Annotated in this window: 234 protein-coding genes, 1 tRNA gene, 2 other RNA genes and 2 riboswitches (2 of these 239 only partly in view); of the genes, 195 read left to right on the top strand and 42 right to left on the bottom strand. The window is 46.8% G+C overall.

The window, feature by feature from the left end:
- The 4 genes from hisS to ABU165_RS01675 form a co-directional block, all read left to right on the top strand.
- On the top strand, positions 1–754 hold the 3' portion of the coding sequence (hisS, locus tag ABU165_RS01660) for a histidine--tRNA ligase (RefSeq protein WP_318059565.1). 521 nt of this gene lie to the left of the window's left edge; 754 of the gene's 1,275 nt are visible here — the last part of the coding sequence; the start codon falls outside the window, past its left edge; its stop codon occupies positions 752–754.
- 3 nt (positions 755–757) lie between these two features.
- Entirely contained in the window at positions 758–2,533 is a 1,776-nt protein-coding gene (gene aspS / locus ABU165_RS01665; protein ID WP_094766988.1) for an aspartate--tRNA ligase, read from the top strand.
- Positions 2,534–2,596: 63 nt separating this feature from the next.
- Positions 2,597–2,783: non-coding RNA, 6S RNA (gene ssrS, locus ABU165_RS01670), on the top strand.
- Positions 2,784–2,991: 208 nt separating this feature from the next.
- Positions 2,992–3,756, top strand: a complete 765-nt coding sequence (locus ABU165_RS01675) for a tRNA threonylcarbamoyladenosine dehydratase (protein WP_318059564.1) — start codon at positions 2,992–2,994, stop codon at positions 3,754–3,756.
- 587 nt (positions 3,757–4,343) lie between these two features.
- On the opposite strand, the gene ABU165_RS01680 is transcribed toward ABU165_RS01675, so the two are convergent.
- Both ABU165_RS01680 and ABU165_RS01685 read right to left on the bottom strand, forming a co-directional pair.
- The gene (locus ABU165_RS01680; protein ID WP_318059563.1) at positions 4,344–4,826 is read right to left on the bottom strand and encodes a Myb-like DNA-binding domain-containing protein; all 483 of its coding nucleotides are present in this window, start codon (positions 4,824–4,826) and stop codon (positions 4,344–4,346) included.
- A 109-nt stretch (positions 4,827–4,935) separates the two neighbouring features.
- Positions 4,936–6,207, bottom strand: a complete 1,272-nt coding sequence (locus ABU165_RS01685) for a replication-associated recombination protein A (protein ID WP_318059562.1) — start codon at positions 6,205–6,207, stop codon at positions 4,936–4,938.
- Between the two features lie 246 nt (positions 6,208–6,453).
- Here ABU165_RS01685 and ABU165_RS01690 point away from each other — a divergent pair, with 246 nt between their 5' ends.
- The 23 genes from ABU165_RS01690 (at position 6,454) to ABU165_RS01800 (ending at position 28,787) form a co-directional block, all read left to right on the top strand.
- Positions 6,454–7,146, top strand: coding sequence for a YczE/YyaS/YitT family protein (locus ABU165_RS01690; RefSeq protein WP_318059561.1), 693 nt, complete (start codon positions 6,454–6,456; stop codon positions 7,144–7,146).
- Complete coding sequence (gene cymR, locus ABU165_RS01695; protein ID WP_009796213.1) at positions 7,143–7,562, top strand: cysteine metabolism transcriptional regulator CymR; 420 nt, start codon at positions 7,143–7,145, stop codon at positions 7,560–7,562. Before ABU165_RS01690 ends, cymR begins: the two co-directional genes overlap by 4 nt.
- 94 nt (positions 7,563–7,656) lie before the next feature.
- Positions 7,657–8,799, top strand: a complete 1,143-nt coding sequence (locus ABU165_RS01700; RefSeq protein ID WP_306009017.1) for a cysteine desulfurase family protein — start codon at positions 7,657–7,659, stop codon at positions 8,797–8,799.
- 90 nt (positions 8,800–8,889) lie between these two features.
- Complete coding sequence (mnmA, locus tag ABU165_RS01705; protein WP_094766992.1) at positions 8,890–10,002, top strand: tRNA 2-thiouridine(34) synthase MnmA; 1,113 nt, start codon at positions 8,890–8,892, stop codon at positions 10,000–10,002.
- 195 nt (positions 10,003–10,197) lie between these two features.
- Positions 10,198–10,848, top strand: coding sequence for a tetratricopeptide repeat protein (locus tag ABU165_RS01710; RefSeq protein ID WP_094766993.1), 651 nt, complete (start codon positions 10,198–10,200; stop codon positions 10,846–10,848).
- A gap of 43 nt (positions 10,849–10,891) precedes the next feature.
- Positions 10,892–13,312, top strand: coding sequence for an SF1B family DNA helicase RecD2 (gene recD2, locus ABU165_RS01715; RefSeq protein ID WP_318059635.1), 2,421 nt, complete (start codon positions 10,892–10,894; stop codon positions 13,310–13,312).
- Positions 13,313–13,372: 60 nt separating this feature from the next.
- Positions 13,373–13,534: a hypothetical protein gene (locus ABU165_RS01720; RefSeq protein WP_009796218.1), complete on the top strand. Its 162-nt coding sequence runs from the start codon at positions 13,373–13,375 to the stop codon at positions 13,532–13,534.
- Positions 13,535–13,884: 350 nt separating this feature from the next.
- Positions 13,885–14,358, top strand: a complete 474-nt coding sequence (locus tag ABU165_RS01725) for a PRC-barrel domain-containing protein (RefSeq protein ID WP_022544220.1) — start codon at positions 13,885–13,887, stop codon at positions 14,356–14,358.
- Positions 14,359–14,413: 55 nt separating this feature from the next.
- The gene (locus ABU165_RS01730; protein WP_009796221.1) at positions 14,414–14,605 is read left to right on the top strand and encodes a hypothetical protein; all 192 of its coding nucleotides are present in this window, start codon (positions 14,414–14,416) and stop codon (positions 14,603–14,605) included.
- Between the two features lie 17 nt (positions 14,606–14,622).
- Positions 14,623–14,757 carry a YrzQ family protein gene (locus tag ABU165_RS01735; protein WP_022544219.1) on the top strand — a complete coding sequence of 45 codons (135 nt, stop codon included), beginning with the start codon at positions 14,623–14,625 and terminating at the stop codon, positions 14,755–14,757.
- Between the two features lie 73 nt (positions 14,758–14,830).
- On the top strand, positions 14,831–15,901 hold the full coding sequence (locus tag ABU165_RS01740; RefSeq protein ID WP_094766995.1) for an AI-2E family transporter: 1,071 nt from the start codon (positions 14,831–14,833) through the stop codon (positions 15,899–15,901).
- Positions 15,902–16,319: 418 nt separating this feature from the next.
- Positions 16,320–18,953 carry an alanine--tRNA ligase gene (gene alaS / locus ABU165_RS01745; protein WP_253618050.1) on the top strand — a complete coding sequence of 878 codons (2,634 nt, stop codon included), beginning with the start codon at positions 16,320–16,322 and terminating at the stop codon, positions 18,951–18,953.
- Between the two features lie 127 nt (positions 18,954–19,080).
- Positions 19,081–19,347: an IreB family regulatory phosphoprotein gene (locus ABU165_RS01750; RefSeq protein WP_009796225.1), complete on the top strand. Its 267-nt coding sequence runs from the start codon at positions 19,081–19,083 to the stop codon at positions 19,345–19,347.
- A 6-nt stretch (positions 19,348–19,353) separates the two neighbouring features.
- On the top strand, positions 19,354–19,770 hold the full coding sequence (gene ruvX / locus ABU165_RS01755; protein ID WP_094766997.1) for a Holliday junction resolvase RuvX: 417 nt from the start codon (positions 19,354–19,356) through the stop codon (positions 19,768–19,770).
- A gap of 12 nt (positions 19,771–19,782) precedes the next feature.
- Complete coding sequence (locus ABU165_RS01760) at positions 19,783–20,070, top strand: DUF1292 domain-containing protein (RefSeq protein WP_009791701.1); 288 nt, start codon at positions 19,783–19,785, stop codon at positions 20,068–20,070.
- A gap of 369 nt (positions 20,071–20,439) precedes the next feature.
- Complete coding sequence (mltG, locus tag ABU165_RS01765) at positions 20,440–21,573, top strand: endolytic transglycosylase MltG (protein WP_094766998.1); 1,134 nt, start codon at positions 20,440–20,442, stop codon at positions 21,571–21,573.
- 409 nt (positions 21,574–21,982) lie between these two features.
- Positions 21,983–22,621 (top strand): O-methyltransferase, encoded by a 639-nt coding sequence (locus ABU165_RS01770; protein WP_009791703.1) that lies wholly within the window; start codon positions 21,983–21,985, stop codon positions 22,619–22,621.
- A 5-nt stretch (positions 22,622–22,626) separates the two neighbouring features.
- Positions 22,627–23,556, top strand: coding sequence for a peptidase U32 family protein (locus ABU165_RS01775; protein ID WP_148949000.1), 930 nt, complete (start codon positions 22,627–22,629; stop codon positions 23,554–23,556).
- Between the two features lie 47 nt (positions 23,557–23,603).
- Positions 23,604–24,872, top strand: coding sequence for a peptidase U32 family protein (locus tag ABU165_RS01780; RefSeq protein ID WP_318059560.1), 1,269 nt, complete (start codon positions 23,604–23,606; stop codon positions 24,870–24,872).
- 4 nt (positions 24,873–24,876) lie between these two features.
- Complete coding sequence (udk, locus tag ABU165_RS01785; RefSeq protein WP_009791706.1) at positions 24,877–25,512, top strand: uridine kinase; 636 nt, start codon at positions 24,877–24,879, stop codon at positions 25,510–25,512.
- Positions 25,513–25,678: 166 nt separating this feature from the next.
- The gene (gene greA / locus ABU165_RS01790; RefSeq protein ID WP_009791707.1) at positions 25,679–26,155 is read left to right on the top strand and encodes a transcription elongation factor GreA; all 477 of its coding nucleotides are present in this window, start codon (positions 25,679–25,681) and stop codon (positions 26,153–26,155) included.
- A 72-nt stretch (positions 26,156–26,227) separates the two neighbouring features.
- Positions 26,228–27,988 (top strand): peptidoglycan D,D-transpeptidase FtsI family protein, encoded by a 1,761-nt coding sequence (locus tag ABU165_RS01795; protein WP_318059559.1) that lies wholly within the window; start codon positions 26,228–26,230, stop codon positions 27,986–27,988.
- A 106-nt stretch (positions 27,989–28,094) separates the two neighbouring features.
- Positions 28,095–28,787 carry a DUF1510 family protein gene (locus tag ABU165_RS01800; RefSeq protein ID WP_311225513.1) on the top strand — a complete coding sequence of 231 codons (693 nt, stop codon included), beginning with the start codon at positions 28,095–28,097 and terminating at the stop codon, positions 28,785–28,787.
- 190 nt (positions 28,788–28,977) lie between these two features.
- Here ABU165_RS01800 and ABU165_RS01805 read toward each other — a convergent pair whose 3' ends face one another.
- Positions 28,978–29,187, bottom strand: coding sequence for a YrzA family protein (locus tag ABU165_RS01805; protein WP_009796258.1), 210 nt, complete (start codon positions 29,185–29,187; stop codon positions 28,978–28,980).
- A 216-nt stretch (positions 29,188–29,403) separates the two neighbouring features.
- Between ABU165_RS01805 and ABU165_RS01810 the strand changes: the two genes are divergently transcribed.
- From ABU165_RS01810 to ABU165_RS01835, 6 genes are all read left to right on the top strand, one after another.
- Positions 29,404–30,042 (top strand): class I SAM-dependent methyltransferase, encoded by a 639-nt coding sequence (locus ABU165_RS01810; protein ID WP_318059558.1) that lies wholly within the window; start codon positions 29,404–29,406, stop codon positions 30,040–30,042.
- Positions 30,043–30,057: 15 nt separating this feature from the next.
- Positions 30,058–30,762 (top strand): 5'-methylthioadenosine/S-adenosylhomocysteine nucleosidase, encoded by a 705-nt coding sequence (gene mtnN / locus ABU165_RS01815; RefSeq protein WP_009796256.1) that lies wholly within the window; start codon positions 30,058–30,060, stop codon positions 30,760–30,762.
- Between the two features lie 28 nt (positions 30,763–30,790).
- Positions 30,791–31,714 carry a PLP-dependent cysteine synthase family protein gene (locus ABU165_RS01820; protein ID WP_101550375.1) on the top strand — a complete coding sequence of 308 codons (924 nt, stop codon included), beginning with the start codon at positions 30,791–30,793 and terminating at the stop codon, positions 31,712–31,714.
- Position 31,715: 1 nt separating this feature from the next.
- Entirely contained in the window at positions 31,716–32,852 is a 1,137-nt protein-coding gene (locus ABU165_RS01825; protein WP_009796254.1) for a bifunctional cystathionine gamma-lyase/homocysteine desulfhydrase, read from the top strand.
- Between the two features lie 116 nt (positions 32,853–32,968).
- A complete protein-coding gene (locus tag ABU165_RS01830) occupies positions 32,969–33,238 on the top strand; it encodes a YrhC family protein (protein ID WP_262382929.1) in 270 nt (89 codons plus the stop codon).
- Between the two features lie 446 nt (positions 33,239–33,684).
- Entirely contained in the window at positions 33,685–33,825 is a 141-nt protein-coding gene (locus tag ABU165_RS01835) for a YrzI family small protein (protein WP_101550371.1), read from the top strand.
- Positions 33,826–34,362: 537 nt separating this feature from the next.
- On the opposite strand, the gene ABU165_RS01840 is transcribed toward ABU165_RS01835, so the two are convergent.
- Positions 34,363–34,527 (bottom strand): hypothetical protein, encoded by a 165-nt coding sequence (locus tag ABU165_RS01840; RefSeq protein WP_318059557.1) that lies wholly within the window; start codon positions 34,525–34,527, stop codon positions 34,363–34,365.
- A gap of 193 nt (positions 34,528–34,720) precedes the next feature.
- Here ABU165_RS01840 and sigK point away from each other — a divergent pair, with 193 nt between their 5' ends.
- Complete coding sequence (gene sigK, locus ABU165_RS01845; protein WP_009796248.1) at positions 34,721–35,443, top strand: RNA polymerase sporulation sigma factor SigK; 723 nt, start codon at positions 34,721–34,723, stop codon at positions 35,441–35,443.
- A gap of 41 nt (positions 35,444–35,484) precedes the next feature.
- On the opposite strand, the gene ABU165_RS01850 is transcribed toward sigK, so the two are convergent.
- Positions 35,485–36,459, bottom strand: coding sequence for a F510_1955 family glycosylhydrolase (locus tag ABU165_RS01850; RefSeq protein ID WP_318059556.1), 975 nt, complete (start codon positions 36,457–36,459; stop codon positions 35,485–35,487).
- A 489-nt stretch (positions 36,460–36,948) separates the two neighbouring features.
- On the opposite strand from ABU165_RS01850, the gene ABU165_RS01855 reads away from it, so the two are divergent.
- Both ABU165_RS01855 and ABU165_RS01860 read left to right on the top strand, forming a co-directional pair.
- Entirely contained in the window at positions 36,949–37,089 is a 141-nt protein-coding gene (locus ABU165_RS01855; protein WP_009796244.1) for a hypothetical protein, read from the top strand.
- Between the two features lie 107 nt (positions 37,090–37,196).
- Positions 37,197–38,993 (top strand): M3 family oligoendopeptidase, encoded by a 1,797-nt coding sequence (locus ABU165_RS01860; protein ID WP_318059555.1) that lies wholly within the window; start codon positions 37,197–37,199, stop codon positions 38,991–38,993.
- Positions 38,994–39,046: 53 nt separating this feature from the next.
- Here ABU165_RS01860 and pssA read toward each other — a convergent pair whose 3' ends face one another.
- Positions 39,047–39,586 carry a CDP-diacylglycerol--serine O-phosphatidyltransferase gene (gene pssA, locus ABU165_RS01865; protein ID WP_318059554.1) on the bottom strand — a complete coding sequence of 180 codons (540 nt, stop codon included), beginning with the start codon at positions 39,584–39,586 and terminating at the stop codon, positions 39,047–39,049.
- A 125-nt stretch (positions 39,587–39,711) separates the two neighbouring features.
- On the opposite strand from pssA, the gene ABU165_RS01870 reads away from it, so the two are divergent.
- Positions 39,712–40,497 (top strand): phosphatidylserine decarboxylase, encoded by a 786-nt coding sequence (locus tag ABU165_RS01870; protein WP_035403641.1) that lies wholly within the window; start codon positions 39,712–39,714, stop codon positions 40,495–40,497.
- A gap of 91 nt (positions 40,498–40,588) precedes the next feature.
- Here ABU165_RS01870 and ABU165_RS01875 read toward each other — a convergent pair whose 3' ends face one another.
- Positions 40,589–40,729, bottom strand: coding sequence for a sporulation histidine kinase inhibitor Sda (locus tag ABU165_RS01875; RefSeq protein ID WP_009796240.1), 141 nt, complete (start codon positions 40,727–40,729; stop codon positions 40,589–40,591).
- A gap of 551 nt (positions 40,730–41,280) precedes the next feature.
- Between ABU165_RS01875 and ABU165_RS01880 the strand changes: the two genes are divergently transcribed.
- From ABU165_RS01880 to ABU165_RS01915, 8 genes are read left to right on the top strand one after another with little or no spacing between them, the layout of a single operon-like run.
- Complete coding sequence (locus ABU165_RS01880; protein ID WP_248137431.1) at positions 41,281–41,796, top strand: YqeG family HAD IIIA-type phosphatase; 516 nt, start codon at positions 41,281–41,283, stop codon at positions 41,794–41,796.
- Positions 41,797–41,799: 3 nt separating this feature from the next.
- Positions 41,800–42,903, top strand: coding sequence for a ribosome biogenesis GTPase YqeH (gene yqeH / locus ABU165_RS01885; protein ID WP_009796237.1), 1,104 nt, complete (start codon positions 41,800–41,802; stop codon positions 42,901–42,903).
- An 18-nt stretch (positions 42,904–42,921) separates the two neighbouring features.
- Positions 42,922–43,761, top strand: coding sequence for a shikimate dehydrogenase (gene aroE, locus ABU165_RS01890; protein WP_318059553.1), 840 nt, complete (start codon positions 42,922–42,924; stop codon positions 43,759–43,761).
- The gene (gene yhbY, locus ABU165_RS01895) at positions 43,755–44,045 is read left to right on the top strand and encodes a ribosome assembly RNA-binding protein YhbY (RefSeq protein WP_009796235.1); all 291 of its coding nucleotides are present in this window, start codon (positions 43,755–43,757) and stop codon (positions 44,043–44,045) included. The genes aroE and yhbY overlap by 7 nt, the downstream gene beginning before the upstream one ends.
- A 45-nt stretch (positions 44,046–44,090) precedes the next feature.
- A complete protein-coding gene (locus ABU165_RS01900) occupies positions 44,091–44,660 on the top strand; it encodes a nicotinate-nucleotide adenylyltransferase (RefSeq protein WP_101550360.1) in 570 nt (189 codons plus the stop codon).
- A complete protein-coding gene (gene yqeK, locus ABU165_RS01905; RefSeq protein ID WP_248137429.1) occupies positions 44,650–45,219 on the top strand; it encodes a bis(5'-nucleosyl)-tetraphosphatase (symmetrical) YqeK in 570 nt (189 codons plus the stop codon). Before ABU165_RS01900 ends, yqeK begins: the two co-directional genes overlap by 11 nt.
- On the top strand, positions 45,220–45,576 hold the full coding sequence (rsfS, locus tag ABU165_RS01910; protein ID WP_009796232.1) for a ribosome silencing factor: 357 nt from the start codon (positions 45,220–45,222) through the stop codon (positions 45,574–45,576).
- The gene (locus ABU165_RS01915) at positions 45,573–46,319 is read left to right on the top strand and encodes a class I SAM-dependent DNA methyltransferase (protein WP_101550356.1); all 747 of its coding nucleotides are present in this window, start codon (positions 45,573–45,575) and stop codon (positions 46,317–46,319) included. The genes rsfS and ABU165_RS01915 overlap by 4 nt, the downstream gene beginning before the upstream one ends.
- A gap of 109 nt (positions 46,320–46,428) precedes the next feature.
- On the opposite strand, the gene comER is transcribed toward ABU165_RS01915, so the two are convergent.
- The gene (comER, locus tag ABU165_RS01920) at positions 46,429–47,253 is read right to left on the bottom strand and encodes a late competence protein ComER (protein ID WP_022544213.1); all 825 of its coding nucleotides are present in this window, start codon (positions 47,251–47,253) and stop codon (positions 46,429–46,431) included.
- Positions 47,254–47,337: 84 nt separating this feature from the next.
- Between comER and ABU165_RS01925 the strand changes: the two genes are divergently transcribed.
- The 3 genes from ABU165_RS01925 to ABU165_RS01935 all read left to right on the top strand — a co-directional run bounded on the left by ABU165_RS01925 (position 47,338) and on the right by ABU165_RS01935 (position 50,992).
- Entirely contained in the window at positions 47,338–47,976 is a 639-nt protein-coding gene (locus ABU165_RS01925) for a helix-hairpin-helix domain-containing protein (RefSeq protein WP_318059552.1), read from the top strand.
- Positions 47,977–48,059: 83 nt separating this feature from the next.
- Positions 48,060–48,647: a ComE operon protein 2 gene (locus tag ABU165_RS01930; RefSeq protein ID WP_009796227.1), complete on the top strand. Its 588-nt coding sequence runs from the start codon at positions 48,060–48,062 to the stop codon at positions 48,645–48,647.
- Positions 48,648–48,664: 17 nt separating this feature from the next.
- Complete coding sequence (locus ABU165_RS01935) at positions 48,665–50,992, top strand: DNA internalization-related competence protein ComEC/Rec2 (RefSeq protein ID WP_318059551.1); 2,328 nt, start codon at positions 48,665–48,667, stop codon at positions 50,990–50,992.
- Between the two features lie 107 nt (positions 50,993–51,099).
- Here the strand turns inward: ABU165_RS01935 and ABU165_RS01940 are convergent, their stop codons facing one another.
- Positions 51,100–51,234, bottom strand: coding sequence for a YqzM family protein (locus ABU165_RS01940; protein ID WP_009796271.1), 135 nt, complete (start codon positions 51,232–51,234; stop codon positions 51,100–51,102).
- 301 nt (positions 51,235–51,535) lie between these two features.
- On the opposite strand from ABU165_RS01940, the gene holA reads away from it, so the two are divergent.
- Positions 51,536–52,576, top strand: a complete 1,041-nt coding sequence (gene holA / locus ABU165_RS01945) for a DNA polymerase III subunit delta (RefSeq protein WP_318059634.1) — start codon at positions 51,536–51,538, stop codon at positions 52,574–52,576.
- Between the two features lie 84 nt (positions 52,577–52,660).
- Here the strand turns inward: holA and rpsT are convergent, their stop codons facing one another.
- A complete protein-coding gene (gene rpsT / locus ABU165_RS01950) occupies positions 52,661–52,927 on the bottom strand; it encodes a 30S ribosomal protein S20 (RefSeq protein WP_009796269.1) in 267 nt (88 codons plus the stop codon).
- A gap of 294 nt (positions 52,928–53,221) precedes the next feature.
- On the opposite strand from rpsT, the gene gpr reads away from it, so the two are divergent.
- The 13 genes from gpr to deoC all read left to right on the top strand — a co-directional run bounded on the left by gpr (position 53,222) and on the right by deoC (position 68,496).
- On the top strand, positions 53,222–54,346 hold the full coding sequence (gene gpr / locus ABU165_RS01955) for a GPR endopeptidase (protein ID WP_009796267.1): 1,125 nt from the start codon (positions 53,222–53,224) through the stop codon (positions 54,344–54,346).
- A gap of 70 nt (positions 54,347–54,416) precedes the next feature.
- Positions 54,417–55,607: a stage II sporulation protein P gene (spoIIP, locus tag ABU165_RS01960; RefSeq protein ID WP_318059550.1), complete on the top strand. Its 1,191-nt coding sequence runs from the start codon at positions 54,417–54,419 to the stop codon at positions 55,605–55,607.
- 14 nt (positions 55,608–55,621) lie between these two features.
- Positions 55,622–55,960, top strand: a complete 339-nt coding sequence (locus ABU165_RS01965) for a YqxA family protein (RefSeq protein WP_035403644.1) — start codon at positions 55,622–55,624, stop codon at positions 55,958–55,960.
- A gap of 141 nt (positions 55,961–56,101) precedes the next feature.
- Complete coding sequence (lepA, locus tag ABU165_RS01970; RefSeq protein ID WP_094767029.1) at positions 56,102–57,937, top strand: translation elongation factor 4; 1,836 nt, start codon at positions 56,102–56,104, stop codon at positions 57,935–57,937.
- Between the two features lie 123 nt (positions 57,938–58,060).
- The gene (hemW, locus tag ABU165_RS01975) at positions 58,061–59,200 is read left to right on the top strand and encodes a radical SAM family heme chaperone HemW (protein WP_022544210.1); all 1,140 of its coding nucleotides are present in this window, start codon (positions 58,061–58,063) and stop codon (positions 59,198–59,200) included.
- An 84-nt stretch (positions 59,201–59,284) separates the two neighbouring features.
- Complete coding sequence (gene hrcA, locus ABU165_RS01980) at positions 59,285–60,316, top strand: heat-inducible transcriptional repressor HrcA (RefSeq protein ID WP_009796262.1); 1,032 nt, start codon at positions 59,285–59,287, stop codon at positions 60,314–60,316.
- 133 nt (positions 60,317–60,449) lie between these two features.
- Positions 60,450–61,073, top strand: a complete 624-nt coding sequence (gene grpE / locus ABU165_RS01985; RefSeq protein WP_101550346.1) for a nucleotide exchange factor GrpE — start codon at positions 60,450–60,452, stop codon at positions 61,071–61,073.
- A gap of 30 nt (positions 61,074–61,103) precedes the next feature.
- Positions 61,104–62,933, top strand: coding sequence for a molecular chaperone DnaK (dnaK, locus tag ABU165_RS01990; RefSeq protein WP_009796260.1), 1,830 nt, complete (start codon positions 61,104–61,106; stop codon positions 62,931–62,933).
- A gap of 331 nt (positions 62,934–63,264) precedes the next feature.
- A complete protein-coding gene (gene dnaJ / locus ABU165_RS01995; protein WP_094767031.1) occupies positions 63,265–64,386 on the top strand; it encodes a molecular chaperone DnaJ in 1,122 nt (373 codons plus the stop codon).
- A 21-nt stretch (positions 64,387–64,407) separates the two neighbouring features.
- On the top strand, positions 64,408–65,346 hold the full coding sequence (prmA, locus tag ABU165_RS02000) for a 50S ribosomal protein L11 methyltransferase (RefSeq protein ID WP_009791384.1): 939 nt from the start codon (positions 64,408–64,410) through the stop codon (positions 65,344–65,346).
- 143 nt (positions 65,347–65,489) lie between these two features.
- Positions 65,490–66,236: a 16S rRNA (uracil(1498)-N(3))-methyltransferase gene (locus ABU165_RS02005; protein ID WP_318059549.1), complete on the top strand. Its 747-nt coding sequence runs from the start codon at positions 65,490–65,492 to the stop codon at positions 66,234–66,236.
- 5 nt (positions 66,237–66,241) lie between these two features.
- The gene (gene mtaB, locus ABU165_RS02010) at positions 66,242–67,594 is read left to right on the top strand and encodes a tRNA (N(6)-L-threonylcarbamoyladenosine(37)-C(2))-methylthiotransferase MtaB (protein ID WP_009791386.1); all 1,353 of its coding nucleotides are present in this window, start codon (positions 66,242–66,244) and stop codon (positions 67,592–67,594) included.
- A 230-nt stretch (positions 67,595–67,824) separates the two neighbouring features.
- Entirely contained in the window at positions 67,825–68,496 is a 672-nt protein-coding gene (gene deoC / locus ABU165_RS02015) for a deoxyribose-phosphate aldolase (protein ID WP_022544208.1), read from the top strand.
- A gap of 49 nt (positions 68,497–68,545) precedes the next feature.
- Here deoC and ABU165_RS02020 read toward each other — a convergent pair whose 3' ends face one another.
- Positions 68,546–69,466 carry a Na/Pi symporter gene (locus ABU165_RS02020; protein ID WP_094767034.1) on the bottom strand — a complete coding sequence of 307 codons (921 nt, stop codon included), beginning with the start codon at positions 69,464–69,466 and terminating at the stop codon, positions 68,546–68,548.
- 242 nt (positions 69,467–69,708) lie between these two features.
- Here ABU165_RS02020 and rpsU point away from each other — a divergent pair, with 242 nt between their 5' ends.
- The 27 genes from rpsU to ABU165_RS02155 all read left to right on the top strand — a co-directional run bounded on the left by rpsU (position 69,709) and on the right by ABU165_RS02155 (position 95,821).
- Entirely contained in the window at positions 69,709–69,882 is a 174-nt protein-coding gene (gene rpsU / locus ABU165_RS02025) for a 30S ribosomal protein S21 (RefSeq protein ID WP_009791389.1), read from the top strand.
- A 17-nt stretch (positions 69,883–69,899) separates the two neighbouring features.
- A complete protein-coding gene (locus ABU165_RS02030) occupies positions 69,900–70,343 on the top strand; it encodes a GatB/YqeY domain-containing protein (protein WP_009791390.1) in 444 nt (147 codons plus the stop codon).
- A 226-nt stretch (positions 70,344–70,569) separates the two neighbouring features.
- Positions 70,570–71,910: an NfeD family protein gene (locus ABU165_RS02035; protein ID WP_094767035.1), complete on the top strand. Its 1,341-nt coding sequence runs from the start codon at positions 70,570–70,572 to the stop codon at positions 71,908–71,910.
- A gap of 51 nt (positions 71,911–71,961) precedes the next feature.
- Positions 71,962–72,960, top strand: a complete 999-nt coding sequence (floA, locus tag ABU165_RS02040) for a flotillin-like protein FloA (protein ID WP_009791392.1) — start codon at positions 71,962–71,964, stop codon at positions 72,958–72,960.
- Positions 72,961–72,995: 35 nt separating this feature from the next.
- On the top strand, positions 72,996–73,463 hold the full coding sequence (locus ABU165_RS02045) for a hypothetical protein (RefSeq protein WP_009791393.1): 468 nt from the start codon (positions 72,996–72,998) through the stop codon (positions 73,461–73,463).
- Between the two features lie 81 nt (positions 73,464–73,544).
- Positions 73,545–73,829 carry a sporulation protein YqfC gene (gene yqfC, locus ABU165_RS02050; protein WP_022544206.1) on the top strand — a complete coding sequence of 95 codons (285 nt, stop codon included), beginning with the start codon at positions 73,545–73,547 and terminating at the stop codon, positions 73,827–73,829.
- Between the two features lie 70 nt (positions 73,830–73,899).
- Complete coding sequence (yqfD, locus tag ABU165_RS02055) at positions 73,900–75,093, top strand: sporulation protein YqfD (RefSeq protein WP_129612072.1); 1,194 nt, start codon at positions 73,900–73,902, stop codon at positions 75,091–75,093.
- On the top strand, positions 75,090–76,052 hold the full coding sequence (locus tag ABU165_RS02060) for a PhoH family protein (RefSeq protein WP_129612071.1): 963 nt from the start codon (positions 75,090–75,092) through the stop codon (positions 76,050–76,052). The genes yqfD and ABU165_RS02060 overlap by 4 nt, the downstream gene beginning before the upstream one ends.
- A gap of 194 nt (positions 76,053–76,246) precedes the next feature.
- Complete coding sequence (locus ABU165_RS02065) at positions 76,247–78,427, top strand: HD family phosphohydrolase (protein ID WP_101550337.1); 2,181 nt, start codon at positions 76,247–76,249, stop codon at positions 78,425–78,427.
- Positions 78,424–78,894 (top strand): rRNA maturation RNase YbeY, encoded by a 471-nt coding sequence (ybeY, locus tag ABU165_RS02070; protein ID WP_318059548.1) that lies wholly within the window; start codon positions 78,424–78,426, stop codon positions 78,892–78,894. The genes ABU165_RS02065 and ybeY overlap by 4 nt, the downstream gene beginning before the upstream one ends.
- A complete protein-coding gene (locus ABU165_RS02075; RefSeq protein ID WP_224951532.1) occupies positions 78,872–79,267 on the top strand; it encodes a diacylglycerol kinase family protein in 396 nt (131 codons plus the stop codon). Before ybeY ends, ABU165_RS02075 begins: the two co-directional genes overlap by 23 nt.
- A 312-nt stretch (positions 79,268–79,579) precedes the next feature.
- Complete coding sequence (locus ABU165_RS02080) at positions 79,580–79,978, top strand: cytidine deaminase (RefSeq protein ID WP_101550334.1); 399 nt, start codon at positions 79,580–79,582, stop codon at positions 79,976–79,978.
- Positions 79,971–80,900, top strand: coding sequence for a GTPase Era (gene era, locus ABU165_RS02085; RefSeq protein WP_009791401.1), 930 nt, complete (start codon positions 79,971–79,973; stop codon positions 80,898–80,900). The genes ABU165_RS02080 and era overlap by 8 nt, the downstream gene beginning before the upstream one ends.
- Before the next feature lie 156 nt (positions 80,901–81,056).
- Positions 81,057–81,200 (top strand): YqzL family protein, encoded by a 144-nt coding sequence (locus ABU165_RS02090; RefSeq protein WP_009791402.1) that lies wholly within the window; start codon positions 81,057–81,059, stop codon positions 81,198–81,200.
- Between the two features lie 29 nt (positions 81,201–81,229).
- Positions 81,230–81,991 (top strand): DNA repair protein RecO, encoded by a 762-nt coding sequence (gene recO, locus ABU165_RS02095; protein WP_009791403.1) that lies wholly within the window; start codon positions 81,230–81,232, stop codon positions 81,989–81,991.
- A 798-nt stretch (positions 81,992–82,789) separates the two neighbouring features.
- The gene (gene glyQ / locus ABU165_RS02100; protein ID WP_022544204.1) at positions 82,790–83,686 is read left to right on the top strand and encodes a glycine--tRNA ligase subunit alpha; all 897 of its coding nucleotides are present in this window, start codon (positions 82,790–82,792) and stop codon (positions 83,684–83,686) included.
- Positions 83,673–85,745, top strand: a complete 2,073-nt coding sequence (gene glyS / locus ABU165_RS02105) for a glycine--tRNA ligase subunit beta (RefSeq protein ID WP_253618026.1) — start codon at positions 83,673–83,675, stop codon at positions 85,743–85,745. The genes glyQ and glyS overlap by 14 nt, the downstream gene beginning before the upstream one ends.
- A 185-nt stretch (positions 85,746–85,930) precedes the next feature.
- Positions 85,931–86,566 carry a transcriptional regulator CcpN gene (gene ccpN / locus ABU165_RS02110; RefSeq protein ID WP_022544203.1) on the top strand — a complete coding sequence of 212 codons (636 nt, stop codon included), beginning with the start codon at positions 85,931–85,933 and terminating at the stop codon, positions 86,564–86,566.
- A gap of 24 nt (positions 86,567–86,590) precedes the next feature.
- Entirely contained in the window at positions 86,591–87,409 is an 819-nt protein-coding gene (locus tag ABU165_RS02115) for a pyruvate, water dikinase regulatory protein (RefSeq protein ID WP_009791407.1), read from the top strand.
- Positions 87,410–87,687: 278 nt separating this feature from the next.
- Complete coding sequence (locus ABU165_RS02120) at positions 87,688–88,155, top strand: YaiI/YqxD family protein (RefSeq protein WP_224951682.1); 468 nt, start codon at positions 87,688–87,690, stop codon at positions 88,153–88,155.
- Between the two features lie 45 nt (positions 88,156–88,200).
- The gene (gene dnaG / locus ABU165_RS02125) at positions 88,201–90,012 is read left to right on the top strand and encodes a DNA primase (protein WP_318059547.1); all 1,812 of its coding nucleotides are present in this window, start codon (positions 88,201–88,203) and stop codon (positions 90,010–90,012) included.
- 48 nt (positions 90,013–90,060) lie between these two features.
- Entirely contained in the window at positions 90,061–91,185 is a 1,125-nt protein-coding gene (rpoD, locus tag ABU165_RS02130; protein WP_009791410.1) for an RNA polymerase sigma factor RpoD, read from the top strand.
- A 97-nt stretch (positions 91,186–91,282) separates the two neighbouring features.
- On the top strand, positions 91,283–91,804 hold the full coding sequence (locus ABU165_RS02135) for a hypothetical protein (RefSeq protein ID WP_318059546.1): 522 nt from the start codon (positions 91,283–91,285) through the stop codon (positions 91,802–91,804).
- A 96-nt stretch (positions 91,805–91,900) separates the two neighbouring features.
- Positions 91,901–93,040, top strand: a complete 1,140-nt coding sequence (locus ABU165_RS02140) for an acyl-CoA dehydrogenase family protein (protein WP_253618020.1) — start codon at positions 91,901–91,903, stop codon at positions 93,038–93,040.
- A 419-nt stretch (positions 93,041–93,459) separates the two neighbouring features.
- Complete coding sequence (cccA, locus tag ABU165_RS02145) at positions 93,460–93,825, top strand: cytochrome c550 (protein WP_009791414.1); 366 nt, start codon at positions 93,460–93,462, stop codon at positions 93,823–93,825.
- A gap of 171 nt (positions 93,826–93,996) precedes the next feature.
- A complete protein-coding gene (locus tag ABU165_RS02150) occupies positions 93,997–94,719 on the top strand; it encodes a tRNA (adenine(22)-N(1))-methyltransferase (RefSeq protein ID WP_253618018.1) in 723 nt (240 codons plus the stop codon).
- Entirely contained in the window at positions 94,706–95,821 is a 1,116-nt protein-coding gene (locus ABU165_RS02155) for a Nif3-like dinuclear metal center hexameric protein (protein WP_318059545.1), read from the top strand. Before ABU165_RS02150 ends, ABU165_RS02155 begins: the two co-directional genes overlap by 14 nt.
- A 36-nt stretch (positions 95,822–95,857) precedes the next feature.
- Here the strand turns inward: ABU165_RS02155 and ABU165_RS02160 are convergent, their stop codons facing one another.
- On the bottom strand, positions 95,858–96,799 hold the full coding sequence (locus ABU165_RS02160) for a 4-hydroxy-3-methylbut-2-enyl diphosphate reductase (RefSeq protein ID WP_009791417.1): 942 nt from the start codon (positions 96,797–96,799) through the stop codon (positions 95,858–95,860).
- A 195-nt stretch (positions 96,800–96,994) separates the two neighbouring features.
- Positions 96,995–97,567, bottom strand: coding sequence for a YqfQ family protein (locus tag ABU165_RS02165; protein ID WP_022544201.1), 573 nt, complete (start codon positions 97,565–97,567; stop codon positions 96,995–96,997).
- A 383-nt stretch (positions 97,568–97,950) separates the two neighbouring features.
- Between ABU165_RS02165 and ABU165_RS02170 the strand changes: the two genes are divergently transcribed.
- Positions 97,951–99,261 (top strand): DEAD/DEAH box helicase, encoded by a 1,311-nt coding sequence (locus ABU165_RS02170; RefSeq protein WP_009791420.1) that lies wholly within the window; start codon positions 97,951–97,953, stop codon positions 99,259–99,261.
- A 28-nt stretch (positions 99,262–99,289) separates the two neighbouring features.
- Complete coding sequence (locus ABU165_RS02175; protein WP_009791421.1) at positions 99,290–100,186, top strand: deoxyribonuclease IV; 897 nt, start codon at positions 99,290–99,292, stop codon at positions 100,184–100,186.
- Between the two features lie 931 nt (positions 100,187–101,117).
- On the opposite strand, the gene ABU165_RS02180 is transcribed toward ABU165_RS02175, so the two are convergent.
- Positions 101,118–101,372 carry a DUF2624 domain-containing protein gene (locus ABU165_RS02180; RefSeq protein ID WP_022544200.1) on the bottom strand — a complete coding sequence of 85 codons (255 nt, stop codon included), beginning with the start codon at positions 101,370–101,372 and terminating at the stop codon, positions 101,118–101,120.
- A 170-nt stretch (positions 101,373–101,542) separates the two neighbouring features.
- Here ABU165_RS02180 and ABU165_RS02185 point away from each other — a divergent pair, with 170 nt between their 5' ends.
- Genes ABU165_RS02185 through zur form a run of 3 tightly spaced genes read left to right on the top strand, consistent with a single transcriptional unit; the run spans position 101,543 to position 103,670 of the window.
- Entirely contained in the window at positions 101,543–102,340 is a 798-nt protein-coding gene (locus ABU165_RS02185) for a metal ABC transporter ATP-binding protein (RefSeq protein ID WP_101550320.1), read from the top strand.
- Entirely contained in the window at positions 102,337–103,200 is an 864-nt protein-coding gene (locus ABU165_RS02190; protein ID WP_101550318.1) for a metal ABC transporter permease, read from the top strand. The genes ABU165_RS02185 and ABU165_RS02190 overlap by 4 nt, the downstream gene beginning before the upstream one ends.
- A gap of 56 nt (positions 103,201–103,256) precedes the next feature.
- The gene (zur, locus tag ABU165_RS02195) at positions 103,257–103,670 is read left to right on the top strand and encodes a zinc uptake transcriptional repressor Zur (RefSeq protein WP_022544199.1); all 414 of its coding nucleotides are present in this window, start codon (positions 103,257–103,259) and stop codon (positions 103,668–103,670) included.
- A 39-nt stretch (positions 103,671–103,709) separates the two neighbouring features.
- Here zur and ABU165_RS02200 read toward each other — a convergent pair whose 3' ends face one another.
- Entirely contained in the window at positions 103,710–104,279 is a 570-nt protein-coding gene (locus tag ABU165_RS02200; RefSeq protein WP_318059544.1) for a hypothetical protein, read from the bottom strand.
- Positions 104,280–104,445: 166 nt separating this feature from the next.
- Here ABU165_RS02200 and ABU165_RS02205 point away from each other — a divergent pair, with 166 nt between their 5' ends.
- Positions 104,446–104,877, top strand: a complete 432-nt coding sequence (locus ABU165_RS02205; RefSeq protein WP_094767047.1) for a DUF308 domain-containing protein — start codon at positions 104,446–104,448, stop codon at positions 104,875–104,877.
- 76 nt (positions 104,878–104,953) lie between these two features.
- Here ABU165_RS02205 and ispG read toward each other — a convergent pair whose 3' ends face one another.
- The gene (gene ispG / locus ABU165_RS02210; protein ID WP_353762551.1) at positions 104,954–106,060 is read right to left on the bottom strand and encodes a flavodoxin-dependent (E)-4-hydroxy-3-methylbut-2-enyl-diphosphate synthase; all 1,107 of its coding nucleotides are present in this window, start codon (positions 106,058–106,060) and stop codon (positions 104,954–104,956) included.
- 159 nt (positions 106,061–106,219) lie between these two features.
- On the bottom strand, positions 106,220–106,558 hold the full coding sequence (locus ABU165_RS02215; protein WP_009794867.1) for a hypothetical protein: 339 nt from the start codon (positions 106,556–106,558) through the stop codon (positions 106,220–106,222).
- A gap of 171 nt (positions 106,559–106,729) precedes the next feature.
- Between ABU165_RS02215 and ABU165_RS02220 the strand changes: the two genes are divergently transcribed.
- Complete coding sequence (locus ABU165_RS02220) at positions 106,730–108,490, top strand: methyl-accepting chemotaxis protein (protein WP_129612065.1); 1,761 nt, start codon at positions 106,730–106,732, stop codon at positions 108,488–108,490.
- 91 nt (positions 108,491–108,581) lie between these two features.
- Here ABU165_RS02220 and ABU165_RS02225 read toward each other — a convergent pair whose 3' ends face one another.
- Positions 108,582–109,355, bottom strand: coding sequence for a DUF1189 domain-containing protein (locus tag ABU165_RS02225; protein WP_318059543.1), 774 nt, complete (start codon positions 109,353–109,355; stop codon positions 108,582–108,584).
- 225 nt (positions 109,356–109,580) lie between these two features.
- Between ABU165_RS02225 and ABU165_RS02230 the strand changes: the two genes are divergently transcribed.
- From ABU165_RS02230 to phoU, 10 genes are all read left to right on the top strand, one after another.
- Positions 109,581–111,215, top strand: coding sequence for a Na/Pi cotransporter family protein (locus ABU165_RS02230; RefSeq protein ID WP_009794871.1), 1,635 nt, complete (start codon positions 109,581–109,583; stop codon positions 111,213–111,215).
- Between the two features lie 83 nt (positions 111,216–111,298).
- A complete protein-coding gene (locus ABU165_RS02235) occupies positions 111,299–111,781 on the top strand; it encodes a DUF456 domain-containing protein (protein ID WP_009794872.1) in 483 nt (160 codons plus the stop codon).
- A 184-nt stretch (positions 111,782–111,965) separates the two neighbouring features.
- On the top strand, positions 111,966–112,574 hold the full coding sequence (locus ABU165_RS02240; RefSeq protein WP_009794873.1) for a superoxide dismutase: 609 nt from the start codon (positions 111,966–111,968) through the stop codon (positions 112,572–112,574).
- 129 nt (positions 112,575–112,703) lie between these two features.
- The gene (locus ABU165_RS02245) at positions 112,704–113,921 is read left to right on the top strand and encodes an MFS transporter (protein ID WP_101550310.1); all 1,218 of its coding nucleotides are present in this window, start codon (positions 112,704–112,706) and stop codon (positions 113,919–113,921) included.
- A gap of 146 nt (positions 113,922–114,067) precedes the next feature.
- On the top strand, positions 114,068–116,236 hold the full coding sequence (locus ABU165_RS02250; RefSeq protein ID WP_129612064.1) for a peptidoglycan D,D-transpeptidase FtsI family protein: 2,169 nt from the start codon (positions 114,068–114,070) through the stop codon (positions 116,234–116,236).
- 365 nt (positions 116,237–116,601) lie between these two features.
- The gene (locus tag ABU165_RS02255) at positions 116,602–117,591 is read left to right on the top strand and encodes a PstS family phosphate ABC transporter substrate-binding protein (RefSeq protein ID WP_009794878.1); all 990 of its coding nucleotides are present in this window, start codon (positions 116,602–116,604) and stop codon (positions 117,589–117,591) included.
- 52 nt (positions 117,592–117,643) lie between these two features.
- The gene (pstC, locus tag ABU165_RS02260) at positions 117,644–118,618 is read left to right on the top strand and encodes a phosphate ABC transporter permease subunit PstC (RefSeq protein ID WP_009794879.1); all 975 of its coding nucleotides are present in this window, start codon (positions 117,644–117,646) and stop codon (positions 118,616–118,618) included.
- Positions 118,618–119,496 carry a phosphate ABC transporter permease PstA gene (gene pstA / locus ABU165_RS02265; protein ID WP_009794880.1) on the top strand — a complete coding sequence of 293 codons (879 nt, stop codon included), beginning with the start codon at positions 118,618–118,620 and terminating at the stop codon, positions 119,494–119,496. Before pstC ends, pstA begins: the two co-directional genes overlap by 1 nt.
- 96 nt (positions 119,497–119,592) lie before the next feature.
- Positions 119,593–120,420, top strand: coding sequence for a phosphate ABC transporter ATP-binding protein PstB (gene pstB, locus ABU165_RS02270; protein ID WP_318059541.1), 828 nt, complete (start codon positions 119,593–119,595; stop codon positions 120,418–120,420).
- A gap of 53 nt (positions 120,421–120,473) precedes the next feature.
- Positions 120,474–121,133, top strand: a complete 660-nt coding sequence (gene phoU, locus ABU165_RS02275) for a phosphate signaling complex protein PhoU (RefSeq protein ID WP_009794882.1) — start codon at positions 120,474–120,476, stop codon at positions 121,131–121,133.
- A gap of 94 nt (positions 121,134–121,227) precedes the next feature.
- Here the strand turns inward: phoU and ABU165_RS02280 are convergent, their stop codons facing one another.
- Both ABU165_RS02280 and ABU165_RS02285 read right to left on the bottom strand, forming a co-directional pair.
- Positions 121,228–121,761, bottom strand: a complete 534-nt coding sequence (locus ABU165_RS02280) for an endolytic transglycosylase MltG (RefSeq protein ID WP_009794883.1) — start codon at positions 121,759–121,761, stop codon at positions 121,228–121,230.
- Positions 121,758–122,129, bottom strand: a complete 372-nt coding sequence (locus tag ABU165_RS02285; protein WP_009794884.1) for a hypothetical protein — start codon at positions 122,127–122,129, stop codon at positions 121,758–121,760. Before ABU165_RS02285 ends, ABU165_RS02280 begins: the two co-directional genes overlap by 4 nt.
- Before the next feature lie 322 nt (positions 122,130–122,451).
- Here ABU165_RS02285 and ABU165_RS02290 point away from each other — a divergent pair, with 322 nt between their 5' ends.
- The 15 genes from ABU165_RS02290 (at position 122,452) to ABU165_RS02360 (ending at position 138,162) form a co-directional block, all read left to right on the top strand.
- Entirely contained in the window at positions 122,452–123,102 is a 651-nt protein-coding gene (locus ABU165_RS02290; RefSeq protein WP_187445330.1) for a DUF4912 domain-containing protein, read from the top strand.
- The gene (locus tag ABU165_RS02295) at positions 123,056–125,398 is read left to right on the top strand and encodes a glycosyltransferase (RefSeq protein WP_318059540.1); all 2,343 of its coding nucleotides are present in this window, start codon (positions 123,056–123,058) and stop codon (positions 125,396–125,398) included. Before ABU165_RS02290 ends, ABU165_RS02295 begins: the two co-directional genes overlap by 47 nt.
- Positions 125,399–125,439: 41 nt before the next feature.
- The gene (locus ABU165_RS02300) at positions 125,440–126,015 is read left to right on the top strand and encodes a hypothetical protein (RefSeq protein WP_318059539.1); all 576 of its coding nucleotides are present in this window, start codon (positions 125,440–125,442) and stop codon (positions 126,013–126,015) included.
- A 111-nt stretch (positions 126,016–126,126) separates the two neighbouring features.
- Entirely contained in the window at positions 126,127–126,276 is a 150-nt protein-coding gene (rpmG, locus tag ABU165_RS02305; RefSeq protein WP_022544192.1) for a 50S ribosomal protein L33, read from the top strand.
- A 144-nt stretch (positions 126,277–126,420) separates the two neighbouring features.
- Entirely contained in the window at positions 126,421–126,978 is a 558-nt protein-coding gene (locus ABU165_RS02310) for a 5-formyltetrahydrofolate cyclo-ligase (protein ID WP_318059538.1), read from the top strand.
- Positions 126,971–127,759: a DUF92 domain-containing protein gene (locus tag ABU165_RS02315; RefSeq protein WP_353762519.1), complete on the top strand. Its 789-nt coding sequence runs from the start codon at positions 126,971–126,973 to the stop codon at positions 127,757–127,759. Before ABU165_RS02310 ends, ABU165_RS02315 begins: the two co-directional genes overlap by 8 nt.
- A gap of 85 nt (positions 127,760–127,844) precedes the next feature.
- The gene (locus ABU165_RS02320; protein ID WP_009794893.1) at positions 127,845–128,036 is read left to right on the top strand and encodes a hypothetical protein; all 192 of its coding nucleotides are present in this window, start codon (positions 127,845–127,847) and stop codon (positions 128,034–128,036) included.
- Positions 128,037–128,262: 226 nt separating this feature from the next.
- Positions 128,263–129,798, top strand: coding sequence for a rhomboid family intramembrane serine protease (locus tag ABU165_RS02325; protein ID WP_253617993.1), 1,536 nt, complete (start codon positions 128,263–128,265; stop codon positions 129,796–129,798).
- 165 nt (positions 129,799–129,963) lie between these two features.
- Positions 129,964–131,421: a spore germination protein gene (locus ABU165_RS02330; protein ID WP_022544188.1), complete on the top strand. Its 1,458-nt coding sequence runs from the start codon at positions 129,964–129,966 to the stop codon at positions 131,419–131,421.
- A gap of 329 nt (positions 131,422–131,750) precedes the next feature.
- Positions 131,751–131,954, top strand: coding sequence for a YqgQ family protein (locus tag ABU165_RS02335; protein ID WP_009794897.1), 204 nt, complete (start codon positions 131,751–131,753; stop codon positions 131,952–131,954).
- An 18-nt stretch (positions 131,955–131,972) separates the two neighbouring features.
- Positions 131,973–132,938 (top strand): ROK family glucokinase, encoded by a 966-nt coding sequence (locus tag ABU165_RS02340; RefSeq protein WP_094767060.1) that lies wholly within the window; start codon positions 131,973–131,975, stop codon positions 132,936–132,938.
- A gap of 350 nt (positions 132,939–133,288) precedes the next feature.
- On the top strand, positions 133,289–135,166 hold the full coding sequence (locus ABU165_RS02345) for an LTA synthase family protein (RefSeq protein WP_318059535.1): 1,878 nt from the start codon (positions 133,289–133,291) through the stop codon (positions 135,164–135,166).
- A gap of 109 nt (positions 135,167–135,275) precedes the next feature.
- Entirely contained in the window at positions 135,276–136,463 is a 1,188-nt protein-coding gene (locus ABU165_RS02350) for a M14 family metallopeptidase (protein WP_318059534.1), read from the top strand.
- 122 nt (positions 136,464–136,585) lie between these two features.
- Complete coding sequence (locus ABU165_RS02355) at positions 136,586–137,746, top strand: YqgU-like beta propeller domain-containing protein (protein ID WP_318059533.1); 1,161 nt, start codon at positions 136,586–136,588, stop codon at positions 137,744–137,746.
- Between the two features lie 95 nt (positions 137,747–137,841).
- Positions 137,842–138,162 carry an MTH1187 family thiamine-binding protein gene (locus ABU165_RS02360; RefSeq protein WP_318059532.1) on the top strand — a complete coding sequence of 107 codons (321 nt, stop codon included), beginning with the start codon at positions 137,842–137,844 and terminating at the stop codon, positions 138,160–138,162.
- 87 nt (positions 138,163–138,249) lie between these two features.
- Here ABU165_RS02360 and ABU165_RS02365 read toward each other — a convergent pair whose 3' ends face one another.
- Both ABU165_RS02365 and ABU165_RS02370 read right to left on the bottom strand, forming a co-directional pair.
- Positions 138,250–138,423: a DUF2759 domain-containing protein gene (locus ABU165_RS02365; protein ID WP_009794905.1), complete on the bottom strand. Its 174-nt coding sequence runs from the start codon at positions 138,421–138,423 to the stop codon at positions 138,250–138,252.
- 83 nt (positions 138,424–138,506) lie between these two features.
- Complete coding sequence (locus tag ABU165_RS02370) at positions 138,507–138,995, bottom strand: hypothetical protein (RefSeq protein ID WP_009794906.1); 489 nt, start codon at positions 138,993–138,995, stop codon at positions 138,507–138,509.
- A 110-nt stretch (positions 138,996–139,105) separates the two neighbouring features.
- On the opposite strand from ABU165_RS02370, the gene ABU165_RS02375 reads away from it, so the two are divergent.
- Together ABU165_RS02375 and ABU165_RS02380 are read left to right on the top strand one after the other, a co-directional pair.
- Complete coding sequence (locus ABU165_RS02375) at positions 139,106–139,738, top strand: MBL fold metallo-hydrolase (protein WP_009794907.1); 633 nt, start codon at positions 139,106–139,108, stop codon at positions 139,736–139,738.
- A 28-nt stretch (positions 139,739–139,766) separates the two neighbouring features.
- Entirely contained in the window at positions 139,767–140,831 is a 1,065-nt protein-coding gene (locus ABU165_RS02380) for a class I SAM-dependent methyltransferase (protein ID WP_318059531.1), read from the top strand.
- A 120-nt stretch (positions 140,832–140,951) separates the two neighbouring features.
- Here the strand turns inward: ABU165_RS02380 and ABU165_RS02385 are convergent, their stop codons facing one another.
- Both ABU165_RS02385 and ABU165_RS02390 read right to left on the bottom strand, forming a co-directional pair.
- A complete protein-coding gene (locus tag ABU165_RS02385; protein ID WP_009794909.1) occupies positions 140,952–141,197 on the bottom strand; it encodes a DUF2626 domain-containing protein in 246 nt (81 codons plus the stop codon).
- A gap of 84 nt (positions 141,198–141,281) precedes the next feature.
- Positions 141,282–141,983 carry a helix-turn-helix transcriptional regulator gene (locus tag ABU165_RS02390; protein ID WP_094767065.1) on the bottom strand — a complete coding sequence of 234 codons (702 nt, stop codon included), beginning with the start codon at positions 141,981–141,983 and terminating at the stop codon, positions 141,282–141,284.
- Between the two features lie 200 nt (positions 141,984–142,183).
- Here ABU165_RS02390 and ABU165_RS02395 point away from each other — a divergent pair, with 200 nt between their 5' ends.
- Positions 142,184–142,564 (top strand): Spx/MgsR family RNA polymerase-binding regulatory protein, encoded by a 381-nt coding sequence (locus tag ABU165_RS02395; RefSeq protein WP_009794911.1) that lies wholly within the window; start codon positions 142,184–142,186, stop codon positions 142,562–142,564.
- A gap of 52 nt (positions 142,565–142,616) precedes the next feature.
- On the opposite strand, the gene ABU165_RS02400 is transcribed toward ABU165_RS02395, so the two are convergent.
- A tRNA-Gln gene (locus ABU165_RS02400) sits at positions 142,617–142,688 on the bottom strand.
- Between the two features lie 127 nt (positions 142,689–142,815).
- On the opposite strand from ABU165_RS02400, the gene comGA reads away from it, so the two are divergent.
- Genes comGA through ABU165_RS02445 form a run of 9 tightly spaced genes read left to right on the top strand, consistent with a single transcriptional unit; the run spans position 142,816 to position 147,515 of the window.
- Positions 142,816–143,883 (top strand): competence type IV pilus ATPase ComGA, encoded by a 1,068-nt coding sequence (gene comGA / locus ABU165_RS02405; RefSeq protein ID WP_253617984.1) that lies wholly within the window; start codon positions 142,816–142,818, stop codon positions 143,881–143,883.
- Positions 143,870–144,901 (top strand): competence type IV pilus assembly protein ComGB, encoded by a 1,032-nt coding sequence (gene comGB, locus ABU165_RS02410; RefSeq protein WP_318059530.1) that lies wholly within the window; start codon positions 143,870–143,872, stop codon positions 144,899–144,901. The genes comGA and comGB overlap by 14 nt, the downstream gene beginning before the upstream one ends.
- Entirely contained in the window at positions 144,891–145,226 is a 336-nt protein-coding gene (gene comGC, locus ABU165_RS02415; protein WP_009794914.1) for a competence type IV pilus major pilin ComGC, read from the top strand. Before comGB ends, comGC begins: the two co-directional genes overlap by 11 nt.
- Complete coding sequence (comGD, locus tag ABU165_RS02420; RefSeq protein WP_253617980.1) at positions 145,219–145,656, top strand: competence type IV pilus minor pilin ComGD; 438 nt, start codon at positions 145,219–145,221, stop codon at positions 145,654–145,656. The genes comGC and comGD overlap by 8 nt, the downstream gene beginning before the upstream one ends.
- Positions 145,643–145,963 carry a hypothetical protein gene (locus tag ABU165_RS02425; RefSeq protein WP_253617977.1) on the top strand — a complete coding sequence of 107 codons (321 nt, stop codon included), beginning with the start codon at positions 145,643–145,645 and terminating at the stop codon, positions 145,961–145,963. The genes comGD and ABU165_RS02425 overlap by 14 nt, the downstream gene beginning before the upstream one ends.
- Positions 145,908–146,390 carry a competence type IV pilus minor pilin ComGF gene (gene comGF / locus ABU165_RS02430; RefSeq protein WP_022544181.1) on the top strand — a complete coding sequence of 161 codons (483 nt, stop codon included), beginning with the start codon at positions 145,908–145,910 and terminating at the stop codon, positions 146,388–146,390. Before ABU165_RS02425 ends, comGF begins: the two co-directional genes overlap by 56 nt.
- On the top strand, positions 146,377–146,766 hold the full coding sequence (comGG, locus tag ABU165_RS02435) for a competence type IV pilus minor pilin ComGG (protein WP_318059529.1): 390 nt from the start codon (positions 146,377–146,379) through the stop codon (positions 146,764–146,766). Before comGF ends, comGG begins: the two co-directional genes overlap by 14 nt.
- A 15-nt stretch (positions 146,767–146,781) precedes the next feature.
- A complete protein-coding gene (locus ABU165_RS02440; protein ID WP_129612053.1) occupies positions 146,782–147,282 on the top strand; it encodes a shikimate kinase in 501 nt (166 codons plus the stop codon).
- A 38-nt stretch (positions 147,283–147,320) separates the two neighbouring features.
- On the top strand, positions 147,321–147,515 hold the full coding sequence (locus tag ABU165_RS02445) for a YqzE family protein (protein ID WP_009794920.1): 195 nt from the start codon (positions 147,321–147,323) through the stop codon (positions 147,513–147,515).
- Positions 147,516–147,809: 294 nt separating this feature from the next.
- On the opposite strand, the gene ABU165_RS02450 is transcribed toward ABU165_RS02445, so the two are convergent.
- Positions 147,810–148,604, bottom strand: coding sequence for a YqhG family protein (locus tag ABU165_RS02450; RefSeq protein WP_094767071.1), 795 nt, complete (start codon positions 148,602–148,604; stop codon positions 147,810–147,812).
- Positions 148,582–150,270, bottom strand: a complete 1,689-nt coding sequence (locus ABU165_RS02455) for a DEAD/DEAH box helicase (RefSeq protein WP_129612052.1) — start codon at positions 150,268–150,270, stop codon at positions 148,582–148,584. Before ABU165_RS02455 ends, ABU165_RS02450 begins: the two co-directional genes overlap by 23 nt.
- A gap of 244 nt (positions 150,271–150,514) precedes the next feature.
- A riboswitch (glycine riboswitch) is annotated at positions 150,515–150,602 on the top strand.
- Positions 150,603–150,605: 3 nt separating this feature from the next.
- Positions 150,606–150,682, top strand: a riboswitch (glycine riboswitch).
- Between the two features lie 117 nt (positions 150,683–150,799).
- Here ABU165_RS02455 and gcvT point away from each other — a divergent pair.
- The 3 genes from gcvT to gcvPB are packed head-to-tail and all read left to right on the top strand — an operon-like array spanning position 150,800 to position 154,723.
- Positions 150,800–151,906, top strand: coding sequence for a glycine cleavage system aminomethyltransferase GcvT (gcvT, locus tag ABU165_RS02460; RefSeq protein WP_094767072.1), 1,107 nt, complete (start codon positions 150,800–150,802; stop codon positions 151,904–151,906).
- 14 nt (positions 151,907–151,920) lie between these two features.
- Positions 151,921–153,267, top strand: coding sequence for an aminomethyl-transferring glycine dehydrogenase subunit GcvPA (gcvPA, locus tag ABU165_RS02465; protein ID WP_009794926.1), 1,347 nt, complete (start codon positions 151,921–151,923; stop codon positions 153,265–153,267).
- Positions 153,260–154,723: an aminomethyl-transferring glycine dehydrogenase subunit GcvPB gene (gcvPB, locus tag ABU165_RS02470; RefSeq protein ID WP_009794927.1), complete on the top strand. Its 1,464-nt coding sequence runs from the start codon at positions 153,260–153,262 to the stop codon at positions 154,721–154,723. The genes gcvPA and gcvPB overlap by 8 nt, the downstream gene beginning before the upstream one ends.
- A 226-nt stretch (positions 154,724–154,949) precedes the next feature.
- Here gcvPB and ABU165_RS02475 read toward each other — a convergent pair whose 3' ends face one another.
- Positions 154,950–155,333 (bottom strand): rhodanese-like domain-containing protein, encoded by a 384-nt coding sequence (locus ABU165_RS02475; protein WP_094767073.1) that lies wholly within the window; start codon positions 155,331–155,333, stop codon positions 154,950–154,952.
- Positions 155,334–155,573: 240 nt separating this feature from the next.
- On the opposite strand from ABU165_RS02475, the gene ABU165_RS02480 reads away from it, so the two are divergent.
- The 4 genes from ABU165_RS02480 (at position 155,574) to ABU165_RS02495 (ending at position 161,471) form a co-directional block, all read left to right on the top strand.
- Complete coding sequence (locus tag ABU165_RS02480; RefSeq protein WP_094767074.1) at positions 155,574–156,410, top strand: lipoate--protein ligase family protein; 837 nt, start codon at positions 155,574–155,576, stop codon at positions 156,408–156,410.
- Between the two features lie 356 nt (positions 156,411–156,766).
- The gene (locus tag ABU165_RS02485; RefSeq protein ID WP_094767075.1) at positions 156,767–159,316 is read left to right on the top strand and encodes a vitamin B12-dependent ribonucleotide reductase; all 2,550 of its coding nucleotides are present in this window, start codon (positions 156,767–156,769) and stop codon (positions 159,314–159,316) included.
- 139 nt (positions 159,317–159,455) lie between these two features.
- Positions 159,456–160,481, top strand: coding sequence for a spore photoproduct lyase (gene splB / locus ABU165_RS02490; protein WP_009794932.1), 1,026 nt, complete (start codon positions 159,456–159,458; stop codon positions 160,479–160,481).
- A 102-nt stretch (positions 160,482–160,583) separates the two neighbouring features.
- Positions 160,584–161,471 carry a patatin-like phospholipase family protein gene (locus ABU165_RS02495; RefSeq protein WP_224951492.1) on the top strand — a complete coding sequence of 296 codons (888 nt, stop codon included), beginning with the start codon at positions 160,584–160,586 and terminating at the stop codon, positions 161,469–161,471.
- 89 nt (positions 161,472–161,560) lie between these two features.
- On the opposite strand, the gene ABU165_RS02500 is transcribed toward ABU165_RS02495, so the two are convergent.
- Positions 161,561–161,941 carry an SA1362 family protein gene (locus ABU165_RS02500; RefSeq protein ID WP_009794934.1) on the bottom strand — a complete coding sequence of 127 codons (381 nt, stop codon included), beginning with the start codon at positions 161,939–161,941 and terminating at the stop codon, positions 161,561–161,563.
- 47 nt (positions 161,942–161,988) lie between these two features.
- Positions 161,989–162,933, bottom strand: coding sequence for a DUF1385 domain-containing protein (locus ABU165_RS02505; protein WP_094767077.1), 945 nt, complete (start codon positions 162,931–162,933; stop codon positions 161,989–161,991).
- 247 nt (positions 162,934–163,180) lie between these two features.
- On the opposite strand from ABU165_RS02505, the gene ABU165_RS02510 reads away from it, so the two are divergent.
- From ABU165_RS02510 to efp, 4 genes are all read left to right on the top strand, one after another.
- Complete coding sequence (locus ABU165_RS02510; protein ID WP_009794936.1) at positions 163,181–163,696, top strand: YqhR family membrane protein; 516 nt, start codon at positions 163,181–163,183, stop codon at positions 163,694–163,696.
- Between the two features lie 78 nt (positions 163,697–163,774).
- Positions 163,775–164,215 carry a type II 3-dehydroquinate dehydratase gene (gene aroQ / locus ABU165_RS02515; protein ID WP_009794937.1) on the top strand — a complete coding sequence of 147 codons (441 nt, stop codon included), beginning with the start codon at positions 163,775–163,777 and terminating at the stop codon, positions 164,213–164,215.
- Position 164,216: 1 nt separating this feature from the next.
- The gene (locus ABU165_RS02520; protein ID WP_101550273.1) at positions 164,217–165,278 is read left to right on the top strand and encodes a M24 family metallopeptidase; all 1,062 of its coding nucleotides are present in this window, start codon (positions 164,217–164,219) and stop codon (positions 165,276–165,278) included.
- A 24-nt stretch (positions 165,279–165,302) separates the two neighbouring features.
- Positions 165,303–165,860 (top strand): elongation factor P, encoded by a 558-nt coding sequence (gene efp, locus ABU165_RS02525; RefSeq protein WP_009794939.1) that lies wholly within the window; start codon positions 165,303–165,305, stop codon positions 165,858–165,860.
- A 63-nt stretch (positions 165,861–165,923) separates the two neighbouring features.
- On the opposite strand, the gene ABU165_RS02530 is transcribed toward efp, so the two are convergent.
- Positions 165,924–166,085, bottom strand: a complete 162-nt coding sequence (locus ABU165_RS02530) for a hypothetical protein (protein ID WP_165352522.1) — start codon at positions 166,083–166,085, stop codon at positions 165,924–165,926.
- Between the two features lie 125 nt (positions 166,086–166,210).
- Here ABU165_RS02530 and ssrS (ABU165_RS02535) point away from each other — a divergent pair.
- Positions 166,211–166,393: non-coding RNA, 6S RNA (gene ssrS, locus ABU165_RS02535), on the top strand.
- Positions 166,394–166,434: 41 nt separating this feature from the next.
- Here ssrS (ABU165_RS02535) and ABU165_RS02540 read toward each other — a convergent pair.
- Together ABU165_RS02540 and ABU165_RS02545 are read right to left on the bottom strand one after the other, a co-directional pair.
- Positions 166,435–167,100: an SIMPL domain-containing protein gene (locus ABU165_RS02540; RefSeq protein ID WP_069358519.1), complete on the bottom strand. Its 666-nt coding sequence runs from the start codon at positions 167,098–167,100 to the stop codon at positions 166,435–166,437.
- A 68-nt stretch (positions 167,101–167,168) separates the two neighbouring features.
- A complete protein-coding gene (locus ABU165_RS02545) occupies positions 167,169–167,894 on the bottom strand; it encodes a uracil-DNA glycosylase family protein (protein WP_318059528.1) in 726 nt (241 codons plus the stop codon).
- Between the two features lie 187 nt (positions 167,895–168,081).
- Here ABU165_RS02545 and spoIIIAA point away from each other — a divergent pair, with 187 nt between their 5' ends.
- The 8 genes from spoIIIAA to ABU165_RS02585 are packed head-to-tail and all read left to right on the top strand — an operon-like array spanning position 168,082 to position 173,289.
- The gene (spoIIIAA, locus tag ABU165_RS02550) at positions 168,082–169,011 is read left to right on the top strand and encodes a stage III sporulation protein AA (protein WP_318059527.1); all 930 of its coding nucleotides are present in this window, start codon (positions 168,082–168,084) and stop codon (positions 169,009–169,011) included.
- Positions 169,008–169,523, top strand: a complete 516-nt coding sequence (gene spoIIIAB / locus ABU165_RS02555; RefSeq protein ID WP_009794944.1) for a stage III sporulation protein SpoIIIAB — start codon at positions 169,008–169,010, stop codon at positions 169,521–169,523. The genes spoIIIAA and spoIIIAB overlap by 4 nt, the downstream gene beginning before the upstream one ends.
- 56 nt (positions 169,524–169,579) lie before the next feature.
- Positions 169,580–169,786 carry a stage III sporulation protein AC gene (gene spoIIIAC / locus ABU165_RS02560; RefSeq protein ID WP_009794945.1) on the top strand — a complete coding sequence of 69 codons (207 nt, stop codon included), beginning with the start codon at positions 169,580–169,582 and terminating at the stop codon, positions 169,784–169,786.
- A 14-nt stretch (positions 169,787–169,800) separates the two neighbouring features.
- Positions 169,801–170,190: a stage III sporulation protein AD gene (spoIIIAD, locus tag ABU165_RS02565; protein WP_087944257.1), complete on the top strand. Its 390-nt coding sequence runs from the start codon at positions 169,801–169,803 to the stop codon at positions 170,188–170,190.
- 37 nt (positions 170,191–170,227) lie between these two features.
- On the top strand, positions 170,228–171,427 hold the full coding sequence (gene spoIIIAE / locus ABU165_RS02570; RefSeq protein ID WP_101550267.1) for a stage III sporulation protein AE: 1,200 nt from the start codon (positions 170,228–170,230) through the stop codon (positions 171,425–171,427).
- A gap of 11 nt (positions 171,428–171,438) precedes the next feature.
- The gene (gene spoIIIAF, locus ABU165_RS02575; RefSeq protein WP_094767082.1) at positions 171,439–172,059 is read left to right on the top strand and encodes a stage III sporulation protein AF; all 621 of its coding nucleotides are present in this window, start codon (positions 171,439–171,441) and stop codon (positions 172,057–172,059) included.
- A complete protein-coding gene (gene spoIIIAG / locus ABU165_RS02580; protein ID WP_094767083.1) occupies positions 172,059–172,724 on the top strand; it encodes a stage III sporulation protein AG in 666 nt (221 codons plus the stop codon). The genes spoIIIAF and spoIIIAG overlap by 1 nt, the downstream gene beginning before the upstream one ends.
- Position 172,725: 1 nt before the next feature.
- Positions 172,726–173,289, top strand: coding sequence for a SpoIIIAH-like family protein (locus ABU165_RS02585; protein WP_009794951.1), 564 nt, complete (start codon positions 172,726–172,728; stop codon positions 173,287–173,289).
- A 436-nt stretch (positions 173,290–173,725) separates the two neighbouring features.
- On the opposite strand, the gene ABU165_RS02590 is transcribed toward ABU165_RS02585, so the two are convergent.
- Entirely contained in the window at positions 173,726–175,207 is a 1,482-nt protein-coding gene (locus tag ABU165_RS02590) for a methyl-accepting chemotaxis protein (RefSeq protein ID WP_318059526.1), read from the bottom strand.
- Between the two features lie 226 nt (positions 175,208–175,433).
- Between ABU165_RS02590 and accB the strand changes: the two genes are divergently transcribed.
- From accB to ABU165_RS02660, 14 genes are all read left to right on the top strand, one after another.
- The gene (gene accB / locus ABU165_RS02595; RefSeq protein ID WP_129612048.1) at positions 175,434–175,934 is read left to right on the top strand and encodes an acetyl-CoA carboxylase biotin carboxyl carrier protein; all 501 of its coding nucleotides are present in this window, start codon (positions 175,434–175,436) and stop codon (positions 175,932–175,934) included.
- A 12-nt stretch (positions 175,935–175,946) separates the two neighbouring features.
- Entirely contained in the window at positions 175,947–177,305 is a 1,359-nt protein-coding gene (accC, locus tag ABU165_RS02600; protein WP_129612047.1) for an acetyl-CoA carboxylase biotin carboxylase subunit, read from the top strand.
- Between the two features lie 14 nt (positions 177,306–177,319).
- The gene (locus tag ABU165_RS02605; protein ID WP_009794956.1) at positions 177,320–177,724 is read left to right on the top strand and encodes an Asp23/Gls24 family envelope stress response protein; all 405 of its coding nucleotides are present in this window, start codon (positions 177,320–177,322) and stop codon (positions 177,722–177,724) included.
- Positions 177,725–177,940: 216 nt separating this feature from the next.
- Positions 177,941–178,333, top strand: a complete 393-nt coding sequence (gene nusB, locus ABU165_RS02610) for a transcription antitermination factor NusB (protein ID WP_311224647.1) — start codon at positions 177,941–177,943, stop codon at positions 178,331–178,333.
- A gap of 211 nt (positions 178,334–178,544) precedes the next feature.
- A complete protein-coding gene (gene xseA, locus ABU165_RS02615; RefSeq protein ID WP_129612045.1) occupies positions 178,545–179,885 on the top strand; it encodes an exodeoxyribonuclease VII large subunit in 1,341 nt (446 codons plus the stop codon).
- A 5-nt stretch (positions 179,886–179,890) separates the two neighbouring features.
- Positions 179,891–180,124, top strand: a complete 234-nt coding sequence (locus ABU165_RS02620) for an exodeoxyribonuclease VII small subunit (protein ID WP_009794959.1) — start codon at positions 179,891–179,893, stop codon at positions 180,122–180,124.
- Positions 180,124–181,020, top strand: a complete 897-nt coding sequence (locus ABU165_RS02625; protein WP_009794960.1) for a polyprenyl synthetase family protein — start codon at positions 180,124–180,126, stop codon at positions 181,018–181,020. Before ABU165_RS02620 ends, ABU165_RS02625 begins: the two co-directional genes overlap by 1 nt.
- A 363-nt stretch (positions 181,021–181,383) precedes the next feature.
- Positions 181,384–183,276, top strand: a complete 1,893-nt coding sequence (gene dxs / locus ABU165_RS02630) for a 1-deoxy-D-xylulose-5-phosphate synthase (protein ID WP_253617967.1) — start codon at positions 181,384–181,386, stop codon at positions 183,274–183,276.
- 3 nt (positions 183,277–183,279) lie between these two features.
- On the top strand, positions 183,280–184,125 hold the full coding sequence (locus ABU165_RS02635) for a TlyA family RNA methyltransferase (protein ID WP_009794963.1): 846 nt from the start codon (positions 183,280–183,282) through the stop codon (positions 184,123–184,125).
- Between the two features lie 157 nt (positions 184,126–184,282).
- Entirely contained in the window at positions 184,283–184,732 is a 450-nt protein-coding gene (gene ahrC / locus ABU165_RS02640) for a transcriptional regulator AhrC/ArgR (RefSeq protein WP_009794964.1), read from the top strand.
- A gap of 15 nt (positions 184,733–184,747) precedes the next feature.
- Positions 184,748–186,439 (top strand): DNA repair protein RecN, encoded by a 1,692-nt coding sequence (recN, locus tag ABU165_RS02645; protein ID WP_318059525.1) that lies wholly within the window; start codon positions 184,748–184,750, stop codon positions 186,437–186,439.
- Positions 186,440–186,551: 112 nt separating this feature from the next.
- On the top strand, positions 186,552–187,847 hold the full coding sequence (gene spoIVB / locus ABU165_RS02650; RefSeq protein ID WP_009794966.1) for a SpoIVB peptidase: 1,296 nt from the start codon (positions 186,552–186,554) through the stop codon (positions 187,845–187,847).
- 267 nt (positions 187,848–188,114) lie between these two features.
- Entirely contained in the window at positions 188,115–188,903 is a 789-nt protein-coding gene (spo0A, locus tag ABU165_RS02655) for a sporulation transcription factor Spo0A (RefSeq protein WP_009794968.1), read from the top strand.
- Positions 188,904–189,137: 234 nt separating this feature from the next.
- Positions 189,138–190,712, top strand: coding sequence for a flagellar assembly protein A (locus ABU165_RS02660; RefSeq protein ID WP_318059524.1), 1,575 nt, complete (start codon positions 189,138–189,140; stop codon positions 190,710–190,712).
- 7 nt (positions 190,713–190,719) lie between these two features.
- On the opposite strand, the gene ABU165_RS02665 is transcribed toward ABU165_RS02660, so the two are convergent.
- Entirely contained in the window at positions 190,720–190,854 is a 135-nt protein-coding gene (locus ABU165_RS02665) for a YycC family protein (RefSeq protein ID WP_009794970.1), read from the bottom strand.
- 154 nt (positions 190,855–191,008) lie between these two features.
- Positions 191,009–191,269, bottom strand: coding sequence for a DUF2627 domain-containing protein (locus ABU165_RS02670; RefSeq protein ID WP_009794971.1), 261 nt, complete (start codon positions 191,267–191,269; stop codon positions 191,009–191,011).
- Positions 191,270–191,416: 147 nt separating this feature from the next.
- Here ABU165_RS02670 and ABU165_RS02675 point away from each other — a divergent pair, with 147 nt between their 5' ends.
- From ABU165_RS02675 to ABU165_RS02755, 17 genes are all read left to right on the top strand, one after another.
- Positions 191,417–193,495: a sigma 54-interacting transcriptional regulator gene (locus ABU165_RS02675; RefSeq protein WP_318059523.1), complete on the top strand. Its 2,079-nt coding sequence runs from the start codon at positions 191,417–191,419 to the stop codon at positions 193,493–193,495.
- 134 nt (positions 193,496–193,629) lie between these two features.
- Positions 193,630–194,532 (top strand): phosphate butyryltransferase, encoded by a 903-nt coding sequence (yqiS, locus tag ABU165_RS02680; RefSeq protein ID WP_318059633.1) that lies wholly within the window; start codon positions 193,630–193,632, stop codon positions 194,530–194,532.
- A gap of 31 nt (positions 194,533–194,563) precedes the next feature.
- Positions 194,564–195,658, top strand: coding sequence for a branched-chain amino acid dehydrogenase (bcd, locus tag ABU165_RS02685; protein ID WP_022544175.1), 1,095 nt, complete (start codon positions 194,564–194,566; stop codon positions 195,656–195,658).
- A gap of 130 nt (positions 195,659–195,788) precedes the next feature.
- Positions 195,789–196,895 carry a butyrate kinase gene (gene buk / locus ABU165_RS02690; RefSeq protein ID WP_009794975.1) on the top strand — a complete coding sequence of 369 codons (1,107 nt, stop codon included), beginning with the start codon at positions 195,789–195,791 and terminating at the stop codon, positions 196,893–196,895.
- Positions 196,896–196,906: 11 nt separating this feature from the next.
- Complete coding sequence (lpdA, locus tag ABU165_RS02695) at positions 196,907–198,328, top strand: dihydrolipoyl dehydrogenase (protein ID WP_009794976.1); 1,422 nt, start codon at positions 196,907–196,909, stop codon at positions 198,326–198,328.
- Between the two features lie 231 nt (positions 198,329–198,559).
- Entirely contained in the window at positions 198,560–199,555 is a 996-nt protein-coding gene (locus tag ABU165_RS02700; RefSeq protein WP_094767094.1) for a thiamine pyrophosphate-dependent dehydrogenase E1 component subunit alpha, read from the top strand.
- A gap of 12 nt (positions 199,556–199,567) precedes the next feature.
- Positions 199,568–200,551, top strand: a complete 984-nt coding sequence (locus ABU165_RS02705; RefSeq protein WP_009794978.1) for an alpha-ketoacid dehydrogenase subunit beta — start codon at positions 199,568–199,570, stop codon at positions 200,549–200,551.
- A 254-nt stretch (positions 200,552–200,805) separates the two neighbouring features.
- Positions 200,806–202,110: a dihydrolipoamide acetyltransferase family protein gene (locus ABU165_RS02710; protein WP_148949109.1), complete on the top strand. Its 1,305-nt coding sequence runs from the start codon at positions 200,806–200,808 to the stop codon at positions 202,108–202,110.
- A gap of 192 nt (positions 202,111–202,302) precedes the next feature.
- Positions 202,303–204,162 carry a methylmalonyl-CoA mutase family protein gene (locus ABU165_RS02715; RefSeq protein WP_318059522.1) on the top strand — a complete coding sequence of 620 codons (1,860 nt, stop codon included), beginning with the start codon at positions 202,303–202,305 and terminating at the stop codon, positions 204,160–204,162.
- A complete protein-coding gene (gene scpA / locus ABU165_RS02720) occupies positions 204,155–206,350 on the top strand; it encodes a methylmalonyl-CoA mutase (RefSeq protein ID WP_009794982.1) in 2,196 nt (731 codons plus the stop codon). The genes ABU165_RS02715 and scpA overlap by 8 nt, the downstream gene beginning before the upstream one ends.
- Entirely contained in the window at positions 206,350–207,471 is a 1,122-nt protein-coding gene (meaB, locus tag ABU165_RS02725) for a methylmalonyl Co-A mutase-associated GTPase MeaB (RefSeq protein ID WP_318059521.1), read from the top strand. The genes scpA and meaB overlap by 1 nt, the downstream gene beginning before the upstream one ends.
- Before the next feature lie 257 nt (positions 207,472–207,728).
- The gene (locus ABU165_RS02730; protein ID WP_009794984.1) at positions 207,729–208,166 is read left to right on the top strand and encodes a BrxA/BrxB family bacilliredoxin; all 438 of its coding nucleotides are present in this window, start codon (positions 207,729–207,731) and stop codon (positions 208,164–208,166) included.
- A gap of 298 nt (positions 208,167–208,464) precedes the next feature.
- Positions 208,465–209,268 carry a transporter substrate-binding domain-containing protein gene (locus ABU165_RS02735; RefSeq protein ID WP_022544173.1) on the top strand — a complete coding sequence of 268 codons (804 nt, stop codon included), beginning with the start codon at positions 208,465–208,467 and terminating at the stop codon, positions 209,266–209,268.
- A gap of 158 nt (positions 209,269–209,426) precedes the next feature.
- The gene (locus ABU165_RS02740) at positions 209,427–210,086 is read left to right on the top strand and encodes an amino acid ABC transporter permease (RefSeq protein WP_101550589.1); all 660 of its coding nucleotides are present in this window, start codon (positions 209,427–209,429) and stop codon (positions 210,084–210,086) included.
- Positions 210,079–210,801, top strand: coding sequence for an amino acid ABC transporter ATP-binding protein (locus ABU165_RS02745; RefSeq protein WP_009794988.1), 723 nt, complete (start codon positions 210,079–210,081; stop codon positions 210,799–210,801). Before ABU165_RS02740 ends, ABU165_RS02745 begins: the two co-directional genes overlap by 8 nt.
- A gap of 156 nt (positions 210,802–210,957) precedes the next feature.
- Positions 210,958–211,926 (top strand): aromatic acid exporter family protein, encoded by a 969-nt coding sequence (locus ABU165_RS02750; protein WP_318059520.1) that lies wholly within the window; start codon positions 210,958–210,960, stop codon positions 211,924–211,926.
- A 53-nt stretch (positions 211,927–211,979) separates the two neighbouring features.
- Positions 211,980–212,522: a L,D-transpeptidase gene (locus ABU165_RS02755; protein WP_009794991.1), complete on the top strand. Its 543-nt coding sequence runs from the start codon at positions 211,980–211,982 to the stop codon at positions 212,520–212,522.
- A 359-nt stretch (positions 212,523–212,881) separates the two neighbouring features.
- On the opposite strand, the gene prli42 is transcribed toward ABU165_RS02755, so the two are convergent.
- Positions 212,882–212,977: a stressosome-associated protein Prli42 gene (gene prli42, locus ABU165_RS02760; RefSeq protein ID WP_022544171.1), complete on the bottom strand. Its 96-nt coding sequence runs from the start codon at positions 212,975–212,977 to the stop codon at positions 212,882–212,884.
- A gap of 144 nt (positions 212,978–213,121) precedes the next feature.
- Here prli42 and mce point away from each other — a divergent pair, with 144 nt between their 5' ends.
- The 6 genes from mce (at position 213,122) to gndA (ending at position 220,066) form a co-directional block, all read left to right on the top strand.
- A complete protein-coding gene (gene mce / locus ABU165_RS02765; protein WP_022544170.1) occupies positions 213,122–213,538 on the top strand; it encodes a methylmalonyl-CoA epimerase in 417 nt (138 codons plus the stop codon).
- The gene (locus tag ABU165_RS02770) at positions 213,535–215,085 is read left to right on the top strand and encodes an acyl-CoA carboxylase subunit beta (RefSeq protein ID WP_009794711.1); all 1,551 of its coding nucleotides are present in this window, start codon (positions 213,535–213,537) and stop codon (positions 215,083–215,085) included. Before mce ends, ABU165_RS02770 begins: the two co-directional genes overlap by 4 nt.
- 148 nt (positions 215,086–215,233) lie before the next feature.
- Complete coding sequence (locus ABU165_RS02775) at positions 215,234–216,358, top strand: M20/M25/M40 family metallo-hydrolase (RefSeq protein ID WP_009794712.1); 1,125 nt, start codon at positions 215,234–215,236, stop codon at positions 216,356–216,358.
- Positions 216,359–216,513: 155 nt separating this feature from the next.
- Positions 216,514–216,993 carry a chemotaxis protein CheW gene (locus tag ABU165_RS02780; protein ID WP_035403057.1) on the top strand — a complete coding sequence of 160 codons (480 nt, stop codon included), beginning with the start codon at positions 216,514–216,516 and terminating at the stop codon, positions 216,991–216,993.
- A gap of 205 nt (positions 216,994–217,198) precedes the next feature.
- Positions 217,199–218,497, top strand: a complete 1,299-nt coding sequence (locus ABU165_RS02785; RefSeq protein ID WP_148949115.1) for a DNA polymerase IV — start codon at positions 217,199–217,201, stop codon at positions 218,495–218,497.
- Between the two features lie 162 nt (positions 218,498–218,659).
- A complete protein-coding gene (gene gndA, locus ABU165_RS02790; protein ID WP_224951473.1) occupies positions 218,660–220,066 on the top strand; it encodes an NADP-dependent phosphogluconate dehydrogenase in 1,407 nt (468 codons plus the stop codon).
- Positions 220,067–220,148: 82 nt separating this feature from the next.
- Here gndA and zwf read toward each other — a convergent pair whose 3' ends face one another.
- Complete coding sequence (gene zwf / locus ABU165_RS02795) at positions 220,149–221,651, bottom strand: glucose-6-phosphate dehydrogenase (protein WP_224951471.1); 1,503 nt, start codon at positions 221,649–221,651, stop codon at positions 220,149–220,151.
- Positions 221,652–222,079: 428 nt separating this feature from the next.
- On the opposite strand from zwf, the gene rnz reads away from it, so the two are divergent.
- Both rnz and ABU165_RS02805 read left to right on the top strand, forming a co-directional pair.
- The gene (gene rnz / locus ABU165_RS02800) at positions 222,080–223,006 is read left to right on the top strand and encodes a ribonuclease Z (RefSeq protein ID WP_318059519.1); all 927 of its coding nucleotides are present in this window, start codon (positions 222,080–222,082) and stop codon (positions 223,004–223,006) included.
- Between the two features lie 12 nt (positions 223,007–223,018).
- Positions 223,019–223,564, top strand: a complete 546-nt coding sequence (locus ABU165_RS02805) for a histidine phosphatase family protein (RefSeq protein WP_101550240.1) — start codon at positions 223,019–223,021, stop codon at positions 223,562–223,564.
- 821 nt (positions 223,565–224,385) lie between these two features.
- On the opposite strand, the gene namA is transcribed toward ABU165_RS02805, so the two are convergent.
- The 3 genes from namA to proC form a co-directional block, all read right to left on the bottom strand.
- Positions 224,386–225,402, bottom strand: coding sequence for an NADPH dehydrogenase NamA (gene namA / locus ABU165_RS02810; protein WP_009794721.1), 1,017 nt, complete (start codon positions 225,400–225,402; stop codon positions 224,386–224,388).
- Between the two features lie 83 nt (positions 225,403–225,485).
- Positions 225,486–226,628 carry a glycosyltransferase family 2 protein gene (locus tag ABU165_RS02815; RefSeq protein ID WP_318059632.1) on the bottom strand — a complete coding sequence of 381 codons (1,143 nt, stop codon included), beginning with the start codon at positions 226,626–226,628 and terminating at the stop codon, positions 225,486–225,488.
- Between the two features lie 55 nt (positions 226,629–226,683).
- Positions 226,684–227,529: a pyrroline-5-carboxylate reductase gene (gene proC / locus ABU165_RS02820; RefSeq protein WP_094767108.1), complete on the bottom strand. Its 846-nt coding sequence runs from the start codon at positions 227,527–227,529 to the stop codon at positions 226,684–226,686.
- Between the two features lie 581 nt (positions 227,530–228,110).
- Between proC and ABU165_RS02825 the strand changes: the two genes are divergently transcribed.
- Both ABU165_RS02825 and ABU165_RS02830 read left to right on the top strand, forming a co-directional pair.
- Entirely contained in the window at positions 228,111–229,076 is a 966-nt protein-coding gene (locus ABU165_RS02825; protein WP_009794726.1) for an MBL fold metallo-hydrolase, read from the top strand.
- Between the two features lie 12 nt (positions 229,077–229,088).
- Positions 229,089–229,883 (top strand): SDR family NAD(P)-dependent oxidoreductase, encoded by a 795-nt coding sequence (locus tag ABU165_RS02830; RefSeq protein ID WP_396349954.1) that lies wholly within the window; start codon positions 229,089–229,091, stop codon positions 229,881–229,883.
- Positions 229,884–230,078: 195 nt separating this feature from the next.
- Here the strand turns inward: ABU165_RS02830 and ABU165_RS02835 are convergent, their stop codons facing one another.
- Complete coding sequence (locus ABU165_RS02835; protein WP_248137402.1) at positions 230,079–230,285, bottom strand: YqzH family protein; 207 nt, start codon at positions 230,283–230,285, stop codon at positions 230,079–230,081.
- A 271-nt stretch (positions 230,286–230,556) separates the two neighbouring features.
- Between ABU165_RS02835 and ABU165_RS02840 the strand changes: the two genes are divergently transcribed.
- On the top strand, positions 230,557–230,686 hold the start of the coding sequence (locus tag ABU165_RS02840) for a Y-family DNA polymerase (protein WP_318059517.1). The gene runs 1,130 nt beyond the window's last position; only the first 130 of its 1,260 coding nucleotides appear in the window; its start codon is at positions 230,557–230,559; its stop codon lies beyond the right edge, outside the window.

Genomic DNA, 230,686 nt, shown 5'->3' on the forward strand with positions numbered 1-230,686 from the left:
CAGCCACCGCGAGGCGCTGATTGCCCATTTCAAGCCGAGGATCGGAGAGTTCTGTTCTGACTGCCAAAACAGGCTGGAAAAAAATCCGATGAGGATTCTGGACTGCAAAAAGGACAGAGAGCACGAATTGATGCAGACTGCCCCTTCCATTCTCGATTTTCTCAATGAAGATTCAAAGAAGTACTTTGAGAAAGTGCAGCAGTACCTGGCGGATGTATCCATCGACTTTACGGTCGATCCAAATCTCGTGCGCGGCCTGGATTATTATAACCATACTGCCTTCGAAATTATGAGTGATGCTGAAGGCTTCGGGGCAATCACGACTCTTTGCGGCGGGGGGCGCTATAATGGCCTGACTGAGGAAATCGGCGGACCGGAAGCACCGGGCATCGGCTTTGCATTCAGCATTGAACGTTTTCTGTCAGCTTTGGAGGCAGAAGGTATCAAGCTTCCTGTTAATGGAGGAATCGACTGCTATCTCGTGGCTCTTGGGGAAGAGGCGAAGGATTATTCTGTCGGCCTCCTGCATAAGCTGCGCATGGCAGGTATTTCCGCAGAAAGAGATTATCTGGACAGAAAGATCAAAACACAATTCAAGGCAGCTGACCGCATGAACGCAAAATATGTAGCCGTCCTTGGGGAAGATGAATTGAAAGCAGGCAAGATCAATGTGAAGTCCATGGAAACCGGTGATCAGACCGAAGTCAGCCTGGATTCATTCATAGACCAATTAAAAGAGCTTATAGGGGGTTAATGTATGTTTGGGAGAACATATTTCTGCGGAGAAGTAACAGAAAAAAGCATAGGTGAAAAAGTTACACTTAAAGGCTGGGTTCAGAAACGCCGTGATTTGGGCGGATTGATTTTCATTGATTTAAGGGACCGCACAGGACTGGTACAGGTAGTGTTCAATCCTGAAACTTCCCCTGAGGCTCTCGCTGCAGCTGAAAAAATCAGGAATGAATATGTACTGAGTGTGGAAGGAAAGATTGTTGCAAGGGAACCTGGCACAATTAACGAAAACCTGCCTACAGGCAAGATTGAAGTCAGTGCAGAAGCAGTAACAATCATCAATGAAGCGAAGACACCGCCGTTCGTGATCGCTGACCAGACAGATGTATCGGAAGATGTGCGACTGAAATACCGCTATCTTGACTTCAGGCGCCCCGTTATGTTCGAAACCTTCAAGATGCGCCACCAGGTGACAAAGTCAATCCGGGATTACCTGGACAGCGAGGGCTTCCTTGATATTGAAACGCCTATCCTGACGAAGAGTACACCTGAAGGCGCCCGCGATTATCTCGTTCCAAGCCGGGTCCATCCTGGCGAGTTTTATGCTTTGCCGCAGTCGCCTCAAATCTTTAAGCAGCTTTTAATGGTGGGCGGAATTGAAAGATACTATCAGATTGCCCGCTGTTTCCGTGATGAGGATCTTCGTGCAGACCGACAGCCGGAATTCACGCAAATCGATATTGAAACAAGCTTTATGAGCCAGGAAGACATCATTTCTATGACAGAGCAGATGATGACGAAGGTGATGAAAGAGGTTAAGGGCATTGATATCACACTGCCCATCCAGCGCATGACCTATCAGGAAGCGATGGACCGCTACGGCTCTGATAAGCCGGACACCCGTTTTGCAATGGAGCTTGTCAACCTCTCTGAAACACTGAGCAATTCAGGCTTCAAAGTATTTGCAGGTGCGATTTCTTCCGGCGGGGAAGTCAAAGCAATCAATGTGAAAGACGCTGCCTCCAAATACAGCCGCAAGGACATTGATGCGCTGACAGAATTTGCTTCAAGATATGGTGCTAAGGGTCTGGCTTGGCTGAAAGCAGAAGAAGAAGGCTTAAAAGGGCCGATTGCAAAATTTGTTGCAGAGGAAGAGCAGGCAGCTATTAAAGAACTGCTGGGAGTCGAGACAGGAGACCTGCTCCTGTTTGTGGCCGATAAGAAAAGCGTCGTCGCTGACGCCCTTGGGGCCCTGCGCCTGAAGCTTGGCAAAGAGCTTGGACTTATCGACCAGTCCCTCTTCAATTTCCTTTGGGTGACAGAATGGCCGCTGCTTGAATTTGATGAAGAAGAAGGCCGCTACTATGCTGCCCACCATCCATTTACAATGCCAAACCGTGAAGACCTGGAATACCTTGATACTGATCCTTCAAAGGTAAAGGCCCAGGCTTATGACCTTGTGCTGAATGGATATGAGCTCGGCGGAGGCTCACTGCGTATCTTTGAACGCGAGATCCAGGAAAAAATGTTCTCTGTTCTTGGCTTCAGCAAGGAGGAGGCAAGGGAGCAATTCGGATTCCTGCTCGAAGCGTTTGAATACGGTACTCCTCCGCACGGCGGCATTGCGCTTGGCCTTGACCGCCTTGTGATGCTGCTGGCCGGAAGCTCGAACCTGAGGGATACGATCGCTTTCCCGAAAACGGCAAGTGCAAGCTGTCTCCTGACCAATGCACCCGGCGAAGTAAGCGAGGCACAGCTGAACGACCTTCACCTGCAGCTTAACCTGAAAAAAAGTGAGTAATTACCTATCCCTTATTCCTTGATACTGGCAGGCGGGATATGATACTATACTATCAATAACAGAAGAGTCCTAATGTGTTCGTTGTTTCACCTGACATTTTGACCTAACATTATTCCTTCGGGAGCCCGGATTTCCTTGCGGCGTAAACGCCTCTGGCTAGGGGACTTACAAAAGCGGGAATAGGGCACCCACCTGCTGAGTGCGGGTTCAAAACGAAGGCATCCAAGGCGACGGCACAATTGGGACTCTTCTTACATACGAATGCTAAACCATGCTTACAGGCGTGGTTTTTTTATTGTTCACTGCCCTTAATTCCCATAGAAATACTTGTTTTTATAATGAAGTATGATATATTCATTATCGGGTAATAGATACATAAGAGATAAAGGGGCCGTATGAGCAAAAATGCCCCTGATACAGGCATATTTATTCAAAAAATGATAATGGAGTTGAGATATATGCTTCACCAATTTTCACGAAACGAACTTGCGATTGGCCAGGAAGGCCTTGAAACAATGAAAAACAGTACAGTGGCAGTCCTTGGAATTGGAGGAGTGGGCTCATTTGCTGCAGAAGCATTGGCGCGTTCAGGAGTCGGGAAGCTCATTTTAATTGATAAGGATGATGTTGATATTACCAATGTCAACCGCCAGATCATTGCTTTGGTTTCGACTGTCGGGAAACCGAAGGCAGATTTAATGAAGGAACGCATCAACGACATCAATCCTGACTGTGAAGTGATTGCTTTAAAAATGTTTTATACAGAAGAAACTTATGAGGAGATTTTTGCTTACGGGCTGGATTATGTAGTAGATGCCAGTGATACGATTTCTTATAAAATTCACCTGATCAAGGAGTGCCTGAAGAGGGACATCCCGATGATTTCGAGCATGGGCGCAGCCAATAAAATGGATCCGACCAGGTTCCAGATTGCTGATATTTTTAAGACGCATACCGATCCGATTGCCAAGGTGATCCGCACCCGTCTGCGCAAAGAAGGAATCCGCAAGGGGATTCCGGTTGTGTTTTCAGATGAAAGCCCGATTGTGATCCGTGAGGAGGTAAGGAAGGAAGTAGGCAAGGACGATGCCAAAATCCGCAAAGCGAAAATGCCTCCTTCTTCGAACGCATTTGTTCCTTCTGTAGCCGGACTGGTCATGGCAAGCTATGTGGTGAGGGATCTGCTGAAGGATATTAAGATTGTTAGGGTTAATGATAAATAAGGAAGCATTTTTGAAGAGCACTGCAGTTAATGTGGTGCTCTTTTATATGGGTTCAAGACGAAATTTTCCACTTTGAAGGGGGCTGTTGATTTGCGTTCCAGGCACTTCGCTTTCCGCGGGGCGGAGTTGAGCCTCCTCGGAGCAAGCTCCTGTGGGGTCTCAACTCTTCCGCTATTTCCCGCAGGAGTCTACGTGCCTTGCACTCCAATCAACAGGGTTTTTAACTTTATTCGGCAGTGCTAAGATCCTGAATTAAAATCTTTTAGTGCTTACAAATAAGGCATGATCTCAGTCTTTTGGTTCTTCGGTTGGAGGCATTAGCAAATGAAGTATAATGTTGAGAGAGCATATGAGAATAAATTCTCCTTTTTAGAGGGGGGCTGTTGATTTGCGTTCCAGGCATTTCGCTTTCCGTGGGGCGGAGTTGAGCCTCCTCGGAGCAAGCTCCTGCGGGGTCTCAACTCTTCCGCTATTTCCCGCAGTAGTCTTCGTGCCTTGCACTCCAATCAACAGGGTTTGATAACTTTATTCGGTAATGAAAAGATCTGCAATCTATTCCAATTGGTTACTATAAATTAGACAATATTTTAATGAACCACTTTAACCCCAATTCCAGCTTCCTCGGCCATGATCCCCGCTTCTTTCAGTATCCCGAACATTTCCTCATATTTCTGAAGGTATTCCTGAAGTTTTGAATGTTTGTCTTCTAATTCCTTTTCCAGGAGCTTGTTTCTTTCTGCGAGTTTGGCCGACTCCTCCTGCAGTGCTTTTTGTTCATTTACGAGCGGAATTAAGGACTGCAGCTTTTGAAGGAATGCTAATCCATTGCTGAGGTCCAGGATATCTCCAGGAGCAGGATCTTCACGATCATCCTGCTTCACAGAAAGAGCGTCCTGATATTTCAGCAGACTGTTATACCTTGCCCTGCAGGCAGTAGCCGTTCTTGCAAGCTTTTGGGCGGCATCTTCATAGCAGGCCTGTTTCGTACGTCCCTGGTTTGTTCCTTCTTCGATTGCTTCCATGAGGAGCCGGTCCTCTTCGGCAGTCCATTTTTTATTTTTGGCTGTCATGCTCCGCCCTCCTTTTCCTTTATTTCTTATCGTCACCTGCACAAATGATCTTATTCAACAAAAGGGGCTGTCCCTGTGTGTGGACAGCCCCTTTGTAAGTTGAGATTCTTCATCTGCTTTTGTTAAGTTTTTCATATATAGCTGCGAGGGCCTGTTCGAATTTACCGGTTGTTTTAGGCTCATAATAGATTTTGTTCTTTATTTTATCAGGCAGGTACTGCTGCTTCACCCAGCCTCCGGGAAAATCATGGGGATATTTATAATCAATCCCTCTGCCAAGCTCCTTGGCGCCTTTGTAATGGGCGTCCTTCAGGTGCTGGGGCACTTCGCCGCTTTTGCCGGCCCGGATATCGGCGATTGCTGCATCAAGGGCAGAATAAGCTGAGTTTGATTTGGGAGATAAGCATAATTCAATCACTGCATTTGCCAGCGGGATGCGCGCCTCCGGAAACCCGATTCTTTCAGCGGTTTCAATGGCTGCGAGGGTGCGGGCACCAGCCTGCGGGCTTGCAAGCCCGATATCTTCGTACACAATGACAAGCAGTCTCCTGCTGATGCTCACAAGATCTCCGGCTTCTATCAGTCTTCCCAGATAATGAAGGGCGGCGTTTACATCGCTGCCGCGGATGCTTTTCTGGAATCCAGACAGTACATCATAGTGTGCATCACCGTCCTTATCATGGACAAAGCTTTTTCGCTGCAGGCATTCTTCGGCAGTACCGAGAGAAATGCTGATCACTCCATTTTCATCTTTTTCTGTTGAGAGGACTGCCAGCTCAAGGGCATTAAGGGAGCTGCGCACATCCCCGTTGGAGGAAGAAGCCAAATGGGACAGTGCATCCTCATCTATTTCAACTTTTTCATTCCCAAAGCCGTTTTCTTTGTCCTGCAGGGCTCTGAGCAGGCTTTTCTTTATATCCTCTTCAGAAAGCGGCTTAAGCTCAAAGATTTGGCAGCGGCTCCGTATTGCGGGATTGATTGCATGGTAGGGATTGCTTGTTGTGGCGCCGATCAGCACGATCATCCCATTCTCCAGGTAAGGAAGGAGAAAATCCTGCTTGGCCTTATCCAGGCGGTGAACCTCATCAAGGAGGAGTATGACTTTTCCGGACATCTTGGCTTCAGCAGCCACAACTTCCATATCCTTCTTATTATTTGTAACAGCATTCAATGTCCGGAAGGCAAATTGTGTGCTGCCGGCAATGGCGCTGGCTATCGAAGTCTTTCCGATCCCCGGCGGCCCGTAAAGGATCATGGAAGAAAGCTGCCTTGCCTTCACCATTCTGTATATGATTTTCCCTTCGCCGACCAGATGTTCCTGGCCGATGATATCTTCAATTGATTTAGGCCTCATGCGGAAGGCAAGCGGCTTGGTATTCATTATGCATCTCTCCAGCCAATGTAGTTGATAGCGGATGAGCGGTTTCCCGATCCGATTCTTATCATTAGTGTACCGCAAATGGGTTTCTAAAGGAAAAAGGAAGGCTCCTGCCGGCAGCAGAAGGGCGGGCGCCTTCTGCATAAAGACACGAAAATATGCTATAATGTCAAAAGTCTATATAATTACTAAGCATTTTGGTAAAATTTAATATAAAAGCCATTCTGGCACAGGGAGCAGAAGAAACCAATGATAAGAAAAAGAAAGGGGCAGACAGGGCCCCGTTTTGCAGTGTTTTTTTCAGGCCTTCTCATTATGGCCCTTGGCATCGTGCTCCTTATAAAGGCCGAGCTTGGGGCAACACCCTGGGATGTCCTCCATGTCGGCCTTTTTTATCAGGCAGGCCTGACGATCGGAAGCTGGTCAATCATTGTAGGGCTCGTCATTCTGACGGCCGCTGCCTTGCTTTCAGGGGAGATCCCCCAAGTCGGGGCATTTCTGAATATGCTTTTAATCGGAGTGTTCATTGATTTTTACATGATGCTGCCTTTCATGCAGACTCCAGGCAGTCTGGGTGGAAAAATAATTATGCTTGTCGCTGGCATCATTATTAATGCTTATGGAATGGGGCTTTATATCTCCGCCCAATTCGGGGCAGGGCCCCGTGACAGTTTGATGATTGCCCTGGCAGCCAAGACAGGCCGGAAGATCCGCGATGTCCGCGGTGCTATGGAGCTGCTGGTCCTGGCTGCAGGCTGGCTGCTCGGCGGACCGATTTTCTGGGCGACAATTCTTTATACGCTTGTCATCGGGCCGCTGGTGGGGCTTGCCCTGCCGCAATGCCAGACATTGACAGATAAATGGCTTGAAAAGCTGCGCAGCAAAAAGGGAGGCATAAGTGCTCCTTCATTTAAAGAACAAGATCGAGGTGCAAGTTCATGAAGATTTCCACTAAAGGCCGCTATGGCTTGACTATTATGATTGAATTGGCTAAAAAACATGGAGAAGGGCCGATCTCCTTGAAATCTATCGCCCAGACAAATGATCTTTCCGAGCACTATCTCGAGCAGCTGATTGCTCCGCTCCGCAACGCCGGACTTGTCAGAAGCATTCGCGGTGCCTATGGCGGATATGTGCTTGGCCATGAGCCTGCCGATATCACTTCAGGCGATATCATCAGGGTGCTTGAAGGGCCGATCAGCCCAGTCGAAGGCATTGAAGACGAAGAGCCTGCGAAAAGAGAGCTTTGGATGAGGATCCGGGATGCTGTCAAGGAAGTGCTGGACAGCACGACGCTGGAGGATCTGGCAAACCATACAGACAGCGGCGAATCTGATGCTTATATGTTTTATATTTAGTCCCGGCACCGGCTTTTTGCGAGCGGGCTGGATTTTAAAAAACACACAGCTGGGCATAGCTGTATAAAAGGAATTCAATTAGAAGGTGAATGGATTGGATAGAATTTATATTGATCATGCTGCAACCTCTCCCATGCATCCGCGCGTCATTGAGCGGATGCTTGAAGTAATGCAGTCAGATTTCGGGAACCCGTCGAGTATCCACTTTTATGGAAGAAGTGCACGGAATATTGTCGATGAAGCAAGGGAATCCCTTGCCAGGAGCATCGGTGCGCATGCAACTGATATCATCTTTACGAGCGGGGGCACAGAGGCTGATAACCTGGCGATCCTTGGAACTGCTGCAGGCCGCCCGGACGGAGGGCATATCATAACAACTGAGATTGAACACCATGCGGTTCTCCATACCTGCAGGCAGCTTGAACAGCAGGGCTTTGAAGTCACTTTTCTCCCTGTAGATGAAACCGGGATTATAAAAGTGGAAGATGTCCGGAAAGCGCTGAGGGATGACACGATTCTCGTGACAATCATGTACGGCAATAACGAGGTCGGGACCATCCAGCCGATCAGGGAAATTGGTGCACTCCTGAAGGATCATCCTGCCTATTTCCATACTGATGCTGTCCAGGCATACGGGCTGGAAAAACTGGATGTGAATGAACTGAATGTGGATTTCCTTTCAGTATCGGCCCACAAAATCAATGGGCCAAAAGGGATCGGCTTCCTGTATAAAAACAAGGCTGCAAAGCTGTTTTCCCCGAGGATGTATGGCGGGGAACAGGAAAGGAAGCGCCGTGCAGGCACGGAAAATGTTGCTTCTATAGCCGGTTTTCAGGAAGCTGTCAGCATTGCCTCCGAAAACAGGGATGAAAGCGTCCGGAAATACCGTGAATTCAAGCGGGTCTTCATGTCAAAGCTTGAGGAAGCCGGTGTGGAATTCTTCCCGAACGGATTACTTGATAACACGCTCCCCCATGTTTTAAACTTAAGCTTTCCCGGAACTAACGTCGAAAGCATGCTCGTCAATCTCGATCTGGCAGGGATAGCCGCATCAAGCGGCTCTGCCTGCACAGCAGGATCGATCGATCCGTCGCATGTCCTTGTAGCCATGTTTGGAAAGAATTCCGGACGGCTGGCCAATTCGATCCGCTTCAGCTTCGGATTTACAAATTCCGTGGAGCAGATTGCAAAAGCCGGGGAAGAAACGGCAAAAATCATCCAGAGGCTTAGGAAATAAGCTCTCTGTCATATTGGCAGCAGCCAAAGGGGAGAAGGAAACATTTCTGCCCTTTACGATAAAAGCCGAAACACAAGAGAGGTGAGGAAGATGGCAAAATCCCCTAAAGATACCCGGGTGGTCGTCGGAATGTCAGGAGGTGTCGATTCATCTGTGGCCGCACTGCTTCTTAAAGAGCAGGGCTATGATGTTATCGGCATTTTTATGAAAAACTGGGACGATACAGACGAGAACGGCGTCTGTACCGCAACAGAAGACTATGAAGATGTCATCAGGGTCTGCAACCAGATTGGCATCCCTTATTATGCTGTTAATTTTGAAAAACAGTATTGGGATAAAGTATTTACGTATTTTCTTGATGAATATAAAGCAGGCCGCACGCCAAATCCTGATGTGATGTGCAATAAGGAAATTAAATTCAAAGCGTTTCTTGAGCACGCGATGAGCCTTGGCGCAGATTACCTCGCGACAGGGCATTATGCGAGAGTGGAGCATGGGGAAAATGGCGTGAAGATGCTGCGCGGACTTGATGAAAATAAAGACCAGACTTACTTCTTGAACCAGCTCACTGAAGAGCAGCTTTCCAAGGTCATGTTCCCGATCGGCAGCATAGAGAAATCCGAGGTAAGGGAAATTGCCAAGAAGGCCGGTCTTGCCACAGCTGCGAAAAAGGACAGTACAGGAATCTGCTTTATTGGCGAACGCAATTTCAAAGAGTTCCTTGGCAACTATCTGCCTGCACAGCCCGGCAGCATGGAAACAATGGAAGGCGAAACGGTAGGGAGACATGACGGCTTGATGTACTATACAATCGGCCAGCGCCATGGACTTGGCATCGGCGGTGCAGGCGATCCCTGGTTTGTCATCGGGAAGGACCTGAAGCGCAATGTTTTATACGTTGGCCAGGGCTTCGACAATGAAAAGCTCTATTCTGATTCCATCATTGCTGACAAGGTCAGCTGGGTTTCAAAAGCGCCAGGCGAAACTTTCGAGTGCACAGCAAAATTCAGATACCGCCAGCCGGATAATTCAGTAACAGTCACACTGCTTGAGAATGGACAGGCAAAGGTAACCTTCCATTCGCCTATCAGAGCTGTTACACCTGGCCAGGCTGTCGTGTTTTATGATGGCGAAGTCTGCCTTGGAGGCGGAACAATCGACCGCGTATTCAACAATGAACAAATGCTGACATATGTCGGCTGAGCAATGCCCCGGTCCAGCAGGAATCGGGGCTTTTTTCTGGAATGAAGTATCGGCTTACGCCAAGCAGAAATCGGCCGCGTCTTTATGATATAATTTCTGCAGACGCCCTTATGGTGCAATATTGCTTTTTAAGGAAACAGGGTGGGACGCATCTGCGCGTGCTTCCTTGCATTACATAGATGGAGAGTGGTTTATATGGATAAAAACCAGCATGGAATTGAGCTTATGAGAGAAGGGAAATGGGAGGAAGCTGCCAAGGTCTTCATGGAGGCCATCAGTGAAAATGGCACTGACCCTGTTTCATATATAAATTTGGGCAATGTTCTTGCCGCGGCTGGGGAAAACGAACAAGCCCTTAAATTTTATCAAAAGGCCATTGAAATTGATGAAAATGCCGCTGCTGCCTATTACAGTGCAGGCAATCTTTATTTCGAAGCAGACCAGCTGGATTTGGCCAAAAATATGTTTGAACAGGCAATGAGAAAGGGGCTCGAATCAGCCGATAATTATTTCATGCTCGGACTCACACTGATGCAGCTGGATCAGGCCAGGCTGGCTCTGCCTTACCTGCAGCGAAGCACTGAACTGAATGGGGAGGATGCTGAAGCCCATTTCCAGTACGGACTCTGCCTTGCCCAGCAGGAATTGATTGACGAAGCAATCGTCCAGTTCAGCCGCTGTGTGGAAATTGACCCTGATCATGCCGATGGCTACTACAATCTTGGTGTAGCATATGGATTCAAGGAAGAAGCTGAAAAGGCGCTTGCAATGTTCGATAAAGCACTGGAAATCCAGCCGGATCACATGCTTGCTGGATATGGCAAGAAATTGATTGAAAAAAGCTGACAAAACGAAAAAATCAGCCTGCTTTTAGGAAGGGGGAATAATGATGGAGAAGCAGGATTCTCTGGATCTTTTTGCCGAACAGGGCAAATTCATCAAAGGGAAGCATCTTGTGACTATTTTTCATAATGAATCAAATCTATATACAGTGCTCCGGATCCGGGTGGAAGAGACGAATCATGAATATGACGACAAGGAAGCTGTCATCACAGGCTATTTCCCGAAGGTGCATGACCATGAATCGTATATTTTCTATGGGGAATTCAAGGAGCACCCGAAATTCGGCCTTCAATTCCTGGCGAATCATTTCCGAAAGGATATCCCCCAGACCAAGCAGGGCGTAGTAGGCTATCTTTCCGGCGAGCTTTTTAAAGGCATCGGGAAAAAGACGGCAGAATCTATCGTAGATAAACTTGGGGAGAATGCGATTTCCAGAATCCTCAACCAGCCCTCCCTCCTGGACGAGATCCCGAAACTTCCTTCTGAAAAAGCAAAGCTCCTTTACGACACACTTATGGAGCATCAGGGTCTGGAACAGGCAATGATTGCACTGAATCAGTATGGCTTCGGCCCCCAGCTGAGCATGAAGATTTATCAGATGTACAAGGATGAGACGGTCCAGCTTCTGCAGACCAATCCATACAAGCTGGTTGAGGATATTGAAGGCATCGGCTTCGGCAGGGCGGATGAGCTTGGCTACCAGCTTGGCATTTCAGGAAGCCATCCTGACCGCATCAAGGCGGCATGCCTGTATATCCTGGAAACAGAAAGCATGCAGAACGGAAATGTTTATGTGCATGCCCGCACCCTCCTGGAAAAAGCCAGGTCGCTTCTTGAAGAAAATAAAAGAGATCAGATAGAATACAGCTCCATCTCCCAGGAAGTTATCAAGCTCGAAGAAGAAGGCAAGATCATGGCAGAAGATAAGCAGATTTATCTGCCCTCACTTTATTTTGCTGAAAAGGGGCTTGTAACGAGCATCAAGCGGCTGCTGCAGCAGACCGAGTATGATGAACAATTCCCTGAGTCGGAGTTCCTGCTTGCCCTTGGCAGCCTTGAGGAAAGGATAGGTGTGCAGTACGCCCCTTCGCAAAAAGAAGCAATCCAGACCGCTCTGATGAGTCCCATGCTTATCCTGACGGGGGGACCGGGAACGGGAAAGACAACAGTCATCAAAGGTATAGTCGAACTGTACGCTGAGCTGCATGGCTGCTCACTGGATCCGAAGGATTATAAAAAGGAAGAGCCTTTCCCGTTCCTCCTGGCCGCCCCGACAGGAAGGGCCGCCAAGCGGATGTCCGAATCGACCGGCCTTCCTGCTGTAACGATCCACAGGCTGCTCGGCTGGAATGGAACGGAAGGCTTTGACCACCATGAAGACAATCCGCTGGAAGGGAAAATCCTGATAGTCGATGAAACCTCCATGGTAGACATCTGGCTGGCGAACAAGCTGTTCAAGGCTTTGCCGGAAAACATCCAGGTCATCCTGGTAGGAGATGAAGACCAGCTGCCTTCAGTCGGACCCGGCCAGGTGCTGAAGGATCTGCTTCTTTCAGAAAAAGTGCCCACTGTCAGGCTGACAGATATTTACCGGCAGGCAGAAGGCTCATCCATCATTGAGCTGGCGCACGAAATCAAAAAAGGCGGTCTTCCTGATGATATCGCGGTCCAGCAGGCCGACAGATCATTCCTTAAGTGCAGCCCTGCCCAGATTGCCGATGTGGTTGAAAAGGTAGTCCTGAATGCCAGGAAAAAAGGCTACAGGTCCAGGGATATTCAGGTTCTCGCTCCCATGTACAGGGGGCCGGCAGGAATTGATAATCTGAATAAGATCCTTCAGGAAATTTTAAACCCCAATCCTGATGGCACCAGGAAGGAGCTATCTTTCGGTGATGTGAAATACAGGGTGGGCGATAAGGTCCTTCAGCTGGTCAACCAGCCGGAAAATAACGTATTTAACGGCGATATGGGCGAAATTGTATCTGTCTTCTATGCAAAGGAAAATACCGAAAAGCAGGATATGATCGTTGTTTCTTTTGATGGTAACGAAGCAACCTATACAAGGCAGGACCTCAGCCAGATCACGCTTGCCTACTGCTGCTCTGTCCATAAATCACAGGGAAGCGAGTTTCCGATTGTCATTATGCCGATCGTCCGGAGCTATTACCGCATGCTCAGAAGGAACCTGATTTATACAGCCATTACGAGAAGCAGACAGTTTCTCATCCTTTGCGGTGAAGAATCAGCGCTGAGATCCGGGGTGCAGAGGGCGGATGAGCAGGCAAGGCTGACTTCCCTGACAAAACGGCTTCAGGATGCTCTTGGGGAAGCTCCAGAGCAGACAGGCCAGGAAGAAGCAGGCGAAGAAGCCGAAGAGGTTCCATACGAAGTAAAGCTCATGAATGCAGATCCCATGATAGGCATGGGATCCATCACTCCTTATGACTTTTTGGAAGAGAAAGCATAATCAGGCAGATTCCTGAACAGACTGAAGAATATCATATTTCAGTCGCAGAGGTGCTGGCAAATGAGAAAATGGAATCAGGAAAGCGCTCCGAACAATAATCTCCCCGCAGCAGAAATTAAATCATCAGAGCTGATCGGAAACGGAGAAGAACTCCAATTTTCTGAAGAGCTTTCAGATGGCGGAGAAAGAAATGAAATCATTGAAAGAGCTGAAAAAGAATGAGAATGAACCTGTCCGGCGCAGTCGCCTGGCAGGTTTTTTCTGTTAAAGATTTTACAATTTGAAAGACTTGTGGAAAATTTCCAACTCTTGATCCACGTCAAGCAGCTGCGCCGAGGTCACAAGGCAAACCTCCCAAAAAGGCAAAGAACGCCTTTCCGGGAGGTTTGCCTTGAGGCCCCCAGGATGGGGGTCATGCAGACGTTGCCACAGGACGTGGGGTTCTTAGTCTGCGTTCCTTAAGGTGATCAAGGCGCTTACGCTTTTGTTCCTGTTAGTTAAGGTAAATTTTTAGCCTCATAATTCAAGGGCGGGGGCAGACAATAATAATGTTCGGGAAGGTGGGACGATCTTTGCGGACTTTTTCCTTGCTGAAAGGGATGCCTGTCTTTGACATGGAGAACGGGACTTCAGTCGGTGAAGTGCATGATATATGCATTTCAGAGGAAGGAAGCATCACCGGTCTTCTCCTCCGCAAAGGCGCATTTCTGAAGAAAAATTTTCTGATTCCCTTTGCATCCATTGCAAGCTTTGGCAGCGGCGGAGTGATGATTAAAACAGCTTCCGGGCTTTCTCCGGTAAAACGTCTTTCCGGCTATACCTTTGAAAATCAGCATCGGATCTGCGGTAAGATGCTGATTTCCCGTGAGGGGGAGCAGCTCGGCCTTCTGGAGGATGTATATTTTCTGGAAGAATTGGGCACGATTGTAGGGTATGAGTTATCAGATGGCTTCTTTTCGGATATAACCGAAGGAAAAAAGGTAGTCAATTCAGATGAACCGCCTGCATTTGGAAAAGATGCCATCATTGTTAACGCTAAGAATTAGCCGTTTGCTCTTTCTGAACAGGCTGGCTTGCCAAACAATGCGAGGTGTCCACCATATGTTAAAATGCCCTAACTGCCAAAGCAAAGATATTGGAAAAATCGGGATAAACCAATATTATTGCTGGAGCTGCTTCATTGAGCTGTCCTTGTCAAAAGGAGTCATCAGCACCCATCAGGTAGAGGAAGACGGGACCCTGAGCTCCCTGGATGACCTGTTTGATGAAGATGACCGCCGCTATATACTATGAATAGAAGAGGTGACAGCATGAACAGACTAATGACAACAGCTCTTCTCATCGGCGCCGGCATGGCAGCCCAAAATTATATACAAAAAAATGACATCATGTCTTCAAGGCAGATGAAGAAACTTCAAAACAGGATTGTTCGTTCATTTTCATGATTCTATCCCCCATTCCGGGGGATTTTTGCATATTTTAAGCTTCCTGCTTCACACTACAAATGAGGTGGGAAAAATGGATATCCGGTTGAAATGGTTTTACAGGCTTGGTTTCCTTCTGCTGCTTTTCATTGTCTTATTTACATTTTTAAAGCTTCAGCCGTTGTGGCTCCCGGTCATCAGGACGCTTTTTATTATTATCTTTCCATTTGCAGCTGCAGCGTTTATTACATATCTTCTTCATCCGGTAGTTGAGCGTCTCCATGAAGCAGGCCTCCATCGCGGCCTGGCCGTCATCATCATCTATACCCTTTTCTTTGGGGGAGCAGGCTATGCGCTTTACAAGGGGCTTCCGGCCATTATAGTCCAGATCAGGGACCTGGCTGAGCACGCTCCGCAGCTGGCCGACCAGTACCGGGAGTGGCTTCTTCTTCTCCAGTCGAAGACGTCCCAATGGCCTGAGCCTGTCCAGCTCAGGATCGATGAAGGAATCCAGTCGCTAGAAGCCTCTCTTGACAGGCTTCTCTCAAGGGCGATGGCATTTGCAGGGGCTATTCTGAACTTTGCTTTGATTCTGATCATTATTCCGTTTATATCCTTTTATATGCTGAAGGACTTCCTGCTGATGAAAAAAGCAGTCTGGTATCTCACGCCAAAAAAATGGAGGGAAAGCGGAAGCCTGTTCCTTCGGGATGCTGATAAATCATTGGGAAGCTATATACGGGGGCAGCTGCTTGTATGTGCAGTCATCGGTGCGTTGAGTTCCCTGTTCTTCTGGATTGCTGGCATAAAGTATCCGCTTCTTTTAGGGGCAATCATCGGGGCAACGAATGTTATACCTTATTTTGGCCCGATCATCGGGGCGGTGCCGGCTGTACTGATTGCTTCTACCATGTCAGTGAAAATGATCATTTTTGCGGCAGTCATCGTCATGGTTCTTCAATTCCTGGAAGGAAACATCCTGTCTCCGCTGATTGTAGGCAAGAGCCTGCATATGCATCCGCTCCTTATTATGTTTTCCCTGCTGGCAGGCGGGGAAATCGCCGGTGTTGCCGGCCTTATATTGGCAGTTCCAGTGCTGGCCGTCCTTAAAGTAGGCGCCATCCATGCGAGAAGGCACTTTACAGCAAAACCGGCAGCCGAATAGCGGATGTCAGGAGTAAAAATGAAACCGCCTGAAAAGAACAGATTGACAAATCAATTTTCATATCAGTATAATGCGACTATACGATAATTGAAGATAAGAACAACATGAAGAAGGATCGAGTATGTTATAGACCATCCTGGCATCTCTTTTATAAGTGGTGCACCAGAGAGGAATTCCGCGGCTGAAAGGATTCCGGATGAAGAATAACAGAACGCTAATCCTGAGTGCAGCTAATCCCTGCCGTTCTCCGCGTTAAGGAGCTTGAGAGACGAAAGTTTACTTTCGTAATCAGGGTGGTACCGCGAGCAAGCTCTCGTCCCTGTCCAGGGATGAGGGCTTTTTGTGTTGTTTTTAAAGAATTCTTCGCTGCCCTGCACTTGAAGCAATGGCGGCAAAATAAGATCAGGAGGAAATTCTAATGAGAAATCTTACAGGTTCAGAAATACGCCGGCTGTTTTTAGAATTTTTCAAGGAAAAAGGCCATTCTGTAGAACCGAGTGCGCCACTTGTGCCCAACGATGATCCTTCATTGCTATGGATCAACAGCGGTGTGGCAACATTGAAGAAGTATTTTGATGGCAGGGTGATACCGGAAAACCCAAGGATTACCAACGCCCAAAAATCAATCCGCACAAATGATATCGAGAATGTCGGCAAAACGGCGCGCCACCACACTTTCTTTGAAATGCTGGGGAACTTCTCGATCGGCGACTATTTTAAGGAAGAAGCAATCGACTGGGCATGGGAGTTTCTGACGGATGAGCGCTGGATTGGATTTGACAAAGAAAAGCTGTCAGTCACCATCCACCCGGAAGATGAAGAAGCCTTCAGCATCTGGACGAATAAAATCGGAGTGCCTGAAGAAAGGATTATCCGCCTTGAGGGCAACTTCTGGGATATCGGGGAAGGCCCGAGCGGACCGAACACCGAGATTTTCTATGACAGGGGACCAGAGTATGGGGATGACCAAAATGATCCTGAGCTTTATCCAGGCGGCGAAAATGAGCGTTACCTCGAGGTTTGGAACCTGGTATTCTCCGAGTTCAACCATAACCCGGATGGCACTTATACACCGCTCCCAAAGAAGAACATTGATACAGGCATGGGTCTTGAACGCATGGCATCTGTTGTACAGAACGTGGCAACAAACTTTGATACAGACCTGTTCATGCCGATCATCCATGCAGTGGAGAAGATTTCAGGAAGCAAATATGGGGAAAGCAATGAACAGGACACAGCGTTCAAGGTTATAGCTGACCATATAAGGACAGTTGCATTCGCAATCGGGGACGGTGCCCTTCCTTCCAATGAAGGCAGAGGGTATGTACTGCGCAGACTCCTTCGCAGGGCAGTCCGCTATGCAAAGCAGATCAATATTAACCGCCCATTCATGTTTGAGCTGGTAGATGTTGTCGGGGAAATCATGGCAGATTTCTACCCGCAGGTAACGGAAAAGGCCGAATTCATCAAAAAGGTCATCAAGAATGAAGAGGAGCGTTTCCACGAGACTTTGAATGACGGCCTTTCCATCCTTTCATCTGTCATTAAGAAGGAAAAAGAAAAGGGCAGCAATATTATTCCGGGCTCGGACGTATTCCGCCTGTATGACACTTACGGTTTCCCTGTTGAATTGACAGAGGAATATGCCGAAGAAGAAGGCATGAAGATCGACCAGGACGGCTTTGAAGCTGAAATGGAAGGCCAGCGTGAACGCGCGCGTACAGCACGCCAGGACGTCGGCTCTATGAAGGTCCAGGAAGGTGTGCTTGGCGACATCAAGACTGAAAGCCGGTTCGTCGGCTATGAGGGACTTGAAGCGAAATCTGTCGTCGCTGTCATCATCAAGGACGGGCAAGTGGCCGAAGCAGCCGGGGCAGGCGAAGAAGTGCAGCTGATTCTTGACCAGACTCCATTCTATGCAGAAAGCGGCGGGCAGATTGCCGATAAAGGCGTTCTTGAGGGCGAAGGGGTTAAGGTCATCATTAAAGATGTCCAAAAAGCGCCGAACGGCCAGAACCTGCATAGTGCAGTAGTGGAAAGCGGCATTCTGGAAACCGAAGCCGGCGTCACGGCGAAAGTCGATCCGGATTCCCGGAACAAAGTGATTAAGAACCATACAGCTACCCATCTATTGCACCAGGCTCTCAAGGATGTGCTTGGCACGCATGTAAACCAGGCAGGCTCACTTGTTGGTCCGGACCGCCTTCGCTTTGACTTCTCCCATTTCGGGCAAGTGAAGGAAGATGAACTGGAAAAAATCGAAGAAATCGTCAATGAAAAGATCTGGAGCAGCCTGAATGTCGTCATAGAAAACAAAGGAATCGATGAAGCGAAGGCAATGGGGGCAATGGCATTATTCGGAGAGAAATACGGAGATGTTGTCAGAGTGGTCCAAGTGGGCGATTACAGCCTTGAGCTCTGCGGCGGTTGCCATGTCCGCAATACGTCGGCCATTGGTTTGTTCAAGATTATCTCTGAAAGCGGAATAGGCGCAGGAACAAGAAGGATTGAAGCAGCGACTGGCGAAGCAGCTTACAAGCTTCTTAAGGAACAGGTCAATATCCTGACCGAAGCCGCAGCTTCACTGAAGTCGAGCCCGCGGGATGTGGCTTCCAGGGTGGATGCACTTCTCGGCGAAATGAGGCAGCTTCAGCGCGAAAATGAATCCCTTTCAGCCAAATTGGGCAATATTGAAGCTGGAAGCCTTGTTTCAAAAGCCAAGGAAGAGAATGGGATCACTTATCTGGCTGCAAAGGTTCAGGCAGCAGATATGAACAACCTCCGCAATATGGCGGATGATCTGAAGCAGAAGCTCGGTTCGGCAGTTGTCGTGCTTGGCAGTGTGAATGAAGGGAAAGTGAATCTCATCGCAGCTGTGACAAAGGACTATATCGAAAAAGGCTATCATGCCGGAAAAGTCATCAAAGAGGTGGCAGCACGCTGCGGCGGAGGAGGCGGCGGCCGTCCGGATATGGCACAGGCAGGCGGAAAAGATCCTGAAAAACTGGAAAGTGCGCTTCAATTTGTGGAAGAATGGGTAAAATCCGTTTGATATCGTTTGAAAGTAGTGTAGAATGTAGGTAACTATTAACATTTGCTGTGCGGGGCCGAAAAGCCGGTACAAGCTTCATGAGCTGTGCCGGTTCCGGCCGCAATGCAGAAAAGCGAGGTGTAATGTGATGAGCTCATTTGATAAGACAATGAGATTCAATTTTCCTGAGGAGCCATTTGAACATGATGTAAATGATGTTCTTCTGCAAGTCTATGAAGCACTTCAAGAAAAAGGGTACAACCCCATTAACCAGATTGTCGGGTACCTTCTTTCAGGAGATCCTGCATACATCCCGCGCCATAAAGATGCACGAAATATCATCCGGAAACTTGAACGGGACGAGATAATTGAAGAATTGGTCAAATCGTATTTAAAGCAGCAGCGAGAGGGATAGACTATTATGAGAAGCATGGGGCTGGATGTGGGTTCCAAGACTGTAGGCGTAGCGCTGAGCGATGAGCTTGGCTGGACTGCGCAGGGATTGGAGACCATCCGCATTAATGAAGAAGAAAAAGAGTTTGGTTTTGATCAATTAGGTAAAATAATTAAAGAGTACGATGTCAGCACCATTGTGGTAGGCCTCCCTAAGAACATGAACGGGACGATTGGTCCCCGGGGAGAAGCAAGCCAGTTTTTTGCCGGCGAGCTAGAAAGGCTCTTCGGGCTTCCTGTCGTCCTTTGGGATGAACGCCTGACTACAATGGCAGCAGAACGCGTTCTGCTTGAAGCTGATGTAAGCAGGAAAAAAAGGAAAAAAGTAATCGATAAAATGGCTGCCAGCATGATCCTTCAAGGATATCTGGACAGCCGGAAATGATGAGGTGGCATAATGGAACACGGAGAAAAGAACATTACAATCGTAGATGAAGACGGCAACGAACAATTATGTGAGGTGCTATTCACATTCGACTCTGAGGAATTTGGCAAGTCTTACGTATTATACTATCCTGTAGGAGCAGATGAAGATGATCAGGATGACATCGAGATCCATGCTTCTGCATATGTGCCTGGGGAAAGTGAAGAAGGCGACCTGCTGCCGGTTGAAACAGATGAAGAGTGGGATATGATTGAGGAAATGCTCAATACCTTCCTTGATGAAGAAGAAGGCGAAGAATAAGAGCTGAACCGGTCCTTTAGAGGGACCGGTTTTTCTTTTCTGTTCTAATTTAATCACTGTCTAGCAGCTGGGCCTGCCCCCTCGAGGTCACAAGACAATCCTCCCAAAAAGAACGCCTTTCCGGGGGGGGTGTCATAAGGCCCCCGGGGATGGGTGTCATGCAGGCGTTGCCACAGGACGTGGCGTTATTAGCCTGGGTTCCTTAAGGGTGAGCAAGGCGCTTACGCTTTTCTCAAGGAAAAGAGTGGAAAATTTTTGGTTTTTCGCTAAATTTCGCACGCTGATTTTGAAAGTATAGTATAATAATGCGAGATTATATAAAGGAACAGGCCAAACAGCCTTAGAATCCTGTACACTGAGGGGGATTAGATGTCTGCTGAAGAAAAGAATTCTAAAAAAGACCTGATTCGGCAAAAGATGCTGGAGCGTCAGAGTGAGGCAAAGGTAGTCCGCAAGATTGTGCTGATCATTGCGGCAGTCCTTGTGCTTACAGTCGGCCTGGTTGCCGGAGGAGGCTACTTTTACATAAAGTCGGCTCTTGAGCCAACTGATCCGGGCAATAAGAAGAAAATTCCCGTTGAAGTGCCGATCGGGTCTTCCGTTGGCGAGATCTCACGCCTGCTGGAGGATAAAGGGCTCATCAAGGATGCCCGCGTCTTCAAGTATTATGTTAAGCTTAAAAACGAATCCGGATTCATGGCAGGGGATTATCCTCTGAATCCGTCAATGACAATCCCTGAAATTATTGAAAGCTTGAAGACTGGAAAGGTCGTGCAGGAAGCCGTGTTTAAGCTGGCTATTCCTGAAGGCAATCAGCTTGACCAGATATCCGGTATTATTGCCGATAAAACCGGGCAGAAGCAAGAGGATGTTTTTGCCAAGCTTAATGATAAGGAATTCATCAGCACATTGATGGAACAATATCCAGAGGTGCTGACAGAAGAAATTCTGAATGAAAATATCAAATATCCGCTGGAAGGATATCTCTTCCCTGCAACATACTCATTTTATAAAGAAGATCCAACTATGGAAGAGATTGTGAAAGTTATGCTCGATAAGACACGAGAGGTGCTTGCAGAGTACAGCCCTCAGGCAGAAGAGCAGAATATGACTCCGCACCAGCTTTTGACCATGGCTTCCCTCATCGAGGAAGAGGCTACCCAGCAGGTGGACCGGAATAAAATCGCCAGCGTATTCTACAACAGGATTGAAACGGGCATGCCGCTTCAGACTGACCCGACAGTCCTTTATGCAAAGGGAGAACACAAGTCGAGAGTCCTTTATAAGGACCTTGAAGTGGACTCACCGTACAATACGTACAAAAACACGGGATTGACCCCTGGTCCGATCGCCAACGCAGGCACCATGTCAATTGAAGCGGCCCTTAACCCGGAGGACACGGATTTCCTGTACTTCCTTGCCACCCCGGAGGGAGAAGTCCTATTCTCCAACACACTTGATGAGCATAATGAGAAGAAAGCAGAACACATAACAAATAATTAGAAATGATTCAGGGCTCCCGGCACGTGCTGCAATTGCTTCAGAAGCGTTTCGGGAGGCCAGAAAAAGGGAATGCTGAAACACTCGCATTCCCTTTTTGTTTATGGTAAAATAGTTCAAGTGTTTTATACAGACTGTTTAATTGGCGGATTCTTTCTGCCCGGCACGCTGCAGCGGAACTGCCGGCAGATGCCTATATAGCGATTATTATCTTTCTGCACAGTAAGCCTGTGCATCCTTCATACGCATGTGTGATAGCGTGAACCACAGACAAGCATGGATTGGCTTCACTTAAGCCCTTTTCTGTACGGCCTTCCTTAAGGCTTTGCGAAACATCCGCTCTGTTGTGCGCTATTTTTTCATGCCTGAAACGGAGGGCTGCAGGCGGTAAAAGGATGGAGGGGAAGACTGCTTGCTGACAGATAAAGTACATGGATATATAGAGGGACTGATTCCTGAACGGCCGGGACTTTTCCTTGAGATGGAGGAGTATGCAAAAGATAATGGTGTACCCATCATGGAGCTGCCGGGGATAGAAGCGCTTCTCCAGCTGCTCAGGATTCAAAAGCCGAAGCAAATACTTGAAGTTGGTGCAGCAATAGGATACTCTGCTCTCCGGATGTCGTTCGCGATCCCTGATGCACATATTGTGACAATTGAAAGGGATGAAGAGCGGATTGAATCGGCCCGCGGATATATCAGGGCTGCAGACCGGGAAGACCAGATCACCCTGCTTGAGGGTGACGCCCTTGAGCTCGAGGGAGAAACATTAAAATATGGTCCTTACGATGCGGTATTCATCGATGCGGCAAAAGGCCAGTATAAAAAATTCTTTGAGATCTATGCGCGTCAGCTATCAGATGGCGGCTTGATCATAACGGACAATGTCCTGTTTAAAGGGCTAGTCTGTGAAAGTGAGATCGAGAATAAGCGCATTCGCAGTCTTGTGAAGAAAATCAGCGAGTTCAACGCATGGCTGATGAACCATCCGGATTATGATACTGTCATTCTTCCGGTCGGCGACGGCGTTGCAATCAGTAAAAAGAGGTGACCATAATGAAAAAACCTGAATTGCTTGTTACTCCAACAGGTACAGAAGATATCATCCCGCTTGCGGAAGCTGGGGCAGACGCTTTTGTAGTTGGCGAGCAGAGATACGGCCTGAGGCTGGCCGGCGAATTCAGCAGGGAACAAGTAGCAGAAGCAATCACATTGGCCCATTCAAAAGGCAAAAAAGTGTATGTGGCTATGAACGCCATTTTCCATAATGAAACAGTGGACGAGCTTGGCGATTATATCCGTTTTGTGCAGGAATCAGGGGCAGACGCGGTTATTTTCGGCGATCCGGCTGTATTGATGGCAGCACGTGAGGCAGCACCTGACATGAAGCTGCACTGGAATACAGAAACAACAGCCACAAACTGGTATACATGCAACTACTGGGGAAGAAAAGGTGCCAAGCGCTCTGTGCTTGCCCGTGAAATCAATATGGATTCGATTATTGAAATCAAGGAAAACGCAGAAGTTGAAATCGAGGTCCAGGTTCACGGCATGACTGCCATGTTCCAATCTAAGCGCTCCCTTCTCGGGAACTATTATGAATACCAGGGAAAAGCGATGAAGGTCGAAAACCGGGCGAAAGAGCAGAATATGTTCCTTCATGATAAAGAACGGGAAAATAAATATCCGATTTTTGAAGACGCAAACGGGACCCATATCATGAGCCCTAATGATATCTGCATTATTGATGAGCTCCAGGAAATGGTCGAGGCCGGTGTGGATTCATTCAAGATTGACGGTATCTTAAAATCTGCAGATTATATCCTGGAAATCACAAAGCTCTACCGCAAAGCAATCGATTTGTGCACAGAAAGTCCGGAAGAATACGAAGAAGTGAAAGATGACCTGCTGAACGCGGCGGAAGAAATCCAGCCTGACAGCAGGCCGCTGGATACAGGCTTCTTCTTTAAAGAAACCGTATATTAATTCAAAACTATTAAGCCTATTTTGACTTATAATCAGGAGGTTTTATCGTGAACGCAATTAAAGATAATATCTCGCAAATAGTGGACGGCAAAAGGGTAATCGTCAAAAAGCCTGAGCTTCTTGCTCCGGCCGGAAACCTGGAAAAGCTGAAAATTGCCGTACACTATGGCGCAGATGCCGTTTTCATCGGCGGCCAGGAGTATGGGCTCCGGTCAAATGCCGGCAATTTTACATTTGAGGAAATGAAGGAAGGCGTAGAGTTCGCGAAGAGCTATGGTGCAAAAATTTACGTAACGACCAATATCTTTGCCCATAACGAAAATATTGACGGGCTTGAGGACTATCTTCTCGGCCTCAAGGAAGCGGGAGTGGCTGGAATTATCGTAGCTGATCCCCTTATCATTGAAACCTGCCGCAGGGTTGCCCCTGAAATCGAGGTTCACCTGAGCACCCAGCAGTCACTTTCAAATTGGAAGGCCGTTCAGTTCTGGAAGGAAGAAGGGCTTGAGCGGGTTGTGCTTGCAAGGGAAACTAGTGCCGAAGAAATCCGTGAAATGAAGGAAAAAGTGGATATTGAAATTGAAACATTCATCCATGGCGCAATGTGCATCGCCTATTCAGGCCGCTGTACGCTGAGCAACCACATGACAGCAAGGGACTCCAACCGTGGAGGCTGCTGCCAGTCATGCCGCTGGGATTATGATTTGTACAAGCTGGAAGACTCTGAGGAAGTGCCGTTATTCCAGGAACAGGATGCACCTTTTGCCATGAGCCCTAAGGATCTGAAGCTGATAGAATCGATACCGCGCATGATTGAATTGGGCATCGACAGCCTCAAGATTGAAGGCCGCATGAAGTCGATCCATTATGTGGCTACAGTTGTCAGTGTTTATCGCAAGGTTATTGATGCTTATTGTGCGGATCCCGATAATTTTGTGATCAGGCAGGAATGGCTGGAGGAATTGGAAAAGTGTGCGAACAGGGAAACGGCGCCTGCCTTCTTTGAAGGGGTTCCAGGGTATAAAGAGCAGATGTTTGGAAATCATAGCAAAAAGACGACCAATGATTTTGCCGGCCTGGTCCTTGGATATGATGAAGAAACGCAAATCGTCACACTTCAGCAGCGCAATAAATTTGCACCGGGGCAGGAAGTGGAATTTTTCGGCCCGGAAATCGAGAACTTTACACAGGTGGTCGATAAAATCTGGGATGAAAAAGGCAACGAGCTTGACGCTGCCCGCCATCCGCTGCAAATCGTCCAGTTTAAACTGGACAAGCCGGTATACCCTAACAACATGATGCGGAAGGAGTTTTAACATAATGAATCGCAAACCTGTTGTTATTGGTGTTGCCGGCGGATCCGGCTCTGGAAAGACAAGTGTCACAAAAGCGATTTATGAAAGCTTTAAGGGTCATTCGATCTTAATGCTTGAGCAGGATTATTATTATAAAGATCAGACCCATCTTCCCTTTGAAGAAAGGCTGAAAACAAATTATGATCATCCGCTTGCATTTGATAACGACCTTCTGATTGAGCATATCGAAAAGCTGCAGAGCTATGAACCCATTGAGAAGCCTGTCTATGATTATGCCATGCATACAAGGTCCACTGACGTCATCCATGTGGAGCCAAAGGATGTCATCATCCTAGAAGGCATACTTGTACTGGAGGATGAAAGGCTCCGCAGCCTTATGGATATGAAGCTTTTTGTGGATACCGATGCAGATTTGCGCATCATCAGGCGCCTTTTCAGGGATATTAAGGAACGGGGCAGATCAATGGATTCAGTCATTGAGCAATACGTCAATGTTGTACGCCCGATGCACAACCAATTCATCGAGCCGACGAAGAGATACGCAGATATCATCATCCCGGAGGGCGGCCATAACCACGTGGCCATTGACCTGATGGTAACAAAAATTCATACAATTCTTGAACAAAAGTCATTTTTATGAAACAATAGCATAGAAAAAATGTTAAGATAAGTCTAATGAACAGAAAGCATGCGCGCCCTTTGTCAAAAGGACGCGCTCCTGTGCATTTGCGAATAAAGCAGATGCTTACATACTTACCAATGCACAATCTAAATGGGGGTTGTGATTCTAGAAGGAGTGAAGGATATTGGCTACAGAAAAAGTATTCCCAATGACACAGGCTGGAAAAGAAAAGCTTGAGCAGGAACTGGAGCATTTAAAAACAGTAAAGCGTAAAGATGTTGTAGAGCGTATCAAAATCGCCCGCAGCTTCGGCGATCTCTCCGAGAACTCTGAATATGATTCAGCGAAAGAAGAGCAGGCATTTGTAGAAGGGCGCATCACTACCCTTGAAAATATGATCCGCAATGCAAAGATCATCGAAGAGGATGAGGCAAGCGGCGATACAGTGACACTAGGACGCTCTGTTACATTTGTTGAACTTCCGGATGGAGAAGAAGAATCTTACACAATCGTCGGAAGTGCAGAGGCAGATCCGTTTGAAGGAAAGATTTCCAATGATTCTCCAATCGCAAAAAGCCTGATGGGCAAAAGGGTCGGGGATGAAGTGACAGTTCAGACACCGGGCGGGGATATGAGCGTCCGCATTACAAGCATTAAATAAGGAACCAGTCTTTTTCATAAATATGGTTTGAAATGGGCACACCTCGTCAACACTTTTGACGAGGTGTTTTTTATGTGGAAAAAAAGGGCCATCATTGTCATAAGTATATTCATGCTGGGGATTGTTCTGCTGATCGGGCGGCTCATCCAGATCCAGCTTGTTTCAGCAGAACACTTTTCTGCTCATAATATCAATCTTCTGGATGCAAGCGTCAGGCAGCGTTCCCAGGAGATGGTAATCAACAGCGGGAGAGGCTCTTTCCTGGACAGGAATGGCGAGCCCCTGACTCATCAAGAAATACCTGTACTGGTTTTATTTCCATTTTTGAAAAATATGGATTGGGATTCGCAAAAGGTCGCCTCCATCACAGGCATATCGGAAACTGCCCTTTTATATAGCATCAAAGGAGCAAAAGAGCCGTTTGCCTATGGCAAGCCGAAGCCTCTTGAATTGACCGATGTACAAGCTGAACAAATCAATTCACTTAAGATACCTGGTGTATTTGCTGTTGAAAAAAAATACAGCCTAGCCAATAATCTGGCAGAACAGCTGATCGGCATCACCGGACAGAATAAAGAAGCGGTGCAAAAGCGCTATCCCGGCAAAAACCTTCCTGAAGATACCGTGATCGGCGTTTCCGGTCTTGAAGAAAGCTTTGATGAGTTTCTGATGCCCGATGGCGAATCCAAACTTGTCTACCATGTGGATGCGGCAGGAGGCCCGCTGTTTGGGATAAACGTCAAATATGTCGAGCCTGCAAATCCTTTTTATCCTGTCAACATCAAAACCACTCTGGATGCGGCCCTTCAGGAGGAAGCAGAACGGCTGGCAGATGTGCATGGAATCCAGAATGGGGGGATGGTTTTGTTGGATATAGAGAATAATACCGTCCTTGCCATGGTGTCCAGGCCGCAGATCAATAAAACGGCCCCTTATAAAGACGGGGGCCTGGTGAATGCAATGATCAAACAGCAGATTATCGGATCCGTTTTTAAAACGGTGGTGGCAGCTGCAGCCATTGATTATAACCTGGACAGCCCGGAAAGGCAGTTTGACTGCAGCCGGAAAATCAATGGCCAGCCGGACACGATTTACCAGCATGGAATGCTAAATTTTACAGACAGCTTTGCCAGGAGCTGCAATAATACATTTGCAACCATTGCCAAGGAACTGAAAGAGATAGATCCTGCCATACTGGAGGACTATGCCGGAAAGCTGTCTCTTACAGGAAAGTCAGGCTGGGAAGGGGATATCTATCACTTCACTGATTTCCATCAGCTCGCGCGGGAGGATGAAGGCCGGGTATTTTACTCAGAGGATGCCAAGAAGGACAGCAATTTTGTCGCCTTGACCGGCATCGGACAGCATGAAGTGAGGGCCACTCCGCTTGGGGTGGCGAATATGATGGCCACCATTGCCAAAGGCGGAAAAAAAGAAAGCATCCGTGTTGCCTCTGAAATTGAATATAAAAATGAAACCTCGCTGCTGAAATTTCCGTCCAAAGATTTAGGGGGCGGCAAAATATCCCCTTATACGGCTATGAAACTGCAGAAGCTTTTGAGAGAAGTTGTTGTCAATGAAGAAGGAACCGGAAGATGGTTCAAAGAGCTTCCATATTCAGTGGCCGGCAAATCAGGAACTGCGGAGACAGGACAGTTCGATGATGGAGAGCAGCTGCATAATAAATGGTTTGCGGGATACTTCCCTTACGAAAAACCCAAATACGCCCTTGTCGCAGTCAATCTTGGAGTCAAAGAGAACGAAGGGGGAGTCAATCCGCTTTTTGCGGATATGGTTAAAGCTGTCCATGGGTTTGATGAAGAAATGGAATAGAAGAAGCCCGCAGCCGGCAAGTTTTTCTAACATCAAATTCCTTCATGTTTTGCCGGCACTCATGGTAGAATGTTGACAACCATATATATGGGGAGGAGAAAAACACGTGAATGGCAATTTCGAAGAATCAAACGGGTCATCCCGCTCAGGGAAAAGGGCTAAAAGAAGAAAAACCAATATTATTCTAAATACGCTGATCGGGGTTGTGCTCTTATTGATCATTATTGTATCTGCCGCGATATTCCTGGGCGGCAATGATGATGAAGCAGCCGAGCAGGCACCGGCGTCTGAAAAAGCCGATCCAGAAAATAATGATAAGAATAATGATAATAATACATCTGATGAAACAGCAGGCCAGGAAGAAGAAGCAGACCAGGCTGAAGATTCCGCCCAGGATGGCGGAGATGCTGAAAATGCAGATGAGGATAATGGAGAAGAAGCGGAAGAAGACCAGGATATTGAGGAAGATGCAGAGGTCACCGACGGCGGCAGTGCTCCTGATGTCGAAAAGACCATTGTTAATCCTTCATGGCAGCCGGTCGGCACTTCCCAGACAGGCGAGCACACAGCCGTCTATGAAGGCGTGGACTGGAATGAGATGGTCCAGGCCATCACCTATGCCACTGGAATACCTGAGAGCAATATGACCATCTGGTTCTTAGGAAATAACGGCCCCAATCAATCGGTCGGTACCGTCTCCACCAAAGACCAGCAGGAAAAATACCGTGTCTATATTGAATGGGTGGACGGACAAGGATGGAAGCCTGTTAAAATGGAGGAGCTGAACAGCATCCAATAAAGTAAGGCTCTTTTCTTAAACTTTGTTGTTTTCCATTAATGCTTACCATGAAATATCATGATAAGAAAAGAGCTGCTCTCTTTACAAAGAGAAAGTCTTTTTCCGAAAGCAGCAATCTAACGAAAAAAGCCTAAAGGAAAAACCGGCCCGCCGGGTGATCTGTATAAACAGATTGCCGGGGGGCCGGTTTTTATTTATGTTTAGATTTAAAGAGAACGACGGCAGAAAAGTAAGTCCTTCCGTTCTCATCCACATGCATTTGATGGGAGACATGGTGGACAGTCAGCAGGATCGCTTTGTTTACTTCAATCTGATCGTTTATTTTCTTCTCCAGGTCCTTTAATTTCTCCGCCTCAAAAAATTCAACCTTATCTTCAATCATATCAAATTGAAAGTTCATGAGAATCTTCCCTTCTTGCTTTGTCACCCTTATTTTACAGGAAGTTCCGCAGATTTTGTACAGGCCGGCCCAGATTTGGGACAGGATTGTGCAGAAAGTTCCTGGATGATTTCTGTTGAATAAAAAAATAGTCTGTGATAAATTGAGAACAAGTCACTTTTTAATTCATAGTATACTTATAGGATTTATGAGTATACAAAAACAGGAGTGAAAAAAATGGGGAAAGAATTTATTGAGCTGTTTGAGCAATGGGCGGATTCATACGATGACAGTGTGACCGGACATGATCTTGAATATAAAGAGGTTTTCAGAAATTATGAAGGGATCCTGGATGCAGTAGCCGGCCGCGCATCGGGTCATGTACTGGAGTTCGGCCCGGGGACTGGCAACCTGACGGCAAAGCTCCTGGAAAAAGGGCTCCGGGTAACTGGTGCTGAGCCTTCTCCTGCCATGAGGAAGATTGCGAGGGAAAAGCTTGGGGAGCAGGCGTCTATCGTAGAGGGAGATTTTCTATCCTATCCTGATCAGGGTCCGGTCAATACGATTGTGTCTACTTATGCTTTCCATCATTTGACCGATGCAGAAAAGAACGAAGCGGTTGCATCATATAGCCACCTGCTTGCGATAGGTGGTAAAATAGTTTTTGCGGATACAATGTATGAGTCTGAAGAAGCCTATAAGAAAGCGATATCAGATGCAGAAGACCAAGGCTTCCACAATCTTGCAGAGGATCTGCAGCGTGAATACTACACAACCATCCCGGTCCTTAGAGGGATATTGGAACAGAATGGTTTTAAGGCAAGTTTTTCCCGCTGCAATGACTTTGTCTGGCTGATGGAAGGTGAAAAAATTTAAGAAAGAGGTTCTATCATGAAAATAGCAATCATTGGAGCAATGGAAGAAGAAGTGACTCTATTAAGGGAAAATATTTCAGAGGCAGCAGCAGAAACGATTGCCGGCTGTGAATTCACTTCAGGAAAAATGGATGGAGCCGAGGTTATCCTCCTTCGCTCCGGGATCGGCAAAGTAAATGCGGCAATGTCCAGTGCCATTCTTCTCGAACGCTTCAAGCCCGACTATATTATCAATACAGGATCAGCCGGGGGCTTCAATCCTGAGCTTAATGTCGGAGATGTGGTCATTTCCACGGAAGTCCGCCACCATGATGTCGATGTTACGGCGTTCGGCTACGAATACGGACAGGTGCCCCAGCTGCCTGCAGCATTCGAGGCAGATCAGGATCTTATCAGGATTGCCGAGGACTGTGCCAGGGAAATCAGCGATATACAAACTGTAAGGGGCCTGATTGCAACTGGCGATTCCTTCATGAGTGATCATGAGCGTGTCGAGGCAATAAGGACAAAATTTACGGATCTGCAGGCTGTAGAAATGGAGGCAGCAGCAATCGCACAGGTTTCATACCAATTTGGAACTCCATTTGTGGTCATCCGGTCTTTATCAGATATAGCGGGGAAAGAATCTGATGTTTCATTCGATCAGTTCCTGGAGAAAGCGGCCCTGCATTCAGCAAATCTCGTTATGAAAATCGTTTCTTCGCTTAAAGAGAAAGCATAAGGAAGGCGAAAAAAGGGAGAGAGCCTCTTTGAAAGTTTTTAAAAGTGTCCATGAGCTTATTGGAAATACACCGATCATAGAGCTTCAGCATTTCGAAGTGCCTGAAGGAGTCAGGCTGTTTGCCAAGCTGGAGTTCATGAATCCCGGAGGCAGTGTGAAGGACCGTCTCGGGATGGAGCTTCTGAATGAAGCGTTTGAAAGCGGCAAGCTGAAAAAAGGCGGTACGGTAGTTGAGCCTACAGCAGGAAATACCGGGATTGGCCTTGCTCTGGCAGCCCTGAATAAAGGCATTAGCGTGAAAGTAATCGTACCTGAGAAATTCAGCCTGGAAAAGCAGGACTTGATGCGGGCTTTGGGAGCGGAGGTTATCAATACTCCGACTGAGCTTGGAATGAAAGGCGCAATCGCAAAGGCTGATGAACTATTGAAGGAAATTCCGGGCTCCTACTGTCCAAGGCAGTTCGGCAATCCGGCCAACCCTGAAACCTACTATAAGACGCTTGGCCCCGAAATTTGGGAGCAGATGGCCGGAAACGTTGATGTGTTTGTGGCAGGAGCAGGCACTGGCGGAACTTTCATGGGAACGGCAAGATACTTAAGGGAACAAAATCCTGATATCAAAACCGTCATTGTGGAGCCCGAGGGATCTATTTTGAATGGCGGAGAATCAGGGCCGCATAAAACGGAGGGCATCGGCATGGAATTTTTGCCGGATTATATGGATGAAGCCTATTTCAGCAGCATCCATACTGTCCTTGATGCAGATGCGTTCAGGCTTGTGAAGGAGGCTGCAGAAAAAGAAGGTCTCCTGGTCGGGAGCTCTTCAGGCGCCGCCCTCCATGCAGCGCTGGCTGAAGCGAAGGAAGCAGCACCGGGGACGAATATCATCATGATATTCCCTGACAGCAGTGAACGCTATTTGAGCAAGAAGATTTACGAAGGAGGCATTTAATATGAAAAGAAAAACAAAACTCATACACGGCGGGATTGCAGGAGACCCGCATACTGGGGCCGTCAATATCCCAATATATCAGGTCAGCACATATAAGCAGGAAGGTGTCGGGGGACATAAGGGCTTTGAATATTCCAGGACAGGAAACCCGACAAGGCATGCGCTTGAAGAGCTGATCAAGGACCTTGAAGGAGGCGAGGCAGGATTTGCCTTCGGTTCCGGCATGGCAGCCATTACAGCCGTTATGATGCTGTTCGACAGCGGTGACCATGTCATCATGACAGATGACGTATACGGAGGCACCTACCGCGTTATGTCCAAAGTACTTAACCGTTTTGGGATAGAGTCATCATTTGTAGATACAAGCAATCTTGACAACATTGAAGCTGAAATTAAGCCCAATACAAAGGCTGTCTATCTTGAGACGCCGACAAACCCTCTTCTTAAAATCACAGACATTGAAGGGGCTGCAGCAGCTGCAAAGAAGCATGGCCTGCTGACTATCGTCGATAATACATTCTCAACTCCATACTGGCAGACACCGATCAGTCTTGGGGCGGATATTGTCCTTCACAGCGCCACCAAATATATCGGAGGCCACAGTGACGTAGTAGCCGGCCTCGTAGTCGTGAACAGCAGCAAGCTGGCAGAGGATCTTCATTTTGTCCAGAACTCCACAGGAGGGGTGCTTGGCCCGCAGGACAGCTGGCTGCTGATGCGCGGAATCAAGACACTTGGGGTGCGCATGGAAGAAACAGAAGAAAACACAAAAGCAATTGTTGAATTCCTGCAGAACCACCCTGCTGTAAGCAAGGTTTACTATCCTGGCATTGAATCGCATCCAAACCATGAAGTGGCCAAAAAACAGGCACAGGGCTTTGGCGGAATGGTCTCATTTGATGTCGGCAGCGAAGAGAATGCTGACAGGCTCCTCAGCAAGGTAAAGTACTTCACCCTGGCAGAGAGCCTTGGAGCAGTTGAAAGCCTGATCTCAGTGCCGGCCAGGATGACGCATGCATCCATCCCAGCGGAGCGCCGTGCTGAACTCGGCATAACAGACGGGCTTGTACGTATTTCTGTCGGACTTGAAGATAGTGAAGACCTGATTGAAGACTTGAAAAACGCACTGGAAAAGTAAAACAGCGGAGAGCCTGAATAGGGCTCTCCTTTTATATCAGAAAGTAATTTAACAGATATTTACATCGAATAGCTGCCATAATTATGTTAAGGTAGATGCATAGCTTAGAAAAGTAGGTGAACGCATTGAAGACACATGCAAAACAGCTTTATCAGAAAATGGTAGATTATAAGAGGTTTGCAATTGCTTTACTGGCAGTCGGCGCGTTTTTCTATTTGGGTGTGATCATTCCGCAGGAAGCGAAGGAAGCTTCCAGCCTTAATATCATGGCTGCTGCTTCAATGGTGTTTCTGCTTGGTTCTATATATTTCTTCTCAGTTTCCAGAAAGCTGCGGAGCAAGCTCAGCGAGATGGATGAAGGCGAAGAATTTCTGATGAAAAAATAAAGATTTATAGATAGCAGGGTTCGGGGTGATATACTCCGAGCCCTTTTACTTTTTATAAAGCTTATCCTGATACTTCCCAATGCTATTCCGCTTTTTTACAGCTGCCTGATAAGAAAAAAATAAAAATTAAAAAAAAGGCAGATTTTAGGTTTACAAAAGGATTAAAAGTGGATATACTTACCAATGTAAGCGAATATTTCTGGAAAAAGGAGGCTGAACGAAATGATCAATGTAATTGTAATGAAGTCAAAAACAACTAAATTTAACACGTATTCAGCCTTAAAGGAATGGAACGCTTAATTTCAATGCATAGCATAAATTAGCATATCCGTGCCGCATGGTGAATCGTGCCCTGCGGCTTTTTATGTCTATTTGAAGGCCGCAGGGGATAATCCTCTGCGGCCTTTTTGCGTGCCCGCAGGATATGACAAGGGAGGTGAGACATTATGACACTTAATATTCTATTTTTATCCATTACGATCAGAAAGCGAACGATGACTGCAGAAGAAATTATGATGCAGGAGCAAGCCAAAAAGATCCATGACCAAAACAAAGATCGCCAATATTCAATCTACCGTCCATTTTAATCTTTAATGAAAAAATACTTCGCGAAAGGTGGAATTTTAGATGATTTATTTAATGCAGGGCCGTCAAGCAATCTTTTGGGTGGAGAAGGACTCCACCTAACTGTTCGGTTGGGAGGAATGAATGATGCTATTGAACGTATTGCTGCTGACATTGCATTTTCGGAAAAAGGCCGCTAAAAAACAAGGTTAACAAAACTTTCACAACAAGGGCGCTGTCATGATGCTTCCATATGGTAAATTCAAGTCAGGAAATAACAAACCAAGGGAGTGCTGACCATGTTCATGATTGTAATGGGATTGGTAGTCTGCTGTGCAGCCGGCCTGATCATCTCAGCCGAGGTAGGGGCGGAGTGACAGAAAAGAAGCACAAGCGGGACTGGGGGGATAACCCAGGGACCTGCTTGTGCTTTTTTTTGAGCAGCGAATTGGGAATTGTGAGCCGGGATCACAATTTTGCTTTATTCCGGAAATAGCGGTTCCAGCGGAGTGAGGTAGGACCACTATTCTGCTTCATCCGGGAAAAATCCCCGCTTAAGCTTATTTCTCACTCTCCGGACGCTTCCACAGATAAAACGTCAAGCCGGCAGTCGCTGCCAGCAGGAAGAGCCCCCTTGCCGAAATCCCTTCAAAGATAAACTCCGCTGCGGTTGATAATAAGACTATAATAAGAACCAATAAAATGATTAATTTTTGCGGTGACATAACTTAACCTCTTTCATATCATGTCCTTATATTTTATAGAGAATAAGCTGTTTTGTCTAATGCTGTACAGCTGGCCGGGCAGCACTGCCCGGCATGATTGTTTGGAAAAATATATGTGGGACAGACAAAACATGGCTTACGCTTTCATAGGAATTAGTTATAGGCAATAGTCCTAGAAAGCGGGGGTGCATTTATGTCAGGAATTGCAACAGCACTTGGCTATTTGGTAAAGGAGATTGTTTTCCTTGTCTCTTATGTAAAAAACAATGCTTTTCCCCAGCCGCTCTCAGCTGCCGACGAGAGGAAGTATCTGCGGCTCATGGCGGAAGGCGATGCCCATGCACGCAATATGCTGATTGAACATAATCTGCGGCTTGTGGCGCATATTGTGAAAAAATTTGAAAACACGGGAGAGGATTCAGAAGATCTCATTTCTATAGGCACCATCGGTCTGATCAAGGCGATCGAAAGCTATTCGGAAGGGAAAGGCACAAAGCTTGCAACCTATGCCGCACGCTGTATCGAAAATGAAATCCTCATGCATCTCAGGGCCCTTAAGAAAACAAAGAAGGATGTTTCTCTCCATGATCCGATCGGCCAGGATAAAGAAGGAAATGAAATCTCCCTGATTGATGTGCTGAAGTCTGAGTCGGAGGATGTTATTAACACGATTCAGCTGAATATGGAACTGGAGAAGGTTAAGGAGTATATTGATGTGCTGGATGACCGGGAGAAAGAAGTCATCATCGGCAGATTCGGGCTTGATTTAAAGAAAGAAAAGACCCAGAGGGAAATTGCCAAGGAGCTCGGGATATCGAGGAGCTATGTATCCAGGATTGAGAAGCGGGCGCTCATGAAAATGTTCCACGAATTTTACCGGGCAGAAAAAGAGAAAAGAAAAAGCGGGGATAAATAATCCCTGCTTAACAGGAAGGGCACTGGAGATAGTGCTCTTCTTTATTTAATTCTTCCGTTCTTCAGCAGCTGGTTCCAATGTTCTCCGGAATCCGCAGATTCGTATATATCATATAAATAGGTGGAAAACGAGATGGTGCCGGCTTTCTTATAATTGGCAGCAATATAAGTAATCGGGTTGTCATAACTCAGAAAAGGGATATCAAGCCCCTCAGTTTCCAAACTGGCAAGGTCAAGGCTTTTTAAAAGGATTTTTTCATTTTCTACTGAAGAATAGATCAGACGGTCCTCCGTAAATGCCAGTGCAGTTGTCATGACAGGATCTGAGACTCTTTGGACCGTCTTTCCGAAATCATTGGACAGGAAGATTCCTGAGCGGGTAGACATGGCCATCATGCCTTCCTTTGAAGGGTGGACAGCTATCATTCCTAGAGTATCAGACTCCATTCCTTCCAATTCCACCGGCTCCCAGTTCTCTCCTTTATCAGTGGAACGGAAAACACCGGCACCAAGCTCTGATTCAGGCTCCTGGCTTATGATATACAGGGTCTCTCCGCTGAAGCCTGCGGCCACGAAGTAAAACTGGTCTTTGCCGTAAAACTTGATTTGTGACAGGGTAGCTCCTTTATCATCGCTCTTGATAATGCCGAGCGGGCTTCTTAGTCCAGCTCCTTCTGCAGGCTTTCCGCTTGAGATAAATCCGTTTTCGACTGCCTGGAAGCCCGTATACATATGCTTGTTTTTATTTTGCTCAAACCATTGTCCGTCTTTATAGAACTTCAGGCCATCTTCTTCTGCTGTATAAAGCGCGTCATCATTACCAGGATAGCCAAGTCCATAAATATTGCTGATTTGCTGTTTTTCTGCCTTTTTAATGTCATAAGCTTCCTCTGTCACTTCCTGCTCCTGCTCCTTCTCCTGGCTGCTGTTTTGCTCCTCTTTTTCAGGGGTGCATCCAGTCAGCATGATGAGAATGGTGAAGGAAAACAGGAGAATTAATGCTATTCTCAGCTTCATTGTATCCACTCCAGCTATGTATAGTCAGCGCACAGGCTTCCCAATAAGCCTGTGCGCTGACAATATTATATCAGAAAAGACATAAAAGAGCCTAAAGATGCCATATGCTTGTCCATTTGAAAATCTGTACTTCTATAGGAAGGAGAAACTTTATGAGTGCCCAGTGCTTTTTTGCCGATCTGAGATGGTGATTTTTATTTTTCCGCATCCTCCGCAAAGAGAGCAGGTTTTCTTGAACAGCCTGCAAGCTGAAGACCGGCCTGTTCCTTTGCATCTCCGGCAGATGGAAATGATCTTCATGGAATACCCCCCGTTCCAGTGAGCTATAATGCAGGGTATTCACCCGGCCATGAATTGCTACAAATATGTGCTCTTTTTAGCGGAAACCGGCATGTTTGCCCAAACAGGGGCATTTGTACAGCATAAAATACATCAGAAAGTCTGAATATTTTCATCTGGAAGCTTAGTCTGAAGGGAGGTAAGGGAGCAGTGTATTATCCATATCCGTACTATCCGCCGCCTCCGCCAGTGCCTTATTACAGGGCAGGTGGCGCATGGTATGCGCTGATTGTCGTACTCCTGATCCTGCTGATCGTGTTCGGGGGATGGACCTATTATGGCAACTGCTAGCAGCGATGGGGAAGGTGGACCGGCCTTCCCTTATAATCATGCATATTGATAGAAATTTCGGAAAAATAAACCTATAATAGACTAGAATACATAAGGGGGGACTTGCAATGGCAACAGCTTTATATTCAGAAGTTTGGGATTTGGATGTTTTTTTCGAAGGGGGAAGCTCCTCCGGGGATTTTGCCGTACATATAGATCAGACAAAACAGCTGATCGATGAATTTATCGCATTGACAGAAGGCTGGCAGCCATCATCGGCAGAGCAGGATCAGCAGACGCTGCTGAATCTGATCGGGAAATTTGAAGGCACCACCAAGAAACTGCGCCAGGCAGGAGCCTTTGTAAGCTGCCTTGAAGCACAGAATATGGCTGACAGCAAAGCCAATGAGCTCCGTGCTGCAGTCACAGTACTAAGTGCAGGATTTCAAAATGCGCTGACTGATTTTGACGAGAAGCTGGCCGGTTTTTCTGACGAGGGCTGGAAGCAGCTCCTGCAGGCGGATGGATTGTCAGAGCTCGAGTTCGTCCTGACAGAGCGCCGGGAAAGGGCAGCCGAAAAGCTGTCCAAGCAGGAGGAATCCCTCATCAATGCACTCGGTATCGACGGGTATCACAGCTGGGGGCAGATGTATGATGTAATCGTCGGAAAAATCAGGATTCCTTTCAGTGATAAAGGGCAGGAACAGCTTTTGTCTGTCGGCCAGGCAGCCAATAAATTTTCAAGCCCGGAAAGAAGTGTCCGGAAGAATGTATTTAAAGAATGGGAAAATGCCTGGGACAAAGAACAGGATTATCTGGCAAAGACACTAAATCATCTTGCCGGCTTCAGGCTGAATGTTTACAAAATGCGCGGCTGGGACGATGTTCTGAAAGAGCCGCTTGAAATCAACAGGATGAAAAAAGAAACACTGGATGCAATGTGGGGAGTTATCTCCAAAAACAAACAGCCGCTGGTAAAATTCCTGAACCGCAAGGCAAGCCTGCTTGGGCTTGAAAAACTCAGCTGGTATGATCTTGATGCTCCGCTTGGTTCTACAGAGACTAAAGTGCCTTATCAGGAGGGAGCGGAATTCATTCTGGATCATTTCTCTAAATTTGGCGGGGAAATGACCTCATTCTCAAAAATGGCATTCGAAAATAAGTGGATCGAGGCTGAGGACCGTCCCGGCAAGCGTCCAGGAGGTTTCCATACTTACTTCCCTGAAAGCAGCCAGTCCAGAATTTTCATGACCTATTCCGGGACTCCTTCAAACGTGTCCACGCTTGCGCATGAACTGGGCCACGGCTTCCATACTTATGCCATGAAAGATCTGCATCCGCTTAACAGGAATTACAGCATGAATGTCGCGGAGACGGCTTCTACCTTTGCTGAAATGATCGTGGCTGACGCAGCGGTTAAAAATGCGGCAACAGAAGAGGAAAAGCTGGCCCTGCTGGAGGACAAAATCCAGCGTTCTGTGGCACTCCTGATGAATATCCATGCCCGTTTCCTTTTCGAAACAAGCTTTTACAATGAGCGCAAAAATGGCATGGTAAGCGGCAGGCGCCTTAATGAACTGATGCTCAATGCCCAAAAAGAAGCCTACGCCAATGCTCTGGATGAGTATCATCCGTCATTCTGGTCATCTAAGCTTCACTTCTATATTACCGGGGTTCCGTTTTATAATTTCCCTTATACATTCGGATATCTTTTCTCCCTTGGCATTTATGCTAATGCACTGGAGGAAGGCAAAGGGTATGAAGAAAAATATATCAGCCTGCTTAAAGATACAGCTTCCATGACAGTCGAGGATCTGGCGATGAAGCATTTGAATGCAGATTTGACTAAGCCTGATTTCTGGGAAAAAGCTGTAAAGCTGTGTATGGACGATGTAGAAGAATTCCTGAATCTGACTGAAAAGTGATAACAAAGAAAACCGCACATATTCTGTGCGGTTTTTTAAATACAATTTAGCTTTTACATTTTCCTCAGCCTGAATGGGCTGATCATCAGAAGGGAAAGGAGCATCATGAGGTATAAATAAAAATGCTGCGGAAAGTACGGGACAGCAAGAAAACTGAGTGTGGCCAGGCAGCCTGCCGCGGTAATTGGCAGCCCGGTAAAATAGCCGGTATTCTCTGAAATATTGAAGCGGGCCAGCCTGAAAGCACCGCATGCTATATAAAAGACGGTGAAAAAGGAGCCGGGAGCCCCGAAATCAAACAGAACAGATTGATAAATGAGTAACGCCGGTGCCACGCCAAATGATATAATATCACTCATGGAATCCAGCTGTTTGCCAAGCTCTGATTCAATATTCAGCTTTCTGGCCACCATGCCGTCAAAGCGGTCGGCAAGCGCAGCGATAAAAATGAGCAAAAGGCTGAGATTCAGGCTGCCCTTAAGGCTGTAAATGATGGCAAAACCGCCGAGCGAAAGATTGAGAAGTGTTAAAGAATTCGCTGTCTGGGTCTTTAATTTTTTGACCGTGCTGTCAAAAACCTCCAATAAGAACAATCTCTTCACTCCTTATAAGCCGGAAAGGATACAACTTATTTTCGATTTGTTATATAATAATATTTTATTTTAAGTCTTTTATGCATGTACGTAAAGAGCATTCTCAAACACTGGAGGCTGAAACCTTGATTCGTCCAATATATCGAATGTTCATTGAACTTACTAACGGCAAAGGAACCTCTGCACTTCTGCGCAGGTTTGCACGCTCGAAAAAGAGCCGCATCATGATTCGGCCATTTTCAAATGCCTATAATATTAATATGGAAGAAATGGACAGGTCCATCGACGAATATCCTACACTTCACGACTTCTTCATCCGGCAGCTGAAGGGAGGGCTGCGCCCGGCGGACGCAAGTCCGGCTGCTGCAAGCAGCCCGGTTGATGCAGTGATCGAAGATATTGGGATCATTCAGGATGACCACATGATCACCGTAAAAGGAAAGGTCTATTCCATTGAAGAAATGCTTGGCAATCAGGATGCCCTGGGGAAATACAGGAATGGTCATTATATGATTTTTTACTTAAGTCCGAGCCATTATCACCGCATTCACAGCCCGGTGACAGGGACTGTAGAAGGGCAATGGACCCTGGGCGGCAAATCCTATCCAGTCAATAAGCATGGACTGAAATATGGTAAAGCCCCCCTATCCAAAAATTATCGTACTGTTACCGAGGTAGCACACGCTTTTGGCCATCTGGCCATTGTTAAGGTTGGCGCGATGTTTGTCAATACTATTGAAGCGACACATAGAGGAGAACAGCTTGAAAAAGGAAAAGAAATGGCTTATTTCTCCTTTGGGTCGACCGTGGTCCTTCTATTTGAAGCAGGCACCTTCAAGCCTGCGGACAATCTTCAGCTTCCAGCGCATATCAAGGTCGGGGAAGCAATAGGGGAATTTGTGCAGCAGTGATTCCTGATATATAGAGCAAAGCAAAAGGGTGAGCCCTGGGCTCACCCTCTGTTCTTTCATGCTGTCTGAAATGTGTATGTATCATTGTTGTTTAAGAGGAAACCCTTATCTTATGTGTCAATGAACGCCTGTGGATTTCTGTTTCAATCAGGCGGATGAAGTCCGGGCTGAGGTTCAGCTCCCTGGCTTTAAAATAAGATTCAATCAGCAGTTCGTCCGACAGCTTGCGCATTTAAATCCGTACCTCCTGTCCGGTAAAATAACGGTTCTAAAAAGCATATTTATATACATATAATGTAAGATGTTTTGTTGTACCCTTACTCTATCAGAAATAAACGGCAGGAACAACCGTTCTGATTATCCACATAGACCGGTGGATAACCTGTGATTATTTTGTTTATAAAGGGGAAAATATTATATAAAACATAGTGGGTTTTGTGAATAAAGTTATCCACATGCTGGAAGCGCTTTGAATTTTGTCGAAAAATATTTAGTTGTTTTTTGGAATGGCCTTGTCATTGCTTCATGCTGATTTTGGCCTCATTCCTGTGAAACTCTGTTTCACACGCATTTCAGCACAGTTGAATATCCGGCTCAAATGAGCCCAAAATCAACAACAATGTTTAAGATAACCTTTGGAATAAAGACGAGCATCTATTTGCAGCCTGTTAGGCATCTTTTTAGAAATGGATCACTCTTTGCAAGATTTATTTTGAACTGGCGGTTAAAATTGGGTATGATGGATACATTGCAAAAATGGATGAAAATAATGAGGTGTTTTCAATGTTAAAGCATTTTTTGCCTGATCAGCATGTTAAGAATATATTTGAAATAACACCCGAAAACCTTAAGGCAAAGGGAGTAAAGGGGATCATCACTGACCTGGACAATACGCTTGTTGAGTGGGACAGGCCTCTTGCTACCCCGAAGCTAATCAAATGGTTTGAGGAAATGAAGCATCAGAATATTAAGGTGACAATTGTTTCGAATAATAAAGAAAACCGTGTAAAGGCCTTTTCTGAGCCCCTGGGCATTCCGTTCATCTTCCAGGCGCGCAAGCCGATGACAAGGGCATTTAACAGGGCCTTGGGTGAAATGGGCCTGAAAAAAGAAGAAACTGTTGTCATAGGTGACCAGCTGCTGACTGATGTTCTAGGCGGCAACAGGAGCGGGTTCCATACGATCCTTGTCGTCCCGGTTGCCCAGACGGACGGATTTGTAACAAGATTTAACCGCAAAGTCGAAAGGCGGATTCTAAATTGGTTCAGAAAAAAAGGCAAGATTCAATGGGAGGATTAATGCGTGAGTGAACAATATGTATGTATAGGCTGCGGAGTGAAGGTCCAGACAGAAAATCCCGAGGAGCTCGGCTACGCGCCAAAATCAGCTTTAGAGAAAGAGGCGATTGTCTGCCAGCGCTGTTTCCGCCTCAAGCATTATAATGAGGTCCAGGATGTCAGCTTAACTGATGATGATTTTCTTAAAATACTGAATGAAATCGGAAGAAGCGATGCTCTGATCGTCAAGATTGTCGATATCTTTGATTTCAATGGAAGCTGGCTTCCGGGGCTGCATCGTTTTACAGGGAACAACAAGGTTCTTTTGGTCGGCAATAAAGCAGATCTGCTTCCAAAATCAGTGAAGCGGAATAAACTGATCAACTGGATGAAGCAGGAGTCGAAAAATCTGGGGCTCCGGCCGGAAGATGTGTTCCTTGTCAGTGCTGCGAAAGGGCAGTCGATCCAGGAGGTGGCTTCTGCGATAGATGAGTACAGGGAAGGCAAGGACGTGTATGTAGTCGGCTGTACAAATGTCGGCAAATCAACCTTCATCAACCGGATCCTTAAGGAGGTAACAGGAGAAGGGGATATCATCACCACTTCTCATTTTCCAGGGACAACTTTGGATATTATCGAGATACCTTTAGAGGACGGCAAAGCTCTTGTTGATACACCGGGCATCATCAACCATCATCAGATGGCCCACTTTGTCGATAAGCGTGACTTTAAGGTGATTATGCCTAAGAAGGAAATCAAGCCAAAGGTATATCAGCTTAATGAAGGGCAGACCTTATTTTTTGGCGGCCTGGCGCGCTTTGATTTTATCAGCGGAAGCAGACAGGCATTCATTTGCCACGTATCCAACGAAATCAATATCCATCGCACAAAGCTTGAGAATGCAGATGAACTGTATGAGAAGCACGCAGGGGAAATGCTGACGCCGCCCCGCCCTGAACAGATGGATGAATTTCCTGAGCTTGTCAGGCATGAATTCACTGTCAAGGAAGGGAAAACCGATATTGTGATTTCTGGTCTGGGCTGGGTTACAGTGAGTGAGCCGGGAACGAAGGTTGCCGCTTATGTACCAAAAGGAGTGCAGGCGATGGTAAGGAAATCCCTGATTTAACAGAAAGGGGAGAGGGACTTGAAAAAGCTCTTTGCTGTAATCGGCGATCCGATTGGCCACTCAATGTCGCCGGCGATGCATAATGATCTGTTTGCTATATATGGACTGGATGCCTGCTATGTTCCGCTAAAAGTCAGACGGGAAGATTTAGGGGACGCAGTGAAGGGGCTCCGGGCAATCGGGGTTGCAGGGTTTAATGTCACTGTACCCCATAAAACAGAAATCATGCCATTCCTGGATGAAATCGATCAGCTGGCAGAGGCAATCGGGGCGGTGAATACTGTCCTTAATAAAGATGGGAAATTGATTGGGTACAACACGGATGGGGAGGGCTATGTAAGAGGCCTCGCTTCTGAGGTGCCTGATTTCAGCCGGAAAAAAATCCTGATTGCCGGAGCAGGCGGAGCGGCAAAGGCAATCTATTATACGCTCGCACAAAAAGGCGTTCAGGCAATAGATATCTGCAATCGGACAGCGGCAAAGGCGGAGGCTCTTGCGGATAAATGCCCCTTTCCTGTCAGAACGGATGCTTTAGGCTTTCAGCAGGCAGAAGAAAAACTGGCTGAGTATGATATCATCATCCAGACAACACCGATCGGCATGCTGCCCGACGTAAATGCATTGCCCTTTGGACTTTATAATCTGAAGGCCGGTGCTTTTGTCAGCGATATAATATATAACCCGCTTGAAACCAAATTTTTGCGGGAAGCTAAAAACAAAGGTGCATCCATCCAGAATGGCCTGAAAATGTTTGTCTGCCAGGGGGCATTGGCCTTTGAAAGGTGGACTGGAACCTTTCCGGATACAGACAGGATGGAAGCAGGCGTTATTACACAACTGGGAGGACAAACATGTTAACAGGAAAACAAAAAAGATTATTGCGCTCAAAAGCACATCACTTGAACCCGATTTTTCAGGTTGGAAAAGGCGGGGTGAACGAAAATATGATATCACAGATCGGGGAAGCGCTCGAGGCAAGGGAATTGCTGAAGGTAAGCATCCTGCAGAACTGTGATGAAGATAGAGACGAAGTGGCTGAGAAGCTCGTTAAAGGGACTAAAGCAGAGCTGGTGCAGATCATCGGCAATATGATCGTCCTTTATAAAGAATCAAAAGAAAACAAACAAATCCAGCTGCCATAATGAAGGCATGTTTGCAGCCAAGAGGCGGCAAAAGGAGGACTGCAGGTGAAGAGGATCGGCATTCTTGGAGGTACATTCAATCCTCCCCATCATGGCCATCTGCTGATTGCAAATGAGGTGCTCCATTCCCTTTCATTGGACAAGGTCTGGTTTATGCCAAACCAGGATCCCCCGCATAAAAAGAAGTCTTCAGCTGCATCTGATCAAGCAAGGGTAGAAATGCTGGAGCTTGCAATTGAGGGGCACCCGCGCTTTGAAATCCAGACGATTGAAATGGAACGCGGGGGGCCATCCTACACTTATGATACAATGAAGCTGCTTAAAGAGCAGAATAAGGATACCGAATTCTATTTTATCATCGGGGCTGATATGATTGAGTATCTGCCGAAATGGTATAAAATAAATGACCTCCTTGAGCTTGCCGTCTTTGCCGGCGTCGGCAGGCCTTCCTATAGCAGCCGTACTGACTATCCGGTTGTCCCGGTTGATGTGCCGCAGATGGATGTTTCATCGAGCATGATCAGGGAAAGGCTCAGCCAGGGAGATACCGTGCGCTATCTAATTCCGGAAAGCGTCAGGAAGTATATTGAGGAGAATCGTTTGTATGGATCGTGAATTTTATCTAAAAATAGTAAAGAAACAGTTAACAGAACACCGCTACCAGCATACAATCGGTGTGATGGAAACGGCAATCGGCCTTGCCCGCACCTTTGGGGCTGATATCCAGAAGGCTGAAACGGCCGCTATTCTCCATGATTATGCCAAGTTCCGCCCGAAGGATGAAATGAAGAGGATTATCATAGAGCAAAAAATGCCTGAGGAGCTCCTTATGTACAACAGCGAGCTTTGGCATGCCCCTGCTGGTGCCTACCTTGCTGAAACAGAGGCAGGGGTTACCGATCCTGAAATCCTGGATGCAATCCGGTATCATACGTCAGGAAGGCCGCGAATGCCCTTACTTGATAAAATCATTTATCTCGCCGACTATATTGAACCCGGCCGGCATTTTCCGGGTGTGGATGAAGTCCGGAAACTGGCTGAAACAGATCTTGATTCAGCCTTAATAAAAGCAATGCAGAATACTATCACGTTTTTAATGAAGAAGAATCAGCCGGTGTTTCCGCTGACTTTTCTGTCGTATAATGATCTTGTAATGAAAAAGGAGACTGATTAAATGAGTGAACGCGCCTTATTAGATATGGCTGTAAAAGCAGCCGATGATAAACGAGCAGAAGATATTGTGGTATTGAATATGAAAGGGATTTCCCTCATCTCAGATTATTTTCTGATTTGCCACGGTAATTCTGATAAGCAAGTCCAGGCAATCGCCCGTGAAATGAAAGAAAAGAGCGAAGAGCTTGGCTATACAGTCAACCGGATGGAAGGATTTGACGAGGCGAGATGGATACTCGTTGACCTCGGGGATGTTGTAGCCCATGTTTTCCATAAGGATGAGAGAAGCTATTATAACTTAGAACGCCTGTGGGGCGATGCACCTTCAGTGGATGTCCAGAGCGTGCTTGGACAATGACCTATGGGAAGTTCGCCTACCTTTATGATGCACTGATGAAGGATGTGCCTTATGAAGGCTGGGTGGAAACAGTAAAAAGCAGTACGGAGAAGTACAGGATTGAAGGGAAGCGCCTTCTTGATCTTGCCTGCGGCACCGGGGAGCTTTCTGTCCGTCTCGCACAAGCCGGATACGATGTAACCGGAGTTGATTTATCGGAGGATATGCTCGCTGTCGCCCAGGCAAAAGCAATGGAGCAGGGGGCAGATATCTCTTTCTATCAGCAGGACATGTCAGAACTCGAGGGGCTTGGCGAGTATGATATTGCAGGGATCTTCTGTGACTCCCTGAACTATCTTCAGAGCGAAAAAGAGGTTGAGCAGACATTCGAAAGTGTGGGAAGGCACCTGAAGGAAGGCGGTTTGTTCATCTTTGATGTGCATTCAGTCTATAAGATGGAGCATATCTTCAGGGATCAGACCTTTGCCTTGAATGAAGATGAAATCTCTTATATATGGGAATGCTTCCCTGGGGAGCATCCTTTCAGTGTTGAACATGAATTGACTTTCTTTCAGCTGGACCCTTCGCTCATGAAATATGACAGATATGATGAGCTCCATCTGCAGCGCACTTATCCTATAGATATCTATAAAGACTGGCTTTTAAAAGCAGGGTTTACCCTGCTGGAAATAACAGCGGATTTTGAGACCGAGCTCCCGGCGCAAGAGTCGGAAAGGATCTTTTTCATTTGCCGCAAAAACTAGCAAAAGCCGCTCCCGATGGGGGCGGCTATTGCTTTTTTTCGTATTCCTGTAAGGCTGTTCAAAAAAAGTCAGCGGCAGCAGAAGGAATTTTGAAAGGAAGCAGAGAATGTTAATGGACAGTGAACTGTTTTTTGACCTGTGTAAGATCTTCCTCGAATTTAGAATGTGTTGCCTGGAACACATGCCGAAAAACATCACCTAATTCCTTCTCCAGCACCTTTATTCCTTCACCGGTTATTCCTCCTTTAACACAGACCTTCCGCTGAAGGGCAGGAAGGGTATAATGCCCCTTTTTCAGCAGCTCTCCCATCCCGATCAGCATTTCGCTGGCAAGAACAGTGGCAGTCTCCCGATTTATTTTTGTTTCCGCAACGGCCGCATTAATGAATTGCTGTGTCAGATAACTGAAAAATGCAGGTCCGCAGCTTACGATGTCAGATGATACCCTTGTTATTTCTTCTTCTATTTCCACAGGCTTGGCAATGGCCTCGATAAGCGGCATGAGCTTCTGCTTCCATTCATCCCTGAAATGCTCCCCGTAAGTAACAAGAGCCACACCGGCGTGTGCCCTGTTGGTGATGCTTGGAATCACCCGTGCTGCTGAACAGGGGACAAAAGATTCGAGCTGTTCGGCGCTGATAGGGCTTGTTATTGAAATCACGCAATCCTCATCACTTAAATATGGCCGGATTTCCTGGATCACATCCGCAAAATCATGAGGCTTCACACAAATGAAAATCAAATCCGAATTGGCAGCCGTTTCGGCTGCTCCCTCCGCAAGTTTCAGGCCGCTGTACTCTTTCTGTATCTCTGCCGCTTTCTCCAAAGTTCTGTTTGTAATCGTCACAGAGGAGGGAGGAACGGCTTTGGCATCAAGCAAGGCCTGGATAAGAATTTTCCCCATATTCCCTGTACCGATAAATCCGACATTCATAAATAACCCTCCTTTGACAGCAAGATATCTCATATAACGATATGAAATTGAAAACTCAAATATACCTTGAAAGGGGATGCGATCATGCTGGATTGGATCAAGCGCCGCCCGCTGGCTGGGATTGGTGCGGCTTTCTTATTAATTTTGCTGTTTTATTTTTTTCTTCAGGGAAACAAAGGGGATGGTGACCCGCTTGAAAGTCTGCAGATGGAGGAGGAGCTGGAGTCATTGCCTGGCCTGGGGGAGGAAGAGGAAAAAGAAAAAGAAAAAGAAGCTGCTCCGCCTGTCATTAAGGTTGATGTGAAGGGGAGTGTGAGGAACCCGGGTTTATATGAAGCAGCTGACGGAGAGCGTGTGGCTGATCTTATTCAGAAGGCAGGGGGGCTGACAGAAAACGCAGATGAGGCCCGGATAAACTTTGCCCAGAGAGTGGGCGATGAAATGGTTATTTACGTACCGGAGGAAGGGGAGGAATTGTCAGGTGGAACTGAACCAGCCCAGGCTATCAGTGCAGCCTCGGGAGAAGATGGAATGGTAAATATCAACAGTGCGGGGAGTGAGGAGCTTCAGGATATTCCGGGGATTGGCCCATCAAAAGCAGCTGCCATCATTGAGTACAGGGAAACGGAAGGTCCGTTCCAGTCGCTTGAGGACTTGATGCAGATTAGCGGTATAGGTGAAAAAACCTTTGAAAAGCTTAAATCTTATATAAAATTGAAATGAGCCTCATTGACGTGCTTTTGAAAAAGAGATTAAACTTGTACCAGGAGATTATTCTATAACAAAGAGATTTTAGGAGGAGAAAAATGGAACAGCGTTTATCATGGGACCAATATTTTATGGCTCAAAGCCATTTGCTGGCTTTAAGGAGCACATGTACAAGGCTGGCAGTCGGGGCTACAATTGTCCGCGACAAACGCATCATTGCAGGCGGATACAACGGTTCGATAGCAGGAGGAGACCATTGCATCGACCACGGCTGCTATGTCATCGATAATCATTGCGTCAGGACTATACATGCTGAGATGAACAGCATCCTGCAATGCGCCAAATTCGGTGTGCCCACTGCAGGAGCGGATATTTATGTCACGCATTTCCCATGCCTTCAATGCTGCAAGGCTATCATACAGGCTGGCATTGCAACAGTGTATTACGCTGAAGCCTACAAAAACCATCCGTATGCGATTGAGCTGTTTGAACAGGCAGGCGTCAGGGTGGAGCAGGTAATGCACAAAGAAATTTCTCTCGAATTTAACCGCGCGGAAAAGGCTGAATATATTAAAAACCTGTTGGAAGAGATGAAGCAAAACGGGACAGACCATGAGCGGATTGATAAACTTCAGGCAGAAGCCGGGGAGCTTTTTGGAACCGGGGCTGGCATTACAGCTAAGTAACTGGGCAGGAGGTATCAGTGAAGGGGAATTCTTTTTATTTTGCTGCTGCTGCCCTGGCTGGACTGGTGATCGTGCTGGAAGGGAACATAGCATTATCGCTATTTGCCGTATTCCTTATGTGCCTATTTGCACTAATAAAACGATTCTCAAAAATGTTGATTCTTCTTTTATTTATTACGCTGCTGATATTTGCCTGCAGAGGTTATTTTGCAGAAAAGGGAAATCACAGTGTATTAAGCGGAGCCGAGAAAACGTTTCAGCTGGAGCTGTCAGAAATGAAGATTGATGGAAACAGCCTTTCTGTAAACTCACGCGACAGAAAGACAGGGGAAAAACTGCTTCTTGCCTATAAGCTGGATTCACAGAAAGAAAAGCAGCTGCTGCGGAACAATCTGGTTCCAGGGCTGGTATGCCGCGTGGATGGCATTCTCGAAAAGCCCATGCAGGCAGCTAATCCGAATGGATTTGACTACAGGCTTTATCTGGAAAGAAAGCAGACGTTCTGGATTCTTGAAGCTGATTCGCTGATGCTCAGCCGGTGTTCCGGCACGGCAAGCCATCCTGTTGCAAAAATAAAGAGGCTGAGGCAGTCAGGGATCGCTTATATTGAAACGGAATTCCCCGGGAGCCTTGCACCGCTGGCAGCCGCCCTTGTTTTTGGAGAAAGGGGCCTGATGGACACCAGTCTGCTGGAGGACTATCAGAAGCTCGGCATTGTGCATCTTCTGGCGATATCCGGCCTTCATGTCGGCCTCCTGGCAGCCATGATCCTTTATATAGGGAAAAGAGCAGGCGTCCCCAGTAAGAGGATGAAATTCCTGCTGCTGCTGTTCTTGCCGGTTTACGCCGTCCTGACCGGCGGGGCTCCTTCTGTCACCAGGGCTGTACTGATGTTGATGTGTATGCTGATCTATTCGCTGGCTGCAAGAGGAAAGAAGAAGCTTCAGCCGATTGATGCCGTAAGCTCTGTTTTTGCCGTTTGCCTTTTCTTCTCCCCTCATATAGTCTACGAACCCGGATTTCAGCTGTCTTTTTGTGTCAGCTTTGCCCTTATTATCTCAGCTCCCTCAATCTTTAAAAATCTGAACCACTGGATATCCCAAAGCGTGGCTGTTTCATTGGCTGCCCAGCTTGCATCCGCCCCGATCATTCTCTTCTTCTTTTATGAGATATCGCTTTTCGCTCTCTTCGCCAATCTTCTTTACATCCCCTTTTTTTCATTTATCCTCTTGCCTGGCATCCTGCTGGGATTCCTTTTGCATATACTTTCAGGTGGGAATGCCGGCCTGATCCTGCAGGTGCTTGAGTGGAGCGCAGGCATGGCCAATTTGGCCGCCGGAAAGCTCGGATCATTGCCTGGTGCTGTGTTGGTGCTGGGGAAGCCATCCGGGCCTGCTTTGGCCATGTATATAACAGGAGTACCAGCATTATTGATCATATGGGAAAGGAAGAAAGAGCACTTTACCCTTAAAATGGCCGCAGGCATGCTGTTGCTTTTCTCCTTTCAGCCATTGGAACAAAAATTCTCTCCAAAAGGGGAAATCACCTTTCTGGATGTAGGGCAGGGTGACAGCATTTTGGTTTCCCTGCCCTATGGCAAGGGAGATTATTTAATCGATACAGGCGGCAGGCTTCAGTTTGAAACCGAAGAATGGGAAAAAAGAAAAGATATATTTGATCCAGGGAAGGATATTGTGGTGCCATTTTTGAAGAGCAGAGGAATTTCCCGGCTGGACAGACTGATCCTGACCCATGGGGATGCTGATCATATAGGGGGAGCAGCTGGTGTGCTGGATGAGATTAAAATCAATGAAATCGTCTTCCCTAGAGGGGGTGAGGGCGGGGAGCTTGAAAATTTGCTGATCCAGCGGGCGGATGAACTGTCCATACCAGTGGTCTATGCTGAATCAGGGAGCGGATGGCAGGCTGGCAGCAGCAGCTTCCAAATCATCTCCCCCATCCAGGGCAGAGAATATGGAAGTAAAAACGACGGTTCTCTTGTCATCCTGGCGAAAGCCGGAGGGTTGCGCTGGCTTTTTACAGGCGACCTTGAGGAGGAGGGAGAAGGCAGGATCATCCAAAAATATCCTCATTTAAAGGCAGATATACTCAAAGCGGGGCACCATGGAAGCAATTCCTCCAGTTCGAGCCAGTTTCTGCGGCAAATTGAGCCTAAAGCGGCCGTCATCTCTGCCGGGAGGAACAATCGGTATGGGCATCCTCACCAAGAAGTACTTTCAAGATTGAGTTCCGAGAAAATAAAAATCTTGAGAACTGATCTTCATGGGGCAATTACCTACACATTTACCGAAAAGGCAGGAACGTTTTCCCTCAAGCTCCCATAATATAAGATTAAGAAAGCCCTTCCCATTCACCGCAGGCTTCATAAGCAGAAATGAAAAGAGACTGCATGTGTATGCAGTCTCCATAAATTTACGCTATGTAGCTGTTTTTACGCTCCAATGAATTTAATGACTGTTGCAATAACAAACAATAATGCGAAAAAGCCGAAAGATACGGCAAACCCTACGCCGGAATCAACAGCATCGTTGCGTTTGCTTTGGACGTTCTTTTCAAATTCGTTCACAGTCTACCCCTCCTATATCATTTTTAGTATAAGCGATATATAAAAAAAAATCCACAATTCCTGTGTGCGTTTTCCTGGACTAGAAGGAGTTGTCACAAATAGTTTGATTTCGCGCAGCAGAAAATAACATCACAATGTTTTCGCACCGCCGCCAATCAAGTATCCTAGGCCTTGGCTGGCGACGTTCAATATAGATGGGGAACTGGGCATCGGCGAGCCCGGTTCCTTTGAATGCTTGTCAAATCGTCCGGTCTTCTTTAGGATAGGAGTAGGAAAAAAAGTATTGAACGGAGCGAGACAATTGGTTTTAGATGTGTGGAAGCAAATAAATAACAAACAATTTACCCCGATATATTTATTATACGGAACAGAAGGCTTTTTGATTAATGAAACAAAACAGCTGCTTATCAACAATGTGCTGGCTGAAGACGAGAGCGATTTTAATCTGTCTACATATGATTTGGAGGAAACACCAATAGAAGCGGCACTTGAGGATGCAGAGACCTTCCCTTTCATGGGGGATAAGAGGCTCATCTTTCTTCACAACCCCTCTTTTCTGACTTCCGAAAAGACAAAGGGGAAGACTGAGCATAATCTGGCCAAGCTGGAATCCTATTTAAAAGAGCCGTCGCCATATTCAATTATTGTGTTTGCGGCACCCTATGAAAAGCTGGATGATAGAAAAAAGATTACGAAGGAACTGAAGAAAAAAGCAAGTGTCCTTGAGGCCAAAAAACTGGGGGAGCAGGAGCTGAAAGTCTGGATCAGGGAAAGGGCAGCCCAGAACGGCGTCCAGATTGAGGAGGATGCCGTGCAGCTTATGCTGACTCTGGCAGGTACCAACCTCTTTATGCTGACAGGTGAAATTGATAAATTGGCCTTATATGCCGACGAGGAAAAGCTGATTGATGCCGAGGCAGTTGACAAGCTGGTTGCCAGGTCGCTTGAGCAGAATATTTTCACCCTTGTCGACAAGGTGGTCCACAGAAAAATAGATGAGGCACTGCGGATTTATTATGATCTTTTAAAGCAAAATGAAGAGCCGATTAAAATTCTTTCCATTCTGACCGGCCAATTCAGGCTGATCTACCAGGTGAAGGAGCTGTCGAGAAGGGGATACGGCCAGCAGCAGACGGCCGGATACTTAAAGGTCCATCCCTTCAGGGTCAAGCTTGCAGCCGGACAGGCCCAGCTTTTCGGAGATGAGGAACTGTCCCGCATCATGAAGCTTCTGGCAGAAGCAGATTATGAGATGAAAACAGGGGGGATGAACAAGGAAATGCTTATTGAGATGTTTTTGTTCAGGCTCCACGACCATGCCCTCCACAAACTGACAAAATAAAAAAATGGCCCAAAAGGCCATTTTTTTCATTTTTACGGCATAAGAAAAGGCTATCTGTGAAGATAGCCGGGAATCTTTAAACGATTACGCGTTCAAAGAGTTTAGTTTTTTAGCAAGACGAGATTGCTTGCGTGCAGCAGCGTTTTTGTGGATAAGGCCTTTTGCAGCAGCTTTGTCAAGCTGGCTGACTGCGTTCGCATATGCAGTCTTAGCAGCAGCTGTATCTTCGTTCACGATTGCAGCTTCAGCTTTCTTGACAGCAGTACGCATTGAAGACTTAACAGTCACGTTTTGAGCATTGCGGGCTTCGCTTGTTTTTACGCGTTTAATAGCAGATTTAATGTTTGGCATTCCATTCACCTCCTAGAAAAAAGCAATCGAGATTATATTAACTCGACTTTCATATCATTCATTAACAATAATTAAGAACAAGTGCTATTTTATCAAAGGCATGCTAATAATGCAATACTGTAGTTTAAAATCAATTCTTTTTGCCGGGAAGGACCCAAAAGCAGTTTGATCATTTTAGGGAAGCAAATGAACATAGGCTCCAGGCGGGACAGCTTCTGAATGAATTGGCGCGGTTCAGGCAAAGCTAGGAAAAAGCACCGGCCCAGGCCGGATTGAAGAAAAGAGGGCAGCAATGTGAAAGAACCATTAGATCTTAGCAGCTATTCAATAAGAACCGACCTTGCCATTGAAGCCAGGGAGATAGTAATGGATGAACGCTCAAAAAACCTTGGGAAAGAAGAGAATCTCTCTCAGCTTGAAGGGGTCATAATTAAAGAAAAAGAAGAAGATGATCTCAAGATATCTTATGTTGAGGTGACATCAGAAGGCGCCAAATCCCTTGGGAAGAAAGAAGGCAAGTATCTAACCATTGAGGTCCAGGGTATCAGGCAGCAGGACACAGAGCTTCAGCAGAAGGTCGAAAATGTGTTTTCAAGCGAATTGGCCCGTTTCATTGAGGGGATGGGGATCAAGAAAGATGCAAGCTGCCTTGTCGTTGGTCTCGGAAACTGGAATGTCACGCCCGATGCACTGGGACCCCAGGTTTGTGAAAATATTTTGGTCACACGCCACCTTTATCAGCTTCAGCCGGAAAATGTTGAAGAGGGCTACAGGCCAGTAAGTGCCCTTGCCCCTGGCGTTATGGGGCTGACCGGGATCGAGACAAGCGATATCATCTTTGGGGTAGTGGAGAAGACGAAGCCGGACTTTGTGCTTGCAGTTGACGCCCTGGCCGCCCGCTCAATTGAAAGGGTGAACTCTACCATCCAAATTTCTGATACAGGCATCCATCCGGGTTCAGGAGTAGGCAACAAGCGGAAGGAGCTCAGCAGGGAAACTCTCGGGATTCCAGTGATTGCAATTGGGGTGCCGACCGTCGTGGATGCAGTCAGCATCACAAGCGATACAATTGATTTCATTCTTAAGCATTTCGGCAGGGAGCTTAAGGAAGGTGACAGGCCATCCCGGGCGCTGGCCCCTGCAGGCATGAATTTCGGGAAAAGGAAGAAGCTCACAGAGGAAGACCTGCCAGAAGAACAGCAGCGGCAAACTTTCCTTGGCATTGTCGGCACACTTCCAGATGAAGAAAAGAGAAAGCTGATTTATGAGGTGCTTTCTCCAATCGGCCATAATCTGATGGTAACACCGAAAGAGGTGGATGTGTTTATGGAGGATATGTCCAATCTTGTAGCCAATGGGCTGAATGCTGCCCTCCATAGCAGGATCAACCAGGAAAATTCCGGTTTTTATACTAGGTAGCCTTCTTGAGGTTCTATCTACTCTAGCACAGTCATAAGATTTACTAGACTTAAGCTGAAGAGGTGGACCTATGAAAACAGCGAAACCAACTGATAACAGCCCGGGCATGATTGGGTCTGGATTTCTGAAGGCAAGCACAGCCTGTCTGCTGTTTTCCGGCCTGGTATTTGCAGTCAGCGGGGCTGTTGCTTTTCCGGGCAATGAATATAGGGCTGTCCCTGAATCTATCAGGGCTGCGCTGTCCAATATGAAAGCAGAGGGGCTGTACCAGCTGATTGGTTTGGAGAACCACCATTTCCATGCAGCGCTGCCGGATAGACCGGTGCACCCTCCCCTTTCAGGCCTATTATTCGAACTGTCCACGAATGTACGCCTGAATGACCCGGGCAGTCTGCTTGGAAGAGAACTGCCTGCCTTTCGAGGTAATGAAGGCGCACTCCTCACAGCGGGTGAAAAAACGAATAATCCCAATATGCCAATTGAATCCCCGCCTCCGATTGAATCGCTGCGGGCTGAACAGGAAGCTTCCCTGATGAACGGCGGAAAAATGGCGGGTATCGATGAAGAAACAAGGATGACGACCGTAGGCAAAAAGATCGTTTATATTTATTTTTCGCATAATCGTGAATCTTTCCTTCCTTACTTGGATGGAGTGAAGGATATTGATCAGGCATTTCATCCTGAACAGAATATCACCAAAGTGGGAGAACGCCTGAAATCAGCCCTGGAGGCAAAAGGCATTGGCGCAGCGGTGGATAAGACTGACATCCAGGCTGACTTAAGCAGAAAAGGCTGGAGCTATTCACAGTCATATGACCAGTCAAGGGAAGCCGTCGAAACTGCCCTCGCAGCTGATCAACATCTGTCTTATTTAATTGATATCCATCGGGATGCCAAAAGGAAAAGTGATACCACGACGGAAATAGATGATGTCGATTTTGCTAAAGTCGCTTTTATCATTGGTGCAGAGCATAAAGGTTATGAGCAGAATCTTTCATTTGCCAATGAACTTCATAATCTTTTGGAAAAAAAATATAAAGGCTTAAGCAGGGGGGCATTCACAAAGGAAGGAAGCCTGACGAACGGTAAATTCAATCAGGATTTATCCGAGCATGCGATTCTGGTTGAAATCGGAGGGGTGGACAATACCTTCGAGGAGCTGTACAGATCAGCTGAAGCTCTGGCAGAAGTTTTCAGTGAATATTACTGGCAGGCAGAGAAAGTAGATTCTTCCGGAAATATCCCTGCCGGCAAAGAATGAAAAAGGTGATTATGATGAAAATGTTTATGGTAAAAGCTTTCCTTGCTGCAGCATTGATGTTCATTTCCGTCCTTTTTGGCATGCAGCATGCCAATGAGGGGACGAGGGCTATGAGAGGCTATGATGAAAAAGGGCTGAATCCTGCTTTCTCCATTAATGAAAGCAGTACAGGGGAGCTGGAGGCCTCCATACTCGGCCAGGACGTATCTTCACATGACCTGGAAAAGAAAAGAGAAAAGCTGGAAGAGATGAAGGCATATAATTTCTTTTCCTCTGCCGGCAGGGATCTTGCCGAAGGGCTATCAAAGGCCGCAGACACCGCCATACAGAAAGTGGCGGATCTGATAAAATAATAGAGAACAATCGGCCATCCGGGAGATGGCTGTTTTATTTTAGTGGCCTTCTCAGTGCTTCCGCTTTTCCTTGAATGTTCCAACCCCTGCTGATATAATCAAAAATAGTGTATATGCGCGAGTATAGTAGGAGTGAACGCTATGAATAGAGAAGACAGACTGGAAAGACAATCGAAAACCCGGAATTTTTCAATAATTGCCCATATTGACCATGGGAAATCAACGCTGGCTGACAGAATCCTGGAAAGAACAAATGCCTTGACGGCGCGGGAAATGAAGGACCAGCTGCTCGATTCCATGGACCTGGAAAGAGAACGCGGGATTACAATCAAATTGAATTCTGTGCAATTAAAATATAAAGCAAAAGATGGAGAAATTTACACTTTTCATCTGATTGATACCCCAGGGCACGTAGACTTTACTTATGAAGTGTCCCGAAGCCTTGCAGCATGTGAAGGCGCAGTGCTTGTTGTGGATGCTGCACAAGGCATTGAAGCCCAAACTCTGGCAAATGTGTACCTTGCCATTGATAATGACCTTGAAATTGTACCGGTCATCAACAAAATCGACCTTCCAAGTGCAGATCCTGAACGGGTGCGCGGTGAAATCGAGGACGTCATTGGGCTTGATGCCAGTGAGGCTGTATTGGCATCTGCAAAAGCAGGGATCGGAATTGAGGAGATTCTGGAACAGGTCGTTGAAAAGGTTCCAGCTCCACAGGGAGATCCAGATGCCCCGCTGAAGGCGCTGATCTTTGACAGCCTTTATGATGCATACAGAGGCGTTGTTGCCTATATCCGTGTTGTTGAAGGAACAGTGAAGGTCGGTGATAAAGTCAAGATGATGGCGACCGGCAAAGAGTTCGAAGTCACGGAGGTAGGCGTTTTCACACCGAAATCAACTCCGCTGCCTGAGCTTTCTGTAGGTGATGTAGGCTTCCTGACAGCAGCAATTAAGAATGTCGGCGATACACGTGTCGGCGATACGATCACAAGCGCGAAAAATGGAGCTACAGAACCCCTGCCAGGCTACCGGAAGCTGAATCCAATGGTATACTGCGGCCTGTACCCGATTGACAGCGCCAGATTCAATGATTTGCGCGAAGCGCTTGAAAAGCTTGAGCTCAACGATTCTGCGCTTCAGTTTGAGCCGGAGACTTCCCAGGCATTGGGCTTCGGTTTCCGCTGCGGATTCCTTGGACTGCTTCATATGGAAATCATCCAGGAACGCATTGAGCGGGAATTCAAGATAGACCTGATCACAACTGCACCAAGCGTTATCTACGATGTTGTCATGACTGACGGCACTTTGCTGAAAGTGGACAATCCGTCAGATATGCCTGACGCACAGAAAATTGACCGTGTAGAGGAGCCTTATGTAAAGGCGACGATGATGGCGCCAAATGATTATGTCGGTGCAATCATGGAGCTCTGCCAGGAAAAACGCGGTATTTTCATTGATATGCAGTATATGGATGAGACCAGGGTCAGCATTGTGTACGAAATTCCGCTTTCGGAAATTGTGTATGACTTCTTCGATCAGCTTAAATCCAGCACAAAAGGCTATGCCTCATTCGATTATGAGCTGATTGGCTATAAAGAATCCAAGCTTGTCAAAATGGACATTCTGCTTAACGCTGAAAAAGTCGATGCGCTCAGCTTTATCGTCCATAGAGATTTCGCATATGAACGTGGAAAAGTGATTGTAGAGAAACTGAAGGACCTGATTCCCCGCCAGCAGTTTGAGGTGCCGATCCAGGCTGCAATCGGGCAAAAAATCGTTGCGCGTTCAACGATTAAAGCGATGAGGAAGAACGTATTGGCGAAATGTTACGGCGGAGATATTTCCCGGAAAAGAAAGCTGCTTGAAAAGCAGAAGGAAGGGAAAAAGCGCATGAAGCAGGTCGGCTCTGTCGAAGTTCCGCAGGAAGCATTCATGGCAGTCCTGAAAATGGACGATACGACTCCCAAAAAGTAACAGGCTCCAGGTTTGATTTGTTGCCGGAGGTTAGATATGCTTGCATACAAGCAGCTCTAACCTCTTTTTCATTGAAAAAAAGATCTGCCGATGAGCAAATTATTAAAGGTTGTGACGACACGTATGATAAATGCGGCTTATATCCATATACCGTTTTGTGAACATATATGCCATTATTGTGATTTTAATAAAGTGTTTCTTAAAGGCCAGCCGGTCGATGAATATCTGCAGGCCCTTGAAAAAGAAATGGAATTGACCCTTCAGGATCGTCCCTCAAGCCCTTTCCGTTCAATTTTTGTTGGCGGAGGCACCCCGACTGCCTTGGATGCACGCCAGCTCGAGATGCTGTGCGCATCAATCAGAAAGCATATGCCTCTTGAAGAAGGGGCAGAATTCACCTTCGAAGCAAACCCGGGCGATCTTTCTGAAGATAAGCTGAAGGCGCTTTATGATGCCGGGGTAAACAGGCTGAGCTTTGGAGTCCAGACCTTCAATGAAGAATTGCTGAAGAGGATCGGCAGAACACACAGGGCCAAGGATGTATTTGCATCAATTGAACTTGCGAAAAAAACAGGGTTCAGCAGCATCAGTGTAGACCTTATTTACAGCTTGCCGGGCCAGACCATCGCTGACTTCAAGGAAACGCTGGATACTGCCTTTACACTGGATATCCAGCACTATTCCGGATACTCACTGATCATTGAACCGAAGACGGTTTTTTATAATCTTATGCGAAAAGGGAAGCTTCCTTCCCCGGGTGAAGATGCAGAAGCAGCGATGTATGAGCTTCTTATGGAAAGGATGGATCTTGAAGGATTTAAGCAATATGAAATCAGCAATTTTGCGCTTCCCGGTTTTGAAAGCAGGCATAACCTGACATACTGGAATAATGAAGAGTATTATGGATTTGGAGCCGGGGCCCATGGCTATGCAGGCGGGAGCCGGAATGCCAATTACGGGCCGCTGAAGAAATATATGGAGCCCTTGTCGGAAAACAAACTTCCTGTCATGGAATCGCATATTGTGACAAAAGCTGAAAGGATGGAAGAGGAAATGTTCCTGGGGCTTAGAAAGACGGAAGGTGTAGAAGTTTCCCGCTTTATGGAGAAATTTGAAGAAGATCCCCTTCAGCTGTTCAGGAGCGAGCTGGAAAGGCTTCAGACATTAGAGCTGATCGAAGCTGGCGGGAAGTCGATCCGGCTGACGCGAAAAGGGCGCCTTCTTGGGAACGAAGTATTTCAATCCTTCATCGGTGTAATCTAATGATTGACATCGCGCCTATAAATTTGATAATTTATTATTAGATTTAGCACTCACTGTTGAAGAGTGCTAACAGAGGTGATAAACGTGTTAACAGATCGTCAATTATTGATTTTCCAGGTGATTGTTGATGATTTCATTCGGTCTGCCCAGCCAGTCGGTTCAAGGAGCCTGTCGAAAAAAGAAGAAATTTCTTTCAGTTCGGCCACTATACGAAACGAAATGGCTGATTTAGAAGAATTGGGTTTTATCGAGAAAACACACACCTCATCCGGAAGGGTTCCTTCTGAAAAAGGCTATCGCTATTATGTTGACCATCTTTTGTCACCCCAGAAGCTGAACCAGCAGGATATATTCACCATTAAGTCCCTCTTTGCAGAGCGGATTTATGAGCTCGAAAAGATTGTGCAGAAATCTGCCAGAATCATGTCAGAACTGACGAGCTATACTTCAATTGTCCTTGGTCCAGCCGTTAAAGAAAACAAGCTGAGAAAAATTCAGATTGTCCCTCTGAACAAGGATACGGCCATAGCCATCATTGTGACTGATACAGGGCATGTGGAAAACAAAATGTTCAGCATACCTGAGAATATCCACCCTGGGGAAATAGAAAAACTGGTCAATATCCTGAATGAGCGGCTAGCCGGTGTGCCTATAGATAATCTCAACGATAAAATCTATAAAGAAGTGGCTGTACTGCTCAGGCAGCATGTCAATCACTATGATCTCCTGCTCTATTCTTTTGCTGACATATTAAAGCTGTCAGCCAATGAAAAACTCTTTTTCGGCGGCAAGACGAACATGCTCAGCCAGCCGGAATTCCATGATATCAATAAAATCAGGAATCTGATGAATATGATTGAGCAGGAAGAAAGCATCTATGATTTAATACGCAAAGATAAATCAGGAATCAATATTAAAATCGGCAGAGAGAATGAGAACTCGGCCATGGAAAACTGCAGCCTCATTACTGCCACCTATTCAATGGGGGCAGAGCAGCTGGGGACCATCGCGGTCCTTGGGCCGACGAGGATGGAGTATTCCAGGGTGATCAGCCTGCTGCAGATTATCAGCGCAGACCTCACTGACGTCCTGACGAAGCTGTATCAAAAGAGCTGACGCGGGTAATATTGATGATGGGTGGAAGCTGTCTTCCATCCCTTTCATTGCGTGTAAATATTTATATCCAATCAGCGTCCTATGGCATGCAAGTCACGCCAGGCATGCTTAACCTTTAAGGGAGGTGAACTAGTTGGCAGACAATAAGGACTTTTTAAAGGAAGAAGAACAAGAAGCAGCCGCTGCACAAGGCAGCAATGAGCCAATCGAAGCAGTTTTCGGAGAATCAGCTGCACCATCTGAAACTGGTGAAAATGGTGAAGAGCCATCTATGGGCCAGGAAGACTCAGCAGAGCTGAAGGCTGCACACGAAAAAATTGCAGAGCTTGAGGCGAAATTGGGGGAAGCAGAAAACCGCTATCTCCGTCTTCAGGCAGACTTTGATAATTCCAGGCGCCGGGCAAAGCTTGACCAGGAGGCGGCTGAAAAATATAGAGCACAAAAACTGATCACTGAACTGCTTCCAGCCCTTGACAATTTCGAAAGAGCGCTGAAAATGGAAACTGACAATGAGCAGGCCAAAACGCTCCAGCAGGGAATGGAAATGGTTTACCGCAGTCTTGCGGAGGCGATCAAGAAAGAAGGCGCCGAAGCAATCGAGGCTGTCGGAAAAGAGTTTGATCCGCATCTGCACCAGGCTGTCATGCAGGTTGAAGACGAAAACTTTGCATCCAACACAGTTGTGGAAGAATTCCAAAAAGGCTACATGCTAAAGGACAGGGTCATCCGTCCGGCAATGGTAAAAGTAAACCAATAATAAAACTACATATATCGGGAGGTAAGGAACATGAGCAAAATCATTGGCATTGACTTGGGTACTACAAACTCATGTGTATCCGTTTTAGAAGGCGGAGAGCCTAAAGTAATTCCGAATCCGGAAGGAAACCGTACAACTCCATCAGTTGTCGCATTCAAAAACGGCGAACGCCAGGTTGGCGAGGTAGCTAAGCGCCAATCCATTACAAATCCAAACACGATCATTTCTGTTAAACGCCATATGGGTACAGACCATAAAGTGGAAGCAGAAGGCAAGGAATATACGCCGCAGGAAATGTCTGCTATCATCCTTCAGTATCTTAAAGGCTATGCAGAAGATTATCTTGGTGAAAAGGTTGAGAAAGCTGTTATCACAGTTCCAGCATATTTCAATGATGCTGAACGCCAGGCGACAAAAGATGCAGGCAGGATTGCCGGCCTGGAAGTAGAGCGCATCATCAACGAGCCTACAGCAGCGGCTCTTGCATACGGTCTTGACAAAATGGACGAAGACCAGACAATCCTTGTTTATGACCTTGGCGGCGGTACATTTGATGTATCCATCCTCGAGCTTGGCGACGGAGTTTTTGAAGTTAAATCAACTGCCGGCGACAACCGTCTCGGAGGGGATGACTTCGACCAGGTAGTCATTGATTATCTAGTAGAACAGTTCAAAAAAGAAAACGGCATCGACCTTTCAAAAGACAAAATGGCGCTTCAGCGCTTGAAAGATGCAGCTGAAAAAGCGAAGAAAGATTTGTCCGGCGTCACTTCTACACAAATCTCCCTTCCGTTCATCACTGCAGGGGATGCAGGTCCTCTTCACCTGGAGGTTACACTGTCCAGAGCGAAGTTTGATGAACTGTCAGCGGGCCTTGTAGAACGTACAATGGGACCTACGCGCCAGGCGCTCAAAGATGCCGGGCTTTCTCCATCAGAAATCGATAAGGTCATCCTTGTCGGCGGTTCAACCCGTATTCCTGCAGTTCAGGAAGCAATCAAGAAGGAAGTTGGAAAAGACCCTCATAGAGGCGTAAATCCTGATGAAGTTGTTGCTATGGGCGCAGCGATCCAGGGCGGAGTCATTTCCGGAGATGTTAAAGATGTAGTCCTATTGGATGTAACGCCATTATCACTTGGAATCGAAACAATGGGCGGAGTGTTCACAAAGCTGATCGAGCGCAACACAACAATCCCGACTTCCAAGTCCCAGGTATTTTCTACAGCGGCTGACAGCCAGACTGCTGTTGACATTCATGTGCTTCAGGGTGAACGCCCAATGGCAGCTGACAATAAAACTCTTGGCCGCTTCCAATTGACTGATATCCCGCCGGCACCGCGCGGCATACCTCAAATCGAAGTATCCTTCGATATTGACAAAAACGGCATCGTCAATGTACGCGCCAAAGATCTTGGAACAAACAAAGAGCAGACAATTACAATTAAATCTTCCACAGGCCTTTCTGACGATGAAATCCAGCAAATGGTCAGGGCAGCAGAAGAAAATGCAGAAGCAGATAAAAAGCGCAAAGAAGAAGTGGAGCTTCGCAATGAGGCAGACCAGCTAGTCTTCACAACTGAAAAAACTTTAAAGGATCTTGAAGGCAAGGTGGATGAAGCGGAAGTTGCGAAAGCGAACGAAGCTAAGGATGCACTGAAGGCGGCAATCGAAAAGAACGAGCTGGAAGAGATCCGCACTGCAAAGGATGCCCTTCAGGAAATCGTGCAAAATCTTTCTATGAAGCTCTACGAAGAAGCAGCGAAGCAGGCTCAGGCAGCTCAGGGTGCTGAAGGCCAAGGCGGAGATGACAATGTCGTGGACGCAGAATTCGAAGAAGTAAACGACGACGACAAAAAATAATAGCAGGCAGCAGGATATAAAAGTCAAAGTCAGGTTCCACTTGACTTTGGCTTTTTTTCTTAATCTGGAGCAGTGATTAGGCCAGGTGATTAGCCTGCGTTCCTTATTAGGGCAAGCGCCCTCCGCTTTTAGTTTATCCAGCTCCGGCGGCTAGGCCCTCGAGGTCTTAAGCCAAGCAGATCAGAAGGTTAAAGAACAACCTTCCCCTCTGCTTGTCTTAAGCTTGTCGGGCCTGAACAAGCCGCCTCCGCTTTTAGTTTAACTATTGCACTTTTTCTTTATAGAGTGATACAATAATCTTTATGTGAAATGACCGGGGAGTGTGAAATTCATGAGCAAACGGGATTATTATGAGGTCCTGGGGGTCAGCAAAAGTGCCAGCAAGGATGAAATAAAGAAATCCTACCGCAAGCTTTCAAAAAAGTATCATCCTGATATTAATAAAGAAGCGGACGCAGATGAGAAATTCAAGGAAGTAAAAGAAGCATACGAAGTTTTGAGTGATGATCAGAAACGCGCCCACTATGACCAGTTTGGCCATACAGATCCCAACCAGGGCTTTGGAGGAGGAGATTTCGGAGGCGGCTTCGGCGGATTCGAGGATATCTTCAGTACTTTCTTCGGAGGCGGTGGAAGGAGAAGGGATCCGAATGCACCAAGGCAGGGGGCCGATCTTCAATATACAATGTCCCTTTCTTTTGAAGAAGCGGTATTCGGAAAAGAAACTGATATTGAAATACCGAGGGAAGAAACATGCGAGACTTGCGACGGTTCAGGGGCCAAGCCTGGCACTAAGCCTGAAACTTGCCGGCATTGCCATGGCTCCGGCCAGCTGAATGTTGAGCAGAATACGCCGTTCGGCAAGATTGTCAACAGAAGGGTCTGCCAGTACTGCAGCGGCACAGGCAAAGAAATCAAAGAAAAATGCCAAACTTGCGGCGGCACAGGCAAAGTGACCAAGCGGAAGAAGATCCATGTAAAAATTCCGGCCGGCATTGATGACGGACAGCAGCTGCGCGTGACCGGACAAGGGGAACCAGGAATTAACGGCGGTCCTCCAGGAGATCTATATGTAGTATTCCATGTCAGGGGCCATGAATTCTTTGAACGTGAAGCTGACGATATTTACTGTGAAATGCCAATCACTTTTGTCCAGGCAGCACTTGGTGATGAGATCGAGGTGCCGACCCTTCACGGAAAAGTGAAACTGAAGGTTCCTGCCGGGACTCAGACAGGCACCCGCTTCCGCCTGAAAGGAAAAGGCGTGCCGAATGTGAGGGGCTATGGAAATGGCGACCAGCACATACTTGTGCGGATTGTCACGCCGACAAAACTGACAGAAAAACAGAAACAGCTTCTGCAGGAGTTTGGCGAAGTGAGCGGCCAAGTGCCGCAGGGTGAACAGGAAGAAAGCTTTTTCGCAAAGGTAAAAAGAGCCTTTAAGGGTGAATAAAGGAATGGGAGTTGGTAGAGAATGAAATGGTCAGAAATCAGCATTCATACAACAAATGAGGCGATTGAACCGATTTCAAACATTTTGCATGAAGCCGGAGCAAGCGGAGTAGTCATTGAGGATCCGTTTGATTTGATTAAAGACAGAGAAGATCAATTCGGTGAAATCTACCAGCTCAATCCGCAAGATTACCCAGAGGAAGGCGTTATTGTGAAAGCCTATCTTCCGGTCAACAGCTTCCTGGGCGAGACGGTGGATGAAATTAAGGAAGCCATCAATGGCCTTATCCTTTACAATATTGATATCGGGCTTAATAAAGTGACGATCAGTGAAGTGAACGAAGAGGAATGGGCCACGGCCTGGAAAAAATATTATAATCCTGTTAAAATATCTGAACGGTTCACCATTGTGCCGACCTGGGAGGATTATACGCCTGTAAGCAGCGATGAATTGATTATCGAGCTTGATCCGGGCATGGCTTTTGGCACCGGGACACATCCGACGACAGTCATGTGCATCCAGGCGCTGGAGCGTACGGTGGCACAAGGGGACAGAGTCGTTGACGTCGGAACCGGTTCAGGTGTGCTCAGCATTGCTGCTGCCATGCTCGGGGCGGAAAAAGTGGAAGCACTTGATCTTGACGAAGTGGCTGTTAAGTCTGCAAGGCTTAACATTAAGCTGAATAAGGTGCATGAGACTGTAAGTGTTTCGCAGAACAACCTGTTAAACGGAGTGCAGGAAGGGGCCGATGTCGTAGTTGCCAATATTCTGGCCGAGGTCATCCTGCGCTTTACAGATGAAGTGGCCAAAACGGTGAAAAAAGGCGGACGCTTCATTGCATCTGGCATCATTCAGCAGAAAAAGCAGCAGGTCAAAGAGGCAATCATCCAGGCCGGGTTCGAAATTGAAGAAATCCTGCAGATGGAAGACTGGGTCGCCATCATTGCCAAAAATAAATAGGACAAATATTTGACTGGACGGGAAAAACGGGAGTACTTGAAGCTGGGATACACCCCATGTCCTTCAAAATCCCTTTTTTCCGTTTGGCGGATTTGCAGCAGCCATACGGCATTTGCAATAAATAAAGGTAGGCAGGTGCAGCCATGCAGCGATATTTTACAAATCGGGATAAGGATGGCAGATTCATCATAGCAGGCGACGATTTCCACCATATAACAAGGGTCATGCGTATGAAGGAAGGGGACAGCATTATTTGTGCCGTCCGCGGCGGCAGGAGTGCGGTATGCCGGATTGAAGAAATTACCGATGAACAAGTGAATGCGGAAGTAGTACAATGGAAGGAAGCGAGCTCAGAGCTTCCAATCAAAGCTGCAATAGCGAGCGGATTGCCTAAAGGGGATAAGCTCGAGCTGATCATCCAAAAGGGGACAGAGCTTGGAGCTTCAGTGTTTATCCCTTTTACTGCAGCCCGTTCGATTGTAAAATGGGATGAGAAGAAAGCGGGAAAGAAAACAGAACGCTGGCAGAAAATCGCCAAAGAAGCGGCCGAGCAGTCTCATAGAGATTTGCAGCCTGATGTGCTCCAGCCTGTGAGCATGAAAGAGCTGATAGACCTGGGCAAGGGCTATGACCGTAAAGTGATTGCCTATGAAGAAGATGCCAAAGACGGGGAAAGCTCTGCTTTTGCATCTCTTTTGTCGGGCATGGAAAAGGGGCAGTCCCTTCTCATGGTGTTTGGCCCGGAAGGCGGCCTCTCGGAAAAGGAAGTTGCACTCTTAAAGGACAATGGATTTTTGTCATGCGGACTTGGCCCGAGGATATTGCGTACTGAAACAGCGCCGCTATATGCGCTTGCGGCTGTTTCTTATCATTTTGAACTAATGAGGTGAATACAATGGCAACAGTTGCTTTTCATACACTTGGCTGTAAGGTGAATCATTATGAAACAGAAGCAATCTGGCAATTGTTTAAGCAAGAAGGCTACGAACGGACAGATTTTGAATCTGCATCCGATGTATATATAATCAATACTTGTACAGTAACAAACACAGGTGATAAAAAAAGCCGCCAGGTCATCAGAAGGGCGATCAGGAAGAATCCTGATGCCGTAATCTGTGTAACAGGCTGCTACGCCCAGACCTCGCCTGCAGAAATAATGGCCATACCTGGTGTGGATATCGTCGTGGGTACACAGGACAGGGTCAAGATGCTGGAGTATATCGAACAGTATAAACAAGAACGCCAGCCGATCAATGCTGTCGGAAATATTATGAAAAACCGTGTGTACGAAGAACTGGATGTTCCTGCCTTCACGGACAGGACACGCGCTTCCCTGAAAATTCAGGAAGGCTGCAATAACTTCTGTACATTCTGCATCATTCCGTGGGCACGGGGCTTGATGAGATCCCGCGATCCGCAGGAAGTCATCCGCCAGGCGCAGCAGCTTGTCGATGCAGGCTATAAGGAAATTGTCCTGACCGGCATCCACACAGGCGGCTATGGAGAAGACATGAAGGATTACAATCTTGCCATGCTGCTAAGGGATCTCGAGGCACAGGTAAAAGGCCTGAAGCGTCTGCGTATTTCTTCTATCGAAGCAAGCCAGATCACTGATGAAGTGATTGAGGTGATGGACAAGTCTGAAGTGGTCGTAAGGCACCTGCATATTCCTCTGCAGTCAGGCTCTAATACTGTACTTAAGAGAATGAGAAGAAAGTACACAATGGAATTCTTTGCAGAGCGCCTTGACCGCCTAAAAGAGGCGCTTCCCGGCCTTGCCGTCACATCTGACGTTATTGTCGGCTTCCCTGGTGAAACCGAAGAAGAGTTTATGGAAACCTACAATTTTATCAAAGAGCATAAATTCTCGGAGCTGCATGTGTTCCCTTATTCAAAAAGGACCGGGACACCTGCAGCCCGGATGGAAGACCAGATTGATGAGGAAATTAAGAATGAGCGGGTGCACCGCCTTATTTCCCTTTCCGATCAGCTGGCAAAGGAATATGCATCACAGTTTGAAAATGAGGTGCTTGAAGTCATTCCTGAGGAAATTTACAAGGAAGATCCTGAGAGCGGGCTTTATGTCGGGTATACTGACAACTACCTGAAAGTCGTATTCCCAGCATCAGAAGAGATGGTAGGGAAAATCGTGAAAGTCAAGATATCCAAGGCAGGCTATCCTTTTAATGAAGGACAGTTTGTCCGGGTCGTTGACGAGGATGCTGTATACGAAGAAGCGGCTGTCTAAGTATGTGATAAAAAAGAATGGGGAGTGTTCCCCATTCTTTTTTTTGCAAAAATCGGCCGGAGGACTCTTCGGGCTACATATTTCCCTTTTAATATAGAAAAAATAGACGGGATGAAGAAAACGATTGCAAAAAACGATTAAAACCCATAATTTCAGCTACTTTTTTCGATAAGACAATGGTATGATGTAGAGGTACGGACAACTTGTTTGTTGAAAGGAGAACCATTGAAATGGCAACTAATGTAGCAAAAATGATCGATCATACATTATTGAAAGCAGATGCGACAAAAGAACAGATTGAGGTACTTTGTTCAGAAGCTAAAGAATACAGTTTCGCGTCTGTCTGTGTTAACCCTGCGTGGGTCAGCTACGCGAGTGAACTGCTGGAGGGTTCAGGCGTAGATGTCTGCACTGTCATCGGCTTTCCGCTGGGGGCGTCAACACCTGAGGTAAAAGCATTTGAAACTAAAAATGCCATTGAGAACGGCGCAACTGAAGTAGATATGGTTATTAATATCGGTGCATTAAAGAGCGGCAGCAGTGATCTTGTAGAAGCAGATATCCGTGCAGTCGTTGAGGCGGCAAAAGGGAAGGCACTTACAAAGGTCATTATTGAAACATCCCTCCTTACAGAGGATGAGAAGGTCCTGGCATGTGAGCTGGCTGTAAAAGCAGGCACAGATTTTGTTAAAACTTCTACAGGTTTTTCTACTGGGGGCGCAACCGTTGAAGATATCAGGCTGATGAGAAAAACAGTCGGTCCTGAAATCGGTGTTAAAGCATCAGGCGGTGTCCGCAGCACCGAAGATGCTCAGCAGATGATTGAAGCAGGAGCTACAAGAATCGGTGCAAGCTCCGGAGTGGCGATCGTTAATGGATTAACGAGCGATTCAGATTACTGATTACTAAATGGAAAAGACAGGTAAGCATCAATTGCTGGCCTGTCTTTTTTTATTTGTCATGGATCTTCATAATTAACCTTCCAAAATGTTCAGCAAACGGCAGTACCATTAAAGAAGTGAGCACATTGAATAATACACTCACATGTGCCAGCTGGACATCCGGTTCGGCCGCTGCCCATTCGCCGAATGAGGAAAGGGAGCCTATGAAAGGGAGGAAAAGGGCTGCTCCCGCTATATTCAGCCAGATATGTGCAAAGGCAGTGAGGCGCGCCTCCTTCCCTGCGCCAATGGATGCAAGATAGGCAGTGAGGCAGGTCCCGATATTGGCTCCGAGCATAAAGGCTATGCCTGTATCCAATTCTATGATCCCGCCGTTCAGAAACCCCATGATGATCCCCACAGCCGCAGTGCTGGATTGGATGATCGCTGTCAGCACCATGCCAACTGCCGCACCGGTCAGATGGCTGTTCTCCATAAGCCCGAGAATATCGGTCAGAAAAGGGACACCCTGCAGCGGGGAAGCTAGAAATTCAAAGCCCTTCATCGAGGAAAGTACAATGGAGATGCCAAGGATTCCCATGCCAATATGCTTCAGTGCCTTTCTGCCAAATAAGATAAGGCAAGACCCGGCTGCTGCCAGGGGGATGATGAGAGACTCGATATTGAAGGTGATGAATTCTGTTGTAAACGTCGTTCCAATATTTGTTCCCAAGATGATGCCGATCGATTGGGGGAAGGTCAGGATCCGGGCGGAAATAAGGCCGATAGTCAACACCATAACAGCAGAGCTGCTTTGCAGGACAGCAGTAATCAGCATTCCTGCCAGCATCCCCTGCCAGGGGAAATGGGTGTAAGCGGCGATCTTCCGCTTGAATGAATCACCGGAAAGTCCGTATAACCCTGATCTTAACAGTGCCATTCCGTATATGAAAAAAATAATCAACAATAAAAACAGGATAATCAGCAGCATGCGTTCTCACTCCTTCATTTAAACTCTATGAAGGAACGGGACTGGACATGCCTTGCGAAAAGGGTTTAATTTTACCGCTTCTATGGTAAATTAAATGAAAGGACAGAGCCTGCAAAAAAAAACTGCACCTGCCCGTGATGAATTACAGTTGACCTTGTATCACTGTTATATTATAATTGCAAGGTACATGGAAATCTATGTTTCTGATGTAAGTGTGTTGTGCTCGGAGGGAGGGAAAGAGAATGTCTAAAACAGTCGTTAAAAAGAACGAATCGCTTGAAGATGCTCTTCGTCGCTTCAAACGTTCTGTATCTAAAACAGGTACTTTACAAGAGGCGAGAAAGCGCGAATTCTACGAAAAACCTAGTGTAAAGCGCAAGAAGAAGTCCGAAGCTGCTAGAAAACGTAAGTTCTAAGAGAGGGTGTATCAACTATGAGTCTTCTCGAGCGTTTAAATGATGATATGAAACAAGCGATGAAAAACAAAGAAAAAGATAAACTCACTGTCATTCGGATGATTAAAGCATCTCTGCAGAATGAAGCCATCAAGCTTGGCGGAGAGCTTAACGAAGAGCAGGAGTTAACTGTCCTTTCTCGCGAAGTGAAACAACGCAAGGACTCCCTCCATGAATTTGAAAAAGCAGGTCGTGAAGACCTTGTTGAAAAATTGCGGAACGAATTGATATTCGTCGAGCTATATATGCCCAAGCAGCTGTCTGAGGATGAAGTATCAAAGATTGTCCAGGAGACAATCGAAGAAACTGGAGCATCAGGAAAAGCCGATATGGGAAAAGTGATGTCTGCCATTATGCCTAAAGTAAAAGGCAAAGCGGACGGCTCACTTGTAAATAAACTTGTACAACAACACCTTTCATGAAAAAGTATGCCAAAAGACCGCAAGCAATCTGCCTGCGGTCTTTTTATTGCTTGTGAGCGGCATACTGCAATAAATTCAGGGTACGTATGGAAGGTGTGCCGCTGTTAAAAACTATTACATAGGAAAAAATAATGCCGAAAAGAGAAAATGTGCTAAAAATGAATCTTTTTTCTTTTTAAAACGTAAGTAAAAGAAGATTAACTTTTGTTTGGGAAAGGAGGAGAAAATGGTGGCTCTCAGAAGGGCAGTCACTCTGCTGGCGTTTTTGGGCATCCTGCTGATTATGCTGATTCCCGAAAAAGGGAATGCTGATAATGAAGTGGTATACGTTGTTCCCATTGAAGAAACAGTGGAAAAAGGCCTTTATGCATTTTTGAACAGGGCTGTCAGCACCGCTGAAGAGAATGGGGCTTCTGCCATTATTTTTGAAATGGATACACCTGGGGGCGCAGTGGATGCTGCCGGGAAAATAGGCAAGCTGCTTGCGGAAACAGAATTGAAGACGGTGTCCTTTGTCAATAATCAGGCCCTGTCGGCCGGTGCCTATATCTCTTTGAATATGGATGAAATATACATGGTGCCTGGTGCTGTCATGGGATCTGCTGCCATTATCGATCAATCAGGGAACACCGCAGGAAAGAAAGCGGAATCCTATTGGCTGAGTGCAATGAAGAGTGCTGCTAACCAGTCTGGCAGGGATCCGGAGATAGCACTGGCCATGGCGGATGAGTCGGTTGATCTGCCGGAATATGGCGCCCCAAAAGGGAAGCTTCTCACTTTGACATCAGAGCAGGCAGAGCAGGCAGGGTATTCTGAAGGCACTGTTTCATCTCTTGATGAACTGCTGGACACTCTTGGCTACTCAGGGGCAGAGATCAGGAGCCTGGATGAAAGCTTTGCAGAGAAAATAGCCCGTTTTATCACCCACCCGGTTGTTGTGCCGATTCTCTTGTCTGTCGGCAGCCTGGGACTTGTGCTTGAGCTTTACTCGCCGGGATTCGGCATCCCGGGATCGATGGGACTTGCTGCCCTCCTGCTGTTTTTTTACGGCCATATGGTTGCAGGCCTGGCAGGATATGAGTCCATCGTTTTGTTTTTGGTCGGCCTGGGGCTGATCATACTGGAGTTTTTCCTTCCAGGAGGGATTGCCGGGGCAATAGGCCTTGTTTCGGTTGTAGGAAGCTTGTTTCTTGCAACTGACAACGTTGTCCATACGGCCGTATCCATTTTGATTGCCATTGGCATTTCTATTTTGGTATCCATCTTAATGATAAAGGTGTTTGGTAAAAAAATGAAATTCTTCAGGAAAATTATATTGAGCGATTCGACAAGCACTGAGAAAGGGTATATCTCAAACAAGACGCGTGCAGAGCTTATTGGTCTTGAAGGCTATGCTCTGACTGCATTAAGGCCGGCCGGGACGGCTGTGCTCGAGGATGAAAGAATCGATGTTGTCAGCGAAGGCGGTTTTATCCAGAAAGGGGCAAGGTTAAGGGTCGTAAAAGCAGAAGGCTCCCGGATTGTTGTGAGAGAAATGCTTGATATGGAAAAAAAAGCCGATCAATGAATGGACTCCCGTGGAAACAGGGATGACAAATAGATTTTAAGGAGGAACATAATGTTAGGAGAAGGAACTGTATTTATTTTAGTAGCCGTGGTTTTGGCCGTTATTCTGCTGGCGGTGCTGTTTACTTTCGTACCAGTGGCACTCTGGATTTCCGCCCTGGCGGCAGGCGTCAGGGTCAGCATCTTCACGTTGATTGGAATGAGGCTCCGCCGGGTCATCCCGAATAGGGTCATCAATCCTTTGATTAAAGCCCATAAAGCGGGTCTGGATGTTACAACAAATCAGCTTGAGAGCCATTATTTGGCCGGAGGTAATGTGGATAGGGTTGTAAACGCACTGATAGCCGCACACAGGGCCAATATTGAATTGAGCTTTGAGAGAACCGCCGCTATCGACCTTGCTGGACGTGACGTTCTGGAAGCTGTACAAATGAGCGTCAATCCTAAGGTGATTGAAACACCGTTCATTGCCGGTGTGGCAATGGATGGGATAGAAGTCAAAGCTAAAGCGCGGATCACGGTCCGGGCAAATATTGAGCGGCTTGTAGGGGGAGCCGGGGAAGAAACAATCGTAGCCCGTGTAGGAGAAGGGATTGTTTCGACTATCGGTTCTTCGGATAATCATAAGAAAGTACTTGAAAATCCTGACATGATCTCTCAGACAGTTCTGTCCAAGGGCCTTGATGCAGGCACGGCATTTGAAATTCTGTCCATTGATATCGCGGATGTGGACATCGGCAAGAATATCGGTGCTGAGCTTCAGACTGAGCAGGCGGAAGCAGATAAGAAGATCGCCCAGGCTAAGGCTGAGGAAAGGCGTGCAATGGCCGTTGCCCAGGAGCAGGAAATGAAAGCAAAAGTAGAAGAAATGAGAGCAAAGGTTGTCGAAGCAGAAGCCAAAGTCCCTCTTGCCATGTCAGAAGCTCTCCGGTCAGGTAATCTCGGGGTGATGGATTACATGAACATCCAGAATATATCTGCTGATACGGATATGAGGGGTTCAATTGGAAGAACAACAGATCCAGGCATGGATGGGAAAAATAATGACTAACTAGCCGGGAATATGCTGGGAAAGGAGGATTCTCCTTGGAATTCTTATTGGAAAATCCATTTATTCTAGTTGTGCTGATCGGCATCATCTCCTCACTTTTCAGCAAGGCAAAACGCGGCGGCACTACGGGACCGGCACAGCAGCAGGGGAATGCGGAGCCTGAACCGGGACCGTATGCCGATGCCGGGTATGAGCCGGAGGAAAAACCGGCTGTACCGGTTAAGGAAGCAGGACGGCAAACGCTCGAAAGCATGGAGTCTTATTATCAGGAAAGAAAAGTGCAGGCAGAAGAACGCGCAAGGAGGCTTTCTGAAAGGCAGGATCTGCTGGAAAGAAGGGTTCAGAATGCACGCAATGCTGCTGGAAAACCTGAGAAGAGCACTAAAGCTGAACCTGCCGGACGGGCTGCAGTAAGCCGGGAAAAGCTTGCGGACGCAATAGTCTGGTCAGAAATCCTCGGGCCCCCCCGGTCAAAGAACCCGCGCAGGCTGCACAGACGCTGAACGGGCGGCATTAACGAATAAAAAGAGTGCTAGAACCTTCTTCCATCTCATACATATGAGATGAAAGGGGGTTCTTTTTTTATGGCTAAAAAGTGGGGACAATACATTCGCAGCTGGATGACCAACCAAATGGAGCTTCCTCAAGATGTCATGATGGATTTACCCCGGATAACAATGATTGGGCAAATTCATATATATATTGAGAACCACCGCGGACTGATTGCTTTTAGTGATAAAGAGCTCAGGCTTCTGCTCAAGCAAGGGCAGCTGCTCATCAAAGGAAGCACCTTTGTCATTAAGACCATACTCCCTGAAGAGATACTGCTGGAAGGCAAAATCGACCAGGTGCAGTATATAGACGAATAATGGCCAGCGCCATGCGGTGATTCTTTTGAACCGCAGGTCTGGCTGAAAAAGAGATCCGGAGGGAAGGAAAATGAAGAATCAATGGATTGCTTTTTATTCTGGAATAATCACTGTAAAGGCTGCGGGCTCCGGCATTGAACGGCTGATCAACTCACTGACCAGGAACGGCATCATGGTCTGGCAGGTAAAAAGGCATGGAGAGCAAGCGGTTACCTTTAAAATAAAGCTGACTGACGTAAAGCGGCTCCGTGCGTCAGTAAGGAAGAGCGGATGCAGGATTGAATTCCTTCATCGAGCCGGCCTGCCCTTTCTGCTGAAAAGAAGCCTCAAAAACAGCGGTTTTCTTTTTGGTGCCGCCTCTTTCCTTGTTATCCTGATCCTTTTGTCCAATATGGTATGGGGAATTGAAATCAAAGGGGCAGATCCTGCTACTGAATATAAAATCCGCAGGCAGCTTGACGAAATGGGCATCCGCAAAGGTAAACTTCAGTTTTTTGTCAAAAATGTAGAAGGAATCCAGCGTGAGCTATCCAACGAAGTGGATGAGATCACCTGGGTAGGTGTGGAGCTCAAGGGGACAACCTACCACTTCCAGGTGGTGGAGAAAAACGAGCCGGATAAGCCGGAGCTTTTGAGCCCAAGACACCTGGTTGCCAAAAAGAAGGCTGTGATTTTGGACATGTTCGTGGAAGAAGGCAAGCCTGTTGTCAGCATTAATGACCATGTCATCCCTGGCCAGCTTCTGGTTTCAGGCATCATCGGCCAGGACGGCCAAACACAGACAGTACCGGCAAAAGGGGAAATCTGGGGGGAGACCTGGTATAAATCCGAGGTGAAACTTCCGCTTAAGAGCACCCTCCAGGTGTTCAGCGGAGGAGAAAAAAGGAAATATTATTTTGACATAGGAAATTTTTCAATTCCTGTCTGGGGGTTTGGCAAACCGGAATTCAGTGAATATGAGATAGAAGAGAACAGAAAGGACATTAAATTCCTGAAATGGACCCTCCCTCTCGGCTTTACAAGCAGGACCATGCGGGAAAGTGAAACCGTTACAAGGATTTACTCCAATGAGGAAGCCTTTGAAGTGGCAAAAGATTTGGCCAGAAAAGATATAAAAAACAGCTTGAGTGAGGATGCTAAGATCAAGGGAGAAAAAATTTTGCACCAATCCGTAGAGAATGGTAAAGTATTTATAGCAATACATTTCCAAATTATTGAGAATATTGCAGAAGGACAATCCATTATCCAAGGAGACACAGAATGACAGAAGACTTAAAAACCATGAATGTTCATCTGGAAGATCCTAATGAAGCAATAGCACTGATCGGGAATTCGGATGCCAACCTGAAAATAATCGAACAGGAACTGAATGTGTCTGTCGTCACACGGGGAGAAACGATTTTCGTGTCCGGCGAGGCAGATGCTGTCGAGCTTGCCGGCCAAATCCTGGACAAACTCATTTATGTGATCCGCAAAGGAATCAATATCAGCGGCAGGGATGTTATGTACAGTATCCAGATGGCCAAAAAAGGCACACTTGAATATTTCAGCGACCTGTATGAAGAGGAAATAACGAAGAATGCAAAAGGCAAGTCCATTAGGGTAAAAACGCTTGGGCAGCGCCAATATATAAATTCGATTAAAACAAATGATCTGGTATTTGGAATTGGCCCTGCAGGTACAGGCAAGACCTATCTGGCTGTTGTGATGGCAGTCAATGCATTGAAAAATGGGAATGTAAAGAGAATAATCCTGACCAGGCCGGCTGTTGAAGCAGGCGAAAGCCTTGGCTTCCTTCCTGGGGATCTGAAAGAAAAGGTCGATCCTTACCTGCGGCCGCTTTACGATGCCCTGCATGACATCCTTGGCGCCGAACATACTCAAAGGCTGATCGAGAGGGGTACCATTGAAATAGCCCCCCTTGCCTATATGAGGGGCCGTACGCTTGATGATGCATTTGTCATTCTTGACGAAGCACAGAATACAACACAGGCTCAGATGAAAATGTTCCTGACCAGGCTGGGCTTCGGCTCCAAGATGGTCATTACCGGTGACCGTACACAGGTCGACCTTCCGAAGGGAGTCCGTTCCGGGCTGATTGCTTCAGAAGATATCCTGTCTGCTGTAAAAGGAATTTCCTTCTCTTACCTGGAGCAAAGCGATGTCGTCCGCCATCCGCTTGTAGCCCGGATTATTTCAGCTTACGAAAAAACAGACCAATAATAAAAACCGTCCTGGTGGGCGGTTTTTATTCTGTCTGAAAAGGACCTGCCGGCAGGCAAACCCTCTGTTTCGCCAAGTTGATGTGAATAGAGGGTGAAACTTGACGGAAAAACTGTTATCATTTTACATAATCATAGTTCAAATTAAATGTGAGCTTATCCGGCCCTGCTTATGCCTGGATAGGAGGGGGAAGCATGGAAAAATTACAGCGCCAGTTGGCAAAGGTCAGAAACCTGTTGGATATGACATTCTTTAGAGTCGTCTTATTTCTTCTGCTCGGCATCGTACTATATGCCGCCATGTTCAGCAATGTAAAGCCCGAAAAGCTCGACATAAGCCTATTTTCTGTGGCTGAACAGACAATCCGCTCACCGATTACAATAGAAGACAAGGCGAACACCGAGAAGGAAAAGAAGGCGGCCGCCGACCAGGTGACCGATGTATACATAGTCAAAAAGGAAATCAATCAGAACCGTGTCGATCTGGTCACTTCCATATTTGATTCCGCAGCGGAAGTTAACGAAGAGATAAGCGAGGAAGCGGCACAAAGCGGTAATGAACAGGGTGATGGAGAACAGGAAACTGCATATGTTCCGCCTTCTTCTTCGGAAAAACTGAAAATGCTCAAGGAAAAGCTGACAGATAATGTGACGAAGGAAGTCTCTGATGCGGTCCTGTCACCGCTTCTGCAGGCGTCCAAGGACGAGCTTACGATTGCAAGGGACCTTACTGTAACGGCGATTAACAATGTGATGGGCAGCAAAATCCCTGCTGATGAAGTTGAAAACAGCAAAAAGAGGGTGGAGGAAGAGCTGAAATATACCAGTCTGAGCACGAATTTGAGAAGCTCGGCTATTGAGCTTGGCAGATATGCTGTCATCCAGAACGAATTTTATGACCCGGCTGCGACTGAAGAACTCAGGCAGCAGGCAGTAGAGAATGTAGAGCCGGTCAAAATCCTCCAAGGCCAGATCATCGCGGAAGAGCGCCAGCTGATCAACAGGGAAATCTACAGGCAGCTGGAGCTTACAGGGCTTCTGGACAACCAGAAAAGCATACAGCCGTTTCTGGGGCTGGGCCTGATTGTAGCCATCATTCTGGCTGCACTCTATTATTACTTTTATGAGCTGAATGTTCAAAAGGAGCTGAAACAGAATTACCTCCTGCTGTTCAGCCTGATTTTCATTCTTTCGCTTTTGCTGATGAAATGCGTAAGCCTCCTGCAGCTGCTCCAGTATCCGGAAATTGGCTTTATATTTCCGGCTGCAATGGCAGCCATGCTGATTAGAATCCTGATCAATGAAAGGCTTGCCATTCTGATTACGATAGTCCTTGCCATCTGCGGAAGCGTCATGTTCAATGAAGGCACTGCCGGAACATTGAATATAAATATGGGCATCTATATCATTTGCTCAGGCTTTGCGGGTATATTATTCTTAAACAAGCAAAACAACAGGTCCAAGATTCTTCAGGCAGGACTGTTTGCAGCAGGGGTGAACCTTGTTGTGATCATCGCCCTCATGCTGCTTAGAAATACTCATTTCGAGGCGGTTGAATACAGCTTCCACTTAGTGACAGCATTGATCTCCGGTGTGGCTTCATCTGTGCTGGCCATCGGCCTGCTTCCGTTCTTTGAGGGGAGCTTTGGCATCCTTTCCGCCATGCGGCTGATTGAGCTGTCAAACCCGAACCATCCGCTGCTCCGCAAAATCCTGACTGAGGCGCCGGGGACCTACCATCATAGTGTAATGGTGGCAAATCTGGCTGAGTCAGCATGTGAAGCAATCGGGGCAAATGGCCTCCTTGCCAGGGTAGGCTGCTATTATCATGATATCGGGAAGACAAAGAGACCGCATTTTTTTATTGAGAATCAAATGAATATCGAAAACCCGCATGACAGGCTGCCGCCGCAGACAAGCAAAAATATCATTATTGCCCATGCGGTCGACGGAGCTGAAATGCTGAGAAAGCACAAAATGCCGAAGGAAATCGTCGATATTGCCGAACAGCACCATGGCACCTCTTTGCTCAAATATTTCTACCATAAGGCCAAACAAAACGGTATGGATATCAATGAAGAGGACTATCGTTATCCGGGGCCAAAAGCACAGTCAAAGGAAATCGCCGTCATCGGCATTGCCGACAGTGTCGAGGCAGCGGTCAGGTCCATGTCCAATCCGACACCTGAACAAATTGAAGGGCTTGTCAGGAATATCATCTCAGACAGGCTTCAGGATGAACAGCTGAACGAATGTGACTTAACACTGAAGGAATTGGAAATCGTTGCACACACTTTTTGTGAAACTCTAAAGGGGATCTTCCATTCCAGAATTGAATATCCAGAATCCACGAAACAGAAGGTGAAGCAAGCATGAGCTTAAATATTGATTTTTTGGATGAAACAAATGAAGTAAAAAGCAGCCATATTAAACAGGTTGAAAAGCTGCTGAATTTTGCAGCAGAAAAGGAAAATGTTGAAGCTGGTTCGGAATTGTCCGTAACCTTTGTAACGAATGATCGTATTCAGGAAATAAACAGGGAGTACCGCGATAAAGACAAACCTACCGATGTTATTTCCTTTGCCATGGAAGAGCTTGGGGAAGGAGAAACAGAAATTGCCGGGGAAGGTATTCCAAGGGTGCTCGGCGATATCATCATATCAATTCAGAGGACAGAAGAACAGGCCGGTGAATATGGACACTCTTTTGAACGCGAGCTGGGTTTTCTTGCTGTTCACGGATTCCTCCATCTTCTTGGATATGACCATGAAACAGATGAGGAAGAAAGAGAAATGTTCGGCAGGCAGAAGGACATCCTTGATGAGTACGGGCTCACGCGATAAGAAGCCGGGTGCCGGGAAAGGCTTGTGGCCTGTTTTTGCTGCAGCTTTTGCCGGTATCGGCAATTCACTGAAGCAGGAAAGGAATATGAGGATTCATGCCCTTTCATCAGCTGTGGTCATTGCAGCAGGCGCCGGCTTTTCCTTAAGCCGGATCGAGTGGATGTTCATCATATTGGCCATTGCCGGGATGTTTGCGCTGGAACTGATCAACACAAGCATTGAAAGAGCTGTGGATCTGTCAACAGAAGAATGGCACCCGCTGGCAAAGCAGGCCAAGGATGCTGCAGCAGGGGCTGTGCTGGTGTTTGCTTTTGCGTCGGCAGCACTCGGTGTAATCATATTCCTCCCAAAGATATGGTCACTTTTTCAGTAGGAGCGGCTCCAGTATGCCGTTCTTTTTTAAATTAGGGAAAATAATGAAATGAAACCGTATGTACAATCAAATACTGATATTTACAAACTTGCCTGTAATTTTATAAAAGAAAAGCGGGAATAGATTTTGGGCTTTCTTGAAAACGCTGTCTGATTTGGTTAAAATGACAGAGCATGTAATGAGATAGTGTGTCCGTTTTTGGAAAATTCAAATTTTTTATTACGATTTTGCTACAATCAATGAAAATCTTGCAAAAATAAGGTAAAATATAAGAAGGAGAATACTCCCCTCCTTCGAAAGGAAGAATGACTGATGAAGACGGAAGTGTTGATTGAAGAAGCAAAAAAAGCAAGGGACAAAGCATATGTGCCATACTCCAATTTCCCGGTGGGAGCAGCCCTTCTGACTGAAGACGGTAAAGTATACCATGGCTGCAATATTGAGAACGCGGCATACAGCATGTGCAATTGTGCTGAGCGCACTGCACTTTTCAAAGCATATTCCGAAGGAGACAAAAAATATACAGCAATGGCAGTTGTAGCTGATACAGAGCGTCCGGTTCCTCCATGCGGAGCCTGCCGCCAGGTTATTTCAGAATTATGCCCAAATACGATGAAAGTGGTTTTGGCGAATTTAAAAGGGGATATAAATGAATTAACAGTAGAAGAGCTGCTGCCTGGAGCTTTTTCACCGGAGGACCTTAATGAATAAAGAATGGAATAGCAATCGCGAACAAACTCATAAATCTGGATTTATATCTATTATCGGACGGCCTAATGTTGGTAAATCAACATTCTTAAACAGAGTCATTGGCCAGAAAATCGCCATCATGAGCGATAAGCCCCAAACCACAAGGAATAAGGTACAGGGTGTGCTTACAACCAATGATGCTCAGTTTATATTCATTGATACACCAGGGATCCACAAGCCAAAGCATAAGCTGGGCGACTTTATGATGAAGATAGCGCAGAATACGCTGAAAGAAGTGGACCTTATCCTGTTTATGGTGAATGCCGAAGAAGGCTTCGGCCGCGGCGAGGAGTTCATCATCGAGAAATTTCAGAATGTGAAGACTCCCATCTTCCTTGTCATAAATAAAATTGATCAGATTCACCCTGATAAGCTTTTTTCCATCATTGAATCCTATAAAGAGAAATACGGCTTTAAGGAAATCATCCCGATATCAGCGCTGGAAGGGAACAATGTGGATACGCTGCTGGAGCAGATCAAGCAGTATATACCGGAAGGGCCGCAATTCTATCCGGCAGACCAGGTGACAGACCATCCTGAAAGGTTCATTGTATCCGAGCTGATCAGGGAAAAGGCTTTGCACTTGACCAGGGAGGAGATTCCGCATTCCCTTGCTGTAGTGATTGACAAGATGGAGAGGCGCGAAGACAAGGATGTCATAAATGTGATGGCTACTGTCATTGTAGAACGCGATTCCCAAAAAGGGATTGTCATTGGGAAGCAGGGCGCTATGCTCAAGGAAATCGGCAAGCGGGCCAGGACAGATATTGAAAATCTGCTGGGCTCGAAGGTCTATCTGGAACTATGGGTAAAGGTGCAGAAGGATTGGCGCAACAAAATGAGCCAGCTGCGTGATTTCGGATTCAGAGATGATGAATATTAAAGGGCGATTCAGCCATAACTAACCTATTTCACCTCAACTGGAATTATGCAGACTTTTTATTAACAATTATTACGTCTTATGATTTTCTAATGACAGGCTATGATAAAGGTATGGAATTAATAATTGCTAGTTAAAAATCGAAAGGTGGGGTTTCCAATGTTGGATTTTACCTGGAAGGTCTTCAAGCAGACAGGTAATATTGACACATATCTTCTTTTTAAGGAGCTTGAAAAAGAAACTCAGGATTTGCCCGGAAGCAGTGAACATGAACTAGCAGAAGTTGATTTTCCCATCTCATAGGTTTGTCTCTTGCAGGGATGGTGGCATAAGTGTTTGAAAAATGCGAAGGAATCGTATTGAGAACAGTCAATTATGGTGAATCCAATAAAATAGTTACTCTTTATACCCGGGAATGGGGTAAGGTTGGCGTGATGGCCAGAGGTGCAAAAAAGCCTAACAGCAGGCTTTCGGCTGTCACCCAGCCTTTTACTTATGGCTACTTCCTCGTTCAGAGAAGCAGCGGGCTGGGGCTTATGCAGCAGGGGGAAATGGTCTCCTCCATGCGCTCGATCAGGGAGGATATCTTCCTGACGGCATATGCCAGCTATATTGTGGATCTGACTGATAAAACAGTCGAAGAGAAGAAGCCGAATCCGTTCCATTTCGAACTGCTTCATCAGACTTTGAATTATATGAACGAAGGCTATGATCCTGAAATCATGGTGAATATTTACGAAATGAAAATGCTCAATTCCCTTGGACTTTATCCGGTCCTGGATAAATGCTCTGTCTGCGGAAGCACTGATGGGCATTTTTCTTTTTCCATCAGGGAGGGCGGTCTCATTTGCCACCGTTGTCTGGAGAAAGACCCGTACCACTATAAGATTTCGCCGGCAGCTTTAAAACTCCTGCGCCTTTTTTATTATTTTGATTTGTCGAGGCTTGGGAATATATCAGTAAAGCCGGAAACCAAAGCGGAACTGAAAAAAATTATCTCAGCCTACTATAATGAATACTCCGGCCTCAGTCTGAAAACCAGAAAGTTCCTGGACCAGATGGATAAGATGGGCGGTTTCTTTGAAAAAGGATAATGCCTGAGGGGAGCTCACAGTCATTCTCCGATACAGGCCCCCTCCGCGTTTCGATTGTCAGCTGGAAAGCTTAGGCCCTCGAGTCTTAAGCCACCTAAGGACAGAAGGCAAAGAACGCCTTCCATCCTTAGGCGTCTTAAGCTTGTCGGGCCTGAACAAGGCTTTTGCGATTTCGATTGTCCAGCTGCAGGGGCCATCGGCTCGAGTCATAAGCCAATCCGGCCAGGAGGTTAAAGAACAACCTCCCGTCCGGCTCGTCTTATGCTTGAGGCCCGCAGGACGCGGGTCATGCAGACGTTGCCACAGGACGTGGCGTTTTTAGTCTGCGTTCCTTGACAGCAAACGCCTTCCGCTTTTCGATATTGTCCAGCTGCAGGCGTTAGCCCCTCGAGTCTTAAGCCAATCAGATCAGAAGGTTAAAGAACAACCTTCCGCTCTGCTCGTCTTAAGCTTGTCGGGGCTGAGCAAACGCCTTCCGCTTTTCTGTATTGACTTTTATTTTGTTTTGTTTTATGATTCTCAATAATTAATAGTTCTGCTATGAAGGAAAGAAGTAGTCCGAATGATCTGTAGAAGCGAGTCCGGGATGGTGTGAGCCGGATTATGGGTGTTGGATGAAGGGCGTTCCTGAGCGGATTGCGTGCTTTGGGCACATAAGGTGGCTGCATTGAATGGCAGCAAATAGGGTGGAACCGCGGGTAACTCTCGTCCCTATGCTTTTTGGAGCATAGGGATGGGAGTTTTTTTGTGCTTTTTCCCAATGCTCTGATTACACAAATACCTATTGGAGGTGCCAGGATGAATATTCAAAATATGATTCTGACTTTGCAAAAGCACTGGTCAGAGCAGGGCTGCATCCTTATGCAGGCTTATGATGTCGAGAAAGGTGCAGGAACGATGAGCCCGTACACGTTTTTGCGTGCAATTGGGCCTGAGCCATGGAATGTGGCCTATGTAGAGCCTTCACGCCGCCCGGCGGATGGAAGATATGGCGAAAATCCAAACCGCCTTTATCAGCACCATCAATTCCAGGTGATCATGAAGCCGTCTCCTGACAATATCCAGGAACTGTATCTGGATTCTCTTCGCGCCCTTGGAATTAATCCTTTGGAGCATGATATCCGGTTTGTGGAGGATAACTGGGAGAATCCTTCCCTGGGATGTGCCGGATTAGGCTGGGAAGTGTGGCTTGATGGAATGGAAATTACGCAATTCACCTATTTCCAGCAGGTTGGCGGCATTGAATGTAAGCCTGTTTCTGTGGAAATCACATACGGAATCGAGCGTCTTGCTTCGTATATCCAGGATAAAGAGAATGTCTTTGATCTTGAGTGGACTGAAGGCTTTACTGTAAGGGACATCTTCCTGCAGCCTGAATATGAGCATTCCAAGTACACATTTGAAACCTCTGATCCGGATATGCTTTTTAACTTGTTTAATATTTATGAAAAAGAAGCCCACAGGCAGATGGAAGAAGGTTTGGTTCATCCGGCATATGATTATGTGCTGAAATGCTCCCATGTTTTCAACCTGCTTGATGCGAGGGGAGCCATCTCTGTAACAGAAAGGACCGGTTATATTGGACGCTGCCGGAACCTGGCGCGGAAGGTCGCAAAAACATTCTATGAAGAACGGGAAAAATTAGGCTTCCCGATTTTACAGCGGAAGGGAGAGATTGAAAATGGCGAAGCGTGATTTATTGCTTGAAATCGGCCTTGAGGAAATGCCGGCAAGATTTGTAACAGATTCCATCAACCAGCTTGCTTCCAAAGTGGAAAAGTGGCTGGAGGAAAAGAAGGTGCCGCACGGAGGCATCAGCGCCTTTTCAACTCCCCGCCGTCTTGCTGTTCTTGTAAAGGATGTTAGTGAAACACAGGAGGATATCCATGAAGAGGCGAAAGGTCCGGCCAGAAAAATCGCCCAGAATGAGGCTGGAGAGTGGTCAAAGGCTGCGGTCGGCTTTTCCCGGGGCCAGGGCATGGACGTGGATGATATTTATTTTAAAGAAATAAATGGCATTGAATATGCACATGTAAATAAGTTCATTAAAGGAGCCGAGACTGCTTCTATCCTGCCGGAGCTGAAGGATATCGCGGAAAGCCTTACTTTCCCTAAAAATATGCGCTGGGCAGACAGGGATATGAGGTATGTAAGGCCGATTAAATGGATTATGGCTCTTTTCGGCCAAGATGTAATCCCGTTTGAAATAGCCGGGGTGCCTGCATCCAACTGGACTCTCGGTCATCGTTTTCTTGGGGAAAAGGTGGAGCTCACTGAGCCTGCAGAATACGAAAAAAGCCTGCTTGGCCAGTTTGTCCTTGTCAATGCAGAAGAAAGAAAAAGTGGGATCCGCAGCCAGATTGAACGCTTGGCAGAGGAAAATAACTGGGTGATTCCAGTGGATGAGGATCTGCTGGAGGAAGTAACAAACCTTGTCGAGTATCCAACGGCGCTCTTCGGAAAATTTGAGGAGGAGTTTCTTGAAATTCCTGAGGAAGTGCTGATCACTAGCATGAAAGAGCATCAGCGCTATTTCCCTGTCAAGTCTGCAGAAGGAAAGCTGCTGCCTTACTTTGTCACTGTGCGCAATGGTGACCATAATCACCTTGAACAAGTGGCAAAGGGGAACGAGAAAGTGCTTCGCGCCAGACTCGCTGATGCAGCTTTCTTTTACCAGGAAGACCAGAAGATGGATATTGAGTCAGCGCTTCAGAAGCTCGGCAGCATCGTCTACCATGAGGAGATCGGCACCCTTGCTGAGAAAGTTGAACGAGTTAGAAAGCTTGCCAATGAGCTGGCAGAATCGCTTTCTCTCAATCCTGAAGAAAAGAAAACGGTTGACCGTGCCGCAGAAATCAGCAAGTTTGATCTGGTGTCACAGATGGTATATGAGTTCCCTGAATTGCAGGGCTTCATGGGTGAAAAATATGCTGCCCAAAAAGGTGAGGATGCCGCTGTTGCTAAAGCCATCAATGAGCATTATATGCCGCGGAATGCAGAGGATTCTGCACCTGAAAGCAATGAAGGTGCAGTCCTTGCAGTTGCAGAGAAATTGGATACGATTTCTTCCTTCTTTGCAATTGGCATGATTCCAAGCGGCTCGCAGGATCCATACGCTTTAAGAAGGCAGGCAGCAGGCATCGTCCAGATCCTCGCTGTTAAGGGATGGAAGCTTGAGCTTGAAGAAGTGATCAAGAAGTCGCTTGCCCTTGTCAAAGAGTCAGGCGTCGGAAAGAAAGAGGAAGAGCAGGTATATGATGAACTGCTGTCCTTCTTTAAACTCCGCATCAAGCATACTCTGCAGGAGCGCAGCATCCGCTACGATATTATTGATGCCGTTTTATCAGGAAAGATCGGTTCAATGGCTTCTTTAATTAAGAGAGCGGAAGTATTGAATGCCCACAAAGGAGAAGACGGTTTTAAAGAGAGCATGGAGGCTTTGAGCCGTGTGCTGAATATTGCTTCCAAAGCAGAACACCCTGCAGCAGTTGATCAGGGGCTTTTTGAAAATAAGGAAGAAACGGAGCTGTACAGCCGTTTCCTTGAAGTTTCCGCAAAGATCGGCAATGGTGTTGAAGAGGAAGAATACTATATGCTGCTCGTATCTATGAGACCTGAGATCGGTGCCTATTTCGAAAATACAATGGTCATGGCCGATAACACTGCTTTGAAGGAAAACCGTTTAAGCATGATGGCCGAAATCGCATCACTGATCCAGGCATTTGCCAAGGTAAACGAAATAGTAGTCAAGTAAGAAGTAATTTTTGCTTTTTAGCTTGCTAAAAGATATGATTATGCAGAGAGCCTGTCAAAAATTCCGACAGGCTCTTTGAAATTTTTTCCTATATGCCAGGTTAAATGTTAAAACATTCTTTTCATTTATAGCAAATAGTATATAATATTTTTATAAAAGTATAACATTATTAGCTGGCAAGCAAGGTGGTGAGGACAATAGAGCTTAATAAAAGACAAGAATTAATATTGGATATCGTGAAAGAAAATGGACCAATCACAGGTGAACATATTGCAGAGAGGCTGAACCTGACAAGGGCAACCTTAAGGCCTGATTTGGCCATATTAACCATGGCGGGCTATCTGGATGCAAGGCCGAGGGTAGGCTATTTTTATACTGGCAAGACAGGTGCCCAGCTTCTGACTGAAAGCCTGCAGAAGCTGCTGGTGAAGGATTATCAGTCCATACCGGTGGTCGTGAATGAAAATGTATCGGTCTATGATGCGATAGTTACGATGTTCCTGGAGGATGTCGGTACATTATTCGTTGTCGATCAATCTTCTCTGCTGGTCGGCGTCTTGTCCAGGAAGGACCTGCTGAGGGCAAGCATCGGAAATCAGGAGCTCACAGCCCTTCCGGTAAATATCATCATGACGAGGATGCCTAATATTACAACCTGCAAAAAAGACGATCTGCTGATTGAAATAGCCAATCTGCTGATCGAAAAACAGATAGACGCTTTGCCGGTCGTGAAAGAAACCGATAAGGGCTTTGAAGTAACAGGCAGGATCACAAAGACCAATTTGACAAGGGCGTTCCTTGCTCTTGCAGAACAAAGGTGATTTAGAAGAGAGGATGGATGAGCAATGGGTACAGTGCCGATCATCTATGTTGTTTCCGATTCAGTGGGGGAAACAGCAGAATTAGTGACGAAAGCGGCCATCAGCCAGTTCAATGGCAGCGATCTGACAATAAAAAGATTTCCTTATGTTGAAGATAAATTTAATATCGATGAGGTATTATCGCTCGCGAAAATGGACCAGGGAATGATTGCTTTTACATTGGTAAAGCCTGAAATCCGCAGTTATATGGCAGAAGCAGCAGCCAGGGAAAATATTTATGCGATCGACATCATCGGGCCATTGATGGACAGGATCCAGTCGATCTGCGGGGAAACCCCCTTGTATGAGCCGGGCCTTGTCAGGAAGCTGGATGATGACTATTTTAAAAAGGTGGAAGCAATCGAGTTTGCTGTGCAGTATGATGACGGCCGCGATCCACGGGGAATCCTTAAGGCTGATATTGTTCTTGTCGGCGTTTCAAGGACCTCGAAGACGCCTTTATCCCAATATCTCGCACACAAGCGGCTTAAAGTCGCGAATGTCCCGCTCGTTCCGGAAGTTGATCCGCCTGAAGAGCTGTTCCAGGTATCGCCTTCCAAGTGCTTTGGCTTAAAAATAAGCCCTGAAAAGCTGAATAATATCAGGAGGGAAAGGCTCATTTCACTCGGTTTGAGCGATAATGCCAGCTATGCCAATCTTGAACGGATCAAAAGCGAGATCAGCTATTTTGACCAGATTGTAACCAGGATCGGATGTCCTGTGGTCGATGTTACAAATAAGGCAGTGGAAGAAACGGCAAACGTCATTTTTGACCTTTACCGGAGAAATATTTCTGCAAAGTAGCACATACTCTTGTGAATATGTGCTTTTTCTAATTTTAGGCAGTACATTCCGGTTAATGAGAAAATTAGGGCTGTACAGTAAAAAATAATGGCAAAACTGACTTTTATGCACTATAATAAAAAATTGTGATAAAAATATTCATCATTAGGTTTAGACTTACCACATAACGAATAAACTATTTATTGTGAGAAGTCAAGGCAGGCATCTAAAAAAAATTCGACATGAATCTCTTATGAAAAGTTGCTCTATTAAAGAAGGAATATGCGGAGTGATGTAGAATTACTAGTACATTAGGGAAAAGAAGCATCCTGGTTGACGCTGATTCTTGTCCTGTTAAGATGGAAATTGTCGAAATTGCCAAAGGCTTTGAAATCGAACCGGTTTTCGTCGCTTCCTACGCACATATGGTAAATGACTTTGGCGGGGCTGTCTGGAAGTTTGTTGATTCAAGCAAAGAAGCAGCAGATCTGTTCATCATGAATCATGTGAAAAAGGGGGACGTTGCAGTCACACAGGATATCGGCCTAGCCTCAACGCTGCTGCCTAAAGGGGTTTATGTTCTTTCTCCCAGGGGAACCTTATACGAAGAAGAGCATATCCATACAGCTCTGGATATGAGGTATCTCAGTGCCAAAGCAAGGCGCCGGGGGCAATATGGAAAAGGCCCTAAGCCTTTCACCCAGGAAGACCGGAGCAGGTTTGTGAAGCAATTGACAAAGATTTTGTCGAATCTTGCAGGAAAATAGCTTTTTTATCACGAATACCTCATAAGTAAAATTGGAGTTGTTCTCATGGCAGAGCGAATTTCCGAAGCGAAACTGGATGAAATCCGGCAGGCTACAGACATTGCCGATGTAATCGGTGATCATGTTCAGCTCAAGAAACAGGGGCGGAACTATTTTGGCTTATGTCCATTCCATGGAGAAAACTCGCCATCTTTTTCTGTTTCCCCGGAAAAGCAGATTTACCATTGCTTTGGTTGCGGAGCCGGAGGGAATGTGTTTTCGTTCCTGATGGAGCATGAAGGCTATTCTTTTCAGGAAGCTGCTGTCAAACTTGCAGAAAGAGCGGGGATTCAGCTTGATATTGAAGCCGCATCCGCAAAGCAGAGCTCGCTGCCCGAAAATCTCCAGCAGATGATAGAGGCGCATGAGCTTCTCCGGAAATTTTACCATCATTTGTTAATGAACACAAAGGATGGCCAGCACGCACTGGAGTATTTGCTTGACAGAGGCTTTACCAAAAAGTCGATTGAGAAGTTCCAGATCGGTTATTCCCTGGATTCATGGGATTTTGTATGCAAGTTCCTTGTAAAAAGGAAATTCAATCCTGAATTCATGGAAAGAGCTGGGCTTATCATCAAAAGGGACAGAGATGGCAGTTATTTTGACCGCTTCCGCGATCGGATCATGTTTCCGATCTTTGACCGCAAAGGAAACACGATTGCTTTTTCCGGAAGATCGCTCGGGGCCGGAAATGAGCCCAAATATCTAAACAGTCCGGAGACAGCAATCTTTAATAAAAGTAAAATCTTGTATAATTTCCACCTGGCAAGACCGGCAATCCGCAAGACACACCAGGCGGTCCTTTTTGAAGGGTTCGCGGATGTTATTGCTGCAGACCGTTCTTCTGTTGAGAACGGGGTTGCCACAATGGGGACTGCATTGACGCCTGAACATGTTGCAATGCTCAGGAGAAATACTGAGTCTGTCACCATTTGCTATGATTCGGATAATGCCGGAATAGAGGCGGCCTTTAAAGCCGCTAAAATGCTGTCTGAGGCTGGCTGCGGCATCAAGGTTGCCATGCTGCCTGATGGCATGGACCCGGATGACTACATCAAACAGCACGGAGCTGAAAAGTTTCGCAATGATGTAATCGAGTCCAGCATTACCCACATGGCGTTCAAGTTTCTTTATTATAGAAGGGGCAAAAAGCTCCAGGATGAAGGAGATCGGCTTCTATATATAGAAGAAGTACTTAAGGAAATCAGCCTTCTTGATAAGGCTGTTGAAAGAGATCATTACATGCGCCAGCTGGCTAATGAATTTTCTCTGTCACTGGAAGCGCTGAAGCAGGAGCAAAAGCAGATATACTTTGCCGAGAAACGAAAAAACCAGGGCAGTTCTGCCCCAGCACAAAAGAAGCATATGATCGTTTCACGGCGCCAGGATTCGCTCAAGCCTGCTTTTCATACAGCTGAAAGAAGATTGATTGCCCATATGCTGAGAAACAGCGATACTGCTTATAAAGTCCAGGAGCTTCTCGGAGGCAGCACCTTTAACATTGATGATCATCAGGCTATCATTACTTATTTATTTGCTTTTTACGAAAAGGGGAATAGCCCCGATCCAAGTGCCTTCTTAAATTTCGTTGAAGATGCAAAGCTTAAGCGGATCATTGCGGATATCGAGATGATGTCGGTTAATGATGAGCTGACTGAGCAGGAGCTCAATGACTATATTAAGCAGGTGTTGAATTATCAAAAGATGTTAATGATAAAGGAAAAGCAGGCTGAAGGGAAGGAAGCCGAACGGCAGAATGACTTTGCAAGGGCTGCAACGATTGCAATGGAAATTATTCAACTGCGTAAATTGCTATAGATAAGCTTTTATACGACTGGTTTGTGATTTTTGGAAGGAGGGGGACTTATGGCTGAAAAGTCAGCCCGTTCAAAAGAGGTTGATTCAGAGTTGACCATGGAGCAAGTGAAGGAACAGTTAACGGAAGTAGGAAAGAAAACCGGGGTGCTCGCATATGACGATATCGCGGAAAGGCTTTCCAACTTTGAATTGGATTCCGATCAGATGGATGAGTTTTATGAGTTTCTTGGAGATCAGGGGGTAGAGCTTGTCGGCGACAACGATGATGCGGATCCTAATGTCCAGGAGCTTGCCAAGGGTGAAGAGGAATTTGATTTAAACGATTTAAGCGTTCCTCCAGGAGTTAAAATTAATGATCCCGTCCGCATGTACCTGAAAGAAATCGGGCGTGTGGATCTTCTTTCTGCACAGGAGGAAATTTCCCTGGCCAAGCGGATCGAGGAAGGCGACGAAGAGGCAAAGAGAAGGCTGGCGGAAGCCAACCTGAGGCTCGTAGTCAGCATTGCCAAAAGGTATGTCGGAAGGGGCATGCTGTTCCTTGACCTGATCCAGGAAGGGAATATGGGCCTGATCAAGGCAGTTGAGAAATTCGATTACCGTAAAGGCTACAAATTCAGTACGTATGCAACATGGTGGATCCGCCAGGCCATTACAAGGGCGATTGCCGACCAGGCAAGGACGATCAGGATCCCTGTCCATATGGTGGAAACAATCAATAAGCTTATCAGGGTGCAGCGTCAGCTTCTCCAGGATCTCGGCCGCGAACCGACTCCGGAAGAAATTGCGGAAGACATGGATCTGACACCGGATAAGGTCAGGGAGATTCTTAAGATTGCCCAGGAGCCTGTTTCACTTGAAACACCGATTGGGGAAGAAGATGACTCTCACCTCGGCGACTTCATTGAAGACCAGGATGCGACTTCGCCATCTGAGCATGCTGCATATGAGCTCCTGAAAGAACAGCTTGAAGACGTCCTTGATACGCTTACAGACCGTGAGGAAAATGTCCTGAGGCTGCGTTTCGGGCTTGATGACGGGCGTACGCGCACTCTGGAAGAGGTCGGAAAGGTCTTCGGCGTAACCAGGGAGCGTATCCGCCAAATCGAGGCGAAAGCACTTCGCAAACTGAGGCATCCAAGCCGAAGCAAGCGGCTTAAAGACTTCCTCGAATAAAAAAACATTGTCAGAAAATAGTTTACTTCTTAAAATAGAGGTAAACTATTTTTTTTTGAAAAAAATGCCTTTGGATTTCCGGACGGGATGGGTGGATATGGATAGAGCGAGAAAAGACATGATTGTAAAAGAAATTTTATACTGGAAGGATAATCGCATGCTTCCTGAGCATTATTGTGATTATCTGCTTGCTTTGTATACAGAAGGGAATCGGCCGAAGGATAAAGCTCGAAAGGCAAAAGGGTTTTATTTTCTCAATATCATTCTCTTGCTGCTGATTCCTCTGTCGCTGTTATTCATTTATTTTACTGAATTATCTTTCATTTTGCAAATGGGCCTTCTGATTTTTTTTACAATTACTGGAGTTTCTCTTGCTATTTATTTTACTAATAAAGGAATTGCGCCGCAACTGCCTCTCGCTGTTTCGGCTTTAATATTGCTCTTGATATCGGTTGAAATGGCATCTCATTTTTTCCCGCATCATAATACAGCCTTGTATGGAGCTTTAATGCTTAATTGTCTGCTTTGGATTGCGGCTGCCTTGAAATTCCGTCAGCACTATTTTGGAATATCCGGCCTGGTAGGACTCATCATCATTGTTATTTCTATTTTCATATAATAAATTAAATTTTAAAGTTTTTAAATGTTGAGAAAATTAATTCCTTCCTCGTATAATGGTAATGAAAGCGTATACAAAACTTCGAGGGGGATTTGCATGAATTTTGAATTGACTGCCGAACAAAATATGATTCTGAAAATGATCAGGGAGTTTGCTGATGAAGAAGTTGCTCCCGGTGCACTGGAAAGGGACAGGACGAAAGAATTCCCTAAAGAAATATTTAACAAATTATCTAATATGGGTGTGATGGGGCTGCCGTTCCCTGAAGAATACGGCGGCGGAGGGGCTGATACAATCAGTTTTGCCATTGTGACTGAAGAGCTCAGCAGGGCATGCGGTTCGACGGGGATCACTTATTCAGCCCATATTTCCCTTGGCGGAGCCCCCCTTTATCTTTTTGGGACTGAAGAGCAAAAGCAACAGTATCTGGTTCCGATCTGCACTGGAGAATCATTCGGGGCTTTTGGGCTTACAGAGCCTAACGCGGGATCAGATGCAGGCGGTACAAGGACGAGCGCGGCAGAAAAAGATGGGGAGTTCATCATAAATGGCAGCAAATGTTATATTACAAATGCGAGCTATGCAAAGCATCTGGCCATTACAGCGGTCACGGGGGGAAGCGGGGCGGATAAAGAAATCAGCGCCATCATTGTGCCGACAGATGCAGAAGGGTTCAAGGTGATCGATAATTACGAAAAAATGGGGCTTAATGCTTCTAATACCACAGAGCTTGTGATGGAAGATGTGCGTGTGCCGACTGAGCACTTGCTCGGCAAAAAAGGCGAAGGTTTCAAGCAATTCCTGATTACATTGGATGGAGGCCGGATAGGGATAGGCGCCATGGCTGTCGGAATCGCCCAGGCTGCTTATGAAAAAGCATTGCAGTATGCAAAAGAGAGGACTCAGTTTGGCCGCTCTCTGTCCCAGTTCCAGGCTATCCAGTTTAAGCTCGCTGATATGGCGATGAAAATCGAGCTTGCCCGGAATATGGTCTATAAAGCAGCATGGCTCAAGGACCAGGGAAAGCCATTTACGAAAGAAGCGTCCATGTGCAAGCTGTATGCATCGGAAATCTGCATGGAAGTGGCTGACCAGGCAGTCCAGATCCATGGGGGCTATGGCTATATGAAGGACTATCATGTAGAACGCTATATGAGAGATGGAAAGCTGACGGAAATCGGAGAGGGGACATCAGAGATACAGCGTATGGTGATTGCGCGGCAGATCGGCTGTTAAATGCTATGGCTCCATTAACATGGGGCTTTTTTTATTGTATAGGAATTTATAAATTGTAAGTCTTGTGGATTATTATCAATTCTTAATCAACGTTCAGCAGCTGCGGCGAGGTCACAAGCCAAACCTCAAAAAGGCGAAGAACACCTTTCCGGAGGTTCGACTTGAGGTCCCCCAGGAAGCTGGTCATGCAGATGTTGCCACAGGACGTGGCGTCCTTAGTCTGCGTTCTTGAAGGTGACAATGCGCTTGCGCTTTTGTTCTGTACTGTTAAAACAGAGGCGGAATCTTCCAATTTCGAACATACTGTGACAAAGTTCAGTTTAGGGCTTTTCCTTCCATGGGTTTTCAAGTAAAATAGAGATTGTTTGTATTATATAATATACTTGACTGAGATGTTCTTACATAAGGGAGGTTAAAACATGAACCGAAATCCATTAATTCCGTTTCTTTTGATTGCTGTGCTAGGCATTGGAGCTATGTTCCTCGTTTCCTTCAAAGGGCTGGGCGATGCTAAGGACCTTGCGGCTGAGCAGGAAGGCGGCGGAGAAGAACAGACTGAAGAGGTTGCAGCCAACCCGGAAGACATTTATAAACAAACCTGTATCGGCTGCCACGGCGACCAGTATCAGGGTGGGGTAGGTCCTGCTTTGACAGGCGTTGGCGACCGCTATTCACAGGATGAAATCGCTGACATCGTTGTTAACGGTAAAGGATCCATGCCGCCAGGGCTTGTTCCGCAGGAAAAAGCAGGCGAAATGGCTGAATGGCTGGCAGGCCTGAAATAATGTGACAGTTAAAGAAAAGCCTTTCTTTTGAAAGGCTTTTCTTTATTTTGGAGCTCCGATCAGACTCCTGGATATAAGTCCTGCCGGGCTGCTGGACATTGCTTTCCGGCTTTTTTATACTAAGAGAATAATTATGTACCTGAATCTATGTAAAGTGGTGTGATGTAAGAGATGAATACAGAACAATTATCACAGCGGCTGGCACGTGTCGCTGAATATATTCCGGATGGTGCAGCCTTCGCTGATATAGGCTCAGATCATGCCTATCTTCCATGCCATGTTGTCTCTAAGGGCAAAGTGCCCTTCGCAGTCGCAGGCGAAGTGGCAGAGGGTCCCTTTCAGTCTGCAAGGAATCAAGTCAACCAGGAAGGGCTGGGCGATAAGATAGCTGTCAGGAAAGGGAATGGCCTGGAAGTGATTGAAGGCGGAGAAGTCGATTGTGTAGCCATTGCGGGTATGGGAGGCGCCTTGATTGCCAGTATCCTTGAAGAGGGAAAAGAAAAGCTGTCTTCAGTGAAAAGGCTTGTCCTTCAGCCTAATATAAGCGCCATTTCAATCCGTAAATGGCTTATTGAAAACGGCTGGGAGCTTATAGAAGAGGATATCCTTGAAGAGGATGGAAAGATATACGAAATCCTGGTTGCAGAGCATGGAGAGCCGCTCCGTCCCTACAAGGGGAAGGATAAGAATAGCGCCTTTCTTTTTGGCCCCTTCCTTACAGCGCAAAAAACGGATACCTTCCAGAAAAAATGGCAGCATGAAATGAAAAATTGGCAAAGGATTCTGCAGGAACTGGATAAAGCTGCAGACTCGGAAGAAACACGGACAAGGAGGCTGGAGCTCGGCCAAAAAATCTCTATGGCAGAGGAGGCAGTAAAGAGTGAAAAAAGTTAACGGCCATCAAATCATCTCTTTGTTTGAGGAGTTCTCTCCAAAGAACCTGGCAATGGAAGGCGATAAAATCGGACTGCAGATTGGCGGACTGAATAATAAGGTGCAAAATGTCATGATTGCTCTTGACGTGCTGGAGGAGGTCATTGATGAAGCCATCGAAAAGAATGTGCAGCTCATCATCGCCCATCACCCCCCGATCTTCAGGCCATTGCAGAAAATCAATACGGATACAGCAGCCGGAAGGATTATCGAGAAGCTCATAAAGCATGATATAAGCGTATATGCGGCTCATACGAATCTTGATGTGGCTGAGGGCGGCGTGAATGACCTCCTGGCGGAAGCTCTTGGTTTAGAGAACACAGAAGTGCTTGTGCCCACACATGAAACCAGCCTGAAGAAACTGGCTGTTTTCGTACCGCTTGAAGCAGCTGAGGCTCTGAGAGAGGCGCTGGGCAGGGCAGGTGCCGGGGCAATTGGAGATTACAGCTTCTGTGCCTTCTCTTCGGAAGGAACCGGACAGTTTATGCCCGGGGACTCAGCCACCCCTTACATCGGGACCAGAGGCCGCTTGGAAAAGGTAAAGGAAGTCAAGGTGGAAACAATTTTTCCGGATCATCTGGAAAAGAAAGTGATTTCTGCAATGATTAAAGCCCATCCATATGAAAAGCCTGCCTATGATATTTATCACCTTGATAATAAAGGCCAATCACTTGGGCTTGGACGGGTCGGAACAGTTCCTGAAACAACGCTTGAAGAATTTGCTGGAAAAATTAAAGAGGCATTCGGGCTTGACAGGGTCCGGGTAGTCGGAGATCTGAACTCTCCTGTCAGGAAAGTGGCTGTCCTGGGCGGGGATGGAAATAAATATTTTACCCAGGCCAAGTTCAAAGGCGCGGATGTGTATGTAACAGGGGATATGTATTATCATACTGCGCATGATGCAATGATGATGGGCCTGAACATTATTGATCCAGGCCATAATGTAGAAAAGGTCATGAAGAAGGGTGTGGCTCATATCCTTGAAAAAATGGCCAGGGAAAAGGGATATGATGTGAAATTTATTTCCTCAGAAGTGCATACAGATCCTTTCAAATTTATATAAAGAAAAGAGCTGCAGCGATTGCTGCAGCTCTTTTCTTTAAGCTCTCTTGATTTTTGGAAGCACTTTGCTGAGAGGCACTTTCTTCTCGGTTTTCCACGTTTCCGGATCATTAGGATCGAACTGCTGAAGGAAAGTGATGACTTCTTTTGTTATTGGTGTAGGAGTAGAAGCTCCTGCTGTGACAGCCGCCTTTTTGGCATCTTTCAGCCATTCGATCTTCAGTTCAGAAAGATCGGCAATCCGGTATGCGGTGGTGCCTGCAATTTCCTCGGACACCTGGGCAAGGCGATTGGAGTTGTTGCTCTTTGGGTCACCGACTACAATCAGTACATCGGCTTCTCCTGCCTGTTCAGCGACCGCTTCCTGCCTCACCTGGGTAGCCATGCATATTTCTTTATGGAACTCTGCATGAGGGTATTTCTCTTTTATCTTATCCATGACAGTGACGACATCCCATTGGCTCATAGTCGTCTGATTGGTAACAATGATTTTGCTGCTGTCCAGGGTGAGCTTGCCGACATCTTCTGCAGTTTGTACAAGAGATACTGCATGCGGAGCAACTCCAAGGGCGCCTTCAGGCTCAGGATGGCCTTTTTTGCCGATGTAAATGATCTGATAGCCTTCAGCGTCTTTTTCCCTGATCAGATCATGGGTCCTTGTCACATCCGGACAGGTGGCGTCAATCGTTACGAGCCCCTTTGATTTAGCAATTTCGCGGATTTCAGGGGAGACGCCGTGCGCCGTGAAAATGACAGTGCCTTTGTCGACTTTTTCAATGATATCTTTACGGTTTTCTCCATCCAGCGTTATAATGCCTTCTTCTTCAAATGCATCGGTGACATGTTTGTTATGGACAATCATGCCCAGTATATAAATCGGCCGCGGCAGGTTTTTATCCAAAGCGGCATTCCTTGCTATGACCATTGCATCGACAACCCCATAGCAATAGCCCCGCGGCGAAATTTTTAAAACATCCATTCTCCAATCCTCCCATTGCAGTGGAACTGAAACTTATTTTTAAGAGAATCAACTGCCCCTACATTATATAAGACTTGTAGAGATATTACAAAAGGGGGCATTCAATTGGCAGAAAAAATCATTGCATTTTTCAAAAGCTGGATGAACGAGGCCAAAACAAAAAGAATGCGCAAAAAGCTGCATTCTTCACGGATTCTAAATATACAGCTTGGGTGAGGAACTGCCCTTTCCAGGAGCTTTGGCACGTTTGGGAGCTTCTGAAGGCTGGTGGGACCCGGCTGTTTCAGTTTTTCTTTTCTCAGGCGGGGAGGGGGCTTTTTTAGTTTCAGAAGCTGCCTCCTTTTCACTTTCTTCATTTCCGGAGCTCTTCAATCCTCTGTACAGTTTCCACATGGCCGGAAGATTTTTGACCATTGGGCCATACTGCTGTACCATCGGTCCGAATTGCTGAGCTGTATTGAGCATTTTCTGTGTATTTGACAAGAATCCCGAAATGCTGGACGGGTTGGCAATCGACTTCAGGAATCCGCCTGAACCGGCTGCATTGGCAGCGCCCGGAGCTGCGGCGCGCATGCTATTCAAACCACCGGCTGCAGATGCTGGATTCCCGCCTTTGCCCAGAAGCTTGGCCAGCAGTCCTCCGCCTCCCTGGCGTGTCTGCTGCATAGGTCCCATCATGGGGCCGAAATTGGGCCTGGCCTGCATCGGGCCTCTAAATTGCGGCGGCATTCCTCCGCCCTGCATCGGAAAACGGGGTCTAGGCTGCATAATTTGCCTCCTTTACTTAAAAGTTTCTCCTTATGTAAGCTATGCACCTGTCATGAAATTGGTTTAGGTTTCTGCGGATGTTTCCCTATTTTCATGTTTGCCGGGCATTTAGTAAGTGCCTGTTGCGGAACATTTCTGCTGATTCCGTGCTTATTTTTGTGATCCAGATTTCACATGGCATGCACAATATCGGGCTGGATGAGTCCCAAATAAAGTTGGAACAATGCCAAAGCCTATTAAAAACTCCCTGAATGGCTAAAATAATTATATCAGCGGTATTGGTGGTCTTTTGCATGAAACTTTATTATAATAATATGATGGACAAAGACTGGTGAGGCAAGTTGTCCACTCAGGCTGCGGCCACTAACTATAAGGAGTTAATTATGACGGAAACGAAATTCGAACGCTACGAACTTAAGCCATTTATTATAGAAGCTGTCAAAAAGCTCGGGTTTTATGAGCCCACAGAAATACAGGAACGCCTGATCCCGATTATCCTTAAAGGGGATAGTGCGATTGGACAGTCCCAGACAGGCACCGGGAAGACTCATTCCTATATTTTGCCGATCCTTCAGAAAATTGATCCTTCGAGGCAGGGGGTACAAGCTGTCATAACTGCTCCGACAAGGGAGCTGGCCACCCAGATCCATAAGGAAGTACTTAAAGTAACAGAGCAGGCTGATGGCGATGAGGAAATCAGCTCCAAACTGTTTATAGGGGGAACAGATAAACAGAGGACAATTGAGAAGCTGAAAGTGCAGCCCCAGGTAGTAGTAGGGACACCGGGCCGGATCAACGACCTGGTCAAGGAAAATGCACTTCTCGTCCATACCGCTTCAATGCTGGTCGTGGATGAAGCTGATCTGATGCTGGATATGGGCTTCCTTGAAGATGTAGACCAGGTTGCAGGCAAGATGCCTGAAAAGCTTCAAATGCTTGTATTCTCGGCAACAATCCCGGAAAAGCTGAAGCCATTTCTGAAAAAGTATCTGGAAAATCCAAAATTCGTCCAAATAGAGCCCAAGCAGATTGCAGCTGCAAAAATTGAGCATTATCTGCTCCCTTCAAAGCACAAAAATAAGACGGAAATTGTCTTTCGTGCATTGGAGGCATTTAATCCATATTTGGCGATCGTCTTTACAAATACTAAGAAAAAGGCTGATGAAGTCGCAGATGCCCTTATGCAAAAAGGCTTAAAAGTAGGCCGCATTCACGGAGATCTCAGCCCTCGTGAGCGCAAGAAGATGATGAAGCAGATTATGGATCTGGAATTCCAGTATATTGTTGCGACCGATCTTGCTGCCAGAGGCATCGATATCCAGGGAATCAGCCATGTGATCAATTATGAGCTGCCGACCGATCTGGACTTTTACATCCACCGTGTAGGCCGCACGGCAAGAGCAGGATCTTCCGGCATCGCTCTCACGATTTATGATACGTCAGATGAAGATGCGCTGAACAGGCTGGAAAAGCTGGGGATCGAGTTCAAGCATGTTGATCTTCAAAAGGGTGAATGGATTGATTTGGGCGACCGCAATAGACGGAAAAAGCGGCAAAGGCAGACGGATGAGATTGATGCCCATGCTCAATCCCGTGTGAAAAAACCGAAAAATGTAAAGCCAGGCTATAAAAAGAAAATACAAAGAGAAGTAGAGAGCATCAAGAAACGCCAAAGAAGGCTTAAAAAGAAATAAAGGCAGGCTGCCGGAGGGAGAGAATGAAATGCTTAAAATTGGTTCGCATGTGTCGATGAGCGGGAAAAAAATGCTCCTTGCCGCAAGTGAGGAAGCTGTATCTTACGGCTCCAGCACTTTCATGATTTACACAGGAGCCCCTCAAAATACACGCCGGAAAAAGATTGAGGATTTGAATATTGAGGAAGGCAGGCGCCATATGGAGGCCAATGGAATTGACAATATCATTGTCCATGCCCCATATATCATCAATATAGGAAATACCACAAATCCTTCGACCTTTGAGCTGGGAGTCAACTTTCTGCGTTCGGAAATAGACCGGACTGAAGCAATCGGCGCCCGACAGATCGTCCTTCATCCCGGTGCGCATGTTGGTGCAGGAACAGAAGAGGGCATCAAAAAAATCATTGAAGGGCTGAATGAAGTCCTGAATGGCGAGGAAAATGTCCAGATTGCTCTGGAGACAATGGCAGGCAAAGGCTCTGAATGCGGGAGAAACTTCGAAGAGCTGGCCATGATCATCGATGGGGTCAAGTATAATGATCATCTATCCGTCTGCTTTGATACATGCCATACGCATGATGCCGGCTATAATATCGTAGAAGACTTTGATGGCGTCTTGAATGAGTTCGACAAAATTGTCGGGCTCGACCGCCTGAAGGTGCTTCATATCAATGACAGCAAAAATGAGCGGGGAATGAAAAAGGACCGCCATGAAAACATCGGGTACGGACATATCGGCTTTGACGCTTTAAGTTATATCGTCCATCATCCGCAGCTTTCAGAAGTCCCGAAAATCCTTGAGACGCCATTTGTCGGGGAAGATAAGAACAGCAAAATGCCTCCATACAAATACGAAATTGAGATGCTCAGGAATAAGGAATTCAATGAAAACCTTCTTTCGGACATCATGGAAGGCAAATAAATGAAATACAGCTGCAGGGTGCTGCAGCTGTATTTTTTATGAGAGAGGCTTCAGGCTAAAGAGGTAATCATTCCCTGCCGATTAGGTGTTAAGCAGAAAAGAATTACATTAACCCTGTTGATTGCAGTGGAAGGCACGTAGACTCCAGCGGGATTGCAGCGAAAAAGTTGAGACCCCGCAGCGCGGAGCGTGAGGAGGCTCAACTTCGCCCCGCGGAAAGCGAAGTGCCTGCAACGGAAATCAACAGCCCATACTAACATCTATGGTTCTTTATATTGGGTATAGACTGCAGACTAAACTGAAGTTTTGAGTATACGTTCCTCTAATGAGCAAAGCTTTTCCGCATTTCTATTTGTCCAGCAAGGTAAAGAACACCTTCTATTCCTAAGCGCCTTATGCTTGTCGGGGCTGAACAAGGCTTTTCCGCATTTCAATTTGTCCAGCTCCAGCGGCTAGAGACTCGAGTCATAAGCCACCAGAGAATTAAAGGCAAAGAACGCCTTTAATTCTCTGGCGTCTTATGCTTGTCGTCTCTGGGCAAGCCGCCTCCGCATTTTAATTTGTCCAGCTCCAAAGCCTAGCCCCTCGAGTCATAAGCCACTTGGGAATTGAAGGCAAAGAACGCCTTCTATTCCCAAGCGTCTTATGCTTGTCGGGGCTGAGCAAGGCTTTTCCGCATTTCTATTTGTCCAGCTCCAGCGGCTAGAGACTCGAGTCATAAGCCACCAGAGAATTAAAGGCAAAGAACGCCTTTTATTCTCTGGCGTCTTATGCTTGTCGTCTCTGGGCAAGCCGCCTCCGCATTTTAATTTGTCCAGCTCCAAAGCCTAGCCCCTCGAGTCATAAGCCACTTGGGAATTGAAGGCAAAGAACGCCTTCTATTCCCAAGCGTCTTATGCTTGTCGGGGCTGAGCAAGGCTTTTCCGCATTTCTATTTCGTAAATTGCATAAACAGCTTGTTTACTTCCCTTGCTGTGTCGGGTCCGGCAATTTTGGCAATTTCCTTAATGATTTTGGAGCGTTCTGAATCCTGGAAGATGTTTACCTGTTTACCTCTTAAGTAATTGGCAATCTGCTTTGCCTGTGTCTGATTTATGGATATTTGGAATTGCTTAGCGTATTTTAAAAGCTCTTCAGTCGTTATCGTGCTGACTTTATGATTGATGATGTTTTCGAATATTTTCATTTTCTCCCACCTCCTCTGTACCATATGTACAATAGCCCGGAAATGTTACTGAAAATTGCCTCCAGAATAAAATTAAACCATTCAGCCCGGTTCTCTTTACTTTAGGGAAAAGTTCCGTTATACTACTTAAGTTAAATCGGAATCATTCTTATATTAAAAAGGTGATAAAAATGAAAGACCAAACTCCCATAATTGAGATATCAAATCTCACTTATAGATATGAAAAAGAAAATGTGCTGGAAAATATAAATTTAACTGTACCTGAAGGGGCATTCCTTGGGATAGTAGGACCGAATGGTTCAGGAAAATCCACTCTCCTAAAAATGGTCCTGGGGCTTCTTAAGCCGCAGAAAGGTGAGATTTTTCTGTTTGGACAGCCAATCGGAAAATTCAGGGACCAATCAAAAATCGGCTTTGTTTCCCAAAAGGCGAACTCCTTCAATACCGGATTTCCTGCGACTGTTTTTGAGGTGGTTTCAAGCGGCCTTACGAAAAAGCTTGGCCTGTTCCGTTTTGCCGGCAGGCAGGAGCGGGAAAAAGTTGCGGAAGCGATCGAATCAGTCGGTTTAACTGCTTTTTCCGGACGCAATATAGGGGAGCTATCCGGAGGGCAGCAGCAGCGGGTCTTCATTGCGAGAGCGCTTGTCAGCAGCCCAAAACTGATGATTCTTGATGAACCGACTGTCGGGGTTGATGCACAGAATGTGCAGTCATTTTATCAGATGCTTGAGGATTTAAATAAAAAACTGGGCATTACGCTTGTTCTTGTCACGCATGACATTGGTACGATAACCGATAAGGTTTCGCATGTAGCCTGCCTGAATAAGCATCTTCATTTTCATGGAAGGACAGAAGAATTTGAAGAATTCGATCGGAATGAGGTTTCTGAGTTTTACGGTCACGGGCTTCACGTCCTTCATCATGACGATCACCATCACCATCATCACCATGAAGGAGGGACATTATGATCTCCGCAATCCTTCAGTATGAATTTTTGCAGAATGCTTTTTTGACCGGCATTATTATCGGCATCATTGCCCCGATTCTGGGTGTATTCATTGTTGTCCGCAGGCTGTCGCTGATAGCCGATGCCCTGAGCCATGTTACACTTGCAGGGATTGCTGCCAGCCTCCTCCTGGAAAAGAAACTTATGCTATCCGGCGGCCTGAACCCGATGTATATGGGAATGGCATTTTCAGTTGCAGGCTCACTTTTTATTGAAAAGCTGAGAGCTGTTTATAAGCATTATCAGGAGCTTGCGATACCGATCATTCTTTCAGGAGGCATCGGGATCGGGGTGATCTTCATTTCTCTGGCGGACGGCTTCAATACAGATCTGTTCAGCTACCTGTTTGGAAGTGTAAGTGCGGTCAGCAGGACAGACCTGTGGTTAATTTTAATCATTAGCGCCGTTGTGGCAATTCTTATAGTATTATTATATAAAGAGCTATTTTTGCTTTCCTTTGATGAAGAGCATGCAAAGGCATCCGGGATTGCCGCAAAAAGTGTCCATTTCATTTTTATCGTAATGGTTGCCCTGGTCATTGCGGCCTCCATGAGAATTGTCGGGATTTTGCTTGTTTCGTCCCTGATGACACTCCCGGTAGCTGCCAGCATCCGCATTGCGAAAGGATTTAAGCAAACCATTCTTTTCTCGGTGATTTTTGGTGAAATCTCTGTCCTTGGGGGACTGTCGGTTTCATATTACCTGGATCTTGCTCCAGGAGGGACGATTGTAATGATTGCCGTCCTAATTCTTGTGTTGACCATTTTAATAAAATCCCTGCTCCTGAAACTTGCAGCCGGTTCTGAAAAAGCAGGGGCATAGGAAGAGCCAAGAACAGCTGCCGGGAGAAGGCAGCGCGATTTAAAGAGGTGATTGCAATGAATGTGGAAGAAGCCTTGATTCTTTTAAAAGAAAAAGGATATAAACATACAGGGAAGCGTGAGGAAATGCTGCAGTTCTTTTCTGACAGCAATAAATACCTGACTGCCAAAGATGTACTTGATAAATTGAAGGACGATTATCCCGGGTTAAGCTTTGACACTATATACCGGAACCTTTCTTTGTTTGTGGATTTGGGGATTTTTGAAATGACCGAGCTGTCCGGAGAGAAACATTTCCGTTTTACATGCTCGCACCATCACCATCACCATCACTTTATCTGCCTTGATTGCGGCAAAACAAAGGAAATTGATACTTGCCCAATGAATGGGCTTCAGGAGAACCTGAAGGGATACGATGTTTCCGGCCATAAATTCGAGATTTATGGCCGCTGCCCGGATTGTGTTCATTAATAAATGAAAAACCGGCCTGGGGGCCGGTTTTTTCGTTTTTTATTTTTCAGCTTTCAGCCACTTTTCAACTGCTGCCTTCGCCTCAAACCAGCCTTTCACCCTTATAACCCCTACAGGGATCGGGTCGCGATTATAAGGTGTATCAAAAAGGATGACGGGTATGCCGCATTCTTCATGGATCGCAACTGCATTATCATGCTTGTCTTCAAAGAATATATCCACTTTGTGCTTTTTTGCAGTACTGATTTTATCATGAGAGCCGATCAATTCTACATGATGGAAATGAAGCTCGTTTTCAAGAAACCATTCTTCGGTCAATTTCTGCAGGGTAGAGCCGCGTGCACTGATAAAGTACAGCTCATGCTTTGATTCCCATTCTTTCAGGACCTGTTTTGCTCCTGAAGCCAGCGGGGAGTTGGCATAAATCTTTGGTTCATTATCGAGGAACCATTTTGCAAATTCTTCTTCGCTTATGTCAACCAGGGGATTTAAGTCATACTCTTTTACATCCTCCAGGGTCAGGTTTAATTGAAACGCTTCATTCAAATAGGGGATGATCGAGGAAGGGCAGGTCACTGTCCCATCGATATCAATGCCAAATCTTTTCATATGTTTTTTCTCCTTATATGGATGTCTCATACCATCTTAACAGAACTAGTGCCCGCCAAAAAGGATTGCAGGAGAAATGCCTGTTTTTTTATCCATACATTAGCATCGTAAAACAGGGGGAAAGAGCAGATAATAAATAATGCCCCTATAGAAGGGGGCAGCTAATTTGCCATTACTAACAAATCAGGCTTCTGAAAGCGGAGGGATTATATTGGCAGATCAAGAACGCTCTCAGCAAGAACAAGACCTTCGTCACAGCGAAGAGCTTGGCGAAAATAATGAATATGGATCAAGGAATTATACAGAAGAAACAGCCGCCGAAATCGCAGCACCTGTTTCGCTGGGAAGAGACAGCAGCGGGGAGGACTACCGCGGGGAAGAAAATGCCGGGATGGACCTTTCTGGCGGTATGATGGGGTATGGAGCTTTAGCGCTTTCGATTCTTTCACTGTTTGTCCTGCCAATTCTGTTTGGCGCTGCCGGCATCATTCTCGGCTTCATAGCGCGCAGAAGAGGGGCGCGCACAACCGGGGCCTGGGCAATCGGCATCGGTGCCGTCTCCATTATCATCGGAATCTTTATCCTTCCGTTCTTTTAGGCGGAAAAGGGAAAAAAGACCGGCTCACAATTGAGCCGGTCTTTTATTTGCTTCAGCTGAAGGGGCGGCAAGCCGCTTAATCATTCATTTGAAGCTGCTTTTCAGCTTCTTGTTTAGCATAGTATTCTTCAGCGATTTTATCGATCTCGATTTTTAATTCTTCGACCATTGTATCTTCAGGAACTTTGCGGACTATTTTCCCTTTACGGAACAATAGGCCTTCCCCGCGGGCGCCGGCGATGCCGATATCTGCTTCACGGGCTTCTCCAGGGCCGTTTACAGCACAGCCTAGCACAGCTACTTTTATAGGTGCTTTGATCTTCTGGATATATTCTTCCACTTCATTGGCAATGCTGATCAAATCGATCTCGATCCGGCCGCAGGTCGGGCAGGAAATGAGTGTAGCAGCATTGGATGAAAGTCCGAATGACTTCAAAAGTTCCCTGGCGACTTTTACTTCCTCGACAGGGTCGGCACTCAAGGAAATCCTTAAAGTATTTCCGATGCCTTTGCTTAATATGGCACCAAGGCCCGCGGCGCTTTTCACCGTGCCGGCAAACAAGGTCCCTGATTCTGTAATTCCAAGGTGAAGCGGATAATCAAACGCCATGGCTGCTTTTTCATAAGCCTCGATGGCCAGGTTGACGTCAGAAGCCTTCATGGAAACAATGATGTCATGGAAATCAAGGTCTTCAAGGATTTTAATATGATGCAGGGCGCTTTCCACCATACCGTCGGCAGTCGGATAGCCGTATTTCTCGATGATCCGCTTTTCCAGTGAACCGGCATTTACACCGATCCGGATCGGGATCCCTTTTTCCTTTGCAGCTTTAACAACTGCTTCCACTTTTTCACGGCGGCCGATATTACCAGGATTAATCCTGATTTTGTCAGCTCCGCCCTCGATAGCCTTAAGAGCCAGTTTATAATCAAAATGGATATCCACTACAAGAGGGATATTGATCCTTTTCTTTATTTCAGCGATCGCATTTGCCGCTCTTTCGTCAGGGCACGCCACCCGGACCACTTGGCAGCCTGCTTCTTCAAGCCGTTTAATTTCAGCAACAGTAGCTTCCACATCATGCGTCTTAGTGGTCGTCATGCTTTGGATTACAAGTTCATTATTGCCGCCGATGGTCAGGTTGCCTACTTTGACCGGGCGGGTTTTGGTACGATGTATAATTTCACTCAATGGTGATTCGCTCCTTTAAATATGGAATTGGAACAATATAAAATGAATTTTCAGCAGCGCATTGCAAAGTCCTGCCGCTGTCAAACTATATCCTATTGTATCAATGAACCTGCTGAATTGACAAGAATGATGGTTCTGGCATTTATCTTTTCAATTGCTAGTTTTTGCGTAATCCGGAAATTTATAAATTTTGCCTGCCTGAATCTTCCCGGCCTTCACTCCGCTGTTAAGCTTTTCAAAATCTGCTGCTACCCGGGAGATGGAAACGGGAACTGAGCTGTCCAGATGCCTCTCGACGATTGTCAGGACAGTCTCCCCGGGAACTGCTTTTTGTTCAAAATAGGCCAAAGCATCCTCATCCGGCTCCACAATGGAAGAGGCTTCAAGGGCAGGGGCCTGGTCAGGGGCAGGAAGGGTCCCGCGGCTCAGATCATAAAATATAATATATATGGCAAGAACAGCAATCAGCAGCGCAGCAAACCGTTTCATTGGGCACAGCCTCCGATCCGCAGTATTTTTATACTGAATGTATGCCTGTACATCCAAGGATAGAACAAGCTATGCATACGAAAAATGATTTAGGAAAATATTACTGCTTTTTTACAAAAGCTTAATAATCCCTCTCTATAATTGAAGGTATAAGAGGGGGAGAGATGTATTTTGGCAAAAACATCACAGTATTTCATCAAACTTAAAAAGGCTGGCAAACGTTTTGCCAGGCCATTGCAGAATATGAAGTTAAGAATAACCGGGAAAAATCTCATGGCAAGGATGCCGCTGCAATTCAGGCTTCTGTTCCTGACTTTGGGGCTGCTTGTTGCGGCCATTTCAGCAGTTGCCTATATCTCATATGAAAAGTCAAAAGATACAGCGGTAGAGCTTATGGAGCAAAGGCTGGAAAGAGAAACAAAAACCTTTTACCAGCTTGCACAGAACTTGATGTTCATTTACGTGGGAAAAGAAGATGAGTTCAGCAAAAAGGTAAACCAGGTGCTGAAGGGACAGGAAGCGGAGCTGGCAAAAGATGGGCTGCACGGTGAATATTTTCTTATTTCGGGAGGAAAGGCGGAAGCTTTTGATGTCAGTAAAAAATCTTCATTGAAGTTTCCGGAGAAGCTTTTGGCCGGCATCCAGGAAACAAAAACCGGGATTGCCCATGAAAATTTGAATGGAAAGGAATATACCCTTTCCTATCACAATGTCCAGGAGCTTAATGGGGTATTTTTAATAGCCATCCCGCAAGAGCAATACCTGCACAATGTTTATGACATGGCTACATACATACTTATTGCAGCGATTGCCAGTATAGCGGCTGCTGCCCTCCTCATCTTGCTGCTGGTCCGAAGCATTACAGGCCCGCTTAATACGTTAAGAGATATTATGAAGCAGGCCAGGAAGGGTAACCTTGACTTAAAAGCAGAATCACGAACCACAATCCCGGAGATTACATCTCTGATAAAAAGTTTTCATAGCATGATGGGCCAGATGAGGGAGCTGATCATCCGCATTTCGGATACATCCAGGGATTTGACATGGACAGGTGCTGATCTGCAGGAAATTTCCGGCCTGGTTCTGGAAGAGCAGGAACACCTTAATGAAGCCATCCGCATGGTAAGGGCCGGGGCAGAAGAAACCGCAGGAAGTTCAGAGAAAAGCATTCAGCTTTTTCAAGAAATGAAAAATTCAATCGAAAGCATCTCTCAGATGATGGGAAGTATGACTGCCAGCGCAAGCTCAATGAATACATCCGCATCAGAAGGTGAAGAAAGCATCAAGGATCTTGTTCATACCGTGAGAAACTATGAGAAGGAGTTTAAAGCAGTTTCTGCCTCTGTACAGGAGGTAAGGGATTATTCAGATAAGATCGCACAGGTGGTCACGCTGATTCAGGATATTGCCGGGCAGACAAAGCTTCTTGCCCTGAATGCGGCCATAGAGGCAGCAAGGGCAGGGGAATCAGGAAAAGGCTTCGCGGTTGTGGCTGATGAAGTAAGGAAGCTGGCAGAGCAGTCTTCAAAAGCTGCTGAAAATATAACTGGAACTATAGCAGAGATGGAGAGTATTTCTGCTAAAGCTTCAGATGGCTTCCAGGAGATGCAGGAAAACTTTGAGATTCATCTGGAGGCAGCGGAGAAAAGCAGGAACACATTTGATGTACTCATGCGGGAAATTTCATCAGTAAGCATGATGATTAAAGAGTCCGAGAAGGGACTGGCCGTCCTGAATGGGATATTGCCTGAAGCCGAGGCTGCAGCAGAAGGATTTGCCTCCGTAAGCCAGGAAACACTTGCAAGTGCAGAACAAATGATTTCAGCTTCCAATGAGCAGGCAGCCAAGACTAAAAGAAGCCACGATGCGGGTGAGAGCCTTATCTCCCTTTCCGGGTCGCTTGCGGAAACCATATCATTGTTTAAATATTAATGAATGAAAAAAGGCGGCCCGAATGGTCCGCCTTTTTCATATGCAAATTGGAAGGGTAATCCGGCTGAGAATACAGCTTGATTACTGACGCTTATTGCTTGCTTTTTGGCATAGGCACTTCCTTTACTGCCAGCATCAGGATGATGATGGACACAAACCAGTTGATCATGAAGCCGCTTGGCACATTTGTCTGCAAAGCGCCCATGACCGCAAAGAAGACAGTCGGCAGCGTGACGCTGTATGCGGCCATCCGCCATAAGTGCCTGTATTGCAGGCGGCGGCCGGCAATGCTGCGGAGAAGGAGGCCGATCAGCGCCAGTACGGAAACCTCAATGAATTTAACCGCGGTGCTGAACAGGTAAATGACTAAAGCCATAATAATGATGAAAATGACCAGGACTGAATCAATGGAATCCAGGAAGGATACTGCGTCTTCCTTCGTCAAAGTCAGATCGCCTGCCATTGAATAAGAATACGTTTGCACCTGCCCGCCTGCAACAAACATAAATTCATCTTTTAGCATAGCGAGGGCCATATTGGAATCGGCCAGCTCTTCTTTATTGGCGGTGCCTGTTGAGTCAAATACAATGGTAAAGCTGTTTTTATTGATGATGATCGGAGCTTTTTGATCGGAATTCAGTTCCCCGTTCTCAATCGTAAAGTCAGGGATATCCTCTGCCAGGCTCTCACGGGCAGCATCTGCTCCTGACATGATGGCCGTGCTGAAATAATAGATGGTTGGCAGGACAGACAGGAGGGTAAGTAGGAAAACATAGAGAATTGTCTTCCCGATTCCCTGAAAACGGAAGGCTGCTATATCCCTTGGGGAATAAAGACTTTTAAAAAACTGTTTAAATACATTCATTTTGACACACCCTTAAAAAGATTCACCATTTATTTTAGCCGCAGAGCCCTATATGTACAAGTATGATCCATATACAGATTTGTAACACAACTGTAACATTAGGCTTAAATGTTAAGGTATTGTAAATTTGGCTGAAGGAATCTTTACTTTTTATTTACCCATCATACATAATGATGTGGGGTTTGTAGATTAATGTCGAATCTAAAAAGTTATAGGGGTTGAAAAATGGTGGAACTAAACATCCAGCAAATGCTTTTTGAATTTTTGGGCGGCCTTGGTATTTTCTTATACGGTATTAAATTCATGGGCGACGGCCTTCAAAAGTCGGCCGGTGATAAACTTAGGGATATATTGGACAAGTTTACTACCAATCCGGTCATGGGTGTTCTCGCGGGGATCATTGTCACGATCCTTATCCAGAGCAGCTCTGCTACAACAGTCATCACCGTCGGTCTTGTCAGTGCCGGCTTCATGACCCTGCGCCAGGCAATTGGCGTCATCATGGGTGCAAATATCGGAACGACGGTAACGGCGTTCATCATTGGTATTGATGTTGGGGAATATGCACTTCCAATCATAGCATTGGGCTCGATCATGCTATTCTTCTTTAAAAATAAAAAAGTACATAATGCCGGCCAGATCGTTTTTGGATTCGGGGCATTATTTTATGGACTTGAACTGATGAGCGGGGGAATGAAACCGCTCAGGGGGCTTGAGGCATTCCACGATCTAACAGTCAATATGAGCTCCAACCCGATCCTTGGTGTAGTGGTCGGTACATTGTTCACGGTCATCGTCCAAAGCTCGAGTGCGACAATCGGGATTCTGCAGGGCTTATTCTCTGAGAATCTGATCAATCTTGATGCAGCTCTGCCAGTCCTCTTCGGGGATAATATCGGTACAACCATTACTGCCGTGCTGGCAGCCATTGGGGCCTCTGTCGCAGCGAGGAGAGCGGCAGCTGTACACGTCCTTTTCAATCTGATCGGGACAACCATATTCCTGATACTGCTTCATCCGTTCAATCTGCTGATTTCAGCTTTACAGGATAAGCTTAGTCTCAATCCGGAAATGACAATTGCGTTTGCACACGGGATCTTCAATGCGTCCAACACATTGATTCAGCTTCCATTTGTAGCGGCGCTTGCCTTCATAGTCACAAAGCTGATTCCGGGCGAAGATTCAGTTGTTGACTATAAAGCGAAGCATCTTGATCCGGTGTTTATAGAACAGTCTCCTTCAATTGCCCTTGGCCAGGCGAAAGAAGAAGTGCTCAGGATGGGATCGTTTGCGGTTAAAGGCCTTGAAGAAACAAACCTGTTCTTAAAGACAAAGCTGAAAAAGCATTCAGACAGTACCTATCAGCTTGAAGAAGCTATCAATAATCTTGACCGCAAGATTACAGATTATCTGATTAATTTATCAACAAGCTCACTTTCTGAAAATGAGTCTGAAGAACATACAGTGCTGATGGATACAGTAAGGGACATCGAGCGGATCGGCGACCACTTTGAAAACATCATTGAACTGATTGAATATCAGCAGGCCAATAAAGTGAAAATCACTGAATCGGCGATGAATGACCTTGAAGATATGTTCGCTTTGACGATTTCAACGGTAAAGGAATCCCTCGAATCGCTTGACCATAATGATAAGGAAGCTGCAAGGCATGTTGTCAAAAAAGAAGAGGAAATTGACAAGATGGAAAGAAAGCTGAGGAAGCAGCATATCATCAGGATGAATGAAGGGACATGCACCGGACAGGCGGGAATTGTTTATGTGGACATTATCAGCAATCTGGAGCGTATCGGTGATCATGCTGTGAACATTGCAGAGGCTGTTTTAGGAGAAGATAATTAGTGTATAGTAAGCAAGAGGGAAACCTCTTGCTTTTTCCTTTTTCAGAGTGGATAGAAAAATAAAAAGTCGAAGGTGCTGGTCTAATGGAATATGTATACTGGACGATTATCATTATTTTATTTGCGATTGCTTTTATTGGCCTCTTTCTGCCCATCATCCCAAGCGTCCTTTTCATCATCGGAGGATTTGTTGTTTATGGGCTGTCCTATTCTTTTGAGCCCTTCGGGTGGCTGTTCTGGCTCGTCCAGGGGATGTTCGTCCTTCTTCTGTTCGGAGCCGATTATGCGGCCAATATGATTGGCATCAAGAAATACGGAGGTTCAAAGGCGGGAATCTGGGGAAGCACGATCGGCATCCTGGCCGGCCCTTTTGTCATCCCGGTTTTAGGGATACTGATCGGCCCCTTCATCGGCGCCATCGCCGCTGAAATGATTGTCCATAGGAAGGGCATCAGGGAAGCTGCAAAAATCGGGATGGGATCGGTTGTCGGCTTTGTCAGCAGCATTGCGGCAAAGGGTTTCATTCAGACAGTCATGATTGTGTACTTCCTGTTTCTCGTTTTATGACCGCTGCATGCATAAAAGGGAGAAGAGAGGGTATTGTATATCTGTCAGGCAAAGCATTTTGTTTGAAAGGATTACCCAAGTTTGGTAATCTAACATTAAAGACTTTTAGAACGATTCTATTTTCTGAAAAATGGAATAGATGCCGTTCGGAAGCTAAATAATGATACATAGGGAGGAATTTATTATGGCATTTGAATTACCGCAATTACCTTATGCTTACGATGCGCTGGAGCCAAACATTGACAAAGAAACAATGAACATCCACCACACGAAGCACCATAACACATATGTAACTAACCTTAACAATGCATTGGAAGGCAATGAAGAGCTTCTTTCAAAAACAGTTGAGGAAGTCGTTTCGAATCTTGATGCTGTTCCTGAATCAGTCCGCACAGCAGTAAGAAACAATGGCGGAGGGCATGCCAACCACTCTTTATTCTGGCAGATCCTTTCTCCAAATGGCGGCGGCGAGCCGACTGGCGAGCTTCAAGACGCCATCAGCAGCAAATTCGGCAACTTCGAAAGCTTCAAAGAAGAGTTCGCAAAAGCTGCAACTACACGCTTTGGTTCTGGCTGGGCTTGGCTCGTAGTCAACAACGGCGAGCTTGAAGTAACTAGCACTCCAAACCAGGACTCTCCATTGATGGAAGGCAAAACGCCTATCCTTGGCCTTGATGTTTGGGAGCATGCATACTACCTCAAGTATCAAAACCGCCGTCCGGAATATATCAATAACTTCTTTAATGCAGTTAACTGGGAAGAAGTGTCCAAGCGCTACAGCTCAGCAAAATAATCTTTCCATCCAGGATAGGCAGCAGATTCGTCTGCTGCCTTTTTGCATGCAATCAAAGCGTTCAGGGATGAATAAGCAAGTCCCCATTGTAGAAGACTACCCTTAGAAACAAAGGGGAGTTTTTATAAAATGAGCAAATTGAATAAGCTGATCGGAAATATTGAGCTGAATAAAGACCTGACCCTGCTGCTATTAATCGGGGGGCTTTATTCTTTGAGTGTTGCTCTTTCAAACACTTTTGTAAATATTTATTTATGGAAGCAATCAGGGGAATTCAAGGATCTGGGATTGTATAATTTATCGATTGTCGTCATTCAGCCGCTTACCTTTATACTTGCAGGAAGATGGGCAAAGAAGATTGACAGGGTCATTGTCCTGAGGATCGGCGTCATATGCCTGGCTCTGTTTTATTTGACTGTCCTGATCATCGGCACAAAGGCATCCCAATTCCTGCTGCTCCTTGGAGCGCTGCTTGGAATGGGATATGGTTTCTATTGGCTGGCGTTTAATGTGCTTACCTTTGAAATTACTGAGCCGGATACGCGGGATTTTTTCAACGGATTTCTTGGGATCCTTTCTTCAGTCGGAGGGATGATTGGACCCATTTCAGCAGGCTTCATCATTTCCAGGCTGGAAAAATTCACAGGCTATTCGATTGTTTTTGGACTTTCTCTGGTCCTGTTCTCACTTGCTGTCTTTTTAAGCTTTTTTCTGAAGCGCCGTCCTGCAGAAGGGGGCTATTGGTTTGTCCGCATCTTTAAAGAAAGAAATAATAACCCCAACTGGAAGCTTGTCACCAATGCACATTTTTTTCAGGGGCTTCGTGAGGGGACCTTCGTGTTTGTCATCTCTGTCTTCGTTTTTATATCGACAGGCAGTGAAATGGCTCTCGGGACATTCGGGCTGATCAATTCGGGCATTGCCTTTGTAGCGTATTATCTTGCATCAAGGCTCATAAAAAAGAAATACCGCAAAAAATCGATCCTGGCTGGCGGACTGATTCTATATGCCAGCATCTTTTTTATCATCATTGATGTTACGTACGCAAGGCTGCTCATGTATGCGGCTTCGATTGCCATTGCTTATCCCCTGCTGCTTGTTCCCTATGTTTCCATGACCTATGATGTTATCGGAACAGGCTGGCGAGCAGCTGAGATGAGGATTGAGTATATTGTCGTCAGGGAAGTATTTCTGAATATGGGCAGGGTTGTATCCATTCTCTGCTTCCTCGGTGCAGTAACTTTTTTCAGCGAGGAAAAGAGTATTCCCATTCTGTTGTTGTTCGTGGGGGCAGGCCATTCAGTGATTTACTTCTTCTATCGTAAAATTCAAATCAAGCCTGCATAGGAGGGGGAGGGAGCCTGCCCTCCTCTTTTTGTGTGCCGAAAGCTAATTATTTCCTGTTAAAACCAGCAGGCTGTTTATAGAAATATTTTCTACTTTCTTTTACAATATAAGAAGACAATTCATGAGGAAAGAAGTGTGCTGCTGTTTTGAATAAAAAGAGAAAAAAGAAGAACCATGTGCCTATGAGGCTGAACATGCTGTTCTTTGCTGTATTTTTGCTGTTTTCCATGCTGATCCTTCGCCTTGGCGTTGTTCAGATTGTGTATGGGGATGACTACAAAAGGGAAATTGAGAGGACGGAGGACGTGACTGTCAATAACCCTGTTCCGCGGGGCAAGATGTTTGACAGCACTGGCAAGGTAATTGTGGACAATACGCCGCAGAATGCCATCACTTACACAAATAAAGGCGCAAGCCAGGAGGAAATGCTTAAGGTAGCGGAAAATCTGGCCAGCCTGATTCAGAAGGATACAGAAAAAGTCCAGGAGAGGGATAAGAAAGATTACTGGATCATAAAGAACCAGGATAAGGCAGATGCAAAAGTAACACAAAAAGAGCTTGATGCCTTAAAGGAAAAATATGAAGATGATAAAGAGTTCAATAAAAAAGTATATGATTTGAAACTGGATCGCATCACAGAGGAAGAGCTGAGTTCCCTCACAGATAAAGATTTAGAAATTCTGGCGATCTACAGGGATTTCACAAGCGGATATGCATTGACTCCGCAAATCGTGAAAAATAAAGATGTCACCAATGAAGAATTTGCAGTTGTCAGTGAAAATCTTCAATTCCTTCCAGGCGTGGACACGACAACTGACTGGGAAAGATATTATGCTTTTGGCAGCACGCTGCAATCGGTGCTGGGAAGGATCTCAAAATCAGATGAAGGCCTGCCTGCGGAAAAGGTGGATTATTACCTGGCACGAGATTACAGCCGCAATGACAGGGTCGGGAAAAGCTATATCGAATTGCAATATGAGGATGTTCTTCATGGCCAGAAAGCAAAGGTTAAAAATATAACCGATAAAGGCGGAAGCCTTCTGAAGACTGAGACGATCAGCGAAGGGCAAAGGGGCAAGGACCTGGTCCTGAGCATCGATATGGAACTTCAGAAGGAAGTGGAAAAGATCCTTGAGGAAGAGCTCAGGGCCGCCAAGCGTTCCCCTGGAACCGCACTTCTAGACAGGGCATATACCGTCCTGATGGATCCGATGACCGGGGAAATCCTGACGATGGCCGGCAAGAAAATCGTTGACGGCGAGATGCAGGATGATGCCCTGGGAAATATTACGACGACCTATAATGTCGGATCAGCTGTAAAGGGTGCCACCATCCTTACGGGCTATAAAGAAGGGGTCATCCAGCCGGGGTCAGTCATCTTCGACGGGCCTCTGCGAATCAAAGGCACTCCAATAAAAAAATCATGGAAGAACTTTGGGCCGCTAGATGATATCAATGCGCTGAAATATTCCTCCAACGTCTATATGTTCCAGACAGCCATAAGGATCGGGGACGGTGTCTATAAGCCGGACAGGCCGCTCCCGCTCAATGAGGAAGGGTTTGATACAATCCGGGATTCCTTCGCGCAATTTGGACTTGGGGTCAGGACAGGAATCGACCTGCCGAATGAGCAGACCGGATTCAAGGGGATGAGCGACAAGCCCGGTTTTATGCTTGACCTTGCAATCGGGCAGTATGACACCTATTCCAATATGCAGCTTGCCCAATATGTTTCCACTATCGCCAACGGCGGCAACCGGATGGAGCCCCATATTGTCAAAGAAATCCGTGAGCCTCTGATGGACAACAGTGAACTCGGGCCGATTCTTGAGGAAATCAAGCCGAAGGTCTTGAACAGGCTTGATGTAGAAGAAAACTGGATTGAACGCGTCCAGGAAGGCTTCAGGAGGGTTATGCAGGAGCCGGGCGGCACAGCTTACGGAAGCTTTGGCGGAAAAGGGAAAACTTATAAGCCGGCAGGGAAAACGGGGACTGCGGAGGCCTTCTACGATGGACCAAGAAGAGAGGATTTCGGCAAGGAGCCGCCTGAAACCATGAACCTGAGCCTTGTAAGCTATGCACCTTCAGATAATCCTGAGGTAGCCATGGCTGTTCTAGTCCCATGGGCCTACCAGGGAAGCGTCGATCATGGAGCCAACAAAAAAATCGGCGAGCGTGTGCTGGATGCCTATTTCGATCTGAAGAAGAAGCGTGCCGAAGAAAATAAAGATAAAGAAGAAGCAGTCCAAAAAGTGGAGAATATTGAAGATGTAAAAGAAGGCCAGGAAGCTGAACGTGAGGAAGCTGGACTGTAATAAGCAAGGCACGCAGACTCATCATAAAATGCATGCGCATTTTTCTCCTGCGCGTGCAGTTTGAAGAAGCAGATTCAACGTCCTGCAGGAGGCAGCAGAGTTTTTGAGACCCCGCGGAAAGCGAAGTGCCTGGAACATAAATCAGCAGCTATATAAATCTTTCATTATAAGTATAAGCCTGTCTCCTCCGGGGACAGGCTTTTCTATGTTCAAATTTATCTTCATTCCCTCAAATCCGACATTTTAATACAAAAGGAGACCTCATTTACAAAAGCTTTACATTTAGTTAAAACCAGATTAATAGAAAAGCCTTATTCTAATACTCGTAGGACAAAACAACCAAATCTCTTAGGGGGAATAAAGAAATGAAAAGCTTTAAGTACTTGGCACTATCAGCAATGATCGGGGCAGTGCTAGCATTCACAGCAGCTTGCGGCAACTCTGAAGAAGGAACAACAAATGGTTCCCAAACAGACGGGGGCAACAGCACAGAGCAAGCAAGTGATGAAGATAAGCAGCTTCAAGGCGAAATTAATATCGATGGTTCTTCTACTGTATATCCAATCATGGAAGCTGTCGTTGAAGAGTTCGGAATGGAACAGCCTGGAGTAAAAGTTTCTGTTGCATCATCAGGTACTGGCGGAGGCTTTAAGGCATTCATCGCCGGTGACACAGATTTGAGCAACGCATCCCGTCCGATTAAAGAAGAAGAAGCAGCAGAGCTTGAAAGCAAAGGAATTGAATACACAGAATTCAAACTTGCCAATGACGGCCTCTCTGTTGTAGTAAGCAAAGACAATGACTGGGTTGATCACCTGACTGTTGAAGAACTGAAGAAAATGTGGATTGAAGATGGATCAGTGAAAAAATGGTCCGATATCCGTGAAGGCTGGCCTGAAGAGGAAATTAAATTCTATTCACCAGGTACAGATTCCGGCACATATGACTATTTTGATGAAGTAATCCTTGAAGAAGCGCCTATCGTTGAAAAAGCCACACTTTCTGAGGATGACAACGTACTGGTACAAGGTGTAACAGGCGACAAAAACGCTATTGGCTACTTCGGCTATGCTTATTATGCTGAAAACAAAGACAGCCTGAAGGTTGTTCCGATAGACGGCGGAAACGGCCCTGTTGAACCGAACAATGAAACAGTAGAAAGCGGAGAATATGCACCATTGTCAAGGCCGCTCTTCACTTATGTGAAAAACGAATCTCTTAAAAATGAAGAAGTTTATGAGTTTGTCAAATATACGATCGAGAATGCCGGCGTCCTTTCAGAAGATGTAGGCTATGTAAAGCTGAAGGATGAAGAGTATGATGAGGCAATGAAGACATTAGAAGGCCTTAAATAATATTTAACAATTTTATGATGGGAAGCGCGTCACCTGTGCTTCTCATCTTGCTATGCGGATGAAAGGGGTTTTCATTTTGGCACTATTAAAGTCATCGGACACATTTTCCGTCCAGGAAATGATTCAGGAAAAAAAGCAAAAGAAAAATGCAGGAAATATAATTGAAAAGCTCGTACCTTGGCTTCTGCTGCTGACAGCTGCAGTTTCAGTGCTGACGACGATCGGCATTGTCATGACTCTTATTGTAGAAACATTCATCTTCTTTGACAAGGTGAGCATAGGTGAGTTCCTGACCGCCCAGAAATGGTATCCTTTCTCTGAATCACAGGGTTCATATGGGATTCTGCCGCTTGTTTCAGGAACATTGAAAGTAACAGCCATTGCTGTTATAGTTGCGGTGCCAATCGGCCTCGCATCGGCCATCTTTTTGAGTGAGTATGCATCTGACAGGACAAGAAGGATCATTAAGCCGGTCCTTGAGGTTCTGGCCGGCATACCGACGATTGTTTACGGTTTTTTTGCACTGACATTTGTAACGCCAATCCTTCGGGATATTATTCCTTCTCTTGAAATCTTTAATGCCCTGAGCCCGGGAATTGTGATCGGCATCATGATTACGCCGATGATAGCTTCCCTTTCGGAGGACGCTATGTCTTCGGTTCCGCGTGCGATGCGGGAAGGGGCTCTTGCGATGGGATCGACTAAGCTGGAGGTGGCCTTTAAGGTAGTCCTGCCGGCAGCATTATCAGGCATTATTGCTTCCGTTGTTCTTGCAGTATCAAGGGCAATCGGAGAAACAATGATTGTAGCAGTGGCAGGCGGATCGACTCCGAACCTTTCGTGGGACGTGACAAACAGCATCCAAACCATGACAGCCTATATTGTCCAGGTCAGCCAGGGTGATGCCGGCTACGGGACAACGATCTATTACAGCATATACGCGGTTGGATTTACACTCTTCCTGTTCACTTTAGTAATGAATCTGTTCGCCCAGTTCATTTCCCGCCGCTTTAGGGAGGAATACTGATGAAGCTGATTGACCATACATCTGTCGTTAACAAAATGAAACCAAGGCTGTATAAGAATGTACTGTTTAAATTGATATTCCTGGCAGCTACCATGTTTGGATTATTGATTTTAGGAATCTTATTGTATCGGATACTCACTCAAGGAGCCGGCTACCTTGATATGCAGTTCCTTCAAAGCCTGCCATCCCGAAAGCCTGAACTGGCAGGGGTTAAAACAGCTTTGATCGGAACCATTTGGCTCATGGGCGTCGTTGCCCCGGTATCACTTCTGCTTGGAGTGGGAACGGCGATCTACCTGGAAGAATACGCGAAGAAAAATAAGTTTACTGATTTCATCCAAGTGAATATCTCAAACCTTGCAGGTGTGCCATCGATCGTTTTCGGGCTGCTCGGTCTGACTGTATTTGTAAGAGCAGCAGGATTTGGCACAAGTGTTATTGCTGCCGGGCTGACTATGAGCCTGCTTGTTTTGCCGATCATCATTGTAGCCTCACAGGAAGCGATCCGTTCCGTTCCCAAAGAGCTTAGAGAAGCTTCTTACGGAATGGGTGCCACCAAGTGGCAGACCATTGTGCGTGTTGTTATGCCTGCTGCGGTGCCCGGCATACTGACAGGCGGCATCCTGGCGCTGTCCCGGGCAATCGGGGAAACAGCTCCGCTCGTCGTCCTGGGACTTCCGCTGTTCCTGGCGTTCCTGCCGAGGTCTGTGTTTGATATGTTCACTGTACTGCCAATGCAGATTTATAACTGGACCGGAAGGCCGCAGGAGGAGTTTCAGGCGCTTGCAGCTGCAGGAATCATTGTTCTGCTCGTGCTTCTGATCGGCATGAACTCTGTTGCCGTCCTGATCAGAAATAAATTTCAGAAAAGATATTAAGGCTCTTAAATGTTTGATCAGATTTCAGCTTGCCCATTTTTCATGGGCATCCAATCAGACGGGCTAATAATATAGGATGAAGGGGAGTTTTTCATAATGAACGCAACAAAAGATAAAGTGAATGCACCAGCAGTCAGAAAAGGCACTACCCAGGGGTCTGTTAATGAAAAAAGCATCGTATACAAAACGAGCCAGCTGAACTTATGGTATGGCGACAATAATGCATTGAAGAATATCGATCTGGATATCTATGAAAATGAAGTGACAGCCATCATCGGCCCTTCAGGCTGCGGAAAATCAACTTATATCAAAACGCTGAACAGGATGATTGAGCTTGTTCCCGGAGTCAGGACTTCAGGAGAAATTGCTTACAGGGGCAGGAATATTTTTGATAAGTCTTATAAAGTGGAAGAGCTGCGTACAAAAGTAGGCATGGTATTCCAGAAGCCTAATCCTTTTCCGAAATCCATCTATGAAAATGTCGCCTACGGGCCAAGGATCCATGGGATCCGCGATAAAAAAATTCTTGATCAGATTGTGGAAAAGAGCTTGAAGGGAGCAGCTATTTGGGATGAAGTGAAGGACCGGCTGAACCAGAATGCCTTTGGTCTGTCCGGAGGCCAGCAGCAGCGTCTCTGCATCTCCCGCTGCCTCGCCATTGAACCTGATGTCATCCTGATGGATGAGCCGACCTCTGCCCTGGACCCTATCTCCACACTGAAGGTTGAGGAGCTTGTGCAGGAGCTGAAGAAAGAATTCAGCATCATCATCGTTACCCACAATATGCAGCAGGCTGCCCGTATTTCAGATAAGACTGCTTTCTTTTTAAATGGTGAAGTGATCGAGTTTTCCAATACAGATAAGATCTTCTCGAATCCTGTTGACAAGAGGACAGAAGATTATATTACAGGCCGATTTGGTTGATGCCCGGTTAAAAAGGAAAACACACTTTACAGGAAAAGAAGGGAGCTTATAAAATGGCAATCCGCGAAAAATTTCATTATGATTTAAAAGAGCTGCAGAATAAATTGATGGAACTGGGCAATTTTGCCGATCAGGCTTTGCTCCGGGCGATTAATGCCCTTGAAAGCAAGGATATTGAGTCATCGCTTGAAATCATGGAGGACGATACAAAAGCTGATGTGCTGTATGAGGAAATCAATGATCTTGCCATCCTTCTGATAGCGAAGCAGCAGCCGGTCGCAATTGATCTAAGAAGAATCATTGTGGCGATCAAAATTGCCACCGACATTGAAAGGATAGCTGATTTTGCCGTCAACATCGCAAAATCAACCATCCGCATTGGAAGCGAGGAGCATGTTAAGCCGATCGTCCATATTAAAGAAATGTACGAAATCACTTCCAGGATGCTTAAGATGTCGCTTGAGGCTTTCAATGAAGAAGATGTCAGGAAAGCAAAAGAAGTGGCAGAAATGGATGATCAGGTTGATGACTTGTACGGCCAGACGATACAGGAGCTCCTGCAGATCAATCTGCAGAAGCCTGAATACCTGCCGCAGATCACCCAGCTGTCCTTTATCTGCCGCTATCTTGAAAGGGCCGCAGACCATGTGACCAACATATCCGAAAGCGTGTTTTATCTTGTTAAAGGAAGGCACTATGATTTGAACAGCTAAAGCAAAGAGCCCTGCAGGATCCCGGATTCTGCAGGGCTCTTTTATTTGAATGAAAATGGATGGAGGGCAAGTGCCTCTCCATCCGCTTCTTTCTTTATCTGCCTTTGGTAATGACAGTTGCGATCTGCTGGGAAGTCATCTCATTGTTCAGTTCAAACGTGCCAAGCTGGATCTTTGTATGCATGCCGCTGGAAATGAGGTACTGCTTAAATGCTGACTCATTGGTGATGATCTTTGCTGCAGCCAGCTGGCTTGCAATTTCTCCGGTATCCATTCCGCTTGAAATCGTGATTTTATAGGTAATCACCTTTGGTTCAGCTTCGTTTTCCTGCTCATCTTGTTTGGTTTTTTCCTCTGCATCTGCCTTTTTATCGCCTTCATTGGATGGCTTTTCAGCGGCTTGGCCCTCTGCCTTGCTGCCTTCTGTTTCATTAGCAGGTTTGCCCTTCAATTCATTGTATTCTTTTTCCGTTAAGAGGACATATCCATTTTCCTTTACGCTTGCCTTGGCAGCTTTAGCATCTGCGAGACTGATATAATCGTCTTTTGAAAAGAAATAAAAAGCACCAATGAGACACGCTGTAATCAGCATCCCAAGTGAAAATGCCCGCAAGGTCAGTCTGTTCATGAGTACTCTCTCCTTGCAGAAAATTCATTGACGATCTCCTGTACAGAGTTTCTGGAAAGGGAGGACTGCTTTGAAATCTGGTCGATGGACAGCCCCTGCTGTGAAAGGGAGAGAACCTGATTCTTCAATATGGGATTAACTGGCCCGGAAGAGAGCGGCTGGCCTGCCGGTTTGGCAGCAGCTCCGTCAACTAATAGCTCTTCTTCAAGCACCTTCAGCTTTTTCTTAATCAAGTAAAGTTCCTGTATCTGATGGATTGATACCTGGTCGATTTCTTCACGAATGCTTTTATATGGATCTTTCAGGAAAAACGAGAGTATGAGAAGCAATATTGCCGCGGCTATCAGGCCGATCATTACATAACCCATTATATTCACCTCAATAATAATTTTTTAGTGCCCTAGTAATTTTACCATTACAGATGACAAAATTCGACTCCATCTAGCAGGAAAAGAAGGTTTATCTGCATAATCCGTACTTTTGGCCGAGTTTAAAACAGAATCCGGCCGGAATGACTGGTTCTAAACTCATGCAGAAAAATTAATTTGCCCTCCGGTGCCAGTGCTCAAAGGACCTGCATAATACGACAAAATGCGTTCATTGTGGGGGCGCAGGTTCAGTGATAACATGAGAGTAATAAGACGGGCCGGCAGGGCATATAATGGCAGGTTGGCCGGCAGGAGGTGCACCATGCAATCTGAAATTATCAGATTAAGGGAGAAAGGGCTTTCTTTCAGGAATATTGCAAAAGAGCTCGGTACAACCCGGGGAAAAGTTCAGTATCAGTGGATGAAACACTTGAAAGAGACGGAGGAGAAAGAGGATGAAAAGGAGCAAAAACAGAGTGTGACAGAAGCGGGCCGGGTACCGCCGGATTGTTTGATGAAGGAAGAGGGGATAGCTGCCTGGCAAGTGCAGGATGGATGCATATATTCCTTCTGGAGGACGGCAGCTATGAAGAAATCCCTTGCTGCGTCATATTTTGAAGTTCATGTAAGTGAACTGGAGGATGCAATCAGGCTTTATGATATCACCAGCATAATCTTTAATGGCAGCAATGCACACAGTATCCAGGAACATATCCTCGCTGAAGGGCAGAACTCCAGCATTTTTAAAAACCTGGCCCCTGACCGGTCTTACTGCATTGAAGCAGGAGCCAGGATTCGCGGCAGATTCATACCCTTTATGAGATCCAATTCAGTTCAAATACCGAGGAATTCCGAAGCACAGGCAGGGCGTCTTAAGGAAGATCTAAAAGCACACGAAAATGGGTCCCCGCCAAATTGGATTGAACATGTCAGCACATACAGCTTTTATAGAAATGAAAAGGGAGGCGTTTAAACTGGCTGCTACAGAAGGATTTATCGTATACGCAGAAGCGCCTGTCATGAACTTTTATTCAGAGAACCGGGAAATGCAGGATGAAGTTTTTTCTTTTACTGAGAAGTTCGTTCTGCTTCTCGACAATGTTCAGGAAAAACAAGGGATTAAGCTGGCGGTAACTCCCATCTACTTTGAACTTCTCGATCAGCCTGATTTTCAGCAGAAAATGGCTGACTATTTAAACAAGGATAAGCGGGCTGGAAAGGTGCTTCAAATTTGGGAGAAGCATCAGGGAAGGCTGAATATCTTTGTGCGCCAGCTTGCCGAAAGCGGCCAGCTGGAGCTCCTTGCTTCTCCGTCATGTTCAGCGATCCTCCCTTTTCTTTCGACTCAGCATGGAATAAGAATGCAGATTGATTCTGGGATTTCCATCATAAATGATTATTTTTCCATCCATCCGGCAGGATTCTGGTTTCCAAAAGGGGCTTACGAGCAAGGGCTGGATCTTTATCTGGCTGAAGCAGGTATCCTTCACAGCTATATAAACGGCAGGACGATCGGCTATGCAGACCCGGCGCCGCAGGATGGAAGGAAGAGAGAGGTCTTATCTCCCCACGGGGTAATCATGATTCCTGTCTATCACTTTAAGGGGACAGAAAAAAAGGAAGATGGTATGCCGGCGGTCAGCCTGCATGATCTCAATGTTTCTAACCTTGAAGAACTATCCGCTGTATCAGTCTCCTCCGCCAAGGAAAGAGCTGAGGAATTGGAAAGGGTGCACCTTTCCTCATCATTTTTAGAAAATTGCGGAGTTCCATTTGAAGAGATATCCGGCTTATGGGAGGAGTGCTTCTTCCAGGAAAGGAAACTTGAGAAGATTGCAGAATCTTTGATGAATAGCCGGGAGCTGAGGATTTATAAACAAATGGCAAGAGAATGGATGTTTTTCTTGAATACCCTTGGAGCACATCCCGATTACCGGGGCGAATCAGAGAAGCATGCCGAAGCATTCCGGAAGCTGGAGAAGCTTTTTGCGGCTGGGGAGGGAGGAGAGGCCTTCCTGGAGGAACTGGAGGTGAAATCACCCATCCTTGCAGCAATTGGAGGCAGAGGAGGGCATATTGCCGAAAAGGGCAGTTTGCCAAAGATACTGATGCTGTCCTGGGAGTACCCGCCCAATATCGTCGGAGGCCTTTCCCGTCATGTCCATGGACTGGCCACCAGCCTTGCAGGAAAAGGCTTCGACGTTCATGTTCTTACTGCCGGTACAGACGGCGCGCCGAAGGAGGAGAGTGCAGATGGAGTCACTGTCCATCGGGTGAAGCCGCTTGCTGCTGCAGAAGAAGATTTTCTGTACTGGGTAGGGAGCCTGAATCTGGCTATGGCTGAAAAAGGGCTGGAGCTGGCACGTATCCACCGCTTCTCCCTCATACATGCACATGACTGGCTTGCAGGACCAGCTTCAGAATCGCTGAAATCTGAGCTCGGCATACCGCTCTTGGCAACGATACATGCAACGGAATATGGAAGGAATAAGGGCATATATACGGAAATACAGAAGTTCATTCATCAGAAGGAAAGCAGGCTGGCTGAGGCTGCAGATATGCTGATTGTCTGCAGCAGATATATGAGAGATGAGATCCGGAAAATCTTTCATATAGAAGGAAAGCCTGTTCACATCATAGCCAATGGAATTCATCCTGGTGATTTTCGCCAGCCGGAAAAAGATGTTTTAAGCCAGCTGCCAGTTGACCCGCACAGAAGGCTAGTATTTTCCCTAGGCAGAATGGTGAAGGAAAAAGGCTTTGATACCCTATTGGAAGCAGCAGCCCTCATGAAAGAAGAGTTTCCGGATGTGTATTATTTTATAGCTGGAAAAGGTCCGCTATTGGATTTCTATAGAAGGAAAACGGAAGAAATGGGGCTGTCCGGGACCGTATTCTTTATAGGATTCATTGGTGATGAGCAGCGCAACGCTTTATTTTCACTATGTAATGTTGCGGTTTTTCCAAGTGAATATGAGCCTTTTGGTATAGTGGCGCTGGAATCGATGATGCATGGCAAACCTACCATCGTGTCAGACACAGGCGGCCTGAAAGGGATTATCAGCCATAGAAGGACAGGTCTGCTGATGGAGCCGGGAAGTGCTCAAAGCTTTAAGGAACAAGCCGCTTTCCTCCTTTGCAATGAACAAGAAGCCGAAGTGATCGGAAGCATGGGAAAGACTGCGGCTCTGCAGCTGTTCAGCTGGGACAGGATCGCTGAAGAAACCAAACGGGTGATTGAAGACTGTGTGCTGGGCTGCAGAATCTAGCGGGCCATCTGACTATATAGAAGGGATAAAGGTGCGAGGCAATGAGACAATCAGCCAATCTGCAAGATTTGGACCAAGACAGCAGGCGGGCAGGCGGGAAGCTGCTCGTCAGGCAGGGAGTATGGCTGGAAGGCCGGACCTGCTGGCAGGAAAAGGGATATGGCGGGGAGATTTTTCTTAAAAAAGGAGTTACGGTCTCTTTTAGCCAAGAAAAGGCCGAAACAGAATCTGATTTATTTTTTGCGAAAGTGGCAAATGATCAAGCATCTTCCATCTCTGTTAAATTATTGTTTGCTTTTTATCAGGAAGCAGCGGGCGAGGCTTTTTCATTTGTTTCACCTTCAAGAGAGGCGATTTATCACGCATGTAATAACAAGCTGTTCCTGATCACTCCTGATTCACCCTGCAGGAATCGGATACAGCTTTCGGCCCTGTCCATGAGTGCTGCTTTGGACGGACAAATCTGGAAGCATGAAAAAAGGGGAATATTGAATTATGTCCCGATGATCAGGGGGGAGACTTCCAGTGTGCTGCTTTTGGAGATTTCCATACCAGCAAAAAATATGGTCCATGGAGGGGCTTCTGTTTCGCTAAGGCCGCTGGATAAGAATGTTTGATCAAAAATTAAAAGTCATGAAAAAACGGACTAGCATTTAAGCTGAATTAATGATATTATAGAAAAGTCGTATGAACGAACTAGGATGAAACATAGTTTGGAGGGAAATTACATGCGTGTGAACATTACGTTGGCTTGCACAGAGACTGGTGATCGTAACTATATTACTAAAAAAAATAAACGTAACAACCCAGATCGTCTTGAGCTTAAGAAATACAGCCCAAGATTGAAGCGTGTTACATTGCACCGCGAAACAAAATAAACAGTGGATTCTTCCACTGTTTTTTTGTTTTCATTTTTAGAGTCCGGACTTGTCCGGGCTTTTTTTTTCTTCATCCGTATATTCCTCTTCATATCCCCTATTATGCTATGATGAAGAAAAAGGCTCTGAAGGGAAGGAAATGACTTGGCAGATAAAAATAAGCTTCGGAAAGAAGTGAAAGAGAAGCTTTCGGAAATAACGAAACAGGAATATGAACAATATTCCTATCAGCTAGCACAAAGGCTATATAATGAAGAAAGCTGGAAAAAGGCAGATACAATCGGGATAACAGTCTCCAGGTTTCCTGAACCGGATACCCTGCAAATTATCCGCCGCGCCTGGGAGGAAGGGAAGAGGGTCGCAGTCCCTAAATGCTTTCCTGCGGATAGAAAGATGGAATTCAGGAGGCTGACTTCCTTCCTCGAGCTGGAATCCGTGTATTACGGTTTATTGGAACCTATTGAAGCATTGACAGAAAAGATTGAGCCGGAGGAATTCGGCCTGATGATTGTCCCCGGCCTTGCTTATTGTTCCGGCGGCTTGCGGCTTGGCTTCGGAGGAGGCTATTATGACCGCTGGCTAGCCGGATATGGCGGGGACACCATTTCCCTTGCCTTCCGCATGCAAATGGTTCCTGAAATGCCTGTTGAGCCCCACGACAAAAAAATTGATATGATTATTACAGCTCCTGATGATGTTTGATTTTTTATGGCCGGCAGCTTTTGTGCTGCTCGCAGCTTTCCTAAGCCTGAAGCTTCGGCTTCTGGCTCCGTCAGGGAGCATTGCAGCCGCAGCAGCGGGAATATGCATAGTTATGGGGACCGGCTGGCGGGGGCTGGCTCTTCTGGGGCTGTTTTTTTTAACATCCAGCTTTTGGTCGGTATATAAAAAGAAACAAAAAACAGCGATGGAAGAAAAGCAGGGAAAGGGAGCGCAGAGAAACTGGCTTCAGGTCGCAGCCAATGGGGGGCTTGCTGCACTCTTCAGCATCATATACGCTTTTGATCCGCAGATCCTGTGGCTTTCTGCCTTTTCTATTTCCCTGGCCAGCGCCAATTCGGATACCTGGTCTTCAGAGATAGGGGCTTTGAGCAAATCCTCCCCTATCTCCATCAGGACATGGAGAAAAGCATCAGCAGGGACATCCGGGGCAGTAAGCGTCCTTGGGTCGGCAGCAGGTGCAGCAGGCTCGCAGGTTATAGCTGGGGGAGCAGCTTTGCTTTTTTCCTTTTCTTCAGAGCATATGATGGCCATCTTTCTGTTCGGATGCATCGGTAATATACTGGATACCTTTATCGGCGCCTATTGGCAGGCTTCATACAGATGTGGATTCTGCGGGGCCGATATGGAAAAAAGCAAACATTGCGGAAACAGGTCTGAATTGGTTTCCGGGTTCAGATGGATGACTAACGATGCTGTTAATTTTGCAAGCGGGTCAGCTGCTTCTCTTTTGTGGATCGGCTGCCTGCTTTGGCTGTCATAATACATACAGGCACCCGGCTGCAACATTTAATGCTGATGGATAATATGGAGTTTTTCGTTAAAAATAATCTCAGGAGGGATGATGTATGTCACGGATTATTTCCATATTAGCCATTGGCATCGGGGGATATTATCTTTATCAAAACCGTTTTCGAGTGGTGAATACAGTGCTGGGAAGCTCTGTCCTGCGCCGCCTGTTTGTTACTTCATTGATGAATGTGCCAGGCGTAAGGAATAAAATGATGAAATCGGTGTTTTCCGGAAACACAGGCTGGTAAGCTTGCCGGAATTGCCCGAAAAAAGGTCCAGTAAGGGCCTTTTTATTTTGGGAAAATGCCGTTCAATTTGTTTAAGTCTGTTTAGGATGGGCGCAAATAAGGAAAAAATGTATAACTGCTGAACGTTCGGGAGCAGGTGCTAGACAAAAGGAGAGGGCATTGCCTATAGTGTAAGAGGGTAAATGCGCCGGAGTTGCCAAAGAAAGTAGGGGAAGCATTGGTATATATGGAAGATTATTTATTTTGGAGGCTGGCCTATTTTTTGATTGCCGAAAAAGACTACAGGCTTGTGCAGATGTCGAAGAACCAGAACGAAATCTGGCTCGAAAAACTGGAAAGCAAGGATACACAGGTAGTCAGGCTGCTGCGGAGAAATCTGGATTGGGGAAATTCGCTCCAGCGCGATATTGACCTCACAGCAGCGAATGGAGAAAACATAAGGAAGCAGGTCAGAAAAAGAGAGCTGACTATCCTCAATATATATATAACGGCTTATCCGCCGGTTGATGATTATACATTCAGGCTTGATCCGCCTTCTGGTGCAGGGGGCAAAACGAAGGTGGCCAATATCCTGATTGACCGGGCAGGCTATGAAGATGGGCTGAAGAAAGCAGGGGATTTTCTCGGCACTTCCATTTCATTTGACTTAAAGCAGGAGTATGAAGAAGCAGAAGTAGAAAACGTAAAGCGTGCTGCCCTGGGAAATGCAGCTGATAAAGTGAAAGCAGATAAGGCTGTTTTTAATCAGGGCAGACCGATTTTCACCTACCTTTTTATCTTTATCCAGGTAGCCATGTTCTTTTGGCTGGAAGCTAATGGAGGAAGCGAGATAACCTCAGTGCTGATTGAATATGGGGCAAAATACAATCCGCTCATTCTAGAAGGTGAGTGGTGGCGTTTCTTTACACCGATTGTGCTTCATATCGGTCTGCTGCATCTGATCATGAATACATTGGCCCTTTATTATCTGGGAACAGCTGTAGAAAGGATATATGGAAGCACACGGTTCCTGTTCATTTATATTCTGGCAGGTTTCATGGGCGCCCTGGCCAGCTTCCTGTTCAACTCAAGTGTTTCTGCGGGTGCGAGCGGAGCCATTTTTGGCTGTTTCGGTGCACTTCTCTATTTCGGCCTGATTCAGCCCAAATTATTCTTCAGGACCATGGGGCTGAACATCCTGATTGTACTCGGCATCAATCTGCTTTTTGGTTTTTCTGTACCGGGCATCGATAATGCCGGTCATCTTGGCGGCCTTGCAGGAGGCTTCCTTGCAGCCGGTATGGTCCATTTGCCTAAAAAAAGAAGATTCGGTATACAGCTCCTTTTCCTTGTACTGGCATCTGCCGTCATTTATTCAGGGCTCTCCTATGGCTTCAGTCCTGACAGGGAGCTTGATGAGGAATCTGTTTTTGTAATGGCGCAGGAATACACCAAGAACAGGGAATATGATAAAGCGTACAGCCTTGTTAGTGAAAGGGTGGAAAACTCAGAAAGTTCTTCTGCTGAAATGCGGCTGCTTCTGTCTTATCTGGAGCTGGAGAGAGGAGAAGCAGAGAAGGCAAGGAACAGGCTTGAAGAGCTTGTCGCTGAACAGCCTGATCTGGATGGGGCGTATTACTATCTTGCCGTCATTTCCTATAATGAGCAGGATACTGCAAAGGCCAAAGAATATGCAGAACAGGCAATTGAACTGAACCCCTCTGAAGAGGGTTATAGACTTTTGCTGGAAGAAATCACAGGTAATGAGGTGCAGCTCGAGTAGGGCTGTACCTTTTTAGTATGCCAGTCCGTAATGGTTAACTGCTCAAGTATATCTTCCTCAAAGATGAACTGGATAATTTCCCGGCATGGTATGTTTTTTCCATCCATTGTCTATGATGAGACTATTGATTGGAATAAGATGTTTATACTGTCAGGATGTGTTGTGATGGAAGGAACGAAAAAGCATGTCAGCCCCGTTCTCCGGGAAAATACCGCCTATCTGAAAGAAGCGCTCGGGGTTGATAAGAGCTTTGATGTGATTCAGCTGAATGTGGAATATGCTGAAAGGGAAATGGCACTGTATCTGGTTGATGGATTTGTGAAAGATGATATTCTCCATTATCTGATGAAATTGCTTTCAAGCCTGGATAAAGAACAGCTGGAAGGGGACACCCTGGCAAAGCTTGTCAAAACCTATATCCCGTATGTTGAGGTAGAGACTCTGGATGATCTTGACAAGGTCGTGGATGCTGTACTGTCTGGCCCCACAGCATTATTTGCAGATGGCGTGGACAAAGCGATCCTGATTGATGCGCGGACCTATCCTGTCAGGGGGCCGGAGGAGCCTGATACGGAAAGAGTGGTCAGGGGATCGAGGGACGGGTTCGTTGAAACCCTTGTCTTCAATACAGCATTAACACGGAGGCGGATCCGGGACCGTACTTTGCGCATGGAATATATGCAGGTGGGGAGAAGGTCAAAGACTGATATTGTGGTCAGCTATATCGAGGACATTGCTGATCCGGATACAGTGAAGAAAATAAAGGAAGCTCTATCAAAGATTGATACAGACGGCCTCCCGATGGCTGAAAAAACGATTGAGGAGTTCATTTCAGGCAGGCACTGGAACCCGTTTCCGATGGTCAGGTATACCGAACGCCCCGACACGGCAGCGACCCACTTGTTTGAGGGCCATATATGCATTATGATCGATGGCTCGCCAAGTGTGATGATAACCCCGACCACCTTCTGGCACCATCTTCAGCACGCAGAAGAATACAGGAACAAGCCGATGATTGGAGCGTATCTGCGATTTGTCCGTTTTCTTGCAGTCTGGGCGTCGATTTTCCTGCTGCCGTTTTATTATCTGCTGGCCGTAAAGCCTGAATTGCTCCCGGAAAACCTTGCCTATATCGGACCGAATGAAGTGGGTGAGCTGCCTCTTATCCTTCAGTTTTTGATCATTGAGCTTGGACTTGATATGCTTCGGATGGCTGCCATACATACTCCTTCCGCCCTTGCGACAGCCTTGGGGCTTGTCGCCGCCCTGATGATCGGCCAGGTGGCCGTAGAGGTTGGGCTGTTCATCAATGAGGTAGTTTTGTACCTCGCCATTGCAGCGATCGGCACCTTTTCAACTCCAAGCTATGAAATGAGCCTCGCCAACAGGCTTGTCAGAATATTTCTGCTGCTGGCCACAGCAGCATTCCATGAATATGGATTCATGCTTGCGGTAACATTCCTTATCTTTATGCTTGCGAGAATCAATTCATTTGGTGTCCCTTACCTTTGGCCGTTTCTTCCGTTCAACTTAAGGGCATTCAGGGATGTGCTGCTAAGATCGCCGATTCCCCTGAAAAACAGGCGTCCGCGGTTTCTTCATCCCAAAGATCCTGATCGTTGAAAGATACATTGGATATTGGCAAAGCCCCTCTTGATGTGAGGGGTTTTTTTTGTATCCAAATTGCTGGGCTTATTTGTTGAAACTCTAATTATCATTGCTGATGAATCAACATGGTATTTTTGGTTTGGTGCAATATGAAAAAGCTTATCCCCCGGCCCATCTGTTCTGGAAGGCTGCTTGAGCTGCTGCCTGCTGAGCCGTTTGTCTTGTTCAGCCTTAAAAAGATCTCAAGCTGCTGTTTTCCATTGAGATAGCTATGTTTTTCGATTATACTTTTGATGTAACCGCTGCAAAAATATGAAAGCAAACCAATAGTAAGAGGGTTGAGAATGAAAAGCATTTATGATGTACAGCAATTTCTAAAAAAGTATGGGACCTTCATTTATATTGGAGACAGGTCGGCTGACCTTGAGCTGATGGAAGAGGAGCTGATGGAGCTCCGGCAGTCCCAGCTGATTGATCCAAAGGATTTTCAGACTGCTCTTTTGCTCGTCAGGCACGAAAGGCAGCTGCAGCTTAAAAACAAACGATAGAAGGAAAAGGTGACAATAATGGCTGAAAAATGGCTGATCGGAGTGGATTTGGGAGGAACGACAACCAAATTGGCTTTTTTGAATTTTTACGGAGAAATCATTCATAAATGGGAGATACCGACTGATAATTCTAATTATGGCAAGAATATCACCATTAATATTGCCAAAGCAATTGATCAGAAGCTTGAAGAACTGGATCACAGCAAGGAAAATGTTGCCGGCATTGGAATGGGAGCGCCCGGCCCGGTAGATCTTGCTTCAGGTGTCGTTTATAATACTGTAAATCTTGGCTGGAAAGATAATTATCCTTTAAAGGATCTGCTTGAAGTGGAAACCTCTTTGCCGGTCATCATAGATAATGATGCCAATTGTGCCGCGCTGGGTGAAATGTGGAAGGGTGCCGGGGACGGCGCTAAAGACCTTGTATGTGTCACACTCGGAACTGGAGTCGGCGGAGGGGTAATCGCCAACGGCGACATAGTACAGGGAACAAGCGGAGCGGCCGGGGAAATTGGTCATATTGCCGCTATTCCTGAAGGCGGGGCTCCCTGCAATTGCGGCAAAACCGGCTGCCTGGAGACGATCGCTTCGGCTACTGGTATTGTGAGGATTGCGCTGGACAAGATGAAAAAGGGACAAGATGAAGGCATGCTGCATGAATTGCACAGGAATAATGGATTCTTATCTGCTAAAGATGTCTTCGATGCAGCCAGACAGGAAGACGATACAGCCGGCAAGGTTATTGAAGAAGTTTCCTTCCATCTGGGGCTTGTGCTGGCCAATATTGCCAATACACTCAACCCTGAGAAGATCGTGCTCGGCGGCGGCGTTTCCAAAGCCGGAAGCATACTGCTGGATCCTGTCAAAGCTCAGTTTGCCCGTTTTGCTTTTCCAAGGGTTGCGGTGTCCACGTCAATTGATATTGCCACTCTTGGCAATGACGCCGGAGTCATTGGCGCTGCCTGGCTTATCAAAAATAAATGATTATAAAAAGCCTTCTGCCTGCGCAGAAGGTTTTTTTTGTAAAGAAAACCGGAGGATTTAAGGTTGGGAAAAAGGAAACCATAATAGCATAGTAAAAAGTCCCCCTATGGCGGGAGACAGTCATCGGACTATAGAAGCATTTTTGGCAGAACAGGACAAACCGGAAACCTTTCATTGTTTGAAACGTCTAATAAGATGGGTAAGAAGGAATCAGCCAATAACCTATTATACATTCAGAATGTAAATGTAAAATTGATTTTTTATTGAGAAAGCATTAAGATTATCTTTGTTGATCTTCCATAATTTAGCATACGCTTGTCTTTCAATCGGCAATGCAGGGAGGTATGATCATGGGGAATAAAAGATGGCCTGCGCTTAACCTGATTGGATTTGCGGTAGCAGTGCTCTGGCTTAAAACCTATATCGCCTATAAAACTAGCTTCGATATAAAAATTGAGAACTTCAAACAGGAATTAATCCTGCTGATCAATCCGCTTAGCTTTTTAATGTTTGTGCTGGGATTCGGACTTTTTCTAAAGAAGAAAAATCAAGTCAGGTATGTTGTAATTTCCAGTTTCATTATATCAGCCATCCTTTTTGCAAATGTGGTCTTTTACCGGTTTTTCAATGATTTCCTGACAGTCCCGGTTCTGTTCCAAACGAGCAATATGAGCGATCTTGGAAGCAGTGTAAGCGAGCTGCTTAATTTGACTGATCTGCTTTATTTTGCAGATTTTATTATTCTGGCCATCATCATGATGTTCAGACCCCAGGCACTGGTGTACCGCGAACATTCCCAAAAGAACCGGAGGGCATTCTTCCTGGCTGCCGTTGCCATTGCCTTCTTTAATTTAGGGCTTGCAGAAACCGAGCGTCCCCAGCTGCTGACACGTACCTTTGACAGGGAAATGCTGGTCAAGAATATCGGCACCTATAATTATCATATTTACGATGTGTTCCTGCAGTCAAAATCCTCAGCACAGCGGGCCTTGGCTGACGGGAGCGAATTGGCGGACATAGGAAATTATGCCCGCGCCAGCTACGTTGCCCCGGCGGATGGTATGTTCGGCATTGCCAAAGGGAAGAATGTCATTCTCATTTCAATGGAATCCACCCAGAATTTTGTCATAAATGAAAAAGTCAACGGGCAGGAAATCACACCTTTTCTGAATGACTTCATAAAAGAAAGCTACTATTTCAATAATTTTTACCATCAGACAGCACAAGGGAAAACATCTGACTCTGAATTCCTTGTGGATAATTCCCTTTATCCGCTCAGCAGGGGAGCAGTATTTTTCACCCATTCCGGGAATAAATTTGCCGCTGCTCCTGAAATCCTGAATCAGAACGGATATTACACAGCGTCACTCCATGCCAACAATAAGAGCTTCTGGAACAGGGATATCATGTATGATTCATTTGGTTATCAGCGGTTTTATTCTCTTCCGGATTATGAGGTGACTGAAACCAATTCAGTCGGCTGGGGGATGAAAGATATCGATTTCTTCGAACAGTCAATACAGCACTTAAAAGAAATGCCTGAACCTTATTATGCAAAGTTCATCACGCTGACCAACCACTTCCCCTTCGAGCTTGGGGAAGAAGATCAGTTCATTGAACCATATACTTCCGGCAACAAAACGGTTGATAACTATTTCCCTACTGTCCGCTACACTGATGAAGCCATTAAAAATTTCATTCAGAAGCTTAAAGATGAGGGGATATATGAAGATTCCATCATCATCCTTTATGGTGACCATTACGGCATCTCAGAGAACCATAATAAAGCGATGGGAGAGTTCCTTGGCACAGAGGTTACTCCGTTTGTAAGCACCCAGCTGCAGCGGGTCCCTCTCATCATACACATTCCCGGCCAGGAGGGAAAAACGATTTCGAAAGTGTCCGGGCAGATCGATATAAAGCCGACTATACTCCATCTCCTTGGCATAGACACCAGGGATGACATCGATTTTGGATCAGATCTGTTTGCAAATGACCGCCAGGAGTTTACGGTGCTTAGGGATGGCAGCTTCATTACAAAAGACTACATTTATACAAGGGACACCTGCTACAGCAAGGAAACCGCTGAACCGGCGGACGCTGCAGCCTGTGAGCCGTATATAGAGAAAGCAAAAAATGAACTTGAATATTCCGATAAAATTATTTATGGCGACCTCCTGAGGTTTTATGAGGATTCTCCGTATATTAAACAAAAGGGCGATAACTGAATCACACGGAAAAAGGGGCTGCAAAGAAAAAATGCAGCCCTTCTTTTATAGACCGTAATGATGGGCCTCTTTCTGTCATACATATGAGAAGATGGAAAGGGGGATCTTCATGAAAGTAGCAGTCCGATCAGGCGATACGCTTTGGTATTACAGCAGTCTTTTTATGGTTCCAGCAGGGCTTTTGGCTGACTCCAACCCTGGAATGGATCCGGCAATGCTGCAAATCGGCCAGGAAATAGCGATTCCCGGCTTTACTGTACAATCCTATATAATCCGCGAAAATGATACCTTCTGGAAAATAAGCGCGTCCCGCAGCCTTTCAGTGGATGCGCTGCTTCTCCTGAACCAGGATGTCAATCCAAACAGGATACAGCCCGGAGAGGAAATACTGATTCCTGTGAGGGCCGTTTCCCCAGTCGTAAATGGGCGGATAAAATATACATTTGACCAGCTTGAAAATGACATCAGGGAGCTTGCCGACATCTTTCCCTTCATAAAGATAGGTTCAGCAGGGGAAAGCGTCCTCGGGAAAACCCTATATGAAATCAGGCTCGGCAATGGGAGCAAGAAGGTGCACCTGAATGCTTCATTCCATGCCAATGAATGGATCACATCATCTGTATTAATGCTCCAACTGAACACATTCCTGCTATCTCTAACCAACAGCACGCCCATAAGGGGCATCAGCACACTTCCTTTATATGATTCAGTCGATCTATCCATCGTACCGATGGTAAACCCGGATGGGGTAAACCTGGTCCTGGAAGGGCCTCCCGGAGGAATGGAAGCAGAACTGGCAGAAATCAACAGGGGCAGCACAGATTTTACAGGCTGGAAAGCCAATATCCGGGGAGTGGACCTGAACAATCAATTTCCCGCCAAGTGGGAAGTAGAAAAAGAGCGGACAGAAGAAAAGGCTCCTGCACCAAGGGATTTTCCAGGGACTGCCCCTTTAACAGAGCCAGAGGCTCAGGCGATGGCAGCACTTGCAAGGGAGCGGGAATTTGGAAGGATTCTTGCCTATCATACCCAGGGAGAGGAGTTCTATTGGGGATATGAGGGTCTGGAACCGCCTGAATCTGCCGCGCTTGCCAGCGAGTTTGCAAGGGTAAGCGGCTATGAGGCCATCCAGTATGTGGACAGTTTTGCAGGATACAAGGATTGGTTTATAAAAGAATTCCAGAGGCCCGGTTTCACGATCGAACTGGGAAAAGGGATCAACCCGCTTCCGTTGTCGCAGTTTGATGAAATATATGAAGAGACGCTCGGTATCTTCCTCGCTTCCATATATATGTAATTCACATATTCGCCGATTATCGGTTTAAAAATTTTTGTTATTAAAATATAATATATTTGTAATATAAAAGATAAATTTACTTGAAACCATTTATGGCTCAGAAGGGAAAAAGGATGTGTGGAATGAAACATGAAGACTCTCACCCATTTTTTAAGTTTTTAGGCCCATTCCTGTTTATATTTGCTTTATCCACACTCATCCTATTCGGGTGCAGCCCCGAGCCTGCCAGCCGGGATGGCGGGGAAAATGGGAAAGGTCATTCGGCCCAGACAGCTGGCAAGGGGCAGGGAGACCAGGAAGAAAAATTCAAGGTGAAGCCTGTAACCGTCGAAGAGGGGGAAATCCAGTCCATCAACGGATGGGTTGGAAAGAACATACTTGCCTTTACTGTTGCGGAACAGGAAGGAACAAAAGTGATTACCCATAATATTAAAACAGGGAAGCAGCAAACAATCTATGAGGATGAGGAACCGATTGCGGCTGTAACAGTCAGCCCATCAGGGAAATATCTGCTCATCCAGTCACCGGCAGGCAATGAAAGAACCCTTACCATCATTGATCATGAAGGAGCCCAATTAGCTGAAGAAACGATGGAGCTGTATGAGCTTGCAGTTGAATGGAATCCTTTTGATGAGAACAGCCTCCTGCTCTCTGTGTTTAATGAGGATTGGGAATTCCAGGTTTACCATTTTCAAATCAGCGGGAATCTGCTTGAAAAAATCGGATTGCCAGAGCCTTTTGCCCAATGGATATCCAAGGACGATTTGTTTTATCTGGATTGGAGCGAGCAAAGCCCTTCTCTCTTTGCTCCTATGAAAACGATGGGGCTTTTGGATGGAGAGGCCAAAACTGTCCTTGATGATCTGATTAAAGCAGAAGCGTTGCCTGAAGGGATAGTGGCGCTTTCTGTCGATCAGGAACAGGAAGGGATGGCTGAGTATACCTTCTATGACGGGGGCTTCCGGCGTGTATCTTCTTTTTCGATGCCTCATTTAACAAGATATTCAGATTGGCTGGTTCCTTACTATGCATACGATCAATCCGCCGGTCATTTTTATACCTTTGAACCGCTCTACAGTACAGAAGCAGATGCATACGCAGAAGGTTTCAGGCTGATCAGCTACAGTCCTGATGAACAGATAAAGGATACCATTTTCGAGGAGATGGAAAACGAGCCTTTGAGCTGCGCTCCAGAAGGCAGCTGGTGCCTGTACGGGTTTTATTTTGAAAAGCTTCTGAATATGGCTGATAAAACAACAGTTGATCTTGTGAAAAAAGAATAGTTTTCCCTTTTGTTTATAAAAGGAAAGGTCTACAATACAAAATGAATCCTCTATGCGCTATAGAGGCTTTGAATAAGATTGAAAGAGTGATGTAAGTGGCTATTGCAGATGTAACAATCATTCCGATCGGAACTGGTTCGCCAAGTGTCAGTGCATATGTGGCAGATATTCAAAGAGTCCTGCAGAAGTTTGAAAGCGAAGGGCTGATCAGGTTTGAGCTGACCCCTATGAGCACGCTTATTGAAGGAGAGCTGCCGGATTTATTCAAGGTTATCGAAGCCATGCATGAAGTGCCGTTTGAAAAAGGCCTTGTACGTGCTGCAACCAACATCCGTATTGATGACAGGCGGGATGTTGCAAGAAAGATGGAAGACAAGGTAGCGAGGGTGCAAAGCCGCCTGGAGGGATTGGAATAACAGAGTAACAGGGCTGCTTTCAAGCAGTCCTGTTTTTCTGTGAAAATAAAAAAAGCTTGCTGCAGGGCAGAAGCTTTTTTCAATGCATTAGTGTGCCGCCGGAAAACCGTGGTGGATAAGGGTCATAACTGCAAACCAGCCGAAAACGGCAAAAGAGCCTCCTCCGAACACAATTCCCAGGAGATTCTTATTTTTAAGCGCAGAGAAGGTGCCGTATGCTGCAAGCAATGAAACTAAAGCAAAGACAATGACCAAGCCCATGTTGAAAAGCCCCCTTTATCGTATGATCAGATTAGTAAAATCTGTATGTAAGTAATGGTTTACATTCGTTATTATTATATATTTTATATACCCAATTTGTCGAGGTCTAAAAATGACACTTCTATGTCGTATGCCCTTGCAATCCCTAAAGCCAGCTCCTCCAGGTGTACCCCGATAAAATAAACGCGCCCGCACGTGAGAGAAGACGATGCAGCCAGATGCTCTTCAAATTGCAGCAGGGCCATCTCCCGCTGGGCCGCCTCCCCGGCTGTTATGGCAAATGGGCGAACAAGCTCCATCCAAAGATAATATTCCCCATTTTCTGAAATGGTTCCGCAATCATCAAAATGTTCCCCCATAATGGCATCTTCCAGGTATATGAGGAGGTGCCGGTCTTCGAACAGATGCCCTTCTTTCAGCAAAAAGACCGCTGTCTCCCTATCCTGTTCAGATTCGAACAAATATAGGGTGCCCGCTGTATCCTTCAGGCTTGTTTCATTTCTGAGCAGCAGATCAAACTCAGGCAATTCCCCGATAAGGCTTGAAGCCTCAGCAGCATAAAAAATCTTCAATTCAGCATCCCCCCGGTTTATTTTTATCCTCTTTATGCAATCAGCTTTAGGTGGTATTAGTAATAGTGTAAAATATACATAAATAAATGTTCAACTGGAGGCTTTATATAATGGAGTGGAAACAGATACCTTTAGGACCGATTCAGACAAACAGCTATGTTCTCTCAAGAGAGGATGGAACCTGCCTGATTATAGATCCGGGTGGTGAAGCGTCAAAGCTGGCAGGGTATATTAAGGGCAATAAGCTGAAGCCGCTTGCTGTCCTGCTGACACATGCCCATTTTGATCATATTGGTGCATTGGATGAAATCAGGGAAGAATTCGGCTGTCCTGCTTATCTTCATAAAAAGGAATCCTCATGGCTGCGTGATCCTTCCCTGAACGGCTCACAGTTTTTCAGGATGGGCAAGGTCACTGCCAAGCCTGCGGATAATCTTCTTGCAGGAGATCAGGAAATGAAAATCGGCGCGTTTTCGTTCCAAATTATTGAGACACCCGGCCATTCGCCTGGAAGTGTTTCATTCTACTTTCCGGAAGCAAGCCTGGTAGCTTCAGGTGATGCTTTGTTCAGCGGAAGCATAGGAAGGACAGACCTTCCCGGCGGAAACCAGGAAAAGCTGCTGAAGAGCATCCACGACAAGCTTCTGGTACTGCCGGAGGATACCCTGGTCCTCTCCGGCCACGGGCCTGCCACTTACATTGGACAGGAAATGGATTCCAATCCATTCCTTAATGGATTCTGAGCTATCAAGTAAAAGGCGGGGATGAAGGGTGCTGGAACTTTTGACTGAAATCATCAGCCGCAGCCCATCGGGAAGGATAACGGCTGAGCAGTTTATGGATATCGCACTATACGACGAAAATAAAGGCTATTATATGGTACCCAAGCCGAAAATCGGGCGTAACGGGGATTTTATCACCACATCAAATATTTCTGATATATATGGAAGGGCGGTAGCCAAATGGTACTTCCGCCAAACGCAGGAGCGGGGACTCCCTTCCCGTGTCTGTGAAATCGGGGCAGGGGACGGCCGTTTTGCTTCAGCATTCATTGACGAGTGGAATAAACTGTCCGGGGATCCTGTCACATATTTTGTCAAAGAAGAAAGCCCATATCATAAAGGCCTGCAGTCTTCTCTTATAGGAGCCCGTGTGCAGCAGGTCGATTCTCTCGAGGAACTTAAGCCTTTTTGCGGTTTGATTTTTTCTAATGAATTATTCGATGCCCTGCCGGTCAGAGTGGTTGAAAAACAGCAGGGGCGTATGATGGAAGTTATGGTAGCAATGGAAAGCGGGGAGCTCAAGGAAGAAGCTGTTCCCCTTGGGGATCCTTCTGTGCTGTCCTACATAAGGGAAAACGGTTTAAAGCTAAAAGAAAATCAGCGACTGGAAATCCCTTTAAGGATGATTGGATTAATATCTTCCATTTCTGAAATGCTTCAGAAGGGGATTGTCCTGACTGTGGATTATGGATATACAGATGAAGAATTGATGGACCCTGCCAGGAAAAGAGGAAGCTTGAGGGGCTATTCCAATCACAGGCTGATCGATGACTTCTTGCGCAGCCCCGGCAAAATGGACATAACAAGCCATGTCCATTTCGATTCTTTTATCCGAGAGGGAGAGAAGTGGGACTTGAAATTTGAAGGGAAGTACAGGCAGGATGAATTCCTACTTTCCTGCGGCATCCTGGAGGATCTGCTAAATCATGACGATCCTGATCCCTTTTCTGCAGCCAGCAGGCGGAACCGGGCGATCAGGCAGCTGATCCTGCCTTCCGGGATGAGTGCTGCCTTTCATAGCATCGTGCAGACGAAAGGGCTGGGTGAAGGATAGAAAGAGTGCAAGTGCCTTGCTTCGTTAAGAAATGCAGCTGTGGACAGTAATCGGAGTTATATAATTTTACTTGAAATAAAAAAAGCGATGGGAATTCCATCGCTTTTTCTTTTGCGCACTTTAGTGCCCACCGGCTCCTGGGGTCATCATAAAAGTTGACCAGTAGGTGAAGCCAACAAAGAAAACGGTTAAATAAGCGCCAAAAATATAAATATACATACGTTCGGAAAGCTTTAAATAGCTTAGAAGCAGGAAAAATCCTGTTTGGCCGAAGAAGATTAGAGACGTTGTATACATGTCCCCCAAGAAGAACATGACAGCAAAAATGCCCGTCCAGAATCCCAATACTCTGTACATGCGATCCATATGTATCCCTCCTTTAAAGCAAGCAGTTCAATCACTACCATATTATAAAGTAATTCTTATTAAAAAGTAAACAACTCTTTGCTGTTACTTTGTAACCGCTGCATAGTATGAGCACGATTTACAGTTATTCATGATATTTTCCGTTTCAGCCAGTTCGGCAGAAGGAAAAAGTGCGCTGAGCATCCCTTGCAGGTATTCGAAGTGCATGTCGCACACATCTGCCGGATGTTTGGCTGCCACCTCTTTAAAAGGGCAGTTGTAAATTTGGAAGTATATTTTAGTTTTTTCCGGATTCATGCTGAACTCCGGGAAAAAACCGGCCGCCATGGCCGCACCCTTAAGCAAGAAGAATCTTTCGTCAAAAGAAAGGTCTTCCTCTTTTTTTTCCTGCCTGTTCAATTCTTGTATAAGGAGCTCCCTGCCAAAATTTCTTCCGGTCTCCTTCAGGGCTTTTTTGCCGGCATCACCGAGGCCCATCATTGATTCAATGCAGATTCTTGCAAGCAGCTGAAAATCCCGGAAAGGGAAATTCATCTGGATCAATTCATCGGAGAGCTTATAGTGCCTGCTTGGCCTTCCCCCTTTTCCCGTCTTGCCGGATTTGGAAACCAATAAACCGGCATCTTCCAATTTAGACAGATGCAGGCGGGCAACATTCGCATGAATGCTGAAGTTTTCAGCAATCTCCTGGACAGTGACGTCGCTGTGCTTCTTTGTTATGAACTGATAAATATGATAGCGGGTTGGATCTGCCAGCACATTTGTCACCTTTAACGTTTGATCCATTTCATCACCTCCACCGATCCAATTCCATTATAATACAGCGGCAGCAGAAACAGGTAAGGCAAAAATGAATGTTAGAAAAAAGTTCACAAAAAAGTATTAAATAAGGAGTGTAAAATACTGTACAAAGGTTATACAAATGATGTACAATTCATTTAACAACAAACTAACTAACTAAAAAACCAGAAAAGTGAGGGATAAAAATGAATGAACTGACTTTCTTCACGTACCCGAGCTGTACATCATGCCGAAAGACCAAAAGCTGGCTCAAGGCAAACTCAATCGACTTTTCAGAAAGGCATCTGTTCCGCGAAACTCCATCCAGCAAAGAACTGCTTGAGATCCTGTCTTTGACAACAGAAGGCCTTGATGAGGTTCTGGCCACTCGCAGCAGCACCTTTAAAAATCTGAACATTGATGTGAATGAACTCTCCCTGTCAGAGGTTGTCAAAATGATCGTGGAAGAGCCGAAGCTGCTGAGAAGGCCCATTCTGACTGACGGGAAAAAGCTGGTTGTCGGCTATAATCCCGATGCTTTAAAGGGGATTGCCAGCAGGAAAGAACCGCTGAAGCTTAGCAGCTGAACAGAAAAAGGGGAATCAGCCATGCTGATTCCCCTTTTTCTGCCTTCTGAAACTGGGCTAGCTGGATTCGAACCAACGCATGACGGAGTCAAAGTCCGTTGCCTTACCGCTTGGCTATAGCCCAATGCTGCTGTGTAAAAATAGTATATGGAAAAACGGAAGTCCTATGCAAAAAAAATAAAAATATCAGGAGGACATTTGCAGGAACTGTCGAAATAAGTATTATCCCAAAGAAAGGCGGTGTTATATGGTTGAGTAAAATTGAAAGATTGGCCGACAGTATCGTATGTGATGCGGTCAGGAGAAATGCCTCGGATATCCACATCCTCCCGCGCAGGCATGATACCCTGGTCCAGCTCAGGATCGCTGACAGGCTCTTATCGCGGCAGGTTCTGCCGACTGATGACTGTGAGAGGCTGATTGCCCATTTCAAGTTCTCTGCTTCAATGGATATCGGCGACCGCAGGCGCCCGCAAAGCGGCGCGTATTCACTGGAGATTGATCAGAAGCTGATTGGCCTCCGATTGTCCACCCTTCCTTCTTCCCATCATGAAAGCCTGGTCATCCGCATCCTTCCCCAGGAAGACAATATCCACATTTCAAAGATCTCTCTGTTTCCGGCTATGTCGAATAAGCTCCTGGCACTGCTGAAGCATGCCCATGGGCTGGTCCTGTTTACCGGGCCGACCGGCAGCGGAAAAACAACTACCCTTTATTCCCTCCTGCATGAAACTTCATCCTTATTCAAAAGAAATGTCATCACGCTTGAGGATCCGATCGAGAAGGACAGCGACCTCGTACTTCAGGTGCAGGTAAATGAAAAGGCGGGCGTGTCATATGCTTCAGGGCTGAAGGCCATCCTGAGGCATGATCCGGACATCATTATGGTCGGTGAGATACGCGATGCAGAGACAGCTGAAATTGCCGTACGGGCAGCGCTGACAGGACATCTTGTGCTGAGTACGATGCACACCAGGGATGCCAAGGGTGCTATATACCGGCTTGGTGAGTTCGGGGTAGGATGGCAGGAAATTGAGCAGACCCTGATAGCTGTAACAGCGCAGCGTCTCGTGGAGCTGTCATGCCCGTATTGCAGCGGTACCTGTCCGCCTCACTGCCGGGGTGCCGCTGCGGGAAAAAGGGCGAGTGTGTTTGAATTATTGACAGGCAAAGCCCTTTCTGCGGTCATGAAGGAGGCCAGAGGGGAAGGGAGCGTCTATCAGTATCCTACTCTGAAGAACGCCATTCTCAAAGGAATTGCGCTGGGGTATATTAAGGAGGCTGAAATGGATCGGTGGGTGTATAATGAGGACTCGTAAATGGACGCTGGACGAACAGGCGGGATTCCTGAAGAGGACAGGCGAACTTCTGCAGAGGGGCTACCCGCTCAGCGAAGCAATCGAATCCCTGGCCTATCATCTGCCTGATTACAGAAAAGCAGCAATTTCAGATAGTCTCAATGATTTAAAAGAGGGCCATCCTTTTTACCGGGTCCTCTCAAACCTCAATTTCAACCCCACTTTGATCGGCTATGTTTATTTTGCCGAGCAGCATGGCGGCCTTGCAGAAGCCTTTATAGACGGAAGCGCTATCATGGAGAAAAGAAGCAAGGAAATCAGCAGCCTGAGAAAAATCCTCTATTATCCGCTGTTTCTGATGTCAGCCACATCTATTCTATTTTTCTTTGTCCAGCAGACGCTTCTCCCCAGATTTACTTCGCTTTTTTCTTCCATGGATTTAGACACAAATCTCTTTACTGAAGCGGTAATGCTTGCAGGGACCCTGTTCCCCATTTTTGCTGTCCTTTTCGTTGCCCTCGCTGCAGCTTCATTATTGTATTATTCTTTCAGGTTCAGGCATCTTCCCCAGATGGACCAGAAACGGCTCCTTGCCATGCTCCCTGCAGCCGGCCCACTGCTCCGGCTGTTTTATACCCAGTATTTCACGGCCCAGCTTGGCTATCTGCTAGGAGGGGGGCTCTCAGTCTCTGAGGCTCTCCTCTTATTCCAGCGAAATCCCCAGCAGCCTTTTTACAGTGAATTGGGGGAATCCATAAAAATCAGGCTCAGAACCGGGGAGAAACTGGATGATATTTTGTCCGGCTTTGCTTTTTTCCAGGAAGATCTGTGCCAAATCATCCGCCATGGCGAGAGAAACGGCAAGCTTGGACAGGAGCTGAGGTTTTACAGCATCCACTGCATGGAGGCATTCGAGCAGAAGGTCACTTCAGGCCTCAAAATCGTCCAGCCAGTATTATTCTCCCTCATCGGCGCCCTCGTGATTTCCATGTATCTGGCCGTGATGCTCCCCATGTTTCATTTACTAAATGGTTTATAAAGGAGATGAAATAGTGAAAAACGAAAAAGGTTTTACCCTTATTGAAATGATGATCGTCCTGCTTGTCATTTCTGTCCTGCTCATCATAACCGTGCCGAATATCACCAAGCATAATTCCAAGATCAACAGCAAAGGCTGCGAGGCTTACATCAAGATGGTCCAGGCCCAGGTCCAGTCATATGAGATAGAGCATAAACAGTATCCTTCGGGAGTAGAGGAGCTTGTAAGCGAGGGATATTTAAAAGAAGGCGAAACATCCTGTCCGAACGGCAGCAGCATCTCTATCAGTGCGGATGGGGAGGTCACGCAGCTGAATAATGGCTAAAGGTGAAAGTGGATTCACGCTCGTTGAAACACTGCTTATCTTCTCAATTTTTCTTCTGGTCTCTTCTCTGGCTGCTGTTTATATCGTCCCTCAGGCAAGCCGGCTTGAAAGCAGGCTGTTTTTGTCTCAGCTTCAATCAGACCTCTTTTTCGCACAGCAATATGCGATTTCCCGCCAGGAGACCATTTCCTTTTATATATTTCCGGACGAAAACCGTTATATCGCCACCCCGCCCAATTCTGCCGCTATTATCGACAGAAGCTATGAGGAGGATATCGCCATATACGAAGATACAATGAAGTTATCCTTCCGTTTTCTCCCAAGCGGGAATGTAAGCAGCTTCGGTTCACTGTATGCCGAAGCCGGCGGGGAAACATACAGGATCACGTTTTTAATAGGGAAAGGAAGGTTTTATATTGTTAAAGAATAAAGGCTTCTTTCTTGCGGAGCTTATCCTCAGCCTGTCTGCCTGGCTCGTTTCTGCCTGTGTGCTGTTTCCGCTGTTCCTCCATGCCTCAGACCAGGCGGAGGAACACAGAAAAAGCTCTGAAGCGGTGCAGGCCTTATATGAATATCTTCAGATGAAAGCTGCGGGATCGGCCCATTCTGTGCTTCACCATGAAGCCTATCCCATAGAGGAGATGGAATTGGATGGACTGAGTGTGGAGGTTTGTGTTCACTATGAGAAAAAGAACGGGAAACACGAAAGAATTTGTGACATTTATTTTAAGGAATAATGGCTTTACGCTGGCTGAGATGCTCTTCGGCTTTAGCATCTTCCTCATCATTGCTTCACTGCTCCCTCTTTCGCTCAGATACCTGGCTGATGGGGAAGCATCGGAAATGAGGCTTCAAAGAATGGAATGGGAAATCTTTTCTGCACAGCTGAAAAAAGAGGTTCATATGAGCGTAAATATTGAAGTAAATGAAGGGCGGCTGACGCTTGCGGGGAGCGGTGAGTCTGTCAGCTTTGAAAGGTACGGCAGCAATCTAAGAAGGAGAGTCAACGGGCAAGGGCATGAAGTGGTTTTGCAGAATATCCAGGCGGCCTCGTTTTCCTTTCAGGGCAAGAGCCTTCTCGTAGAGGCGCAAAGCCGCAACGGGGAAAATTTTCACACAGTGATTGTGCCATTTATAGAGGTGAACCAGAATGCTCCGGAATGAAAAAGGGTTTGCTTTTCCTGTGTCTCTGAGCATTCTTCTGGCTTCCTGCTTATCGCTTCTTATCCTGCTGGGGCAGAATGTGTCAGAAGCAGAATTGCTGAACGAAAAAGAACAAATCCTCAAACAGGATTATTATTTGCTCAGCTCTGTCAAAAGGCTTGAGAGGCACCTGGCGGATGTGGAGGAGGATGAAACCCTCCAGCCTGGCAGCTTTATATTTAAAGAAGGGACTGTGACATATACAATGACAGAACTGGCGGGCTCTCTCTTCGAAATCTCCTTTACCCTGGCGATAGGATCCCGGAAACCGATTGTTTCATATGCGTTTTATGACAGAGACCGCGGAAAAATGATAAAATGGACAGAAAAAAAGTGAACGGAGATCCGCCTGATGAATACAATCTACTTAATCGGCTTTATGGGAGCGGGGAAGACCACTGTCGGCAGAGAGCTTTCCTGTGTTCTTGGGAAGCCTGCGGTTGATATGGATGAGGAAATAGAAAAGGAAGCAGGCATCAGCATCAAGGAGATGTTTGCCCAGAAAGGCGAGGAATATTTCCGTAAGCTGGAAACGCAAATGCTGAAGCGTTTGTCGGCAAGGGACATCATCGTCACTACAGGGGGAGGTGTCGTCTTAAGGAAGGAAAACCGCGACCTTCTAAAAAACACCGGGACTGTCCTGTTCCTGCATGCCTCTCCTGAGGAAACAATTAAAAGGCTTGCTGCTGATACGGCACGTCCGCTGCTCGAGGGCGGGCTTGAACAGAAAGTAAAAGTTCTCTATCAATCGAGGCTTCCATTGTATAAGGAAGCTGCCGACCATATTATTGAGACTGATGGGAGGACAATCGGTTCCATCACGGCAGAAGCGCAGCTGTGTTTGAAAAGCTGACGGCCGGGACATACTTTGACTAAAGAGAGGTGTGTCCGATGAAAACCAATGATTATGTGAAATATGTCACCCAGACTTTTGTGAAGTATATGGACCAGCCGAAGGATGAGCGGAAAAAACAGAAGGAAAGCCGCAAGGATGAAAAAGAGCCGTTCCTATTCAAATGGTTCGGAATCATCCCATATGCACTGCTGGCTGGGCTGAAAAAAGGTAAAGCGGCAAAACGGCAATAGAAAAAGGCGTTATGAGGAGCCTGGCCTGAGAAATAGGAGTGTATGGTCCAGTCCGGCGGCGGGGAGTATGATATGCCGGAAATAAAAAAAGAGAAGTGCGGGCCGGGCCTGCACTTCTCTTATTTTTTTCGGGAGATGAAGAAGTATATACTGGAAACTATCCAGGGGTGATGATAAGGAAGTACAGCCTTAAGATACTCCCTTATCTTGTACCAGCTTATGCTGCAGCAGGATAAGAGGAGCGGCGAATACCGGACAGGCATCGAAAATGTGTGAAAGCCATGCTGTTTCTGCCTAAACGGCCGTATCTGTCAGATAGAAAAGCCCGCCATTCACGATGCTGACATTGACTTTTGGCTCATATTGCTCCTGCAGGGCGGTTTTTTCATTTTCGTAGGTCTCGTTCCGTTCTTCCATATCTTCATAAAAATGTTCAAGCAGATCAAGATCCTTCTTCCATCGTTCCCTTGCCTCGTCAGCCCAGCCGTGCTCCTCTGAATCAATCTGCGACTTCAGGAATCCTTCGATCCTGCTGATGCCGCTCTTTGGCATGATCAGAGGCGACAATGTAAACGAATAGTCGGGGATCTTCGGTGTAAGCTGCAGCTGAAGCAGGCGGTCATGGAAGTTTTCAACCATTTGGCCATTGAGCAGCTGCAGACCGATCGATTTGAATACATCTCTTTTCCGGTCGCATTGATAAGAAATTTTTACATTCATGCAAAGCCACGGCCTTAAAGGCGTCTGCCTGCCCGGCGGGGAAGAATGCTGTTCGTACAGACGGATGTAGCCTGCAAGGCTCCGTGCTGATTGAAATATCTGATGCAGGCGCGGAGAACCGAAATGGATCGTTTCTCCCTTCAAGTCGGGAGGCGCAAGCTGCCGGTTAGTAATGAACGTCAGCTTCATCGGGTTCGGGATGCCTCCGGTTTTTTCAAGATAATGCCAGTAGAAAGGACGGTTCATCAGCTCTTTATCAAGCTCAATTGTCAGCTGGACTGTCATATAGCCGGGCCCCTCCTCAGTGATATCACAGCCGTTTGCGGTAAAATAGCGTGCCAGGAATTTACGTATTTCCTGCTGCTGCATGTGCGCCGCCCTCCTTCATTTCTTCAGCAAGCTGTATCATGCTATTCAAGTTCTCCATTTTGATTCTCATCTCTCCCTCTGAAGCCGATCTTCCAAAAATATCAGTCAGATGGTCCTCGATGCTTCCGAACTCAAGCTTGGCGAGGATATCATCAAGCTCCCCGATGACTTTTTCAAACAGATGAATCTTCTCATACAGCAATTTGAGAATATGTTCTTCAACAGTATCCTTGACTGCGAAATTATAAATCATCACATCTTTTTCCTGGCCCAAACGGTGGATCCTTCCGATTCTTTGTTCAAGGCGCATCGGATTCCATGGCAGGTCATAATTGATAATATGGTTGCAGAATTGGAGGTTGATCCCTTCACCTCCGGCCTCTGTCGCAATCAGGACCTGGACATTGTTCTTGAACAGCTCTCTCATCCAATCCTTCTTACCCCTTTTGAAACCGCCCCTGAAAGGGACAGAACTGATGCCGTGCTGCTTCAGGAACCATTGGAGGTAAAGCTGGGTCGCCCTGTATTCTGTGAAAACGATGACCTTATCGTCAATGCCTTTGATAAGCTCGAGCGCTTTTTCTGCTTTAGAATTTCTCTGAACCTTCTCCACTTTGCTGACCAGGAACTGAATCTGTTCCTGAAACATATCAGAAGGGGCCTCCTGCCTGGAAACCATATTGCGGAGCGTATAAAAGACTGCCTCCCGGCTGCTGCAGGCCTCGCGCTGCAGGGTCATGACGGAGAACTGGCTTGAATTGACCCAATCTCCTTCCCCTCTCAATTCTGTAACAGATTCGTACAGATCTCTTTCTTCCTTGGAAAATTCAATCGGGATGGTTTCTACATGCCGTTTTGTCCATTCAATCCCGGTATCAGCCCGCCTGTTCCGGATCATCACTTTATTGACCAGCTCTTTCAGGTGGGCATTGTCATCGAGCGAGCGTGAATCCTTCTTATATTTTTCATAAAAAGCTGTTTCATTACCCAGATGGCCAGGCTTCAAGAGAGAAACGAGGTTGAAAATCTCGCTTATCCTGTTCTGGATCGGTGTAGCAGTAAGGAGAAGGCAGAATTTCTTTTTCAGGCTCTGGACAAATTCATAGTTTTTCGTTTTGCTGTTTTTCAGCTTATGAGCTTCATCGATGATAATCAAATCATAATCAAGTGAAAAAATGATGTCGCGGTGCGGATTCCTTTTGGCTGTATCTATGGAAGATACCACCACATCGCACTGCTCCCACACATAAGCCTTGCGCTGGGCAACTGCCGGTATGTAGAATTTTGTGTTCAGCTCGATTTCCCACTGGGTGACAAGAGAGGCTGGAACCAGGATAAGGACTTTTTTCACGAGACCCCTAATCATATATTCTTTTAGTATCAGTCCCGCTTCAATTGTTTTTCCGAGCCCGACCTCATCGGCCAGTATCGCTTTTCCGTTCATATTCTCAACTACCTGCCTGGCAACTTCCAGCTGGTGGGGAAGCGGCGTCAGGTCCGGCAAGTGCCCCGGAGCCTGGAGGCCATTGAATTCGGGGATGATGGTATGCTGCTCGACCTCTGCAGCAAGTCTGTAAAGCTCCCAATTCCCCCAAGGTCCGTCATTGGATATTCTTGATAGAAACTCGGTTTGCCATGTAGAATCAAAATCGATCTGGACTGGCATGGTAAAACACTCCTTCGCTTGTAGTTAAGCCCCTCTTGGCAATGCCCCCGGGGAGTCCTGCGGGTAAAAAGAAGCGTCTCAAATTATATATTGCCCAATCTGAAATAGGATGGTAGGATGATAATAGCTTTGAATGTTTCGAAATTTGTCATTAAACAAATTTTGGCTCCGAACGGCCATCAGCAGCATGCTGCGGATTCTTCATTGAATAGTATGGCCATATTGGAAAAAATTATAAATGCGGATGAGAATAAGGGGAGAGACTGTGTATACAGCGCCGAAGGAGCAAGCATTCATGTGAATCTCTCAGGCAAAAGAACCCTTGTTGGACGCGGCTCTGGAGAGTGCTTCATTTAGGAAGCCACCAAAGGGGAAAACCGGTAAAGGTAAACTTTCAGGTGCCAGGACAGAGACCCTCGTTAGGAACGGGGGATTTCTCTGTCCTTTTTTCGTGCCCAAAACCTTCAGGCGTTCAAGCCTCATGGTTAGCAATCTTGTATTTATTATTTGGATCAAGGGGGACAAGTGAATGTCACAGCTAAAACGTACACCATTATATGAGGAATACCGGAAGCTTGGAGCAAAAACCATCGATTTTGGCGGCTGGGACCTGCCGGTGCAGTTCACTGGCATCAAAGATGAGCACGAAGCCGTAAGAACAAAAGCAGGCCTGTTTGATGTATCCCATATGGGAGAGATAGAAGTGAAAGGGCAAGCCAGCCAGGATTTTCTGCAAAAAATGATGACCAATGATATCTCCAAGCTCAAAAGCGGCGGTGCACAATATACCGCGATGTGCTATGAAAGCGGCGGCACTGTTGACGATTTGCTTGTGTATAAATTCGAGGATGATCACTATCTGCTGGTTGTCAATGCGGCAAACATAGAAAAGGATTATCAGTGGCTTGAAGATCATCTGATTGACGGCGCTGACATCAGGAATCTATCTGATCAGACTGCCCAGCTTGCTTTGCAGGGACCTGCAGCTGAAGGGATTCTCCAGAAGCTTGCAGGCGAAAAGGATCTAAGCGAAATTGGCTTTTTTAAATTCAGCAGTGACGTGGATCTGAATGGAAAGAAAGCGCTCGTTTCCCGCACCGGCTATACGGGCGAAGATGGATTCGAGATCTACTGCCATTCGGATGATGCCTCAAGCATCTGGAATGATATCCTTGAAGCCGGAAAAGAAGAAGGTGTGCTGCCTTGCGGGCTCGGCTGCCGCGACACCCTGAGGTTTGAAGCAAACCTTGCGCTGTACGGGCAGGAGCTGTCGCCAGACATTACCCCCCTTGAAGCCGGGATCGGTTTTGCTGTAAAGATTAATAAAGAAGCAGATTTCATCGGCAAGCCTGTCCTCAAGCAGCAAAAAGAAAATGGTGTGCCGAGAAAGCTGGTCGGGCTTGAAATGATTGACAGGGGAATCCCGCGCCACGGATATCCGGTGCTGGCGGATGGAGAGCAGGTCGGCGAAGTGACGACAGGCACACAATCACCGACCCTGAAGAAGAACATCGGCCTCGCCCTGATCAAGACCCAATATGCGGAGCTTGGCAATGAGGTAGAAGTTGAAATCCGTGGCAAACGGCTGAAAGCAGTTATAGCTGCCACACCTTTTTATAAAAGAGATAAGAAGTGACGGAGGGGAAAAACATGACGCATCGCTATCTGCCTATGACAGAAACAGACAAAAAGGAAATGCTTGAGAAGATCGGGGCAAGTTCGATTGATGAACTGTTCAGTGATATACCTGAAGCTGTCAGGTTTAAGGGAGAGTACAATATTAAACCGGCAAAGCCGGAAACGGCATTATTGAAGGAGCTTACCAAGCTGGCAGGAAAGAATGCCGACCTCAGGTCCAATTCATCCTTCCTCGGAGCCGGTGTCTATGATCATTATATGCCGGTGATTGTGGACCACGTCATTTCCCGCTCAGAATTCTATACGGCCTATACACCGTATCAGCCGGAGATTTCGCAGGGGGAGCTGCAGGCCATCTTTGAATTCCAGACGATGATCTGCGAACTGACTGGCATGGATGTAGCCAATTCTTCCATGTATGACGGCGGCACTGCCCTCGCTGAGGCAGCCATGCTTTCAGCTGGCCAGACGCGCCGCAAGAAAATCCTGATCTCCGAGGCTGTACATCCGGAATCGAAGGATGTTGTCAGAAGTTATGCAAAGGGGCAATATATTGAGGTTGTTGAAATTCCGCATAAGGACGGAATCACAGATATGGATGCGCTGAAAGAGCAGATGGACAGCGATACAGCTGCAGTCATTGTTCAATACCCTAACTTCTTCGGCCGCATAGAGCCGCTGAAAGAGCTTGAGGAAGTCATCCATGCCCAAAAATCCATGTTCGTTGTATCAAGCAATCCGCTTTCCTTGGGCGCATTAACGCCTCCAGGCAAGTTTGGCGCCGATATTGTGGCAGGGGATGCGCAGCCATTCGGGATCCCTACGGCATTCGGGGGACCTCATTGCGGTTATTTTGCCGTCACCTCCAAACTGATGAGAAAGGTGCCGGGCCGCCTTGTCGGGCAGACGATTGATGAAGAAGGCCGCCGCGGCTTCGTACTTACCCTTCAGGCAAGGGAACAGCATATCCGCCGTGATAAAGCGACTTCCAACATCTGCTCCAACCAGGCCTTGAATGCTCTTGCTGCATCTGTCGCCATGACAGCCCTTGGCAAAAAGGGAGTCAGGGATATTGCCGTCCAGAATATGCAGAAAGCCCGCTATGCCAGGGATCAGTTCAAGAAGGCCGGATTCGAGCTTGCCTTTGAAGGCCCGATCTTTAATGAATTTGTCGTAAAGCTGAATGCACCAGTCAAGGAGATCAATAAGAGCCTGCTCGATAAAGAAATCATCGGCGGCTATGATCTTGGCAGAAGCTATCGTTCACTGGAAAACCATATGCTGGTTGCCGTGACAGAGCTTCGCACGAAAGAAGAAATCGATACTTTTGTTAAAGAATTGGGGGATTACCATGCATAATCAAGACCAGCCGCTGATTTTTGAAATAAGCAAGCCGGGCCGCACAGGCTACAGCCTGCCGGAACTCGATGTACCTGAAGTGGATGTGGCTGAATTGCTGCCTGAAGGATACCTGCGTGAAGAAGAGCCTGAGCTTCCGGAAGTATCGGAATTGGACATCATGAGGCACTATACTGCTCTCTCAAAAAGGAATCATGGCGTGGATTCAGGTTTTTATCCGCTGGGATCATGCACAATGAAATACAATCCGAAGATCAATGAAAATGTAGCACGCTTTAACGGTTTTGCCCATATTCATCCCCTGCAGGAGGAAAGCTCTGTCCAGGGTGCATTGGAGCTGATGTATGACCTTCAGGAGCATTTGATTGAGATTACCGGAATGGACGAAGTGACGCTGCAGCCGGCAGCAGGTGCACACGGGGAATGGACAGGGCTGATGATGATCAGGGCTTTCCATGAATCCAATGGCGACACCGGCAGGACAAAGGTTATTGTCCCGGATTCAGCCCACGGGACAAATCCGGCATCAGCAACGGTCGCCGGCTTTGAAACCGTCACCGTTAAATCGAATGAGAACGGCCTAGTAGACCTTGAGGATCTGCGCCGGGTAGTCGGATCCGATACAGCTGCCCTGATGCTGACGAACCCGAACACGCTTGGACTGTTTGAAGAAAACATTCTTGAAATGGCAGAGATTGTGCATGGTGCCGGCGGCAAGCTTTATTATGACGGTGCCAACCTGAATGCGGTCCTTTCCAAAGCGCGCCCTGGAGATATGGGATTCGATGTTGTCCATCTGAATCTCCATAAAACATTCACAGGACCTCACGGAGGGGGAGGACCCGGGTCAGGTCCGGTCGGCGTCAAGAAAGACCTGATACCATATCTGCCTAAACCGATCGTTGCTAAGCGCGGTGAGGAATTTGTCCTTGATTATGACCGACCGCAATCGATTGGAAGGGTCAAACCGTATTATGGAAACTTCGGCATCAATGTGCGCGCTTATACTTATATCCGCACAATGGGGCCGGACGGCTTGAAAAATGTCACCGAATTCGCAGTCCTGAATGCGAATTATATGATGAGGCGCCTGGCGGAATACTACGATCTGCCATTCGACAGGCACTGCAAGCATGAGTTTGTACTCAGCGGCAAGCGCCAGAAAAAGCTTGGCGTCAGAACGCTTGACATTGCGAAGCGCCTGCTCGACTTCGGCTATCATCCGCCTACCATCTACTTCCCGCTGAATGTAGAAGAATGCATCATGATCGAGCCGACTGAAACAGAATCAAAAGAAACACTGGACAGCTTCATTGAAGCCATGATCCAGATTGCCAGGGAAGCGGAGGAAAATCCTGAAATCGTGCAGGAAGCGCCGCATACGACGGTCATCGGCCGCCTGGATGAGACCCTGGCTGCAAGAAAACCGGTCCTCCGGTATAAGAAAGAAGCTTAAGTTTCATGGCATTGAGGGGCGAAACACGGCATCAGCGCTGTGCTTCGCCCTATCTCTTTTGGCTTAGTATGTTCCCTGTTGATTTTGGGCACATTCGTGTGAAACTCTGTTTCTAACGCATATTTATTCTTGAAATGGAGTAATGCTTCATATGATCACACGGAAAAAGGGTCCCGCCTTAAGGCTGGACCCTTTCTTGCTCATGTATAGAAGGGAAGTGCTTCCCTTATTTCTTCGCTTTAATTTTGCCTGACCATTTTTTAAAGCCGCCCTGCAGCTGGTGGAGATCTTTATAGCCTCTGCGGTATAAAAACTGGGCTGCACGTCCGCTGCGCATCCCGCTTTGGCAGTACAGATACACAGGCTTGTCCGGACGGATTTCCTTCATGCGCATTTTCATCTGGGATAACGGGATATTTCTGGAGCCGAGGATGTGGCCGGCATCGAATTCATTCGGCTCCCGGACATCAATCAGCTGAGCCTTCCGGTATCCTGCGCGGAATTCATCCTCTGTCAGGGTCTTGACGACTTTGCGCTGATAGAGCCATGTAACGACAGAGTAGGTAACAAAGCCCCCGATAATGATTAAAAGAATATAAAGTGTATCCAATGTGACTTCTCCTTTCACGTATAGCTACGCCAGCTTTTATTATATAAGCCGGCAGGCATGTGAGTAAAGGAATTCCTGCAAAATTCACGTATTTCTCACGTTTTCGGATTTGCTGGAGACAAAGCGGGCGAGACGGTAAATTGAAATATTAGGCAAGGGCTGTTTGCTTTGTTTTTTCCGCCCATTTTGATAGACTAGAGAACATGTGCAAGACTCATAACATGAAAAAGAGGGTTACATATGCTAAAAGAAACTTGGAGATTTATTGATTCGGGATATGGTTCCCCATCTTTCAATATGGCTTTGGATGAGGCACTCCTCGAGTGGAACAGCGAGGGAAAGATCCCGCCTGTCATCCGCTTCTACGGATGGGAGCCGGCAACGCTTTCCATTGGCTATTTTCAAAAAGCGGAAAAGGAAATTGATATGGATGCAGTCAAAAAGCACGGGCTGGGGTTTGTCCGCCGTCCGACAGGCGGAAGGGGCGTCCTGCATGAACATGAGCTCACATACAGCGTCATCGTTTCAGAGGACCATCCTGAAATGCCGAAAACAGTCACAGAGGCCTACCGGGTGATTTCTGAAGGAATCCTTAAGGGATTCCACAATCTTGGAATGGATGCCTATTTTGCTGTTCCGAAGACAGCCGAGGAAAGGGAGTCGCTGAAGAACCCGCGTTCCTCCGTCTGCTTTGATGCACCAAGCTGGTATGAGCTTGTTGTTGAGGGAAGAAAGGTTGCCGGAAGCGCCCAGACAAGGCAGAAGGGTGTTATCCTCCAGCATGGATCCATCCTCCTCGACCTTGATGAAGATAAGCTTTTCAGCCTGTTCAAGTATCCGAATGACCGTGTGAAGGAAAGGATGCAGAGAGCGTTCAAAAGCAAAGCCGTTGCCATCAACGAGCTGAGCCGGGACAAAGTTACAATCGGGCAGGCCAAGGAAGCCTTCAGAAAGGGCTTTGAAGAAGGTCTTGACATTCATCTTGAACCTTATGAGCTTTCCGCCGAAGAAATGGAATATGTGAACAAAATTGCAAAAGACCGATATGAAAACGATGAATGGAACTTTAAAAGATAAAAAGCGGCCCTGTCGCTTTTTTTCTGTTTGATACAGAAAATGGCACACCCAGAATATGAATATTTTTCCAAGGGGTCCGTATATAAAACGCAAGCCCCGAAATTTGCCGAAAATAATCGTTTACTGTCATTAATCGGACAATATCTCTTCTTATCTCTGAAATCTAGTTTTTTCTGCGTTTGACAAAATCAAATTGATTTGACCTCCAATACAATATATAGTGGTGTCGAAAATATTTTATATACTATATATTGATTTTGAGGTTTTGGATATGATAACTTAAGGGTATTCAAAAAAACAAATAGAAGCTTGGCTTTCTATTATTAATAGAAAGATACATTGAAGGAGCTGTGTGTATGTCTGTCGTTCTAGGACAAAAAGCAAAAGTGAACATCGAACAATTAAACAAGGATATCCGCCTATTTCCCCAGGTGCATCCGATCACCCCTGATATGAAAATCACCCATAAAGGGGTTTCCCGTCTGGTCATGCTGGACCGCTATACTTTCAAGGATACAGAAAAGATTACTCTGGCGAACGGGGACTTCGTTGTCCTGACGGTCAAAGAAGATCCAAAATTCCCTGCCCGCGGCCTCGGCTTCATCCAGGAGATTGACTGGGAGAACAAGACAGCCAAAGTATTGGTGGAGGAAGAATTCCGCGGAGTACTGGATAATCCGGACGAACCGGTGATTACGAAATCGCTGGATGTGATTGAGAAGCCGCTTGAAATCTATTATGAGCAGATTGCAAAGCGCAATGCGACAGGCCTGGCAGCTGCAGAGGCAACAGAAGAGAAGCGCAAAGAATGGTTTGAGAAATTCTACCACGAGCTTGTGAGCCTGAACTTCATCCCTGCCGGAAGGGTGCTTTACGGTGCTGGCGCGGATACGGATGTTACTTACTTTAACTGCTATGTCATGCCGTTTGTACAGGATTCCCGGGAAGGGATTTCAGAGCATCGCAAGCAGGTAATGGAAATCATGAGCAGGGGCGGCGGCGTCGGAACAAACGGATCGACCTTAAGGCCGCGCAACACGCTGGCCCGCGGAGTGAACGGCAAATCTTCCGGTTCGGTTTCATGGCTTGATGATATTGCGAAACTGACTCATTTGGTTGAACAGGGCGGATCAAGGAGAGGTGCGCAAATGATCATGCTCACCGACTGGCATCCTGATATCATCGAATTCATCATCTCAAAAATGCAAAACCCGCGCATCCTCCGTTTCCTGCTGGAAAACACACAGGATGAAACAATCAAGCGCTATGCCAGTGAAAAGCTGAAGTTCACTCCGCTGACTGAGCAGGAGACCAATATGTATCAGGGAATCATCAACTATAAGCAAATCCCCGGTCTTGGCGGCTTCAGCGAGAAAATCATCAAGGATGCGGAAAATAAGCTTGCTGCCGGAGGCAATTATACTGTCCATAATCCTGAGTTCCTGACTGGCGCCAATATTTCCGTGTGCCTGACAAAGGATTTCATGGATGCCGTTGAAAAAGATGCAGAGTATGAGCTGCGCTTCCCTGATGTGGAGTCATATGATGCTGAAACGATGAAGATCTACAATGAAGAATGGCATAAAATCGGTGATGTCCGCGAATGGGAAAAGCTGGGCCACAAAGTGCGCACCTACCGCAAAATTAAGGCAAAAGAGCTTTGGAACCTGATCAATATCTGCGCAACTTATTCAGCGGAGCCAGGCATTTTCTTCATCGACAATGCGAATGATATGACAAATGCACAAGCCTACGGACAGAAGGTAGTAGCGACAAACCCTTGCGGAGAGCAGCCGCTGGCGCCTTACTCTGTCTGCAATCTCGCCGCTGTCAATCTTGCTGAAATGGCTGACAAGGAAAACAAAACGGTCGACTTTGAAAAGCTGGCCCGCACTGTAGAAGTTGGCGTCCGCATGCAGGATAACGTCATTGACGCGACACCATACTTCCTTGAAGAAAACAAAAAGCAGGCTCTGGGAGAGCGCCGTGTCGGACTTGGTGTAATGGGGCTGCATGATCTGCTGATTTACTGTGAAACAGAATACGGTTCAGAAAAAGGCAATGAACTGATCGACAAAGTATTTGAAACGATTGCTGTAACCGCATATAAAGCTTCAGTTGAGCTGGCAGGTGAAAAAGGCAGCTTCCCGTTTCTTACAGGGGCAACGGATGAAGAAACAAACAGGCTCCGCCAGAACTTCACAGAGACTGGATTTATGCAGAAAATGCCAGAAGATGTGAGACAGTCCATCCTTGAAAAAGGAATCCGCAATTCCCACCTGCTGACTGTAGCACCGACAGGATCCACAGGTACAATGGTCGGGGTGTCTACAGGGCTTGAGCCATACTTCTCCTTCTCTTATTTCAGGAGCGGCCGATTAGGGAAGTTCATTGAGGTGAAGGCAGATATCGTACAAGAGTATCTGGACCGCAACCCCGACGCAGATCCTGAGAACCTGCCGGAATGGTTTATTTCCGCTATGGAGCTTTCCCCTGAAGCGCATGCTGATGTTCAATGTGTCATCCAGCGCTGGATTGACAGTTCTATAAGCAAGACGGTCAATGCACCGAAGGGCTATAGCGTTGAACAGGTGGAAGGTGTGTATGAACGCCTGTACCGCGGCGGAGCGAAAGGCGGAACAGTATATGTCGACGGTTCCCGCGACTCGCAGGTCCTTACGCTGAAAGCGGAAGAAAACACCTTCGATGAGGAAGAAACGAAAGAGGAAAAGCCGAAGCAGCGTGTTGTGCTGGTTGACACAATCAGTGACCTCAGATCGACAGATGTAACCATCGGCTCTGAAGTAGGCAACACCTGCCCGGTATGCCGCCAAGGCAAGGTAAAAGAAATCGGCGGCTGCAATACCTGCACAAACTGTAATGCCCAATTGAAATGCGGCTTGTAAAATTTTCATAAACAGTAAAAAGAGGATGGAAAAATTTTTCCGTCCTCTTTTTTTTGGTTTTGCCCCAATAATGCTCATACTACAAAAAAGTGCCGGCGACATGCCTGAGCCAAGCAAACATAGAAACGGGGTTATAAAGATGAAACCATTCATGCCGCAGCTTGTGTATATAGAACCGAAAGCGCTTGAATATCCTTTGGGAAAGGAGCTGAAGGAGAAATTTGAGGAGCTAGGCATCGAAATCCGCGAAACCACTTCCCACAACCAGGTGCGCGGCATCCCGGGGAATAATGAGCTTCAGCAGTACCGGAATGCAAAATCGACACTCGTAGTAGGCATCAGGAGGACGCTCAAATTCGATACGTCCAAACCGTCAGCCGAGTATGCCATCCCGCTTGCAACAGGATGCATGGGGCATTGCCATTACTGCTATCTGCAGACAACCCTTGGGAGCAAGCCGTATATCCGCACATATGTAAACCTTGAGGATATCTTTGCTCAGGCTGAAAAATATATGGAGGAGCGGGCGCCTGAAGTCACCCGATTTGAAGCTGCCTGTACCTCGGATATTGTAGGGCTTGACCATTTGACGCACTCATTGAAAAAGACGATTGAATTCATCGGGGGGACAGAGTATGGAAGACTCCGCTTTGTGACTAAGTACCACCATGTCGACCATCTGCTTGATGCCAAGCATAATGGCAAGACAAGGTTCCGCTTCAGCGTCAATTCACGATATGTAATCAAGAATTTTGAACCGGGCACCTCCACTTTCGATGAACGGCTCGAAGCGGCCAGGAAGGTTGCAGGGGCGGGATATCCTTTAGGTTTTATCGTGGCGCCAATCTATCTTCATGAAAACTGGAAAGAAGGATATTATGAGCTTTTTGAAAGGCTGAAGCAGTCGCTGGATGGCATAGAGCTTAAAGATCTTACTTTTGAACTCATTCAGCACCGTTTCACTAAGCCTGCCAAGAAGGTCATAGAAAAACGCTATCCGAAAACAAAGCTTGAAATGGATGAAGAAAAGCGGAAATATAAGTGGGGCCGCTACGGGATAGGAAAATATGTATACCAGAACGATGAAGCAAAGGAAATGGAAGAAACCATCCGAAGTTATGTCCATTCCTTTTTTCCGGAAGCAGAAGTCCAGTATTTTACGTAACCTGATATTTTATCCTGAATAATTAATTTGTCCGCCGTACTATTTTTGCAGCTGCCCGATTAAAGATGTATCAAGCAGGTATCATCGACGGGGGTGGCTTGCATGTATATAGACGGCGTTTTTTCGGGCGGCGGCATTAAAGGCTTTGCGCTGATCGGTGCTTTGGAGGTCATTGAGCAGAAAGGATTCCGCTTTGAAAGGGTGGCCGGCACGAGCGCGGGCTCGATTGTTGCCGGACTTTCTGCTGCAGGATACACAAGCAGCGAAATGTTCGATCTGATGAATGAACTTGACTTGAAAAAGCTGCTGGATGCCAGGAGGACGCTGCTTCCATTTACGGCAGCTAAGTGGCTGCTCTTGTATTGGCGACTTGGATTGTACAAGGGAAACGAGTTGGAAAGGTGGATTGCAGAAAAGCTCGCTGCAAGGGGGATCCGTACATTTGGCGACCTCGCACCACAGAAGCTTAGAGTCATTGCATCAGATCTGACCAACGGCCGGCTTGTCGTCTTACCGGATGATTTAATGAGCTACGGGGTCGACCCTGGCCGATTCTCCGTAGCGAAGGCTATCCGGATGAGCTGCAGCCTGCCTTATTTTTTTGAACCGGTCAAACTGAAGTCTTATGAAGGAGAAACAAGTCTCTTAGTCGATGGGGGAGTGCTGAGCAATTTTCCGATGTGGCTCTTTGACAAGGAAAATGTCAAAAAGCTCCGGCCAGTACTTGGGATCAAGCTGAGCCATGATGTCTTGAACAGGGAGAAAAATAAAATCAATAATGCGATCCAGCTCTATGAGGCGCTCTTTGAGACAATGAAGGATGCCCATGATGCACGCTATATTTCCCGGAAGCATGCAAAGAATATCATTTTTGTTCCGACAGAGGGCATCGTTTCTACAGAATTTGGCCTTACCGCTGAAAGAAAAGAAGAGCTGCTGGAGCTCGGGAGGCGGTCAGCGAGGAAATTTTTTTCTCAATGGACCTATTGAGGGAATTAAAAAGCACTGCCCCATATTGGCAGTGCTTCCGCTGGCCGGCCATTTACAGCCAGCAGGAGTAATACTAATCTGCCCGGGCATCAAAGGGAGGCCCGGTTCTTTTTTTTGCCTTTTTTTCCGTCAATGACGGTTAAATGAGATGGAGACTTGCGGGCTTTTGTTTTCCTTAAGGATGTGAGCGAACCGACACTTGCCTTCCTGGTGCTGGCAGGTTCTTTCTGATATTTCCTTTTAGATTTCTTAGCTGCTTTAACAAATGCCTGCTGCTCTTTTTTCATAGGGCCAGCTTTGTAGAAACGGCGAAACAGAAAGTATACGGCAGCACCAATGAGGGCCATTACGGCTATACTCTGCAAAAAACCGGCAGGGTCGTTTACCAATCTGCCTGTTATTCCGATTATTGCGAGGCCGATGAGGCCGGCAACAATGTACAATGAAGTCCGGTTATTCAAAAAAGCCACCTCCCTATGAGCATGATGAGCATTTTCACTTGCTTTTAAACTATATTTTATACAATTTCTTCTGTTTTATTAGCGTCCTCGGTTTCCTTTTCCTTTTTTAGCAGTTCGTTAAACGAAAGAATGGCAACTTCTGTCTGTTTATCATCCGGTTCTTTGGTCGTCAGGAGCTGAAGCCAGAGTCCGGGAAGGCCGAGCCATTTCAGAACAGGCACATGCCTGACCTTATTCGTCAGCTGCAGGACCTCAAAGGAGATTCCGAGAACGACTGGAATCAGGGCAAGGCGGTTTAAAATCCTGACCCAAAGCGGATCGGTCGGCACAAACATATAAATGAAGACGCCGACAATGACGGTGAAGAGGATAAAGCTGCTGCCGCAGCGATAATGGAGCCTGGACTGCGCCTGCACATTTTCGACCGTCAGCTCCTTGCCGTTTTCAAAAGCATTTATTACTTTATGCTCTGCACCATGGTACTGAAACACCCGCCTGATGATCGGGGTCAATGAAACGAAATAAATATAGCCAAGCAGAAGGATGAGCTTGAAAAATCCTTCTACCAATACCTGGGAAAAATCACTCGAAAAAATCGGCTTTGTCAAGGCCGCCAGGAATACCGGAACAAGGGTGAAGATAAATTTCCCGAACAGGAATGAAATGACCCCTATGGCTGCCACGCCGAGCCACATGGTCAGCTTGGATGGCTCCTGTTCTTTTAAGGTATGATCCTCGCTTGGATCAAGATCAAATCTCTCTGTTGAGAAATTCAAGTGCTTCGAACCGTTCGCACTTGCTTCAATAATGGCTGCTATCCCTCTAAGGAAAGGGATTTTCTTGATCGTCCGGAGAGACGGATTGGACTTTCTCGGCAGATGGAAGTATTCAATAGATTCATCCTTCCTTCTGACTGCTGTGACATAATGATGCTTGCCGCCGAACATGACGCCTTCAACTACCGCCTGGCCGCCATAAACGGGCTTTTGGTCTTTAGACATATATGTAACACCAACCTATTGTGTACTGGGCCGAAACAGCATATTGAAAAAAGTGGATCGTGCCTGAAAGGCACTTTTTGCATAAGCTGAATGTACCTATATTTATTCTACTAAAAAACGGATAAAACCTCTAGAGCGGAGCGAAAGTAAGATTATTTCAGCCTCGCAGCCGATGAACCTTCAATTTTTGGTTTTGATGTAATTGAAAAAATAACCATGGGCATACTAAAGCAATGGAGGTGGAAAAATGAAGGAAGAACATGCAAAGCTTGAACAAAATCAGAGGGAAAAGCCGATGTCCTTCATGGCTATGGTCATCATCACTGGATTTGTCGGGGGAGTGCTTTGGAGCGGGCTGGCTTATCTGGCTTACGTCTTTAACCTGACTGAAATCCATCCAAGGGTTATCCTGGAGCCATGGGCTATAGGCGGATGGAAGAAGACGTGGCTTGGGACGGTCATTTCGCTTGTATTCATAGGGATTGTCTCCATCGGGGCAGCCATCATCTATTATGCCCTGCTTAGAAAGATCAAAAGCATCTTTGCGGGGGCAGCCTACGGAATTGCGCTTTTCCTGCTGGTCTTTTTTGTACTGAATCCCATTTTTCCAGGCATCAGCCCGCTGAGGGATCTGGATAAAAATACAATCATTGCCTCTGTCTGTTTTTATATTCTTTATGGAGTATTCGTCGGCTTCTCTATTTCTTATGAAGAAAATGAAATCAGGTTCAGGGAAGATAAGGAAAAAGAAACTGCAACATAATATGGTTTCGGTGTGCTGCCGATTTCAATTGTGATAGAATGTTCTTATGGACATTCTTTTTTTCACGGGAGCCTATTTATGAAAAAAATACTACTATTAAACGGGCCGAACCTGAATATGCTGGGCAAGCGGGAGCCCGGTATTTATGGGGAGACCACACTGAAGCAGCTGGAAGAGCGGATTGCAGAGCTGGCCCGCGAATACGGGGCAGAACTGGAAGCCTGCCAGTCCAATCATGAAGGGGCGCTCATCGATAAGCTTTATGAAGCGAATGAGGCTGAGTTCGATGGCGTGATCTTTAATCCCGGAGCCTTCACACATTACAGCTACAGCCTTCGGGACTGCATAGCAGGCATAAGCGTGCCTGTCATTGAAGTACATATATCGAATATCCACGCCCGGGAGCCCTTCCGCCATGTATCTGTCACCGCAGCGGTTACGGCGGGGCAGGTCGTCGGCCTGGGGCTCAAGGGATATGAGCTGGCATTATCCGCACTACTGGAAAAGGGGAGAAATTAGGATGGAGAAATTAGAGAAGCTTCGCGCTGCATTTGGACAGCATTCAATCGATGGGATGCTGGTTACAAGCAATTATAACAGAAGATATTTAACCGGTTTCACCGGTTCTGCTGGAGTGGTGCTGATCAGCGGGGAAAAAGCACAGTTCATCACAGATTTCCGCTATGTCGAACAGGCCGGGAAGCAGTGTGAAGGCTTTGAAATCGTTCAGCATTCAGGCAATATCGTCGAAGAGGCGGCCAGGCAGGCGAGGAATCTGGGGATCCAGAAGCTTGGCTTTGAGCAGGATCATGTATCATTTGCTTCCTTCAAAGCCTATGAAGCAGCAGCAGAAGCAGAGCTTGTTCCGGTAAGCGGGGCAATTGAAAAGTTACGCTTGATTAAGACGGAGTCAGAGATTAAGATATTAAAGGAAGCTGCGAGCATTGCCGATAAGGCATATACTCATATTCTGGACTATATACGCCCCGGCAGGACAGAGCTGGAGGTTTCGAATGAACTGGAATTCTTTATGAGAAAAGCAGGTGCAGCCTCTTCTTCTTTTGACATCATTGTTGCATCCGGATATAGATCTGCCCTTCCGCACGGAGTGGCAAGCGATAAGGTAATTGAAAAAGGGGATATGGTTACACTTGATTTCGGCGCCTATTATAATGGCTATGTATCCGACATTACCCGCACCCTTGCTGTGGGTGAGCCGGACAGCAAGCTGAAGGATATCTATCATATAGTCCTTGAAGCTCAGCTTAAGGGTCTTGAAGGCATCAAACCGGGCATTTCCGGAAAAGAAGCAGACGCCCTGACCCGCGACCACATCAGCAGCAAAGGCTATGGAGAGTATTTCGGGCATTCGACAGGACATGGAATCGGTCTTGAGGTCCACGAGGGTCCTGGGCTTGCATCCAGATCTGATGTCATCCTTGAAGAGGGGATGGTCGTCACGGTCGAACCTGGCATCTACATCCCTGGCCTTGGCGGTGTGCGCATTGAAGATGATACAATCATTACAAAGGACCATAACGAAAAGCTCACTCATTCAACTAAAGAACTAATCATTCTGTAATTGCATATTAGGAGGACATAACACATGATTTCTGTAAATGATTTTCGTACAGGATTGACAATCGAAGTAGATAACGGCATTTGGAGAGTAATGGATTTTCAGCATGTTAAGCCAGGAAAAGGCGCAGCGTTTGTTCGTTCAAAGCTCCGCAACCTGCGCACCGGCGCTATCCAGGAAAAAACCTTCCGTGCCGGCGAGAAGGTAGGCAAGGCGCAGATTGATAACCGCAGAATGCAATACTTATACGCAAGCGGCGATCAGCACGTATTCATGGACAACGAGTCTTACGAGCAAATTGAACTGCCTGAAAACTCTATTGAGTATGAGCTGAAGTTCCTTAAAGAAAATATGGAAGTCCAGATCATGATGTATCAGGGAGAAACGCTTGGTGTTGAACTTCCAAACACTGTTGAGCTTGAAGTGACAGAAACTGAGCCTGGAATCAAAGGTGATACTGCTTCAGGCGGAACCAAGCCTGCTACACTTGAAACCGGCCTGATTGTTCAGGTTCCTTTCTTCATCAACCAGGGAGATGTCCTGATCATCAACACAACTGAAAGCTCTTATGTGTCCAGAGCCTAATCGGAAAAAAAAAGGAATACCCGCGTGGCATTATGCCAGCGGGTATTTTTTTGATTTAAACTGTTAAAGCTTCCTTCCGGTCGTTCCCGGAGATTGATCGGTATTTCCGGGATTATTATATTCCGGGTCAGAGGATGCCGGTTTGCTGTTGCTTTTTGTTCCGCCAAGATATTGGTCGGGATCCTGCTGCTCTTTTAAAAATTTTTCGTGATTTTCATTTACCATTCGGTAGCCACCCCTTCGGTACTCTTTTTGCCGCACTCTTTTTAGTATGCGCTTTTAAAATCATGCTTATGAAAAAATGGCTTAAAGCTATTGCCTTTATAGAAATGTTATTGTAATATAATTAATACAAGCTGCGTTGTTCGTTTGTATATGAAGTTTCAACCTTTATGTAGTAATAGGGAGCCCTAAATCGGAATCAGGACGGCATGCCTCTATACAGAGGACACCCGGAAAGAATTCCTGCGGACACCCACCTGTTGGAGCAGGTTTGAAACTCCATATAAATCGGCGGCAACTGCGGCCCTTAATATGTTATCCCAAAGCAATGGCCAATCGGCTGTTGCTTTTTTTAATATACAAAGTCTGCTGTAACATAGGCAGTAACTTCCATAGTGCCAGGTTCTATTGAAGTACCAGCGGCCGCGCTTTTTACAAACATGCCGGCTTCCCCTTGTATTGGCTGGCCGGGGGCAATGATTCCTTCAGTGACTGCTGCTGGTGTTTTAACCAGCTGTACATGAAGGGTCTTTGCAATAACAGAAGCCTTTTCATAGGCATCTATGACCGCGAGTGACAGAGCCTGCTTCTGAGGCTTTGCTTCATCGGCTAAAAGCCTGACGGAAGAAATAATATTCGCTCCGTTTTCTGCAGCGGTATCCAATACTCGGCCGGCAGCTTCCACAGGTGAAACAATCACCCTTAATAAATGCTCTGCCTTATACCCTCTGAAAATCTGTTTCCCATCCTGAAAATCGTATTGCGGAAAAACGGAATAGTTGCTTGTCTGTATACTTTCTTCCGGCAGTCCAATCCTGATTAAAGCGTCCTGAATCCTGGAGATCGTCTGGGCCGCTTCCGCCTGTGCCTCAGCCAGGGAACTGCTCTCGGCCGAAACGCCAAAGATGGTCTCCGCTTTACTTGGCTTTACTTCGACGGTTCCCTTTCCTGTGACCCTGATGGTGTTCCGGCCCTGCTTCTGGAGGGGCTGCCCTGAAATGCCTTGATTTTTATACATATACTGTCCTCCCCCTAATCCTTCTTGCTTTAATTTATTGGTTTCCGGCCGGCAGCAGAACAAAATCATCAGCTAAAATACTTTCTGATTTTGCCTGCCAGCTCCTCCTTCTTTTCCTCAAGGTGTCTGAAACGATGTCCATTTGCCCCGGAGGGATGGGGAAATCCAGATAAACAGAGTTCAGGTTTGATCAGCCCGCTGTTTATCCATCCTTCCAATATGCTGTCAGCCGCCTTGCCGAGGGGGATGATCAAGGGAGAATCCAGCGGCTGTATATCCGTTCTGAATGTTTCTTCTGCATAGCTCAGCAGAAACGGGCTCTGGCTTAATTCCGGGGCATGGCCTGTGTAGTTCTTTCCTTTATTGAAAACAGGATATTTTACAAGTGAGGATGTATGAAGGATAGAATCATCATCATGAAAGAGTTTCATGGAGTAATCGATGCCAAGGCACTCGGCCAGGCCAATGCTGTCCAGCATTTCCGCCAGATTTTTTCTCATGGGTCCTGAAAAGCGTCCTTCTGCTTTCACCCTCTTCAGCATCTCTGAGTCAGGAACCTTTCCAATCAAATGCCTTGCGAGTGTGATGCTTTTGTTCATTTGCGCCCATCCAGGCGTAATGCCAAGTATCAACACTTGAGCTCTGCTATTCACATATTCATTATGGGGCGAGTAATAGATCTGGAGAGCACCATATTTTTCAATCAGCAATCCCGGATGCAGCAGGTCTTCTTTTGTATATGTTTCTTTTAAAGGAAGCTTCTTAATTTCCTCTTTATACCTGGTAAACAGCATATCCCTCTCCTTTCCCTGTCATTATTCATGATACCCATATTCTCTGAATGATAAAGAATCTTTTTCCTTTGTTTCTATCCGAAAAACCATTTATGGAAAAGGGACAATATTGTCATATTGCTCCTGGAACGACATACATTTCTTAGTAGCGAAAATAAAAGACAGTAAAGCTATAAGGAGGATTTTTGTGGAAACAGTTGCAGCCTTTTTGCCAAAAAATTTATCAGACAAGCTGAAAAATGTCCCTCCTGAAATGATGGAGCATCTGGAGGAAATCAGGATCAGGATCGGCAGGCCGCTTGAAGTGATAGCCAAAGGCATTCCCTGCTTCCTGCCCTATACAGTCGGAGCCGAAGATGCCGTCCACTTAATGAATAAAATCAGCCATTTTTCAATCTACACTTTGGAAGAGGAACTTAAGAGGGGTTATATCACAATAGAAGGCGGACACCGGGTGGGGCTTGCCGGGAAAGTTATTCTGGATGGAGGGAAAGTCAAGGCCATCCGTGATATCTCTTCCTTCAATATCAGGGTGGCAAGAGAGAAGATCGGGACAGCAGACAGGCTGATACCCTATTTATATAGCAGCGGCTGGCTCCACACTATGGTAGTCGGCCCGCCCCAGACAGGCAAGACCACACTGCTGAGGGATATTGCCCGGATTGTCTCCTCTGGTGCAGCGAATCCAGCTATTGCGGCACAGAAGGCCGGCATAGTGGACGAGCGGTCTGAGATTGCCGGAAGTGTCAGCGGCATTCCCCAGATGACCTTTGGGCCAAGAGTGGATGTCCTTGATGCCTGCCCGAAGGCGGAAGGGATGATGATGATGATCCGTTCCATGAGCCCGGATGTCCTGCTCGTTGATGAAATCGGCAGGCAGGAGGATGGGGAGGCCATCATGGAGGCTGTCCATGCGGGAATCAAGCTGATGATGACAACCCATGGACGTTCATGGGAGGAAATAAAGAACAGACCGACATTAAAGCAGATTCTTGAAAGCGGAATTTTTGAAAGATATGTGATTTTGGACCGGACAGGCGGCCCCGGAAATATTGCATCAATTCTGGACAAGTCAGGCAGGGAAATCCATCGGGAAGCGGCGGTGAACCTGGCATGATGAAGATCATCGGCGCCTGTTTCATCATCTTAGCCACTACATGGGCAGGATTTGAGGCATCAAAACATTTGAATGAGAGACCGCGCCAGCTGCGGCAGCTTAAGTCAGCGCTTCAATCGCTGGAAGCGGAAATCATGTACGGGCATACACCGCTCCACGAAGCGGCAAGAAGGCTGGCTGCCCAGCTTTCAAAGCCGCTGTCCTGGTTTTTTGAATCTTTTTCAAAGAAGCTTACAGATTCGGAAACAACCGTCAGGGCAGCCTGGGAAGAAAGCCTGAAAGAGGTGTGGAAGCTGACGGCCTTCAAGCAGGGAGAATTTGAGATCATGAAGCAGTTCGGGGAGACCCTCGGCCGCCATGACCGGTTTTCCCAGCAGAAACAAATCATGCTGGCACTCTCTCATCTGGAAAGGGAAGAAGCCGATGCTTATGAAAAACAGGCAAAATACGAACGAATGGTAAAAAGCCTTGGCTTCCTGTCAGGTCTCCTGTTGATCATTCTATTGATTTAAACCAGGGCTCGCACACGATGCAAGGAATATTTAAGCAGCGTATAGGAGGAGAAATGATGGGATTAGAGGTTGATATTATTTTTAAAATTGCCGGAGTAGGGATCGTAGTCGCCTTTTTGCACACCATTTTGGACCAGGTCGGAAAGAAAGAGTACGCACAGTGGGTCACTTTATTCGGCTTTATCTATATCTTGTTTATGGTTGCCTCGATTGTGGACGACCTCTTTCAAAAAATTAAGTCGGTATTTTTATTTCAAGGATAAGGGAGGGCTCAGCGATTGAGATCTTTCAAATAGCAGGCATCTCGCTGGTTGCAACCTTCCTTGCACTCGTCGTAAAAGAGCAGAAGCCCAACTTTGCTTTTCTGCTCGTTGTCTTTACCGGATGCAGCATTTTCCTGTTTCTCGTTGACCAGATTTATGCCATCATCCATATGCTTGAAAAGATTGCAGTAAATGCCAAAGTGAATCTTGTCTATGTAGAAACGATCCTCAAAATCATCGGGATCGCTTATATAGCGGAATTTGCGGCCCAGATTACGAAGGATGCAGGACAGGGTGCAATTGCCTCGAAAATTGAGCTCGGCGGCAAAATACTGATTCTGGCGATGGCCATCCCGATCCTGACTGTCCTGATTGAATCGATCATTCAGCTGATACCAAGTTAAAGTCACAGCAATCAGTTTTTCTAAATGAGGTGAATAGATGAAGCAGCGGCTGCCGTTTATTTTTCTAGTATTATTTCTCGCCACCTTCTGTGTGATGCCAGATGTACAAGCCTCCGGGGAAAACGAAGGAGAGAACGGGCCAAAGGGAGCTGAGGCGCTGGTTGAAGCCCAGCTTGAAACCCTTGAGCTTGATGAGCTGAAAGGTTTCTGGGAAAAAGTTTCAAATGAATATGGCGGCTTTTTGCCGGAAAGCCAGAAAGGCAGTTTATATGAATTTATTAAGGGAGATAAAGAATTCTCCCTGAAGGAATGGATGCTCGGGGGACTGAAGTTTCTCTTTCATGAGTTTCTCGTAAATGGAAAGCTTCTTGGCTCTCTCATCATCCTGACGGTCTTCAGCATGTTTTTGCAGTCCCTTCAGAATTCTTTTGAAAAGAGCTCTGTCAGCAAAGCCGCTTATTCCATCATCTTTATGGTTCTGGTGATCATCGCACTGAACAGCTTCCGGGTTGCGGTTGATTACAGCATCGAAGCCATCAGCACAATGACCTCTTTCATCCTGGCGCTCGTACCGCTCCTTTTGGCTCTGATCGCTTCGTCTGGCGGGCTGGTGTCGGCTGCATTTTTCCATCCTGTCATACTGTTTTTGATGAATATCAGCGGATTGTTCATCCAATATGCGGTGCTGCCCCTTCTATTTCTTTCAGCGGTACTCAGCATCGTGAGTGTCCTTTCAGAAAATTACAAGGTGACGCAGCTTGCCAATCTTCTGCGGAACTGGAGCATAGGCCTTCTGGGATTGTTCGTGACCATTTTCCTTGGGGTCATCTCAGTCCAGGGAGCTTCTGCCGCAATTACGGACGGCGTGACCTTGAGGACCGCGAAATTCATCACAGGAAATTTCATCCCCGTCATCGGAAGGATGTTCACGGATGCCACAGATACAGTCATCAGTGCATCAGTGCTCTTGAAAAATACAGTGGGGATCGCGGGAGTCGCGATTCTGCTGATTATCGCAGCGTTTCCGGCAATCAAGATTCTTATGATTGCTTTTATATATAAATTTGCAGCAGCTGTCCTCCAGCCGCTCGGCGGGGGCCCAGTCATCGCCTGCCTCGACATCATCAGCAAGAGCGTCATCTACGTATTTGCGGCACTCGCCCTTGTGTCTCTTATGTTTTTCTTAAGCATAACCGTCATAATCGCTGCAGGAAATCTGACCATGATGATGAGATAGGGGTGACCGATATGGAGTTCATAAAAGAGTGGGTTACAAACATCATATTATTTGTTCTGCTGGCGACTGTTGTGGACATGCTCCTGCCGAATTCAAGCCTGCAGAAGTATACGAAGATGGTGACCGGTCTGCTTCTGATCACCATCATCCTGTCCCCGGTCCTCAAGCTGTTCACCCAGGATTTTGAAGAAGCCATTGGAAAAATAAATATCACTGAAACAGCGGAAGATCATAATATGGAAAATTTAATAGAAATGAAGAAAAAAGAAATACAAGCTTCAACCAGTGCATATATTTTAGAAGAAATGGCTGTCCAATTGAAAACGGACGCAGAAAAGGAGCTGATGGAACAGTACGGATTGGAAATTAGTGATGTAAGTCTAATCGTGGATGAAAATAATCAGAGTGCCTTCCCTGAGAATCTGGAGAAGGTCAGCATCCAGCTAAAGCAGCAGGTTCCTGAAGAAAAAGCAGTCGAAGTGGTCTCCATGGTAGAAATCAATACGAACCAACCCTTTCCATCAAGCGCAGAAACAGATGAATCAAACGATATCGCTTCACTTCTTGCTCAAAAATGGAATATCAAGGAAGAATCTATCGAAGTCATGATAGAAGGGGGGAACAAGGATTAATGGACAATGAAAAGGGGCCGCTGGCTTGGATAAAGAAACACCTGATGGGAAGCGGTGAAAATAAGAAGCAGGGAAAATATCAATATTTGCTGATCGCCCTATTGTTCGGGGCAGCGATCATGCTCATCAGCAGCTCCTTTTTCAAGGAGGAAGAAGCTGGCGGGGTGCTTCCTGCTTTCAGCAGCCAGGAAGGGAAGGAAGCTGAAGATGTCCCGGCCTTTGGCCAAAAGAAGACAGGCGGGAACGGGTCTATCACTGATTATGAAAAAGCGTATGAAGCCCAGTTGAAGGAAGCGCTCGATTCCATTATTGGTGTCGATGATGTCACGGTTGTTGTCAATGTGGATGCAACTGAGAAGAAGGTATTGGAAAAGAACTCCACAACCAAGTCCCAAACGACCGATGAAACCGATCGGGAGGGAGGTAAAAGGAAAGTGGAGGATTTGTCCAAGGAAGACCAGCTGGTGATTATCAGAGATGGAGAAAAAGAGGTTCCGATAGTGGTGGAAACGAAGAAACCTGTTATACGGGGAGTACTCGTCGTCGCTAAAGGGGCCGATAACATACAAGTAAAAAAGTGGATTATTGAGGCTGTAACGCGGTCGCTGGATGTCCCAAGCCACCGTGTAGCTGTAATGCCAAAAAAATCTAAGGGGGAATCCTGAAATGCTATTGAAAAAACAAACAGTCTGGCTTTTAACAATGCTAAGTTTAGTCGTCGTGCTCTCTGTCTACTACATTACTACTCCTGAACAAAAAAGCAATGATCTGGCCGCAGTCGAGGAAAAGGCAAATGAAGAAACCGCAGGTGCAGAAGAGTCATCTGCTGAAGAAACTGCTTCTGAAGATGGCGAAACAGTCATCTCCGGTGTTTCCAGCGATGAAATGTTCGAAACGCTCCGCATGCAGATGGAAGATGAGCGCAGCCGGATGGAAGAGGAACTCACCAATGTCATGGCCTCCACAGATCTTTCCGCTGAAGAACGAAACGAAGCGAAAGAAAAAATCGACCAGCTTAGAGATGTTGCACAGAAAGAAATCCTTCTTGAAACAGTCATTAAAGCCATGGACTATGAAGACGTCCTTGTAAGGGCAGACGGAGAAAAAGTCCGCATCACCATCAAATCAAAAGAACACTCCCCAACAGCTGCCAACGAAATCATCCAAATGGTAAAAGGCGAAATCCCGCAGCTGCAGGTAGCATCAGTAGAATTTGAACCTGGGAAATAGAAAAGCAGAGGCGACTGTTCCAACAAGGAACGCAGGCTAAATGCGCCACGTCCTGTGGCAACGCCTGCATGACCCGCATCCTGCGGGCCTCAAGCATAAGGCGCTTTGGAATTGAAGTCGTTCTTTGCCTTCAGTTCCGAAGTGACTTATGACTCGAGCACCTAGGAGCCGGAGCTGGACAAATAGAAAAGCGGAGGGCGCTCGTTCAGCCCCGACAAGCTTAAGACGAGCAGAGCGGAAGGTTGTTCTTTAACCTTCTGATCTGATTGGCTTAAGACTCGAGGGGCTAGCTCCCGGAGCTGGACAAATAGAAAAGCGGAGGGCGCTCGTTCAGCACCACTCTTGCAGATATGCTGAAAAGAGGCAGTGCATCACTGAATGCACTGCCTCTTTAATGTTTGATGCACACTAGGATAATAAATCTGCCGGGTTTCACTTACTTTTTCTGAAACTCCACCAGATCCTCCAGTGAATGATGAGCCTTTTTTATCGACGAGAAGATGTCTTCGTTTTGTTTTGCCTGCTCTCCGACAGAAGCAGAAAGCTCCTCGAGTGAAGCGCTTGCCTGCTCGATCACAGAGCTGAATTCTGTGACTGCATTCCCGATTAAATGGGAGGATTCCTTGATTTGCCTTGTCATGGAGCTGTATCTGGCAATATCCTCTTTCAGCCTGATGAAGGCTGTGAAGATTTCCTCAAACGCCTGCTGGGTGTCCGAAGTGAGCGTCAGGTTGCCGGTAATGGTTTTTCCTGCAGCTCCCAGGTCTTCTTTTGCTGCCTCTGTCTCCGAAATAACCTCCTGCAGATTTTCAGAAATCATCATGGCCGTTTTCCTTGTCAGGTCGGCGAGCTTTCTGACTTCATCTGCCACTACTGCGAATCCCTTCCCGCGTTCTCCTGCTCTGGCGGCCTCAATAGATGCATTCAATGCAAGCATATTTGTTTGAGATGCTATCTCCTGAATTGAATCGGTAAACGCAGAGGTATCCTGTATCCGCAGTGAGAGGCTGCTCATCTTCTCTATCGCGTTCTGCATTTCCTTATAAGATACGCCCATTTCTTCCGCCAATCTGCCGACCAGGGCATCGCCTGTCCGGGTGATCAGCTCGGCTGAAGCCGCATCCTGATGGAGCTTTTCTGACAGCAGGGTGGTGTCTTCTGCCTGTTTGTTTGCGACTGACAGAGATTGGTTAATTCCCATGATTGCCTCAGCCTGGGTCTGCATTCCGGCGGAAACCTCGGCAATAGATCGGGACATGCTGTATGCAGCTTCAAAATTTTTGCCGCTTCTCTCTTTCACCTGTTCAATCATTTCAGAAATATCAGCTGTGCCCTTGTCTATGGCCCTCCTGATTTCCTGATCGGTTTTCAGGAGCTGTGCTGTCTTTTCCTGAGAAAGAACTATGTTCTCGGCAAGCTTGCGCGATATGGAAAATTGAAATGAAAGGAGTACCGTTACTAAAAGGTAAAGCAGATAAATTGTCACATAATTTTTCATTTCCAATGGAAGGGTGCCATGATGAAGTGCTGTAAAAGCTGTAATGAGTGTGTTTCCAAGAAAAAATGCCAGCCAGAGCAAGACTGTATCCATATAGATGGCTGCTGCGGCAATGATGAAGTATGCGAGGAAAAAAGCTGTTGGCGAGACACTGTTTTCCATGATGATGAACATGACGGCGGTAATCAGGATCATGCTTGTATACGGTACAATATGAATGGCAGATGGAATGCGGTGGAGCAACCAAACAATGCAGAGGCCAATGCCCCCGGCAATCAGAATGGCAAGGATGACAGCCAGTTCCTTTTTCATTATAATATCTACAGCAGCCGCTAAGATAACGCTTACAAAAGCCGATTTAACAATCAGTGAATTTTTTCGGGCCAAATCTTCCCTTTTTATGCTCTCAAGCTTGTCCATTATGGTGTCCTCCGTCGAAATAAGTCTAATGCTGTAAGGTTTCGCTGTGCACAGGCATATTTCCTTTGAGGAATTTCACAAAAATTGAAAAAAACATTAAAATAGAAGGGCAGGATGCAAAAAGGTCCTGCTGCTTGAAAGAAGCCGGTTGAACTTTGGTGTGGTCTTATCGTATGATATTAGTATCTAGTCATAATTTTATTTAGGACAAGGGGTGCCGAATGGTATGTTAAAAGTACAAGAAATACGCGAGCTGATTAAGCTTGTTGATCAGTCTACTATCGATGAATTTGAATATGAGCACGAAGGATCTAAAATTAAAATGAAGAAAAGCGCGGCTGCAGAGGCTGCTGTTGTCCAGCCTGCGGCAGTGCAAAGGCCCATTGAGGTGCCTGTCCAGCAGCCTGCAGTTCCTGCGGCTTCTATTCAGGAAACAGCTCCGGCTGCCGTCCAGGAAGCTCCAAAGGAAACTGTACAGGATGCAGACTTACATAAAATCACCTCACCTATGGTAGGGACTTTCTATGCTTCACCATCGCCTGATGCCGATGTATATGTTAAATCAGGTTCAAAGGTATCAAAGGATTCTGTCGTCTGCATCGTTGAAGCCATGAAGCTGTTCAACGAAATCGAAGCAGAAGTGAATGGGGAAATTGTGGAAATACTGGTGAAAGACGGCCAGCTGGTCGAATACGGACAGCCATTATTTTTGGTGAAGCCTGAGTAAGGAGAGCTTTCGATGATAAAAAAATTATTAATTGCAAACAGAGGGGAAATTGCGGTACGGATCATCCGTGCCTGCAAGGAAATGGAAATAGAATCTGTTGCTGTCTATTCGGAAGCTGATAAAGAAGCATTGCATGTACAATTGGCGGATGAAGCATACTGCATCGGCCCGACAGCCTCCAAAGACAGCTATCTTAACTTTACGAATATCATTAGTGTTGCTAAACTGACAGGGTGTGATGCCATCCATCCCGGCTATGGATTCCTGGCGGAAAATGCTGCTTTTGCAGAACTGTGCCGCGAATGCAACATCATCTTTGTAGGCCCGACTCCCGAAGCCATCAATAAAATGGGCACGAAGGATATTGCCCGTGAAACAATGAGGGAAGCGGGAGTGCCGATTGTCCCTGGTTCACAGGGTGTCGTAAAGGACGTGGATGACGCCAAGGCACTGGCCGAAAAGATTGATTATCCCGTCATCATAAAGGCGACGGCCGGCGGAGGGGGCAAAGGCATCCGTGTAGCCCGCACCGAGGAAGAACTGGTAAAGGGAATCAATATCACCCAGCAGGAGGCCCTTACTGCTTTTGGAAATCCTGGCGTTTACATTGAAAAATATATTGAAGATTTCCGCCATGTGGAAATTCAGGTGCTTGCTGATAACTATGGCAATACACTTCATTTGGGCGAGAGGGACTGTTCGATTCAAAGAAGGCTTCAAAAACTCCTTGAAGAGACGCCATCTCCCGCACTTGACGGAGAAATCCGCGAAGAAATGGGGGCTGCCGCTGTTAAAGCTGCAAAAGCGGTTGATTATACAGGCGCCGGCACTGTAGAATTTATATATGACTATCAGAACCGAAAGTTCTATTTCATGGAAATGAACACAAGGATACAGGTAGAGCATCCTGTCACAGAAATGGTGACGGGGGTCGATCTGATCAAAGAACAGGTCAAGGTTGCATCCGGAGAAAAGCTTGCCCTTCGCCAGGATGAAGTTACTTTTAATGGCTGGGCGATAGAATGCAGGATCAATGCGGAAAACCCGGAGAAGAACTTCATGCCTTCAGCCGGGAGGATCAGTATGTACCTTCCTCCAGGAGGCCTTGGCGTCCGGGTCGATTCTGCAGCTTATCCGGGCTATATGATTCCGCCTTATTATGACAGCATGATTGCAAAGGTCATTACCTATGGCAGCAGCCGGGAAGAAGCCATTTCCCGCATGAAGAGGGCTTTAAGCGAATTTGTGGTCGAAGGTGTACACACGACCATTCCATTCCATCTTAAGCTGCTCAGCCACGAGAAATTTGTGGAAGGACAGTTCAATACCAAGTTCCTTGAGTTGTACGAAGTGATGAAGTCTGAAGATTAACCGGAGGTGCTGTAATGAGCGAGAACATTTTGGAAATGAGCCAGGGGAATACTGGGCATGGAAAAGTAGAAATAGCTCCTGAAGTCATTGAAGTGATTGCAGGGATCGCTGCCTCTGAGGTAGAAGGGGTTGCACAGATGCGCGGCAATTTCGCCTCAGGAGTCGTCGAGCGTTTAGGCAAGAAAAATCATGGTAAAGGCGTCAAGGTTGAATTGACTGAGGAAGGCATCAAGGTAGAGGTGTACTGCCTGATGAAATTTGGCATCTCAATCCCCGCCGTCGCCCAGGAAATCCAGGATAATATCCGCCAGGCCCTGTTGAACATGACTGCTCTTGAAGCACAGGAAATCAATATTCATGTGGTGGGCATCTTATTTGAAAACCAGAAGCTTGAGCCTGAAATTGAACAGGAAATCTGATCAGAAGAGCCAAAGACAGCTAATGTCTTTGGCTCTTTCCATTACTGGACCTGCAGAAGGATATGGAACTTTCTTGCAGATAGTATTAAAAAACACCTATGAATATAAGGCATAATGGCAAAAATATTGATGAACACAGTGCGAACCCGCTTTAGTTATGCTATTATCTTCTTATGTTATTTGGACAAAGATGCCTAAAAGGAGTTAAAGAATATAATGAAAAGAAGAACAGCGAGAGAAAAAGCATTACAGGCCCTGTTTCAGATTGATGTGAGCCAGGCAGACCCTTCGGAAGCAATCGACCATGTGCTTGAGGGAGAAGAAGGGGACGAATATCTGACACTTCTGGTAACCGGTGTACTTGAAAATAAAGAGGAAATTGACAGTCTGATCAAGCAGTATCTTGAAAAATGGAAGCTGGAACGCCTTGCAACAGTGGATCGAAATCTTCTCCGCCAAGGAGTCTATGAGCTGAAATACAGCAAAGAGGTCCCGGCCAATGTTGTCATTGATGAGGCGATTGAAATTGCGAAGATATTTGGCGATGACAATTCCAGCCGTTTCATCAACGGTGTCCTCTCGAAAGTGAAGGATAGCCTGGACTCTTAAGCGTCCTGCCTGTCCCGGCCGGACCAAAAGCATTCATTGCCCTGTCTCTATCCAGTTTAAATGTGCGATATGCCTGTTTTAGCCGTTTTGGCGTGACGGATGGCCTTATTTAAACTTATAATAGGGAAGGGCTTTTTACGCTGTTTAGATTATTGTACAGAACAAACAGCAAATGGCATGTGGATACCCAGCCCTTTAAAAGGAGTATGCTATGAAGGAACAGCGTTATCTGACCGTAGGCGCTCTAACTCTATACATAAAAAGAAAATTTGACCATGACCCGCATTTGCAGGAGATATTTGTCAAAGGCGAAATCTCTAATTTTAAGAGGCATTCGAGCGGACATATGTATTTCACGCTGAAGGATGAGAAATCCCGGATCCTGGCAGTCATGTTTTCCCGTTCTGCACGTTCAGTGAAGTTTGAGCCTGAGAACGGGATGAAGGTGCTGATCAGCGGTGAGATCTCTGTCTACGAGCCGAGCGGACAATATCAGATTTATGTCAAGCAGATGCAGCCGGATGGAGTAGGGGATCTTTTCCTGGCCTTTGAGCAGCTGAAGGAAAGGCTCCAGAAAGAGGGGCTGTTTGCTTCAGAACGCAAAAGGCCCATCCCGAAATTCCCGAAAACTGTTGGAGTGATAACGTCCCCGACAGGAGCTGCAGTAAGAGATATCATCACAACAATCAAAAGGCGCTTTCCGATCGCCAATATATTGATTTATCCGGCACTTGTACAGGGTGCCCAGGCAGCTCCTTCTGTTGCTGGCGCCATTGAACTTGCAAACCGGCAGGCCGAGGCTGATGTCCTGATCGTCGGGCGCGGCGGAGGGTCGATCGAAGAGCTATGGGCCTTCAATGAAGAGCAGGTGGCAAGGGCGATCGTTGGATCGGACATTCCGGTCATTTCGGCTGTCGGGCATGAAACCGACTTTACAATTGCCGATTTTGCAGCCGACCATCGCGCCCCCACACCAACCGGGGCGGCAGAAATGGCGGTTCCGCATATCGATGAATTGGCTGAAAGGATTTTAAACCGCCAGTCCAGGCTTATCAGAGCGATGAGGGAAAGAGCAGTCCTGCAGCGGGAACGATTGGGCAGACTGCAGAAATCATATGCCTTCCGCTATCCGCAGCGGCTGTACGAACAGAAGCTAGAACAGGCAGACAAGATGACAGAACAGCTGAAAAAGAGCGCAGGCAGGCTTGCAGAGCTGAAACGCGAGGAGCGGGACAGGCTGCTGCAAAGGCTCTTGAGGAATCATCCAAATGATTTGTACAAGGAAGCGAAGGAAACCCATTTACGCGGCAGCCGTGCACTCGGCAGGGCCATGAAAGAAGTTTTGACCAAGAAGCAGAAGGAATTCAGCGGCATGGTTTCAACCCTTGAGGCGCTGAGCCCGCTTAAGATTATGGACAGAGGCTACAGCTTGGCCTATAGCGGGGAAGGCGAGCTCCTGAAGAGTGTCTCCCAGGTTGAAAAGGGCGATGATGTCCAGGTGAAATTGGCTGATGGAACTTTTAATTGCAAGGTGACAGGCAAAGAGGAGTGATAGAAATGGCTGCAGAAGAAAAACTCACATTCGAAGAAGCGATGAAAAAGCTTGAAGGAATTGTAGAAAAGCTGGAAGAAGGCGATGTGCCGCTCGAAGAGGCCATTGCCATCTATAAGCAGGGCATGGAGCTGTCCAAGCTGTGCCATGATAAGCTGCAAAGAGTGGAAGAACAGCTGACGGAGGTTCTGACAGAAGAAGGCAGGAAAGAACCGTTTGTCATCGAGGAGGAGGAGTAATGGTGCCGAATGTACAGCTTGATTCTTTTTCAGAGGTCCATATAAAGATGCTTGAGCGTGAGCTGGAGGAAAGTGTCAGCAGACTGGCCGCCCCGGAGGTTCTGAAAAAGGCCATGCATTATTCTCTGCAGGCCGGGGGCAAAAGGATCAGGCCGCTCCTCGTATTCGCTACTCTCAAGGCTTTTGGGGAAGATACAAAAAAAGGCCTGCAGGCTGCAGCTGCTGTGGAGATGATCCATACCTACTCCCTTATCCATGATGACCTCCCAAGCATGGACGATGATGATCTCAGGCGGGGGAAGCCGACCAGCCATAAAGTGTTTGGCGAGGCAAATGCCATCCTTGCTGGAGACGCACTGCTGACATACAGCTTCCAGCTTCTTGCACAGATGGCTCCTGAGGATGCTGATGCGGAAGTGAAGCTTGCTTTGATCAATGAGCTTGCAAGGGCTTCGGGTGCTGAAGGCATGGTAGGCGGCCAGACGGCAGATATTGAGGGAGAGGACAAAGACCTTGATCTTGAAGAGCTTGAATACATACATGTGCACAAAACCGGGAAGCTTCTTGCATTCAGTGTAGCAGCAGGGGCTCTCCTCTCGCGTGCAGAGGAAAGCAGGCTGAAAAGCCTGAATGAATTTGCCCACCATCTGGGCCTTGCTTTCCAAATCAGGGATGATATCCTCGACCTGGAAGGAAATGAAGAGGTCCTTGGAAAGCCGGTTGGCAGTGATGAAACCAACAATAAAAGCACCTACCCATCCATTCTCACTATGGAAGGAGCAAACAAGGCGCTTGAACATCATATAGGGATGGCAAAGGCCCGGCTGCAGGAAACAGGCCTTGAAATCCAGCTGCTGGAAGAGATAACCAATCTGGTGGCGAACAGGGATCACTGATTAATTGGCAGTTTCTGCTGATCCTGCAGCTGCCGGATATGAGAAGGAAGCCGTTTGCCGCATCGGGCCAACGGCTTTTTCTTTGGTCAGGAAGTGATTGATTTTCAGCTTATAGACAGGACAGAATTCCCTTTTTGCATTCAGCAGCTATGCTTTTCTTTAGTAAAACGGTTCCTGCCCTCCAGCAGATCTGGATGTCCCATAAGGGAAATCAGTTGGAAAATCGCCTGCAATGCGTTACTCTTATGGTACAATGCAGGGAATGTGCTTTATTTTGTTGTGGAAAATTGTCATATCGTTATAATAAAAGAGAATTAATAATAACAGTGATTTAAAAAGAAATGAAAGTGAGTGATCCAAGACATGGATCTATTATCGATTAAGGACCCTTCATTTTTAAAAGGGCTCTCCAATAAAGAACTGGAAGATCTCAGCCAGGATATCAGGAATTTTCTTATAGAAAAACTTTCAGTGACAGGCGGCCATATCGGACCCAACCTAGGAGTCGTTGAACTGACGATCGCCCTCCACAAATGCTTTGAAAGCCCAAAGGACAAGTTTCTCTGGGATGTGGGCCACCAGTCTTATGTCCATAAGATCCTTACAGGCAGAGCCTGTGAATTTGATACCCTCAGGCAGTATAAAGGACTGTGCGGTTTTCCGAAGCGGATTGAAAGCGAACATGATGTTTGGGAGACCGGCCACAGCTCGACTTCTTTATCAGCGGCCATGGGCATGGTCATTGCGAGGGATTTGAAAAAAGAGGATTCCCATATCGTCCCGATCATCGGGGATGGCGCACTGACAGGCGGGATGGCGCTTGAAGCGCTCAATCATATCGGACACGAGCAAAAGAATATGATTGTCATCCTCAATGATAATGAAATGTCGATTGCACCAAATGTCGGGGCCCTGCACAATGTTCTCGGGAAACTCCGGACAGCCGGCAAGTATCAGTGGGTGAAGGATGAGCTCGAGCTTCTCCTCAAAAAAATCCCTGCTGTCGGCGGAAAGCTTGCTTCAACTGCTGAAAGAGTAAAAGACAGCTTGAAATATCTTCTGGTTTCGGGCATGTTTTTTGAGGAAATGGGCTTTACCTACTTAGGCCCGATCGATGGCCATAATTTTGAAGAGCTGTTTGAAACGCTCAGCTATGCAAAGAAAACAGAAGGTCCTGTCCTTCTGCATGTGATCACTAAGAAGGGGAAAGGCTATTCCCCTGCTGAAAAGGATACAGTCGGGACCTGGCACGGGACAGGCCCATACAAAATTGATACAGGCGACTTTGTTAAACCGATCAACCCGCCGCCTGCCTGGAGCAAGCTTGTCAGTGAAACCGTAAGGAAGCTGGCGAGGAAGGACAGCAGGATTGTTGCAATCACTCCTGCCATGCCTGTAGGATCAAAGCTTGAAGGCTTTGCCAGCGAGTTCCCGGACCGCATGTTTGATGTGGGTATAGCGGAGCAGCATGCAACAACTGTCGCAGCAGGGCTTGCCACACAAAATATGAAGCCGTTCCTGGCTATCTATTCGACCTTCCTGCAGCGTGCCTATGACCAGGTGGTGCATGACATATGCCGCCAGAACCTGAATGTCTTCATCGGAATCGACCGCGCAGGCCTTGTGGGCGCTGACGGTGAAACCCACCAGGGTGTATTTGACATCGCCTTCATGAGGCATGTGCCCAATCTGGTGATGATGATGCCGAAAGATGAAAATGAAGGCCAGCATATGGTCAACACTGCTCTTGCTTATGATGACGGCCCGATTGCGATGCGTTTCCCGAGGGGCAACGGAATCGGTGTGCCGATGGATGAGACGCTGATCAAAATTCCTATCGGCACTTGGGAAGTGCTGAAGGAAGGGGACGATGCTGCAATCCTTACCTTTGGTACAACGATCCCGATGGCGATGGAAGCAGCAGATCAGCTGGAAAGGCAGGGCTACTCAATAAAAGTCGTCAATGCCAGGTTCATCAAGCCGCTTGACAAGAAGATGCTGTCAGAAATATTAAGTTTGAATATGCCGATACTAACTATAGAAGAAGCTATCCTGCAGGGCGGATTCGGAAGCGCCGTCCTTGAGTTTGCCCATGAAAACGGGTTCCATCAGGCAGCTGTCGAACGCATGGGAATCCCTGATGAGTATATTGAACATGGAAGCGTAAAGGAACTGCTCGAAGAAATCGGCCTGACCTCTGAGATGGCCGTACAAAAGCTCGCAAAATTGGCGAGAAAAAAACAAAAAAGGGCTTAACAGATGAAAAGTAAGAAAGAACGTTTAGATGTATTGCTCGTAGAAAGAGGGCTTATCGAGACAAGGGAAAAGGCAAAGCGCGCCATCATGGCCGGACTTGTCTATACGAACGAGAGCCGCCTCGATAAGCCTGGTGAAAAGGTAGGCGCCGATATTCCGCTCACAGTAAAAGGCAAGCTGATCCCCTATGTCAGCCGCGGCGGACTGAAGCTTGAAAAGGCGATCAAAGAGTTCGATGTCGACATTTCAGGCAAGGTGCTTCTTGATATAGGAGCATCAACCGGCGGCTTCACTGACTGTGCGCTGCAGAATGGGGCGAAAATGTCATATGCATTGGATGTAGGCTATAATCAGCTTGCCTGGAAGCTGAGGCAGGACGAGCGGGTGGAGGTAATGGAAAGGACCAACTTCCGCTATGTGACTCCTGCCGATCTGGCAGGGGAGATGCCAGATTTTGCGTCGATTGATGTATCGTTTATTAGCTTGAAGCTTATTCTGCCTGTTCTAAAAACCCTGCTGGTTCCCGGGAGTGATGTTATTGCGCTTGTAAAGCCGCAGTTTGAAGCAGGACGTGAGCAGGTCGGAAAAAAAGGGATTGTCCGCGATCCCAAGGTCCATGCCGACGTCATTGACCGCATGATCCGCTTTTCCCTGGAACAGGGATATGATGTCAGAAACCTTTCCTATTCCCCGATAACAGGAGGGGACGGCAATATTGAGTTCCTTCTTCACCTGAGGTGGGAAGGGGAAAAGGAAACAGGCATAAACGGACTTTCTGCTTCCGTGGATGAAATAGTCAAGGAAGCTCATGCCGAGCTGAAATCAAAGCAGCAGAAAGAAGAGGAATAAGCATCATGCTTATTCCTTTTTTTCGGCGCTGGACCATCGAATTATGGCGGTTCTTGGCTATTCGTGCTGTCTATTGCAGAAAAAATTGTACATTCAGCAGAAAATCGGCTAACATATGGATAGAAATCAGGTTTCGACTGCCTATAGAGGTGATAAAGTGAATAAAGGACAACGACATATCAAAATAAGAGACATCATAGCCAATAATGATATTGAAACACAGGATGATCTTGTGGACGAGCTGAAAAATGCCGGTTTTAATGTGACCCAGGCAACTGTGTCAAGAGATATAAAAGAGCTTCATCTTGTAAAAGTTCCTTTAATGGATGGAAGATATAAATACAGCCTGCCGGCGGATCAAAGGTTCAATCCGCTGCAGAAACTAAAACGCAATTTAATGGATGCTTTTGTCCGGATTGATACTGCCGGCCATTTGCTTGTTATGAAAACGCTGCCCGGGAATGCGATGGCAATCGGCGCACTGATAGACAATCTTGACTGGGAAGAAATTCTCGGTACGATTTGCGGCGACGATACCTGCCTGATCATCTGCAAAACACCTGAAGATACTGAAGTGATATCCAACCGCTTCATCGATATGCTTTAAATGGGGTGAAATTCTTTGCTAAGTGAATTATCCATTAAAAATTTCGCTATTATAGAAGCCCTTTCTGTTTCATTTGAAAAGGGCTTAACTGTATTGACTGGGGAAACGGGCGCAGGCAAATCGATCATCATCGATGCCATCCACCTTTTAGTGGGCGGACGGGGGTCTTCGGAGTTTGTCCGGCACGGCGAGCAGAAAGCTGAGATCGAGGGTCTTTTCCAAATAGACGGCCAGGATCATCCCTGTTATAAAAAATCAAGGGAATTTGGGATTGACATCGAGGACGGGATGGTGGTCCTTCGCCGGGATATCTCACGGACAGGCAAGAGTGTATGCCGGGTCAATGGAAAGCTGGTGACCATTTCTGCACTCCGGGAAATCGGATCTACTATCATCGACATCCATGGACAGCATGAGCACCAGGAATTGATGGATGAAACCCTGCATTTATCCTTGCTTGACCAGTTTGGCTCTGAGGAAATCATGCCGGCCCTGCATGAATACCGGGAAGTATTCCAATCTTATGAACAAACAGCCAAAAAGCTCAAGAATTTGAGTGAGAACGAACAGCAGATGGCCCACAGGCTTGATCTGATTCAATTTCAGCTGGAGGAAATTGAGGGAGCCGGGCTGAAAATCAACGAAGACGAAGAGCTTTATGAAGAAAAAACGAAGCTGGGGAACTTCGAAAGGATTTATGACAGCATGCAGGCTGGCTATACTGCTCTTCAAGGGGAGCAAAAGGGGCTGGACTGGATCGGCCTTGTTATGGGCCATCTGCAGGAAGCAGCTGATCTGGATCCTGAATATAAGGAAATGGCAGATGCTGTATCCAACAGTTTTTATATGCTTGAGGATGTTTCAAGCAGTCTGAGGAGCAAGCTTGATTTTCTTGAATATGATCCTGCCAGGCTGAATGAGATTGAAGAAAGGCTGACAGAAATCAATCAGCTCAAAAGGAAATACGGCAAGACAATCGAGGAAATCCTTGAATATGCATCAGGGATAGAAGAAGAAATTGAGACATTGCAGAATAAGGAAACACATATTGATCAGCTTCAAAAGGAGCTTTCTTCCCTTCAAAAGGATTTAAGCCTTGAAGCCGAGCAATTAAGCAGGCTTCGGAGAAAGAGCGCCAAAAAGCTGACCTCTCTCATCCATAAGGAACTGAAAGAGCTGTATATGTCGAAAACGGTGTTCGAAGTAAAATTTGAGGAATTGTCCAGCCGGGGCTACCATCGCAACGGTGCTGACAAGATAGAATTTTATATATCCACCAATCCGGGCGAGCCGCTCAAGCCCCTTTCCAAAGTCGCCTCGGGCGGTGAGCTGTCCAGAATCATGCTGGCTTTGAAAAGCATCTTCTCGAAGCATCAGGGGGTCACATCGATTATCTTTGATGAGGTTGACACAGGGGTCAGCGGACGCGTCGCACAGGCAATCGCTGAGAAGATTCACCATGTTTCAAGGGATTCACAGGTTCTCTGTATTTCCCACCTTCCACAGGTTGCTGCAATGGCAGATACACATTTGTTCATCGCAAAGTCTACGCGTGATGGAAGAACTAAAACAACAGTGAAACCGCTCAATTCCGAGGATAAAATCAAGGAAATCGGCCGGATGATATCCGGGGTGGAAATCACTGATTTGACGAAAGAGCATGCTAAGGAATTGCTCCAGCTTGCCCAGCAAATAAAAATAACTTGAAAAGCTATCCAAAGAGGGTAGCTTTTTTTATATGGCCAAAGGTTATAAGTTCTCACTAAGGAGGCAAAATTAAAGATGTAGCCATTTGACGTGTGGACTAGAAGCGAGGAGAGTGAAGGTTTTGAATTTAGAGCTACTAAGAAGAATAATTGGTGGAATTCTCCTTGTTTCATTAATTGCAGCAGGGTTTTCCAAACCCTTTCAAGAATATATCAGCATTCCCAAAGAGATTACCCTATTTGAAGGTGAAACATACAATTTCAGCAAGGCGGCACCTGTGTCTGCGTCAATGAAAACAGAAGCGGCGGCAGCTCTCAAGCAGGAGGGAAGCGAGGTTGCCGTAAAGGGAAAGAAAATTGGAAAAGACGAAATGCTGCTTGAACTGGCAGGATTTCCAGTTAAAAAAGTTGATGTGAATGTATTGAGGGATTTTAAGGTCATTCCCGGAGGCCAGTCAATCGGGGTTAAACTGAATACGGTCGGGGTGCTGGTTGTCGGCCATCACCTTGTGGATGCAAAAGACGGCAAAGCTTCCCCCGGCGAAACTGCAGGGATTAAAGTAGGAGATATCATCACGCAGATAAACGGACAAAATATTGAGAAGATGTCCGATGTGGCACCCTTTGTCCAGGAAGCCGGACAGACGGGCAAGGCAATGAAGATCACACTTACAAGGGAAAATGGCAAAATCAGCACCGAACTGACACCCCTTAAAGATAAGGCGGAAAATAATTTTAAACTGGGCCTGTATATTAGGGATTCTGCAGCCGGAATCGGCACCATGACCTTTTATCATCCAGGTTCTATGAAGTATGGGGCCCTCGGCCATGTTATAAGTGATATGGATACAAAAAAACCGATCGTGGTCGATGATGGACAAATTGTCCGTTCGACTGTTACATCCATTGAAAAAGGAAGCAACGGAAATCCAGGCGAAAAGCTCGCAAGATTTTCTTCAGATAAACAGGTTATTGGGAATATTAAAAGAAACAGTCCCTTTGGCATTTTTGGCGAACTGAACAGGGGCATGAAAAACGGCGTGCTTGACAAGCCGATGCCTATAGCGCTTTCGCATCAGGTGAAAGAGGGGCCGGCCCAGATTCTTACGGTTGTAGATGATGACGAGGTAGACCTGTTTGATATTGAAATTGTCAGCACTATACCACAGAAGTTCCCTGCAACAAAAGGGATGGTCATCAAAGTGACAGATCCTGAACTGCTGGATAAAACAGGAGGTATTGTTCAGGGGATGAGCGGGAGCCCGATCATTCAGAACGAAAAGGTTGTCGGGGCAGTCACGCACGTATTCGTGAATGATCCTACCAGCGGGTACGGAGTCCATATCGAGTGGATGCTCAATGAAGCAGGAATAGATATTTATGAAAAAAGCGAAGAAAAAGCAAGCTGAAATGTGTGGAGGAAGAAGGCGTGCACGGGGCCTTCTTTTTTCTTTTGTGAGCTCTAAAGAAAAATCGACAAAAACCAGCCAAATGATCAATGTATATGCGAATAAAGTCGAATGAGGAAGAAAACAGAAGAAAAATAAAGGTTTTATCAGGTTTTTAAGAAAAATTCAAAAAACAAAAGGAATTTCGTTTGCATTGTCGAATTTGTCATTTAGAATAGAACTAGATAGAAAAAGAGACCACAAATGGATTTGAGGAGGAAACAATACGTGAGAAAAATAAAAGTATGTATCGTGGATGACAATCGCGAGCTTGTCGGGCTTCTGGAGGAATATATCGCATCCCAGGATGATATGGAAGTGAGCGGGGTGGCCCATAATGGCCAGGAATGCCTGGAGGTACTGGAAGAAACTGAACCGGACGTTCTAGTCCTTGATATAATCATGCCGCATCTGGATGGGCTTGGAGTGCTTGAAAAGCTGCGTGAATCACGGAGATCATCGATGCCGAATGTCATCATGCTTACAGCTTTCGGCCAGGAGGATGTTACGAAAAAAGCGGTGGATCTTGGGGCTTCCTATTTCATCCTCAAACCATTTGATATGGAGAATCTCGCCGGCCATATCCGCCAGGTAAGCGGCAAGTCCAACCCGGTCATCCGCAAGTCCCAGTCATCCGCCTACAGAAGCCAAGAATCCAAGCCTAAAAATCTTGATGCAAGCATCACAAGCATCATTCATGAAATTGGTGTGCCTGCCCACATTAAAGGTTATTTATACTTGCGCGAAGCAATATCCATGGTCTATAACGATATTGAACTGCTCGGATCCATTACAAAGGTTCTTTACCCGGATATCGCCAAAAAGTATAATACCACTGCCAGCAGGGTGGAAAGGGCAATCCGCCATGCGATCGAGGTAGCATGGAGCAGGGGGAATATCGATAGCATTTCTTCTCTTTTCGGCTACACTGTAAGCATGACAAAAGCCAAGCCCACCAACTCGGAATTCATCGCGATGGTTGCTGATAAACTGCGCCTGGAGCATAAAGCTTCTTGAAAGGGCTAGGCATTTTTAAGGTTTTTTTAATTTATGCCGCGACTGCCTGAAAGAAGGCCTTAAAAATGAAATCATATACTTTTAAAGGAGAGCATTCCATTCTGGGGTGCTTTTTATTTTGGCTAAAAGGACAGGATAATGGCAAATATTCTGTTAGTTTATGAAGGAACCTGCCAAAATGCCTATTTTTCCGCTATAATGAATACAAATGCCTGCTGGAAAGGGAATAGTCCTATGGAAATATTTTCTGATGAGTCGCTAAGAATTGAATGTGAAGCAGATGAAGTTTATATAACTGTTCTCAGAAAAGGCTATTCTTTAAAAAGTCTGGAAAAAGAACTGTTAAATTTTCCGAGAATTTCAATTACAAAATTTATGGTACTGAAAGAGGCGCTTGAACTGGCCGATTCAGGAAGGAAGCTTATTGGCGCACTGAAACCCCTGGCAGCTGTAAGCCTTAGCAGGGACATGATGGAAGCAAAGCTCCGGCTGAACTGCACGGAAGCTTATTTCAATGCAGAATTTAAGGCTATAGCCGATCAAATAGCCTTACAGCTTCAGGAACTCGGGGTGGAACATGCGATTGAGGAGGATGTGCTGAGAAGCGTCCCTGTGCAAAAGGAAGCTGTCATTGCAAAGGGCCTTCCTCCCCGGCATGGAAGCGATGCTGTCATCTGCTATTTTGAGCAGAGTGAAAGGAAGCCCGCCATAAGGGAAGACGGCACCGCGAATTATTATGATATGAACTTCATTGATGAGGTTCAGGAAGGGGATTGGCTCGGCGAGAAAATTCCTGCAGAAGAAGGGGTTTTTGGTGAAACGCTGACAGGAGATCCGGTTCCTCCGTTAAAAGGAAAAGATAAAAAACTGCTTTATGACAAAAAGACGGTAAAAGCTTGTGAAGAGGACGGTAAAATGGTGCTGAGGGCGTTATGCGACGGTGTTGTCACATTCCGGGGCGGCAAGGTATCTGTAGGCCGCCATCTAGTCATAGAAGGCGATGCAGGCCCTGAAACAGGCAATATCGAATTTGATGGAAGCATTACAGTCAGGGGTATTGTCAAGCCGGGCTACAGCGTCAATGCTTCTCTTGACATTTCTATTTTAGGAGAACTCGGCATCAGCGGGTTTAAAGAAATCGTTTCGGAAAAAGGGGATATTTTCATTAAAGGAGGCGCGTTCGGCCAGGGATCCGGCATGATAAAGGCGGGAAAGAATATTTATATAAAGCATTCTAATGAATGCAGCCTGACAGCAGGCGGTGATATTCATATCGGCTATTATTCGATCGGCGGAATCCTGAAAGGAAGAAACATCTTTGCGGATGAAAGAAAAGGAAAGCTGATAGGAGGCCTGATAGAGGCTAAAGGAAGGGTGCAGGCCGGCATCATCGGAAACAGGCTGGAAAGGAAAACGATTATACAGATTGAAGGATTTGACAGAAATACAGTCAACGAAGAGCTTGAGACACTCCTTCTTGCATACCGAAAAAGGGCCGCTGAAATGGAAAAAGGCAAAAAGCAGCTTGAAATCTTCGAACAATACATAAATCAGCTGAGCGACAAGCAGCAGAAGCAGTATGAACAGACATTAAGCCTGTTTGAGAGGCAGATGGAGGAAATCGCCGTACTTGACCATCAAAGGAAGATATTGACGGGCCTGCTTGAGACGAAGGGTGAAGGGGAAGTATCCATCCTGCAGGTCGCATATCCGGAAACGCAGCTCCAGATTAAAAGCCAATCAAGAAAGCTGGATACTTCAGTCAGGGGCACCTTCTATGCTGTCAGGAACAGCATGCATTTCGAATAGTCCTCAATCAATTCTTTTTTTCAAGTTCCATCATCTTCTGTATTAAAATATGCTGGGGCATGTGCATGATTTGCTCTAGTGGAACATTGAGCTTCTCGGCAAGCTTGATTGCCGTTTCGGGGGAAATCTGCAATGGCTTCATCTCCGTCCCTCCTTTCTGAATATCAGCAGCAAATGATAAATTTCCAATAATAATACTTATCTGCAAAGAACAGCACCCCGGCAGCGAACGGGGTGCTGTTCTTTATATAACGGGAATGAAATATTCTGTGCTCCCGGGTTGCCTGTGTAAATAATCAATCAGCCTTTTTAGCCTGGATCCTCTCTCTTCTAAAACGGTCCTGCACCTTATTCCTTTTTCGGTCGCGGTACAGTATGAAGCCGGCGACAAACCCCAGCCCCAGCAAAAAGAAAAGCAGGCCGGCCAGGAATTGAAGCCATAAATAGGGGAAAGGGCTTTGGAGAATGCCAAATACCATATCCCTCATCAGTTTAACACCAATGGCAGCAATAAAGCCGGGTATCAATAAAACAACTAATGCAGCGATTCTTATCATATTTTGCCCCTTATTTAAAAAAGTCTCTTCATCGGTAATGATAAATTATAGAAGAAATTTGTCAAGCATGGAGAAAATAATTACAATAGTATTGAAAGATCTTGCAGACTATCAGTGAAAAAATCTTCGTACAAGAGAGGGATAGCCATGCAGACAGTTATGATAGTCGGTGCCGGAAAAGGCGGAACGGCCATTTTGCGGCTCCTGAGAGAAACGGCGGTCCTTGATGTATCGGCAGTTGTCGATATCAATGACAATGCTCCGGGAATCCAGCTTGCACGCCTGGAAGGGATTCGGACCGGTCCCGATTGGAGAGAATACATAAAAGAAGATCCAGATATCATCATTGAAGTGACGGGTGAAGAGAAGGTTTTTATCGATCTCAGGGAAGCACGGTCGAAAAATACAGTGCTTATTCCCGGAAGTGTAGCCTTTCTTATCAGCAAGCTGCTTGAGGAAAAAGAAGAGCTTATTGAGGAATTCAAAAATGAAACATATAAGCATGACCTGATTTTCAATTCTACGGACGATGGAATGGTCGTTGTCAATGGAGAAGGCCGGATCATCCTCTTTAATCGAAGCGCTGAAAGGATGACAGGCATCCCAGGCGGAAAGGCAATCGGAAAACACGTACTTGATGTGATACCAGGCAGCTGCCTTCCGAGGGTACTGGAAACGAAAAGGACAGAGCTGAATCAGGAGCTTGTGCTTGCGAATGGACTGGAAATCATAACGACCAGGATACCGATGATTGGGGAAAAGGGAGAGATGATCGGTGCGTTCTCTGTTTTTAAGGATATTACCGAAGTAGTCAATCTCGCCGAAGAAATCACAAACCTGAAAGAAATACAAACCATGCTCCAGGCTATCATCCAATCAAGCGATGAAGCGATTTCGGTGGTGGATGAAAATGGAAAGGGGCTGCTGATCAATCCGGCTTATACAAGGATCACTGGACTGACAGAGGAGCAGGTAATCGGACAGCCGGCAACGGCAGATATTTCTGAAGGAGAAAGTGTACATATGAAGGTCCTTCAGTCGAGAAGGGCAGTAAGGGGGGCGGCGATGAGAGTCGGCCCCGGCAAAAAGGAAGTGGTTGTCAATGTCGCTCCGGTAATTGTGGACGGCAAGCTGAAGGGCAGCGTAGGTGTCATCCATGATATGTCAGAAATCAAAAGCCTGAACAGGGAACTTACTAGGGCACGGCAAATTATCCGTACGCTTGAAGCAAAATATTCTTTTGAGGATATTATCGGCACATCCGAAGAAATGACATTGGCGATTGAGCAGGCAAAGCTGGGGGCTAAAACGCCGGCAACCATTCTTCTCAGGGGAGAGTCCGGAACGGGCAAGGAATTGTTTGCCCATGCCATCCACAATGCTAGCGGGAGAAAATACAATAAATTTATAAGGGTCAATTGTGCGGCCTTGTCGGAAACCCTGCTGGAAAGCGAGCTTTTTGGCTACGAGGAGGGCGCCTTTTCCGGCGCCAAACGGGGAGGGAAGCGCGGCCTGTTTGAAGAGGCCCATAACGGCAGTATTTTCCTCGATGAAATTGGCGAAATGACAGCCAATACACAGGCCAAGCTGCTAAGGGTGCTGCAGGAGAATGAGATCACAAGAGTTGGCGGCACTAAGCCGATTCCGATAAATGTAAGGATCATTGCTGCGACCAATGTAAATCTGGAAAAGGGGATTGCTGCCGGCACTTTCCGTGAGGATTTATATTACCGGATAAACAGGATGCCGATACATATTCCTCCTTTAAGGAATAGAAAGCAGGATATTCCACAGCTCTGCAGCAGGCTGATCCAGAAGATCAATCAGGAATATGGGCGCAATGTCGATAAGGCTTCGGAAGAGGCTATATCAGCACTTATGTCCTATGACTGGCCGGGCAATGTAAGGGAACTGGATAATATTCTGGGGCGCGCCATTATTTTTATGGGCTATCATGAAACGGAAATTGAAGTAAGGCATCTTCCTGAAATGATTTTGAAGCAGCATAAGGGTGAAACGCCAGCCAGTTCAGTTCCGGAAGAATATGGCGGGAATGACGCCCCGCTTGCCGAGCTTGTCGAAAACTTTGAAGCCTCCATGATTAAAAGGGCCCTGGATAAGCATAATGGCAATAAAACGGCAGCTGCCAAAAGCCTGGGATTGTCTGTCCGGAATTTGTATTATAAGCTTGAAAAATATAACCTTGCAAATAATGGCGTGCAATAATTTTCATAGCGTGAAAAATTCTGCAGGTTCTTTAGTGGGATGAATAAAGCGTTTTCAGTAAATGTGGGCTGGCACATTTCTTGCATAATATAATATTGGTGTCGCAGCATTTGATTAAAGGGGTTGAAAACAAATTGAGGTTGAGCTCGCTCATAGAAAAAGCAGTAGGAAACAGAAAACAGACAGTCGCAGTTGCCGCAGCAGAAGACCATGAAGTAATGGACGCAGTAGCGGAAGCGGCCAAGCGCAATTTGGCTCATTTTAAATTATTCGGCGACGGAGAAGCAATTGAAGAACTGATCTATAATAGAAATCTTGCGGCTGCGGGTGGAAGGATAGAAGTCATCCATACACGAACAGCAGAAGCAGCAGCTGAAATGGCTGTAAGGGCAGTAAGCCAAAAAGAAGCCAGTGTGCTGATGAAAGGCAATCTTTCAACTTCGATCATATTAAAAGCAGTGCTTAATAAAGATTATGGGCTTAGAACGGGCAGTGTCCTTTCCCATGCAGCTGTTTTTGAAGTGCCTGGCTACGACAGGCTCATCATCATTACGGATGCTGCCATGAATATTGCGCCGGATTTGAAACAGAAAGAGCAAATCATTAATAATACAGTCAAGATTGCGAGAAGCATAGGCATCGACAATCCAAAGGTGGCTCCGATTGCTGCCGTTGAAACGGTCAATCCTTCTATGCAGGCAACTTTGGATGCTGCCGCTCTGGCCATGATGAATAAAAGGGGCCAGATCAGAAACTGCATTGTTGACGGCCCGCTTGCACTGGATAATGCAATCTCGCCAGCGGCAGCCGAGCATAAAGGAATCAGCAGCGAAGTTGCAGGAAATGCAGATATACTGCTTGTCCCTGCTATTGAGACAGGCAATGCTTTATATAAATCGCTTATGTATTTCGCAGGTGCAAAGGTCGGGGCAGTCATTGCAGGCGCCAAAGCGCCGATTGTCCTGACATCACGGGCTGATTCGGCAGATAGCAAGCTGAACTCACTCGCTTTGGCCCTTTGCTCTGCATCATCTTAATTTTTTTGAAAAACAGGGGAGGAATATTAAAATGGAACTATTCAAATATATGGAGACTTATGATTATGAGCAGCTTGTATTCTGTCAGGATAAACAATCAGGACTGAAGGCAATCATCGCCATCCATGATACAACTCTTGGACCGGCTCTCGGCGGTACGCGCATGTGGACGTATGAGTCTGAAGAGGCGGCAATTGAAGATGCCCTGCGCCTGGCCAGGGGGATGACTTATAAGAATGCAGCAGCCGGCCTGAATCTGGGCGGAGGCAAAACGGTCATCATCGGAGATCCCCGCAAGGATAAGAATGAGGAGCTGTTCCGTGCGTTCGGCCGCTATATCCAAGGGCTGAACGGCCGTTATATTACTGCCGAGGATGTAGGCACAACGGTAGCAGACATGGATATGATCCATGAGGAAACAGATTATGTCACGGGCATTTCACCGGCTTTCGGTTCTTCCGGAAATCCTTCACCGGTCACGGCATACGGCGTATATCGCGGAATGAAGGCAGCTGCAAAAGAAGCTTTCGGCAGCGATTCACTGGAAGGGAAAGTCATTGCCGTGCAGGGAGTAGGAAATGTGGCATTCAATCTTTGCCGCCATCTGCATGAAGAAGGCGCAAGTCTGATTGTGACTGATATCAACAAAGAGGCAGTTCAGCGCGCAGTTGATGAGTTCGGTGCAAAGGCAGTGAATCCGGATGAGATTTACGGAGTAGAATGTGACATCTATGCACCATGTGCCCTGGGAGCTGTCATCAATGATTCAACCATACCTCAGCTGAAGGCCAAGGTAATTGCCGGTGCAGCCAACAACCAGCTGAAAGATACTGCTCACGGTGATCTGATCCATGAAATGGGAATCGTCTATGCCCCTGATTATGTCATCAATGCCGGCGGGGTCATCAATGTAGCTGACGAGCTGTACGGGTATAACCGCGACAGGGCTATGAAAAAAGTTGAGACCATTTACAACAATATTGAAAAAGTAATTGAAATCGCCAAAAGAGACGCTATTCCTACTTATAAGGCCGCTGACCGTATGGCTGAGGAAAGAATTGAAAGAATGCGTAATTCACGGAGCCAATTTCTTCAGAACGGGCACCACATCCTTAGCAGGCGCTAACCCGGGGACTGCTGAAAAAGGACAACAAGAGCGCTGAATAATTTATTCAGCCTCTTTGATTTTAATGATATAGCAGCATATCCAGCGGCTATAATGATAGAAAGAGACAATCTGAATTGGAGGTTTAATCTTGCAGGTACACAACCATCGAATTCTCGTAATCAACCCAGGTTCAACTTCCACGAAAATCGGAGTATTCGATAATGATATATCCATTTTTGAAAAGACGATCCGCCATGATTCCGGGGAAATCAATTCATTTGAAAAAATCATCGATCAATATGCCTTCAGGAAAAGGACAATCCTCGAAGCACTGGACCAAGAAGGCATGAATATTTCCAAGCTTGATGCCGTCTGCGGGCGCGGCGGTCTTCTGCGGCCGATCGAGGGGGGCACATACGGGGTAAATGAAGAGATGCTCCGCGATCTGAGGGAAGGCTATTCAGGCCAGCACGCATCCAATCTCGGCGGGATCATTGCCTTCGAAATAGCGTCAGGCCTTAACATTCCTTCTTATATAGTAGATCCTGTCGTAGTGGACGAGCTTGAAGATATTGCGAGGATTTCAGGATTTGCCCTGATCGAAAGAAAGAGCATCTTCCATGCCCTTAATCAGAAAGCGGTAGCCAGACGGGTCGCTAAAAAGCTGGGCAGGAAATATGAAGATTTAAATCTGATCGTTGCCCATATGGGCGGCGGGATCACTGTGGGCGTCCATAAGATGGGAAAAGTCGCTGATGTGAACAACGGGCTTCATGGAGATGGCCCATTCAGCCCGGAAAGGGCAGGCACCGTCCCGGCAGGAGATCTGGTGGACCTTTGTTTTTCAGGGGACTTCTATCGCGATGAAATCATGAAAAAGCTTGTTGGCCAGGGCGGCCTTGTCGGTTATTTGGGGACGAACGATGCGGTCGAGGTCGAAAAAATGATTGAAAAGGGCAGTGAAGAAGCTAAGCTGGTCTACTCCGCGATGGCCTATCAGGTCGCCAAGGAGATTGGATCTGCAGGTGCAGCCCTATCCGGCAGGGTGGATGCCATTATTTTGACAGGCGGACTAGCCTACGGGAAGGAATTCATCAAGGATATAAGCAGCCGGATCAATTGGATAGCGGATGTCATTGTGCAGCCTGGTGAGAACGAGCTTCAGGCACTGGCAGAAGGAGCCCTGAGGGTGCTGCGCGGCGAGGAAGCAGAAAAGAATTATCCCGGCTCGGAAAAAAATAAAGCAACGGTTTAGGAGGAATAGAATTGGCACAAGAATACGACTTAGTCATACTCGGCGGAGGCACAGGGGGCTATGTAGCCGCCATCCGCGCTTCACAGCTGGGCCTAAAGACGGCAGTTGTCGAAAAAGGGAAACTGGGGGGCACTTGCCTCCATAACGGATGCATCCCGAGCAAGGCGCTCCTTAGAAGTGCAGAAGTATATGCCACCGCCCGCCATGCTGAAGAGTTCGGCGTTTTAACAGGAGATGTTTCGGTCAACTTCGGCAAGGTGCAGGAAAGGAAAAACAAGATTATTGACCAGCTCCATAAAGGTGTCCAGCATCTGATGAAGCAAGGGAAAATCGATGTCTTCGAAGGTCTTGGCAGAATCCTGGGCCCATCCATTTTTTCTCCTATGCCGGGAACCATTTCAGTTGAAATGAACAATGGCAGCGAGAATGAAATGCTGATCCCAAAAAACGTCATCGTATCCACGGGGTCCCGCCCGCGGACGCTCCCTGGACTCGAAATAGATGGAACCCAGGTGATGACATCTGACGAAGCACTCGAGATGACCGAGATTCCAAAGTCTATTATTATTGTAGGCGGCGGAGTAATTGGCATTGAGTGGGCTTCCATGCTTTCCGATTTCGGATCAGAAGTTACAGTCATCGAGTATGCAGACCGCATCATTCCAACAGAAGATAGGGAGATCTCCAAGGAAATGCAGCGGCTGATGAAGAAAAAAGGCGTTAAGTTTGCTGTTGGGGCCAAGGTCCTTCCAGAAACGCTCCAAAAAGGTGAAGAAGTGAAAATTTCTGCTGAAATTAAAGGCGAGAAGAAGGAATTCTCTGCTGAAAAGCTCCTCGTTTCTGTGGGCCGCCAGGCTAATACGGAAGGCATCGGTCTTGAAAACACCGACATCCAGATTGAAAAAGGGTTTATTTCGGTCAATGAATATTTTCAGACAAAAGAATCGCATATCTACGCAATTGGCGATGTCATCGGCGGACTGCAGCTCGCCCATGTGGCTTCCCATGAAGGAATCACTGCAGTGGAGCATATCGCAAATGAAAATCCTTCACCGCTGGATTACAGCCTGATATCCAAATGCATATACAGCTCACCTGAAGCTGCGAGTGTGGGGCTGACAGAGGATGAAGCAAAGGAAAAGGGCCATGATGTAAAGACAGGCAAATTCTCCTTCCGTGCTATCGGCAAAGCCCTTGTGTTCGGGGAATCGGACGGTTTCGTCAAAATTGTCGCTGATAAAGAAACAGATGATATCCTTGGTGTCCATATGATCGGCCCTCATGTAACAGATATGATTTCCGAGGCCGGACTGGCAAAGGTGCTGGATGCTACACCATGGGAAGTAGCTCACACCATCCATCCGCACCCAACCCTTTCCGAAGCCATCGGAGAAGCAGCCCTCGCAGTAGACGGCAAAGCTATACATGGCTAGAAAAGCGGAGGCGGCTTGCCCAGAGCCGACAAGCATAAGACGCCCAAGAATAAAAGGCGTTCTTTGCCTTTAATTCTTGGGTGGCTTATGACTCGAGGCTCTAGCCGCCGGAGCTGGACAGAAAGAAAAGCGGAGGATGTTTACCCGCTTATATCTGATTTTATAAGATCATTAACAGCAAAAAGGAGTCTCGCGCTCCTGCTACATATTGAATTTTGAGGAGGCAAACAAATGGCTGAAAATCGTCATAAAGATTTAGGGCTAAGCGATGATAAGGTATTGGAAATGTATGAGACCATGCTGCTTGCCCGCCGGATTGATGAGCGGATGTGGCTTTTAAATCGTGCAGGCAAAATCCCCTTCGTTATATCCTGCCAGGGGCAGGAGGCAGCACAGGTAGGCGCTGCTTTCGCCCTTGACACTGATAAGGATTATGTACTGCCATACTATCGCGATATGGGCGTAGTGCTTACATTCGGGATGACGGCAACAGAGCTGATGCTGTCAGGTTTTGCAAAGGCTGAAGATCCGAACTCGGGAGGCCGTCAGATGCCGGGCCACTTTGGGCAGAAGAGAAACAGAATCGTAACGGGCTCATCCCCAGTTACAACACAGGTTCCTCATGCTGTAGGAATTGCCCTTGCAGGAAAGATGGAAGGAAAGGACCTTGTAACCTTCACTACCTTTGGAGAAGGATCCTCCAATCAGGGTGACTTCCATGAAGGTGCAAACTTTGCAGGGGTCCATAAGCTCCCTGTCATTTTCATGTGTGAAAATAACAAATATGCCATTTCCGTCCCGATTGAAAAACAGCTGGCATGCGAAAATGTTGCCGACCGTGCTGTCGGCTATGGGATGCCTGGCGTGACTGTTGACGGCAATGACCCGCTTGAAGTATACAAGGCTGTGAAGGAAGCTGCCGACCGCGGCCGCCGCGGAGAAGGTCCTACACTTGTTGAAACAGTATCATACAGGCTGACACCGCACTCATCAGACGATGATGACCGCAGCTACCGTGCACCGGATGAAGTGGCTGAAGCAAAGACAAAGGATCCGATCATCACTTTTGGCGCTTATCTGAAGGAAACAGGCCTCATGAATGATGAGCTGGAAAAAGAAATCAATGACCGGGTGATGAAACTGGTTAATGAAGCAACTGAATATGCAGAAAACGCACCGTATGCTGATCCGGAACATGCGATGAAATATGTCTATGCTGAGAAGTAAGGGGGAAAGAAAATGGCTGTAATTTCTTATATTGATGCCGTAACTATGGCAATCCGCGAAGAAATGGAAAGAGATTCAAAAGTATTTGTTCTAGGGGAAGACGTTGGGAAAAAAGGCGGAGTATTTAAAGCGACTCAAGGCCTGTATGAAAAATTTGGCGAGGAACGCGTAATCGATACCCCGCTTGCTGAATCTGCCATCGCGGGTGTTGGAATTGGTGCAGCGATGTACGGAATGCGCCCGATTGCAGAAATGCAATTTGCCGATTTCATCATGCCTGCCGTTAACCAGATCATTTCGGAAGCTGCCAAGATCCGCTACCGTTCAAACAATGACTGGAACTGCCCGATGGTCATCCGTGCCCCATACGGCGGGGGAGTCCATGGTGCCCTTTACCATTCCCAGTCAGTTGAAGCCGTATTTGCCAATCAGCCAGGACTGAAGATTGTCATGCCTTCTACTCCTTATGATGTAAAAGGGCTGCTGAAGGCAGCTATCCGGGATGAAGATCCGGTCCTGTTCTTCGAGCATAAGCGGGCATACCGCCTGATCAAGGGCGAAGTCCCAGATGATGATTATGTGCTTCCAATCGGCAAGGCAGATGTGAAGAGGGAAGGCGAAGACATCACAGTCATCACTTATGGCCTTTGTGTTCACTTTGCCCTCCAGGCTGCAGAGAGACTTGCGAAGGATGGTATTTCTGCACATATCCTTGATTTGAGGACTGTTTATCCGCTTGATAAGGAAGCAATCATTGAAGCTGCTTCCAAAACAGGAAAAGTGCTTCTCCTTACAGAAGATAATTTAGAAGGAAGCATTATGAGCGAAGTGTCTGCCATTATCGCCGAAAACTGCCTGTTTGAACTTGACGCGCCAATCAAGCGCCTTGCAGGGCCTGATATCCCGGCAATGCCATATGCGCCAACGATGGAAAAATACTTCATGGTCAACCCTGACAAAGTAGAAAAAGCCATGAGAGAACTCGCTGAGTACTAAGAAAAGCGGAGGCGACTGTTCAGAATTAAGGAACGCAGGCTAAAAACGCCACGTCCTGTGGCAACGCCTGCATGACCCGCGTCCTGCGGGCCCAGCATAAGACGAGCAGGACGGAAGGTTGTTCTTTAACCTTCTGGCCTGATTGGCTTATGACTCGAGCACCTAGGAGCCGGAGCTGGACAGGAAGAAAAGCGGAGGGCGCTGCCTTAGCAGCGCCGCCCATAAAATATCTATAGCAATGGAGGGTATGCCAATTGGCTATTGAACAAATAAAAATGCCGCAGCTTGGTGAGAGTGTGACAGAGGGCACTATCTCCAAGTGGCTTGTTTCTGTCGGCGATACAGTAAATAAATACGACCCTTTAGCTGAGGTCATGACAGACAAAGTGAATGCAGAAGTCCCATCTTCTTTTACCGGTGTAATAAAAGAACTGATTGCCGGGGAGGGAGACACACTTGCAGTGGGTGAAGTGATCCTGACGATTGAGGTTGAAGGCGGGAATACTGACGAGGCAGCTGGAAAAGAGAATTTCAAGACAGAAGAAAAGGCGGCATCTTCAGAAACAATGCTGGAAGAAAGCAGTCCATCCAAGGCAAGATATTCGCCTGCAGTGCTAAAGCTCTCCCAAGAGCACGGCATCGACCTGAACCTGGTGAACGGAACAGGTGCAGGAGGCCGCATTACAAGGAAGGATCTCCAGAAGCTGATTGATTCAGGGGATATTCCTCAGGCTGAGGCAAGGCAGGAAGAGCCGGCAGCCTCACAGAAGGCACAAGAGCCTGCTGCACAGACTCAGGTTCAAGCTGAGCCGGCAGCAAAGCAGCCAGCTGCTGCGCCAAATGTTCCAGTCATGCCTGGTGATATAGAAATTCCGGTAACAGGTGTCCGTAAGGCAATTGCCGCAAATATGCTCCGAAGCAAGCATGAAGCACCGCATGCGTGGACAATGATGGAAGTGGATGTTACGAATCTTGTCGACTACCGCAACTCCATCAAAAATGAATTCAAAACAAAGGAAGGATTCAACCTGACTTTCTTTGCATTCTTTGTCAAAGCAGTAGCCCAGGCCCTTAAGGAATATCCGCAGATTAATTCAATGTGGGCAGGGGACAAGATCATCCAGAAAAAAGATATTAATATCTCCATTGCAGTCGCAACAGACGATGCGCTTTTTGTGCCAGTAATCAAGCATGCTGATGAAAAAACGATCAAAGGCATCGGCCGTGAAATCGCAGAGCTTGCCGGCAAAGTGCGGAGCGGCAAGCTGACTTCAGCAGAAATGCAGGGCGGCACATTCACAGTCAATAATACCGGCTCATTTGGGTCTGTCCAGTCAATGGGCATCATCAACTATCCTCAGGCTGCAATCCTGCAGGTTGAATCGATTGTTAAGCGCCCGGTCGTCATGAACAATGGCATGATCGCAGTCCGGGATATGGTCAACCTTTGTATGTCGCTGGACCACCGTGTCCTTGATGGCCTTGTGTGCGGACGGTTTCTGCAGAGGGTTAAAGAGATACTTGAGAACACATCAAAAGAAAATACATCTGTCTATTAAGAAGAACGAAAGGCGCTGCAGTTTAATCAAGCTGCAGCGTTTTTTGGCTTTATTTGAAAAGGGAGAACGTCCTTTTGTCCTTCGTTGCCAGTTTAGCTCTTGTATACTACAATAATATTAGAAAAATAATTTAGAATATTGATGAATTTCAGTTCCTGGGAGGAGGGAAGCTGCTGTCACAAGCAGCGTTCTATGAGTTATCAAGAGATGGAGAAAATATCATTTCCCGAAAAAACGATGGAAGATTGGAAGCGGGCAGCAGAATCCGCTTTAAAAGGATGGGCGGCAGAGTCATTAGACCGGCTTACATATGAAAACATAAAATTGAAACCGCTTTATTCTGCAGAAACATCAGCCCTTACTCCAAAATCGCAATATCCGGGGCAGGAGGATTTCCGGCGGGGCATTGAACCTCTCGGCTACAGCAAAGCTGATTGGAAAATTGCCCAAAGGATTTCCGGAGAAACTGCAGAGGACCTGAAGCAGGAGTTAAAGCGGGCGCTGGAGAATGGCCAGAATGCTATTGTTCTTCCTGTTGAAGAGCATTTCCTTGAAAGCTTTGCGGGAATACTGGATGGAGCACATAGAGAATACCCTTTTGCCATCAATGCTGCGTGCAGCCAATCCAGCATGCTTGCTGTTCTGGAAAACCTGCCGCAATCTAAGGAGATACACGGTTATATAGGAAGGGACCCGCTGGCTGAAGCTGCATCAGAGGGTCTTCCAGGAGATCAAATGGTGGAAGGGCTTTATGATGATTGGGCGGTTACATTGGAGAAAGCGGGGGCTGAGATGCCGAAGCTTAGGACGATTCTTGCCGATGCTGTCCCTTATCATAATGGGGGAGCCCATGCTGCGCTTGAAGTGGCAGCTGCAGCCGCTGCAGCGACAGAGCATGTGAGCAGGCTTTTGGACCGCCATCTTTCCCTGGAGGATATACTTTCAAAATTGGTTTTCAGCTTCGCGTCAGGCGGAAACTTCTTTATGGAGATTGCCAAGCTGAGAGCCGCCAGAATTATATGGGGGAAAATCGCAGCTGCCTTCGGAGCACCAAAAGACATGCAAAAAATGGTCATTGCAGCAGAAACATCGTATTTCACAAAAACGATGGCTGATCCTTATGTCAATCTGCTTCGGTCAGGAAATGAAGCTTTTGCCGCGGTGATTGGAGGAGTCCAGTACCTGCAGGTGAGAGCATTTGATGAAGTTTTGGGGAGTTCAGGATCTTTTTCGCAGCGGCTTGCCCGCAATATACAGCTGCTTCTCAGAGAAGAGGCGCATCTTCTGAAGGTGGCAGACCCTTCAGGGGGATCCTGGTATATTGAAAGCCTGACAAATGAACTGGCGGAAAAAGCGTGGGATATCTTCCTTCAGATTGAATCCTTCGGCGGCATGGCTGATGCGCTGGAGAAAGGATGGATCCAGGAGCAGACAAGAGAAATCCTGGAGAAAAAGAAGCATGATGCCGAGACGAGGAAGAAAAGTATAATTGGCACAAATGTTTATGCGAATCTTGAGGATAAGCTGCCTGACAGGGGAGGCAGGCTTAAAGAGGGGGCTAACTCCGGCTGGACAATTAGGCCGCTTCACCAGGAGAGGCTATCAGCCACATTTGAGAATATCAGGACAAAGGCCCAGGAATTGAGACGCGGCGGCGGGCCATTGCAGGCGGGGCTGATTTCACTCGGGGAATTAAAGGAGCATAAAACAAGAACCGACTTTGCTGCCGGTTTTTTCGCTGCCGGGGGAATTGCTGCTGAACACAGCCCGGGTGTCAGTGGATTCCCTGATGCAGAAGCGCTCCTGGAAAGGGATTATACCTGCTATTGTATTTGCGGAACCAATCAGCAGTATGAGACGGCTGGCAAACAGCTGCTAAGAGAATTAAAGGAGAGGTATCCGGATTCGGTTGTTTACCTTGCGGGGCATCCCGATTCACCGGCGGAAGAATGGAGGGAGCTTGGCATTCATGACTTCATAACTGCCAAGAGCAATGTCTGTTCAATTCTTGGAAAGCTGCTAGAAGAAACAGAGGTGAAAATGAATGGCTAACAAACCGGATTTCAAGAGCATCAGTTTGTTCGGCGCAAGCCAAAAGGAAGCGGAATATGAGTGGAAGCAGGAGGCCGGCAGGCTGGCTGGAGGGGATGCCGGCAGCCTGCGGTTCGAGACCAATGAACATATTGGGATCAAGCCGCTGTATACGGAATCGGATATTAAAGGACTGGACCATCTGGATGATAAGCCCGGCCTTCCTCCGTACACAAGGGGTCCCTATGCGACCATGTATGTCAACAGGCCATGGACAGTCCGCCAGTATGCCGGCTTTTCAACAGCAGAAGAAAGCAATCAGTTTTACCGCAGAAACCTGGCCATGGGGCAAAAAGGACTATCGGTTGCTTTTGACCTGGCTACACACCGCGGCTATGATTCTGATCATCCGCGGGTGGTGGGGGATGTAGGAAAAGCGGGGGTGGCCATTGATTCAATCATTGACATGAAGACCCTGTTTGACGGGATTCCGCTTGACCAGATGTCTGTGTCGATGACGATGAACGGTGCTGTCCTGCCTGTTATGGCATTCTTTATTGTAACGGCCGAGGAGCAGGGTGTGAGCCAGGAAAAACTGTCAGGCACGATCCAGAACGATATTCTTAAGGAATATATGGTCCGCAATACATATATCTATCCGCCTGACATGTCGATGAAGATCATTGCGGATATCTTTGAATATACATCCCAGTATATGCCAAAGTTCAACTCTATCAGTATATCAGGCTACCATATGCAGGAGGCGGGAGCACCTGCAGACATTGAGCTCGCCTATACGCTTGCAGACGGGCTTGAATATGTCAGGACCGGGCTGAAGGCCGGAATCGGCATTGACTCTTTTGCCCCTCGGCTCTCCTTCTTTTGGGCAATTGGGATGAACTATTTTATGGAAGTGGCAAAAATGCGGGCGGCAAGGTATATCTGGGCGAAAATGATGAAATCCTTCGATCCGCAAAATCCGAAATCCATGGCTTTGCGGACGCATTCCCAAACATCGGGGTGGAGCCTCACAGAGCAGGATCCATTCAATAACGTAACAAGGACGCTGATAGAAGCCCATGCTGCGGCGATGGGGCATACCCAGTCGCTTCATACGAACGCACTGGATGAAGCCATCGCGCTCCCGACTGATTTTTCCGCAAGGATTGCCCGCAATACCCAGCTCTACCTGCAGGAAGAGACAGGCATCACGGATGTGATCGACCCATGGGGAGGATCTTATTATGTAGAATCTTTGACCAATGAGCTGATCCAAAAGGCGTGGCAGCATATTGAAGAGATTGAGAGCCTTGGAGGCATGGCCAAAGCTATTGAAACCGGTCTTCCGAAAATGAGGATTGAAGAAGCGGCTGCCAGGAGGCAGGCCCAGATTGACAGCAGGAAAGAAACCATTGTCGGAGTGAATAAATACAGGCTTGAAAAAGAAGACCCGATCGACATACTTGATATTGATAATACAGCCGTAAGGCTTAAGCAATTGGATAAGCTTGAAAAGCTGAAGAACACAAGGGACAGTGAAAAAGCTGCCGCGGCGCTTGAAGCCCTGGCGAAAGCTGCAGATACAGGAGAAGGGAACCTTTTAGATCTTGCCGTGAAGGCTGCCAGGGCCAGAGCGACTCTTGGGGAGATCTCTTTTGCTATCGAAAAGTCAGCGAGGCGCCATAAAGCAGTCATTCGTTCTATCAGCGGCGTGTACAGTTCTGCTTTTACCAATGAAGAAGAAATTGCCGAGGTGAAGAGCCTTACGGACGGGTTTCTTGAAAATGAAGGAAGGCGCCCGAGAATCCTTATTGCCAAGATGGGCCAGGATGGCCATGACAGGGGAGCGAAGGTAATTGCCACGGCATTTGCAGACTTGGGCTTTGATGTGGATATCGGACCGCTTTTCCAGACTCCGGCTGAAACAGCTCTTCAGGCAGTGGAGAATGATGTTCATGTGATTGGCATGAGCTCGCTTGCAGCCGGCCATAAAACACTTCTTCCACAGCTGGTTGAAGAGCTAAAAAAGCTGGGCAGGGAGGATATACTCGTCATTATCGGGGGAGTGATACCAGCTCAGGATTATCAATATTTATACGATAACGGGGCATCCGCCATTTTTGGGCCTGGGACGGTCATTCCTGCCGCTGCCCAGAAAGTCGTGCAGGAGATTTACAGAAAGCTTGGCTATGAGGAAGTGGCTGAATAATGAAGGACAAGAAGCCGAGCTGGCATGATGGCAGGCCGCCAGACCTTTTCTCCACTTCCCTTCGTGAGGGGAAGGAGATGGCTGCTCCCCAGCCTTTTGTACAGAAGGGCCCGAAATTCCAAAAAAAGAAGTCGGACCCTCTGTCGGCGGATGAGCTGAAGAAGGGGATCCTTTCAGGAAACAGGAGCCTTCTGGCAAAAGCAATCACGCTGGTTGAGAGCAATGCAGAGCGCCATTTCAGAACTGCTCAGGAATTGCTGCAGGAGGTTCTTCCCCACACCGGCAATTCGATCAGAATCGGCATTACTGGAGTGCCCGGGGCAGGAAAGAGCACCTTTATCGAGGCGTTTGGGAGCCTTCTTTGCGGGCAAGGGCATTCAGTGGCAGTGCTGGCTGTCGATCCGAGCTCAAGCATCAGCGGCGGAAGCATTCTTGGCGATAAAACGCGGATGGAAAATCTCTCGAGAAATCCAAATGCCTTTATCAGGCCATCAGCTGCAGGTGGCAAGCTTGGCGGCGTGCACCGGAAAACCCGGGAGACCATGCTTTTGTGCGAGGCGGCAGGCTATGATGTGATTATTGTTGAAACAGTCGGGGTTGGCCAAAGCGAAATCATTGTCAGGGAAATGGTCGATTTCTTTATGCTGCTTGTCCTGACCGGGGCCGGAGATGAACTCCAGGGGATGAAAAAAGGCATTATGGAAATTGCAGATGCCATCATCGTCAATAAAGCAGACGGTGCTAATGAACCCCAGGCACTGAAGACAAGAGAAGAATATTCACGCATTGTCCATTTTCTTCAGCCGGCTACAAAGGGCTGGGAAACGAAAGCTCATTCCTGCTCTGCCCTGACCGGCAAAGGCATCCTGGAAATTTGGGAAGAGATTAAAAGCTTTAAGGACTCTGCCTCCCATTCCGGCGTGTTCAGCCAGAGAAGGGGGGAGCAGTCGAAGGAATGGATAAACAGCATGATCATGGATCAGCTTCAATTTAGCTTCTTCCAGCATCCAGAGGTCAGAAAAGAGCTGCCGCAAATGGAAAATGAAGTGATCTCCGGCGGAAGGACGGTTGCTTCTGCCGTTGAGCATTTATTTGCTCTTTTTAAAGAGGCGAGAGAATAAAAAAGCGGCCGGTGTTCAACGGAACACCGGCCATATCTAGGGAGTTTAGGGGTATGGATCTAGCTGTACTGTTATCATTCCCCAATATCTGGCTAATAAACTTTATTTTAGAATTTTATTGGATTTTAGTGGGCGGATTTTATTGTTACTTGGCCTAAGCAGGCTTCTTTGAGTTGAATGCATTGAAAAAAGCAGCATGAAGTTGCTATTATTAGAAGAGATATCTGTCTAACTATTTATATGAGGGGCGATAAAGAATGAATATGGATTTTAATTTGTTTATGAACGATGTCGTTCGCCAGGCCCGCCAGGAAATTGTGGCAGCCGGATATACAGAGCTTACCACTCCGGAGGATGTTGATCATGCGCTGTCCCAGAAAGGCACGACGCTTGTAATGGTCAATTCTGTCTGCGGCTGTGCCGGCGGGATTGCACGCCCTGCTGCAGCTCACTCTCTGCATTATGATAAGCGCCCTGACCAGCTTGTGACGGTCTTTGCGGGGCAGGACAAGGAAGCGACAGAAAAGGCGCGGTCTTATTTTACCGGATTCCCTCCATCATCACCATCTTTCGCACTTATGAAAGACGGAGAAATTATTACAATGGTGGAGCGTCATGAAATTGAAGGGCACGAACCAATGGCAGTAGTCCAAAAGCTTCAGGATGCTTTTGATAAATATTGCGAAGAAGTTTAAGTATCATACAAGAAAACCCCTGCTGAACGCAGGGGTTTTTTTTTTCGTTCAGTAAACCGGCAAACCCTGATTTCTCCGGAAAAAAGCTATAAAACTTTTATTAAATAGTAATAATATAATTAAAATATATATTTATATTTAATTATATTATTGCATAAATATTAATATGTGTTAAAATTCATTGTAGTGAATAAGTATTAACTTAGTGTTTTTACTTGAAATAACAGGATCTAACACTATAAAATACTACTAATTATGAAAATAATTAATTTTCTAAAAACTATAGGAGGAAAGTAAAATGAAAAAGAGTATGTTGCTGTTTTTGGTAAGTATATTGGCAGCTGGAATCCTGGCAGCCTGCGGGGCGAGTGAACAGCCGGCTTCAAGCGGCGGTGAAGCGGGAGATTCAGGATCAGATGATGAAAAGGTGCTGATTATGGGTACTTCGGCTGATTATCCGCCATTCGAGTACATCGATACTGCAAAAGGCGATGATATTATCGGTTTCGATGTTGATCTTGCAAATGCATTGGCAGAAAAGCTTGGCTATAAAGTTCAGGTTGAGGATATTGAATTCAGCGGGCTCGTTCAAGCGCTGAAATCCGGCCAGGTAGATATTGTATTGGCGGGAATGTCTCCGACTGAAGAACGCAAAAAGAATATTGACTTTACAGATATCTACTACACTGCGAGACATATGATTGTGACAAAGAAGGACAGCGGGATCGAAAAGCTTGAGGATCTAAAAGGCAAGACAGTCGGCGTCCAGCTGGGATCCATCCAGGAAGGGAAAGCAAACGACATTGCTGAAGAAATCGATATCAAAGTTGAAAACCGCAACCGTATCCCTGAGATTGTTCAGGAGCTGATGACCGGCCGCTTTGATGCTGCCATCATTGAAGATACAGTAGCAACAGGCTATTTTGAATCAAATGAAGATCTCAATGGATTTGTCATTGAAGATGAAGAGGAGCTTGGATCTGCTATTGCCCTTCCGAAGGACAGCGAGCTGACAGACGATTTCAACAAAGCCCTTCAGGAAATGAAGGACAGCGGCGAGCTTGAAGAATTAGTACTGAAATGGTTTGGCGGAGAAGAGTAATTTTGTGGCTGATGTTCAGCAGGAATTCCTGCTGGACATTTTGCATCCGCTGGAATGGACAGCCTTTCAGTCCGGGCTAGCGAACCGAATGGACAAGCTGCCGAAGATAAGCAGGCTGCCATTGAATGCGCCTCAGAAAGAGAGGAATGAGACAGGTTATGAATTTGGATTTTGCTCAGTTTATCCCATCAATGCCATATATATTAAAAGGGATTGGCGTCACCCTGCAAATTGTGCTGCTTGCCGGCCTTCTTGGCTTTGCACTCGGAATTATTCTTGCATTATTTAAGATAAGCTCTTTAAAGTATCTTGGCTGGCTGGCGGATGCGTATACTTCCATCTTTAGAGGAACGCCGCTGGTGCTTCAATTGATGCTCATTTATTATGGTTCTCCCCAGATCTTCGGCTTCCAGATAGAGCCGTATGCAGCGGCAGTGCTGTCTTTCGGGCTCAATTCCGCAGCCTATATATCTGAGGTGATCAGAGCCGGGATACTGGCGGTGGACAAAGGGCAGCGGGAAGCTTCAATGGCCCTTGGGATTCCTTATAAAAGGATGATGTGGGATATCATCCTCCCGCAAGCACTGAAAAACATCCTTCCAGCCCTCATGAATGAATTTATCACACTTACGAAGGAATCAGCGATCGTTACAACAATAGGAGTCATGGATATTATGCGCCGTTCCTATCAGGTGGGCGCCGAGAAATATTCCTTCTTTGAGCCTCTTCTGATTGCGGGCCTGATTTATTATGTAATGGTCATCACATTGACGATCATCGGCAAAGCGGTTGAAAGGAGGATGAGGCGAAGTGATTAAGGTAGAGAATCTGCACAAAAATTTCGGCAGCCTGGAGGTGCTGAAAGGGATCAGCACAACGGTCCAGGACGGTGAAGTGGTGGCGGTCATCGGCCCTTCCGGCTCCGGGAAATCTACATTTCTGCGGTGCCTGAATCTGCTTGAGCAGCCAACGGATGGCAGGATATTCATCGGCAAAGAGGAAGTAACCGGCCGGAAAACGGATATTATGAAGGTGAGGCAGGAAGTAGGCATGGTTTTTCAGCACTTCCACCTGTTCCCGCATATGACAGCGCTGGAGAATCTCACATATGCCCCGATGAAAGTAAAAGGAGTTTCCAAGCAGGAAGCTGAAAAAATCGGCACCGGGCTTTTGCAGAAGGTTGGCCTTTCAGAGAAGGCGAATGAATATCCGAACCGCCTGTCAGGGGGACAAAAGCAGAGGGTGGCCATTGCCAGGGCGTTGGCTATGCAGCCGGACATGATGCTGTTTGACGAGCCGACATCTGCCCTGGATCCCGAAATGGTCAAGGAAGTGCTGGACGTCATGAAATCCCTTGCCCACAGCGGTATGACCATGGTGATCGTGACCCATGAAATGGGCTTTGCCAAGGAAGTGGCAGACCGGGTCCTCTTTCTGGATGGAGGGGTTCTTGTAGAGGATTCTCCTCCGGAAGAATTTTTCTCGAGTCCTAAAAGTCCAAGGGCAAGAGACTTCTTGCAAAAAGTGCTTTAAAACGTATAATTAGGAAGAAGATGGTCCCAGATCATCTTCTTTTTCAATTGGCCGGCTTTTCCCACGGCATATCGGTGAGGCTTTACATAAGTTTATTTACAGCCTTCAGGGGTATTCATTTCCGCTGAATGGCTGCTATGTATAGGAGTGCATGATATGAAATTCAGAATAGGATACCGAACGATTAAAACTGCTGCCGGGACAGCTGTTTCCATTATCATTGCACAAATGCTTGGGCTTAATAACTTTGTATCTGCAGGCATATTGACGATTTTATGCATCCAAGTGACAAAAAAAAGGTCGCTTACAGCTTCCTGGGCCAGATTCCTGGCCTGTCTGCTTTCTATGGTCTTTTCCACCGTATTCTTTGAAGGCATTGCATATCATCCGGCTGTGATCGGGCTGCTGCTGTTATTCTTCATCCCCACGGCTGTGATGCTGAAGGCAAGTGAAGGGGTGGTGTCCAGCAGTGTAATCACCCTGCATATTTATTCTGCGGGCGAGGTTACTGGCAGCCTGCTTTTGAATGAACTTGGAATCATAACTGTCGGGATAGGAGTGGCACTGCTGGCGAATCTATATATGCCAAGCCTTGACAAAAATCTTGAAAAATATCAGCTTCAGATTGAAGATAACTTCAAAAGGATATTTGATGAAATCATCACCTATCTCCGAACCAATGAAAGTGACTGGGACGGCAGGGAGATCACCGGTACAGAGAGGCTGATCTCGGAAGCCAAGACCCTTGCCTTCAGGGATGTTGAAAATCACTTCCTGCGCAATGAAAACTCCTACTACCATTATTTTAAAATGAGGGAAAAGCAATTTGAAATCATTGAAAGGGTGCTGCCGACCGTTACATCGATCGGCCTTACTGTGGAGCAGGGAGAGATTGTCGCTGATTTCATCGAAGAGCTGTCAAACAATATTCATCCCGGCAATACAGCGATTGTGTATCTGGAAAAGCTGCTGCGGATGAAGCTTTCTTTCGAAGAGAGCGACCTCCCACGAACAAGGGAGGAGTTTGAAGCGCGTGCGGCCCTCCTGCATTTTGTTAAAGAAATGGAACAATATTTGGTCATTAAAAGCTCTTTTAAAGGATTGAAAAAAGAGAAAAGCGCATAATCGGGGGCATGCAGGCAGAAGCTATTCAAAAATGATACAGGCTGGTGAAATGGATGCTTAAAATGCTTTCAATCCTTGCGCTTTCTTTTTCATTTTCTCCTATCTGGCCGATCGGGCCCAATCCGCTGCCTGGAGACCCTTTCGTCATCATCAATAAACAGACAAATGAGCTTGCGCTTGTTGACGAAAACAGGGTCCAGACGGTCATAAGCGCTGCCACCGGCAAGACGGCTGATTTGACGCCGGAGGGGCTCTTTACTGTCACAGTCAAGGCGAAGGAGCCTTATTACAGAAGAAAAAACATTCCTGGCGGTTCTCCGGAAAATCCTCTCGGAACGAGATGGATCGGCTTTGATGCTGAGGAGACGGACGGGCGGATATATGGGATACACGGGACAAATGAGCCCGGATCCATCGGCAAATATGTCTCCTCCGGCTGTGTCCGCATGCAGAATGAAGCAATCGAGTCCCTGTTCGAACTCATCCCCATCGGGACCAAAGTGCTGGTTGTATCAACCGGCCAAAGCTTTGAAGAGCTGGGTAAAGAGTACGGTGCTATCAGTGAACTAAATACAGTGTGGCCTTATAAGCAGTAAAATACTTAAAATAAGAGCAGCAGGCAAATCTCCAAATAAAAAAGATCGTGCTTAAAAGCGGGCCAAATAGAAACCTTTCTGATCCGCTTCCTAAGACGGCCTCTTTGAATTCGTTGTTGTATTAAAGGATCGGATGCCCTTAAATAGGCCACATAATGCCATAAAAATTTGTAAATCTGTCGATTGGAGTGGAAGGCACGTAGACTCCTGCGTGATTGCAGCGCCGCCCCGCGGAAAGCGAAGTGCCTGGAATGGAAATCAACATTCTCATTACCAAAAGAAATCATGGTAAAGCTCAAATTTCATTGAATCTATCTATAGTTAGAAAGGACCGCCATAAGGCGATCCTTTTTTTGTTTCTATAAAAACATGGCTGCTCCAACAGCAAGGGTGGATGCGAGCATGGCAAAAATCATTAAATATACGATGATCTTGCGGAATTTTTTATTAGACAAGCAGGAGCCCCTCCTTCTGACATTCTAATCTATTATTACTCTATTCTACTAAGAAAATTCAAAATGAACAACCGCTCAATATTTGAAGGAATTTCGACATTTTTATCGAATATTAAGAGTATTATGCAAGCGGGGGGTTCATAAATGATTAACAAAGTGGATCATATTGGGATCGCTGTCAGCTCGCTTGACAGTGCTCTTCCATTTTATACAGATGTGCTCGGCCTCGAGCTGCTTGGTGTGGAAGATGTCGAATCTGAGCGGGTCAGGGTGGCATTCCTTCTTGCAGGAAATGCAAAGCTTGAGCTTCTCGAACCGCTGGGAGAAGGCAGCCCAATAGCAAAATTCATCGAAAAGCGGGGAGAAGGCATCCACCATATTGCACTGGGTGTGGACTCTATCAATGAAAGAATAGCAGAGATAAAAGAAAAAGGCATCAGAATGATTAATGATGAAGCCAAGAAAGGCGCGGGCGGTGCGAAGGTGGCGTTTATCCATCCAAAGTCATCCGGGAGCGTACTCTATGAATTCTGCGAGAAGAAAGGACTGGAAGAAGCATGACGGACATCTATGAAAAAATCAATGAGCTGTACGACCGGCGCCGGGAGGTGGAACTGGGCGGAGGAGATGAGCGGATAGAGAAGCAGCATGAGAAAGGGAAGCTTACTGCAAGGGAGCGGATCGGCCTGCTGCTGGATGAAGGGACCTTTGTGGAGCTGAATCCCTTTATTGAGCACAGATCGACGGACTTTGGCCTTGACAGGGCAAAGGGGCCGGGAGACGGGGTTGTTACAGGTTATGGAAAGGTAAACGGCCGGCCTGTCTACTTATTCTCCCAGGACTTCACCGTATTTGGCGGCGCGCTTGGCGAGATGCACGCAAAAAAAATCGCAAATGTCATGGATCTTGCTGCCAAAAACGGCGCTCCCTTCATCGGGCTGAACGATTCAGGAGGGGCAAGGATCCAGGAAGGGGTTGTGTCGCTTGACGGCTATGGCCACATTTTCTACCGCAACAGCATCTATTCCGGCGTGATTCCGCAGCTTTCTGTCATTATGGGCCCGTGTGCAGGCGGGGCCGTTTATTCGCCAGCTATAACAGACTTTGTCTTTATGGTCGAAAAAACGAGCCAAATGTTCATTACCGGCCCGAAAGTGATTGAGACCGTCACAGGCGAAAAGATTTCTTCAGAAGACCTTGGCGGCGCAGAGGTACATAATTCAATAAGCGGCAATGCCCACTTCATGGGCGGAACAGAAGAGGAAGTCCTCCAGCAGGTAAGAAGGCTTCTCAGCTACCTTCCCCAGAACAGCGGGGAAAAGCCGCCGCGGCTTTCAGCAGATGAAGAGGACGATTACCGGCCTGATCTGACTGACTGCATCCCATTTGACAGCCTGAGGCCTTATGATGTCCGCAAAGTAGTGGAACAGATTGTGGATGAAGGATCGTTCATGGAGGTTCAGCAGGATTTTGCCAGGAATATTGTTGTCGGGCTGGCGAGGATCAAAGGCGAATCAGTCGGTCTTGTCTGCAATCAGCCCAAGGTAATGGCAGGCGGGCTTGATATTGATTCTTCCGATAAGGCTTCAAGATTTATCCGCTTCTGCGATTCCTTCAACATTCCGCTCATTACCTTTGAAGATGTAACCGGTTTCTTCCCGGGCATCAAGCAGGAGCACGGAGGGATCATCAGGCATGGGGCCAAGATCCTTTATGCCTATTCGGAGGCGACTGTTCCGAAGCTGACCGTGATCCTCCGGAAAGCCTATGGCGGCGCCTATGTTGCCCTCAACAGCAAATCCATCGGCGCTGACCTTGTGTTTGCCTGGCCCAATGCTGAAATTGCGGTCATGGGCCCTCAAGGAGCAGCCAATATCATTTTTGCGCGCGAAATCCAGGGCAGCAGCAATCCTGAAGCAGTCAGGGAACAGAAGATCGAAGAATACCGCGAAAAGTTCGCCAATCCTTATGTGGCTGCCAGCCGCGGCATGGTGGATGATGTCATTGATCCACGGGATACGAGAATTAAACTCATTCAGGCACTTGAGATGCTCCGGAATAAAAAGGAGTCGCGGCCGGCCAAAAAGCATGGGAATATCCCCTTATAAATGCTGTTGATTGGAAGGGAATACTCCCTTCCTTTTTTCTTATGGAACCAGTCTGCAGTCCTCTCCCCAGGCAGGCTCTCCGGTTGCTGTTGAATGATGTGAGCGGTATACTAGGTTAGTACGCATACATATTGGAGGTTTTAACATTATGATCAATCAGGAGCGTTTACTAAATGAATTCCTGGAGCTTGTCCAGGTAGATTCCGAAACAAAGCATGAAGCAGAAATCGCCAAAGTCCTGAAAAAGAAATTCACTGATCTTGGAGTCGATGTTTTTGAGGACGATACAACTGCTGAAACAGGCCATGGTGCCGGAAATCTGATTTGCACGCTTGAAGGCACAAAAGAGGGCGTTGATACCATTTATTTTACTTCCCATATGGATACTGTTGTTCCCGGGAAGGGCATCAAGCCATCAATTAAGGACGGCTATGTGGTGACTGACGGAACTACCATCCTTGGTGCAGACGATAAAGCAGGCCTTGCAGTTATGCTTGAGGTCGTCAGGGTTCTTAAAGAGCAGAATATTGAGCATGGTACCATCCAGTTCATCATCACAGCCGGCGAAGAATCAGGGCTGGTCGGAGCGAAGGCGCTTGACCGTTCCCTTGTAAAGGCCAAGTTTGGCTATGCGCTCGACAGCGACGGCAAGGTTGGGAATATTATTGTAGCAGCTCCGACACAGGCCAAGGTGAAAGCTGTCATCCAAGGCAAAACTGCTCATGCCGGTGTGGCACCTGAGAAAGGCGTTTCTGCCATCACCATCGCAGCAAAAGCAGTGGCCCGCATGCCGCTTGGACGCATTGATGAGGAAACGACTGCCAATATCGGCAGATTTGAAGGCGGTCAGCAGACAAATATTGTTTGCGACCGTGTCGACATCCTGGCAGAAGCCCGTTCCCTTATTGGCGAAAAGATGGAAGCGCAGGCAGCCAAGATGAAGGAAGCATTTGAAAGCGCAGCAGAAGAAATGGGCGGCAAAGCCGATGTTGAAATCCAGGTTATGTACCCAGGCTTCAAATATGGAGAAGGGGATCATGTGGTGGAAGTAGCAAAGAAAGCTGCAGCCAAAATCGGCCGCAGCAGTGAGCTTCTCCATAGCGGCGGAGGCAGTGACGCGAATGTGATTGCCGGCTTCGGCATCCCGACAGTCAACCTGGCTGTAGGCTATGAGGAAATCCATACAACCAATGAACGCATGCCGGTTGAAGAGCTGAACAAGCTTGGAGAAATGGTTGTAGCAATCATCAATGAAGTATCCGGCAACGAATAATGATCAGCGGGAGGGCCAGCGGCTCCTCCCGTTTTTTCTTCTTAACAGAAGGTACATTTTACATAGTTAATTCCCGGATCAGTAAGAAATATGGTATATTTGTAATAGATATACATAGCCGCCAGGGACTTTTAGCGGACGGAGGGACAAAAGCAATGGATGAAAATAAAAAAATGATTGTGTTTCAGGTAGGCAAAGAAGAATATGCGATCCCGATTGAATATGTCATTTCAATCGAAAAGGCTGAGGATATCACACCGATACCTCATCTCCCTGCATATGTGAAGGGAATTTCAAAGGTAAGGGGAGAACTGATTCCTGTCATTGATTTTGAGCATATTCTCTATGACCGCAGCCAGGCAGACTCTGATGCAGCCAGAATGATTGTGCTGCAGACAGAAGAGCTTTCCCTTGGGGCTTCGGTAGCCGAGGCTAAGGAAATTATTGATATGCCAAAAGAAGCTGTCAAAGAACTTGGACTTGCTGCTTATCAGAAAACCACCTACTTCAGCGGAGTTGCAGCCTTAGGAAGCCGGCTTATCACAATCATCGATCCTCTCAGGCTCGTACAAGCGCTTGAAGGAATCCGCGAAATCAAAGAGTTTATGAAAGATAGGAAAGAAGAGGCTGTCTAACTTTTTTATCAAAGTAAGTATATATCTTTTGCGACTTTGATTACTGTCTAGCAGCTGCGCCTGATGTCCCCTCGTTCCTTAAGGATGGCCAGGGCGCTTGCGCATTTTAGAAGGGCCTGCTGCTGCAGGCTCTTTTGCTTTCTTAGCCTTGGATGCGGAATTTTGATAAAATATAGCTATCATTAAGTCAGGGAAGTGCAGAGGCATGAGAGAATTATATCCAAAGAACGGGCGGGTCATTTTGCACGTTGATATGAACAGCTTCTACGCTTCAGTCGAAATGGCCTATAATCCTGAGCTGAAAGGGAAGCCGCTGGCGATTGCCGGAAATGCAGAAGAGCGAAGGGGAATAATCGTCACATGCAGCTATGAAGCAAGAAAGTTCGGCGTCAGGACAACAATGCCCTTATGGGAGGCCAAAAAGCTGTGCCCGCAGCTGATCGTAATGACACCGAATTTTGAACGGTACCGCGCTGCCTCTATGGGAATGTTCAATATACTCGGCCAATATTCCGGGCTTGTTGAGCCTGTCTCCATCGATGAAGGGTATGTCGATATTACAGATAGCTATGAGTATGGAGCGCCGCTTGAAATTGCCGGGAGCATCCAGAAGCAGATACTTGATCAGCTTGATCTGCCCTGCAGCATAGGGGTGGCCCCCAATAAATTTCTTGCTAAAATGGCTTCAGATATGAAGAAACCGATGGGCATCACCGTGCTGCGGAAACGCGATATAGGAAATATCCTTTGGCCGATGCCTGTGGAGGAAATGCATGGAGTCGGCAAAAAGACAGCCGAGAAGCTTCGCACCCTCCAGATTGAGACGATTGGCAGCCTCGCCGAAGCTAATGATCTTCAGCTGAAAGGGTTGCTTGGCATCAACGGGCCGCGACTGAAAGAGAGGGCGAACGGGATCGACCGCAGGCCCGTAGACCCGGAGTCTGCAGCTGAATTTAAGAGTGTGGGCAATTCTACTACGCTCCCAAGGGATGTGTCCAATCAGCAGGAGCTCTTTAAGGTGCTTGATATGCTGTCGGAAAAGGTAGCTGTCCGCCTGAAAAAAAAGAAGGTATATGCGTCAGCCCTGGGCATCACCATCCGCTATAAAGACAGAAAGACAATTACAAGGAGCAGGAAGCTGGATAACCCTGTCAGCTTAAAGGAAGATCTGGCTGCTTTCAGCCGGAAGCTGTTCATTAGGCACTGGAATGGAGATCCCGTCCGCCTCCTCGGGGTTACGGCTCAGGAACTCGTGGAGCAGGACCAGGCTGTACGCCAGCTTGATTTATTTTCTTATGAAAAAGAGGCCAGGAAAGAGCCGCTTTTCAAAACCCTGGCCGATCTGCGGACCAAATTCGGGGATAAAATCATCGACCTTGCCGGAGCTGGGGGCGATGAGGCGGACAAACCTGTAATTGGGACAGATACCAGCTTCAATAAGGATTTCCTCCACGGTGCGGGAAAACGCCAAATCCAGCATCCGGCTCAAAAAGATCATGAATAATGTTTATAAAAGGAATGGAACGTCAAACTAAGAAGGGAAAGCCCAAGTTTGATTAGTTGCATTCCTTTTGCCGTTTTGAGACATTATTATTGGCAGCAGCCTTTCGATGGCGTGGCTTGCCGGGTGTAGATACCAGCTTCAGAAGCAGAAAGGGAGAATGATATGACTAAACAGGAAATAGGAGTTATCGGCCTTGCCGTTATGGGAAAAAACCTTGCCTGGAACATTGAAAGCAGGGGGTATGCTGTTTCTGTCTACAATAGATCTTCTGAAAAAACGGAAGAAATGCTTAAAGAATCCGAAGGGAAGAATATTACCGGAACTTACTCGATTGAAGAGTTTGTCAATTCCCTTGAAAAGCCGCGGAAAATTATGCTGATGGTCAAAGCGGGCGGCCCAACGGACGCAACGATTGAGCAGCTTAAGCCTCATCTTGAAAAGGGCGATATCCTGATAGATGGCGGAAATACTTTTTTCGCCGATACACAGCGGAGGAATAAAGAGCTGAGCGAGCTTGGCATCCATTTTATCGGAACCGGGGTGTCCGGGGGAGAAGAGGGCGCACTGAAAGGGCCGTCCATCATGCCTGGCGGGCAAAAGGAAGCCTATGACCTTGTCGCACCAATCTTTAAGGATATTTCTGCAAAAGTGAATGGCGAGCCTTGTACAACGTACATAGGCCCGGATGGGGCAGGACATTATGTCAAAATGGTCCATAATGGGATCGAGTATGGAGACATGCAGCTGATCTCCGAATCTTATTTCCTTCTTAAAAATGTACTCGGCTTGTCGGCAGAAGAGCTGCACACCGTCTTTGCAGACTGGAATAAGGGCGAACTCGACAGCTATCTGATTGAAATTACAGCAGATATTTTTACTAAAAAGGATGAGGAAACAGGCAAGCCGCTCGTGGATGTGATCCTCGATACAGCCGGCCAAAAGGGCACAGGGAAATGGACAAGCCAAAGTGCCCTTGATTTAGGTGTCCCGCTTCCGATTATCACTGAGTCCGTCTTTGCACGCTTCCTTTCGGCCATGAAAGAGGAGCGCGTCCACGCGAGCAGGCTTTTGAAAGGACCTGAAGCGAAGAGCTTTGAAGGAGACAGGGAGGCATTCATTGAGTCTGTCCGCAAAGCTTTATATATGAGCAAAATCTGTTCCTATGCACAGGGGTTTGCCCAGATGCGGGCTGCATCGGATGAATACAGCTGGGATTTGAAATACGGGGATATCGCCATGATTTTCCGCGGAGGCTGCATCATCCGCGCCCAGTTCCTGCAGAAAATTAAAGAAGCTTATGACAGGGAACCGGGTCTTAAAAATCTTCTGCTTGATCCATATTTCAAGGAAATCGCCGAAAGCTACCAGGCAGCCCTGCGGGAGATCATCAGCTCTGCTGTACAGAACGGAATACCGGTTCCATGCTTCTCAGCCGCGCTTTCTTATTATGACAGCTACCGGACGGAAACCCTTCCGGCCAATCTGCTTCAGGCACAGCGCGATTATTTCGGGGCCCATACGTATCAGCGTACGGACAAAGAAGGCACGTTTCATACGAACTGGATTTAATACATGCATTCAAAAAGCCGCCAATCGAGGCGGCTTTTTGAATGATAAAAATCCCTCCGGGTAGCCGAAGGGATTTTTTGTATTAGCAATTATCAACGTCTAAGTCTGCCACAGGCCACCAGGAGAATCCTTCTTTTGCAAGCAGCTGGTCTGCTTCTTCAGGTCCCATTGTCCCGGCTTCATAGTTAGGGAAGTTTTCCGCTTTATGGTTTTCCCATACTTCGGAAATTTTATCCACGAAGCTCCAGGATAATGCCACTTCGTCCCAGTGGGTAAAGTTTGTGGCATCGCCTCTCATGCAGTCATACAGCAGCTTCTCATAGGCTTCCGGCGTGTTTATGCCGCTGCCGCTTTTATTCGAGAAGTTCAGCTTGACTTGATTCGCTTCAAGCTGGTTTCCTGACTTTTTGGCATTAAGGTGAAGTGTGATCCCTTCATCAGGCTGGATGTGGATGATCAGCAGATTCGGATTGACTGTCTGCCCTGTTTCATAGTACAGGTTCATCGGAATATCCTTGAATTGGATGACAATCTTCGTTGACTTTACGGCCATCCTCTTTCCTGTCCTGATATAGATTGGGACCCCGGCCCAGCGGAAGTTGTCGATAGTCAATCTTCCGGCCACAAAAGTTTCGGTATTGGACTCGCTGTCAACCATTGGTTCTTCACGGTATCCCGGCACTTGTTCGCCGTCAAGCATGCCTTTGCCATACTGTCCCCGCACAAAGTGTTCGTGAACCATATCGCCCTCAAGCGGACGCATCGCACGCAGGACCTTTACTTTCTCTGAGCGGATCTCATCGGTCGTCAAACGGATCGGCGGCTCCATCGCAAGCAGTGCCACCATTTGCAGCATATGATTCTGAACCATATCTCTTAAGGCCCCGCTCTTTTCGTAATAGCGCCCGCGTTCTTCTACCCCAAGGACCTCGCTTGATGTCACCTGGATATTGGAAATATGGCGGTTGTTCCAGAGCGGCTCAAACAGTGCATTGGCAAAACGGATTACCTCAATATTCTGGACCATTTGTTTACCAAGGTAGTGATCAATACGGTAAATTTCATCTTCGGAAAAAGCATGCCTGATCTGGCTGTTCAGTTCTTTTGCAGACTCGAGGTCATGGCCGAACGGCTTTTCTATGACAAGGCGCTTGAATCCATTGGTTTCGGTCAGGCCATCCTGCTTCAAATGAACCGCAATGGTGCCGAAAAATTCCGGTGCCATGGCCAGATAGAAAATACGGTTGCCTTCGAGGCCATAGGTATTATCAAGATCTTCAGCCATTGACTTTAAAGCTAGATATGAGCTTGAATCTGTCACATCATGTGAGTGATAGTAAAAATGGGATGCAAACTCATCCAGCCTGGTGCTGTCCTTTATCGCAGACTGAACGGAATTTTTTACATTTTCCTGAAATTCCTCGTTGGAAAGCGGTCTTCTTGCAACTCCGACGACAGCAAAACGCTCTGAAAGATTTCCCTTTTCAAAAAGCCTGTAGAGGGAAGGGAACAGTTTACGATTGGCAAGGTCGCCGGTAGCTCCGAAAATCATGATTAATCCTGTTGGTTTTTCGTTCTGTTTCACGGTACATAAACCTCTCTTCAACAAAATTTCAATATATGTAAGTTCTTATGCTGTAGGCCTGCAGCGGGATTTATCTTTAAAAAAGCTCTTTTTATGCCGGCACGCTCACTGGATCGGGTCCAACCCGGATGAAGCCCCTGACACAAACAAAGGCTATAAAAAGTCTTCCATTAAAAGAACACCCATACAAGTATAAAATTTTATAGCTTATCCAATGAAATCGCAAATAATATGCGCCTTCTTCCTGCGAAAGCGCTGCCTTTGGCTGCTGCCTGATTAGTTTCCGCAATAGGGCGGGAAACTATCCGTTTTTTATGGGGATGAAGTCGGGGAGGACCTTTCTGCCGGCATTTATGATATAGTGTTGATTATAAAAACTCGATTTAATGGCAAGTGAACATATTTACCAGGTAAAGGGGGGGGCATGGGTGGATTTATTATTTTTAGGAACGGGGGCAGGAATACCGGCAAAGCTTAGAAATGTTACCTCAATGGCATTGAAGCTTCTGGAAGAGCGGGGCACAGTCTGGCTGTTTGACTGCGGCGAGGCTACCCAGCATCAAATCCTGCATACATCACTGAAGCCCAGGAGGATCGAAAAGATTTTTATAACCCATATGCATGGCGACCACATATACGGCCTTCCCGGACTTCTCTCAAGCCGCTCCTTCCAGGGAGGCGAGACAGAGGTGGAGGTTTATGGGCCAAAGGGGCTGAAGGATTATATTGAAATCAGCCTTTCGGTGAGCGGGACCTGCTTAAAATATCCGCTGAAGATCATTGAGGCAATAGAGGGCGTTATTTTCGAAGATGAAGATTTTAAAGTGGAGGCAATGCTTCTTGACCATGGAATCCCTTCTCTTGGCTACAGGATCATCGAAAAAGACAAACCGGGCACTCTCCAGGCTGATAAGCTGAAGGAAGCGGGAGTCATGCCGGGTCCGATTTACAGGGATATCAAAAATGGGATTCCTGCTGTGCTGGCGGACGGCACTGTTTTGAATCCGGCAGATTTTCTCGGTCCGGATATTAAAGGGAGGGTCATCACGATCCTTGGTGATACAAGGATGTGCGCAACCGCCCTAGAACTTGCCAGAGATGCTGATCTGCTTGTCCATGAAGCGACCTTCCAGGCGGGCGAAGAAACCATGGCACGCGACTATTACCATTCTACAACCGTTCAGGCTGCGGAAATAGCCAAACAGGCTAACGCAAAGAAATTATGCCTCACACATATCAGTGCACGCTACGAAAGAGCAGACTGGGCAATGCTCACCGATGAAGCGCGCACAGTGTTTCCAGATGCCGATATAGCAGAGGATTTTAAGGAATTCCATATCCCGGTGAATAAGTAAGGGGGCGAAAGCTTGAAGACACTATATATCGTTCGCCATGCCAAAGCCGAAGGCCAGCCGTTTGAATCCCGGCTGACTGGAGAGGGAAGAAAGCAGGCGGTGAAGCTTGCCGGTTTTTTTGAGGATAAGCCTGTTGATTTTATCTATTCCAGCCCTTTCATCAGGGCCCTGGAGACGGTCAGGCCTCTTGCTGAGTCTAAAGGGCTTGATGTTTCTGCTGACCCGCGGCTAGGGGAAAGGATTTTGAGTTCTCTCTATTTTGATGACTGGCAGACTAAGCTTATGCAGAGCTTTGATGATTTCAGACTGCGCTTTGAAGACGGAGAAACCCAGGAAGAGGGGATGGCAAGGGCTGCATCCGTCTTAAAAGAAGCCCTCCAGCGCCCGGAGAAGCATATCGTGCTTGCCAGCCATGGAAATCTGAGCACGCTCCTGCTCAGATATTTCGACGAACAGAGCGGCTTTGATGTGCTGATGAAAATGTCCAATCCTGATGTTTTCAGGATTGCCATCAGTGGTGAGGGACATGTTCTGGAGCGGATTTGGAAGGAAGAATGAAAGAAGAGCGTGCAGCCTTATGTGGCTGCACGCTCTTTTTGTATCTCGAGGAGGGCAAGCGCCCTCCGCTTTTCTTATTGTCCCGCTCCATCGGCTAGAGCCTCGAGTCATAAGCCACGGCAGAATTAAAGGCAAAGAACGCCTTTTATTCTGCCGCGTCTTATGCTTGTCGGCTCTGGGCAAGCCGCTTCCGCTTTTCTTAGTGTCCAGCTCCGGCTCCTAGGTGCTCGAGTCATAAGCCACTTTGGAACCGAAGGTAAAGAACACCTTCAATTCCAAAGCGTCTTATGCTTGAGGCCCACAGGATGTGGGTCATGCAGACGTTGCCACAGGACGTGGCGTTTTTAGTCTGCGTTCCTTAGTTGAACAGTCGCCTCCGCTTTTCTTAGTGTCCAGCTCCGGGCGCTAGCCCCTCGAGTCATAAGCCAATCAGGCCAGAAGGTTAAAGAACAACCTTCCGTCCTGCTCTTCTTATGCTAGTCGGGGCTGGGCAAGCGCCCTCCGCTTTTCTTATTGTCCAGCTCCGGCTCCTAGGTGCTCGAGTCATAAGCCACTTTGGAACCGAAGGTAAAGAACACCTTCAATTCCAAAGCGTCTTATGCTTGAGGCCCACAGGATGTGGGTCATGCAGACGTTGCCACAGGACGTGGCGTTTTTAGTCTGTGTTCCTTAGTTGAACAGTCGCCTCCGCTTTTCTTATTGTCCAGCTCCGGGCGCTAGCCCCTCGAGTCATAAGCCAATCAGGCCAGAAGGTTAAAGAACAACCTTCCGTCCTGCTCGTCTTATGCTAGTCGGGGCTGGGCAAGCGCCCTCCGCTTTTCTTACCACCCTCTATCATATTGTTTCGGGGGTTCGATTTCGGTGCCGAGCTGTTTGGCTGCGGTTTTTGGGAAGTATGGATCGCGGAGCAGCTCACGTGCGATGAAGATAAGGTCTGCTCTGTCGTTTTGCAGGATCTCTTCAGCCTGCAGTCCGGATGTAATCAGGCCGACGGCGCCTGTCGGGATGTCTGCCTCATTCTTGATGGTTTCAGCGAATTTGACCTGGTAGCCTGGATAAGCGTGAATGCGGGCCGGCACCAGTGCTCCGGAGCTTACATCGATCAGGTCGATGCCCTGCTCTTTCATCCAGCGCCCGAACGTGACATAATCCTCAACATCAAGTCCGTTTTCGTTATAATCGCTCGCTGATACCCTTACAAAGAGAGGTCCGTCCCAAACAGACTGGATGCTGTCGATGACTTCCCTCAGGAAGCGGTAGCGGTTTTCTGCGATCCCGCCGTATTCATCCTCCCGCAGATTGGAAAGCGGGGATAGAAACTCATTGATCAGATAGCCGTGGGCAGCATGGATTTCTATAACCTCGAAGCCTGCTTTTTTAGCACGGACAGCGCCTTCCTTAAAGGCTTCGATCGTTTCTTTAATCTCTTCTTTTGTCATCTCTTTAGGCTTTTTCATTTTTTCATTGAAAGCCACGGCAGATGGAGCAATGATTTCGCCCTCAATAACCGCTTTTCTGCCTGCATGCGCAAGCTGGATGCCGGCACGGGTGCCATGCTCCTTCATCATGCCTGTCAGCTGCTGCAGCCCCTCGATATGATCATCGCTCCAGATCCCCAGATCCTGTGGTGAAATGCGGCCCTGCGCAGTTACAGCGGTCGCTTCCACAATGATCAGGCCAACCTGTCCAACAGCTCTGCTTGTATAATGGGTCAAATGCCAGTTTTCTACTTTTCCATCTTCATTATGGCTGGAATACATGCACATCGGCGCCATGACGATGCGGTTTTTTAGTGTGACGTCTTTCACTGTGTATGAAGAAAATAACTTTGTGTCCATAATTGCCTCCTTCTTATTTCGTGCAGCTAAACACTTTTAGTATAGCAGGGGGCAGAAGGGAAGGAAAAAGAAAGCGCTCGCGCTTATTTATTTTTTCGGCGCAGCTCCTTCAGGCTGTATTTTGTACCCCGCCAGACGATGCCTCCCCTCTTAAACGTCAAGAAACTTGAGCGCATGATGCTGTAGATGAAAAGAAGCGCCGTTAACGGAAAAACGAGAAAAAGGGCGGAGGAAAAGGGGGTCATGCGGTTTGAAATCATCGTATAAAGGCCCCCCAGCAGAATGATGTTTGCCGCACTTAGCCCCATGACAAGCCGATCCGGCGAAAAAACGGCAAAGAAGGGAACCACCTGGGAAATGAAAGTGCCGGCAATGGCCAAAAGCACCATGCTGATCCGGTAATGGAGGCCGGCGAATGTATTTTTCTCAAGGCCCCTGAATGCTTCTCCCAGGCTTGTATACCATTCGACTTCAAGCAGCTCCAGCGCTGCAGCGATTTTCTGCCTGTACCCGAGCCTCTTCATCAGCATACCGAGCATCAGGTCATCATCCGGCCTCATCCGGATGGATTCATGTGTGCCGGCATCTTCGTAAGCTTTTTTGGAAATAAGGTTGAATGCGCCGATCCCGATCCCCGTTTTTGATTGCGGCCGGTTGGCCTGCCAGGGGCGTTTATAATAGGAAAAACCGAAAAGGAAAAAGCCGATGAACGCTTTGAGCCAGAAGCTGTGTGCTTTCAAAGCCGGGGCAGCTGTAAGATGATCGAGGCCCTGGCGCCTGAAATAAGAAAGTGCCCTGCCGATGGCATCTTTCCGGAACATTACGTCGGCATCAGTAAAGAGGATTATATCTCCCTTTGCCATTCCTGCTCCTCTGCACAGGGCATGGTTTTTCCCGAGCCAGCCATCAGGCAGGTCATGGATATGAAGAACCCTGATTCTTGCATCTTCCTGGGCCAGCCTTTCCATGATCTCCCCCGTGCCATCCTCTGACCGGTCATTAACAAGGATCCATTCGAGGTGTGTGTAATTTTGTGAAAGCTGAGTGCGGATGCTCTCTTCGATCACGGCTGCTTCATTTCGTGCTGCTGTGACAATTGACAGAAGGGGGCCGGAAGCCAGCTCTTCTTCCTCTTCAAGCTGGTCAAGCCTCCGCAGTCCCAAAAAAGCATCAGCTATGGCGCATATCCAGATGATCATGCAGAGTGCCAGAAGAATGGCCAGCATTTTTTTCACTCCCTCCCTGTATTTGGCTCCATTTTAAGGAAAGGGGAGGAGATGTTCAACTTTGGCTATTCTTCTGCCGCAGCTCTTCCGTAATCGCTTTGCCAAGGCGTCCTGACTGCAGGGCCGCCTCTTTGATGCATAACATGAAAGCTTCCTGGACGCCATGGCTGTCGAGCACACGGATACCGGCCTCTGTTGTGCCTCCCGGGCTGGTGACATTCCTCCGCAGCTCTTCTGGCTCTTTATCAGATCGGGCTAGCATGGCCGCTGCGCCTGCCAGTGTCTGGATGATGAGCTCCTTTGCTACAGGCTGATCGAGGCCGGCCTCGGCTGCACTTTTCTCCATTGCTTCCGCCAAATAATAGATATAGGCAGGGCCGCTCCCCGACAGGCCTGTCACTGCGTCCAGCTGTTCCTCCTCCACAAACACCGCCGTCCCGACGGTCTCGAAAATCTCCCTGGCGAGTGCAGCCTGTTCCTGGGTGGCTTTAAGATTTGCCGCCAGGGCTGTGGCCGATTTGCAGACAGCTGCAGATGTATTAGGCATAGCCCTTATGATGGCAGGCTTGAGGCGGGATAGTCTTTCAATGCTCTCCATCGGCACGCCTGCAAGGACAGAAATAATCAGCATACTTTCATTCAGATAAGGAACAAGGCGCTCCATCGCTTCTGCCGCATCCTTTGGCTTCATGGCCAGGATGACTGCTTCCGCTCCGGACATCACCTCCACCATGCTGTGGGTGGCGTGTACGCCATAAGTGCCTGCCATTCTTTCAAGCCGTCCCTCATTGCTTTTATTGGTCACATAAATACGCTCAGCTTTCACAAGCCCATTTTCTATCATTCCTGCAATCAGGGCTTCCGCCATGGATCCTGCCCCGATGACCGCCAGTTTTTTCATAGTGATCAAATCCTTTCTGTTTTTGGTCCGTTAAAAATAAAAAGCCCTCCGTCCAGTAAAGGACGAAAGGCTTTGCTTCCGTGGTACCACCTTCATTCACCAGGCCTGCCATTGTTCAGGTCTGATGCAGCTTAGCGCCCGTTAACGCCGGGACGGGACGTCAGGTTTTCCTGACAGCTCATAAGGTAGGTTCAATGTTCAAGCGGGCGGTGAAGCCTTTCAGCCGGCGGGCTTCACTCTCTTTCGCCATTTCCCATTTACTGGCCCTATTCAACGCTTCGTTCTTTATAAAAAAGATGTTTTTGTGATTATGCAAGAAAAGGAGCGGACCTGTCAATAGGCTTTCATCAGGATTTTTTAAACCACTCAAGAAAAGTTATGTGAAAATAATGACAATTCCTTTGAATAAAGTTAAACTTACAGTATATACTGTCTGCCAATTTTCCAAAGTATACATAGATTCTGTGTTTTTTCCGGCAGCAGCCCTGTTTATTTTCCGCTGAAATGATGGTGCTGCTGGAGAAGCCAGTGTTTTTATATCCATTACTTTATTTAAATATAATTTCAAGGAGTTAAGAAAAATGGCTGAATGGAAGAATGATATCGCGAAGTTAGTCATCCCCACCCCTTTTCCGGTTGGAGATGTGAATGTTTACCTGATTAAAGGCGACAGGCTGACTTTGGTGGACGCCGGCCCCAAAACAGAAGAAGCATGGGAAGCACTGAACCATCAGCTGAAGGAGCTGAAGCTGAAGCCGCAGGATATTGAACAGGTGATCCTCACCCATCACCACCCCGACCATGCCGGCCTGCTTGATTATTTTTCCCCTGAACTCGAGGTTTACGGACATTCTGCAAATGAACGCTGGCTGAACAGGACAGAGGCCTTTTTTGATATGCATGACCGCTTTTACATGGGGCTTTTCCGCGAATTTGGCATTCCGGATGCTTATTTGCCGTTCATTGCCCTGATGAAGAAAACGCTTAGATTTTCCTGCAGCCGCTCTCTTACCGGCTCGATCTGCGAAGGCGATGAACCGCCAGGCCTGCCGGGCTGGAGTGTGGTGGAAACTCCGGGGCATGCACAAAGCCATATAGGCCTTTACCGCGAAAAGGATGGCACTTACATCGGGGGAGACCATCTGCTTGCCAGTATTTCTCCAAATCCTCTCCTCGAGCCTCCGCTTTCTGGAGAAACAGAACGTCCAAGGCCGATGCTTCAATATAATGAGTCACTGAAAAAGCTGCTGGAGATTCCTATCAGCCTTGTTTATTCGGGCCATGGACCTGAAGTGAGCGAAGTTCCCCCGCTGATTGAAAAGAGGCTCGGCCGCCAGCATGACCGGGCAATGCAGGTTAAAGGATGGCTTGAGGAAGGGCCGCTTACTGCCTTCCAAGTATGCCAGAGGCTGTTTCCTGCCGTTTATGAACGGGAATTCACCCTGACTCTCTCGGAGACAGTAGCCCAGCTTGACTATTTGGAGTCGTTAGGAGAAATTGTTATTAAGGAGGAAGACGGCGCCTTCTTTTATACAATTGCTGAATGAGGTGGTTTTTTGCTGTCAGGACGTCTTAGAGAAAAGAATATTGTCATCACCGGGGCATCAGGAGGCATCGGAGCGGAAATGGCTGCCCTTTGCGCGGAAAGAGGAGCGAGGCTGTGGCTTTTGGCGCGGAATCAGGAAAAGCTGGAGGAGATTGCCGGTGCACTTGGAACCCGCTATGGTGCTGAAGTAAATACAGACCGGCTGGATGTTTCGGATACAGATGCGGTCCAGGCCGTTTTCGCCCGGATCCTGGGTGAGTGGGGACATGTCGATGTGCTTGTGAACAATGCCGGCTTCGGGGTATTCCGGGAAGCGCATGAAGCGCCGATCGAGGAAATAAAAGGGATGTTCGATGTTAATGTCATCGGGCTGATGGCCGCAACGAGCATGGTCCTGCCTTCTATGAGAAGCAGGAATAGCGGGCACATCATTAACATCGCATCCCAGGCAGGAAAGATCGCTACGCCAAAATCGAGCGTATATTCTGCCACGAAGCACGCTGTTTTGGGCTATTCGAACAGCCTCCGGATGGAGCTTGCTGATTTCGGGGTGCATGTGACGACTGTCAACCCGGGCCCGATTGCCACTAATTTCTTTAATATTGCAGATGAAAAAGGGACCTATGTGAAAAATGTCCAGCGTTTTATGCTGCAGCCGCGCTATGTGGCAGAAAAAGTGGTGGACAGCATGCTGACGGGCCGGAGGGAAATCAATCTCCCGCGCTGGATGAATGCCGGAAGCACCATTTATGCCCTTTTCCCGCGCCTTTTTGAAAAGGCCGGCCGGCGGGCATTCAATAAAAAATGAGTGCGGTTTTTTTGGAGGGAATTGTAATAGTGCCTCCAGTTTTGCAGAGTTGCTAATAAAACCGGAAAGTTGCTAATAAACGGGAAAATTTGCTAATAAACTGAAAAACTTGCTAATAAAGTCAAAAATCCGCCTTTCGCCAACAAACAGGGCCCTCCAGCAGAGGGTCCTGTTTGTTTTTCATTCTTGCTGTTCTTAAAAGTAAGGAGACCCGGTGACAAATCCATATACCTCATCTTCGACTATTTCGTGCAAATCCGCTTCTGCATCTTCATTTTTCTTCTCCTCAATACGCCTGTAAAGTTCTTCAAATTCCCTGCTGCCAGGCTTGATCAAGCTGCCGTCAAAGCCGTACTGGCCAAGGCAGCCGGCCGCCATTTTGTATATCAATTTTCTGTCCATCGAGATTCCTCCCTCCTGCCATTATAGCCAATCTTTCCCCCAATGGAAGCCCGGGCCGTCAGGCTGCGAAACAATGGAAAAACAGCTTATCTGCTGGCAGGCAAACCGGAATCAAGAAATTCGTCGTAAAATTTCCATTGAATGCGAACGCATATTCGCTTAATATAGTGGGTATAATGAATTAGAACAGATGTTCTTTTTTGGATATCTGAATCTGTAAGCTAATTGGGCCTAAGAGGAATGCAGCCAAGCGCCAAGGGAGAGAAAAGAAATGATCGATTACAGCACGATGCCGAACAACCAAATTTTATGTGTGGATATGAAAAGCTTTTATGCAAGCTGTTCCGCTGTGATGGAGGGCCTCGACCCGCTTGAATGCTATCTTGCTGTAGTAGGTGATA

The sequence above is a fragment of the Cytobacillus sp. T106 genome (assembly GCF_040492155.1).
Classification (GTDB): Bacteria; Bacillota; Bacilli; order Bacillales; family Cytobacillaceae; genus Bacillus_AB; species Bacillus_AB infantis.

Excerpts from the sequence above, each read along its gene's own strand:
- ABU165_RS02660 (WP_318059524.1), top strand. The coding sequence starts at position 189,138 with ATGGAAATATTTTCTGATGAGTCGCTAAGAATTGAATGTGAAGCAGAT.
- rpmG (WP_022544192.1), top strand. The coding sequence starts at position 126,127 with ATGCGTGTGAACATTACGTTGGCTTGCACAGAGACTGGTGATCGTAAC.
- glyQ (WP_022544204.1), top strand. The coding sequence starts at position 82,790 with ATGAATATTCAAAATATGATTCTGACTTTGCAAAAGCACTGGTCAGAG.
- ABU165_RS01710 (WP_094766993.1), top strand. The coding sequence starts at position 10,198 with ATGGATAAAAACCAGCATGGAATTGAGCTTATGAGAGAAGGGAAATGG.
- ABU165_RS02330 (WP_022544188.1), top strand. The coding sequence starts at position 129,964 with ATGGAAGGAACGAAAAAGCATGTCAGCCCCGTTCTCCGGGAAAATACC.
- ABU165_RS02495 (WP_224951492.1), top strand. The coding sequence starts at position 160,584 with ATGTATATAGACGGCGTTTTTTCGGGCGGCGGCATTAAAGGCTTTGCG.
- ABU165_RS02625 (WP_009794960.1), top strand. The coding sequence starts at position 180,124 with ATGGTGCCGAATGTACAGCTTGATTCTTTTTCAGAGGTCCATATAAAG.
- spoIIIAC (WP_009794945.1), top strand. The coding sequence starts at position 169,580 with ATGGGATTAGAGGTTGATATTATTTTTAAAATTGCCGGAGTAGGGATC.
- dnaJ (WP_094767031.1), top strand. The coding sequence starts at position 63,265 with ATGAGCAAACGGGATTATTATGAGGTCCTGGGGGTCAGCAAAAGTGCC.
- ABU165_RS02835 (WP_248137402.1), bottom strand. The coding sequence starts at position 230,285 with ATGGACAGAAAATTGATATACAAAATGGCGGCCGGCTGCCTTGGCCAG.
- ABU165_RS02590 (WP_318059526.1), bottom strand. The coding sequence starts at position 175,207 with ATGGACAAGCTTGAGAGCATAAAAAGGGAAGATTTGGCCCGAAAAAAT.
- ABU165_RS02530 (WP_165352522.1), bottom strand. The coding sequence starts at position 166,085 with ATGGTAAATGAAAATCACGAAAAATTTTTAAAAGAGCAGCAGGATCCC.
- ABU165_RS02190 (WP_101550318.1), top strand. The coding sequence starts at position 102,337 with ATGATCTCCGCAATCCTTCAGTATGAATTTTTGCAGAATGCTTTTTTG.
- ABU165_RS01840 (WP_318059557.1), bottom strand. The coding sequence starts at position 34,527 with ATGTCACCGCAAAAATTAATCATTTTATTGGTTCTTATTATAGTCTTA.
- ABU165_RS01775 (WP_148949000.1), top strand. The coding sequence starts at position 22,627 with ATGAAAAAACCTGAATTGCTTGTTACTCCAACAGGTACAGAAGATATC.
- ABU165_RS01925 (WP_318059552.1), top strand. The coding sequence starts at position 47,338 with ATGCTGGATTGGATCAAGCGCCGCCCGCTGGCTGGGATTGGTGCGGCT.
- yqeK (WP_248137429.1), top strand. The coding sequence starts at position 44,650 with ATGGATCGTGAATTTTATCTAAAAATAGTAAAGAAACAGTTAACAGAA.
- ABU165_RS01915 (WP_101550356.1), top strand. The coding sequence starts at position 45,573 with ATGACCTATGGGAAGTTCGCCTACCTTTATGATGCACTGATGAAGGAT.
- scpA (WP_009794982.1), top strand. The coding sequence starts at position 204,155 with ATGGCTAACAAACCGGATTTCAAGAGCATCAGTTTGTTCGGCGCAAGC.
- ABU165_RS02350 (WP_318059534.1), top strand. The coding sequence starts at position 135,276 with ATGAAAGTAGCAGTCCGATCAGGCGATACGCTTTGGTATTACAGCAGT.
- ABU165_RS02825 (WP_009794726.1), top strand. The coding sequence starts at position 228,111 with ATGGCTGAATGGAAGAATGATATCGCGAAGTTAGTCATCCCCACCCCT.
- ABU165_RS02065 (WP_101550337.1), top strand. The coding sequence starts at position 76,247 with ATGGAAAAATTACAGCGCCAGTTGGCAAAGGTCAGAAACCTGTTGGAT.
- mltG (WP_094766998.1), top strand. The coding sequence starts at position 20,440 with ATGTCTGCTGAAGAAAAGAATTCTAAAAAAGACCTGATTCGGCAAAAG.
- comGB (WP_318059530.1), top strand. The coding sequence starts at position 143,870 with ATGAGGACTCGTAAATGGACGCTGGACGAACAGGCGGGATTCCTGAAG.
- ABU165_RS02815 (WP_318059632.1), bottom strand. The coding sequence starts at position 226,628 with ATGCTGGCCATTCTTCTGGCACTCTGCATGATCATCTGGATATGCGCC.
- ABU165_RS02185 (WP_101550320.1), top strand. The coding sequence starts at position 101,543 with ATGAAAGACCAAACTCCCATAATTGAGATATCAAATCTCACTTATAGA.
- ABU165_RS02445 (WP_009794920.1), top strand. The coding sequence starts at position 147,321 with ATGAAAACCAATGATTATGTGAAATATGTCACCCAGACTTTTGTGAAG.
- ABU165_RS01685 (WP_318059562.1), bottom strand. The coding sequence starts at position 6,207 with ATGAATACCAAGCCGCTTGCCTTCCGCATGAGGCCTAAATCAATTGAA.
- nusB (WP_311224647.1), top strand. The coding sequence starts at position 177,941 with ATGAAAAGAAGAACAGCGAGAGAAAAAGCATTACAGGCCCTGTTTCAG.
- glyS (WP_253618026.1), top strand. The coding sequence starts at position 83,673 with ATGGCGAAGCGTGATTTATTGCTTGAAATCGGCCTTGAGGAAATGCCG.
- ABU165_RS02115 (WP_009791407.1), top strand. The coding sequence starts at position 86,591 with ATGGGTACAGTGCCGATCATCTATGTTGTTTCCGATTCAGTGGGGGAA.
- ABU165_RS02080 (WP_101550334.1), top strand. The coding sequence starts at position 79,580 with ATGAAGACGGAAGTGTTGATTGAAGAAGCAAAAAAAGCAAGGGACAAA.
- pstA (WP_009794880.1), top strand. The coding sequence starts at position 118,618 with ATGAAGCTGATTGACCATACATCTGTCGTTAACAAAATGAAACCAAGG.
- ABU165_RS02730 (WP_009794984.1), top strand. The coding sequence starts at position 207,729 with ATGAATATGGATTTTAATTTGTTTATGAACGATGTCGTTCGCCAGGCC.
- ABU165_RS02180 (WP_022544200.1), bottom strand. The coding sequence starts at position 101,372 with ATGAAAATATTCGAAAACATCATCAATCATAAAGTCAGCACGATAACG.
- comGC (WP_009794914.1), top strand. The coding sequence starts at position 144,891 with ATGGTTTATAAAGGAGATGAAATAGTGAAAAACGAAAAAGGTTTTACC.
- ABU165_RS02150 (WP_253618018.1), top strand. The coding sequence starts at position 93,997 with ATGAATACAGAACAATTATCACAGCGGCTGGCACGTGTCGCTGAATAT.
- ABU165_RS02785 (WP_148949115.1), top strand. The coding sequence starts at position 217,199 with ATGAGAGAATTATATCCAAAGAACGGGCGGGTCATTTTGCACGTTGAT.
- gndA (WP_224951473.1), top strand. The coding sequence starts at position 218,660 with ATGACTAAACAGGAAATAGGAGTTATCGGCCTTGCCGTTATGGGAAAA.
- ABU165_RS02755 (WP_009794991.1), top strand. The coding sequence starts at position 211,980 with ATGCTTAAAATGCTTTCAATCCTTGCGCTTTCTTTTTCATTTTCTCCT.
- ABU165_RS02485 (WP_094767075.1), top strand. The coding sequence starts at position 156,767 with ATGTCTGTCGTTCTAGGACAAAAAGCAAAAGTGAACATCGAACAATTA.
- ABU165_RS02035 (WP_094767035.1), top strand. The coding sequence starts at position 70,570 with ATGGTGGCTCTCAGAAGGGCAGTCACTCTGCTGGCGTTTTTGGGCATC.
- accC (WP_129612047.1), top strand. The coding sequence starts at position 175,947 with ATGATAAAAAAATTATTAATTGCAAACAGAGGGGAAATTGCGGTACGG.
- ABU165_RS02670 (WP_009794971.1), bottom strand. The coding sequence starts at position 191,269 with ATGATAAGAATCGCTGCATTAGTTGTTTTATTGATACCCGGCTTTATT.
- aroQ (WP_009794937.1), top strand. The coding sequence starts at position 163,775 with ATGAAAAAAATACTACTATTAAACGGGCCGAACCTGAATATGCTGGGC.
- dxs (WP_253617967.1), top strand. The coding sequence starts at position 181,384 with ATGGATCTATTATCGATTAAGGACCCTTCATTTTTAAAAGGGCTCTCC.
- ABU165_RS02665 (WP_009794970.1), bottom strand. The coding sequence starts at position 190,854 with ATGAAGCCATTGCAGATTTCCCCCGAAACGGCAATCAAGCTTGCCGAG.
- comGD (WP_253617980.1), top strand. The coding sequence starts at position 145,219 with ATGGCTAAAGGTGAAAGTGGATTCACGCTCGTTGAAACACTGCTTATC.
- ABU165_RS02090 (WP_009791402.1), top strand. The coding sequence starts at position 81,057 with ATGTTGGATTTTACCTGGAAGGTCTTCAAGCAGACAGGTAATATTGAC.
- ABU165_RS02325 (WP_253617993.1), top strand. The coding sequence starts at position 128,263 with ATGGAAGATTATTTATTTTGGAGGCTGGCCTATTTTTTGATTGCCGAA.
- ABU165_RS02280 (WP_009794883.1), bottom strand. The coding sequence starts at position 121,761 with ATGAACAGACTGACCTTGCGGGCATTTTCACTTGGGATGCTGATTACA.
- ABU165_RS02605 (WP_009794956.1), top strand. The coding sequence starts at position 177,320 with ATGAGCGAGAACATTTTGGAAATGAGCCAGGGGAATACTGGGCATGGA.
- ABU165_RS01680 (WP_318059563.1), bottom strand. The coding sequence starts at position 4,826 with ATGACAGCCAAAAATAAAAAATGGACTGCCGAAGAGGACCGGCTCCTC.
- ABU165_RS02750 (WP_318059520.1), top strand. The coding sequence starts at position 210,958 with ATGAAATTCAGAATAGGATACCGAACGATTAAAACTGCTGCCGGGACA.
- ABU165_RS02140 (WP_253618020.1), top strand. The coding sequence starts at position 91,901 with ATGAATTTTGAATTGACTGCCGAACAAAATATGATTCTGAAAATGATC.
- accB (WP_129612048.1), top strand. The coding sequence starts at position 175,434 with ATGTTAAAAGTACAAGAAATACGCGAGCTGATTAAGCTTGTTGATCAG.
- spoIIIAG (WP_094767083.1), top strand. The coding sequence starts at position 172,059 with ATGGACAATGAAAAGGGGCCGCTGGCTTGGATAAAGAAACACCTGATG.
- proC (WP_094767108.1), bottom strand. The coding sequence starts at position 227,529 with ATGAAAAAACTGGCGGTCATCGGGGCAGGATCCATGGCGGAAGCCCTG.
- ruvX (WP_094766997.1), top strand. The coding sequence starts at position 19,354 with ATGAGAAGCATGGGGCTGGATGTGGGTTCCAAGACTGTAGGCGTAGCG.
- pstC (WP_009794879.1), top strand. The coding sequence starts at position 117,644 with ATGCGGATGAAAGGGGTTTTCATTTTGGCACTATTAAAGTCATCGGAC.
- comGG (WP_318059529.1), top strand. The coding sequence starts at position 146,377 with ATGCTCCGGAATGAAAAAGGGTTTGCTTTTCCTGTGTCTCTGAGCATT.
- ABU165_RS01880 (WP_248137431.1), top strand. The coding sequence starts at position 41,281 with ATGTTAAAGCATTTTTTGCCTGATCAGCATGTTAAGAATATATTTGAA.
- bcd (WP_022544175.1), top strand. The coding sequence starts at position 194,564 with ATGGAACTATTCAAATATATGGAGACTTATGATTATGAGCAGCTTGTA.
- ABU165_RS01810 (WP_318059558.1), top strand. The coding sequence starts at position 29,404 with ATGGGGAAAGAATTTATTGAGCTGTTTGAGCAATGGGCGGATTCATAC.
- mnmA (WP_094766992.1), top strand. The coding sequence starts at position 8,890 with ATGGCAAAATCCCCTAAAGATACCCGGGTGGTCGTCGGAATGTCAGGA.
- ABU165_RS02450 (WP_094767071.1), bottom strand. The coding sequence starts at position 148,604 with ATGCAGCAGCAGGAAATACGTAAATTCCTGGCACGCTATTTTACCGCA.
- dnaK (WP_009796260.1), top strand. The coding sequence starts at position 61,104 with ATGAGCAAAATCATTGGCATTGACTTGGGTACTACAAACTCATGTGTA.
- mce (WP_022544170.1), top strand. The coding sequence starts at position 213,122 with ATGATTAACAAAGTGGATCATATTGGGATCGCTGTCAGCTCGCTTGAC.
- floA (WP_009791392.1), top strand. The coding sequence starts at position 71,962 with ATGTTAGGAGAAGGAACTGTATTTATTTTAGTAGCCGTGGTTTTGGCC.
- pstB (WP_318059541.1), top strand. The coding sequence starts at position 119,593 with ATGAACGCAACAAAAGATAAAGTGAATGCACCAGCAGTCAGAAAAGGC.
- ABU165_RS02770 (WP_009794711.1), top strand. The coding sequence starts at position 213,535 with ATGACGGACATCTATGAAAAAATCAATGAGCTGTACGACCGGCGCCGG.
- ABU165_RS02520 (WP_101550273.1), top strand. The coding sequence starts at position 164,217 with ATGGAGAAATTAGAGAAGCTTCGCGCTGCATTTGGACAGCATTCAATC.
- ABU165_RS02715 (WP_318059522.1), top strand. The coding sequence starts at position 202,303 with ATGAGTTATCAAGAGATGGAGAAAATATCATTTCCCGAAAAAACGATG.
- ABU165_RS02295 (WP_318059540.1), top strand. The coding sequence starts at position 123,056 with ATGTCAGCACATACAGCTTTTATAGAAATGAAAAGGGAGGCGTTTAAA.
- era (WP_009791401.1), top strand. The coding sequence starts at position 79,971 with ATGAATAAAGAATGGAATAGCAATCGCGAACAAACTCATAAATCTGGA.
- spoIIIAE (WP_101550267.1), top strand. The coding sequence starts at position 170,228 with ATGAAGCAGCGGCTGCCGTTTATTTTTCTAGTATTATTTCTCGCCACC.
- ABU165_RS01735 (WP_022544219.1), top strand. The coding sequence starts at position 14,623 with ATGAACAGACTAATGACAACAGCTCTTCTCATCGGCGCCGGCATGGCA.
- ABU165_RS02075 (WP_224951532.1), top strand. The coding sequence starts at position 78,872 with ATGAGTACGGGCTCACGCGATAAGAAGCCGGGTGCCGGGAAAGGCTTG.
- ABU165_RS02230 (WP_009794871.1), top strand. The coding sequence starts at position 109,581 with ATGGTGGAACTAAACATCCAGCAAATGCTTTTTGAATTTTTGGGCGGC.
- ABU165_RS02375 (WP_009794907.1), top strand. The coding sequence starts at position 139,106 with ATGGAGTGGAAACAGATACCTTTAGGACCGATTCAGACAAACAGCTAT.
- ABU165_RS01720 (WP_009796218.1), top strand. The coding sequence starts at position 13,373 with ATGAGAAAATGGAATCAGGAAAGCGCTCCGAACAATAATCTCCCCGCA.
- ABU165_RS01825 (WP_009796254.1), top strand. The coding sequence starts at position 31,716 with ATGAAAAGAAAAACAAAACTCATACACGGCGGGATTGCAGGAGACCCG.
- splB (WP_009794932.1), top strand. The coding sequence starts at position 159,456 with ATGAAACCATTCATGCCGCAGCTTGTGTATATAGAACCGAAAGCGCTT.
- hemW (WP_022544210.1), top strand. The coding sequence starts at position 58,061 with ATGATAAATGCGGCTTATATCCATATACCGTTTTGTGAACATATATGC.
- gcvPB (WP_009794927.1), top strand. The coding sequence starts at position 153,260 with ATGCATAATCAAGACCAGCCGCTGATTTTTGAAATAAGCAAGCCGGGC.
- ABU165_RS02620 (WP_009794959.1), top strand. The coding sequence starts at position 179,891 with ATGGCTGCAGAAGAAAAACTCACATTCGAAGAAGCGATGAAAAAGCTT.
- ABU165_RS01675 (WP_318059564.1), top strand. The coding sequence starts at position 2,992 with ATGCTTCACCAATTTTCACGAAACGAACTTGCGATTGGCCAGGAAGGC.
- ABU165_RS02545 (WP_318059528.1), bottom strand. The coding sequence starts at position 167,894 with ATGCTGTTTACCAGGTATAAAGAGGAAATTAAGAAGCTTCCTTTAAAA.
- efp (WP_009794939.1), top strand. The coding sequence starts at position 165,303 with ATGATTTCTGTAAATGATTTTCGTACAGGATTGACAATCGAAGTAGAT.
- ABU165_RS02780 (WP_035403057.1), top strand. The coding sequence starts at position 216,514 with ATGGATGAAAATAAAAAAATGATTGTGTTTCAGGTAGGCAAAGAAGAA.
- ABU165_RS02585 (WP_009794951.1), top strand. The coding sequence starts at position 172,726 with ATGCTATTGAAAAAACAAACAGTCTGGCTTTTAACAATGCTAAGTTTA.
- ABU165_RS02245 (WP_101550310.1), top strand. The coding sequence starts at position 112,704 with ATGAGCAAATTGAATAAGCTGATCGGAAATATTGAGCTGAATAAAGAC.
- alaS (WP_253618050.1), top strand. The coding sequence starts at position 16,320 with ATGAGAAATCTTACAGGTTCAGAAATACGCCGGCTGTTTTTAGAATTT.
- aspS (WP_094766988.1), top strand. The coding sequence starts at position 758 with ATGTTTGGGAGAACATATTTCTGCGGAGAAGTAACAGAAAAAAGCATA.
- phoU (WP_009794882.1), top strand. The coding sequence starts at position 120,474 with ATGGCAATCCGCGAAAAATTTCATTATGATTTAAAAGAGCTGCAGAAT.
- ABU165_RS02635 (WP_009794963.1), top strand. The coding sequence starts at position 183,280 with ATGAAAAGTAAGAAAGAACGTTTAGATGTATTGCTCGTAGAAAGAGGG.
- prmA (WP_009791384.1), top strand. The coding sequence starts at position 64,408 with ATGAAATGGTCAGAAATCAGCATTCATACAACAAATGAGGCGATTGAA.
- ABU165_RS01850 (WP_318059556.1), bottom strand. The coding sequence starts at position 36,459 with ATGAAGCTGAGAATAGCATTAATTCTCCTGTTTTCCTTCACCATTCTC.
- ABU165_RS02340 (WP_094767060.1), top strand. The coding sequence starts at position 131,973 with ATGGCTGAAAAATGGCTGATCGGAGTGGATTTGGGAGGAACGACAACC.
- ABU165_RS02505 (WP_094767077.1), bottom strand. The coding sequence starts at position 162,933 with ATGTCTAAAGACCAAAAGCCCGTTTATGGCGGCCAGGCGGTAGTTGAA.
- yqfC (WP_022544206.1), top strand. The coding sequence starts at position 73,545 with ATGGCTAAAAAGTGGGGACAATACATTCGCAGCTGGATGACCAACCAA.
- cccA (WP_009791414.1), top strand. The coding sequence starts at position 93,460 with ATGAACCGAAATCCATTAATTCCGTTTCTTTTGATTGCTGTGCTAGGC.
- cymR (WP_009796213.1), top strand. The coding sequence starts at position 7,143 with ATGAAGATTTCCACTAAAGGCCGCTATGGCTTGACTATTATGATTGAA.
- rpsU (WP_009791389.1), top strand. The coding sequence starts at position 69,709 with ATGTCTAAAACAGTCGTTAAAAAGAACGAATCGCTTGAAGATGCTCTT.
- ABU165_RS02285 (WP_009794884.1), bottom strand. The coding sequence starts at position 122,129 with ATGGGTTATGTAATGATCGGCCTGATAGCCGCGGCAATATTGCTTCTC.
- gcvPA (WP_009794926.1), top strand. The coding sequence starts at position 151,921 with ATGACGCATCGCTATCTGCCTATGACAGAAACAGACAAAAAGGAAATG.
- ABU165_RS02705 (WP_009794978.1), top strand. The coding sequence starts at position 199,568 with ATGGCTGTAATTTCTTATATTGATGCCGTAACTATGGCAATCCGCGAA.
- ABU165_RS02165 (WP_022544201.1), bottom strand. The coding sequence starts at position 97,567 with ATGCAGCCTAGACCCCGTTTTCCGATGCAGGGCGGAGGAATGCCGCCG.
- ABU165_RS01835 (WP_101550371.1), top strand. The coding sequence starts at position 33,685 with ATGACACTTAATATTCTATTTTTATCCATTACGATCAGAAAGCGAACG.
- ABU165_RS02440 (WP_129612053.1), top strand. The coding sequence starts at position 146,782 with ATGAATACAATCTACTTAATCGGCTTTATGGGAGCGGGGAAGACCACT.
- ABU165_RS02290 (WP_187445330.1), top strand. The coding sequence starts at position 122,452 with ATGCAATCTGAAATTATCAGATTAAGGGAGAAAGGGCTTTCTTTCAGG.
- spoIIP (WP_318059550.1), top strand. The coding sequence starts at position 54,417 with ATGAAAACAGCGAAACCAACTGATAACAGCCCGGGCATGATTGGGTCT.
- ABU165_RS01875 (WP_009796240.1), bottom strand. The coding sequence starts at position 40,729 with ATGCGCAAGCTGTCGGACGAACTGCTGATTGAATCTTATTTTAAAGCC.
- ABU165_RS02005 (WP_318059549.1), top strand. The coding sequence starts at position 65,490 with ATGCAGCGATATTTTACAAATCGGGATAAGGATGGCAGATTCATCATA.
- deoC (WP_022544208.1), top strand. The coding sequence starts at position 67,825 with ATGGCAACTAATGTAGCAAAAATGATCGATCATACATTATTGAAAGCA.
- ABU165_RS02170 (WP_009791420.1), top strand. The coding sequence starts at position 97,951 with ATGACGGAAACGAAATTCGAACGCTACGAACTTAAGCCATTTATTATA.
- ABU165_RS02700 (WP_094767094.1), top strand. The coding sequence starts at position 198,560 with ATGGCTGAAAATCGTCATAAAGATTTAGGGCTAAGCGATGATAAGGTA.
- ABU165_RS02135 (WP_318059546.1), top strand. The coding sequence starts at position 91,283 with ATGGATAGAGCGAGAAAAGACATGATTGTAAAAGAAATTTTATACTGG.
- ABU165_RS01730 (WP_009796221.1), top strand. The coding sequence starts at position 14,414 with ATGTTAAAATGCCCTAACTGCCAAAGCAAAGATATTGGAAAAATCGGG.
- ABU165_RS02355 (WP_318059533.1), top strand. The coding sequence starts at position 136,586 with ATGAAACATGAAGACTCTCACCCATTTTTTAAGTTTTTAGGCCCATTC.
- xseA (WP_129612045.1), top strand. The coding sequence starts at position 178,545 with ATGAAGGAACAGCGTTATCTGACCGTAGGCGCTCTAACTCTATACATA.
- meaB (WP_318059521.1), top strand. The coding sequence starts at position 206,350 with ATGAAGGACAAGAAGCCGAGCTGGCATGATGGCAGGCCGCCAGACCTT.
- yhbY (WP_009796235.1), top strand. The coding sequence starts at position 43,755 with ATGTTAACAGGAAAACAAAAAAGATTATTGCGCTCAAAAGCACATCAC.
- ABU165_RS02215 (WP_009794867.1), bottom strand. The coding sequence starts at position 106,558 with ATGAAACGGTTTGCTGCGCTGCTGATTGCTGTTCTTGCCATATATATT.
- ABU165_RS02240 (WP_009794873.1), top strand. The coding sequence starts at position 111,966 with ATGGCATTTGAATTACCGCAATTACCTTATGCTTACGATGCGCTGGAG.
- ABU165_RS02255 (WP_009794878.1), top strand. The coding sequence starts at position 116,602 with ATGAAAAGCTTTAAGTACTTGGCACTATCAGCAATGATCGGGGCAGTG.
- ABU165_RS02235 (WP_009794872.1), top strand. The coding sequence starts at position 111,299 with ATGGAATATGTATACTGGACGATTATCATTATTTTATTTGCGATTGCT.
- ABU165_RS01740 (WP_094766995.1), top strand. The coding sequence starts at position 14,831 with ATGGATATCCGGTTGAAATGGTTTTACAGGCTTGGTTTCCTTCTGCTG.
- ABU165_RS01930 (WP_009796227.1), top strand. The coding sequence starts at position 48,060 with ATGGAACAGCGTTTATCATGGGACCAATATTTTATGGCTCAAAGCCAT.
- rpoD (WP_009791410.1), top strand. The coding sequence starts at position 90,061 with ATGGCTGAAAAGTCAGCCCGTTCAAAAGAGGTTGATTCAGAGTTGACC.
- ABU165_RS02735 (WP_022544173.1), top strand. The coding sequence starts at position 208,465 with ATGAAAAAGAGTATGTTGCTGTTTTTGGTAAGTATATTGGCAGCTGGA.
- comGF (WP_022544181.1), top strand. The coding sequence starts at position 145,908 with ATGAGAAAAAGAACGGGAAACACGAAAGAATTTGTGACATTTATTTTA.
- ABU165_RS02160 (WP_009791417.1), bottom strand. The coding sequence starts at position 96,799 with ATGGATGTTTTAAAAATTTCGCCGCGGGGCTATTGCTATGGGGTTGTC.
- zur (WP_022544199.1), top strand. The coding sequence starts at position 103,257 with ATGAATGTGGAAGAAGCCTTGATTCTTTTAAAAGAAAAAGGATATAAA.
- ABU165_RS02030 (WP_009791390.1), top strand. The coding sequence starts at position 69,900 with ATGAGTCTTCTCGAGCGTTTAAATGATGATATGAAACAAGCGATGAAA.
- ABU165_RS01690 (WP_318059561.1), top strand. The coding sequence starts at position 6,454 with ATGATAAGAAAAAGAAAGGGGCAGACAGGGCCCCGTTTTGCAGTGTTT.
- ABU165_RS01760 (WP_009791701.1), top strand. The coding sequence starts at position 19,783 with ATGGAACACGGAGAAAAGAACATTACAATCGTAGATGAAGACGGCAAC.
- ybeY (WP_318059548.1), top strand. The coding sequence starts at position 78,424 with ATGAGCTTAAATATTGATTTTTTGGATGAAACAAATGAAGTAAAAAGC.
- lepA (WP_094767029.1), top strand. The coding sequence starts at position 56,102 with ATGAATAGAGAAGACAGACTGGAAAGACAATCGAAAACCCGGAATTTT.
- ABU165_RS01750 (WP_009796225.1), top strand. The coding sequence starts at position 19,081 with ATGAGCTCATTTGATAAGACAATGAGATTCAATTTTCCTGAGGAGCCA.
- ABU165_RS01965 (WP_035403644.1), top strand. The coding sequence starts at position 55,622 with ATGAAAATGTTTATGGTAAAAGCTTTCCTTGCTGCAGCATTGATGTTC.
- spoIIIAB (WP_009794944.1), top strand. The coding sequence starts at position 169,008 with ATGATGAAGATCATCGGCGCCTGTTTCATCATCTTAGCCACTACATGG.
- ABU165_RS02315 (WP_353762519.1), top strand. The coding sequence starts at position 126,971 with ATGTTTGATTTTTTATGGCCGGCAGCTTTTGTGCTGCTCGCAGCTTTC.
- yqfD (WP_129612072.1), top strand. The coding sequence starts at position 73,900 with ATGAAGAATCAATGGATTGCTTTTTATTCTGGAATAATCACTGTAAAG.
- mtaB (WP_009791386.1), top strand. The coding sequence starts at position 66,242 with ATGGCAACAGTTGCTTTTCATACACTTGGCTGTAAGGTGAATCATTAT.
- ABU165_RS02365 (WP_009794905.1), bottom strand. The coding sequence starts at position 138,423 with ATGGGCTTGGTCATTGTCTTTGCTTTAGTTTCATTGCTTGCAGCATAC.
- namA (WP_009794721.1), bottom strand. The coding sequence starts at position 225,402 with ATGGACACAAAGTTATTTTCTTCATACACAGTGAAAGACGTCACACTA.
- comER (WP_022544213.1), bottom strand. The coding sequence starts at position 47,253 with ATGAATGTCGGATTTATCGGTACAGGGAATATGGGGAAAATTCTTATC.
- ABU165_RS02740 (WP_101550589.1), top strand. The coding sequence starts at position 209,427 with ATGAATTTGGATTTTGCTCAGTTTATCCCATCAATGCCATATATATTA.
- ABU165_RS02020 (WP_094767034.1), bottom strand. The coding sequence starts at position 69,466 with ATGCTGCTGATTATCCTGTTTTTATTGTTGATTATTTTTTTCATATAC.
- ABU165_RS01805 (WP_009796258.1), bottom strand. The coding sequence starts at position 29,187 with ATGAACTTTCAATTTGATATGATTGAAGATAAGGTTGAATTTTTTGAG.
- spoIIIAF (WP_094767082.1), top strand. The coding sequence starts at position 171,439 with ATGGAGTTCATAAAAGAGTGGGTTACAAACATCATATTATTTGTTCTG.
- udk (WP_009791706.1), top strand. The coding sequence starts at position 24,877 with ATGAATCGCAAACCTGTTGTTATTGGTGTTGCCGGCGGATCCGGCTCT.
- ABU165_RS02335 (WP_009794897.1), top strand. The coding sequence starts at position 131,751 with ATGAAAAGCATTTATGATGTACAGCAATTTCTAAAAAAGTATGGGACC.
- mtnN (WP_009796256.1), top strand. The coding sequence starts at position 30,058 with ATGAAAATAGCAATCATTGGAGCAATGGAAGAAGAAGTGACTCTATTA.
- ABU165_RS02175 (WP_009791421.1), top strand. The coding sequence starts at position 99,290 with ATGCTTAAAATTGGTTCGCATGTGTCGATGAGCGGGAAAAAAATGCTC.
- ABU165_RS02385 (WP_009794909.1), bottom strand. The coding sequence starts at position 141,197 with ATGGATCGCATGTACAGAGTATTGGGATTCTGGACGGGCATTTTTGCT.
- ABU165_RS02480 (WP_094767074.1), top strand. The coding sequence starts at position 155,574 with ATGCTAAAAGAAACTTGGAGATTTATTGATTCGGGATATGGTTCCCCA.
- ABU165_RS01795 (WP_318059559.1), top strand. The coding sequence starts at position 26,228 with ATGTGGAAAAAAAGGGCCATCATTGTCATAAGTATATTCATGCTGGGG.
- ABU165_RS02395 (WP_009794911.1), top strand. The coding sequence starts at position 142,184 with ATGAATGAACTGACTTTCTTCACGTACCCGAGCTGTACATCATGCCGA.
- ABU165_RS02345 (WP_318059535.1), top strand. The coding sequence starts at position 133,289 with ATGGGGAATAAAAGATGGCCTGCGCTTAACCTGATTGGATTTGCGGTA.
- ABU165_RS02200 (WP_318059544.1), bottom strand. The coding sequence starts at position 104,279 with ATGAAAAGATTTGGCATTGATATCGATGGGACAGTGACCTGCCCTTCC.
- ABU165_RS02320 (WP_009794893.1), top strand. The coding sequence starts at position 127,845 with ATGTCACGGATTATTTCCATATTAGCCATTGGCATCGGGGGATATTAT.
- ABU165_RS02455 (WP_129612052.1), bottom strand. The coding sequence starts at position 150,270 with ATGCCAGTCCAGATCGATTTTGATTCTACATGGCAAACCGAGTTTCTA.
- ABU165_RS02540 (WP_069358519.1), bottom strand. The coding sequence starts at position 167,100 with ATGTATAAAAATCAAGGCATTTCAGGGCAGCCCCTCCAGAAGCAGGGC.
- gcvT (WP_094767072.1), top strand. The coding sequence starts at position 150,800 with ATGTCACAGCTAAAACGTACACCATTATATGAGGAATACCGGAAGCTT.
- ABU165_RS02775 (WP_009794712.1), top strand. The coding sequence starts at position 215,234 with ATGATCAATCAGGAGCGTTTACTAAATGAATTCCTGGAGCTTGTCCAG.
- rpsT (WP_009796269.1), bottom strand. The coding sequence starts at position 52,927 with ATGCCAAACATTAAATCTGCTATTAAACGCGTAAAAACAAGCGAAGCC.
- ABU165_RS01860 (WP_318059555.1), top strand. The coding sequence starts at position 37,197 with ATGGCAACAGCTTTATATTCAGAAGTTTGGGATTTGGATGTTTTTTTC.
- ABU165_RS02300 (WP_318059539.1), top strand. The coding sequence starts at position 125,440 with ATGAGACAATCAGCCAATCTGCAAGATTTGGACCAAGACAGCAGGCGG.
- ABU165_RS02390 (WP_094767065.1), bottom strand. The coding sequence starts at position 141,983 with ATGGATCAAACGTTAAAGGTGACAAATGTGCTGGCAGATCCAACCCGC.
- sigK (WP_009796248.1), top strand. The coding sequence starts at position 34,721 with ATGTCAGGAATTGCAACAGCACTTGGCTATTTGGTAAAGGAGATTGTT.
- rsfS (WP_009796232.1), top strand. The coding sequence starts at position 45,220 with ATGAGTGAACGCGCCTTATTAGATATGGCTGTAAAAGCAGCCGATGAT.
- ABU165_RS02225 (WP_318059543.1), bottom strand. The coding sequence starts at position 109,355 with ATGAATGTATTTAAACAGTTTTTTAAAAGTCTTTATTCCCCAAGGGAT.
- ABU165_RS02510 (WP_009794936.1), top strand. The coding sequence starts at position 163,181 with ATGAAGGAAGAACATGCAAAGCTTGAACAAAATCAGAGGGAAAAGCCG.
- recD2 (WP_318059635.1), top strand. The coding sequence starts at position 10,892 with ATGGAGAAGCAGGATTCTCTGGATCTTTTTGCCGAACAGGGCAAATTC.
- ABU165_RS02675 (WP_318059523.1), top strand. The coding sequence starts at position 191,417 with ATGCAGACAGTTATGATAGTCGGTGCCGGAAAAGGCGGAACGGCCATT.
- ABU165_RS02060 (WP_129612071.1), top strand. The coding sequence starts at position 75,090 with ATGACAGAAGACTTAAAAACCATGAATGTTCATCTGGAAGATCCTAAT.
- dnaG (WP_318059547.1), top strand. The coding sequence starts at position 88,201 with ATGGCAGAGCGAATTTCCGAAGCGAAACTGGATGAAATCCGGCAGGCT.